The sequence below is a fragment of the Bradyrhizobium sp. B124 genome (assembly GCF_038967635.1).
In the GTDB taxonomy this organism is placed as follows: domain Bacteria; phylum Pseudomonadota; class Alphaproteobacteria; order Rhizobiales; family Xanthobacteraceae; genus Bradyrhizobium.
In genome coordinates, this window is record NZ_CP152413.1 from 623,638 (window position 1) to 854,323 (window position 230,686).

Genomic DNA, 230,686 nt, shown 5'->3' on the forward strand with positions numbered 1-230,686 from the left:
TCCGCCTGCTCGACATTGAGAATGTGAACGCCGGGCAGCAGAACGAGCTTTGCATCGGGGATCGTCGCCGCGATTGCCTCGCTGTGATTGGCCCGTGTGACGGTGTCGCTGTCGCCGCCGATGACCAGCGTCGGCGCCGTGATCAGCGAGATGACGCGGCGAAGATCGACATCGCGCAGTGCGGCGTAACAGCCGGCGAGACCGCGGGGCGGGGTGGTGAGCACCATGCCGCGGAATTCGTCGACAATCGCGTTCGGCGCAGCCAGCATCGTCGCGGGAAACCAGTTGCGCATGAAGCCATCAGCGATCGCGTCCATGTCGCTGGCGGCCAGCACCGCGCGGATCTGGTCGTCGAACGGCAGCTCCGACGCAAGACAGGACGCGGTGTTCGAGAGGATCAGGCGATCGATGCGTTCAGGCGCGAAGATGCCAAGCCACTGCCCGATGAACCCGCCGAGCGACAGGCCGAGGAAATGTGCGCGATCGATCCCGAGGGCGTCGAGCAGTTCGACCACGTCGCGGCCGAGCCGATCCATCGAATAGGCGCCCACCGGCGCGTCTGAACCGCCGTGACCGCGGGTGTCATAGCGGAGCAGGCGAAAGGAGCGGCTGAGGGCCGGCAACGAGCGGTTCCACATGTGCAGGTCGGTGGCGATCGAATTCGACAGCGCGAGCACCGGCCGATCGTCGGGACCGTCGATACGGTACGCAATCCGGCAGCCGTCCCCCGTCGTGAAGTGTCGATCGCCGCTCATTTCGTCAGTCGCTTCTGCTGGAGGAAGCCCGCGGCCAGGCTAGGGCTCGCGCTCGGCAGATGAAATTACTAAGATCGAACGATCTCTGTAGGATTTATGGACAATGGACCGGATCAAGCTCCACGACTTGCGCTGCTTCGACGCGGTCGCGGCCAGGGGAAGCTTTCAGGCTGCGGGCGCCGCCCTGAACCGCTCGCACCCGTCGGTGTTCGCGGCGGTCGCCCGCCTCGAACAGCAGCTCGGCCTCACGCTGTTCGACCGCAGCGGATACCGCGTCGGGCTGACGGATGCAGGGCGGACGTTTCACGAGCGCGCGCGGCTGACGCTGCGCGAACTCGATCTGCTGCAGGCCTATGCGGACCAGCTTGTCAGCGGGGAAGAGGTTGTCCTGCGTGTCGTCATCGGTGACCTCTGCCCGCGGCCACCCGTCTTGCAAATGCTCTCGGGGTTCTTTGCCAAATATCCCAACACGCGCCTGCATTTGGAATATGAGGCTGTCGGGGGACCGCTCGAGCGCTTGATCGATGACAACGCCGACCTCGTGTTTCATCGCGCGGACCCGTCCGATCCGCGCTTCGAACGAATCGAACTCTCAACTACGGCCATGGTGCCGGTTGTCGCTCCCGGGTTTCTGCCGTTCGCGTGGACGAAGAAGATCGCGCCGGAGCAGATGCGCCCCTTCACGCAGTGCGTGATCCGTGACACGGCGCGGCGACCTTCGTCGGAAAGCTTCTTCCTGATCGACGGCGCCCATCGCTGTACCGTGCCGGATCAGATGATGAAGAGGGAGCTGATCCTGCATCGTCTCGCGTGGGGCCATCTGCCGGCGTGGCTGATCGAGGATGAGCTCAGGGATGGCCGACTGATCAGCATCGCGGGACCGAATTTTCCGGGCCGTGAGGAACATCTCGCGGCAATCCGCTATCGGCAGCATGCGCACGGGCCCGTCGCGGAAGCACTTTGGCTTCATCTCGAAGAGTGGCGGCTCGCGTCGCGCGCAGCGCGGGGCAGCAGACGGCTCCGCGCAAAGCGTCGCCGATGACGCGTGAGCGGTAACGCGCCGGCACGACGTTGTCGAGATGTCGGATTACGCTTGCGCTGATCCGCCGTACGAAATGCATCCGCGGCAAGTTATGCAAACGCGTTGTTAAGAATCGCTTTGCGCTGATTTTTCGATTCCGATTCGTTCCTCGCGAACAAACTGGAGTCGGATGGGGAACGTGGCTGTGATGCGATTCGTCGCTTGATCGGTGAAGCGATCGACCGCAGTGCGCCCGAAATGCGCGGAGATATTCGGTGTCGGGAGCAATTATCCCATCTCGGTACAACATCAGCTGCTCGGACACGTCGGGTGCACACGTCTTGTTAATGCTTGAGTCGTGCCGATTTTCTCGATTCCGATTCGTTCCTCGCGAACAAACTGGAGTCAGATGCAGAACGGAGCTGTGGCGCGCGATGCGTTTCTCTGCTCCACTCGGCGCCCACAAGAGAGATCGCACCGATGGCCAAGAAGACAGGCAAGAAGACAAGCAAGACGACAGCCAGGAAGACGACGAAGCCCGCGTCGCGCCGGACGGTGCTGGCGATCGACATCGGCGGCACGCATGTGAAGGTCATGACCGACAAGGAGCGCATCAAGCGCGAGTTCGAGTCAGGTCCAACGCTGTCCGCCACCGAAATGGTGCAGCAGGTCAAGGCGCTGACCAGGGACTGGTCCTATGACGTGATCTCGATCGGCTATCCCGGACCGGTGGTTCACAACCGTCCGCTGACGGAGCCGCACAATCTTGGCCGCGGCTGGGCCGGCTTCGATTTTCACAGCGCGTTCGGCCGGCCGGTCAGGGTCGTCAACGACGCGCTGATGCAGGCGATCGGCAGCTATCAGGGCGGCCGGATGCTGTTTCTGGGCCTCGGCACCGGGCTTGGCTCAGCGATGATCGTGGAGGGGGTTTACGAGCCGATGGAGCTTGGGCATTTGCCTTACCACAGGGACGAGACGTTCGAGGATTACGTCGGCGCCGCCGGCCTCGAGCGGCGCGGCCGGAAGAAATGGCGCAAGAGCGTGGACGATGTCATCGCGCGGTTGTCGGCGGCGCTGGAGCCCGATTACATCGTGCTCGGCGGCGGCAATGCCGACAAGGTCGACAACCCGCCGCCGAAAGTGAGGTTCGGCGACAACGCCAACGCGTTCGAAGGCGGCTTCCGGATGTGGAAGAAGGCAACGCGCAAGTCGCGCAGCGCGCGTCGGTGAAACTGGAACTGCCACCAAATTGCCGCAACTGCCGAAGTTTCGCGCTGCTCCGTCACTTCTGTTGCCGGAACTGATTGGGTGCGCCGCTCGTTTTATGCGGCATGACATCCCGTTCCATGAGGAGTGACTGATGCGAAGCTATATTATTCCCGCCATTGCGGCGTTGGCGATCGGCGCGGCGACGCCGGCGATGGCCTACGATTCCGGCAGCCAGATCTCGATGGAGGCAGCCCTCGACGTCGCGACCAATCTCGGCGTTGTGACGGTGTCCAACACCCAGTTCCTCGGCGACGAGTGGGAAGTCGAGGGCCGCGACCGGCTCGGCCGCTGGATGCAGGTCGACGTCGATGCGCGGACCGGCGAGGTGCGCAATGTGGATCGCAGCTGGTAGCCGTATTCACCGCAGCGTGAGCAGCCCGCGCCGGCGATTGGTCCTGATGTCGCCGGCTAAGTGACATCACGCACGCGCGATGCGAGCTACGGTTTTCAGACGGCCGGCGGAGCAGGGCGCACGTCGGCCGTTCGTTATCCAGAGTGTTCGATGCAGTGTTTTGGCGGAATGGCACAAAGGTGGAGTATGCTTGCGGCAGATTCTTATGGATCAGCCGATGCGGCGATCCCTCGAGACAAGGAGACTGGCCGTGGTCAAACCGTTTCCGTCCAGAACCCACATCGGCAATCACCTGCTGCATCCGGAAACCCAGATGCTGAACTACGGCTATGATCCGCAGCTGTCGGAGGGCGCCGTCAAGCCGCCGGTATTTTTGACCTCGACCTTCGTGTTCCGGACCGCCGAGGACGGCAAGGACTTTTTCGACTTCGTCTCGGGCCGGCGCGAGCCTCCGGAAGGCATGGGGGCGGGACTGGTCTATTCGCGCTTCAATCATCCGAACAGCGAGATCGTCGAGGACCGGCTCGCGATCTATGAGCGCACCGAGAGCTGTGCGCTGTTCTCCTCCGGCATGTCGGCGATCTCGACCACGGTGCTGGCTTTCGCGCGGCCCGGCGACGTCATCCTGCATTCGCAGCCGCTCTATGGCGGCACGGAGACGCTGTTCAGCAGGACGCTGGCGGGGTTCTCGATTCAAGCCGTCGGCTTTGCCGACGGCCTCGACGAGACCATCGTCCGCGCCGCTGCCGACGAGGCGATGAAGAAAGGCCGCGTCGCGATGATCTTCATCGAGACGCCGGCCAATCCGACCAACGGCCAGGTCGATATCGCGCTTGTCAGGCGCGTCGCCGACGCGATCGGCAAGGCGCAGGGCTTTACCCCGATCATCGCCTGCGACAACACGCTGCTCGGGCCGGTGTTTCAGCGGCCGATCGAGCACGGCGCCGATCTGTCGCTCTACTCGCTGACCAAATATGTCGGCGGCCATTCCGACCTGATCGCGGGCGCGGCGCTCGGCTCGAAGAAGCTGATGAAGGACGTCAAGGCGCTGCGCGGCGCGATCGGCACCCAGCTCGATCCGCATTCCTGCTGGATGATCAGCCGTTCGCTGGAAACACTCAGCCTGCGCATGGAAAAGGCCGACCGCAATGCGCACATCGTCGCCGATTATTTGCGCGACCATCCCAAGGTGGCGCAGGTGCAATATCTTGGCCATCACGACCCGGCGTCTCCTGCCGGGCGTGTGTTCGCAAGCCAAAGCTCTGGCGCCGGCTCGACCTTCTCGTTCGACATCGTCGGTGGGCAGGCGGCGGCGGAGAAATTCCTCAACAGCTTGCAGATCTTCAAGCTCGCGGTGAGCCTCGGCGGCACCGAGTCGCTCGCGAGCCTGCCGGCCACGATGACGCATTCCGGCGTGCCGGCCGACATCAGGAAGAAGATCGGGGTGCTCGATACGACGATCCGGCTCTCGATCGGGATCGAGCATCCGTCCGATCTGGTCGCCGATATCGCGCAGGCGTTGAGCAGGGTGTAGGCAAATGCGCAAGGCGGGTAAGCGTAAGCGTAACCCGCCGATGGCGCGCGAGAAACGGCGGATTACGCCTTCCGTCTTCGCTCGTTGAGCTACGGCGAACGTAGTCGGCTAATCCGCTTTACACACTATGCTCGCTAGGCCTTCTTCACGAACTCGGATTTCAGGTTCATCGCGCCGATGCCGTCGATCTTGCAGGCGATGTTGTGTCCGTCGCTCCCCTCGGTGAGGCGGATGTTCCTGACCTTGGTGCCGCCCTTGACGACCGATGACGATCCCTTGACCTTGAGATCCTTGATCACGATGACGCTGTCGCCGTCCGCCAGCGGATTGCCGTGGGCATCACGCACGCCTGCCTCCTGCGAGACTACAGCGGCCGCCTCGGCGCTCCATTCATGGGCGCATTCCGGGCAGACCCAGAGAGCAGCATCCTGATAGGCATGCTCGGAATTGCATTTCGGGCAGTTCATGGCCGCGTCCATTGTCGTTCTCATCCCCTGTTTCGCGAGGGCACCGTAGGGTCGTGTCCGGGCAAAGCAAGCGAAAAAGGGAGACCGCAGACAACGTGCTTGCGTCGTCTGCGCGGGCTTCAGTCGGCCATGTCGCCGTGTCCATCCGGGTGACGCCGGCTGCCTGGTGTCAAACCGGCGCGATCTTGCCGGTCGCCAGATCATAGCTCGCCCCGACCACCTTCACCTTTCCCGATTGCACGAAGCTGGACAGGACTGGCCTCGCCGTTTCGAGGCGGCGAACGCCGCGGCGGATATTCTCCACGATCGCCGCTTCCAGCAGGTCATCCGGCTTCCTCGCTTTGGCGGCTTCGACGGCCGGCTTGATCTCTCGGATCAATTGCGGCAGATGGCCCGGCAGCGTGACCTTGTCCTTGAGCACCTTGATGGCCGCGCTGACCGCGCCGCAATTGGAATGGCCGAGCACCATGATGAGCGGGGTGTTCAGGAACTTCACCGTGTATTCAAGGCTGGCAAGGCCATCGTCGTTGACGAAGTTTCCGGCGACGCGCACGACAAACAGGTCGCCCGGCGCCTGGTCGAAAGCGAGTTCAGGGGCAACACGCGAATCGGCGCAGCTCAGGATGGCGGCGAACGGATACTGGGCGCTGACGCGCGCGGCGCGCCCGGCCGAATAGTCCTTGTTGGCGGAGGTGTTCGCGGCGTAGCGGGCGTTGCCGTCCATCAACCGCTTCAACGCCTCGTCCGGCGAGATCGCGTTCTGCGGCGCGGCCGATTGCGCCGAAACATTCCGCAGCGACAGGGTCGCAGCGCCTGCGAACGCCGCGCCGCCCCAAAGGAGGCTGCGACGGGACAGCCGAGGCATCCGGAAACAGTCGTCACACATGATGAGTATCCTTGTGAGCTTGCGCGCCTGAAGCATCGTGCGGGACAACAGCCTTGCGAGACTGGCTGTGCATCGACCTCATTTGCCGCGCGTTCTGGAATATGGAGCGCTCGATTATTGCTATGGGCGCGAGGCGACTGCAAAGTCCAAACTTTGCAGGGATTCGCATGGACAGCGGACGATACCATCGCGGAGACGACGTTCTCTACCCGTCGGTCCGCGCCTATGCCGCGACCGACACGTGGATGCTTGCCAGGCAATTGATTCAAATGCCGGGATTTTGCGCCGCGCTGGCGCAGTATTGCGAAGTGATGACGCGGCCGCCGGCGGTGCCCTGGCCGGTGAACAAGGTGTTCGCCCAGAAGCTCCGCTACATCGTCTGCTTCGTCCTGATTGGAAATTATGCGCGCTGGCGCCGCGTTGGGGGGGAGCCACCCACGCTGGCCGCCCTGCAACGGGCGGCGCCGGCCAGTGCGCGTCAGATCGCCGGATTCGTCAATTCGCTCCGGCACGGCGGCTATGTCATCGCCGAACGGCATGCCAGCGACCGGCGCGCCATCTGCTTGCGTCCATCTTCCGCATTGTTGCAGGAGATCGCACGCTCGCCGTTGGCGTTTCTTGAGGCGGCCGAACGCATTCTTGTGCCGGAGGCGCAGATCGCGGCTCACATCGGTGACGACGATGATCGGCTCGCTGACTGGATCCGTCTGTCCGTCGAGCGATTCCAAGCCGACGACATCCTGTTCGGCCCCTTTGCCACCATCGTCCATTTCACCGAGCACGATTGCGGCTATCCGCTCCTGGCCGCCGTGATGGGCGCCCATTACGCCCCGCTGTCACCGGACGCGCCGCGGGCACTGTCGCTGACATACGCCGTGCTGGCCGAACGGTTTCAGGTATCCCGCCAGCATATCGGCAATCTCCTGATCGAGGCGGAGCGGCGCGGATGGTTTACGGTGGCGTACGGCGGCCGCTCGGTTGCCGTCTCGGAGGAGTTGGTGCGCCAGTTCGAGACGTGGGCCGCGGGCCAGATGGCGCATTACCGGATAATTGCCGCCGAGGTGGCTCGCGATCTCCGTTAAGCAGTTATCCCGCCCGCTTCGGCGATCAGCTCGAACGACCGCAGCCGCTTCGCGTGATCGTAGACGTCGGACACGATCATCAATTCGTCGGCGCCGGTCTCCGCGACCAGCGCATCGATGCCGGCACGCACCGTCTCGGGCGAGCCGATGATGGAGCGGGCGAGCATCCGCATCGCCTGGACCTTTTCGGAAGGCGACCAGTAGGTCTCGATGTCGTCGATCGGCGGCTGGCTCAGGCCGCGCGCGCCGCGGAAGATGTTGGTGAACGACATCTGCTGCGTGGTGGCAAGCCGCCGCGCCTCCGCGTCGGTGTCGGCGGCGATGATGTTGACGCCGACCATGGTGTAGGGATGCTGGAGCTGCTCCGATGGCTTGAAGCGCGCGCGATAGATCTGCAGCGCCTGGATCAGCAGCTCGGGGGCAAAGTGCGAGGCGAAGGCGTAGGGCAGGCCGAGCTCGCCGGCCAGCATCGCGCCGAAATTGCTCGATCCGAGAATCCACAGCGGCACGTCGGTGCCCGCGGCCGGCACCGCCTGGATACGCTGGTTGGGGCCGGCGGCGGCGAGGAAGGCCTGCACCTCGAGCACGTCCTGCGGAAAGTTCTCGGCGGATTCCGGCGTGCGGCGCAGCGCGCGCAAGGTGAGCTGATCGGTGCCGGGCGCGCGGCCGAGGCCGAGGTCGATACGGTCCGGAAACAGCCGCGCCAGCGTGCCGAACTGCTCGGCGATCACGTAGGGCGCGTGGTTCGGCAGCATGATGCCGCCGGCGCCGACCCGGATGGTCTTGGTGCCCGCCGCGATATGCCCGATCACGACAGACGTCGCGGCGCTCGCGATGCCAGCCATGTTGTGGTGTTCCGCCACCCAGATCCGGCGATAGCCGAGCGCCTCGGCATGGCGAGCGACATCGCGCGCGTTGTAGAGCGCGCCGCGCGCGTCGGTTTCTTCGGTGACGCGGACGAGGTCGAGGATGGAGAGGGCGGCCACGGGAGCTCCGGAACTAGAGGAGGGTGCGCAAGGGACGAGGCCGGTGGTATCAGGCTGTGTCCACGGTGGGTGCGAAACGGCTTGGCTGCCGTTTCATGCAGATGCATATGGATACGCTCGCCACACGGGTCAATCCGCCTGATCCGACCGAGGTGCGCTGAAGCGGCAAAGCTGCCCGTCCCAAAATATCGAAAACAACCCCATGCAAAGTAGCCGTGGCCGCCGCGACCCGGAGAAGCGACTTGACGCGTCGGGCAACTCAGTAGTATTTTTCCATTATTCCGAAATTGTGCAAGTGCCCGCGGTTCGACCGCCGCCGCCGGAGAACCGTCGCGTCAGCCCCCAGACGATGGCGGCCGTGGCGGCCGTCGCGATCAGATGCTTCAATGTGTGTCCGCTGACGAACTGAAGCGTGTCTGCGATCCGATGGTCGAGCACCTCGGCGATCTTGGCCACAACGTACAGCCCCATCGCGGCGGCGAACGCGATGCGCTCAGTGCGCGGCGCGCGATAGATCGCCTGCCAGAGCGGAATCAGGATCAGCGGGAGTACCTGTAGCAACAGGTACGGTCGCAGGTCGCCCGCGCCGTGTCTGTCGGTATAAACCCACCATGCGACGCTGGCGACGGCGAAAAGGGCGAGCACGATCGCTTCGATGTTCGCCGTCAATCCCGGGTTCGTCTTCGATACCGGCCGGGTGTCGCCGCGAACGCCGACGAGCAAGCCCGCGCCGGCGAGCGCGATCGGCAGCATGTCCCAGGTCAGCCGGCCATTGCCGGGGGCAAGGTGAAAGAAGGCGGACCCGAAGGCGGTCAGGAACAGGCCGATCAGGAACAGGCGATAGCCCGGCCATCCGGCGCGGAGCTGATCGCTGCTCCGGTGAGGGCGCAGCGCCAGCCAGCCCCAGATCGCGACCAGGGCGAAGCCTGCGTTCGACAAGACATCGGCTGCGTGAGGCATGCCGAAGACGGCCAAGTGGTCGGCGAAATCGTTGTAATTGGCCGGCTGCGCGATGCGTCCGTGCACCGCGAATGCCGCAATGATGCCGATCGTGATGATCGTCGGGGCGACTTTCATCCACGGTTTCGCGGGCCGCTCGGCCCCGGTCAATCCGTCCATCCGGAAGGTCGTCTGCATCGTCGGCTCGCAGCATAAATGAACATTGTTCAATAATAGATCAAGAAAATGAGCGATGTTCAAGTTCTATTTTTGGGGGAGTTTTGCCGGCCGCTGATGGGGCAGGTGCCTGGACCTCAACCGAAGCTCCGACGCGGTCTCCGGCCTTGCCGGGGCGATGTCCGCCTTGCTCCACAGCAAAGCTGCACGCGCAGCGCGCTTCAGCGAGGCGTTACTTGCCGAAAATGTGCTGATGACGGCGCCTTACGTCCGCGACCGATCCACCCTACCTTCGCTGAGCACCCACCGCACAGCCTCCACCGATCCCACCCGGAGCGAACCTATTCCCCAACTCATCTTCGGCCTGACCAGCCTCTTGATCCTGGCCCGCTTCATCTGGCCGCTCGACTGGCCGCTCCCGGCAAAGATCGTTGCCGCGGTGTTCGTGCTGGTCGCCATGCAGTTTCACCGCTGGAATAGACTGTCGTCGGGATCGGAATTCTCGCCGGAGTTTCCGCGCCCCGTGGTCGCTCTCTTCAACTGGGCGTTCGGTGCGATCGTCCTGCTGGCGCTGCTGCAACTGGCGCTCGATGCTGGCCTATTGGTCGCCGCGCTGATCCACGGCGGCATCGTGGGCGCGCCTGACGGCGTCCGCTACGCAATTGCTGCCGTGGCGGCCGTAGCCGCCGCGATCGGCGTCCATCAGGCGATGCGCATTCCGCCGCTGAAAGATGTCGAAGTCGGCATAAGCGGACTGCCGCGGCAGTTCGACGGCTACACGATCCTGCAACTGACCGATCTTCACATCAGCCGGCTGTTTCCCGCGCCGTGGGCGCGCGAGGTCGTCGCGCGATCGAACAAGCTCGGCGTGGACCTGATCGCGATCACGGGCGATCTGATCGATGGCACCGTCGATGCGCGGCGCAAGGACATCGCATCGTTGCAGGACCTTGTGGCCGCCGATGGCGTCTACGTGATCTCGGGCAATCACGAATATATCTTCGGCTATGGCGACTGGATGGCGCACTACGAAGCGTTGGGCCTGCGCTCGCTCGAGAACAGGCACGTCGTTCTCGAACGCGGCGGCGGCCGCCTAGTGATCGCAGGGATTACCGACCGCGCGTCGCGTCACAGGGGGCATTCCATCCGCGACCTTGCCGCGGTTCTCGACGGCGCCCCCAAGGGCGCGCCCGTCGTCCTGCTCGACCACCAGCCGAGCGACGCGCGCAACTCGGCTGCGCTCGGCGTCGCGCTGCAACTCTCCGGACACACCCATGGCGGATTGATCTGGGGGATCGACCGCCTGGCCGCGCCCGCCAATGCCGGCTTCGTCTCGGGCCGCTACGACGTCGACGGGATGACGCTCTACGTCAACAACGGCACCGCGCTATGGCCGGGTTTTGCCTTGCGGCTCGGCCGCCCGTCCGAATTGACCCGGATCACGTTGCGTGTGGCGGGCGGCGCCTGAGTGATTTGTTTCGGATGCGGTGATGTGAGTTCGAGCATGTAGGGCGGGTTAGCGAAGCGTAACCCGCCGATTGGCGAGAAGGGCGGCGGATTACGCCTTCGGCTAATCCGCCCTACGGTTGCAGCGAGCGTTTCGTCGTCACAAAAATACCTCAGCTATGAATACGCCGCGGCGATCGCATGCTTAAGATATTGGTCATCTCTTTGCTTTCATTTTCACGACCTCATTCAGCAGGAGGCACCATGTCTGACATCACCATTCCCGGCGGAAAAATTCGTTCCTTCGTCGAGCGGGTCGAGAACCTTGACACTGAAATCCAGGAACTGACCGAGCAGAAGAAGGAAGTCTTCTCGGAGGCGAAGGGCGAAGGCTTCGACGTGAAGATCCTCAAGGAGATCATCAAGCTGCGCAAGCAGGACCAGGACGAGCGCGACGAGCGTGAATCCCTGCTCGATCTCTACATGCGCGCCATGGAAACCGCGCCGGCGGAAGACAAGACTGCGAAGGCGGCGTAATATCCGGGAAGCGCGTTCGTGTGCGTAGGGCGGGTTAGCCAACGGGTCCGCCCGCAGGGCGGCCCGATGACAGGCTCCGCGTAACCCGCCGCGACTGTTGCCGGCGAAGCGGCGGATTACGCCTTCGGCTAATCCGCCCTACGCTTGCTGCAGAGACGCAGGCAGGGTGATTTAGACATGGTCATGCTTTCGCGAAGGCTTGTCGTTGTTGCAGCTACGCTCGTGCTCGGGACTTTGTCGGCCCGCGCGCAGCAAGGCACCGAGTACGATGCGTGCATGGACAAGGCCGAAGGGGTGTCAACCAAGATGCTCGATTGCGGCAAGGCTGCCATCGCGCAGTGGGACATCAGGCTCAACACCGCTTATCAAGCGCTGCTCGCAAAGTCGAAGGGCGAGGCGCACGCGCAATTGCAGACCGAGCAGCGGGCCTGGCTGAAGCATCATCTGGGTGAAACCCATCGCCTCGCCGCGGACCCCAACAACGGGTCCGTCGCGTTCCTCGACTCCCAGGCGTTCGAACTGAAGGATATCGCCGACCGCACGCTGCTTCTTGAAAAGCGTGCCGGCCAGTAGGGCGCATGATGTCGCGACGGGCCATCGGCGAACGTGGCGAGGCGTGCGATGAAAGCGTTGCGAAACTTAGGTTCGAGGCTCCAGTTGCTCGCCATTGAAAATATGGAGCATCCCGGCAAATCCAGGATGATCGGCCTCCACGACGTAACGCACTGCACCGGCTCGCGTCGTGAAAACTGAAACGATAATGCCGGGATACTCATAACCGGCACGCTTCCTGACGAGATCGCCGACTTTGAATGGCTGGGACATTGTTCCTCGTGAAGTTGCGAGCGGCCGTTGCTGAATCACTCAGGCGAGCTGCCATCATAGCAGGTCACCGCCGCAGGTCGGTGAGCATCAAAGCGAGTAGGGCGGGTTAGCGAAGCGTAACCCGCCGCGATGTTACCAGCGAAGCGGCGGATTACGCCTTCGGCTAATCCGCCCTACGCTTGCTCATGCTCGCTGCCAGCCAATCAATTGCAAGATAATGCCATGCTCCCTGACCGGCGAATTGCAGCGCGATTATTCCAGGTGAGCCGCGACCTGCAGCCCATTCCAACCAAAGCAGTCGGCGATTTCAGAACAAACCTGCCGACGCGGGAGCGCCCGGTCACGCGACACGTATTGACCGGGAGCCGCACGGTCCCTATTGGCGGGCGCGGAGAATGCCGACGCAACGATACGGGATGGGCTCGATGCAAGTGACTTTGATGAAGGGCAAGATTCATCGCGCGCGTGTCACCGAAGCGGACTTGCACTACGAGGGCTCGATCTCGATCGACCGCAACCTGATCGAGGCCGCCGGCTTCCTGATCAACGAACGCGTCGACATCTACAACATCGACACCGGCGCGCGCTTCTCGACCTATGTGATCGAAGCGGCCGCCGGCTCCGGCACCATCGGCCTCAACGGCGCCGCCGCGCGCCTCGCCATGGCCGGCGACAAGGTGATCATCGTCGCCTACGCCGGCTTCGATGCCGAGGAGGCGCGCAGGTTTCGCCCGCGCGTCGTGATGGTGGACGAGAAGAACCGGCGGGTGGAGGCGGGTGAGGTTTCGTCGGCAGGGGTGTTGGCGGAAGCGTAGTTGAAGCCCGCCGCGTCGCTTAACCGCGTAAGGGGGTAGCGAAGCGTAACCGGCCGATTGGATTGTAGGCCAGCGGATTACGCCTTCGGCTAATCCGCCCTTCGCTTGCTAAAGCCTACCGCTCAGCAATTGCTCCTGTTGTGATCGAATGGTGCCTGGCGATGGATTTGTCCAACCGAAATGGTCAAAAAGCTCCATCAAGACGGACTGAGCGATCTCGATCCCTTCGGTTGCAAATTCTTGGGGAAGGACCTCCCGCCCAATTTCGATCCGTTCAGCTCCGGTTTTCTTTTCATCCAAGAACGGCATGCGCTGAGGATCGTCTACCCATAGCTGCCGGCCCTTCGTGTTTTCCAGGCTCAAAGTCACGATCGCTCCCGAGGGGAAATGTCCGTCACGACCCATTCGTGATAAGAACTCGAAGATTTCCGTGATTTGCCGGATCGCCATTCCTGTGCCCAACGCCTGCCCCGGAGTTATGACCTCGGCTTGGTGCTTGTCCCAATCTGACTCTTCGAACCAATCTTCCCGCAAAGCGAGATAGTGCAAGAATTGATGGCTTCGATACGATCTCCAGTACTCGATATGATTTCGCCAATCGATCCAGGCCTCATAGTAGTCGCCGCTTGGCAAGGCGCCTTTCTGATCGTCGTTCGTGAATGGAATGCAGGGATATTGCCAGCCCCTCAGGTTAAGCGCATTCTTCTCGACAGCGTCACGACACCCAGCGAGCGATAATTTCTCGTTGATAAGTAACCGCGGCTGAAAGTTTATCCGCCAATAGCCCCTTGATCGAATTCGGTCGATTAGGCCGGCTTTCATCTACAGTCCCTCGAGTTCTTGATCGAGACGCGCGCGGGCTTGTGCCAGAGCTTCTGCTTCGCTTTGGGTCTGCGTTATCTCGGAGTGCGCGGAGAATCCGGCCCGCTCCTTTTTCTGCATCATCCTCACTGTCGCCACTTCGACTATCTCTCGCATATCGTAAGAGTTCGAGACCGATGCACTTTCAACACGTCGATTCCGGTTCCGGTAATAGATCACGCCTGCTCGCGTATCGGCGCTATCCTTCCTGCAAATCACGGGAATTTCCTCGAACGGTTCGACACGGATACACACGTATTGCTTACCGTCTTGATCCGTTGGGAAGTCGACGGAGAAATTCACATGAGGATCAGCAAAGGAAGTCATTTGATCCCGCATGATATCAATCTTGTAGGAATTTCGTTGCGGCTCCGTAATTCCCTGACGAACAAACGTCGCATCCTCGATTCCAACTATTATGATTCCACCATCCTGAACGTTCGAGAAGGCTAGGATATCTTTCGCAAAACGAGCAACGTCCCATGGCGTCGCGGCCTTGAAATCGAGTGTCGGGGATTCCGCTGCGCCCTGTATGTGTATTTCAAGCTCTTCCGTATTCATGAGTGATTTCTTTGAAAGTGAGAGAGTGCGGCAAAGAAAAAAGCGCGATACAAGATCGCGCTTTTCCGTCGTATTCTTACTTCATGCGGTCGTGTGAATGCGCGCCTCACGAACACCCCGTCGTGCTGCCGCACGTATCGCACTTCATGCACGTGCCATTCCGCACCAGCGTGAAGTTGCCGCACTCCGAGCACATCTCGCCTTCGTAGCCCTTGGCTTTCGCTTCGGCACGACGCTCCGCCTTGGACGGGGCGGCGGCTGCGGCGGTGCCGGGCTTGCTCCAGTTCAGGGCCTCGAGCTTCTCGGTCGGCGAGAGGTCGTGGCTGACCTCCTGCTTGAGGGCGACTGCGCCTTCGATGGTGTCGGAGACGCCGCGGGCGGTGGCGCCGTGCGGGGCCAGCGCCGTGACGCGGCTGCCGCCGGCGGGGGCGTTGTCGGCGTTGCCGCTGACAGCGGTCGAGCCGCCGCGCATGACGACGAGGTTGTCGGTGCGCGAACGGGTCAGGCCCTTCGACACGTACTTGGTCGCCTGGTGGGTCGGGGCCTCATCCGGCTCCTTGCCTTCCTCGACGCCCTTGCCGAGTGCGTCGAAGCCAGACTCGTTCGGATCGACATGGGCGAGGTCGAAGCGGCTCATATAGCTCACCGCGAGCTCGCGGAAGACGTAGTCGAGGATCGAGGTCGCGTACTTGATGGAGTCGTTGCCCTGCACGGGACCCGCGGGCTCGAAGCGGGTGAAGGTGAAGGCGTCGACATATTCTTCGAGCGGCACGCCGTATTGCAGACCCAGGGACACCGCGATCGCAAAATTGTTGATGAAGGAGCGCAGCGCCGCGCCTTCCTTGTGCATGTCGATGAAGATCTCGCCGAGCCGGCCGTCGTCATATTCGCCGGTACGGAGATAGACCTTGTGGCCGCCGACAACCGCCTTCTGGGTGTAGCCCTTGCGGCGATCCGGCATCTTCTCGCGCTCGCGCATCACGATGATGCGCTCGACCAGCTTCTCGACGATCTTCTCCGAGACCTGGGCGGCACGCGCCGCCATCGGCTTCTCGTAGAGCGCTTCCACCGCATCGTCCTCGTCCTCATCGTCGGAGATGAGCTGCGAGTTGAGCGGCTGCGACAGCTTTGAGCCGTCGCGGTACAGCGCGTTGGCCTTCAGCGCCAGCTTCCACGACAGCAGGTAGGCGGACTTGCAGTCCTCCACCGTGGCGTCGTTCGGCATGTTGATGGTCTTGGAGATCGCGCCCGAGATGAACGGCTGCGAGGCCGCCATCATCCGGATGTGGCTCTCGACCGAGAGGTAACGCTTGCCGATCTTGCCGCAGGGGTTGGCGCAGTCGAACACCGGGTAGTGTTCGGCCTTGAGGTGAGGAGCTCCCTCGACCGTCATCGCGCCGCAGATGTGCACGTTGGCGGCCTCGATCTCGCGCTTGGAGAAGCCAACCGCCGCGAGCAGGTCGAAGCCCGGCGCAGCAATGGCTTCCGCGCCGATGCCGAGCGTGTCGCGAATAAAGTCTTCGCCGAAAGTCCACTTGTTGAAGGCGAACTTGATGTCGAACGCGGTCGGCAGCGCCTTTTCCACCTTGGCGATGGCTTCGTCGGTGAAGCCTTTTGCCTTCAGCGTCGTGGCGTTGATGCCCGGCGCATTCGACAGCGAGCCGTGGCCGACGGCGTAGGCCTCGATCTCCGCGATCTCGCTCTCGCGATAGCCGAGCGCGCGCAAGGCGGCCGGCACCGCCTGGTTGATGATCTTGAAGTAGCCGCCGCCGGCGAGCTTCTTGAACTTCACCAGCGCAAAATCAGGCTCGATGCCGGTGGTGTCGCAATCCATCACCAGGCCAATGGTGCCGGTCGGCGCCACCACCGTCACTTGCGCGTTGCGATAGCCGTTGACCTCGCCGAGGGCGAGGGCATCGTCCCATGCCAGCTTGGCATGCGCGACGATGTCGGCCTGCGGGCACGACTCGTGGTCGAGCGCCACCGGATTGACGGCGAGCGCCTCATAGCCGCGGCTTTCACCGTGGGCGGCGCGGCGGTGGTTGCGGATCACGCGCAGCATGTGCGCGGCGTTCTTCTTGTAGCCCGGGAAGGTGCCGAGCTCGGCCGCCATCTCGGCCGAGGTCTTGTAGGAGATGCCGGTCATCACAGCGGTCAGCGCGCCGCACAGCGAACGGCCTTCCTTCGAGTCATAGGGCAGGCCCATGGTCATCAGCAGGCCGCCGATATTTGCAAAGCCGAGGCCGAGGGTGCGGAACTCGTAGGACAGCTCGGCGATCGCCTTCGACGGGAACTGAGCCATCATGACGGAGATTTCGAGCACGATGGTCCAGAGCCGGCAGAGGTGCTCGTAGGACTCGATGTCGAACCGCTTGGTGGTCGAGCTGTAGAACGTCAGCAAATTGGCGGAGGCGAGGTTGCACGCCGTGTCGTCCAGGAACATGTATTCCGAGCACGGATTGGAGGCGCGGATGTCACCGGACGCCTTGCAGGTGTGCCAGTCGTTCATCGTGGTGTTGAAGTGCAGGCCGGGATCGGCGGAGGCCCAGGCGGCGTAACCGATCTTCTCCCAGAGGTCGCGCGCCTTCAGCGTCTTGGTCACCTTCTTGGTGGTGCGGCCGATCAGGTTCCAGTCGCCATCGGTCTCGACAGCGCGGAGGAAATCATCCTTCAGCGACACCGAGTTGTTGGAGTTCTGGCCGGAGACGGTGAGATACGCCTCGGAATCCCAGTCGGTGTCGTAGATGTCGAACTGGATGTCCTTGTAGCCCTGCTTGGCGAACTGGATGACGCGCTTGATGTAGTTGTCGGGCACGAGGCTGCGGCGCGCGAGCTTGATCTCGCGGCGGAGCGCCGGGTTCTTCTCGGGATCGAAGCAGTCGTCGCCAGAACCTTCGCAGTTCACGCAGGCCTTCATCACGGCCTTGAGGTGCTTCTGGTTGATCTTGGAGCCGGTGACGAGCGCCGCAACCTTCTGCTCCTCCTTCACCTTCCAGTCGATATAGGTCTCGATGTCGGGATGGTCGGCATCGACCACGACCATCTTGGCGGCGCGGCGGGTGGTGCCGCCCGACTTGATCGCGCCCGCGGCGCGGTCGCCGATCTTGAGGAAGCTCATCAGGCCGGACGAGCGGCCGCCGCCGGAGAGCTTTTCGCCTTCCCCGCGCAGGCTCGAGAAGTTGGAGCCGGTGCCGGAGCCATACTTGAACAGGCGCGCCTCGCGCACCCAGAGGTCCATGATGCCGCCCTCGTTGACGAGGTCGTCGCCGACGCCCTGGATGAAGCAGGCATGCGGCTGCGGATGCTCATAGGCCGACTTCGATTTTGTCAGTTTGCCGGTCTTCCAGTCGACGTAATAGTGGCCCTGGCCGGGACCATCGACGCCATAGGCCCAATGGAGCCCGGTGTTGAACCACTGCGGAGAGTTCGGCGCGACCATCTGTTTTGCCAGTTGGAAGCGAAGCTCGTCGAAGAAGGCGAGGGCATCTTCTTCCGTGGAGAAGTAGCCGCCCTTCCAGCCCCAATAGGTCCAGCAGCCGGCGAGGCGATCGAACACCTGCTTGGCAGAGGTCTCACCGACGATGCGCTCGTTCTCGGGCAGCAGGCTAAGCGCCTCGGTGTCCGGCACCGAGCGCCACAGCCACGACGGCACGGTCTCTTCCTCGACCTTCTTCAGGCGCGCGGCAACGCCGGCTTTGCGGAAATACTTCTGCGCCAGCACGTCGGAGGCGACCTGCGACCAGAACTCCGGAACCTCGACGTTCTCGGCACGGAACACGACCGAGCCGTCCGGGTTGCGGATCTCAGATGTGGTCAGGCGGAAATTGATCCCGGCATAGGGAGATTGTCCGCTGGTGGTGTTGCGTCGTTCGATTCGCATGGTCGAGCCCCGTCTCTTCTTCTGCCCGGTCCCACGTTATTCGCAGGTTGCCGGAATGTTATCTGTTCGCGGACTTGAGGGAAAACGCGTCAGCACGCCTCCCGTCATCCGCAGCTCAGCCGGTGGATCCGGCCTGTTTTCTCTCATCCGCCAGACGCCGGTTTGACCCGGCCCAGCGGCGGCATGATCCCGCGGCGGCGCCCGACTGGTCGGGTCCTCCGGGTCATGCATTCAACGCCCCAAACGCTCACGCGACACGTCACGCGTACGCTTCTTGCGGGCCGGTTACGGCCTCTGTTTCCGGGTCCTTCTCGGCCCGTTCTGTCGTTCCTACGGCGGCCCAAAATCAGGGCAGACAAGCCATTCACCCGCGGCCCAAAGGCCTGGCGGAGTGGTCATTTTGGAACCCTTGTGGGAGCGACCGGCGGGGACCCAAACACACTCGCGCCGAACAGGTTGAAAGCTAGGCCATGTCCGTTGCGCCCGTCAAGGACTAGTACGAGTTTCTGAATCAAACACTAAATATGGTGGACGGAGGGGGATAACAGGGGGCGGTGCCGCGCCTGTGATCGAGCCAACTATCGGTGAGTCCTCAGGGATTCCCAAGCCAAAAAAATTCGCTCCGCCTGTGGATTGGAGTTTCGCCCCGCTGTTCACAGGCGAACTATTTATTCGCGGTGGCGGATTGAAATTTCAGGACTCACGTAGCCCTACGGGCAAAGTAAGGATCAGGCATGTCAGAGGCATGATGGTCGGGCGACAAAATCGCGGGCAAGCTGCGGCCGACTCACTCCTCTTCATACCTTTGCTCTTCACACCCTTGCCGGGTTCCATGACAGACCAGAAGCCTCAAGCGCGGCCGCGCCTTGCGCCCGCCGGCCTGATGTTCCTCGCCATCACCTCGGTGGGTTGGGGGTTCAACTGGCCGTCCACCAAGTTCCTGCTCAGCGAGCTGCCGCCTCTGACCCTGCGCGGCATCACCGGCGTGATCGGCGCCGTGCTGCTGGCGGCGCTGGCGCTGCTCCGCGCCCAGAGCCTGCATGTCGAGGCAAGGCTGTGGCCGCGCCTCGTGCTGTATGCGGCGCTCAACGTCTCCGGCTGGATGGTGCTGATGGGGCTCGCGCTCTTGTGGCTGCCGGCGAGCGAGACCGCATTGATCGCCTACACCATGCCGGTCTGGGCCTCGCTGCTGGCCTGGCCGGTGCTCGGCGAGCGGCCGACGCTGTTGCGGACCATTGCGCTGGTGATGGCGTTCGCGGGGCTTGCCGCGATCATGGGCGGCAACGGGATTTCCGCGAGCAAGGACAAGCTGCCGGGAATCATCATGGCGCTCGGCGGCGCGTTCGGCTTTGCGCTCGGCACGGTGCTGGCGAAGAAATATCCGCTGGTGATGCCGCCGATCCCGGCCGCGGCCTGGCAGATCGGCCTCGGTTGCGTGCCGATCGCGATCATCGGCCTCATGATCGAGACCACGCATCTCGATCGCGTCACGACGGTCGGCTGGTGGCTCTTGGTCTATTCGACGCTGATCCAGTTCTGCGTCGCCTACGTCGCGTGGTTTGCCGCGCTTGCCCGCCTGCCGGCCTCGGTGGCGGCGATCGGCACCATGGCGGTACCGGTGATCGGCGTGATTGCCTCCGCCGTCGCGCTGCACGAGCCGCTCGGGCCGACCCAGATCACAGCGCTGCTGTTCACGCTCGCCGGCGTCGCACTGGCGACGCGGTAAGTCACATCACTCGCCGAGCGCCTGCTGCAGCATGCTGGCGAGCTGCGCCTTGCGATAGGGCTTTGCCAGCAGCAGCACGCCTTCGTCGAGGCGGCCGTGATGCACGATCGCGTTCTCGGTATAGCCCGAGGTGTAGAGCACCTTCATGCCGGGCCGCCGTTTTGCCACTTCGTCGGCGAGCTGCCGGCCGTTCATGCCGCCGGGCATGATGACGTCGGTGAACAAGAGATCGAACTTCTCGCCCTTGTCGACCAGCGCCAGCGCGGCGCGGGCGTCGGGCACTGCAATGGTCTTGTAGCCGAGGGCGCCAAGCTGCGTGACCACGTAGTTGCGCACCAACTGATCGTCTTCCACGACCAGGATGACTTCGCTGCCGCGCCGCGGCGGCTCCGGCGCTGCTACCTCCACCTCGGCCTGGCCGCGGGCAGGCGGCAGATAGAGCTTGATCGTGGTGCCGTGGCCTTCCTCGCTGTAGATCTTGATGTGGCCGCCGGACTGCTTGACGAAGCCGTACACCATGCTCATGCCGAGGCCGGAGCCCTTGCCGACCTCCTTGGTGGTGAAGAACGGCTCGAACACCTTGTCCTGCACCGCGTGCGACATGCCGGTGCCGGTGTCGCTGACCGCGAGCAGCACGTAACGGCCCGGCGTGATGTCGGGATTAACAGCCGCATAAGCGTCGTCGAGCACAATGTTGCTGGTCTCGAACAACAGCTTGCCGCCGTTCGGCATCGCGTCGCGGGAGTTGATCGCCATGTTGAGCAGCGAGTTAGCAAGCTGCGACGGATCGATATGGACGCTGGCGACATCTGGCGCGAGCACCTGATCAATCTCGATCTGCTCGCCCAGCGTCGGCCGCAGCAGCTTGGCGATATCGACCACGGTGCCGTTGATGTCGACGGTGCGCGGCTCCAGCGGCTGGCGGCGGGCGAAGGCGAGCAGATGCTGGATCAGCTCGCGGCACCGCTCGGCGGCGCGGTCGATCAGCTCGGCGGTTTGCGCAAGCTTCGGCTGGCTGCGCAGGCTGTCGACCAGCGTCTCGGTGGTGCCGGTGATGACCGTCAGCATGTTGTTGAAGTCGTGCGCGACGCCGCCGGTCAGCTTGCCGATGGCGTCGAGCTTCTGCGCCTGCTGCAGCTTGTGCTCGGTTTCACGCGAGGCGGTGATGTCGTGATAGATCAGCGCCGCGCCGGTGATGGTGTTGTCGCCGTCGCGCAGCGGCCGGCCCGACACCACGAGGTGAATCTCCGACGCGCCGCGCACCGGCCGGGCGACGAATTCCAGCCCGTCGAACTCCTCGCCGCGCAGCGCCTTGGCCGAGGGCATGTCGTTGGCCAGCATCGGTGTGACGCCGTCGGCCTGGAACACGTTGCTCATGGCGCGCAGCTCGCGGACAGTCATGCCCGGCTTGTAGCGCAGCATCTTCTCGGCGGCCGGGTTCGAGAGCAGCACGGTGCCGCCGCCGTCGATCACCAGCACCGCCTCCGCCATGCTGCGGAATGTGGTTTCCATCACCGAGGTGGAACGGCGGAGCCCTTCGAGCGCGGCGCCGAGATCCTTGGTGCGTTCGGCCACCTTGCCCTCGAGCGACAGATTGGTCGCCTTGGTCGCGCTGAGCGCGCCCTGCAGTTCGCGGCTGGCGCGCCGGGCCGCCAGCGTCAGCGCGACCGCGAGCAGCAGGATCATCACCACGCCGGCAAGGTCGACCGCCAGCAACAGCCGGCCATTGGTCTTCGACTGTTCGGTGCGAATCCCGAGCAGGCGGCGCTCTTCGGTGACCAGGCGGTCGAGTGCCGCACCGACACTGTCCATCAGCGCGCGGCTCTCGCCCGCGGAGATCAGTGCCGCTGCGGCGGCCGTGTCGCCCGCCGTGCGCAACCTGATCAGTTCGGCACCGAGCGCAACGGCGCGCTCGACCTGTCCCTTGGTGCCCGCGATCAGCTGCGCCTCGTCCGGGGCCGACTTCACCGCAGCCATCAAATCGTCGAAGGCGGCGGTGAGGGCGGTGCTCTGCTCGCGAAACTCGTCGGCGAAGGACGCATCGCCCGTCAGCGCGAACCCGCGCGCCGCGCTCTCGACGCCGCGCGGCAGCGAACGCGCATCCGAAATGCGCTTGAGGATGCCGAGTGCGTGATCGACCGAATCAATCTCGCTGCGCGACTTGACATCCAGCCCGATCGACGCCGCGCTGATGACGAGGAGGATCGCAAGGCCGCTGCCGAGGATGAGACGCTGGGAAGCCATCGACGATTAGTACGAGCAATTATTTGGAAAGACGAGCAGAAGGAGCGGACTTCGCAAGACATTCGTTAACGGCGGCAATCAGCGCCTGCGGGGTAAACGGCTTGCGCAGGCAGGCTGACGCGCCGAGCTCGATCGTCATCCGCAGGAAATCCGGCGCACGGTCGGCATTGGCGAAGGCATAGCCGGACATCGCGATCACGGGAATATGGGGCGCGCGCTCGTGGAAGACGCGGATCGCCTCGAAACCGCGCATATGCGGCATGAAGACGTCGACCAGCATGACGTCGAACGACGCCTTGTCCAGCGCGCGCATGCCCGCTTCACCGCCATCCGCGACGGTGACGTCGAAGCCCTGGCGCTGCAAACACACCTCGATGGCGACACACACCATCGGGTCGTCATCGACCACGAGAACGCTCGGCACGATGCATCCTCTTCCTGCGGCCTCGCGTGCCGTCGACTCGCTTGGCCCGTCTGCCGATTAAGGCGGAACCTGGACGGAAAGTCTGTATCATAGAATGCATATGCTGTTTGCTGACAAGCAGATTTCCAGCTAGCCCTGACACCATCACTTGTATTTGTCCGCCCACATTACGACGGGTCCATGACCGCAGTTCCAGTCGCCGGCCGCGCCCCGCTGTCACCGCTCGGTCTCGCATTCCTGGTGGTCGCATCGACCGGCTGGGGTCTCAATTTCCCGATCATGAAGTTCCTGCTCACGGAGTGGCCGCCGCTGTCGTCGCGCGGGCTCTGCGGCGTGGTCGGCGCGATCGCACTCGCTCTGGTGGCGGTCGCACGCGGACAGCCGTTGCGCGTCCCTGACGGCATGTGGTTGCGGCTTGCGCTGGTGTCGACGCTGTCGATCGGCGGCTGGGTCGCGTCGATGGGGCTGGCGCTGATCTGGCTGCGGGCCAGCGAGGCGGCCGTGCTCGGGATCTCGATTCCGGTGTGGGTCGCGCTGGTCGCCTGGCCGGTGCTCGGCGAGCGCGTGTCGCTGCCGCGTGCGCTCGCGCTTGGCGTGGCGCTCGTCGGGATCGCCGCACTGATCGGCGGTGGCGGTCTTGACGCAAGCCTCGGCAAGTTGCCGGGCATCCTGTTCGCGCTCGCCGGCGCGCTCTGCGTCGGGTTTGGCACGGTGCTGACCAAATTCTTCAAGCTCGCAATGCCGCCGCTGTCGCTCGCGGCCTGGCAGCTCGCGATCGGCTGCGTGCCGATCGCGATCGCCGGCGTCCTGATCGAGCAGCCGCAGCTTGCGGCGCTGTCGCAGTTCGGCTGGGCGTCGATGCTCTACATGACGCTGATCCAGTTCTGCCTTTGCTATGTCTGCTGGTTCGCGGCGCTGGAGCGGCTGCCGGCGGCGACCGCGTCGATCGGCACGCTGCTGGTGCCCGTCGTGGGTGTGCTGGCGGCGGCGGCCATGCTGCGCGAGCCGCTCAGCCCGAGCGACATCGCGGCGCTCGTTGTGACGTTCGCGGCCGTCGCGGTGGCGTTGCGGACATGAAAAAGGGCGGCGCTGCCGCCGCCCTTCGCTGGATTTTTGTTTTTACGCGTTTTCTTCACGCGAACCGGGGACCACTTCGCTTGAAAACGCTCTCGCCGGCATTGAGGCCGTTACGGGCAGGGGTGCCGCAGGCCGTCAAAGCCGAGATAGGTGCCCGAACCCGGGTCGTAGGACCTGTAGCGCTGCGCACAGTAGCTTGCGTCGCCGCCCGGGGCGACTTCCACGGCGACAGGCGCACTGTCGTCGTAATAGCCGTAGCTGTCGTCATAGTAGCCGTATCCGGGGCCATAACCGCTGTAATACGCGCCCGAGGCGAGCGCTCCGCCGACGACTGCGCCCGCAACCGCGCCCGGCCAGAAGCCGCCGCCGCCACGGTGATAACCGCCGTGCCAGCCGCCACCGCCGCCGCGCCAACCACCGCCGCCACCGCCGCCGGCCCACTGGCCGCCGCCACCACCGCCATGCCAGCCGCCGCCACCGCCCATCGCAGCACCACGGCCGCCGCCAAAGCCACCGCCGCCGCCGCCGCCGACATGGCCACCGCCACCGCCGCCGCCGCGCGCACCACCACCACCACCGCCCATTGCGCCCATCTGTGCGGCAGACTGGGCGAATGAGATGGTCGGCGCCACAGCCAACGGCAGCGCAAGCGCCAGCGCCGCGGCGGTGCTCAGAACCTTCATATTGATCATTTTGGACTCCATTAAATCGGACAATGTCTAACCATCTCTGCGGTCGGACGTTCCTGCGCTCGACATTGATTGTCCGTCGTCTTTGCTTGAGCGGCGGCGCATGTATGGCGGGTGAACAAAACTCCTCGTGACCGCGTCATTTGGTCGCCAAAGGGCCCGCAACCGGGGCCCATCCCGGGAGTGTCGGGCTACCTTGGGGGCGGCTGGACATTTGGAGATTCAGGTGGCATCAGAGCCGGACTGCCTCGAACCGACCGGCCACGCATGAAACAATTCCTGCTGAAATTCTTCACCTGGTGGAACGGCCAGACCTTTGGCACGCAATTGTGGACCTCGCGCTACGGCGAATTGGTCGGCGAGGACGGGCAGGGCAATCGCTACTACCGGACCAAGGGCGGGGAGATCGATCCGACGCTGCATTTCGAGCGCCGCTGGGTGGTCTATAACGGCTATGCCGAAGCGTCCCGGATCCCGGCCGGCTGGCACGGCTGGCTGCATCACACGGTTGATGTGCCCCCGACCGAGGAGACGTACGCGCCGCGGGAATGGGAAAAGCCGCATCTGCCGAACATGACCGGCACCGCGCAGGCTTACCGTCCGTCCGGCTCGACGCTGGCGAGCGGCCGCCGCCCCAAGGCGACCGGCGACTATCACGCCTGGACGCCGGGAAGCTGAGCTTCACGCATTGTTGTTTCGGATGTGCGCGCGCGTAACACCGCGCGTGCGTCGCACACGCGCCTGTGGCAGCGCAAGCGCGCCTGTGGACAACGGTAACAGCGGGGACAGGTGCGCCGCATCCGATGTTGTCGGCTTGCGCTATGCGCGCCTTCGCGGCTCAATGAAGCCATCTTACGGAGATGGGAAACCATCGCGTCGGATCGGGCTCCAGATCGCGACTGTCCCGATGAGCAGCGGCCTCCGAGTTGGATGCGGCCGGGAGATAGGCCCCCGGTGCAGACGTCCGGAAATCGCCCGCAAATGTGAGGCTGCCGTAAGACAGGAAGGGCCGCTCGGGAAACCGGGCGGCCTTTTTCTTTGTCTCACGATCTTCTTTGTCTCACGATCGGGTCAGGACAGCCGTGCCGCGGCGCGGCTCATCAATTCACCCCGGCGCGCGTGTGCCGGTCCCATCCGCTCCTTCATGAAGGCGAGGATCTCGGCCGGCGCGGTATCGGGCGAGCCGGCATTGAACGGCGGGGCCGGGTTGTATTCGAGCCTGAGCTGGATCGCTTCCGCGGTCTTGCGATCGACCAGCTCGGACACCAGCGTCAGCGCGAAATCGATGCCGGCGGTGACGCCGCCGCCCGTGAAACGGTTGCGGTCGACGCAGACGCGCGTCTTGGTCGGGATGGCGCCGAAGCCCGCCAGGAAATCGATCGCACTCCAATGCGTGGTGGCGCGATAGCCCTGCAGCAGACCGGCGGCGCCGAGCACCAGCGATCCCGTGCAGACCGACGTGACGTATTTCGCTCCCTCGGCCTGCTTGCGCAGGAAATCGAGCATCTCCTCGTCGCCGACCATGTCGTCGGTGCCGAACCCGCCGGGCACGCAGATCACGTCGAGCTGCGGGCAGTCGGCAAAGGTCGTGGTCGGCGTCAGGACCATGACGGAGTCGGTCGGGACGGGTTCGATCCGTTTCCAGACCAGATGCACCTTGGCGCCGGGGACCGAGGAGAACACCTGCAGCGGGCCGGTCAGGTCGAGCTGGGTCACCTTCGGGAAGACGAGCAATCCAATCTGCAGGGGTTCGGACATCGGAGGTCTCCAAATAGCGCTTGACGGAACCACGATGCCATGGTGGCCTCCTGTCCAAAATGGCGTAATTCCCTCATTTTCGGACGTCGACGCCGCCTTCGGGGATTCGGCATTGCGAGGATTTGGCAGATGATCGGCATCCTGATCTTTCCCGACTTCCAGCTGCTCGATGCGGCCGGCCCGATCGCGGCGTTCGAGATCGCGGCGCGCTTTGCCAACAACCCGCCTGATATCAAGACGATCGCGCTGAAGGCCGGGCCGGTGCGCTCTTCGTCCGGCGTCGAGATGCTGGCGCGCGGCTTCAAGCCGTCGGCGGCGATCACGACGCTGATCATCGCGGGCGGCAACGGCGTGCGCACGCCGGCGACCTGTCCGACCACGCTGTCATTCGTGCGGCGGATGGCGAGCCGCGGCATCCGCGTCGCCAGCGTCTGCTCGGGCGCCTATGTGCTGGCCGAGGCCGGCCTGCTCGACGGCCGCCGCGCCACCACGCATTGGCAGCGCACGCCGCATTTCGTGAAGACCTATCCGAAGGTCAAGCTCGAGCCGGACCAGATCTTCGTCCGCGACGGCAACATCTGGAGCTCGGCCGGCATCACCGCCGGCATCGATCTCGCACTCGCCATGATCACCGAAGACTACGGCGACGAGGTCGCGCAGAGCACCGCGCGGCAGCTCGTGCTGTACCATCGGCGCAGCGGCGGGCAGTCGCAGTTTTCCTCGCTGCTGGAATTGAAGGCGCCGAACGGCCGGTTCGGGCCGCTGCTCGCCTGGGCGCGCGAGCATCTCGACGCGCCGCTGACGGTCGAGGACCTCGCCGACAAGGCCGGGATGAGCTCGCGGCATTTCACCCGCGCCTTCATCGCGGAGACCGGCACCACGCCGTCGAAAGCGGTCGAACGGTTGAGGATCGAAGTGGCGCGGCAGCGCGTGCAGTCGTCGGGCGAGGCGATCGAACGCGTCGCCGAGATCACCGGCTTCCGCGATCCGGAGCGGATGCGCCGCGCCTTCATCCGCGCCTTCGGCCAGCCGCCGCAATCGCTGCGCCGGGCGTCGCGCGCCGGGTAGGTCGTGGACGCGCGGAACTCCGGCGCGTTGTTGGAAAGAACGGTGATCATTCCAGCGGCGAAGCGAACGCGGCTGCCGATGAGCGACCGTCGCCAAGCTCGCCGGTGCTGCCGGCCGCGGCAATTTGAGTTTGGGACAAGCTCGTTGTCCGATCTCACACGATTCATTCAGTCGTTGCACCGATGAACCCGCGCGAAGGTTCCTGTGACCCACGTTAGGTGGGGCGTTGCGGACCCGAGGAGGTTCCACATGACAAAGCATCGAACGATTACCGGGTTCGTGGCTGTCACCCTGCTGGCTGTCACTGCAACCGCTGCGACGATCAGGTCGCACCTGCCCCGGACCGAGAGCGTTGTCGTCTCTGACACGGACGCGCTCCCGGCCAAGGATTTCAGCGACCGCTGGTCCCCGATTTCAGCCTTGCCTCCGGCGACGGACATGGCTGAGCGCGCACCTGACGTGCGTTGAATAGGTCATTGGCGCAGGTCCGGCCCAGTCGCGGACACGCCGCGCGCAGAGTTCACCGCAGCACAAAGGCCCCGCCGAAGCGGGGCCGGATGTTGAACCACTTGATGTTGAACGACTTAATCCCGAACGACTTGGTCTCGAATAGAACTAACGGTTCCGCCGCGCCGGAATAGCGCAGGCCTTCACCTGCACGCCCAAGAATCCACGGATGGCTGAGCACGAAACGTGCCCGAGCCAAAATATCAATTGCTCAATGTGTCGGTCGCGATCTTCTTCTTGAGAGCTTCACAGGTGTTCCTGACCTCCGTGGTCATCAACGAGACGGCTTCGATCTGCAGGAAGAAACGCTTGCCCTGATCGCGGTAACCCGCGGCAAACTCCTTGATCTCCGCGATCATGTCGTGGACGCCCGCCACCATGACTTCGCAGTTCTTGGCGGCCGCTTGCAGTTCCGATCCAAGGGCCTCGATTTCTTTCACCGCCGCTTCGTATTCACGCACGACCGCCTCGGCCGATAGCTTGCCCACCTCGTTGACGCCGTTGCGGTGCTCGACGTAGTCCGGCATCGGCGAGAGAGGCCGAATGTTGCTGCGTGGGCGATGCGTACTCACCGTGTCGATTTCGCCCTCGGTCGTTTCCAACGGGGCGCGGGCGAGGACTTCTGCACTGACACTCATGCGAACGCTCCATAAGTTGTTACGGCGAATGGAGTTTAGCAATGTCAACGGATTTGTCTCGCTTTTCCACAAGTTTGAAACAGTCCAATTGTGCATCGCAGCATGACGAATCCCAGCCGCAATCACTGCGCCGGGCATGGCGCGCCGGGTATTGGCGTCGGGCGATCAGGTTCGTTTGCCGTCGGCGAAGCGTCACGGGTGCGCAGCCGCCTCTTTGCGCTGACGACGCGCGTGGGCCACTCCCCAACCGAGCCCAAACAGGGCGGCGGCGAGCGAGCCCCCGAGCACGCCCAGCTTTGCTGCATTGAGCAGGGCCTCGTCGGGGAAGGCGAGCATGGCGGTAAAGATAGACATGGTGAAACCGATTCCAGCCAACAGGCCGATGAGGCAGACGCCGCCCCACGTAATGCCTGGCGCCAGCCGACAGCGCCCCAACTTGACCGCAAGCCAGGTGGCACCGATCACGCCGACAGGCTTTCCCAAGGCAAGGGCAAGCCCCACGCCCAGCATCACGGACTGAGCTCCGGCAGTGAGGCCGGAAGCCGTCAGGCTGATGCCGGCGTTCGCCAACGCGAACAGGGGCATGATGCCGAAGGCGACCCAGCCATGCAGCGCCGTCTGCACGCGCACGACGGGCGGCAACATTTCGCGATGCGCGACGTGGAGCGCACGGCGCCGTGACCTGAGGCGATGGGTATCGTTCCAGGCCGCATCGCTGTCGCGCAACTCCGCGATCACGCGCGACACCATTTGCAGGGGCGGCTCCCGCAGCGGCATCGGCCGCACCGGAGTCATCAGGCCGAGCACGACGCCGGCGAGGGTCGGATGCGCTCCGCTCATCAGCAGCCCGGTCCAGACCAGCGCGCCCGGCGGAACGTAGGCGAGGGCGGAGCCGATGCCGATCCGCTGAAGCCCGACGACCATCAGAATGCCGAGCGCCGCCACGATAAACCCGCTCGGCTCCAGTCCGCCGGAGTAGATGAAGGCGATGATCAACACCGCGATGACGTCGTCGATGATGGCGAGCGCCAGCAGGAACACCCGTAGATTGACCGGGATCGATCGTCCCAGCAAGGCGAGCGCCCCCACGGCAAAGGCGATGTCCGTCGCCGTGGGCACGGCCCAGCCCTGGCCGCGCACGGGATCGGCATTCAGGCCAATGTAGATCAGTGCCGGGGCGATGACGCCGCCGGCCGCCGCGATCACGGGCAGCAGCGCCTGGTCGAACCTGCTGAGCGCGCCTTCATGTATTTCGCGCCGAATCTCCATGCCGACGACGAGGAAGAAAATCGTCATCAGCCCGTCGTTGATCCAGAAATGCAGCGAACGGCGGCTGACGAAGTCGCCAAACCCGATCAAGAGCTGCTGGTGCCAGAGAGCGTGATAGCTGTCGGCGAAAGCAGAGTTGGCCCAGATCATTGCAGCGGCTGCTGCAGCCAGCAGTACGCCGCCGCCGACAGCTTCGACGTGCAGGAAGCGCTGGAGCGTGGCGAACGCCCGCTCGGCAAGTCGTTGGGCTCGTGGCAGGTCCTGGGTGGGCAGTCGGTGATCCATCGGGCACGCGCACTCGGCGTGGTGGCCCGACCATCGCTTCACCTGTTACTGCGGCATGCAGTTAACACCCATGGCCGGTTTTGCACGGCGACAGGCATAGGGCAACCCTATTCGGGCGTCCTGCGACCGTTTGGCATATCGCTCGGAACCGTACTCGGAACGAAGTGCATTTCGGCGCTAGTCTAGAACCGCTCAGGCCTCAGCAGGGCGTAGATCAGGTAGGCCAGCAGGCCTGCGGCGACGACGGCGGCGAGTGAATAATCGAAGATCATCCACACTCTCCCTGAAACCATTGATAGGCATCCTGAGGGTCCCGCGCCGAGGGCTGGCGATCACAGCCAGCTCGCGAGCGGGCTGAGCTGGGTTGCTGCACCGAAGATCAGCAGAACCGCAATGCACGCCGGCAGAGAGTAGGGGGGCCGATTGTTTCCTTGCGACATGGCAGCACCAATTCAGGAGGGAGTTCCCATGCGCGTGAAAGCTACGCGCTGATTGCCTGGTGCAATATCAAGCCGATCGCATAGGAATGCGAGACGGACGCCAGACCGGCGTTATAAATGCGGAATAAGTGTCAGCGCTAGCCCTCGTCGGTTTCCAACAGCCCGAGCTTCGAGGCAAGCCAGCGCGTGGTGGAGGCCTGGATCAGGATCGTGGTGAGGATCGCGACGAAGGTGACGGAGGCGATCGTCTCCGCGCCCGGCGCCTTCATTCCCAGCATCAGGCCGGCGAGCGCGGCGGGGATGACGCCGGTTTCTCGCGTCCAGCACATGAACAGCAGTTCCGCAAGACTCCAGCGTGCGCGGCGATCCGGCATCGCGCAAAGGAATACGGTGATGGGGCGGGCCACGAACATCAGCACCAACGTCACCGCAACGCCGCCGAGCCAGTATTGGTGCATCAGCACAAAATTCACCTGGGCGCCGAGCAGGATAAAGATGAACAGGCGCAGGATGAAGGCGGTGGTCAGGACGAACTCACTGAGCTTCTGGGATTCGCCCGGCTCCATCGCGAAGCCGAAGGTCTCCTTGTTGCCAAGCATGATGCCGAACACGAACACCGCCATGAAGCCTGAGGCATGCAGGCCCTCGGCGGCGAAGTAGGCGGCGATCACCGCGACCACGGTGACGACGGGGGCATATTCGGCAAGGAAGGCCCACTTCTCATGGGCGATGAAGATCGTTGCCAGATAGCCCAGTACGATGCCGGCGGTGATGCCGATGATGGAATGCTCGAGCAGTTCGCGCAGCGAGGTCGCGACGGAGACCGTGCTGCCGGTCGCCACGCCGAGCAGGGTAAGGGTGATGATCGCGCCCATGGCATCGTTGAAGGCGGATTCGCTCATCACGGTCTGGGCGACGCGGTCGCGGATCGGGATCTGGCGGAAGATCGGCACCAGTGTCGCCGGATCGGTCGAGGCCAGTGTCGCCGCCAGCAGGAACGCCACGATCGGGGGAACGCCAAGAATGAATTGCGCGGCGAAACCCGTGATTGCCGCCGTGACGATCACGCCCAAGGTTGCGATCACCGCGATGGTGATCCAGACCTGCCTGAGCACGGTCAGTCGAAGCGTCGCTCCGCCGTCGAACAGGATGTAGCTTGCGCCGAACAGCAGGATGATCTGGTTCAGCGCGGAATCGGCTGCGATATTGACGAGTCCAAGGGCATGCGGGCCGATCAGGATGCCGACGATGAGGAATACCGCGACGTCGGGAATTCTGACCTTCTGAGCGAAGAGCGCCGCGACCGTGCCGATCGCCAGGATCAGGCCGCATGAGAGCAGCGTGTGCCTGGCGATCTCGATCGAGGACGACATGATCAGCCCAGTGTCTTCAGCCAGGCGCTGATCTCGGTCACCGCGACATTGGCCTGGTTGAGCAGCTTGCCCATGGTGAAGAAGCCATGGAACTGGCTGGGGAAATGCCGGTAGGTCACGGGTACGCCGGCATCCCTGAGGAATTTCGCGTACTCGTCGCCTTCGTCGCGCAGCGGATCGGCGCCGGCGGTCAGCACATAGGCCGGCGGCAATCCGGCGAAGTCTTTCGCGCGCGCGGGCGAGGCGCGCCAGTCGCTGTTGTCGGCGTCGCCGAGATAATGGTCGCCGAACCAGCCGATCACCGAATGCGTCAGCAGGATGCTGGTCTCGGGCTCGCGATGCGAGGGATGCTTCCGCGAGAAATCGGTCGCGGGATAGACCAGCAGCTGGGCCGCGAGCTTCGGTCCGCCGTCGCGGGCGGTGAGCGCAACCACGGCTGCGAGGTTGCCGCCGGCGCTGTCGCCGCCGACGATCAGGTGCGTGGCGTCGATGCCGAGATCCCCGGCGTTGGCCGCAACCCATTTGGTCGCGGTGACGGCGTCGTCCACCGCGGCAGGGAAGCGGTGCTCGGGCGCCAGCCGGTAATCGACCGAGATCACGATCAGCTCACCCTCATGGGCAAGCTTCTGGCAAACCACCTCATGGGTATCGAGATCGCCGATCACCCAGCCGCCGCCATGAAAGAACACCAGGCACGGCGCGAGCCCAGCCTTCTTGCGCAGTGTTTTCGGCGTGTAGATGCGAGCGGGGATCGCGCCGTGCGGCGCCGGGATCGCAAGCGCCTTGCTCGATTCAAGCGCGGGCGGCTCGGGATTGGAGACGATGCGCGCGGCCCGATAATATTCGCGCGCTTCCGGTGCGGTCAGCGATTCATAGGCAGGGCGGCCGGCCTCCTGGAAGGCCTTGTAGACGGCGGCGGCATCGGGATCGAGAACGACGGGCATAGGCAAACAAACCTTCTTGTGATGCTGAACTGAAGCGTCAGGCGGCGGTGCGGCCGCCGTCGACGGTGTAGGCGGAGCCGGAGACGTAGCTCGCCTCGTCGGAAGCGAGGAAAGCGACGATCGATGCGACCTCGCTCGCGAGGCCGAGCCGGCGTGCCGGGATGCGGTCGACGATCTTCTCGACCGGTGGCGGCGCGTTGCCGCCGGAACGTCCTTGCAGGATGGTGCTCAGCATCCGGCTCTCGATCATGCCGGGGCAGACGCAATTGACCCGCACGCCGGTGCCGGTGCATTCCCAGGCCGCGCTCTTGGTCAGCCCGATCACCGCGTGCTTGCTGGCGCTGTAGACCGCGATCATCGGCGATCCCATCAGGCCGGCGATCGAGGCGGTGTTGATGATGCTGCCCTTGTTCTGCTTCAGCATGACAGGCAGCACATATTTCATGCCGAGGAAGACGCCGACGACATTGACGTCGAGCACCCGGCGAAAGCTCTCCAGCGAATATTCCGGGATCGGCCTGACGTCGCCCTCGATGCCGGCGTTGTTGTAGAAGGCGTCGATGGTGCCGAAGCGGTCGACGGCGGCGCGGACATAGTCCCTGACCTCGTCCTCATCGGTGACGTCGGCGGCGATCGCGAAGGCCTCGGCCGAGGCGGGCAGGTCCTTGATGGCGGCTTTGAGGTCGGCCTCCTTGCGGTCGACTGCGACAATCCGCGCCCCGCGTTCGGCGAGCAGTTGGAGCGTGGCGGTTCCGATGACGCCGGCAGCCCCGGTGACGACGGCAACCCGGCCGTCGAGCCTGATGCGATCGGGCATGTTTGGGTTTCCTCTGGCTGGTCCGGTTCGATCCGGATTTTCTCAGGTTTTCACGCGGTGCCGCGCGCCTTCAGCGTGAGGACTATCACACGTGTTCCCAAGGGTGACCAGAGGGTGACCTGAGGGTGAGCCGTGCCTGGCCTGCGGGCCGGGGACGGGCCTCCAGGCGCCCTTTCCCCGCCGTATTCGGCGTGTTAACCGGTGGCCTGCGAGCGGCCGATATCAAGGTAGACTGTCGCGAGCCCGATTCGCCTTTTAAAGCCCGCGAGATGCTTCGAACCATTGCCCTGACTGGCTTTGCGGCCCTGGTCGCCGCCTCAACCATCTCGCTTGCGCCGCCCGCGCGCGCGCAGATCGGAACGATTTTCTCCGATCCCGCGCCGCGTCCGCCCGGCTCGATTCCGCGTGGCCAGGTGGCGCCTCCCGGCGACGACGACGAGGAAGTGCCGGAATTGCCGCGTGGCCGCCTGCTGCCGACGCAGCCGCGGGCGTTGCCGCCGGGCCAGGCGGTGCCGCCGCCCGGTAATGTGCAGTCCCAGCCTTTGGCACCGCCGCCAGGCAGCACGGTCGCTCCGCCCGGCGTTGCGGTGCAGCCGCCGCAGCCCGGCGGGCCCGCCGTTGCCAACACACCGCCCGGTGCCAATCCGCTGCCCGGCCTGCCGCCGGGCCAGCGTCAGCCCAAGGGGACGCCGCAGGGTGCGCCACAGGGCGCTCCACAAGGCACCCCGCCGCAGACGCCTGCCGCCTTGCAGCCGGGCGACGAGGTCGTGCAGGAGCCGCCGTCGACCAAGATCACCAACAAGAAGGCGAGCTTCTCCGGCCTCGACAAGATCACCGGACGCATCATCAATTTCGACGAGGATATCGGCGAGACCGTGCAGTTTGGCGCGCTGCGCGTGAAGACTGACGCCTGCTATACGCGGCCGTCGACGGAAGCCGCCAACACCGACGCCTTTGTCGAGGTCGACGAGATCACGCTGCAGGGCGAGGTGAAGCGGATCTTCTCGGGCTGGATGTTCGCAGCGAGCCCGGGCCTGCATGGCGTCGAGCATCCGATCTACGACATCTGGCTGACCGACTGCAAAGGGCCGGACCAGACCATCGTGACCGCCGCGCCCGATCCGCCGAAGGCGCCGACGCCGCCTCCGCCGCCGGCCCAGAAGCGCGCGCCGCCGAAGCAGGCCGCGCCACGTCCGCCGCCGCAACCGCTGCCGCAATACCAGCAGCAGCAGCCGCCACCTCCGCCGCCCCAGCAGCAGCGGCCGGGCGGTTTGTTCGGCGGCTTGTTCGGAAATTAGTCGGCGCTGCGTAGCCCGGATGGAGCGAAGCGAAATCCGGGTTTCTCTCCGCGGAGAGACTTGATTACGCTTCGCTCCATCCGGGCTACGTGCACGGTCAGATCAATTGCGCGCGGCGATGATCGCCAGCGCGTCGGCACCCTTGACCGGCTGCGTGGCGTCGAGCTTGCGGAATTCCGCCGGCGCGCCTGCGATCGCCTTGTCGAGCAGCGCGCGATAGCGGCGGCGCGAAATCTCCACCGCACCGAACGTCTTCAGATGCTCGGTCACATATTGCGTGTCGAGCAGTTCGAACCCGCCCGCGATCAGCCGGGCCACCAGATGCACCAGCGCGACCTTCGATGCGTCGCGCGTGGTGTGAAACATGCTTTCGCCGAAGAAGGCGCGGCCGAGGCTGACGCCGTAGAGGCCGCCGACCAGGTTGTCGTCCTGCCAGACCTCGACGCTGTGGCAATGGCCTGACGCGTGCAGCCCGACATAGAGGTCGCGGATGCGCTTGTTGATCCAGGTATCGTCGCGGCCGGGCTGCGGCGCTGCGCAACCGGCGATCACGGCCTTGAACGCGGTATCGACGGTGACGGTGAATACATCCGAGCGCACGGTGCGCGCCAGGCGGGAGGCGACACGGAAGCCGTCGAGTGGAATCACGCCGCGCAATTCCGGTTCGACCCAGAACAGGGTCGGGTCGTCGGCGCTCTCCGCCATCGGGAAGATGCCGCAGGCATAGGCGCGCAGCAGCACCTCGGGCGTGATCTCGGAAGAGGCGGAGTCGCGTGACGTCATGCCGGCGAGGATAGCAAAGCGCGGGCAGACTTGCGATGGGGCCTGCCAGGGGTCGCGACGTGTTGACGAAACGCGCCGGTTCCTCCACAAGCCGCGCCATTCCGCCGCAGTTTCCCGAGACGGACTGCGCGGCCATGCTACATTGCCACGAAAAGATGGCGCCGCCGCCCGGGACATGGCGGCTTGCGCGCCGACAATCGACACAGGTGAGGGGGACGCTGCATGAAATCGTCATGGCGGACGTTTGCGCCGCTGCTGGTCTGGCTGGTGATCTATCTGGTCCCGGTGCCATCAGGGCTGAACGCCAATCAGTGGCACTATTTTGCGGTGTTCGCCGCTGTGATCACCGGGCTGATCCTCGAATCGATGCCGGTCGGCGCAGTCGGCCTGATCGGGCTTACGGTCGCCGGTGTCGGCGGCTATGTCGAGCCCGACCCGAACAAGTCGCTGCGCTGGATGCTCGCCGGCTTTTCCGAGAGCACGGTGTGGCTGATCGTCGGCGCCTTCGTGTTTTCGATCGGCTATCGCAAGAGCGGGCTCGGCCGCCGACTGGCGCTGCTCCTGGTGCGCGGGCTCGGCCGCCGCACTATCGGGCTCGGCTATGCGGTGGCGTTCTCCGATCTGGTGCTGGCACCGGCGACGCCGTCCAACACCGCGCGCTCGGGCGGCACCATCTATCCGATCGTCAGCAACATCCCGCGCATCTACGGCTCTGAGCCCGGTCCGACCGCGGGCAAGATCGGCACCTTCGTGATGTGGACCGCGTTTGCGACCACGGCCGTCACGAGTTCGCTGTTTCTGACCGCGCTGGCGCCGAACGCCGCCGCGCTCTCGATCGCCAAGAAGCTCGTCAACATCGAGGTCGGCTGGTCGCAATGGTTCATCGGCTTTGCGCCGCTCGGTATCCTTTTGCTGCTGCTGGTGCCGCTGCTGAGCTACGTCATTTGCCGGCCGGAGATCAAGGAAAGCCCGGAGATCGTCATCTGGAGCGAGGGAGAACTCGCCAAGATGGGGCCGCCGTCGCGGCACGAATGGATCATGGCGGTGCTGGTGCTGCTCGCGATGTTCCTGTGGATCTGCGGCTCCAATCCCAATATCAGCGTGCCGCTGCTCGGCTCGAACTTCATCAACGCGACCACGGTGGTGTTCGTCGTGATCTCGCTGATGCTGCTCACAGGCGTGATCGCATTCGAAGACATCGTCGCGGAGAAGAGCGCGTGGGAGGTATTCTTCTATTTCACCTCGCTGCTCACGCTGTCGTCGGGTCTCAACGAGATCGGCTTCATCAAGTGGGTGGCCGAGGGTTATGCGAAGCCGCTGTCCGGCACGTCGCCGCTGGTCGGGATGATCCTGCTCGTCACATTCTTCTTCTGGATCCACTATTTCTTCTCGAGCATCACCTCGCATACCGCCGCGGTGCTGCCGGTGGTGCTCGCCGTCGGCTCCAGCATTCCCGGCCTGTCGGTGCAGACCCTGATGCTGCTGTGCGTCTATTCGCTCGGGCTGATGGGGGTGATCTCGCCCTACGCCACCGGGCCGGCGCCGATGTATTACGGCAGCGGCTATATCGGCAAAGGCGACTTCTGGAAGTTCGGGCTGATCTTCGGCGTAATCTACTTTGCCGGATTGTTGCTGATCGTGTTGCCCTGGCTACAGATGATCGGGTAAAATAGCCACAATCCAGCGAGAAACAGCGGCCGATCGGGAAGGAGGACTTTCCTTTCCGATTCTTAACGCGCTTTGTCTGACGGAAGCGTCCAAAATGCTTCCTAATGTGGCGCGCGCGGATTTCAGGGGACACATAGAGCCGCACCGGCTCATTCGTGTTTCTTCGTGGGCAAGTTATGGACCAGCATATCAAAGACCCGTCTATCGTGGCGCCCGAGCAAACCAGGCGGCCATCGCGCGGGCGAGGCTTTCTGACAGGGTGTGTTGTGCTGGCGGTGCTCGCCGGCATCGTCTGGTGGACGCGGCAGCAGGCCGCGCCGCCGCAGGCCGGCGGCGGCCGCAATGCCGGGCCGATGTCGATCGTGCCGGAGGCCGTCGGCAAGGGCGATATCGGCGTCAGCCTGAATGCGCTCGGCACCGTGACGTCGCTCGCGACCGTGACGATCAGAAGCCAGATCAGCGGCTACCTGATGAAGATCGATTTCAAGGAGGGCGATGAGGTCAAGAAGGGTGACCTGATCGCCGAGATCGATTCGCGTCCCTATGAGGCGACGCTGGCGCAGGCCAAGGGCACTCTGGCGCGCGACGAGGCGCAGCTGAAGGGTGCCCAGGTCGATCTCACTCGCTACCAGAATCTCGCCACGCAGAACGCCGTGCCGCATCAAACGCTCGATACCCAGGTCGCGCTGGTCGCGCAGTATCAGGGCACGGTCGAGGCCGACCGAGCGTCGGTGAAGTCGGCCGAGGTAAATCTGCAATATTGTCGCATCGTCTCGCCGATCAACGGGCGGGTCGGGTTGCGCCAGGTCGACCTCGGCAACTATGTGACGGCGGGCGACACCAACGGCCTTGTCGTGATCACGCAGCTCGAGCCGATCAGCGTGCTGTTCACGCTGCCGGAGGACAATCTGCAAGCGGTCGCGAAGCGGTTGAAGGAGGGCGCGGTGCTGCCGGCGGCGGCCTATGACCGCAGCGGCGCCAATAAGCTCGCCGAGGGATCGCTGCAGACCTTCGACAGCCAGATCGATGCGACCACCGGCACGATCAAGCTGCGCGCCCAGTTCGAGAACGACAAGCGCACGCTGTATCCGAACCAGTTCGTCAACATCCGCCTGCTGCTCGACACCCACAAGGATGCCACGACGATGTCGACCGCCGGCATCCAGCGCGGCGTCCCCGGCACCTTCGTCTATCTCGTCAACGCCGATAGCACGGTCTCGGTACGGCCGGTCAAGATCGGCGTCACCGACGGCGACCGCGTCGAGGTGCTCTCGGGGCTGACACCCGGCGATCGCATCGTGATCGACGGCGCCGACAAGCTGCGCGAGGGCGCCAAGGTGGTGGTGCGCTCCGCCGCCGATACCGCGAGCCCGGCCGGTGCAGCCAAGGGGACGGCGAGCGGCGCGGCGAATGGGGCCGCCAAGGGAGACGGCAAGGGAGACACCAAGGCAGATAGCAAGGGCGGCGCCGATCCCGACAAGGCGGGAGGCGACAACCACAAGGGTGCCGCGGACGGGCAGACGAAATGAACCCGTCGCGGCCATTCATCCTGCGGCCGGTGGCGACGACCCTGATGATGATCGCCATCATGCTGTCGGGCATGCTGGCGTTCAGATTCCTCCCCGTCGCGGCGCTGCCGGAAGTCGATTATCCGACCATCCAGGTGCAGACCTTCTATCCGGGCGCCAGCCCCGACGTGATGACGTCGTCGGTGACGGCGCCGCTCGAGGTGCAGTTCGGCCAGATGCCGAATCTGAACCAGATGAGTTCGGTGAGTTCGGCCGGCTCGTCCGTGATCACGCTGCAGTTCGGCCTGTCGATCTCGCTCGACGTCGCCGAGCAGGAGGTGCAGGCCGCGATCAACGCCGCCGGCAATCTGTTGCCGTCGGACCTGCCGGCGCCGCCGATCTACGCCAAGGTCAATCCGGCCGACGCGCCGATCCTGACCCTCGGCCTGACCTCGAAGACCATGCCGCTGACGCAGGTGCAGGATTTCGTCGACACGCGGCTGGCGCAGAAGATCTCGCAGCTGCCCGGCGTCGGCCTCGTCAGCATCAGCGGCGGCCAGCGGCCCGCGGTGCGGATCCAGGCCGACACCCGCAAGCTCGCGGCCTATGGCCTCAACATCGACGATCTCCGCACCACACTCGGCAACGCCAACGTCAATACACCGAAGGGCAATTTTGACGGTGCGATGCGCGCCTACACCATCAATGCCAACGACCAGATCCGCAATGCCAGCGACTACCGCTCGCTGATCATCGCCTACAAGAACGGCTCGCCGGTTCGCCTCAGCGACGTCGGCAACGTCGTCGACGGCGCGCAGAACGACAAGCTCGGCGCCTGGATGAACGAAACCCAGGCGATCATCCTCAACATCCAGCGCCAGCCCGGCGCCAACGTGATCTCGGTGGTCCAGGGCATCAAGGACCTGCTGCCGCAGCTGCAGGCCACCCTGCCGGCCGCGATCGGCCTCAACATCCTGACCGACCGCACCGTGACGATCCGGGCCTCGGTCCGCGACGTCGAATACGAGCTGGCGCTCGCGGTGATCCTGGTCGTGCTGGTGATCTTCGTGTTCCTGCGCTCGACCCGCGCCACGCTGATCCCGAGCCTGTCGGTGCCGCTCTCGCTGGTCGGCACGCTGGGGGCGATGTATCTGTTCGGCTTCAGCCTCAACAATCTGTCGCTGATGGCGCTGACGATCGCGACCGGCTTCGTGGTCGACGACGCCATCGTCGTGATCGAGAACATCTCGCGCTACATCGAGGAGGGCGAATCGCCGCTCGAGGCGGCGCTGCGCGGCTCCGAGCAGATCGGCTTCACCATCATCTCGCTGACGGTGTCGCTGATCGCGGTGCTGATCCCGCTGTTGTTCATGGGCGACGTCGTCGGCCGCCTGTTCCGCGAATTCGCCATCACGCTGTCGGTCACGATCCTGATCTCCGCCGTGGTGTCGCTGACGCTGGTGCCGATGGCCTGCGCGAAACTCCTGAAGCCGGAGAGCATGACGCGCGAGAACACTTTCCAACGGCTCAGCCGGGAAGGCTTCGACGCCGTCATCGCGATCTACGGCCGGATGCTCAACTGGGTGCTCGACCGCCAGACCATGGTGCTGCTGGTCGCGCTCGCAACATTTGGGCTGACGGCGCTGCTCTACGTCGTCATTCCCAAGGGCTTCTTTCCGGTGCAGGACACCGGCGTGATCCAGGCGATCTCGGAGGCGCCGCAATCGGTGTCCTATGCGGCGATGGCCGAGCGGCAGCAGCGGCTCGCCAGCGCGATCCTCAGGGATCCCGACGTCGAGAGCCTGTCGTCCTTCATCGGCGTCGACGGCACCAACACCACGCTCAACAGCGGCCGCATCCTGATCAACCTGAAGCCGCATGAGCAGCGCAAGGCCGGCGTCTCGACGGTGATGGACCGGATCAAGGCGAGCACCGCTGATCTGACCGGCATCACGCTCTACATGCAGCCGGTCCAGGACCTCACCATCGAAGGCACGGTGAGCCGGACGCAGTATCAGTTCATCCTGCAGGACGCCGATCCGAACGAGCTTGCGGAATGGACGCCGAAGCTGGTCGACAAGCTCAGGGAATTGCCGGAGCTCAGCGACGTCACCAGCGACATCTCCGCGCAGGGACTTTCGGTGTTCGTCGACATCGACCGCGACCAGGCCGCGCGCTTCGGCATCACGCCGGCGACGATCGACAATGCGCTGTACGATTCCTACGGCCAGCGCATCGTCTCCACCGTCTTCACCAATTCGAACCAGTACCGCGTCATCCTCGAGGCCGATCCGTCGCTGCAGAACTCGCTGGACTCGCTGTCGTCGATCTATCTGCCGTCATCGGTGGGCTCGACGCCGGTGCCGCTGTCCGTCATGGCCAGGATGCGGGTCGAGACCGCGCCGCTGCAGGTCTCGCATCTCGGCCAGTTTCCGTCGGCAACCGTCTCGTTCAACCTGGCGCCGGGCGCCTCGCTCGGCGGCGCGGTGACCGCGATCAAGCAGGCGCAGGCCGAAATCAACCAGCCGCTCGGCATGATCACGAGCTTCCAGGGCGCGGCACTGGCGTTCCAGTCCTCGCTCTCCAACCAGCTGTTCCTGATCCTGGCCGCGATCATCACGGTCTATATCGTGCTGGGCGTGCTCTATGAGAGCTTTATCCATCCGCTGACGATCCTGTCGACGCTGCCTTCCGCCGGCATCGGCGCATTGCTGGCGCTTATGATGGCAGGCCAGGACCTCACCATCATCGCGATCATCGGCATCATCCTCCTGATCGGCATCGTGAAGAAGAATGCGATCATGATGATCGACTTTGCGCTCGACGCCGAGCGCAACGAGGGCAAGCCGCCGCGGGAGGCGATCTACCAGGCCTGCCTGTTGCGGTTCCGGCCGATCATCATGACGACGATGGCCGCTGTCCTCGGCGCACTGCCGCTGATGCTCGGCAGCGGCGCCGGCTCCGAGCTCCGGCATCCGCTCGGCATCTCGATCGTCGGCGGCCTCTTGGTGAGCCAGATGCTGACCCTGTTCACGACGCCGGTGATCTATCTCTGGTTCGATCGCCTGGCGCTGCGGTTTGCCGGGCGGGCGGACGAGGTCGGCGAGGCGAGCGGGTCGCGTTGAGCCATGGATCCGTCAACGCCCTTCATCCGCCGGCCGGTCGCAACCACGCTGTTGACGTTCGGGCTTGCGGCGGCCGGCCTTGTCGCGTTCTTCAAGCTGCCGGTGTCGCCGCTGCCGCAGGTGGATTTTCCGACCATCTCGGTGCAGGCGACGCTGCCCGGCGCCAGCCCGCAGGACGTCGCGACCACGGTCGCCAGCCCGCTTGAGCGGCATCTCGGCCAGATCGCCGATGTGACTGAAATGACGTCGTCGAGCTCGGTCGGCTCGACCCGCATCACGTTGCAGTTCGGGTTGAACCGCGACATCAACGGCGCGGCGCGGGACGTGCAGGCGGCGATCAATGCGGCGCGGGCAGACTTGCCGACCAGCCTGCGCAGCAACCCGACCTACCGCAAGGTCAACCCGGCGGATGCGCCGATCCTGATCCTGACGCTGACATCGGATACGCTGACGCGCGGCGCACTCTACGATGCCGCCTCCACGGTGCTGGCGCAGAAGCTGTCGCAGGTCGAGGGCATCGGCGAGGTCGTGGTCGGCGGCAGCTCGCTGCCCGCCGTTCGGGTCGATCTGATCCCGCAGACGCTCTACAAATACGGCATCGGGCTCGAAGACGTCCGCGCGGCGCTGTCGAGCGCCAACGCCCACAGCCCCAAGGGCGGCATCGATGTCGGCGACCAGCGCTACCAGGTCTACGCCAACGACCAGGCCAACAAGGCCGACGACTACAGATCGCTGATCGTGGCCTACCGCAATGGCGCGCCGGTTCACCTCTCCGACGTCGGCGAGGTGGCCGACGGCGTCGAGAATCTGCGCAATGCCGGGCTCGCCAACGGCAAGCCGGCGGTGCTGCTCATCCTGTATCGCCAGCCGAACGCCAACATCATCTCGACCGTCGATCTGGTGAAGGGGCTGATGCCGCAGTTGCAGGCCTCGATTTCGCCGGCGATCGACATTGGCCTTGCGGTGGATCGCTCGACAACCATCCGCACCTCGCTTCGCGACGTGGAACGAACGCTGGTTCTGGCCGTAATGCTGGTCATCATCGTGGTGTTCGCGTTCCTGCGCAATTTGCGCGCCACCTTGATTCCTGTGGTGGCGGTCTCGGTGTCGCTGGTCGCAACCTTCGGGGCGATGTACCTGATCGGCTACAGCCTCGACAATCTGTCGCTGATGGCGCTGACGGTCGCGACCGGCTTCGTGGTCGACGACGCCATCGTCGTGCTGGAGAACGTCGCCCGCTACATTGAGGACGGCCTGAGCCCGCTCGAAGCGGCGCTGAAGGGCGCCAACGAGGTCGGCTTCACCGTGCTGTCGATGAGCATCTCGCTGATCGCGGTGTTCATCCCGATCCTGTTGATGGCCGGCATCGTCGGGCGGTTGTTCCGCGAATTCGCGATGACGATCTCGATCTCGATCCTGATCTCGCTCGCGGTCTCGCTGGCGACCACCCCGATGATGTGCGCGGTGCTGCTCAAGCCGGACCACGGAGGCCACGGCCGGCTCTATTGGGCCAGCGAGCGCTTCTTCGAGGCGATGCTGAATTTCTATCGCAGGACGCTGACCGCGGCGCTGGCGCATCCGCTGTCGGTGATGCTGATCCTGGCGGCGGTGTTCGGCCTCAACTTCTATCTCTACAGCGTGATCCCGAAGGGCTTCTTCCCGCAGCAGGATACCGGGCGGCTGGTCGGCTCGATCCAGGCCGACCAGAGCGTGTCGTTCCAGCTGATGCAGCAGAAGCTCGCGCAATTCGTCGGGATCATCCAGAAGGATCCGGCGGTCGAGACCGTGGTCGGCTTCACCGGCGGCGGCCAGACCAATTCCGGCTTCGTGTTCGTCTCGCTGCGTCCGCTCGGCCAGCGCAAGATCGGCGCTGACGGCGTGATCTCGCGGTTGCGCCGCGAGATGGCGGTGGTGCCCGGCGCCAGCTTGTTCCTGCAGGCGGTGCAGGACATCAGGGTCGGGGGCAGGGCCTCGAACGCGCAGTATCAGTACACGTTGCAGGGGTCGACGCTGGAGGAGCTCAATGACTGGACGCCGAAGATCGCGGCGGCCATGCAGCGCGATCCGAACCTTGCCGACGTCAACAGCGACCAGCAGAACAAGGGCCTGGAATCCGACCTCGTGATCGACCGCGACGCGGCGGCGCGGCTCGGCATCACCGTGAGCCAGATCGACAACACCCTCTACGACGCCTTCGGCCAGCGTCAGGTGTCGACGATCTATGTCGCGCGCAACCAGTACCATGTCATCATGGAGGTCGCGCCGCGCTACTGGCAGACCCCCGAGACGCTGAAGGACGTCTACATCAGCACGTCGGGCGGATCGGTCGGCGGCTCGCAATCGACCAACGCGGTGGCCGGCACCGTGGTGGCGCCGGGAACCTCGAGCGCGGCCAGTTCGACCAATGCTCAGGCCGCGCGCAACCAGGCCACCAATTCGATCGGTTCGACCGGGAAGGGCGTGGCCTCGACCGGATCGGCCGTCTCGACCAACAGCGAGACCATGATCCCGCTGTCGGCGGTGGCGGCGTTCAAGCAGGGCGCGACGCCGCTTGCGGTCAATCACCAGGGCCTCCTGGTCGCCAACACCATCTCGTTCAACCTGCCGCCGAACGTGTCGCTGAGCACCGCGGTCGGCAGCATCGAGGCGACCATGAACCGGATCGGCGTCCCGGCCACGATCCGCGGCACCTTCCAGGGCTCCGCCAAGGCGTTCCAGGATTCGCTCAGCAACCAGCCGTTCCTGATCCTGGCCGCGATCGTCACGATCTACATCGTGCTGGGCGTACTCTATGAGAGCTACGTCCATCCGCTGACCATCTTGTCCACACTGCCCTCGGCAGGTGTGGGTGCCTTGCTGGCGCTGATGGCATTCAAGACCGAGTTCAGTATCATGGCGCTGATCGGCGTCATGCTGCTGATCGGCATTGTGAAGAAGAACGCCATCATGATGATCGACTTTGCGCTGGACGCGGAACGCAGGCGCGGGCTGGAGCCGCTCGAGGCGATCAAGGAGGCATGCCTGCTGCGTTTCCGTCCCATCATGATGACGACGATGGCCGCGCTGCTCGGCGCCGTGCCGCTTGCCATCGGGATGGGCGACGGCGGCGAGCTGCGGCAGCCGCTCGGCATCGCCATCGTCGGCGGCCTGATCCTGAGCCAGGTCCTGACGCTCTACACGACGCCGGTCATCTACCTCTATCTCGACCGGTTCCGCTTGTGGGCCCTGCGCGTCCGCCGCGGCGGCGCCATGCGGATGCCGGGCTCCTCACTTCAACCGGGCGAGTAAATGCCGACAGGTGCAGCGTTGCATAGTCTTCGAATATTGCGGAAACCGGTCCGGTTTCGGCGCGCGGCCGCGTTCGGCGGCCTCGGCCTTGGTCTGAGCCTCGGCCTGACCGGCTGTATTCCCGGGGTGGAGAAACCCGAGCTCAGTCTCGAAGTGCCGGCGAGCTATCGCGCCGCGGCCAAGGGCGATGCCGACGCCGCCGTTCCGGCGCTCGCCTGGTGGCGCGGCTTCCGCTCGCCCGAGCTGACCGGGCTGATGGAATCCGCGCAGCTCTACAATCTCGATATCGCGGTGGCGATCGCCCAGATCGTGCAGGCCGACGCGCAGGCCGGCGTGTCCGGCGCCGCGCTGCTGCCGTCGATCTCGGGGTCGGCCAATGCGGAGCGTCAGAAGGTCGCGACGGGATCGAATTCGTCGCTCGGCGGCAGCAGCGGTACGTTCTCGCAGTACAGTCTGGGACTCAGCGCGAGCTATATCGTCGATTTCTGGGGCAAGAACCGCGCGACGTTGTCGGCGTCGGAAGAGAGTGCGACGGTTTCCCGCTACAATCGCGAGGTGGTCGCGCTGACCACGATGGCGACGGTGGCCAACACCTATTTCCAGGTGCTTGCGGCGCAGGACCAGATCAAGGCCACCCGGCGCAATTTGGCGGCAGCCGAGCGCATCCTGGCTTTGATCAAGTCGCAATTCGCCGGCGGCACCGCCTCGCAGCTCGACCTGTCGCAGCAGGAGGCGCTGGTCGCCACGCAGCGCGCGGCGATCCCGCCGCTCGAGGTGACGCTGGGGCAAAACACCGCCGCGCTCGCACTGCTGGTGGCGCGCGCGCCGGCCGATTTCTCGGTGCGCGGCGGCAGCACCACGCAGATCTCGGTGCCGCGCATCACGCCGGGGATGCCGTCGGAATTGCTCTACCAGCGGCCTGACGTCCGTCAGGCCGAGGCGCAGCTCGCGGCCTCCAATTTCAGCGTCGACGCGGCGCGGGCGGCGTTCTTCCCGCAGATCCAGCTGACCGGCACCACGGGCTTCCAGAGTGCGGCGCTCGCCTCGCTGTTCGCGCCGGGCGCCTGGTACTACACGCTCGCGGCCGGGCTGACCCAGCCGCTGTTCGACGGCTTCCTGCTGGAGAGCCAGCTCAAGCTCGCCAAGGGCCAGCAATTGCAAAACCTGCAGGCCTATCGCAAGGCGGTGCTGTCGGCCTTCGCCGATGTCGAGAAGGCGCTGATCGCGTTGCAGAAGTATACGCTGCAGGAGCGGCTGCAGTCCGACGTGGTGGCGAGCTCACGCAAGGCGTTCGAAGTCTCCGAGACGCAGCTGCGCGGCGGCACGGTCAATCTCATCACGGTGCTGCAGACACAGCAGACGCTGTTCACGGCTGAACTCAACCTTGTCTCGGTGCGGCTCAACAAGCTGCTGGCGGCGAGCAGCCTGTTCCAGGCGCTCGGCGGCGGCTGGACGCCGGCCGGCACGCTCGCGGCGGCAGTGCCATGAGGTCGGTCATGCAACGGTTCGTCACACTGTTCGTCGTTACCCTCGTCATCGCGCTGACCGCGCCGGTGGGCGCGGCCCGTGCGCAGCAGCGGCCACCGAACAGCATTCCGCTCGCCTTCGGCATGAGCGCCGACCAGGCCAGCCAGTCGCTCGGCGTTCCGCTGAACTACGTTCGCGGCACGCCGGGCAATGAATTGTTCGTCGCGCTGCCCAATGTCAGGGGCAGCGTGCTGTCGCGGCGCAGCGACGGGCTCTATCTGCAATTCGGCAAGGGACGCCTGATCGCCTGGAAGGGTGACTGGGGGACCATTCCGCAATGAGAGCCTTCGCCATGACCGCCATCAGAGCATTGATCGCCTGCGCCGCCATCGCGCTCGGCACCGCCGCTGCCTCGGCCCAGAACTTGTCTCATGACTTGGAGCCGCAACGGTCGCTGCGTTACGGCAGCACCGGCGGCGTGTATTTCGACGGCAGGAATGACGACCGCGACTTCCGCAGCAACGGCTCCTTTCCGGGCAGCTTTGCCGCCGATCCCTTCAGCGCGGGCTTCGGCGCGGCGGGTCTGTTCGGTTCGACGCCGTATCACTCCGCGCGGCCCTATCCGTCGCAGGTGATCTTCGGCGCGCCATGTCAGGACTGCCGTCCACATCGCACGCGGCGGCACCGCGATCGGCCTGATTGAGAGGTTGGGGAAGCGGAAGGCGCTTCTAGCTCTTGCGCAGAAGGTCGTCGATGATGCGCAGCTTCATCCAACCGGCCTTGTCGATAATCTCCCTGCGCAGCGTGTCCTTTTCCATCTCATATTGCTCGCGCGAGATGTCGCGGCCGCCGCTCGCGGTGATTCCGAATGTCTTGAGCAGGGCGTTGTGCTGCGCCTCCCAGGCGATCACATGCTCGGTCATGAGCTGCGTCACCGCCGGAAGGAAGCCGGGATGGCCTGCCAGGCCGCATGTTTCCGTGGTCTGCGGATCTTCCGCCAGCATGATCACGTTCCACTCGTCGTAGCCGATCAGATCCAGCTGCGCGTAGAGAAACGCGCCATGCGGCCCGTCCCAGATCTTGTGGTCGATGACCAGGAACGGCAACGCACGGCAGTGGCCGTGGCGCGCCGTCATGTCACGGTTGAAACTCTCGGTGCGCTCCTGCAGCCGTTGGTTGGCCGCGGCAAACACGGCGAGGCGATTGTCCGCCGCCGGCACGATGCTGGCTGCGTCGTCGGGCGCGAACCCCGCATCGCGCAGCATCGGCCCGATCCGCGGATCTTCCCACTGCCTCCTGTGAAAGGCGGGTGCCGCGCCGTCGGCGCCCGGTGCCGGACGCACGGACTCCCTAGGATCGCCCGACGTCGCCTGCTTCTTTCCAAAAACCACCCTGCGCTCGAACATCGTGCCGTTCCTGCCAAGCTGGAGGAAAAGCATGGCAAACAACGCCCAGATTTGTCTTAACCCGTCAGGGCAAGCGGCCGCGATCGAACAACAGGGTGACGCGGCCGTTAAGGCCAACGCGAAAATTCGATCAATCCGCCACCATCAGCGGCCTAACTGGCGGCAGCGCTTGTCGATTTCGCCGGCGCCGGGGTGACGCGGGCAAACCGCACCACGAAGCGGGTGCCCTTGTGGCTGGGGTCGCGCTCGACGCTGGCGTCGAGCTTGACGGCCATCGCCGCGACGATGCGCTGGCCCATCCCGGTGCCGCGTGGATCGGCCTTGTCGGAGAAGCCCACGCCTTCATCGCTGATCGCAAGCTGCAAATCGTCCGCGTCCGGCTTCAGCTCGACATGGATCGGGCCGGCGCCGTCGGGATAGGCGTATTTCACGGCGTTCATCACCAGCTCGTTGACGATGATGCCGATCGCGACCGCGCGGTCGGGATCGATCTCGACCGGCTCGGCCTTCAGCGTCAGCCGCGACATCTTGTTGCCTTCGGCCGATCGCCTGAGATCCTCGAGCAGCGCCTCGAGATACTGGTTGAGCATCACCGTTTTGAAGTCGTGCGAGGTGTAGAGGCGGCGGTGCACCTGCGCGACGGCGGCGACACGGCCCATCGCATTGGTGAGCGCCGCCTTGACATCCTGCTGGGTCGAGGAATTGGCTTGCAGATGCAGCAGCGAGGCAATGATCTGCAACGAATTGCCGACGCGATGGTTGACCTCGCGCAGCAGAACCTCGCGCTCGGCGGCGAGCGCGGCGTACCGGTCGCGCGAGGCGTGCACCTCGGCCTCGGCCTCGTCGCGCGCCTTCTGGATCGCGGCGCGCCGGACCGCGCCGTTCACCGCGACCTGGAGCAGGGGGATGAATTCGCCCCTGACGTCCTTGACCAGATAGTCCGCCGCGCCGGCCTTCAGCGCGGTGACGGCAATCGCCGAATCCTGCGAGGCGGTGACGAACACCACCGGCGGTGCGTCCGCAATCTTGAGCATCTGCTCCAGCGTCTCCAGCCCATCGAGGCCGGGCATGTACTGGTCGAGCGCGACGACGTCGATGCCGCCCTGGGCGAGCCGCTCGAGGCCTTCCTGGCCGCTTGCGGCGTGCACGACCTTGTAGCCTGCGCGCGTCAGCCCGCGTTCGACCAGGCGCGCCAGCGCCGCGTCGTCGTCGATGTAGAGCAGTGTCGGCGTTGCGCTGGTCATAGGGAAGCTGGCGGCACCTGAATCACGGAAAAGAACAGGCCAAGCTGGCGAATGGCGTTGGCAAAGCTTTCGTAGTTCACCGGCTTGGTGATGTAGACGTTGCAGCCGAGTTCGTAGCAACGCTTGATCTCCTGGGAGTCGTCGGTGGTGGTCAGCACGACCACCGGCGTCGCCTTGAGATGCTTGTTTTCCTTGACCCGCTTCAGAATATCGATGCCGGTCATGTCAGGCAGATTGAGATCAAGCAGGATGAGCAGGGCCTGGCCCTTGCGCTCAACCGCGCTGCCATCCTTGCCGAACAGGTAGTGCACGGCCTCTGTACCGTTGGTGAACGGGACGATCTCATTGTTGACACCTGAGCGCCGGATATTCCGCTCAATCAGGCGGGCATGGCCCTCGTCGTCCTCGATCATGATGATGGTGACTGGATCGCTCATGATTCTTTGTCCCGGTTCTTGCCTGAGTTCTTGCCTGACCATTTGGTAGGCAGCGTGATCGTGAACGTGCTGCCATTGTGAAGTTCCGATGTTACCGACATGGTGCCGCCCAGTCTGCGCACAAGTGCGCGGACATGGGCAAGCCCGATGCCCTGACCGGGCTTGTCCTGGGTTCCGGCACGGCGGAACAGATCGAAGATGCGCTGGTGGTCCTTCGGATCGATGCCGCGGCCATTGTCGGTCACTTCGAAGATCGCAAAACCCAGCTTGGTGCGGCCCTCGATCGAGATCTCGCCGGGGACGCCGTCCTTGAGGTACTTGAGTGCATTGTCGATCAGGTTGGAGAAGATCTGCTCCAGCGCGAGGCGGTCGCTGACGAGATTCGGCAAAGCGCCGACCTCGACGGTCGCATTGGCCTCGGCCGCCTGATGCGCGACCGTCTTGACGATGCCGTCGATCAGCTCGCGGAGATCGATCCGCTCCGGCTTGAACTCGCGGCGGCCCTCGCGGGTGAGATTGAGGATCGCGCTGATCAGGCGGTCCATCTTGGCGATCGACGATTTGATGAAGCCGAGCGATTCGTTGAAATCGTCGGATAGCTGCTTGTCGGAGCCTTCGAGCTCGGGCTCGGCCACGTCGGTCGCGTCTTCCATCGCCGGCGCCAGCGATGCGGTGCGATTGAGCGTGGCGATGCGCTTGAAGATGTCGCCGCGCAATTCCTCCAGCTCGCTGGTGAAGCCCATGATGTTGACCAGCGGCGAGCGCAGGTCGTGGCTGACGATATAGGCGAAGCGCTGGATTTCCTCGTTGGCCTCGCGCAGGTCGGCGGTCCGTTCGTCGACGATGGTTTCGAGATTGACGTTGCTGTCGCGCAGCCTGGCCTCGGCCTCGTCGCGCGCCCGCGAGGACTGCCGCAGCAGCACGAGCGAGAGGGCGGCGAGCGCCAGCACCATGCAGGAGCCGGCGATGGTGACGGAGGAGGCGAGCACCTGGGTCCTGTCCGCGGTTGCGGTGCGCTCAGCCAGCAGCCGATCCTCCTCGGTGCGCATGTCGCGGCCGATCCGGGCGATCGCTTCCAATGCATCGGCCGAAGTGCCCTGGCGCAGGATGTCGACGCTGGTCGCGGCGTCGTTGTTGTTGGCGCGCTCGATGCTGAGGGCGAACTCGGCCAGCCGTTGCTCGACGGCGGCTTTCAGCTTCGCGGCATTGGCGACCTGCGCCGGATTATCGACGGTCATCATCTGGAGATGGCCGAGCGCGGCCGGGAGCGCCGCCGCGGCCGACTGGTACTCAGACAGGTATTGTGGTGCTGACGTCAGCAGATACGCCCTGGTCGCGCTTTCGGCGCGCCTGACGTCAAGCAACAGATTGGCAACCTGGCTCTCCACCTCGACGGTATGGACGACCCAGGCGTTGTCCTCACGCGCCTTGTTGACCAGCAGGACGGACGCCACGCTGACCGCGACCAGCACGAAAAATCCCGCCGAGAGCAGCAGGATCTGTAACGTGGACCGGCGTCGTGAAACTGGTGTCACGACGGTCTCTTCGCGAGAGTGGGATTCAATGCGTCCCCGTGGAAAGCCAACAACCCTTTAGTACGTTTGAGCGGGGCGCTGGGTTCCACAAAGTTCCAAACTATTTCGGGGCGTCGGATGGCTGGCCGGCGAGATACTGCTCCAGCCAGTGGATGTGATAGTCGCCCTCGATGATGTCGGGCTCGCGCACCAGCGCGCGGAACAGCGGCAGCGTCGTCTCGATGCCGTCGACCACCATCTCGTCCAGCGCCCGGCGCAACCGCATCAGGCATTCGCCGCGGGTCTTGCCGTGCACGATCAGCTTGCCGACCAGCGAGTCGTAATAGGGCGGAATCACGTAGCCCTGATAGACGGCGGAATCGATCCGCACGCCGAGACCGCCAGGCGCGTGGAATTGCGTGATCCGTCCGGGCGACGGACGGAAGGTCTGCGGGTTCTCCGCATTGATGCGGCACTCGATGGCGTGGCCGATGATCGCGATCTCGCTTTGCTTGGCCGGAAGCTCGCCGCCGGCGGCAATCCGGATCTGCTCCAGCACCAGATCGATATCCGTGATGCTTTCGGTGACGGGATGCTCGACCTGGATGCGCGTGTTCATTTCGATGAAATAGAATTCGCCGTCCTCGTAGAGGAATTCGATGGTACCGACGCCGAGATACTTCATGTCCCGCATCGCCTTGGCGCAGGTCTCGCCGATCCTGGCGCGCGCCGCCGCGCCAAGCACGGGCGAGGGGCCTTCCTCCCAGACCTTCTGGTGACGGCGCTGCAGCGAGCAGTCGCGCTCGCCGAGATGGATGGCGCCGCCGCGGCCATCACCGAGAATCTGGATCTCGATGTGGCGCGGCTTCTGCAGGTATTTCTCCAGATAGACCGAGGCGTCGCCGAACGCCGACTTGGCTTCGTTGGCCGCGGTCGTGAGCGCCAGCGCGAGGTCGGCCTCGGTGTGGGCGACCTTCATGCCGCGGCCGCCGCCGCCGGCCGCCGCCTTCACCAGCACGGGGAAGCCGATCTCCTTGGCGATCGCCATGGCATCGTCGTCCGCCGTCACTGCGCCGTCCGAACCGGGCACCACGGGGATGCCGAGGCGCTTGGCGGTCTTCTTGGCCTCGATCTTGTCGCCCATCAGGCGGATGTGCTCGGCCTTCGGCCCGATGAAGCCCAGATTGTGATCGGCGAGGATCTCGGCGAAGCGCGCATTCTCGGACAGGAAGCCGTAGCCGGGATGCACGGCGTCGGCGCCGGTGATCTCGCAGGCGGCCAGCAGCGCCGGGATGTTGAGATAGGAATCCTTCGACGGCGGCGGCCCGATGCAGACGCTCTCGTCGGCGAGGCGCACATGCATGGCGTCGGCGTCGGCGGTCGAATGCACCGCGACGGTGGAGATGCCGAGCTCCTTGCAGGCCCGGAGCACGCGAAGCGCGATCTCGCCGCGATTGGCTATGAGGATCTTGTCGAACATCGCAGCGCCTGACGTTGACGGAAGCTATTCAATGATGACGAGCGGCTCGCCGAATTCGACCGGCTGGCCGTCCTCGACGAGGATCTGCGTCACGGTGCCCGCGCGCGGCGACGGAATCTGGTTCATCGTCTTCATCGCCTCGATGATCAGAAGCGTCTGGCCGGCCGTGACCTTGCTGCCGACTTCAATGAACGGCTTGGCGCCAGGTTCCGGAGCCCAATAGGCGGTGCCGACCATCGGCGAGGGCACGACACCCGGGTGTTTCGCCATGTCGGCGGCGGCAGCGGCGGCAGCCGGCACTGCCACCGGGGCGGCAACCGCATGCACGGCTGACGGCACGGAGGCGGCGATGCTGATATTGCGCGCGACCCGGACGCGCAGGCCGGCGCGCTCGATCTCGATCTCGGTGAGGTTGGTCTCAGCAAGCAGCAGCGCGAGCTCGCGGATGAGGACGCTGTCGTCGTTCTTGGAGTCGTTCTTGGACTTTGCGGCTGGTTTGTCGTCTGGCTGGCGCGCCATGTTGTTTGATCCGAAATCTCTGTCTGGTGACGGGGAACGTCAGGATTGACGATTAAGTCTTTGCCTTCGCACCGATCCTGGTGGCGAGGCCGATGATCGCAAGCCGGTAGCCGTCGATGCCGAAGCCGCAAAGTGACGCGAAGGCGGCTTTAGCAGTGAACGAGTGGTCCCGGAAGCTCTCGCGGGCGTGGATGTTGCTGACGTGAACCTCGACGGCGGGAATCTTGACCGCAACCAGCGCGTCATGCAGCGCGATCGAGGTATGGGAGTAGCCGCCGGCGTTGATGATGATGCCGACCGCCTTCTTGGCGTGAGCCTCATGGATGAAGTCGATCAGTTCGCCCTCGCGGTTGGACTGCCGGCAGTCGGCGGTCAACCCGAACTGCCGCGCGGTGTCCGCGCACAGCTTCTCGACGTCGGCGAGGGTGGCATGGCCGTATGTCTCCGGCTCGCGCGTCCCCAACAGGTTGAGGTTCGGGCCATTCAGCACATAGATCGTTCCGGCAGCAGCCATTTCCATGGGTTCCGAAGGGGAAAGTGGGCCGGGTTATAGGTAACAACCGGCCGCAGGGGAAGTCTTTAGGTGAAATCGGAACGTCTTCAACAGCTTCCTTCGCTCTGTTAGATAGCTGCCGTAACCTACGGAAATTGCTGATTAACTAAATCTGGCGGAAGGCAGGCCGGGGGTGTGCTCCGGCCAGCCATCCACTGGCGACTGCGGGGTGCAGCCGCATGCAAAACCCGCCCCTGAGGGGGCGGGGTTGAGATCGAGGCGAGGGCTCGTCATGGCACCCTCGCGCCGAGGCCGGCTTAGCCCTCGATGATGTAGACGATCTCGTGGGTCTCCGGCTGCACGATGATGTAGCGGCCGTGGACCAGGATGAACTCATAGCCGCGCCACTGCGGATAGATCGTCACGACGCGCTCCGGCACCGGGTAGAAGTGCACGTCGGCCGGGATACGGGTGCCGACCGACACGTTGAAGTTCACATTGGTGACTTCGGCGACGTGCTCGGACTTGATCGCCGTCGAGATCTGGGTGCGCTTCTCGGCCGGTGGCGCCGCGGTGGCCGACGTCGCCGCGTTGCCGGTCGTGGTCTGGGTGCGGCTGGTGTCGTTGGTCTGCGCGCGGTTGGTGTCGGTCGGGCTCTTGGTCTGAGCGTTCTGGTTGGTGGTAGCGCCGCTCTTCTCACGGCTCTCGGCGGCGTTGTTCATCTTGCCGCTCTTGTCATGCTCCTCGGCCCTCATGTTGCCGCTCTTGTCGCGGCCTTCGGCCTTCATGTCCTTCGAACCTTCCTTGGCGCCCTTGGTCGCATCGTTCTCCGAGCTCATGCTCTTGGACTTCTGCGTGTTCTCCTGTGCACCCTTGGTGGCGGGGCCGGACTTTTCGGACTCGGCGCCCTTCATGCCCGACGCGTCATCCTTCATGCCTGAAGAAGACTCACCGGTCGTGGAGTGCTCGGAACCCTTCATGCCGCCCGTATCGCGCTGCATGGTGCCCGACGATGCGCCACCGGACGGTGCGCTGTGCTGCACGGTCGCGCCACCGCCGGCCCCGGATTCCTTGTTGGCGCCGCCGGCGCCCTGTGCATTCGCGAATCCGGTACCAGCGATCAAAGCCGCCGCAGCGACCGAAATCAGAAAGCGGTTAGACATTGTAGTCCTCCTCGTTATTCAGCATTGCCCGCGCCGACAACGGGAGAGGATGTGCGATGTTCCTGTTGATTTGCGGTTCCTTGCAGATTGTTTCTTGTGTGAACGCGCGATGAACGATTTGCGTTTCAACCGCAGGCCCAGTCGAACTCCATGCTCGCAAGGTCGAGCTGGCCGTTGCCGCCGCCGAAATTGAATCCGCCGAAATGCTCTTCGATCTCGAGATAGGTCGCGCTGTATCTCGGCGTCCACTGGTTCGGAAACATTGTTCCGCCGAGATGGTTGCGGCCGTCCAACCGCTCGAGACCGCGTGCACTGCCTTGCCCACCGTAAGGCGCGATGTAGTCGCCGAGTTCGCCCTTGTGCAGCAGATGATCGCGCGGCGGCTTGCCGACATTGGGATCGTCGTCGCGCGGCGCAAGTGCGATGCCGTAGGCGTGGTGCCCGGCCTCGGGGATGCCGCCGAACAGGCGGTACCAGTATGTCTTCTCCAGCGCGTCGCTGCGGGTGCGGCCGACGTTGACGTCGAACGCCGTGCGCGCCGCCCCCTTCACGAGCCAGCGCGGAGGCGAATTGGTTTCCAGCAGCGGATTGCCGGCAAGCTCCGGCGGCCGGCAGAGCGGTCCTGCGAACTCGGTCTCCGTGAGCCAGATCGCCACAAAATTGTGGTCGATGATGTCCTTCATCCGAAACTCCATCGGATGACGGTTCTGCCGATAGGCGAAGTAGGGCAGCAGATTGGGATCGGATGGACGCGCGATGGTCTCTGCCGCGAGATATTGCGCGACCGCGTCGATCTCGACGGGTTCGTCATATTGCTGATCGGCGAACATGGCGAGCGCGACATAGGCGTCACCCTTGGCGCGATACTGCGCCGGGACGCGCAGCGTGAAGCAGTGCTGCATCGGAGAGCCGTCATGGGGACTGAGCGGCCATTGCTCGGTGCGAATGCCCGATGGCAGACCGTAGCACCAGCCATGATCGTGGTCGGAGCCACGCTGTGGCGCGGTCTTCAGGAGGGTGAGATCGTAGCCAAGTGTTGGTGGAGCAAGGGTTGGCGGGGCCAGTGTTGGCGGGGCCAGGGGCATGGCGCGCGACTTCCGTTATTGGTGATGCCCCTTGGTTGCGGCCAGCGCGGAAGCGGTTCGGTGCCGCAAACAAAAAAATCCGACTGCCAGGCAGCCGGATTTTTCTTGATGGATGAGCGCTGTCGAAGCGACGATCAGCAGGTCGCCTTGCCGCAGCGGGCAAGGCCGATCTTCTCCTTGAGACCCTCGACGCCGACCGCGCCGATCACGACCTGCTTGCCGATCACGTAGCTCGGCGTGCCGTTCATGCCCATGGATTCAGCGAGGCGGAAGTTCTCCTCGATGGTCGCCTTCACCTCGGGGCTTGCCATGTCCTTCTCGAGCTTGGTCATGTCGAGACCGACCTCCTTGGCGACCGCCAGCGCGCGCGCCTTGTCGGCGGCGCCGCGGCCGCCCAGGAGCTTCTGGTGAAACTCGAGATACTTCTTGCCGGTCGGATCCTGCATGCGCACGGCGACCGCGACCTGCGCGGCCTCGACCGAGCCCTGGCTCAGCACCGGGAATTCCTTCAGCACGACCTTCAGCTTCGGATCCGACTTCATCAGGTCGAGCATGTCGGACATCGCGCGCTTGCAGTAGCCGCAATTGTAATCGAAGAACTCGACGAAGGTGACGTCGCCGTCCTTGTTGCCGAGCATGACGCCGCGCGGCGAGTTGAAGATCGTGTCGGCGTTCTTGGCGACGCTCTGCTCATGCTTCTCGGCTTCGGCGGCGGCCTGCCGCTTGCTGAGCTCGTTCATCGCCTCTTCGAGCACCTCGGGATGCGCGATCAGGTAGTTGCGCACGATGGTCTCGATGTCGCCGCGCTGGGTATCGTTGAAGCTCTGCGCGGACGCAGTCAGCGGCGCGGCGCAAATACCGAGCGCGAGCAGGGCAGGGGCGAGAAAACGAAGCGCTGGCATGGCAAAATCCTTGTTCGAGGTGGCCCGAAATTCGGCAGGGCCGCGGGCTGGTTTCGGTGATCGTTGTATGGAACTACGGTTTATTTCTAGTTGTTTTTCTGACCCGGCATCGGCTTGGCGCTCACAATGTCGTCAGCTTTGACCCAGCCCGGCGTGCCGATCGCAAACCGCGTCTTGGCGCGCGATGCCAGTTCGCGGGCGGTCTTGTTGTCGCCGCGGAGATAGGCGGCCTGCGCCGAGGCGAGGTCGGCCTGGGCATAGTCGCCCTTGCGGCCATAGGCCATCGCGAGCTGGGTATAACCGAGCGGCGCCTCGGGCTCGCGCGCCACGGCGGCGCGCAGCATGTTGATCGCATCGTCGGTGTAGGCCTTGTTATCGGAGGCGACCAGCGCCTGGCCGAGCAGCATCTCGATCAGCGGCGAGCTGCCGGAGAGCTGCACCGCGCGGCGCAGCGGCGCGATGGCCTCCGCCGGCCGGCCGCCTTCGAGCAGTGCCTGGCCGCGCAATTCGTAGAAATAGGGATTGTTGGGCTGGACCTGGATCAAGCCGTCGATCTGCGCGATCGCCGAACGCAGATCGCCGTGCAGATAGGTGGTGATCGCGCGCGCATAGCGGGCCGGCAGGCTGGTGTTGGACAACGGATAGCGGCGGTAGACCGTGTCCTGCCGTTCCATGAAGCCCGAGATCTTGGCGCGCATCATGTCGTGACGCAGCTGCAGCGCCGGATCGTCCTTCTTGTCCCAATAGGGGCTCGAGCGCGCCAGGTCCTGCAGCGCCGAGACGCGATCGACCGGCATCGGGTGCGACTGCAGATAGGGGTCGGCGCCGCGCGCGGCGAACAGGCTCTCGTCGGTGAAGCGCTTGAACGTCTCATACATGCCCTTGGCGGACTGGCCGGTCGCGTTCAGGAACTTGACGCCGGCGCGGTCGGCGTTTTCCTCCTGCTGGCGCTGGTAGGAGAGCAATGTGCGCTGAATGACCGACTGCGGCGCCGAGATCGCGGCGGCACCGGCGCTGGAGAGGCCGTTTCCAACGCCGCCGCTCGCAGCGCCCGCGGCCAGCGCGCCGACGCCGAGCAGCATCGCGATGATCATCTGGGTCTGCGCCTGCGCCAGCTGCTCGCGCATCTTGGCAAGATGACCGCCGGCCAGATGGCCGGTCTCATGCGCCAGCACGCCGATGATCTGGTTCGGGGTCTCCGATTGCAGCAGCGCGCCGTAATTGACGAAGATGCGGCGGCCGTCGGCGACGAAGGCGTTGAACGAGCCGTCGTTGATGATCACGATCTGGATGTTCTGCTTCTCGAGACCGGCGGCGCGCAGGATCGGCCTGGTATATTCGCGCAGCAGTTGCTCGGACTCGGTGTCGCGCAGCACCGGCGGGCCCTTCTGCTGGGCTCGCGCAGGGACGCCGGGACCAACGGCGAGTGCAACCGCGGTCAGCAATGCGGTGAGCTTGAACGCCGTCGGCTTGAGGGTCCTGGCACGAAGAGCGAGGCGGAACAGCATGGGCGATCTATCGGCGATTTCTGGCCGCGCGGCGGCAAAGTCCGGTTCCCGACCCGACCGGGGCAGGCGCGTGGCACAGTCTGTTGTTTTTGCAGTTCTTCTTCACGCGAACCGGGTATGCACTTGGCCTGAAAGCGTTATAAGGAGCCACCGAATGCGGCCAGTCTGGGGCGGTCGCCGGTATCGGAACCCGAACCCGGCAGCGGCCGTGCAATAGCAGAAATCCATGCGTGAAGCGACAGCGAGAGACCGTGTGAGCAGCCTTTTGACAGCGTCCGGCCGGAGCGATGTTCCGCCGTTCATGGTGATGGACGTGATGGCGGCTGCGGCGCGAATCGAGGCCGCGGGTGGCCATGTCATCCACATGGAGGTGGGGCAGCCCGCCGAGGGGGCGCCGAAGCCGGCGATCGCCGCCGCACAGGCCGCGCTTGCCGGCGGGCGGATCGACTACACCTCGGCGCTCGGCATTCCCAGTCTGCGCGCGCGCATCGCCCGGTATTACCGCGACACGTATGGCTGCGCGGTCGATGCCGAGCGCATCATCGTCACCACGGGCTCGTCGGGCGGGTTCATCCTGGCGTTTCTTGCGATGTTCGAGCCGGGCGACCGGGTCGCCGTCACCGTGCCGGGCTATCCGCCTTATCGGCACATCCTGACCGCGCTCGGCTGCGAGCCGGTGCTGATCGAGACCTCAGGCGACACCCGCCACGCGCTGACCGGGGAGGCGCTGCTGGCCGCCCATCGCAAGGCGCCGCTGAAGGGCGTGCTGGTCGGCAGCCCGGCGAACCCGACCGGCACGATGATGTCGCGCGAGGCGCTGTCGAGCCTGATGGCCGCCGCCGACAGCGCGGGCATCCGCTTCATCTCCGACGAGATCTATCACGGCCTCGACTACGCATTTCCTGCGGTGACGGCGGCGGAGCTGTCGCCGAACGCGCTCGTGATCAACTCGTTCTCGAAGTACTTCTGCATGACCGGCTGGCGCGTCGGCTGGATGGTGGTGCCCGATGTGCTGGTGCGGCCGATCGAGCGGCTGCAGCAGAACCTGTCGATCTCGGTGCCGACCTTGTCGCAGATCGCCGCCGAAGCGGCCTTCGAGGGCCGCGAGGAGATGGAAGCGATCAAGCGCGGCTATCAGGAGAACCGCCGCATCCTGATCGAAGGCCTGCCCAAGGCCGGGCTGACCAAGTTCCTGCCCGCCGACGGCGCGTTCTATCTCTACGCCGACGTCTCCGACTTCACCTCCGACAGCTTCGCCTTCGCCAGCGAAATGCTCGAGAAGGCGCATGTCGCAGCGACCCCGGGCGTCGATTTCGATCCGATCCACGGCCGCGCCTTCATCCGATTTTCCTATGCCCGTTCCGCGGCGGAGATGCAGGAAGCAGTTGCGCGGATCGCGCATTGGCTTAAATAGCCCGCAATCTTCAAGAGCCCTCGGTCTTGTCGGTTAGATCGGTTTCGCAAGCGCTGGCCCCGGTTTCGGCGGAGCAGCACGCGACAGATCGCCGCGGATAAACGGCAGGGCCGACACAGTTCCATTTGACTTGAACGGCCAAGTTGATCTTGGCTATTTCCGCCATTTCTGAGGGGGAGTGACACATGGCAGCGGCAACCGTTGCCACGGCTTCACCGGCGTCTGCCGGTAGCAAGCCGTGGTACAAGATTCTCTACGTCCAGGTTCTGATCGCGATCGTGCTCGGCGCGCTGGTCGGCTGGTTGTGGCCCAGCATTGCCACCAACGAGTGGATCAAGGCGCTCGGCGACGGCTTCATCAAGCTGATCAAGATGGTGATCGCGCCGATCATCTTCTGCACCGTGGTGTCCGGCATCGCCCACATCCAGGATGCCAAGAAGGTCGGCCGCATCGGCGTCAAGGCGCTGGTCTATTTCGAGGTCGTCTCGACCTTCGCGCTGGTGATCGGATTGCTCATCGGCAACATCGTCAAGCCGGGCGCGGGCTTCGGCAATGCGGCGGCGAACGCGCAGGCGGTTGCCGGCTATGCCAAGCAGGCGGAGGCGCAGAAGAGCGTCGACTTCGTGCTGCACATCATTCCGGACACCGTCGTCGGCGCATTCGCGCAGGGCGAGATCCTGCAGGTGCTGCTGTTCTCGGTGCTGTTCGGCTTTGCGATCATGGGCCTCGGTGAACGCGGCCACACCATCCGCTCGTTCATCGACGACGCCGCGCATGCGGTGTTCGGCGTGATCTCGATCGTGATGCGGGCGGCGCCGATCGGTGCGTTCGGCGCGATGGCCTTCACCATCGGCAAGTTCGGCACCGGCGCGATCCTCAATCTGATGGGGCTGATCGCGACGTTCTATCTGACGGCCGCGCTGTTCGTCCTCGTGGTGCTCGGCATCATCGCGCGGATCGCCGGGTTCTCGATCTTCAGGTTCCTGGCCTACATCAAGGATGAACTCCTGATCGTGCTCGGCACCTCGTCCTCCGAGAGCGCGCTGCCGTCATTGATGGAGAAGCTCGAACGTCTCGGCTGCTCGAAGTCGGTGGTCGGTCTCGTGGTGCCCACGGGCTATTCGTTCAACCTCGACGGCACCAACATCTACATGACGCTGGCGACGTTGTTCATCGCGCAGGCGTTGGGCTACGACCTCTCGTTCAGCCAGCAGCTCACGATCCTGGTGGTGGCGATGCTGACTTCGAAGGGCGCCTCCGGCATCACCGGCGCGGGCTTCATCACGCTGGCGGCAACGCTTGCGGTGGTCGATCCGCGGCTGGTGCCGGGCATGGCGATCGTGCTCGGCATCGACAAGTTCATGAGCGAGTGCCGCGCACTGACCAATCTGTGCGGCAACGGCGTCGCCTGCGTGATCGTCGCCTGGTGGGAGGGCGAGCTCGACCGCGACAAGCTCAATGCCAACCTTTCCCGGCAGATCGACCCGACCGACATGGAGACCGCGCTGACGACGGACTAGAGCATGATCCGGAAAAGTGTGAAGCGGTTTTCCGAGAAGATCATGCTCAAACAAGAATCCAAGGCGCGATGAGGACTCAGCGCGCTTTGGTTCGCGTCAGCGGTCAGAACCGGTCCAGCCGATACGGCGAGGTGTCCACCGAGGATGCCTCGCCGTTCATCGTTTCGGCCAGCACCCGTGCCGTCGCCGGGCCGAGCGTAAAGCCCTGATGGCCGTGACCGAAATTCACCCATAGCCCGCGATGGCGCAGCGCAGTCCCGAGCACCGGCAGCATGTCGGTGGTGCAGGGGCGGGTGCCGAACCAGGGCTCGGGCTCGACGCGGCTGCCGATCTCGATCAGCTCGCGTGCGGCCGCTTCGGCGTAACCAAGCTGGATCGGTGTCGCCGGCGCATCGGGGCTGGTCAGCTCCGCGCCGGTCGTGATGCGAATCCCCTTGGCCATCGGCGCCATCGCATATCCATTCGCGGTGTCGACCAGCGGCAGGTCGAGCGAGCGGCCGCCCTGATAGTGCATATGGTAGCCGCGCTTGCGCACCAGCGGAATCCGGTAGCCGAACTTGCGCAGCAATTGCGGTGACCACGGCCCGAGCGTGACCACGACGTGGGCGGCATCGATCCGGCCGCCAGCGGTGTCGACCGACCAGCCGGTGGCGGTCTCCGTCAACGTCTGCGCATCGCCGCGAAGCAGCGTGCCGCCGAGACGCTCGAACAATCCGGCATAGGCCGAGACCAGACCGCCGGGGTCCGACACGGTCCACGGCCCGAGCCAGTGAATGGCGCCGGGCAGGTCGTCGCGCAGCATTGGCTCGGCCCTGGCGAGCTCGCTGCCGTCAAGCACGCGAAACTGCACGCCGAAGTCACGCTGGTTCTCTTCGGCGACTGCGATCGCCTGCTCCAGGGCCGCCGGGTCGCGATGCAGCAGGCGATAGCCGGCGCGGCGGATCAGATTGTCGGCATGCGCATCGCGGATCAGCGTGTCGTGCTCCGCCGTCGCGTAGGCGATCAGGCGCGCCCAGGCGATGGTGGCTTCGCGGTGCCGCTCGGGCGTCGAGTTCCACCAATAGCGCAGCAGCGGACCGGCGTGCTGCGGCAACGAGGCCAGGCGATAGCGTACGTCGTTGGTGCGCCCCATCGCGATCCTGGCGAGCGTGGCCGGATCGCGCGGCATCGGATAGGGCCGCACCGCCTCGCTCTGAATGATACCGGCATTGCCGTAGCTGGTTTCGCGGCCCGGTTCCTTGCGGTCGACGAGCGTCACCGACCAGCCGCGGCGTTGCAGGTGCAGCGCCGTGCTGACGCCCACCATGCCGCCGCCAAGAACGATCGCGCTTTGCATTGGGATCCGTCTCCGTCAGGCTCCGTCACGCCGGTGTCTGACGAACGGATGGCCTGTCCAACAAAAACGCCCGGCGTGAACCGGGCGTTTTGACTTTCAGGTGGCGCTAGTTGCCGCCGCCGCCGAAGCGGCGCGACCACCAGCCCTTGCGGGCCGGAGCCTCGGCCGTGGCGGCATCCGCTGCGGCCTGCTGGGCAGAGGCTGCGGGTTCAGGGGCGGGGGCAGGTTCCTCCGCCGGGCTCTGAGCCAGCGCCGGTGTTGTCTCGGGTTGCGGGCTCGACGCGAAGCTGACCTTTTCGCGCACCGTCGAGCGGCGCCGCTGCGCGCGGTCGCTTTCGGCCGTGTCCTCGGCGGCAGGTGTTGCAACGGGTTCGGGCTCGGGCTCGGGTGCCGCGATCGCCTCAACCGGCGCGGCCTCGATCGGCTGCCATTCCGCCGGCTGGGCAAACAACTCGGGCTGCGCGAGCGAGGGGGCCGGCTCCGCGTCGTGGCTATCGAAATCGGCAACCGCGTCCGTGGCTTCAGGTGCTGCCACCGGGCTCAGCTCATCGGAGATCGATCCGGCGAGACCGTCATCCGGTCCACCAGTGCCGCGCCGGCGGCGGCCGCCACGGCGCCCGCGGCGCCGCGGGCGGCGATCGCCATTGCCGGCCTGGTCGTCGCGGGCAGCGCCCTGCGCTTCGTCGCCTTCGTCCTCATCGCCTTCGGCTTCGCCCGCGGCAACCACCTCGGTGCCATCGGGCAGGACATGCATCAGATCGCCGTCCTCGCGCGGCGGCGGAGCGCCTTCGCGCGCTTCGCTGCCACCACGGCCGCGGCGCCGACGGCGGCGCTTGCGGCGCTGGCCGTCGCCTTCGCCCTCCGCGGCGCCTGCTTCCTCGCCGGCCGCCCGGTCGTCGACGAGCCCTTCGGTCTCGTCGGTCTCGATCTCGGCTTCGTATTCGAACAGTTCTTCCTCGTCATCCGGTTCATCGACCTGCGCCGGCGCAGCGGCAGCTTGCGCGGCAAGCAGCGCCTTGGCGGCTTCGAGCGTATGCACCTGCTCGCCGCGATCGATGATGTAGGATTGCTGGCCGTGCACCGTGGCGTCGGCGACGACCGACAGCGAGACTCGGAAGGATTCCTCGAGGTCGCGCAGATGGCCACGCTTGTGGTTGAGCACGTAGAGCGCGACGTCGGTGCGGGTGCGGACCACCAGATTGTGGGTCGCGCCCTTCATCAGGATTTCCTCGATGCCGCGCAGCAGCTGCAGCGCCACCGACGAGACCGAACGGACGTGGCCGCTTCCGCCGCATTGCGGGCAGGGCTCGGTCGAGCTCTCCAGCACGCTGGCGCGGATGCGCTGGCGCGACATCTCCAGGAGGCCGAAATGCGAGATGCGGCCGACCTGGATCCGTGCACGGTCCTGGCGCAGGCAGTCCGACAGCTTGCGCTCGACCGCGCGGTTGTTGCGCTTCTCGTCCATGTCGATGAAGTCGATGACGATCAGGCCCGCGAGGTCGCGCAAACGCAATTGACGCGCGACTTCTTCCGCGGCTTCCAGATTGGTCTTGAGCGCGGTGTCCTCGATATGGTGCTCGCGCGTGGCGCGGCCGGAGTTGACGTCGATCGAGACCAGCGCCTCGGTCTGGTTGATTACGATGTAGCCGCCGGAGCGCAACTGCACGGTCGGCGAGAACATCGCATCGAGCTGGCTTTCGACGCCCATGCGCGAGAACAGCGGCTGGCCGTCGCGATATTGCTTCACCGCGCGCACATTGGCCGGCATCAGCATCTTCATGAAGTCGCGCGCTTCACGGTAGCCGGCTTCGCCCGCCACCTGAATCTCGTCGATCTCCTTGTTGTAGAGGTCGCGCAGCGAACGCTTGATCAGCGAGCCTTCCTCGTAGACCAGGGTCGGCGCCTGCGACTTCAGGGTCAGGTCGCGCACCGTCTCCCACATCCGGATCAGGTACTCGAAGTCGCGCTTGATCTCCGGCTTGCTGCGGGAGGCGCCGGCGGTGCGCAGGATGATCCCCATGCCCTCGGGCACGTCGAGGTCCTGCACCACTTCCTTCAGCCGCGAGCGGTCCTGGGCGGAGGTGATCTTGCGGCTGATGCCGCCGCCACGCGCGGTGTTGGGCATCAGCACGGCATAACGGCCGGCGAGCGACAGATAGGTGGTCAGCGCGGCGCCCTTGTTGCCGCGCTCTTCCTTGACGACCTGCACCAGCATCACCTGCCGGCGCTTGATCACTTCCTGGATCTTGTACTGGCGACGGGGGCGGAACGCGCGCTCCGGAACCTCCTCGAGCACATCGTCGCCGCCGACGGACTCGACGACATCCTCTTCCTCGCCTTCCTCGCCGTCATCCTCGTCATCGTCTTCGCCGGCATCGTCGCCATGCCGAGCCTCGGGCGCGGCTCCGTCCGCAAGCGTTGCGTATTCGGCGACGGCGTGCTCATCGGCCGCGGCGTGAACGTCGTCGGCAGCGACATGCGGCGCGTCGTCGGCATGCGCGGCGTTTTCCGCGACCTGCTCCTCATGGGCTCGCTCGGGCTCATGATTGACCTCGGCGGTCTCGACGAATTCCGGCGCCGCTGACGCAACGGAGGCTTCGACCACCGCGACGACGGGGTCGGATGGCGCGTCGGCGGCCGGCGCCTCGCTGGTTACGGGGGCGTAGTCGTGATCGTGGTCATGGTGGTCATGATCGTGATCATTGTGGCCATGATCGTGGTGGCCATGGTCATGGTGATGCTCATGATCGTGATCATGGTGGTGCTCATGGTCGGCGTGATGCGCGTGATCATGCGCCTCATGCTCGTGACCCTCATAGGCGGCCACGCCGTGCTCGTGATACCCGGCATCATGTTCATCGTGCCCGGCATCGACGGGATGTTCGTGAGCCTCGGCTGCCGGCAGCGCCTGAGCGGCGCCTGCACCCTCGATCACCTCGCTCTGGACACGGTCGCCATGGCCGCGGCGGCGGGCATTGCGATGGCGCGACCGGCGGCGATGGCCGCGGTTCTCGTGCTCTTCCTCGGCCTCGCGATGGGCGCGCTCGTCGGCTTCGATCAGCGCCTGACGGTCGGCGACCGGGATCTGGTAGTAGTCGGGATGGATTTCGCTGAAGGCGAGGAAGCCGTGACGGTTGCCGCCATACTCGATGAAGGCAGCCTGCAGCGACGGCTCTACGCGCGTGACCTTGGCGAGGTAAATGTTGCCGCGCAGTTGCTTGCGCTGGGCGGTCTCGAAATCAAACTCTTCGACGCGATTGCCACGGACCACGACGACCCGGGTTTCTTCCGGGTGGGTGGCATCGATCAACATCTTGTTGGGCATTTTGGAGCTCTTGACGGCGGCGGGCGCGGATCATGGCAGGCGCAAATTGCGCCGCCCGGTGACGCGACGGTCCACCTGATTCGGGGGTGAGGGGAAGGCCAAAACGCGTCTCGCGGCGCAGCGCCGGACGGGAACCCACCGGGATGATGCGACGGGCGAAGTTTTCACCTCGCGTCAGCGCGATCATTCGGGGGATCCTGGTCGGCAATGCAGTCTGGCGCATTAAGCGTCGGCCCGTCTAAACATGTTGGCGGCGAAAATTACCGCCGTATCCTTTGCTGAAAGCCCCGCCTGGCGCCGAAGCGCCTGCCGGCCATCGCATATCGAGGCCCCAAGGGACCGGATAATCAGTTATGCCTTGTCTCAAACCGTCCCTCTGGCGAGGGAGTGTGTCTGGGACCGGACGCCGCTCGGGCTTGAATCCGCCTCTCCGTGTCAGCCGCGCGCGGCGCTGGCTGGGGAGGGACCGGAAAAACACGGCGGGATCTTCGATTCGGAAGGTTCCACCGTTGCACCGAGAGGCTGAACGCGACACAACCGGGAGTACTAGCCGTCAGCATTCCGTACATACGTGGATTGCCCGCCGCGTGCAAGGGAAGCGTCACGCCGCCGCAACACTCGGCTCTTTTCGCCCGCGCGTCATTAGGGTGCGATTAACCGTGTGGTTCTAATGCGGTAAGAAGCAGCTGGGAGGCTCCGAATCGGGTGGAGAACCGCGCAAAACACCTTGTTTTCTTGGGATGCGGGCTGTTGTGCGCTGCAGCATTGGCGCTTGGCGTGGCCAGCGCCCCGAGCGCGGCCGAGGGACCACCGGACGGCCAGCCGGCGCCGGCCGCTAGTGCCCCCGCCGCCAGCGCGCCGAATTTCCCGATCGCATCCGGCGCCAGGCTTGCCGGCGACGACAGGCAGACCCGATTCATCCTCGATCTCGACCGCAAGATCGAATTTCGCGCCTTCCCGCTGGCCGACCCTTACCGTGTCGTGGTCGATATCCCGCAGGTCAATTTCCAGCTCGCTGCCGGCACCGGCTCGGCGGCGCGGGGATTGGTGAAGGCGTTCCGCTATGGCCTCGTGATGCCCGGCGGCTCCCGCATCGTGTTCGACATGACCGGCCCGGTGAAGATCGCCAATTCCTATGTGCTCGATGCCGCCAACGGTCAGCCACCGCGGCTGGTGCTGGATTTCGAGCAGGTCGATCGCACCAGCTTCGTGCAGTCGCTCGCGCCGGAGAGCCGGCCCGAATTGAAGTCGTCGATTTCCGAAGCCACCACGGCGACCATTCCGGCCGTCACCACGGCGGCGCTGCCGCCGGTTGCGGCCACCGACTCGCGCCCGCTGATCGTGATCGATCCGGGGCATGGCGGCATCGACAACGGCACCCAGTCCGGCGACCAGACCGAGAAAAACCTGGTGCTGGGCTTTGGCCTCGCTTTGCGCGACCGGATCGAGAAGTCGGGCAAATATCGGGTAGTTATGACCCGGTCCGACGACACCTTCATCCCGCTCAACGACCGAGTGAAGATCGCCCGCTCGCAATCCGCGGCGCTGTTTGTCTCGATCCACGCCGATGCCTTGCCGCGCCGCGAGGGCGACGCCCAGGGCGCTACGATCTACACCGTGTCGGACAAGGCGTCCGACGCCGAGGCCGAGCGGCTGGCGGAAGCGGAGAACAAGGCCGACGCGATCGCCGGCGTGAACCTGACCGACGAGCCGACCGAGGTCGCCGACATCCTGATCGACCTCGCGCAGCGCGAGACCAAGACCTTCTCCAACCGTTTCGCTCGTCTGCTGATGGACGAGATGAAGTCCACGGTGCGGATGCACAAGCATCCGCTGAAATCGGCCGGCTTCCGGGTGCTGAAGGCGCCCGACGTGCCGTCCGTTCTGGTGGAGATCGGCTATGTCTCCAACAAGGGCGACCTCGAGCATCTGGTCTCCGAGAACTGGCGCAACAAGGCCGTCGGATCGATGGTCCAGGCGATCGACATGTTCTTCTCGAAACGGCTAGCAACCGCCGGACCGGCAAAGTGAAATTGGCCGCCTGAAAAGCCGGGGCCGTTGCCCGGAAGCCCTAGTTTGGCCACAGCGGCGACGTTATAGACAAAGGACCGCAGGTCCGCAGAATCGACCATATTGTCCGGCGGCTCTTGTATATTCGCGTGCGCAAGGCGGCTCGCTGGGCCAAGGCTTTGATGTAAAGGCCTCGATGCAAAGGCCTCGCTATGTGAGCCTTCGTTGTGTGAGGCTTCGCACTTTTGGACAGGCGCTTCTGACGATTGGGCGCCGGAGGGTAGGAACGGAACGTCGATAATGCGCCTGCTCGTGCGGTTCATGGGTTTCTTGTTCGCCGCCGGAACCGTCGTGTTCCTGGTCGGTGTCGCCGCCGTCGCTGGCGCCATCTGGCATTTCTCCAAGGATCTGCCCGACTACTCGCAGCTCCAGGACTACGAGCCGCCCGTGATGACCCGCGTGCACGCCGCCGACGGCGCGCTGCTCGGCGAATACTCCAAGGAGCGCCGGCTTTATTTGCCGATCCAGGCGGTGCCGAAGCTCGTGATCAACGCGTTCCTCGCCGCCGAAGACAAGAACTTCTACGAGCACGGCGGCATCGACTATCAGGGCATGGCGCGCGCGGCGATCCTCTACGCGCAGAACTACGGCTCCAACCGCCGCCCGCAGGGTGCGTCGACCATTACCCAGCAGGTCGCCAAGAACTTCCTGCTGACGAACGAGGTCTCGTTCGCGCGCAAGATCAAGGAAGCCTTGCTGGCGATGCGCATCGAGCGCGCCTATTCGAAGGACCGCATCCTCGAGCTCTATCTGAACGAGATCTATCTCGGGCTCGGTGCCTACGGCATCGCGGCGGCGTCGCTGGTTTATTTCGACAAGTCGGTCAACGAGCTGACGATCGCGGAAGCGTCCTATCTCGCCTCGCTGCCGAAAGCGCCGGCCGCGCTGCATCCGGTCCGCAACCGTGACCGCGCGATCGAGCGCCGCAACTATGTGATCGACCGCCTGCTGGAGAACGGCTGGATCAAGCAGGCCGACGCCGACAAGGCGCGCAAGGACCCGCTCAACGTCACCAGCCGCTCGAACGGCGCGCACATCTTCGCCGGCGAATATTTCGCCGAGGAAGTCCGCCGCGACATCTTCGAGCGCTACGGCGAGAAGAAGCTGTACGAGGGTGGCCTGTCGGTCCGCACCACGCTGGATCCCAAGATCCAGGTGATGGCGCGCAAGACCATGGTCGCCGGCCTCGTCAACTACGATGAGGCACAGGGCTGGCGCGGCGCACTGCACAAGCTCGACGTCTCCGGCGACTGGGGCGTCAAGCTTGCCGACGTCAAATCGCTCTCCGACATCTCGCCGTGGCGGATGGCGGTGGTGCTGGAGACCAGCGATCAATCGGCGCGGATCGGCTTCCAGCCGGGCCGCGAGCTCGGCGGCGCGGTCAGCAAGGAGCGGCAGACCGGCATCATCACGATAGACGGCGTGCGCTGGGCCAAGAGCAAAGGCAAGGCGCCGACGGCGGTCTCGCAGGTGCTGCAGCCCGGCGATGTGATCTATGCCGACCCGCTGGTGACCAAGGAAGGCACTACGGTCGAAGGCCAGTATCGCCTGCGGCAATTGCCCGAAGTGTCGGGCGCCATGGTGGCGATGGATCCGTGGACCGGCCGCGTGCTCGCGATGGTCGGCGGCTTCTCGTTCGACCAGAGCCAGTTCAACCGCGCGACGCAGGCCTACCGGCAGCCCGGCTCGTCGTTCAAGCCGATCGTGTATTCGTCGGCGCTGGACAATGGCTACACGCCGTCGACCACGGTGATCGATGCGCCGATCGAGATCGATCAGGGGCAGGGCGCCGGCGTGTGGCGTCCGGAAAACTATTCGACCGGCAAGTATTACGGTCCGACCACGCTGCGCAACGCGCTACAGCGCTCGCTCAACACCGTGACGGTGCGGCTTGCGCAGGACATCGGCATGCCGCTGGTCGGCGAGTATGCAAAACGCTTCGGCGTCTATGACGAACTGCCGAACTATCTGTCGTATGCGCTGGGTGCTGGCGAAACGACCGTCATGCGCATGGTCACGGCGTATTCGATGTTCGCCAATGGCGGACGTCGCGTGAAGCCGACGCTGATCGATCGCATCCAGGACCGCTACGGCCATACCATCTTCAAGCACGACACCCGCGAATGCCGCGGCTGCGACGCGCCGGGCGGCTGGAAGAGCCAGCCGGAGCCGCAGCTCGTCGACCGCCGCGAGCAGGTGCTGGATCCGATGACCGCCTACCAGATCACCGAGATGATGGAAGGCGTGGTCCAGCGCGGCACCGCGACCGTCGTCAAGGAGGTCGGCAAGCCGATCGCCGGCAAGACCGGCACCACCAATGACGAGAAGGACGTCTGGTTCGTCGGCTTCTCGCCGGATCTCGCGGTCGGCGTCTATATGGGCTACGACAAGCCGCGCAATCTCGGCCGTACAGCTACCGGCGGTCACGTGGCGGCGCCGATCGCCCGCGACTTCCTCAAGCTTGCGCTCGCCGACAAGCCGCCGACCCCGTTCAAGGTCCCGGCCGGCATCAAGCTGATCCGCGTCGACGCCAAGACCGGCATGCGGGCCGGCCCGGGCGATGGCGGCAACACCATCCTCGAAGCCTTCAAGCCGGGCACCGCGCCGCCGGACAACTACTCGGTCATCGGTGTCGCCGACGCCGACGGCCGCAGCCCTGCGCCCGGCCCACAGCCGTCGCAAGGTGGTGGGCAGCCGGACGGCGGCTTCTTCATGCGGCCGGGAACCGGGGGGCTGTACTAGAGCGTTTTCAAGCGAAGTGGATGCCGGTTCGCGTGAAGAAAACGCGTCAAAACAAAAACCTAGAGCCCCGTTCCGATCCAATCGGAACGGAAATGGCTCTAGCGGCTGGCCGATCCAAATCGCCGGGATAGCGCGGCCAAGCCGATTGCGCTTTGCCGCGCCGGTCGCTACATCCCCGGCAAGCTTTTTCACCAACACCTGAAAGACCATGCGCGCGGAAATCGAACGCCTTGTTGAAGAGATCAAGCAGTCAGTCGGGCTGCTGAGGAGGCATCTTTGACGTCGAACAATCGACGGCACGCCTCGCTGAGCTGAACAAGCTCGCTGAAGACCCCAATCTCTGGAACGATCCCCAGAAGGCCCAGCGGCTGATGCAGGAACGTACCTCGCTGGAGGACGCGCTCTCTGGCATCGGCAAGGTCGAGCGCGAGCTCGAGGACAACATCGGCATGATCGAGCTCGGCGAGGCCGAGAACGATGCGGCCGTGGTCGCCGAGGCCGAGAAGGCGCTCAAGGACCTCAAGAAGGAAGTCGCCCGGCGCGAGCTGGAAGCGCTGCTCTCTGGCGAGGCCGACAAGTTCGATTCCTATCTCGAAGTCCATGCCGGCGCCGGCGGCACCGAGAGCCAGGACTGGGCGCAGATGCTGCTGCGCATGTACACGCGCTGGGCGGAGAAGCACGGCTTCAAGATCGAGTTCCTCGAGGAGTCCCAGGGCGAAGAGGCCGGCATCAAGTCCGCCACCATCCAGATCTCCGGCCACAACGCCTATGGCTGGCTGAAGACCGAGGCCGGCGTGCATCGCCTGGTGCGCATCTCGCCATTCGATTCCAACGCGCGGCGGCACACTTCGTTTTCGTCGGTGCAGATTTTCCCCGTGATCGACGACAGCATCAAGATCGAGATCAAGGAGTCCGATGTCCGCACCGACACCATGCGGTCGGGCGGCGCCGGCGGTCAGCACGTCAACAAGACCGAGTCGGCGGTGCGCCTGACGCACATTCCGACCGGCATCGCGGTGGTCTGCCAGGCCGGCCGCTCCCAGCACAAGAACCGGGCGCAGGCGTGGGACATGCTGCGCGCGCGGCTCTACGAGATGGAGCTGAAAAAGCGCGAGGAGCAGGCCGCCGCCGACCAGGCCGCCAAGACCGAGATCGGCTGGGGTCACCAGATCCGCTCTTACGTCTTGCAGCCCTACCAGATGGTGAAGGACCTGCGCACCGGTGTGCAGACCTCCGACACCTCGGGGGTGCTCGACGGCGACCTCGATGAATTCATGGCGGCGACCTTGGCGCAGCGTGCCTTCGGCACCGGCCCCGGCTCCGTCGAGGATGTGGATTAGCCCATGCCGCGCGTCGCTTTCATCGGATTGGGACGCATGGGCCACGGCATGGCCGGCCGTTACCTCGATGCCGGCTTCACCGTCGCGGTGTGGAACCGGAGCAAGGCCAAGGCCGAGGATTTGATCGCGCGCGGCGCGCTGTGGGCGACCTCGCCGGAGGACGCCGCGATCGATGCCGATGCCGTCGTGACCATGGTCGCTGACGACGAGGCATCGCGCGCGGTCTGGCTGACCCGGGACGGCGCCGCCGCCACCATGAAGGCCGGCACGCTCGCGATCGAGTGCTCCACGGTTTCGTATCAGCACACGCTGGATATGGCGCGCGAGCTCAACAGCCGCGGCCTGATCTACATCGATTGTCCGGTCACCGGGCTCCCCGAAGCGGCGGCCGCGGGCAAGCTGACGCTGCTGGTGGGCGCAGATGCCGCTGATCTCGACAAGGCACGGCCGTTCCTCGCGCCGATCGGCAGCACGATCCGCCATTTCGGCGCAGTCGGCACCGGCACCGTGTTCAAGCTGATCAACAATCTGATCGGCGCGGTGCAGATCGCAAGCCTCGCCGAGGGCGTTGCGATCGCCGAGCAGGCCGGCCTCGACATGCAATTGGTCGCCGAGGCGCTGGCGACCGGCGCGATCGCGAGCCCGCAGATCATCCGCCACAGCAAGCGGATGATCGACCGCAACTTCACCGGCGCATCCTTCACGGCGGCGCTGCGCCACAAGGATGCCGACTACGCCGTGCGGCTTGCCGAGACGCTGCTGCCCGGCGTGCCCGTGAGCCGTGCCGCGCTCACCGCCTACGACAAGGCCAAGGCCCACGCGCCCGATGGCGACGAAGGCCAGATGATCGAGATCGTGTCGCGGCCGAAATAGGCAAAGCCGCCATTCACGGAAATCGGGTGGCCATCGCCGCCGCGCCCGGCTAGGCATCTGCGCCAGCGCAGATGAGTGCCCGCCATGCCTTCCGCCGACAACAGGATCGATCGCCGCGACTGGGGGCTGCTCGGCTTTCTGTCGGTGCTGTGGGGCGGCTCGTTCTTCTTCAACGGCGTGATCCTGCGCGAATTGCCGCCGCTGACGCTGGTGCTGCTGCGCGTCGTGCTCGGGGCGCTCATCCTGCTGCCGCTGCTGCGAGCCCGGAAGATCGAGTTTCCGCGTGGCCTGGCAGGCTGGGCGCCGTTCGCCGCGATGGGGCTGTTCAACAACGCACTGCCGTTCTCGCTGATCGTGTTCGGGCAGACCTATATTCCGAGCGGGCTGGCCTCGATCCTCAATGCGACGACGCCGCTGTTTGCGGTGGTCGTGATGGCGGTGGCCGGCGAGGAGCGGCTGCAGGCGCGCCGCGTGGCGGGCGTTGTGGTCGGGCTGATCGGGGTCGCGATCCTGCATGGTGATGCACTCGGCTTCGAGAGCAGGCAGGGCATCGGCATCCTGCTGTGCCTCGCCGGCGCCTTCAGCTACGGCATCGCAGCGCTGGTCGGGCGGCGGCTGCCACAGCGCGTGCCGCCGCTGGGCACGGCGACCTTCCAGATGATGGCCTCCAGCGTGATGATGGCGTTCGTCGCCGGTGTGGCCGAACGACCCTGGCTGTTGCCGATGCCGCATCTGACCACGTTGCTTGCCGTGCTCGGGCTCGCGGCGCTGTCGACGGCGCTGGCCTATATCGTGTTCTTTCAGATCTTGCAGCGCTCCGGCGCGACCAATGTGATGCTGGTGACGCTGCTGCTCCCGGTCACCGCGATGCTGCTCGGATTCTTCGTCCTCGGCGAGCCGGTCGCGCCGCGCGAGGTGATCGGTGCGCTCGTGATCGCCAGCGCGCTGCTCCTGATCGACGGGCGCGTCTTGGCCTGGTTCAGCCGCGCGCCTGTTTCCACGCCGCATACCAGCCGGTGAAGCGGCCGCTGTCGCGCTCGCCGCCGTGCCAGGCGGCGTAGGCGGTGCCGTCGTCGGCGACCAGCACCACGGCATCAAGCCCTTTGGAGCGGCGCAGCGTGTCCATCGCCTGCGCCGGTGTCTGCGCAATCGGGCCCGCGACATTGAACGACGTGTTGACCGACATCTCGACGCCGATATGGCGGCCGAGCGCCTTCAGATAGGCGTAGGTGAGGGGATCGTCGGCCTCGCGCACGATCTGGATGCGGCCGGTGCCATCGGCATGCACCACGGCGGGAATCTTCGCGCGCGCCTCCGGCTTCGAATGCGCCGTGAGCACCATGTAGTTGTAGGCGTTGTAGTCGTCGTCGGACGCGCCATCTTCCAGCTCGAAATAGTCGCGCGCGGCCTGCAGCGTCGCCATCGGCGCCAGCGGCCGGATCGCCTCGCGATACTTGACGCGCTCGTTGAGCCGCTCGCGCACCTCGGGGTCGCAGGGATTGGCGAGGATCGAGCGATGGCCGAGCGCACGCGGCCCGGTCTCGGCCGCGCCTTGATAGATCGCGATCACGCCGCCTTGCGCCACCATGCTGGCCATCAGATCGGCAACCGCATCGCGTCCTTCCGATGTCGCGACATTGCCGATCTCGGTGGAGGCGACATCGTCGGCGTGCAGCGCCGCGGTGATGTCGGCGTTCGAGGGCGGCAGGCCGCAATAGAAGGCGTGCGACAGCGGCGCACCGCGCGCCGCGCCCGCCATATGCGCGAACAGCCAGGCCGCGCCGATCGGCACGCCGGGATCGCCGGGCACCGGCGGCACCCACATATGCAGCCGGGTCTTGCGCTGCTGCACGCGTTCGAACCACGCCTCGTCAAAGTGCTCGAGCAGCCGCATGTTGCCGAGCGCGTTCAGCGCCACGCCGCCGGTCAGCACCAAACGGTCGGTGCCGGTTTTGCGCAGGAGATGGTCGATGACATGGATCATCGCGTCCTCGAACACCAATTGCGTGGCGGCCGCCTTGTCGACGCGGTCCTTGGTGTCGGTGCGGTGATTGATGTCCTCGACGCGCAGCACGGCGTCGGGATTCCAGAGCTGGTCGGGCCGCAGCGGCGGGCCGAGAATATCGATCAGCGGCTGATGATAGGGGGTGTCGGCGGGGTCGGCGTACCAATTGGCCATCGCGCGATTGAGCTGCACGCTGCCATTGGGCCCGAGCTGCAGCACCGCCTTCAGGCGCTGATAATAGGGATTGGTGGCGCGGTTCATGTCGCCCCAGGCGGCGGCGCCCATGTAGCGGCCCTCGCTGGAGAGCCAGGTCCAGCCGCCCTGGCTCGACGAGATCACGGTGTAGAAGGCGCCGAGCGAATCGAACAGGCTCTCATTGCAATAGAGCCGCTTCATCTCGCCGTTCTCGGCGACATAGAGCGAAATCGAGCCGACGTCGCCGGTGCCGTCGAGCACCGCAATCGCGACACGCTCGCGCACATCGGCGAACGGCGATGCGGTGAACGAGTACCAGGCGTGATTGTCATGATGCGGCATGCAGATCAGCGGCAGCTGTTCGCCAAGCCCGTACATCCTGCCGAGCCTGCGCGAGATACGCCGCACCTGGTCCATCTGGCGCAGGTTGATCGCCGGCGCGATCGGCGCGCGCAGCAATTTGATGCTGGCCGGCGCTTCCTCGAGCGAAGTGCGGATCAGCATCGCCAGCAGCGCCGGATAGTCCCACGTGGTGACGAAAGCCGCGATGTCGCCGACGTCGCGGCCCATCCGCTGCAACACCTTGCGCATGTCGTCGAGTGCGTGTTGCGGAAACTCGTTGGTGTGTTTGTTTCCGGAAAAGCGCTCTTCCTCGTTGTTGACGATCAGGCGCGGTCCGTCCTTCTGGGTGACCTCGACCAGCGCGACGCCGGTGTTGTGCGTGCCGGGGCAGGCGAGGCCGGCGATGTAGACGGTCTCTCCGCGCTGCAGCCTTTCGCGGATCGAAGCGATCGTGCGCTGCGCGAACTCACCGTTGGCCTTGTGCAGGCCACGCTTCGCCAACGCACGTTCGCTGAGGCGGCGTGTGATCTCATAGCCCGCGGCGGCAATACGCGGATGCCGCGGACCGGTACGAATGTCCGGTTTACGCAATCAGAACGCCTCGACTCGTGATCCCCAGATCGACTTCAATCATAAATAGCGCCAGGCAACAATGCCGTTTCGCCCAACGGAAAAACCCAGCGCTTGCCAGCACATGCGTCTCTTGCGAGACTTGCCGTCAAAACTACGACAAAAATCGGGGAGAAAACGATGCCGGCTCGTTCTGGATATATTGGCGCGATCGTGGCCTTCGCAAGTGCCGCATTGATCACGACCTCGGCCACCGCGCAGAAGAAATACGACCCCGGCGCAAGTGATGGCGAAATCAAGATCGGCAACATCATGCCGTATAGCGGCCCGGCGTCGTCCTACGGCGTGATCGGCAAGACCGAGGCCGCGTTCTTCAGGATGATCAACGAGCAGGGCGGCATCAATGGCCGCAAGATCAATTTCATCAGCTACGACGATGCCTATTCGCCGCCGAAGGCGATCGAGCAGGCGCGCAAGCTGGTCGAGAGCGACGAGGTGCTGCTGATCTTTCAGGCACTCGGCACGCCGTCGAATTCGGCAATCATGAAATACATGAACGCCAAGAAGGTGCCGCAATTGTTCGTCGCCTCCGGCGGCACCAAATTCGGCGACCCCAAGAACTTCCCCTGGACGATGGGCTTTCAGCCCAACTACCAGAGCGAGGGGCGCATCTATGCGAAATACATTCGCGACAAATTCCCCGATAGCAAGATCGCGGTGTTCTGGCAGAATGACGACGCAGGCAAGGATCAATTCAAGGGCCTGAAGGACGGCCTCGGCGACAAGGCGGGCATGATCATCGCCGACAAGTCCTACGAGGTCTCCGATCCCTCGATCGATTCGCAGATCGTCGCGCTGCACGATTCCGGCGCCGACATCTTCTTTTCCTGGGCGGCGCCGAAGGGATCGGCGCAGGCGATCCGGAAGGTGGGAGAGCTCGGCTGGAAGCCGAAGTTCTTCCTCGCCAACACCGCGACCACGGTCGCCTCGGTGCTGAAGCCGGCGGGGCTCGAATATGCCAAAGGCATCATCTCGACCCAATACCTGAAGGATCCGACCGACCCAACCTGGGACAAGGACCCCGCGGTCGTGAAGTGGCGCGGCTTCATGGACAAATACTATCCTGACGGGGACAAGGCCAATTTCAACAACGTCTATGGCTATGTGCAGTCGGAGGCCATGGTGCAGGTGCTGAAGCAATGCGGCGACAATCTCACGCGCGAGAACGTCATGAAGCAGGCGGCCAGCCTGAAGAACTTCCACTCCGACCTGATGCTACCGGGCATCATGGTCAACACCTCGCCCGACGACTACTACCCGATCGAGCAGATGCAATTGATGCGGTTCAACGGCGAGGCCTGGGAACTGTTCGGCGACGTCATCACGGGTGAAGTCGGGCACGACGCGACGCGGTAGGCGGTTGGGGGTCATGAAGGCGTTGCCGGTGCAGCAAACACTGCTGTCGTCCCGGCGAAAGCCAGGACCCATAACCACCGCATGTGATTGTGAGAGGGATTGGGGCCCCAGCGTCGCGCAGCAATGACCATTTGGGGTAATGGGTCCTGGCTTTCGCTAGGACGACGCGGAGTGTGTGGCGCGGCCTACATCCCGATCGTCGTCCCTGCGAAGGCAGGGACCCATAACCACAGGCTCGTGTTGTTGAAGAGGGCTGTGGCTCCAGCATCGTTCAACAATTGCCTTCGGTGGTTATGGGTCCCGGCCTGCGCCGGGACGACAACTGAGTTTCTTGCACCACTTGTGAGTTACACATCCACGGCGTGCTGCACTATCCACCGGGATTTTCTCCGGCCGGCGGGCGCGTAGCGCCATGCCGCCGGCGACGCCGACGCCGATCACGTACATCCAGCCCTCGTGAAAATCGGACAGATGCGAGTTGAGCAGCGAGCTCGTGATGTTCTGCACGACGATGGCGAGCCCGATCCAGCTCACGAGATCGCGGCCGGCGAACAGCCTGACATGGCTGGTCCACATCGTGTACAGCAGCAGAGTGCCGATCAGCCCCCACTGGATCGCGACATTGAAGGTCTGGTTGTGCGGGTTGTTGATCACCTCAGCGTTTAGGCCAGTTTGTCCGGCGGCATCCTGCGTGAACATGTGCCTGATCGCACCGGTGCCGTGTCCGAGCAGCGGCGCCTCGGTGATGAATTTGACCGACTTCCGCCAATAGGTCAGGCGCTGCGCGGTGGAGGCGATCCCGGACGTATCGTGGGCGCGATACTCGATGCCGACGTCGGCGATGCGATGGCGCAGATAGGGTGACGTCGTCCACACCAGCAGGCTCGCCAGCGCGACAGCGGCGAACAGCAGCCGCGTGGCGCGGCGGGACAGATGCAGCGAGGCGAACAGGATCAGCAAGACCGGCATGGTAACCAGCGCGGTCCGGGCCGAGACGACGTAGAGCATGTTGACGACGAACAGCAGGATCAGCGCGATGGCGCCGGCCGCGATGCGCCATTGCCGGGCCCGCAGCGCCGTCAACGCCGGCAGCATCAGCGCGAAGGCGCACAGCGCGAATTCCTGGCTCTGGTCGAGGTAGTTCTTGACCGGCACGCCGTCGGAGGCGGTGTGCGCGAGCTTGAGCTGTGGCAGCGCCAGCACGATCCAGGACAGGATCATCAGCAGTGTGCATGACACCAGGAAAGCCAGGAACACCGAGAGCCCGCGCTGTGAGCGCTGGAAATAGCCGAGCAGGAACGGCAGCAGCAGCAGCTTGCCGAGTGGCTTGATGCCTTGCAGCCGTTCGGCCCAGCCGGCCTCCGACCATGCCATGCCGAGCACGGCGAGCGCGACCAGCGCGACCGGCAATGCAAAGGCCGGCTGCGCGAGGTCGAGAATGAACTGCTCCCAGTCGATGGTCGGGATTACAGTGACAAGCCACAGCAGCATGAAGACGGCAAGCGCCGTCGTCGACCATGGTAGCGAAGCCGCGGCGAGTGCGATCAGGGTATCGGTCGTGCGGACATAGGCGATTGAGCCGGACCAGGCACGGACGCGGTCGTGCCATCGCGTTGGCTCGACGGCGCCGTCGAGCGTGTGCGACTCGGTGATCATGATCGGCTTACACGGCGGCGCCGTTGAATGCGGCGATCGCAACAGGCGGCGCCGGTACGTTGGCCACGGCTTCCGCGACGACCCGATGCGACAGCAGGTCGCGCGCCTGGGTGTGGTGGCCGAAGCGCTCGGCGAGCTCGGTCCGGCGCGCGCGGATTTTGTTCCGCCATTGCTCCTGCTCAGCCAGGACCCGGGTAACCGAGGCGCCGATGGACTCGATCGAGAACGGGTCGAAATAATCGGCGAGCTCGCCCGCGACCTCGCGGAACACGGCGATGTCCGAGCACAGCACCGGCGTGTTGGCGGCCAGCGCCTCGATGATCGGGACGCCGAAGCCTTCGGCGAGGCTCGGCATGATCAGGCCATGGGAATCGGCAATAAGCGCCGCCTTCTCGTGCTCCTCGACATAGCCGGAAAAGCGGACGTTGGGCGGTGCATTGCGAGTCAGGCTGGGGGCGCCGGTGTAACCGATCACGACGAGGTCGGCCTGGGGCAGGTTGCGGAACGAGCGGATGACCGCGGCGAGGTTCTTGCGCGGCTCGGCGGAGACGATCACGACGAAGTACGGCCGTCCGCTCGGCGCAGCCGCCGAAAGCGCCGGTGCATCGAACCTGGTCCGGGGATAGACCACCCGCGCCGGCAGATGCGCGAACTGCGGAAGCAAGGCGCGGAACCGGCCCAGGCTGTAATGCGAGACGAAGGCGAGCTCGTCGGCCTGCTGCAGGCTGGTGAACAGGCGCGACAGGAACAGCCGGGTTGCGACGTCGCTGAGCTTGAGGTCGGTGAGCGGCAACAGGTCGTGCACGACGCAGATCACCTTGGCGCCGCGCTTGCGCTGGATCGCGACCCGCGTCGGCGTATCGACGAGGATGACGTCGTAGCCGCGCGCATCGACCCGCGGCGGCGGCAGCCGCAGCAACGCCGAGGTGTCCTGATAGCTGTAGAAGCCGGGTTCGAGCAGGAAGTCGCCGAACAGCTTGAGATGGCGCAGGTCGGTCGGGATGTATTCGAGGCCGTCGGCATGGTTCTCGATCAGGCTGACGCCGGCCGGCAGCAAATGGACCGCGCGCAGGAAGCTGACGGCGAATTCCAGCGAGGTCGCGGCGCGAAGCTTGCCGCGGCACCAGTCGACGGTGCGGCGCAGGCCGCCGCTGCTGCGCATGACGGGCGCATTCATGTCGGCCTCGTCGAGGAAGCGGTAGAGCGCGAGCAGCTCGATCAGTCGCGACCCGTCGGGCAGCAGCCTTGTGCGCTGCTGGCGCTGGCGCAGCTTGCGATAGCGGCGGGTGGTCTCGACCAGCAAGGTCAGCTCGTGGCCGTCGCCGGCCAGCGAGCGGATCAGTTCACGCGTGAAATGGAAGATGCCACGCTTGTGGTTGGGTTCGCCGAGCGCCTCGCTGACGACCAGGATCTTTGTCATGCGGTTATTTCTCTGAGCTCGGGGTGATGCGGGACGGGCGGATCCAGCGCAACGGTGCTGGTGATGCGGCCGTGATCGAGATTGACAATGCGGTTGCAGGTCCGGCGCAGCAGCCCCTGGTCGTGCGAGGCGATGATCACGATTGCCGCGGCCTCGACCATCTTGCGCAGCCGCTGCTCGGCCTTGGCCGAGAAATTCTCGTCGACCACGCTGAGCCATTCGTCGAGCAGCAGGATGTCGGCGGGAAACGCGGTCGCGGTCGCGAACAGTACGCGCATCAGCATGCCCGACGAGAACATGCGCAGCGGCAGCCGCTGCATGCGTTCTTCCAGCTCCGTGAACGCCCAGATCTCGTCCAGGATCGCCGGCGTCGGCTTGCGGCCGGATATCCGTAGCAGCAGGTTGATATTGTCCGCGGCGACGAAATCGAGATTGACGCCGGCGCCGAGGCCAAGCAGCGGCACGATGTTGCCGGAAATCTGCACCTCGCCGCTGGTTGCCGGAAACACGCCGGCGATCAGCCGCAGCAAAGTGGACTTGCCGGAGCCGTTCGGCCCGGCGAGGCCGATGCGGGCGCCGGCCTTCGCCTCGATCGAGATGTTGTCGATCGCGCGGATGGTGCGCATCTCGCTGGTCTGGCGGAACAGGCGGCCGAGCAGGCGGCGCTTCAGCGAAAAGTCGTAGGCGCCGTACAGCGGATAATCGAGGCAGACGTCGCGGAGGTCGATGCTTGCCATGTTGCTAGATCCAGAATGCCGCTTTGCGCAATTGAGCGACCGTCACGGTCGCGGCGACCGCGAGCGCAGCAAGGCAGGCCAGCACGTAGATCACGCTCGGCATCGCGACATGGCCCGATGCCAGCGGGTCGCGCCAGACCGCGAACAGATGGGTCAGCGGATTGAGCCGCATCACCGTGGAGCCGCGATCGATCATCTCAGGCGTCCAGATGATCGGCGAAGCCAGGAAGGCCAGGGTCAGCGAGGACTCGATGATCGGCTTGATGTCCCGGTAGCGTGTCGCCAGCGCGCCGAGCACGAGGCTGACGCCGAGCGCGCAGATGACGAACAGCACGAGGCCGGGCAGGGCGGCGATCGCGCCGCCGACGTCCCGCGGCGTCAGCGCGAGCCACAGGATCAGCGGCACGACTGCGTTGTGGGCCGCGAACAGCGCCTGGCGGAAGGTACATTGCAGCAGGAAGATCACCGGCGGCAGCGCGCGATCCTTGATCAGGCTGGCCGAGCCCTGCAGGGCGGTGGTGGCGTCGAGCACGACGCTGTTGAGGAAGGTCCAGGCGGTGAGGCTCGCCGCCAGCATCGGCAGCCGCGCCACCGCGCTGGCGTTGGAGAGTTGGCCGATGACCGAGCCGAGCACGGCCACCATGATCGCCATCTGGATCGACATCCAAAAGGGTCCAAGGAGGGAGCGGACGTAGCGATGGCGGACGTCTGACCAGGCCAGCGCTGCAGCGATCTGAATCGCGCCGACGAGACCGGCCGTTCGGGGGCGCAGGGCTGGGGCTAGTGACCCTGCGTCCTTTGCGGCTGCCTCTTCAGTAACGACTTTGCGGTACACCGTCTCCACTCCCTCCTTGAAGGCTGATGTCGAGTATTTCGTGATCGCGCGATGCCGCGCGGCCTGCCCCATGCGGCGGCGCCGCTCGGGATCGTTGATCAGCGTCTCGATGGCGTCGGCGAGGGCTGTGGGATCGCCGGGCGGCACCGTGATGGCCTCGAGGCCGTCGCGGGCGACGTGCGGAACGCCGGTGTTGAGCGCGGTGTTGACGATCGGGCGGCTCGCCGCCATCGCCTCGAGCTGGGCCAGCCCGAAGGTCTCGGCATTGGTCACCGATGGCATTACGAAGACGTCGGCGATGCGCATCAGCTTGACGCGTTCGCTCTCGGACACCGAGCCGAGCAGTCGGACGCGGTCCTGCAGGCCGTAGTCGCGGATCAGCTGCTCGAGATGGCCGCGCTCACGGCCCTCGCCGACGATCCAGACCTCGAAATTGCGGGCGTGGGCGGCGTGCACCAGCACGTCAAAACCCTTGTAGGGCACCAGCCGGCCGCAGGCGAGGACGAGGCGGCCGCGCGCGTTGACGTCGTCGGCTTGCGCGGCGGGCCGATCATACTTCTCGACATCGACACCGAAGGGAACGGCGTGGCACTTGTCGGCAAATTCCTGCAGCAGCGGCGCGGTTTCGATCAGCACCGGATCGGAGACGATGATCGCGGCGGCGCGGCGCAAGGTCCGCCGCATCATCGGCTCGACCAGAAAGCGCAAGGCCGCGTGCGAGACGATATCGGCGTGCCAGTGCACCACCAGCGGACGCGCGCGGCCGAGCCCGAATGCGAACACCAGGTCGGCGAGCGGGAAGGGCGCGTGCAGCGCCAGCAGATCGTGCTCGGCGATGCGGCGCCACAGCCGCCACGGATAGGTCGGCGCCGCCGGCAGCGACAGCACGTCGCCGAACGAATGCACGCGCTCGACCGCAACGTCATTGACCACGATCTGCCGCTCGCCGCCGGCGCGCGAGCAGACCAGCACGGCGGCGTCGAACGTGTCCCTCAGGGAGGCACAGACGTCGCGGATCACGGTCAGCGTGCCGCCGAACAGATCGGGGTAGTAGACCTTGAAGATATGAAGCACCGACGGACGCCGGGCCGGCGCGTTCAGACCAATCATGGGCGGCTCGATCCGGATCATGCAACGAACAGGGCGACAACGAACGGCAGCGCCAGCGCGGCGGCGAACACCAGCGAGCGCAGCAGCGCCGGAAACACCGGCTCGATCGGGCCGCAGGCGGCCTGCGGCGTGAAACGGAGTGTGGTGGCGAACCGAATGGGTTCGCGTGGCGAACCGGGGTCGTGGGCCGAACGAAGAGACATTGCGTCGGATTCCCTGCTGAATGGATTCTGGATACGTGGGAATATTTCACACGTCAATGGGGTCGGGCTAAAATGTGGGATTATGTCCCACATGTGGCGGTAGACAACTTTTTTGACAGGGGGCGCATGGCGGGCGATCGCGCCGTGACGGCGCGAGGCGAGCGGGGCGGGAGTGCTAGCGAGACGTCAGGCCGGCTCGGCCGTGCTGCCCGTCGTCGATGGCTGCAACTGGCGCCTGATGGCGGGGATGTCGAAATGGATCCGCTCGGGCAGCATCGCGGCTGCGGGCCGCTGCAGATCCTGCTCGATGACGACGCGCTTGCCGCCATCCGATGTCAGCGCGATCGAGATCGAGTTCGCCCGCGGCTCGGCGGTGAGGCCGGCATGCGCGCGGCTGGCATATTCGCCGGCGCGCAGGCCGCCGAAACCGAAGGCGAGCAGGCGGCCATAGATGTACAGCGCCAGCAGATCGGTTTCGCCGAAGCGGCGCGGCGAACCGGGCGCCACGCCCGGCAGGCAGGGATAGCCGCCCGCCATCACCGTCGACACGAACTCCTCGTAGGGAACCTGGGCGATCCGGCAGGCTTCCGCGATCGCAAGGTCGAATCAGGCAGGCGCCATGGAGCGGTCCGTAGGGATATCGGCGCCCGCAGGCCGCGCCGTGTCCGGAGGTTACTTTTGTTTCCCATAAGTGGGAAAATGTCACACGTCAAGCAAGGTGGGCAAAACGGTGGGATTGTGTCCCACGCGGCGGACGGCTAAAAGTTAGGCATGAATGCCAAGCCCCCGAAGCCGAAACCGGGATCGTCCGCGCCGATCGCCGCCGCGAAGCTGCACGCGCCGCTGGCGCGGATGCTGCGCCCGCTGGTGCGGCTTTGCGTCCGCGGCGGCATGACATTTCCGGCGCTGACCCAGCTGCTGCGCGAGCTCTATGTCAACGTCGCCGAGCACGACTTCGCGCTCGAGGGCAAGGAGCAGACCGACAGCCGCGTCAGCCTCTTGACCGGCATCCACCGCAAGGAGGTCGCGCGGCTGCGCGGCGCGGGCGCGCCGGTCAATGCGGTGCCGGCGACGCTGTCGCGCACCAGCGCAATCATCGCGCGCTGGCTGGCCGCGCCCGAATTCACCGACACGAAGGGCGATCCGCTGCCGTTGCCGCGCACCGCCGATGGCGGCGCGCCGTCGTTCGAGACGCTGGTCGAATCGATCACCAAGGATGTGCGGCCGCGCGCGGTGCTTGACGAATGGCTCGACCGCAAGCTCGTCACGATCAATGATCGCGACGAGATCATGCTGGTCGAGGAGGCCTTCGTCCCGCATGGCGACGACGATCGCAAATGGCACTATCTCGGCCGTAACCTGCACGACCATGTCGCGGCTGCCGAGATGAACGTGTCGTCGGCGACGCCGCGCTTCCTCGAACGCGCGGTGCATTACGACGGGCTGTCGGCCAAACTGGCAAAACGGCTCGAGGGCCGTTCGCGCGAGCTCGCGATGGAGGCGTTGAAGGTCGCCAACCGCGAGGCCAACCGCGCCTTGGCCAAGGACAAGGGCGGCGACTACCGCTGGAATTTCGGCATCTACATCTATCGCGAGGGCCCCGACGGTCCGGTCGATGACGATGCCGACGAAGGCGGTGCGGCATGAAAGGCCCGCCGGTCATTTCCCGCCGCGCGCTGCTGATCGGCTTCTGGCTCGCCGGAACTTCGCTCGCGGGCGCGCAGGTCAAGAAGCGCGGCAACGATCAGGGCATCGGCGGCACCGGGATCACCGGCTCCGACCAGGGCATCGGTGGCACCGGCATTGTCGGCGTGATCCAGCGGTTCGGCTCGATCTACGTCAATGGCGAGCGCGTCGCTTATGCGGCCGACGTTCCGGTGCGGATCGACGGCGAGGCGGCGAATGCCAAAGCGCTGCGGATCGGCCAGCTCGCGCGCGTGGTCGCAGAGCGCGATGCCGGCGGCACGCTGTCGACCAAGCGCATCGATGTCGCGAGCGAAGTGACCGGACCGGTCGAGCAGATGAAATCGGGCGAGCTGACGGTGCTCGGCCAGAAGGTCGCCTGGAGCGGCCGCGAGAGCTGGCTGAAGGTCGGCGCGCACGTCGCCGTGTTCGGGCTGCGCCGCACCGATGGCATCGTCGTCGCTAGCCTGGTGCAGGAGCGCCATGACGCTGCGATGCGCGTCGCAGGACCGCTCGAGCGCGACCGCGACGGAGCGTTCCGGATCGGCGAGCTCAAGCTCAGCGGCGTCGATGCGGCTTTGGCCGGTCAGCGCGTGCAGGCCGAAGGCCACGTCGCGCAGGGTGTGATGCAGGTCTCGCGCAGCCGCGCCGACGACTTCTCCGATCTCACCGGCGCGAAGCGACTCCTGATCGAGGCCTATGTGCGGCGGGTCGGCAATGACCTGCAGCTCGGCGCCGGCTTCGTCGCGCGCGACCACTCGCGCTTTTCGCCGCCGGCCGATACGCGCGTGGTCGTCAACGCGCAGCTGTCGGGGACGCGCGAGCTGCGGGTCGAGTCGGTGCACTCGGTCACCAGATTCCCGGGCTCCTCGGTGAAGAGCCCCGGCACGCCGGGCCGTGGGTCCGGCGGTGGCGGTTCCGGGCCGGGACATGGATCCGGACCGGGTGGGCGCGGTGCGCCTGGTGGCGGCGGCCCCGGTGGCAGCCCGGGCGGGCCGTCTGGTGCGCCCGGCGGCGGGCCACCAGGTGGTGGCGGTCCTGCGCCCGATCCCCTCAATGGCGGAACGACCGGCCCGGGTCCTGGCGGCTTCGGCTCACCCGGCGGACCATTCGGTCCCGGTGGTGGTGGTCCATTCGGACCCGGCGGCGGATTCGGAGGCGGCGGGCCGCCCGGCGGCATGGGCGGCGGTGGCCGCCGCTAAAGCGTTTTCGAGCGAAGTGGACGCCGGTTCGCTTGAAGAAAACGCGTCAAGACAAAAAATGGAGCATCGGTGCTGATGCCATCAGAACCGATGCTCCAAGCCACAAACGAGATCGGCGCAAGCGAGGCCGCTTGCGCCGATGTTCAGATCAATCGTTGCGAGATTGAGCTAGCCCGCGCTGAGCCGGACGCCGGCGCGGAGGAATTTCTGCGGATCGACCGCTTCGCCGTCGATGCGGGTCTCATAGTGCAGATGCGGACCGGTGGAGCGGCCGGTCGAACCGACCGCGCCGATCACCTGGCCGATCTTGACGTACTCACCGACCTTGACGCCGATCTCGGAGAGATGGCCGTAGCGGGTCGAGAGGCCATTGCCGTGATCGACCTCGACCATGCGGCCGTAGCCGCCGGCCCAGCCTGCCGACACCACCTTGCCGTTGGCGGTGACGCGCACCGGATCGCCCTGCGCGGCGCGGAAGTCGAGCCCGGTGTGCATCGCCGGACGGCCGAGGAAGGGATCGGAGCGAACGCCGAAGCCGCTGGTGAATTCGACCTCGCCGACGACGGGCTTGCGGTATGGCACCAGCGCCAGCGTCTGGTTCAGGCGCTGCATCTGCGCGCGGTTGATGTTGATGCGGTAAAGCTGACGCTCGAACGCGCCGGCGTCGGGCGTGAGCTTCACCGGCACATAGGGGCCGCCCATGCCGGAGCGCGGCGTCGCGGCTTCGAGCTGCGCCATGTTGAGGCCGAGATCGGAGATCACGCCGCGCATCCGGCGCACCCGCGATTCGATACCGTCCTCGACCGAGGAGAGTGCTGCGACCTGGCGCCGCTCGACCTGGTCGAGCGAGGTCTGCAGACGGACCAGAACGTTGTCGACGCCCAACCTGTCGAAGCCTTGGGCCTTGGCGAACTGATTCGGCTGCGCCTTGGCGATCAGCGGCGCGCGCGATTCCAGCCGCGCCTCGCGATCCGGCGGCGCCACGAAGATCACGGTGTCGCTGATCGGGGAGGGCTTGGGCGTACCGGATGACGGCGCGGCGTCGGCGCGGCCCTGCGGCTTGATCGATCCGGTGGTCGCAACATCAGGCATCGCGCCGAGCGCGGTGGCGCGCGATTCCAGCGCCGATTGCCGCTTCATGATCTGGTCGAGCTTCTGGTCGAACTGCTCTTGATCGAGCAGCTGGCGGCTGGTGGTGCGGTCGACCTTGGCGCGCAGCTCCGAGATGCGGTCCTCATAGGCGTATTGCATCTCGGCCTGGCGCGCGATCAGCCGGGTCAGGACGTCGTCACGAAACGCAAAATACGTCGCGGTCGCCGCCGACCACATGCCGAGCAGGACGACCGTGCCGACCGCGATCCAGAACACCACCGGTCCGAACCGGACCTGCTTGCCGGCATGAACCAGCGTATAGCCCTCGCCGGAGGCAGCCGCGGCAGCTGCGGCATGCTGGGCCACCGGACGGCGTGCCGGCGACCGGCCATGGTCCTGCGGATGATGGTGTTTCTGGTGATGACCGGACCGGCTCGACATCGGTACTCCCGCGGCCGGTCGGACCAAGCTCCGTACGGCTAATTTGCGGGGCCGATTTGAGCTCGCCATGGTTAATTTTCAGGAAACGGAACCCTCCGGTCAGAGCGATCGGGCGGCCTCCAACACCGCTTCGGCATGGCCGTCGACCTTCACATGGCGCCAGATCCGGGCGACTTTTCCACTGGAATCGACCAGAACCGTGGTGCGAATAATTCCCATGAAGGTCCTGCCATACATGGATTTTTCGCCCCAGGCGCCATACGCCTCCAGCATCTGATGGGCCGGGTCCGAGACCAGCGGCACGGACAGCTGGTGTTTGTTTCGAAATGACTCCTGCGCCTTAACCGTATCGGCGGAAATGCCGACCACCTCGGCACCTGAAGCCGCGAACTCATTCTTGAGCCGGGTGAAGTCGATCGCCTCCCTGGTGCAGCCGGGGGTGTCGGCGCGGGGATAGAAGAACAGCACCAGCTTCTTGCCGGCAAAATCCCGCAGTGAAACGCTGCCTCCGCCGTCGCGCGGCAGATCGAATCCAGGTGCCGCGGCGCCCTCAGTGAGTGTGACGGCGGACGACTTGGTCACGGTCGCGGTCGGCTCAGCCTTTAACGGTTTCGATGCGGCCTTGTGCGAGGCTTTGCCTTGAACACCCGTTGCGGCCTTTGTGGTGGTCTTGGCCTTCGCCTTGGTTGCTTTCTTGGTTGCTTTCTTGGTTGCTTTCTTGGCCACGGCCTTCTTCGCAACCGTTGTGCGGGTTTTCATCGCGGACTTCCCAGTGCTTGCGCTTGCGGCGCGCGCAACCTTTGTTGCGACCCGCTTTCCGGTTGTGTTGGAGGATTTCTTGCGCGTTTTCTTGGACATACGCCTTCCTTTCGTCGCTTTCCGAAGCTCAACCATTGGGGTATTGCGGGTCTCATTCGCAGCGGCCGGATTCGCATCGGCCGCTGGGCAAGTTTGATGGCCACGGAGTATGGTGACAAGGAATTCGACGCGTTACCCGTCCGCTTGCTGAATTGGCTTTCGATTGGTTGGTTTGGTCCGTTCCGGGGCCATCGGCGAGCAACATGATTAGGCGAGGATAGGCGGCGATGCCGGCAAGGGAGCGCTCGATAACAGTCGACGGGCGCCCCGATGGCGGTGATCAGCTTCGCCGTCAGCACCGAGAGGCAATGGCAAGGAACACGTCGCCGCAGGGTCCAAATCCGCGCGCCGGGACCGACTTCTCGCAACGGGAAGACGACGCCGCGTGGGACGAGCAGGATGAGGCGGCGGGCAACCGTGCGCGGCAATTGCTGGCGCGTTCCAACACCAACCTGCATCGTTTCACCGATTTCTGCTCCGGCATGCAGCGCTGGCTGCATGGCGAGCGCTGGATTCGGCGCATCGGACTGGTGCTCGTGGTGCTGGTCGTGATGTTCGCGACCTGCTTCGGCGCATTGTGGTGGCGGCTCGGCGCCGGTCCGATCAATCTCGATTTGGCGACGCCATGGCTTGCCGCGGCGATCGAGGAGAATATCGGTCACGGCAACACGGTTGAGGTCGGCGGAACGCAGATCGAGCGCGCCGGCCGGGTCAGGATCGCGGTGCGCATCCGTGACATCATCGTCCGCGACCGCGACCACGCGGTCGTTGCCAGCGCGCCGAAAGCCGAAGTGCGCTTGTCCGGAACGGCATTGCTGATGGGCCAGTTGCGGGCGGAGAGCCTCAATCTGGTCGATGCGGAACTGTCGGTGCGCATCACCCCCGACGGCAATGTCACGGTCTCCGCCGGCGACACCGCAAAGCCGCTCGCCACCGGCGTTGCATCCAAGCGGGATGCTGGGCTGCCGCCGACATTCCCGCGGCCGGCGACCGCTGCGCCGCCGCCGCCGGTTGCCTTGCCTCCAGTTGCCTTGCCTCCGGTTGCCTCCGGGCCCGCGGCGGCCGCACCCGATTCGGCCCAGAGCGGGCTGCTCGCCGGCCTCGACTGGCTCGACAGCCTCAGCATGACCGGCCTCGACGGTCAGAACCTCAACGAGATCGGCCTGAAGAACGGCAATCTCGTCGTCGACGACCAGCAGCGCGGCAACAAATGGAGCTTTGAGAATATCAGCCTGAGCCTGCGGCGCCCGAGCGGCGGCGGGGTTGCGCTCAGCTTCGGCGAGGACGGCGCAAAGCCCTGGTCGGTGCGCGTCCTGGTTGGACCGCAGCAGAATGGCGTGCGCTCGGTCGACGTCAAGGCCGACAAGGTTTCCACCCGCAACATCCTGCTCGCGATGCGGACCAAGGATCTCACCTACACCGCCGACCTGCCGCTGTCGGGCGAGATGAAGGGCGAACTCGGCCGCGACGGCCTGCCGACCTATTTCCGCGGCAAGATCAATGTCGGTGCCGGCAACATCATCGACACCGACACGCCCGACTACCCGATGCCGGTCGATTCGGCCGAGATGAGCGTCGAATGGGATTCGGGGCGCCGCGTGCTGCTGGCGCCGATCAAGATCGTCTCGGGCGCCAACCGCATCACGCTGCTCGGCCATCTCGAGCCGCCGAACGACAACGTCACCGATTGGCAGGCGGGCCTGTCCGGCGGCACCATCGTGCTCGCCGGCGCCGACAAGAATGAACCGCCGCTGATCTTCAATCGCATCAATGTCGGCTTCCGGTTCGATACCGAGAAGAAGCGGGTGCTGCTGACTCAGGCCGATATCAGCAATGGCGAGATCGGTGTCGCCGGTACCGGCAGCATCGACTATTCCGGCGAGCCGCGGCTGCAACTCGGCTTCGCCGGCACCCCGATGTCGGCCTCCGCGCTGAAGCGGATGTGGCCGATCATCATCGTGCCCGAGGTGCGCGAATGGGTGCTCGAGCGGATCGACCGCGGCACGCTGCAGCGCATCGACGTCGGCGTCAACTCGCCGGTACATAATCTGTCGCGCAAGGGACCGCCGATCCCGGATGACGGCCTCTCGGTCAACATCGTCGCTTCGGGTGTAACGGTGCGTCCGGTGGATCAGATGCCCGCGGTGCATGACGCGGATCTGAAAGCGAGGGTGACCGGCCGCACCGCGACCGTGACCATCAACCAGGGCATCGCCGACACGCCGGCCGGCCGCAAGATCACGCTGTCGGATTTCAGCTTCGAGGTGCCGGACATGGCGCCGAAGCCGTCGCCGTCGAAGGTCAAGTTCCGGGTCGACTGTCCGGTGCCGGCCGCCGCCGAAATCCTCGCATCCGACCGGCTCAGCGATCTCTCCGGTCCGCCGATCGATCCCAACGCCAGCAAGGGCAACGTCACGGCCACGATCAATCTCGGCATGCCGGTGACGGGCGGGCTAACCAAGGCGGACACGCAATATTCCGTCACCGCAGACATCTCCGGCGTTGCCGTCGACAAGCTGGTCATGAACCAGAAGCTCGAGGCCAACACGCTGAAGGTGATTGCGAGCAACGCCGGCTTCCAGGTCAAGGGCGACGTCAAGATCAACGGGCAGGCGGCCTCGCTCGACTACCGCAAGCCGGCCGACGGCGATGCCGACGTCAAGCTGCAGGCGACGCTGGACGACGCGAGCCGCGCACGGCTCGGGCTTGATCTCGGCCCCGCGGTGTCAGGCGCGATCCCGATCAAGCTGAGCGGCAAGATCGGCAGTGGCGACAATCCCACCACCAAGATGGGCGTCGAGGCCGACCTGACCCAGCTCAAGCTCGACAACATCCTGCCGGGCTGGGTCAAGGCGCAGGGCAGGGCCGGCAAGGCGACCTTCAACGTGGTGCCGAAGGGGCAGTCGACGCGCTTCGAGGACATCTCGATCGAAGGCAGCGGCGTCTCGATCAAGGGCGCGCTCGAGGTCGACCAGAACGGCGACCTGATGAATGCGAACTTCCCGACCTATGCGCCGTCGGACGGCGACAAGACATCGCTGCGGGCCGATCGCGGTCCCGACGGCGTGATCAAGGTGACGATGCGCGGCGACGTGTTCGATGGCCGCGGCTTCCTGAAATCGGCGATCTCCGGCCGCGATAGCGATCCCAAGAGCAAGACCAAGACCACCGATTTCGATGTCGATCTGAAGCTCGGCGCGGTGGCCGGGTTCAACGGCGAGGCGCTGCGCGGTGTCGACGCCAAGATCTCGCGGCGCAACGGGTTCTTCAAGGCGTTCACGCTGAGCGGCAGGGTCGGCCGCGATACCCCCGTCAGCGTCGATATGCGCGGCCGCCAGCAGGGCCGCGAGGTGATCTACCTGCAAACCGGCGACGCCGGCGCGTTCCTGCGCTTCATCGACACCTATTCGAAGGTGGTCGGCGGCCAGCTCACGCTGGCGATGGAGCCGCCGATCCCCGAGCCGAGCCCGAGGGAAGGACTCATCAACATCACCGGCTTCTCGGTGAAGGGCGAAACGCAGCTCGACCGCGCCGTCGCCGGCGGGCCGGTCAGCACCCAGAACGGCATCGGGTTCGACGCGCTGCGCGCCGAGTTCACGCGCCAGAGCGGCCAGCTTTCGATCCGCAACGGCGTGGTGAAGGGGCCGAGCATCGGCGCAACCATCGAAGGCAGCATCGACTATCTCGGCAATCAGGTGCGGATGAACGGCACCTTCATTCCGATGTACGGCTTGAACAACATGTTCGGCCAGATCCCGTTCTTCGGGATTTTCCTCGGCGCCGGCAGCAATGAAGGTCTGATCGGCGTGACCTATGAAGTGGTCGGCACGCCGAGCCAGCCGGTGCTGCGCGTCAACCCGATCTCGGCATTGGCGCCCGGCCTGACGCGAAAGATCTTCGAGTTCAAGCAATACGGCCCGAACGATCTGCCGACGACGAACAATTAGCGCGTCAGCAGATTCCCTCGGCGGCAGCCGAGGGCCCGGACGAGATTGCCGGACCTAACCGACCGGATCATCCATCGTGACGAGTGTGAGGCCGCAGTGGACGTGCGGTCGATTGTCGCACGCCCGTAACAGTCCACCCGCAGATTGCGCGCGCCGGCCGCCGCCATGGCGGGCGGCTACGCCCCTCGTTTTCTGAGAAAATCTTACATTGGGAGAAAAGCAATGATCGCCAAAGGATTGCGCCCGCCTGTGGGGCTTCCGCTGTCTCGGCCGGTTTTTGCGTTGACGCTGCTCGCCTCCACGGCGCTCGCCAGCAGTCTTGCGCACGCCGACGGCGACGACGTTCATTTCCGGCCCGGTCATCTGTTGTTGAGCCGTGCGGTGTTCGTCAACAACGCCGTCACCATCACGCCCGGCGTGACACAATTGCCGCCGAACTGCGTGTCGCCCAATTGCGTGACCGCCACGGCGGACGGCACCTATCCCACGGTGTTCAACAACGACGGGGTCGACGGCTCGTTCGGCCTGACTGCGAAGATCCTGCTCGACGAACTGCGTCTCGACGGCAGACATGTGCAGTCGCTCGAGGTGCCGAACAGCGCCCAGCGCGGCATCTCCCAAAACAAGGACCAGATGGTCACCAGCTTCTCGTCAAAATCCGAGCTGGCGCTCAATCTGTCGCTCGATCATCGCAGCGTGACCTTCATGGGCTATCTCGCTCCGATCGGCGCCATCGACGTATCGAACTCCAACACCCCTGACGTCATCGATCCGACCAACCCGGTGCCCGGCACCTATTATCGCCTGGTCGCTGAAGTCGACGAGAACGGTCGCTTCCACTTCACCAAGGTGAACGGCTATAGCGGCAACAACGGCCGCGCTGCGGTGTTCAACGATCGGCATGGCGCCGGTGTGTTCTACACCGCCGGCAACGCGGGCAATGGCGGCAACCCGCAGCCCGCCGGGGTCATCACGGGCGCCGGCATGCAGATCGCGCGAGAGGCCGACGCGCCGCTCGCTCGCCAGGCGGATCCGGGCGGACCTTTCCCGCTCGGCAGCTTCAACATCACGGAGCTCGGCCAGAAGGCCGACAAGATCGGCAAGGACACTAATTTCCGCGGTCTCACCGTGTTCAACAACGTGATCTACACGACCAAGGGCAGCGGCGGTAACGGCATCAACACCGTCTACTTCATCGACACCACCGGCAACGCCGCCAACGGCAGCCCGAAGGCGTGCCCGAATGGAGTCGGCCTGCCGGTTCCGTCTGCGTCGCTGCCGACGACGCAGATCTTCTACGATGGCTCGAAGTTGGCGGGGCAGGGCGTCACGCCGTATAACATGTGCGTGCTGAGCGGTTTCCCGACTGCGCTCAAGAGCACGACCGCGTTCCCGTTCGGCATCTGGTTCGCCGACGCGAACACGCTCTACGTCGCCGACGAAGGCAACGGCACCGCGACGTTCGACCCGGCATCGAACAGCTATACCGCTGCCAAGGCGCAGACATCAGCCGGATTGCAGAAGTGGGTGTTCGACAGCACGGCCGGCGCGTGGAAGCAGGCCTACACCTTGCAGGCGGGACTTGACCTCGGTGTCCCCTACACGGTGCAGGGCTATCCAACCGGCAACAATGCCGCGACCGGCAAGCCGTGGTCGCCGGCGACCGACGGGCTGCGCAACATCACCGGCCGGGTCAATCGCGACGGCAGCGTGTCGATCTGGGCGATCACCTCCACGGTGAGCGGCAGCGGCGACCAGGGTGCCGATCCGAACAAGCTCGTGATGATCACGGACAAGCTTTCCGCGGCGACGCTGCCGGCCGGCGAGCGTTTTGTCACGCTGCGGACCGCGAACTCTGGCGAGGCGCTGCGCGGCGTGTCGTTCACGCCGGGCACCGGCGATGGCCGTGAAGAGGCCCATGACCGCGGCTCCTGCGGCCGCGACCACCGCGGCGACGATTGCCGCGACATCGACTGAGCGAAAGACATCGTAGCCTTCGGCCTCTCCCCATGTGCCTGTGGGGAGAGGCCGTCGACTAGCCAAATTCATGAGCCCTCGGCTCAGCGCCGCAGCGCCGGCACCACCAGGAACGGGATCAGTCCGGCGGACCCGCTTCAGATATCAGGGCTGAGTTGATTCCGGACCAATACCGGGAAGGCGGCACTCACGGGCCCCGAACTCGTTTTTGAAGCACTTTGTACCATCATGAATGGCTACGTGTTTTGCGAAAAATTCTTTGGACCAGTCGCGCATGTCGGCCTTCTGGATTGCTTCCAACATGATCCCGCGCTGAGGATCGTCTCGAAGCGTTCCGAGAACGATTCCCCGCCCGACGCCAATGTGAGCGCAGCTATTGGTGTACACGAATAGCTTGAGATACTTGGCATCGATTGATCCCTTGATCACTCGATCCACTCGCGCTTTCATTAGTGTGATAGTTGAGAAAGTACTGTCATGCGCGTAGCTCACATTATCCGTTGCGTCATAGATGGTCGCTTCGATGACAGCCGGTGCGTCGATGTCGGTCGGGACATGCTCGAAGAGGATGCCTATTAATGATGCTGGCGTACCCGGCAACACACAGGCCACTGCGCTAGTGCAAGCAGCGCAATATGCAATCAAACAGACAGCCCATGTACGCATATCGGCAAGCCAGTTGTTGATCATCGCGCGACGATGCCAATTCTCTGCAATGTCGGCAACGGGTCAACTACGGGCGCGGCGTCTCGGAAAATTTTAGCTGAGGGGTTTACGGGCGTTTCAGTTGAGCGCCGTAGAACAGCAACCCGGGAGGACGCTATGCAGGCTCTTGTCTGGAACATCCTTATCGGCGCGCCGCTCGTCGGTTCGCTCATCCTGTTCGTCTTTCTGATGTACCTGCCTGGCATTGCTCCCCGCTACGCTCTGCCGACAGCGCTCGGACTCGTGGCCATAGCTCTCGCAATCGCGGCCATGCGCAACCGCCTGACGATCGGGTCGTGGACTCGGACGGTCACGCCGGCGCAGCGCCAACTGATGGACGCTCGCATCAGGCGATCCACAGAACTCCGCCCGGTGCTGTTCGTCGCTCTCCTCCCGGTCGTGTTCGTCTTGGTCAGCTTAGGATACGGCAAGGGAGCAGTCATGATTGCATCGCTTATTTGCGGCGTAATCTTCGCGTGGTGCAGTCTTTACCTGTACAGGCTTTCGCGCAGGTCGAGCTAGCTAACACCGGCCCGAGGTCCGCCACGGGTCACAAGGCGACAATAAAAAGCCCGGACGCGCTGTGTACATCCGACGGCGCGTCCGGGCATGAACCGGCGTAGTTCGCGCTATGAAGCCAATAACCTTCGTCAGCGCCGCAGCGCCGGTACCACCAGGAACGGGATCAGGCCGAGCACCACGTTGACGAGCGCGAAGGCGATCAGCGGATTGTAGCTGTGGGTCCAGTCATGGATCAGGCCGCCGCCCCAGGAGCCGAGCGCCGAGCCGAGGCCGCTGCCGATCATGATCGTCCCGTAGATCGTGCCGACGCGCTCGCCGCGGAAGATTTTCAGCGCGGTCGCGGTGATCAGCGGGCCGCGCGAGCCGATCATGCTGCCGAAGCAGGTCACAAATCCGGTCAGCAGCCAGTAGTTCGGATACCACTGCAACAGCCAGAGCAGGATGATGCCGAGGATCGAGACGCCGTAGCTGAACAGCACCGAGGGCCGGCGGCCGATGATGCCGTCGAGCGTGGACACGCCGAGCATGCCGACGAACAGCGCGACGCCGGAGAAGCCCCAAGCGGTCGCGGCCTGCAGCGGCGGGAAGCCGACATCGATCAGGTAGGCGACGATCTGCGCCGTGAGGGCATACATCGCAATCGCGGTGAAGAAGAAGGTCGAGAACAGCGCCCAGAAGGCGTGATGGCGCATCGCGGCAAGCAACGTCCAGCCTTCTTCGGCGAGGCCGGCTTGCGCCTTCCTGACGATGTGCGGCGATCCGCCGGCGAGCAGCCGCCACGGCAGGAAGACGAGCGGGACAAGCAGGCAGAGCGCACTGACGCCGAACACCTGATAGGCCTCGCGCCAGCCGATCCGGTCGATCAGCACCTGCGACAGCGGCAGCAGCACCAGGAGGCCCGCGCCGGTCGCCGAATACATGACGGCCATCGCGGTCGGCAGTCGCGGCCCGAACCAGCGGCCGAGCAGGATCGAGTTCGAGACGTTACCAATCAAGGCGGTGCCGAAGCCGACGCAGAGGCCGACGCTGAGCTGGAATTGCCAGAGCGCTTGCGCGCGTGAGGCGATCAGGAATGCGCAACCGAGCAGCGACAGGCCGAGCGCATAGACCACGCGCGGACCCGAGCGATCGAACAGGCGTCCGACCAGGGGCGCGGTGAGGCCGCTGGCGAGCCAGGTCAGCGAATAGACCGACACGACGGAGGCGCGGTCCCAGCCGAAATTTTCCGAGATCGGTTTGAGAAAGACCGTGAAGCTGTCGCTAAGGCCGCGTCCGAGCACCGACAGCACGAAGCAGAGCGCGAGCACGTTCAGTGCGACGCGCGACTGTTTCGCCGGCGTTGCAAGCGTGTCGTTCGGCGGCGTGTTTTGGTCCATCGACAAGGAGGGAGCGCGCTTTCGGCACCCCCTGCAACCGACAAATACGAATGCGCCTATGCAGGCTTCAGCAGGACGTGGCGCTTCTTGCCGAGCGACAACTTGACGACGCCTTCCGGCGTCAGATTGGCCGGCGTCAGCAGCATCTTCTCGTCAGTGACGGCCACGTCGTTGACGCGCAGGCCGCCGCCCTTGATCTGCCGGCGTGCTTCGCCGTTGGACGCGACGAGCTCGGCCTTGACGAAGGCGGCGAGCACGCCGACGCCGGCTTCGAATTCGCCGCGCGGAATTTCCACGGTCGGCAAGGTTTCCGCCAGCGCGCCTTCCTCGAAGGTGCGGCGCGCGGTCTCGGCAGCCTCGTTCGCCGCATCGCGGCCATGGAGCAGGGCGGTTGCCTCGGTCGCCAGCACCTTCTTGGCTTCGTTGATCTCGCTGCCACCGAGCGCTGCAAGCTTGCCGATCTCGCTCATCGGCAGGATCGTGAACAGCTTGAGGAATTTGACGACGTCGGCATCCTCGACGTTGCGCCAGTACTGCCAGAAATCATACGGCGAGAACTGGTCGGCGTTGAGCCACACCGCGCCCTTGGCGGTCTTGCCCATCTTGTCGCCGGAAGCGGTGGTCAGCAGCGGCGTGGTCAGCGCGTACAGTTGCGGCGAGCCCATGCGGCGGCCGAGATCGACGCCGTTGACGATGTTGCCCCACTGGTCGGAGCCGCCCATCTGCAGGCGGCAGCCGGCACGGCGCGACAGCTCGACGAAGTCGTAGGCCTGGCAGACCATGTAGTTGAATTCGATGAAGCTCATCTCCTGCTCGCGCTCGAGCCGGAGCCGCACCGAATCCATCGTCAGCATGCGATTGACCGAGAAGTGCCGGCCGATGTCGCGCAGCATCTCGATCCAGTTCAATTTGGTCAGCCACTCGGCGTTATCGAGCATGATGGCATCGGAAGGCCCGTCGCCGTAGCGCAGCACCTTGGCGAACACGCCGCGGATGCTCGCCTTGTTGGATTCAATCTCCGCGACGGTGCGCATCGCGCGCGTCTCGTCCTTGCCGGAGGGGTCGCCGACCATCGTGGTGCCGCCGCCCATCAATGTTATCGGCTTGTTGCCGCTCTGTTGCAGCCAGTACAGCATCATCATGGTGAGGAAGTTGCCGATGTGCAGCGACGGCGCGGTGCAGTCGTAGCCGACATAGGCGGTCGCCTCGCCCTTCGCGGCGAGCGCGTCGAGGCCCTCGAAATCGGAGCACTGGTGGACGAAGCCGCGTTCCTGTAGAGTGTTCAGGAAATCCGATTTAAATGCAGTCATTTGTCGGCGAGCCAGATCATTCTTGTTTTACGGTTTTTGCATCTATTTGCGGAACCCTGACGCTTGAGGCTGCCGCAGGCGGACGCGCAGTGGCATTATAGGATGTACTTGTTTGAGACAAGCCGGGGGGTTCCCGGCTGGGGCGCTTCCAAGATGATGTTAACGGCACTCGGTCTGATGAGCGGGACCTCGCTCGACGGGGTCGACGTGGCACTGATCGAGACCGATGGCCGCCAGATCAAGGCCTTCGGACCTACGGGCTATCGACCCTATACCGACAGCGAGCGCAGCCTGCTGCGCCAGGCGCTGACCGAGGCCGTTCATCTGTCGCGGCGCGACGCCAGGCCGGGGATCCTGCGGCAGGCCGAGCAGGCCGTCACGACAGCCCATGCCGAGGCGGTCGCCAGCTTCACGGCGCAGACCCGGATCTCCGCCCAGGACATCGATATCGTCGGGTTCCATGGCCAGACCGTGCTGCATCGCCCGGAGCGGAAGTTGACGGTGCAGATCGGCGATGCCCTGGCGCTCGCCAAAGCGATCCACATTCCGGTGATGCATGATTTCCGTGCCGCCGACGTCGAGGCCGGCGGGCAGGGCGCGCCGCTCGTGCCGGTCTACCACCGCGCGCTGGCGCAATCGCTGAACCGCGAGGGGCCGATCGTCGTGGTCAATATCGGCGGCGTCTCCAACATCACCTATATCGACGGTACGGATACGCTGATCGCCTGCGACACCGGGCCCGGCAACGCGCTGCTCGACGACTTCATGTTCCGCCAGATGCATCAGCCGTTCGACACCGCCGGCAAGTTCGCCGCGCTGGGCAAACCGGACGAAGCCTGGATCGCACAGGCGCTCAGGCTGCCCTTCTTCTCGGTTCCGCCGCCGAAATCGCTCGACCGCAACGACTTTGCCAGCCTGAAGCTCGGTGCCGTGGCGCCGGCCGATGGCGCGGCGACGCTGACCGCTTTCACGGCGGCTGCGATCGCCCGCGTGGTGCCGCTGCTGCCGAAACGCCCCAAGAGCTGGATCATCTGCGGCGGCGGCGCCTCCAACCTCACCATGATGAGGATGCTGCGCGAGCGCCTGGCACCGGCAACCGTCGAGCCCGCCGAGGCGCTCGGCTGGGCGGCGGATGCGATCGAGGCGCAAGCCTTCGGCTTCCTGGCCGCGCGCGGCATGAAGGGGCTGCCGCTGAGCTACCCCGCCACCACGGGGGTGCCGATCCCGATGACCGGGGGCATCATCGCGCGACCGTGATTTAGATGCAAATGCATCTACCTTGACAGTTCCATGCCGCAGCATTTAATTCGATGCAGTTGCATTGAACACGAGGTTCGTCATGGCCGCCCTGAAGCTGATCAGCCACAAGCTCTGTCCCTATGTGCAACGCGCGGTGATCGCGCTGCACGAGAAGGGCGTGCCGTTCGAGCGGATCGACATCGATCTCGCCAACAAGCCGGACTGGTTCCTGAAGATCTCGCCGCTCGGCAAGGTGCCGGTGCTGGTCGTGACCGGTGACGACGGCAAGGAGGTCGCGCTGTTCGAGAGCAACGTGATCTGCGAGTACATCGAGGAGACGCAAGGCGGCGCGAAGCTGCATCCCGAGAACGCGCTGACGCGCGCCGAGCATCGCGCCTGGATGGAGTTCGGCTCGGCCATTCTCGGCGATCTCTGGGGGCTCGAGACTGCGAGCGATGCCGCGACCTTCGAGAGCAAGCGGCAGGCGGTCGCGGCAAAGTTCGCGCGCGTGGAGGCTGCGCTCGGCGCGGGTCCGTTCTTCGCGGGCGACAGGTTCAGCCTGGTGGATGCGGTGTTCGCGCCGGTCTTCCGCTATTTCGATCTGTTCGACCAACTGACCGATCTTGCCGTGTTCACCCACACGCCAAAAGTTCGCGCGTGGCGTAGTGCGCTGGCGCAGCGGCCGAGCGTGCGCAGCGCCGTTTCACCTGATTATCCCGCGCTGCTGCATGCGTTCCTGGTCGGCCACCGCGCGCACATGCTGAAGCTTGCCGCGTAAGCCATGTCGCACTCCATTGCGTGGATCGCGCTGGTCGTCGCCGGTCTTCTCGACGTCGGCTGGGCCATCTCGATGAAATATGCCGAAGGCTATACGCGCCTCGGCTGGACGCTGGTCTCGCTGCTGCTGCTGGCCGCGTTCGTGTTCCTGCTCGGGCGCGCGTTGCAGGTGCTCGGCGTCGGCGTCGCCTACACGGTATGGACCGGCATCGGCGCGGTCGGCACGCTGACCATGGGCGTGCTGCTGTTCAACGAAGCCCTGAACCCGATGAAGGTCGCCGGGATCGCGTTCGTGCTGGTCGGCATCGCCGCGCTGAAATTCGCGCCGGAGTAAATCCGTAGCCCGGATGGAGCGACGCGCAATCCGGGATCAGTTGTGCCACTCGTGAGAGCTGTCCCGGATTTCGCTGCGCTCCATCCGGGCTACAAGATCGGCTCAGCGCACGTTGGCGAGGCGCATGTCGAGATAGCCGGTCACCGTCTCCATCAGCGGCTCGAGCTTGCCGTCGAAGAAATGGTTGGCGCCGGGGATGACCTGCTGGTCGATCACGATGCCCTTCTGGGTCTTCAGCTTTTCGACCAGCGTGTTGACGTCCTTGGGCGGCACCACGGCATCCTTGTCGCCGTGCACGATCAGGCCCGACGACGGGCAGGGCGCGAGGAACGAGAAGTCGTAGAGATTGGCGGGCGGCGCGATCGAGATGAAGCCCTCGACCTCGGGCCGGCGCATCAAAAGCTGCATGCCGATCCATGCGCCGAACGAGAAGCCTGCAACCCAGCAGGCGCGCGCCTCCGGATTGATCGCCTGCGCCCAGTCGAGCGCGCTCGCGGCATCGGACAATTCGCCGGTGCCGTGATCGAACGAGCCCTGGCTGCGGCCGACGCCACGGAAGTTGAAGCGCAGCACCGAGAAGCCGCGATGCGCGAACGCGTAATAGCACTGGTAGACGATCTGGTGGTTCATCGTGCCGTGGAACTGCGGATGCGGATGCAGGATCATCGCAATCGGCGCGTTCTTCTGCTTGGCCGGGTGATAGCGGCCTTCGAGACGGCCAGCAGGGCCGGTGAAAATGACTTCAGGCATTGTGTTCCCTTGATTGACGCGTTCCCTTGATTGACGTCGATCAATCAACCGGTTGGAGCCATCTTCGGCGACGGGCGCGAGCAGAGCGGCTCATGATGAAATCAGCGCAGGCACCGCCGGGCGGCACGCTGGAAGGCCTTCTAGCATGACGCAAGGGGCAAAAATCAAGGAAATTGTGCCGCTTGGCAGAGGCTAATCGGCTCCGTGACGCACGCGTAGCCGGCGCGTCGGCGGCGATCCGGATCGACACATCGAATTGCTCGTTGGCTACCTGAAGTTTTGGTTTGTCATATTGCTATCGCGCGCGGGGCGCGGCGCAAGGAAACTGCGAATGTCTTGCCAGGCAACACGATGGGACTCCCGGCAGGCGTGAAAAATCTCTGGCATCGGTGACTCTGATCTGGTCTCGCTGCCCGACTGTCGCTATGTCGCAGTGGAAGGCCGCAACCACGATGGTTGCCGCGGACAAGTTCGATGGCCGATCGCGTCTATCTCGACTGGAATGCCACCACACCGCTTCGCCGGGAGGCGAAGGCGGCAATGGCTGCGGCATGGGAATTGAGCGGCAATCCGTCCTCGGTGCACAGCGAGGGACGCCGCGCGCGCCGGCTGGTCGAGGATGCCCGCAATGCGGTCGCGAATGCGATCGGCGGCCGGCCGCAGGACGTCGTGTTTCTCTCCGGCGGGACCGAAGCCAATGCGCTCGCACTGACGCCGGGATTGCGCCGCGGTGCGGTCGCGCCGGTCAGCCGGCTGTTGGTGTCCGCGATCGAGCATGCGTCTGTCCTCGCGGGCGGACGGTTCGCGCGTGAGGCGACCCTCGCGATCAATGTCACGCGCGCCGGGGTGATCGATCTCGATCATCTGCGCGCGCTGCTGGCCGACGGTGCGCCCGCGCTGGTCTCGGTGATGCTGGCGAACAACGAGACTGGCGCCATCCAGCCGGTGGCTGACGTCGCCGAGATCGTCCACGCGGCCGGTGGCCTGCTGCATGTCGATGCGATCCAGGCGTTCGGAAAGATCCCGTTCGATCTCGCCTCGACCCAGGCCGATCTCGTGACGCTGTCGGCGCACAAGATCGGTGGACCGAAGGGCGCAGGCGCACTGGTGCTTGCCGAAGGTGTCGAAGGGCTGGAGGCGTTCCTGCGCGGCGGCGGGCAGGAGCTCGGGCGACGGGCAGGGACCGAGAACGTCGCAGGGATTGCCGGCTTTGGTGCGGCCGCGAAGGCCGCGATGGTGGCGCTGAAGGCGGACGCCGCCCGCGTCAGGGGGCTGCGCGATCGGCTCGAGCATGGGCTGCGGCAGACGCCGGACGTGCAGGTCTTCTCCGATGACGTGAAACGGTTGCCGAATACCATTCTGTTCACTGCGCCCGGCATGAAGGCCGAAACGGCGGTCATCGGATTCGACCTGGCGGGGGTAGCGGTCTCCTCCGGTTCCGCTTGCTCGTCGGGCAAGGTCCAGCCGTCACACGTCTTGGAGGCAATGGGATACCGTCCGGAGGTGTCCCAGGGAGCGGTGCGGCTCAGTATTGGCTGGTCTACCACGGAGACAGACGTGGATTTGACCCTCAAGGCTTGGCGAAAGCTCGCCGATACCTTAGTTAAGGGAGAGCGACGAAACACAGCTTGAACAGTTCTAAGCGGGTGATTTCGTCTTCAAAGCATCGTAAGAGACTTCGGAACTTGAGATCCACCGCGGTCCTTGAAACCGCGAGCGGAGGATTGAATGCCTGCTGTACAAGAGACGGTCGAGCGCGTCCGGCGCATCGACGTCGACCAGTATCGTTATGGATTTGAGACGCTGATCGAGTCCGACAAGGCCCCGAAAGGCCTGTCGGAAGACACCGTCCGCTTCATCTCGGCAAAGAAGAATGAACCGGCCTGGATGCTGGAATGGCGTCTGGAGGCGTATCGCCGCTGGCTGACCATGACCGAGCCGACCTGGGCGCGCGTCAACTATCCGAAGATCGACTATCAGGATCTTTATTATTACTCGGCGCCGAAGCCGAAGAAGACGCTGTCCTCGATCGACGAGATCGATCCGGAAATCCTCAAGACCTATGAGAAGCTCGGCATCCCGCTCCGCGAAGTCGCCGTTCTCGAGGGCGTCGAGCCGCCGCCCGGCGGCCCGCCGTCGGCCAATCGCAAGATCGCGGTCGATGCCGTGTTCGATTCGGTGTCGGTCGCGACCACCTTCCAGAAGGAGCTGAAGGCGGCCGGCGTGATCTTCATGCCGATCTCGGAGGCGATCCGCGAGCATCCCGAGCTGGTGCAGAAATATCTCGGCACCGTCGTGCCGACCTCGGACAATTACTTCGCGACGCTCAACTCGGCGGTGTTCTCCGACGGCTCGTTCGTCTACGTGCCGCCGGGCGTCCGCTGCCCGATGGAGCTGTCGACCTATTTCCGCATCAACGAGCGCAACACCGGCCAGTTCGAGCGCACGCTGATCATCGCCGACAAGGGCTCCTACGTCTCCTATCTCGAAGGCTGCACCGCGCCGCAGCGCGATGAGAACCAGCTGCACGCCGCCGTGGTCGAGCTCGTCACGCTCGATGACGCCGAGATCAAGTATTCGACAGTGCAGAACTGGTACCCCGGCAATTCGGAAGGCAAGGGCGGCATCTACAATTTCGTCACCAAGCGTGGCGACTGCCGCGGCAAGAATTCCAAGATCTCCTGGACCCAGGTCGAGACCGGTTCGGCGATCACCTGGAAGTACCCGAGCTGCATCCTGCGCGGCGACAATTCGAGCGGCGAGTTCTACTCGATCGCGATCTCGAACGGTTTCCAGCAGGTCGACTCCGGCACCAAGATGATCCACCTCGGCAAGAACACGTCGAGCCGGATCATCTCCAAGGGCATCGCCGCCGGCAAGTCGCAGAACACCTATCGCGGCCTCGTCAGCGCGCATCGCAAAGCCACCGGCGCGCGCAACTACACCGCCTGCGACTCGCTGCTGATCGGCGACAAATGCGGTGCGCACACCGTGCCCTATGTCGAGGCCAAGAATTCCTCGGCGACGTTCGAGCATGAGGCGACGACGTCGAAGATTTCCGAGGACGTGCTGTTCTACTGCATCCAGCGCGGGCTCTCGCAGGAAGAAGCCGTCGGCCTCGTCGTCAACGGTTTCGTGAAGGACGTGCTGCAGCAACTGCCGATGGAGTTCGCGGTGGAAGCGCAGAAGCTGATCTCGATCAGCCTTGAAGGTTCGGTTGGCTAATCCATCCCGCTGACGGCGCGGCCGACGCGCCTTGCGGATGATGCTCAGGAAAAATCAGATGTCTCTGCTTGAAGTGAAAGATCTGCAGGTTCGTGTCGAGGAGCGTGAGATCCTCCACGGGCTGTCGCTCACGGTGAACCCGGGCGAGGTGCACGCGATCATGGGGCCGAACGGCTCCGGCAAGTCGACGCTCTCCCACGTCATCGCCGGCAAGCCCGGTTATGAAGTCACCGGCGGCCAGATCCTGTACAAGGGCGAGGACCTGCTGGAGATGGCGCCCAACGAGCGCGCCGCCAAGGGCGTGTTCCTGGCGTTCCAGTATCCGGTCGAGATCCCCGGCGTGACCACCTGGAACTTCCTGCACGCGGCGCTCAACGCCCAGCGCAAGGCGCGCGGCGAGGACGAGATCTCGTCGCCGGCCTTCCTCAGGAAGGTCCGCGAAGTGGCGAAGTCGCTGAACATCCCGCAGGACATGCTGAAGCGCGGTGTCAATGTCGGCTTCTCCGGCGGTGAGAAGAAGCGCAACGAGATTCTGCAGATGGCGCTGTTCGAGCCGGCCGTCTGCATCCTCGACGAAATGGATTCCGGCCTCGACATCGACGCGCTGCGGATCGCCGCCGACGGCGTCAATGCACTGCGCTCGCCGGAGCGCGCGATGGTCGTCATCACCCACTATCAGCGGCTGCTCAACTACATCGTGCCCGATTTCGTGCACGTGATGTCGAAGGGCCGGGTGGTGAAGAGCGGCGGCAAGGAACTGGCGCTGGAGCTGGAAGAGTCCGGTTACGCGCAGTTCGAAGACGCTGCCTGACAAATGCGGGTTCTCAGATGAACGTTGTTGCAAAGACCGAGACCGGGCGGGCCCTGGGCGATGTGTTCGCCGTCGCGCGCGACCGTCTGCCGGGCAAGGGCAAGATCGCCGATCAGCGCCGCGAGGCGTTCGAGGCCTATGAACGATCAGGCCTGCCGCATCGCCGGATCGAGGATTGGAAATACACCGACCTGCGCGCGCTGATGCAAGAGGTGCTGCCGCTGGCCCCTGCGCCGGATGCGGCAGCCCTGGGGCTTGCCGCTGCTGCGGTCAAGCTGCGGGCGATCGACGGCGTGCGCCGCCTGGTGCTGGTCGATGGCGCGTTCGCCTCCGACCTCTCCGATCTCGGTAATCTTGATAAGGGTCTGAGCATCCGCCCGCTGCGCGAGGTGCTCGACGCCGGCGAGGACGCGCTTTCCGCACAGGCCTTTGCGTCAGACACGTCCAATCCGATGATCGCGCTGAACGGCGCGATGGCGACCGATGGCGTCGTCATCGACGTCGCCAACGGTACGGTGCTGGCCCAGCCGCTGCACATCGTGCACGTCGCATCCGGCGCGACGCCGGCTGCGATGTTCACGCGCTCGCTGCTCCGGCTCGGCCGCGATACCGGCGTGACGCTGGTGGAGAGCTATCTCGCCGGCGAGGGCGCCAAGGCCTACCAGACCCATGATGGGCTGATCGTCGCGATCGGGGACAATGCCCGGCTCGATCATGTGCGTCTGGTCGAAGACAGCGTTGATGCCTTCAACATTTCCTCGGCGACCGTGACGCTCGGCGCGCACGCCCATTTCAACACGTTCGGTCTGACCTCGGGCGGTCATGTCAGCCGCTATCAGCTGACGGTCACCTGCGCCGGCGAAGGCTCCAATGTCGAGACCAACGGCGTCAATCTGATCAACGGCAAGCAGCACGCCGACACCACGCTGTTCATGGATCACGCGGTGCCGCATTGCGCGAGCCGCGAGATCTTCCGGGCCGTCGTCGACGACCGCGCCCATTCCGTATTCCAGGGCCGCATCATCGTCCGTCCCGACGCCCAGAAGACCGACGCCAAGATGATGACGCGGGCGCTGCTGCTGTCCGACGACGCGGAAGCCGACAACAAGCCGGAGCTCGAGATCTTCGCCGACGACGTCACCTGCGGTCACGGTGCGACCACCGGTGCGCTCGACGAGAGCCTGCTGTTCTACATGCGCGCCCGCGGACTGCCCGAGAAGGAAGCGCAGGCGCTTCTGATCCAGGCCTTTGTCGGCGAGGCGATCGAGACGATTGCCAGCGACGCGTTGCGCGAGGTCGCAATTGCCACCGCGCAGCGTTGGCTTCAGGCGAGGGCGTGAGCATGCACAAGGCGGTCGCCAACGGTTCTTACGACGTCGCCCTGGTGCGGCAGGATTTCCCGGCGCTCGCCATGCAGATCTACGGCAAGCCGCTGGTCTATCTCGATAACGCGGCCTCGGCGCAGAAGCCGAATGCGGTGCTCGACCGCATGACCGAGGCCTACAAGAGCGAATACGCCAACGTGCATCGCGGCCTGCATTACCTCGCCAATGCCGCGACGGAGGCCTATGAGGGCGCCCGCGGCAAGGTCGCGCAGTTCATCAACGCCCGCCGCACTGAAGAGATCGTCTTCACCCGCAACGTCACCGAGGCGATCAACCTGGTGGCATCGTCCTGGGGTGGAGTGAACATCAAGGAGGGCGACGAGATCGTCCTCTCGATCATGGAGCACCACTCCAACATCGTGCCGTGGCACTTCCTCAGGGAGCGCCATGGTGCAGTGATCAAGTGGGCGCCGGTCGACGACGACGGCAACTTCCTGATCGAGGAGTTCGAGAAACTCCTGAGCCCGCGCACCAAGATCGTCGCGATCACCCAGATGTCGAACGCCCTCGGCACCCTGGTTCCGGTCAAGGAGGTGGTCCGGCTGGCGCACGCCCGCGGCATTCCGGTGCTGGTGGACGGCGCGCAGGGCGCGGTGCATCTGCCAATCGACGTCCAGGACCTCGATTGCGATTTCTACGCCTTTACCGGCCACAAGGTGTACGGGCCGACCGGCATCGGTGCGCTGTACGCCAAGCACGAGCATCTGGTGGCGATGCGGCCGTTCAACGGCGGCGGCGAGATGATCCGTGAAGTGGCCAAGGACTGGGTCACCTATGGCGATCCGCCGCACAAGTTCGAGGCCGGGACGCCGCCGATCGTCGAGGCGATCGGGCTCGGTGCTGCGATCGACTACGTCAATTCGATCGGCAAGGAGCGTATCGCCGCGCATGAGCATGAGTTGCTGACTTACGCGCAGGACCGCTTGCGCGAGATCAACTCGCTGCGCGTGATCGGAACCGCCCGCAACAAGGGTCCGGTGATCTCGTTCGAGATGAAGGGCGCGCATCCCCACGATGTCGCGACCGTGATCGACCGGCAGGGTATTGCGGTGCGTGCCGGCACCCATTGCGTGATGCCGCTTTTAGAGCGGTTCAACGTCACGGCCACCTGCCGCGCATCCTTCGGGATGTATAATACAAGGGAAGAAGTCGACCATCTGGCGCAAGCGCTGATCAAGGCGCGGGAATTGTTCGCATGACCGATACAGCCGAAGTCAAGACGGCCACCATGGAAACCACCTCGGCTCTGCCGGCGGAGGAGACCGAGCGCATGAGCGGCGAGATCGTCGCGGCGCTGAAGACGGTGTTCGACCCGGAAATCCCGGCCGACATCTACGAGCTCGGCCTGATCTACAAGGTCGATCTCAAGGATGACCGCTCGGTCGACATCCTGATGACGTTGACCACCCCGAACTGCCCGGCCGCCGGCGAGTTGCCGCAGATGGTTGAGAACGCGGTTGCCAGCGTCCCCGGCGTCGGCGTCGTCAGCGTCAACCTGGTGTGGGATCCGGCCTGGACGCCGGACCGGATGTCGGATGAGGCGCGCCTCGTCCTCAATATGTGGTGATGCGTTAGAGGATTGAGCCTAAGCTCGAGATTGAATTGCCGCTGGGACTGACCACATGAGTGACATGACACAAGCCGCACCGACCCCAGCCAAGCCGAAGCGACCGCGCCCGCAGGTCATGAGACTGACCGATGCCGCGGCGGAGCGGATTACCGAGCTGACCCAGCGCGCCGATTCCGAGATCGTCGGCCTGCGCGTCGGTATCAAGAACGGCGGCTGCGCCGGACAGTCCTACACCGTCGAATACGCCCATGAGATCCGTCCGACCGACGAAGTGGTCGAGGACAAGGGCGTGAAGATCCTGGTCGATCCGAAGGCCGTGCTGTTCCTGCTTGGCACCGAGATGGACTACGTGGCCGACAGGATGCAGGCCCAGTTCGTGTTCAACAACCCGAACCAGGTCTCCGCCTGCGGTTGCGGCGAATCGGTGCAGCTCAAGCCGGCGACGGTCTGATCGCCGCTGCGCCCTCGCGAGCGCACAATCGCGCTCGCGTTTTGGATCCTATACCCACCATCGTTGCATGTTGACGCCGTCGTCGACCATACTGCGCTGCCAACAGGCTGCGGCTGGCGCGTTTGCCTGCGCTGGAACAATGGTGGGCATATGGACCGCGAATTCCTGACCGACCTGTTCGCCGATTTCGGCCCGGTCACGCTGCGCCGGATGTTCTCCGGCTACGGCATCTCCGCTGACGGCACCAATTTCGCGCTTGCGCTGCGCGCCGGGCTCTACTTCCGCGCCGATGAGGAGACCATCCCGCGATTCGAGGCCGAAGGCTGCGGGCCGTTCCAGTACCAGACGCGCGCCAAGACGGTGACGGTGAACTCGTACTGGCAACTGCCGGCGCGGCTGTTCGATGATGCCGAGGAGCTCGCGGTCTGGGCGCGTTCTGCCCTCGGCGCCGCCCAGCGCGCCGCGCTGCGCAAGCGGCCGAGGAAACGACCGGCCGCGCCGAAGTCGAAGACGCCGGTGAAGAAGGCAGCTGCAAAGAAGGCAGCGGGAAAGAAGACGCCGGCGCCGAAGCCGAGCACAAAACCGTCTTCAGCTTCGAAGAAGCGCGTGTAATCCTGAGCGGCGCGGATTACGCGCGTCCCAAGGCACGTTCAGGGTTCACGCCACCCGAGTCTGGGTCTCGGCGCTGTATTCCGGATCGGCTTCGCAGATCACGCGGTTGCGGCCGGCGCGCTTGGCGCCGTAGAGGCAGGCATCGGCGCGCTCGATCAGGGAGTCGGTGTCGTCGGCCGGCTTCAGTATGGAGACGCCGACCGAGATCGTGACACGGCCGAGGATCTCGCCGGTCGACTTCTTCTTCAGTTCCTTGGCCATCACGGCGCGGCGGATGTGGTCGGCAACCGTCAGCGCCTGGCGCAACGCGGTGTTGGGCAGCACCACCGCGAATTCCTCGCCGCCGTAGCGGGCGGTGATGTCCTGGCCCTTGATGGTCTGCTTCAGCGTTTGTGCCACCAGCCGCAGCACCTGATCGCCGGTGAGATGGCCGTAGGAGTCGTTGAACGACTTGAAGTGATCGATGTCGAACATCAGGAGCGACAGCGGCTCGCCGCTGGCAAGCGCGGCCTGCACCGCCATGTCGATCGAGCGGTCGAAATATTTCCGGTTGCCGAGGCCGGTGAGCGGATCGGTCAGGCTCTCGGCGCGGATCGCCTCGAGGCTGTGCTGCAGATCGCTGATCTCCGACTTCGACAGCGCAAGCCGGTTCTCCAATGCCTGATTGGTCTCGCGCATCTCGCGCGTCGATTTGGCCAGCCCCTCGACGATGGTCTTGATCTGGTCGCGGGTGGTCGCGGTCGAGAGCCGGTCGCTGGCACCGACGAGGCTCGCGTCGTAGGTCGCGGACACGCCGAGCGCATCGGTGATCAGCCGCATGACGGCGTCGATCTCGCCGATGACGCGCGCGCCGACCTTGTCGATGCGGTCCGAGGTCTTGATGTGCGAAAGGTAGGTTTCGTAGATCTGCTCGAGATCGGATTCAGAGAGCTTGCCGCTGCGCGCCAGCGTCTCGTTGATGACCTTGTTGAGCGGTGCGTTGTATCCGGTCGCGTAGACGTACCAGATTTCGTAGTTGCGCGGCACGGCGGTCTGGCGAAGCGAGCGGATCTGGCCAAGCGCGACTTCGGCAAAGGCCAAAGTACGTTCGTGTTCGTCCAGCAGCTTGACCACTGTCACGTCCTCAATACACGCAATGCCGGTCATGCCCGGCAGCAATGACTAAATTATTGGCGCGAGGGTACGGGACGAGAATGAAGGCAAGGTAAATAGTGGAACTACGGGGATTTCGCCGCGACTAATGTCGTACGAGCTCGATTCCGTCGCGGGTCGAGCTCGGCTTTCGCGAGCGATTCGCTTAATCGCCATTGTGTCGCGAAACTGAGCGCATTTGCTTCAAACGCGAGCGATCAGCGCGAGCGTCGGTCGCCGGCGACGATACAGACTCCGCAGGATACCGCCGCTGGTGCGGCGGCATCGGAGCCGGTCTTAGGCGCGTGCGCGCACAGGTCGCAGCAGGAAGGCGGGCAGGTGCGAATGATCGGCGGGCTCGTGGTCCACCTCGCGCTGCGGCCGGCGTGGCTCGGCGCGCCCGATCGACGGCACGTGCGACGGGGTGGCCTGGGGCGAAGAGTTGCGGCCATGGCGCGGTTCGCGCTCCGGCTTGGCTGCACGCTCCTGGCGGGGTTCCTGGTCCTGACGCGGCTCACGTTCACCGTGACGCGCCTCGCGTTCACCCTGACGCGGTTCGCGTTCACGTCGCGGCTTGCGGCCGCCACGGGCACCATCGCGCGAGCCTTCGCGGCTGCGCGAGCGGCGCGGCGCACCGTCCTCGTCGGAGGCCTCGCTGTGAACGGTGTAGTCGCCCTCGGCGCGCGGGATCGGCTGGCCGATCAGCTTCTCGATCGCCGTCATCGACTTGCTATCGAGCGAGGTGACGATGGAGATCGCGGTACCGGTGCGTCCGGCGCGGCCGGTGCGGCCGATGCGGTGGACGTAATCGTCGGGGTGGTGCGGCACGTCGAAATTGAAGACGTGGCTCACCGCGGGAATGTCGAGACCGCGGGCGGCGACGTCGGAGGCGACGAGCAGCGGAATCTCGCCCTTGCGGAATTGATCCAGCGCCGCGGTGCGGGCGGACTGATCCATATCGCCGTGGAGGGCGCCGACACTGAAGCCGTGCTTCTGGAGTGATTTGTGAAGGACGGCGACCTCGCGCTTGCGATTGCAGAAGATAATCGCGTTGTTGAGATCCTTGGCGTCGCGCAGCAGGCGGCGGAGGGTCTCGCGCTTGTCATGCGCCTCGCGACCGGCCGGGACCTGCAATTGCGTGACGGTGACGGCGGTGGTTGCGGGTTTGGAGACTTCGATCCGCGCAGGATTGTGCAGGAAGGCCTCGGTGATGCGGCTGATCTCCGGGGGCATCGTCGCGGTGAAGAACAGGGTCTGCCGCGTGAACGGGACGAGCTTGCAGATGCGTTCGATGTCGGGAATGAAGCCCATGTCGAGCATGCGGTCGGCTTCATCGATCACCAGCAGCTCGACGCCGGTGAGCAGCAATCCGCCGCGTTCGGTATGGTCGAGCAGGCGGCCGGGCGTTGCGATCAGGACGTCGACGCCGCGCATCAGCTTGGTGTCCTGGTCGCCGAACGAGACGCCGCCGATCAGCAGCGCCACGTTCAATTTCTGACCGGCGCCGTATTTGTCGAACTGCTCCTTCACCTGCGCGGCAAGCTCGCGGGTCGGCTCGAGGATCAGGGTGCGCGGCATGCGTGCCCGCGCGCGGCCCTTCTCGAGGAGGGTGAGCATCGGGAGAACGAAGGCAGCGGTCTTGCCGGTGCCGGTCTGGGCAATGCCGAGGACGTCGCGCCGGGCGAGGACGTGCGGGATTGCCTGTTCCTGGATGGGAGTGGGGGTGGTGTAACCGGTGGCCGCAACTGCGGCGAGGACCTTATCGGACAGGCCTAGATTGGAAAAAGACATTGAGCCTCTGGTCGAAACCGCCGTTCGGCATCGCAGGTAAAAGGCTGTCGCGTTCGGCCCCGAAACGGCTCGCTTTTCTATAAAGCTCGGGGGCTCTGGCTAACGCTGACGGACGGCAAACCTGACGAATCGCGTTTCGATCCGAGGGCCGCGTTGCCCGCAACATAGGGGCGAAAGCGGTAAAGTCAATCTTGGAACCAGCCGATAGCCGAAAAAGCTTAATGTTTTCGCCAAAATAACCGTCGTTTCCGTCATTTGGCGGTCAAATGAATCACCGGCTCGCTATCTGACGGCGGGGCCTCGGTGAGGGGTGTTCGCGCTGCTTTTCCCCTTAAATCCGCCGCAGCCGGCCCCGCCGCGGGGCGGGCTGCCCTACCAGGCATAACGGACCGCGCCTTTGCCGGCATAGGAGCGGGTCAGGCTGGAGAATTCGCCCTCGAAGCTTGCGAGCGCCGACCAGCCGTTGGCCCATTTCAGTTCGGCCGAGGCGGTGGTCAGGGCGGAGTCGGAGGCTTGCGCCGCGCCGCTCACGACGAAGCCCGCGCCGGGCAGGGCCTGGAAGGTCGCGGCGATGCTGCGGTCGGGGTTGAAATCATGCGACCAGGCGGCGCGGCCGCGTAGCGTCAGAACCGCATTGGAGAGCGCAAAGGATTTGTCGGCGCGCAGGCCGAGCTCGCTGCGGCTGTCGGTGATGCTCTTCGCGTTGTAGGCCAGCGCAAAGGTGTTGGCGCCGACGATGGCCTGCTCGGCGTAGCCCGGTAGCTGGAAGGTCGTGAACTGGCCGGCGGCATAGGGCGTGATGCCGACGCCGCCGATCCACCGCGCAACGAGGCGATAGCCGCCTTCGGCGCGGCCCGACCAGGCGTTGGCGTTGAATTCGGCGCGCAGGCGATCGAGACCCCCGACCGTCACGGTGCGGTCGGTGGTGACGTCCTGCCAGCCGTAGGCCAGCGCACCGGCGAGATACGCCGCGCCGACATTGCGCCGGACGAAGGCGCCGGCCTGAAACAGGTCGGAGCGGCCGCCGCCACCATTAGCGACGTTGAAATTGGTGCCGCCGCCGGCGAGCGCGAAGCCGGCGATGGTGTTTGGCGAGAAGCGATAGTCGGCGCCGACGGCGGTGCCGAACGCCTGGCTTGTGGTGTTGTTCGAGCCGAGTCCGGCGTTGCCGTCAGTGGTCTGTGAGCCGCCGTAGGCCGCCGCCCACACGCTCCAGCGTGGATCGTAGCTCTCGGCAATCGGCGCCTTGCGATAGATCGCGGCAGCGGCGTCGCTGGTCGAACGCCTGGCGGCATAGGCCAGCGAGTTGTCGTCAGCGTAGGGCGTGGCGCCGGCCGGCATCGCCGTCGCGCCGCGGCCGTCGATGAAGGGATCGAGCATCGTGCCCATGAACTGGTTCATGGCGTTGAAGGTGGTCTGCTGCGATCCGGCGGCGGTCTCGCCGGAGAGCTGGGTCAGGCCGTTGAGGAGGTTGTCGCCCGACAGCTTGAAGATCGCGCTGAACGCGTTGGAGAGGTTGGCGCCGCCGAGCAGGCCGTTGTCGATCGCACCCGCGACTTTGCTGTGGTTGATGCTGGCGTTGGCCGGCAGGATCGGGGAGAGCAGGCCGGGATCGACCGACAGCAGCACGTCGTTGCCGACATAGCTCAGCACCGGATTACGGGCGAGGTTGTTGGCGAGTAGCAGGCTTGCCGAGCCGAACGTGCCGCTCAGCGTTCCCGCATTGACGATCGTGTAGGTGGTTTTCTTGCTGATCCGCTCGAGCGGATCGACGACGACGTTGCCGGCAAGGTTGGCGGTGCCGGTCACGATCGCCTTGTCGCTGATCGTGTTGGTGATCTGCACCAGATAGGTTGCCGCCGCCGTCATGGTCAGGCTCGCCATGGTGATCGTGCCGGGCGAATTGCCGGGCGACAGCGTGCCGCTGATCGTCGCGTTGCCGATGGTGCCATTGCCGCCGAGCGTGCCGGTCGGACCGACCGTGACGCTGGCGTTCGGCATCGCGCCGTTGAGGATGAACGCGCTGTCGACGTTGACCATCCCGGCAAAGTTCGAGTTGTTGCCGGTGAAGCTCCAGTTCGAACCTGCAAGAACCCCAAAATTGGCGAAGCCAGTGCCGAGTTTCGACAGGTCGAAGTTCCCCGCGGTCGTGCCGCCGAACTGCACGATACTGGTCCCGCTGCCGACGATGCTGCCGTTGAACACGGCGCCGGACTGCACTTGCAGCACGTCGTTGGTGCCGCCGAACTGCACCGCGGTGCCACCGGTGCCGGTGATGGTGCCGTTGGCGATCAGCGTGGTGGTGCCGCCCGACGTCGTGATGCCGCTGGTGCCGGTGACGAAGGTGCCGGTGGTGATGAAGATGTTGCCTGGTGTCGAGCGCGAGGCGGATATGCCGATGCCCGTGCTTTGCACGCCGGCCAGCGCGTCGATCCTGATGTCGCCGAGCCCGTCGCGCTGGGCGAAGATGCCGTAGCTGCCAGCGGCGAGGCCGTTCGCAATGACATTGCCTTCCGCGCGTAGCGCCAGCGTTGCGGCGTTGTCGGCACCATGGGTAATGATGCCGCTGATGCCGATCGCCGCCGCGCTGGTCGAGGTGGCGCTCACGGTCCCCTTGGTGACGAGGTCGATGCCGCCGAGTCCCGCGGTGATGGTCGAGAACCTGGAAATGCCGCGGCTCAGCGTGATGCCGGTCGCGGCGCCGTCCGAGGTCGCGGTCACGTCGCCATTGGCATGAACGGTCATGGTGCCGGTGTTGATGTTGGTCGGAGCAAAGCTGGTGCTCGAGGCGCTGATTCCGGTGGCCGTGCCGCCGGCGCCGATCGCGGTGGCTGTTACGGCACCGTCGGCGGTCAGCCGCGTCGCGGCCAGATTGTATTGTCCCACGCTGATGCCGACGACGTTCGACGCGGTGTCGCTGATCGACGTTGCCGTCACTGCGCCGTGCAGATTGAAGTCGACCGGGACCACGCCGGAGGCTCCGAGGGACGCTCCGGTCACATTTGCGACCTTGCCGGACGGCGTCATGCCGGTGACCGTGATCGATCCGTTGACGTTCAGCGCCGCCGAGCCGTTGCTGGATGTGCTTCCCAATCCGGCGGCAAGGCCGGCGACGCTGCCACCGGCCGAAGCGGAGGTGGAGGTCCTGGTGTCGAAGGTTCCGGAGATATCGCCATTGAAGGTCGCGGTGTTGGTGCCGCTGGCACCAGAGAAACTGACCGACGCCAGGGCGCCGTAGTAAGCCGTGTCCGGGCCGTTTCCCTTGGCAATATTGCCGTCCACGACGAGGCTGTTGTTGGCGCCGCCGCCGGACACGGAGAGCGTCCCGCCCGTGATGCCGCGTGTCCGCACCGTGTTGGTGCCGGAGCCGTAGTTCAGCAGGCTGACGTTGCCGGTGACATCCTGATTGAGCTTCACCGTGAACGCATTGGTGTTGGCTGAATTACTGGCCAGGAGGTTGATACCGCCAAGGACGCTCGCATTGGTGGTGAGATCGACGGTGCCGATGCCAGCATTCTGAAGATAGATGCCGCCGATGATCGCGCCGTTGGTGGTGACAGAAAGATTGCGCGCAGTTTGGCTGCTCTGTCCCATCCGGGCGTAGATCGCGCCGCCGGCTTGGGTTGTATTGCCGGTCACCGCGCCTGTGGCGATCGTGACGTCGGATTGGCTGCCGCTGGCGTCGACGAAGATTCCTGTGCCGTTCGGGGCCAGGATCTGGCTGCCAACCGTGTTGATGTTGACGCTCCCCCCCGGTCCTGCGCTCGAGACACTGATGCCGGTGCCAGCCGTGACCGTGCCGGCGGTCTGCGTAATCGAGACCGGACCGCTGCCATAAACATGGATCGCGTACCAGTTGGCGGTGACGTCGGCCGATCCCGTGTAGGTGATCGGGGCGCCGCTACCGAGAAGCTGGATGCCGTCGTACATCGATCCCGTAATGCCGGCAGGGTCGTTGTGATTGAACGTGATGCTGCCGGAGGCGCTTACGACCACGCCGCGGGAGTTGATCCCGGCGCCGGCGTTGACGTTCACGGTGAGATCGCCGTTGAAACTCGTGTTGAGCCCGCCGTCCGACGAATGCGCGGCGTCACAGACCACGTTCGCGGTGCCGACGCCCGAGCAGTAGATCGCCGCCTCGGCGGTGGAGGCCATCGCAATCAGTGAGGCCGAGCCGAGCAGCGCGCCGCGCCACATCGTCAGCTTGCCGCCGATGCCGATCATGACCTTGCCCCACGCCCCATTGTATCTGCATGTTTCTCGCGCAACGGTCGTGTGCTGTCTTCTCAGTGCGCGCATACCGTCGATCCAAAGCGCACCTCCCGCAGAAATGAACGCAGGTGTGGCCGCTCGGCACCATGCTGCACCGGCAGCGCCAGATCGGCTCCAGCGCAGTGCCGTCGGCCTAGAGTCCCGCAGCCCGGTACTCGCCCGGCGTCAGGCCCTCGGATGCGCTGAAGGTCCGGTAGAAAGTGGCGAGGCTGCCAAACCCGCAGGCGAGGGCGATATCGGCGATCGGCCGCGGCGGCTTTTCACAAAGCAGCCTGCGGCTCTCGCTCAAGCGCTGGGCCGGGACGGTTTGTGAGAAGCTCGCCCCGGTCGCTTCAAACAAAACGTGCAGGTAACGGACCGAGACGCCGAGTATGTCGGCGACCATCCCTGGCGACAGCGCCGGCTTCGCGAGATGGTGGGTGATCAGGCGGCGCGCCAGGCTGAGCCGGCCGACGCGCAGCGCCTGCTGGGCGCGGCGGCTGCCGGGCCTGATCGCGCCGCGCTCGATCAACGCGAGCTCCGCCACGATCTTGACCAGCGCAGGAATGCTCGCGGTGTCACCGGCCTCGGTGGCCTCCTTGAAATCGGCAAGACAGGCTTCGAGCAACCGCGCCCAGCCGCGATTGCTTGTCGTCGGAGAGCTCCGACGCGCAAGTGCGAGGGCTGCAGTCTGATCCACGCGCAGGTCCGCGGCATCGGCGGCAAGAGCGCGAGCCGGGCCGGTGGACGGCGTTTCCGGGCTGTGATCCTCATGCTTGCTGCGCATCGTGCATGACCCCTCGCTCTGCATCAGAGCGCGCGTCGCCGGTAAGGAAATTGGCTGTGCCGAGCCCGGGCGAAGCGCCAGCGCGGTTCTGGCGAAATCGACGGAAATTATCTTCTCAATGCGCGCAGGCTGATCAATTCGGTCCAACGGACGCGGGATCGCGCCACGATCGGCCGGGTCGTCGGTTTGTCCCATGTCAGCCATTCGAGACGCCTCCAAAGGTCTTGCGATGCAATATCTTATATTTCATATAATCGTGTAAAATATGAAATAGGTAACATCATGCGTCAAAACTTATCCACGGCCCGGCGAGATGGTCCGGCCGGTCCTGATGATCGAAGTCGAGAGGGTCTTGCTGATCGGCGACGGTCGCGCGCGGGCCGTCGTGCGGATTACTTCCGCTTCGGCATCACGGCGCAGCCGTAGAGCACCATCGCGCACATCTGGCGGTAGCGGGCCGAGAAGTCGTCACGGGCGATCGGCGGCAGCGCCTGGTTGACGGCACGTGCGCCGTCCGCAAGCGCCTGCGCAATCTGCGCTGGTTTGAACGCGCCGTTCAGCTTCAGCAGCCGTGCGGCCTGCAAGTCGATCACCAGTCTTTCCAGATCGGCCTGGAACGAGACGGCGGATTTGATCATCAAATCGCGGCAACGCTTGAAGGCCTCGGCATTGAGTTCGACGGTGTGCGGCGAATGGGTGAGGCGGCGCCGCGTCTCGCCGTAGCGGACGTCGAGAATCGTCGCGAAAATATCCAGCGCGCCGCCGCCCTTCGCCCGCACGGTGTGGCCGGCCTCCAGCGCGAGCGCCACGTCCTCGACGTGGCGCCAGGCGATGACGGCGCGAAACGCCTCTTCCTTGTTGCTGAAATAGTAATACAGCGCGCGCTGCGTGAAGCCGCAGACCTTGGCCAGCCCGACCATCGACAGCCCGCTATAGCCGTAGTCGAGAAAAGCCTGATTGACCTGCGCCAGCAGGTCAGGTCCAGGCTTGATCATCTTCTTCGACATCAGGATTCCGGGGACGAGGGACGGCGCGTGACGCCGGGAATCCCGATTACGGGCATCACGGCGCTTTAGCAACCCGCAACTGCCCAGGGGTCCCGGCCGGTCCGGATCGACGCTCAGGCCACCCGTGCCCGGTAACCGCCCGGGGTCATCGATTCGGATGCATTGAAGAGGCGGTAGAACGTCGCGAGGCTCTCGAAGCCGCAGGCAAACGCCACCTCGGCGATCGTCTGCCCGGACTGCTCGCGGAGCAGGCGGCGGCTTTGCGCGAGCCGAAGCGCGGTGACGGTCTCCGAGAAGGTCTTCTCCGTTTCCTCGAACAGGATGTGCAGGTGACGGACCGAGATGCCGAGCAGGCCGGCAATCAGGGTTGGCGACAGGGCCGCATTCGCGAGATGCCGCCGGATCAGGCGGCGGGCCAGCGACAGATGGGCGCATCGCAGGGCCTGCTGCGCGAGCCGGCTCTTTGGCCGCATGATGCCGCGCTCGATCAGCGCGATGTGGGCGAGCGCCTGCACCATCGGGGCCACGTCCGCCGCGGTGGCGTCATGGCCTTCGACGAGGTCGCGGAAGCAGGCTTCCAGCAGTGGCCGCAGCGCGGCCTCATCCTGCATGGGCCTCGGGACCAGTTCGCCGAGCTCCGCACCCGGCGGGACGATGTTCGTCACCGGGATCTTGATGATGCGCAGATGGAAGCCGTCATCGTGCAGCGGGACGGTGCGATAGGGCAGGTCCGAATAGCTGGTCGCGAACATGCCGTCGCGCACCGCGAATTCATCGAGCCGCGCGCCGCCGAACCAACCGCCACCGCCGAGCTGCTGGTAGATGCACAGGCTGTCGCTGCGCGCGTCCGCGATGTCGCCGGCGCGTCGCTCGACGTGGTAGGGCGAGGCACGCAGCTCGACCAGCCCGGCATCGCCGAGCTGGCGCAGCGAGAACTCGCCGAAGAAGTGGCGGCGGTGCTCGGGTTCGAGTTCTGCGGTGACGCCGAACAACCCCTTGGCGCGCACCTCGCGCCAATAGTCGAAGCGATCGCGGGGATCGACTTGCTCAGTGGACCATGTGTACACGGAAAAGCCCCTGGAATGCCCTTGGGACGTGCGGAGAGCTCGCGCCGGATGGAAGCCGGAATCTATCACGCGGGCCGTAAAAAGAAACTTGACCTGGAACGGACGGGACGCCCCATGGTGGCCGAGAGGGTCGCCATGGGGGCGGTCACGGCGGCCATCCGGCGTCGGCCTTGAACCGGCCAAACGGCTGATCCGACTATTAGGCGGCGGTCGCACGAGCGGCGCACTTGTCGTGCAGGCGGGAATTGGGATGAAGAGCTGGCTTTCGAGACTTTCAGCGGCCCTGTTGGCGGTCGCCTTTGTCGCATCGGCGGCGCCCGCCCAGGCTGAAAAGCGCGTCGCGCTGGTGATCGGCAACAATGATTACAGGAACGTGCCCAAGCTGCAGAAGGCGGTCAACGACGCCCGCACCATGGGCGACACGCTGAAGCAGCTCGGGTTCAACGTCATGGTGGCCGAGAATTTGAACCGGCAGGCATTCTCCGAGACGCTGCTCGCCTTCGACCGCGCCGTGGAACCCGGCGACACCGCGTTCTTCTTCTATGCCGGTCACGGCTTCGAGATCGCGGGCCAGAACTTCCTGCTGCCGACCGACGTGCCGGCCGCCACCGAAGGACAGGAGGAGCTGGTGCGCGACGCTTCGGTTCTCGCCGACCGCATCATCGAGCGGTTGCAGAACAAGAAGGCGCGGACCTCGATCCTGGTGTTCGACGCCTGCCGCAACAATCCGTTCGAGCGCGCCGGCACGCGCGCCGTTGCCGGCGGCGGTGGCCTCGCGCCGATGACGCAGCTGCCCGAAGGCGTGTTCTCGGTGTTTTCGGCGGGGCCGCGCCAGACCGCGCTCGACCGGCTGTCGAACGACGACGCCAATCCCAATTCGGTGTTCACGCGAACCTTTGCCAGGGAGTTGCTGCAGCCCGGTGAAAACCTGGTGCAGGTTGCCCAGCGTACGCGGCGCCTGGTCAGCGAGATGGCCGAGACCGTGAAGCACAAGCAGATCCCGGTTTATTTCGACCAGATGGTCGATGACGTCTTCCTGAACGGGATCGCGAAGGGGCAGGCCGAGGCGGCCAAGCCGTCGGCTCCGCCGCAGCAGGTGGCCGCGCTGCCGCCGGTCTCGGTGCCGAAGCTGCCGAAGGACGATTCCATCAACGCGCCGATCGCGAGCTTCTCGCGGCACAATGGCGGCTGGACCGTCGTGTTCTCGATCGCCGATCCGACGCTCGGCATCTCCTGGCGGATCGGCGATAGCGGCGACTTCCGCGAAACCGGCTTCATGGACACGCTCGACCCGCGCACGCGCAAGCGGATGCCCAATCCATCGATCGAGCTGCCGGCCGACGCGCCGGCGGCCACGATCGAGCTTCGCTATGTCGATACGCAAGGCGAGATGCAGGGGCCGTTCCCGATCAAGTTCGATCCCGACGCAGCGCTGATCCGCGACCAGCGCAAGATCCTCGACATGACCGCGACGAGCTGGCTGTCGTTCCGCGAGTTCAACGGGCTGCTCGTCTACTACACCCACCTGATGTCGTATCGCTGCGCGATCCGCGAGGTGCGGATCGGCATCGACACCGCGGTGCCGGACAAGGTGTTGAAGATGCCGGCCTGCAATTCGCGCGATCCGAGCGCAATCCCGTCCGATGCGCAGCCCTATCTGAAGCTCGCGCCGCAGACCAAATCGGTTTCGGTGGAGCTGACCTATCGCGACGGCAGCGTGTCGGAAATCAAGACGTTCAGGCGATAGCCTTGCATCCTTGTCGTCCGATCCGCGTTACAATCGAGACCTGAGGGTCGAAGCAGCGGTAGGGAAGGCATCATGGATGCAGGCAATCCGGCAGCGCAGAAAACGCGTCAGATGAAGGTGCGCTGCTGCGTTGTCGGCGGCGGGCCGGCCGGCATGATGCTCGGCTATCTGCTCGGACGCGCCGGGATCGATGTCGTGGTGCTGGAGAAGCACGCCGATTTCTTCCGCGACTTCCGCGGCGACACCGTGCATCCATCGACCCTGCAGGTGATGGATGAGCTCGGTCTGATCGACGGCTTTCTGAAGCTGCCGCATCAGGACATCCAGAGGCTCGACGGCATGTTCGGCGGCACCTCGGTGCGGATCGCCGACCTCAGCCGCCTCAGCGTCAAATATCCTTTCATTGCGATGATGCCGCAGTGGGACTTCCTCAGTTTCCTGCGCGAGAGCGGCAAGCGGTTCTCCTCGCTGCAGGTTTTGATGAGCGCGGAGGCGACCGACCTGATCCGGCGCGGCGACGCTGTTGCGGGCGTCCGCGTGAAAACGCCTGATGGCCCGATCGAGATCGAGGCGGATCTGACGATCGGCTGCGATGGCCGCCATTCGATCGTGCGCGAGCGCGCCGGGCTCGACGTCGAGGAGATCGGCGCGCCGATGGACGTGCTGTGGTTTCGCGTCGGGCGGCGTCGGGACGAGACCGAGAATTTGTTCGCCCGCATCGACCACGGCAAGATGATGGTGACGTTCGACCGCGGCGACTATTGGCAATGCGCCTATGTGATCGCCAAGGGACAATATGAGGCCGTGAAGGCGAGGGGATTGCCGGCGCTGCTCGACGACGTGCTGCGGCTCGCGCCGATCCTCAAGGCCGGCATTGCCGACGTGAAGAGTTTTGACGACGTCAAGCTGCTCACGGTTGCGATCAATCGCCTGACGCGCTGGACTCGTCCCGGCCTGCTCTGTATCGGCGACGCCGCGCACGCGATGTCGCCGATCGGCGGCGTCGGCGTCAACCTCGCGGTGCAGGACGCGGTCGCGACCGCCAACATCCTGGCGGCCAAGCTCGCGCAAGGCTGTCCGCCGGAGGACGAGCTCGACGCCGTGCGGCGTCGCCGCGAATTCCCGGTCCGGGTGACCCAACGCATGCAGGTGATTGCGCAGAACAACCTCATCAGCGCTGCGCTGAAGGGTGGCGATCAACCGGTGCCGTTCGCGTTGCGGTTGATCACCGCGATGCCCTGGCTGCAAGGGCTGACGGCGCGTCTTGTCGCGATCGGGGTGCGGCCGGAGCACGTCCATTCGCCGGCGGCGCGCTGACGGGCGTTGCGCGCAGGGAAGGAATTTATCAAGGATAACAGCTCCTTAAATGAGCCATTAGAAGTTGCGTGATTGCAACAGACCGACATGATTCGAAACCGGCGCACATGGATTCGGCGCGACCGGTTCCCGCGGTTTGCTTTTGGTAAGGGTCTCTCTGGGAAAGCTCGTCCCCATCAGACAATCTGGGGATGCCGCCATGTCTCATGCCAAATTCATTGCCGCGCTGACCGTGACCACGGCGCTCGGCGTCGGTGCTGCGTCGGCCGCCGACCTTGCTGCCCGTCCGTACACCAAGGCGCCGGCGTATGTGGAAACGGTCTACAACTGGTCCGGCTTCTACATTGGCGGCCATCTCGGCGGCGCCTGGACCAACGAGCAGTGGGTCAACAGCGCAAACACGACGGCGTTCGGCGATCTCGCACCCGGCCAGGGCTTTCGGCAACGCGGCTCGGGCTTCATGGGTGGCGGTCAGATCGGCTACAACTGGCAGGCCAACAACTTCGTGTTCGGCGTCGAGGGCACGATCTCCGGGCTCGACAATTCCGGCCGCGTCACCAACACGGTGTTCGGCGTCGGCCGCGACGATCAATTCAGCTGGCGCTCGAACGTCATGGCAACGATCGTCGGTCGTGCCGGCTACGCGATCCAGAACAACCTGCTCTATTTCAAGGGCGGCTATGCCGGCGTGAACAACCGCCTGTCCGTCGTCGACAACCTTCCGCCGGCAACCGGCTCCGGCAGCCAGACCCATTGGGCCAGCGGCTGGACGGTCGGCGCCGGCTGGGAATACGGCATCACCCGCAACTGGACCGTCGGCGTCGAATACAATTACGCGGCCTTCGAGCGTCAGACCTATCAGCTCGCCGGCACTGCGGCGGGCACCTACACGTTCGACGCCAAGCCGCGTGACATCCAGTGGGCAGTGGTGCGCGTGAACTACAAGTTCGACGCACCGGTCATCGCGCGCTACTGAACGACACTGAGGCGAACAGGATGCAGGAGCCCCGGCGAACGCCGGGGCTCTTGTGTTTCTTGGATCCTGTGGTTTCAGGCCATCACAGAATAGCCGCCGTCGACGGGGATCGCGGTGCCGGTGACGAAGTCCGACGCCGGTGAGGCCAGGAACACGGCGATGCCCGCGAAGTCGTCGATGGCGCCCCAGCGTGCCGCCGGCGTGCGTGCGAGCACGCGCTCGTGCAGCCCGGCGACCTGCTGGCGCGCGCCCTTCGTCAGATCGGTGTCGATCCAGCCGGGAAGGATGGCGTTGACCTGGATGTTGTCGGGGGCCCAGGCGTTGGCGCAGGCGCGGGTGTACTGCACGATGCCGCCCTTGCTTGCGGCATAGGCCGCAGCGAAGCTCGCGCCGAAGATCGACATCATCGAGCCGATGTTGATGATCTTGCCGTGGCCCGAGGCCTTGAGCGCCGGATAGGCCGCCTTCGAGCACAGGAAGGCGCTGGTGAGGTTGGTGTCGATCACCTTGCTCCACTCGTCGAGCTCGAGCTCGTGCGGCGGCTTGCGGATGCTCATGCCGGCGTTGTTGACGAGGATGTCGATCCGGCCGAGCTCGCCGATAACCCGATCGACCATGGCCGCGACGGCGGCCTTGTCGGTCACGTCGGTTGCCACCGCGATCGCCTTGATACCACGCTTGCCGAGGTCCTCGACGGCAGCCTTCGATTTCGCCTCGTTGCGGCCGACCACGGCAACCGCCGCGCCGGCATCCGCCAGGCCGCGCGCCATGCCAAGCCCGATGCCGCCATTGCCGCCGGTGACGATCGCGACCCGGCCCGAGAGATCAAACTGTCCGTTTCTCATTGTTGTTGTCCGCTGTGGTTTGAATCCGGTCGCGAGAGTGCCCGATCGCCACAGCGCTGACCAGATCGGGCGCGGCCGGTCGGCCCTGCGCCAGGAGGCGTGCGCGCGAGATCGTTCTCGACAGCGCTCAGGCAACAAAAAAGCCCCGGACAACGCCGGGGCTTTTCGTCTGCTGGATCAGCAGGGAGTATTCAGCTCAGTACTTGGCAACAACCGGACCGGTCCAGTTGAAGCGGTAGACCAGCGAGGTGCTGATGGTCTGGACGAACGGCTTGAAGGTGATGTCGCGGCCGTTCGAGATGTTGGTGACGTCGGCGAGTTCCGAGATGTTCCGGTTGTCGTAATAGGCAGCACGGTACTCGGTCTTCATGAACCAGCCCGGCGCGGTGATGCCGAAGATGTTCAGGTTGTTCTCGACGCCGCCGCCGACGAACCAGCCGCTGCGATCGAAGCCGTTGGTGTGCAGGCCGGACGGGAGAGCGGTCGCGGTGTTGAACAGCGTGGTGCCCTTCCAGTGCGAGCTGGAGTAACCGGCGTTGACGTAGGACAGAACGTTCGGAGCGACCAGATAACCGAGGCGCGCACCGGCGGCCCAGCTGTAGTCGTTCTTGATGTTGCCGGCGATGAACGGACCCTGATCCTGGATCGTGCCCTTCAGGCTGCCGAACTGACCGTCGGCGAACACACCGAGGACCCAGCTGTTGGCGGTCTGCCAGTCGTAACCCGCACCGACGGTGCCGAACCAGCCATCGCCGCCCTGGCGCTGGTTGAAGCCGAGGATTGGCGCGCCCGTGACGGTCGACTGGACACCGGTGTCAGCGTCCCAGACGCCGCCGCCGCCGCCGCCGAAGATGTAGAAGCCGGTCCAGCTCGGCGCCACTGCGATCGGGGCCGGAGCCTTGGTGTAGGGGCGGGCGGCCAGATCGGCAGCCGACGCGGAACCCGTCATCGCAGCAACCGCGGTCAGAGCGAGCAAAATCTTCTTCATATCCAAATCCTCGACTTTAGCGTTCGATCGGGTCGCTGACGGGGGCGCGATGGCACCGATTCCCGAAACTCATGTCAGGACTATACGTAGTTCCGCCGGAAATGCTGTTGCGGGTGAGACACAACCGCCCGAAAACGAAACCGCAGACGCTCTTCGAATACGCGAATGAAAACGGCCGCCCCGATCGAGGGGCGGCCGGAAAATCATTTCAAATCAGCCGGTTGAGGCCTAAACGTCGAGCAGATCGTCGCTTGCGAATTCGGCCTTGTCGGAGATGAAGGCAAAGCGGGCTTCCGCCTTGGTGCCCATCAGCCGCTCGACCGAGTCGGCGGTGCCCTCGCGATCGTCGGCGAGCAGCACCACGCGCAGCAGCGTGCGCTTGGCCGGATCCATTGTGGTCTCCTTCAGCTGCGCCGGCATCATCTCACCGAGGCCTTTGAAGCGATTCACCTCGACCTTGGCGTTGGCGTTGAATTCGCTCTTGAGCAACTCTTCCTTGTGGGCGTCGTCGCGGGCGTAAACCGACTTGGTGCCGTGCTTCAATTTGTAGAGCGGCGGCACCGCCAGATAGAGATGTCCCTCGTCGATCAGCCGCGGCATCTGCCGGTAGAAGAAGGTGATCAGGAGCGATGCGATGTGCGCGCCGTCGACGTCGGCGTCGGTCATGATGATGATGCGCTGATAGCGCAAATCCTCTTCGCGGTAGTGCGCGAGCGTGCCGCTGCCGATCGCCTGGACGAGATCGGAGAGCTGCGCGTTGGCGGTCAGCTTGTCCTTGCCGGCAGAGGCGACGTTGAGGATCTTGCCGCGCAGCGGCAGCACGGCCTGCGTCTTGCGATCGCGTGCCTGCTTGGCGCTGCCGCCGGCCGAGTCGCCTTCGACGATGAAAAGTTCAGAGCCTTCGGTGCCGGCATCGGAGCAATCCGCAAGCTTGCCGGGAAGACGCAGCTTCTTGCCGGCGGTCTTGCGCGCGGTTTCCTTTTCCTGGCGGCGGCGCAGCCGTTCCTCGGCGCGATCGATCACGAAGTCGAGCAGCCGGTTGGCCTGGTTCGGATTGCCTGACAGCCAGTGGTCGAACGGGTCCTTCATCGCCTGTTCGACGATGCGCTGCGCTTCGGCGGTGGCGAGGCGATCTTTCGTTTGGCCCTGGAATTCAGGCTCGCGCACGAACACCGAGAGCATCACGGCCGCGCCCACCATCACGTCTTCCGAAGTGATGGAGGCCGCGCGCTTGCCCTGACCGGCGCGCTCGGCGTGGTCCTTCAGGCCGCGCAGCAATGCGCTGCGCAGACCCGATTCATGCGTGCCGCCATCGGGCGTCGGCACCGTGTTGGTGTAGGACGACAGGAAGCCGTCGGCGTCGGCCGTCCAGGCCACCGCCCATTCGCAGGCGCCATGCGCGCCGCTGCGGCCGGATTTGCCGGAGAAGATATCCTGATGCACCAGCGTGTCGGCATGGATCGCCGCGGCCAGATAATCCTTCAGGCCGCCGGGGAAGTGGAACTTGGCTTCCGCCGGGACGTCCTCAACGCCCTTCAACAACTCCTGATCGCAATGCCAGCGAATCTCGACACCGCCGAACAGGTACGCCTTCGAGCGCGTCATCTTGAATAGACGCTGCGGCTTGAAGGCCGCCTTGGCGCCGAAAATGTCGGTATCCGGCTTGAAGCGGATCCGCGTGCCGCGGCGGTTGTTGACCTTGCCGAGGTCTTCGAGCTTGCCCTTGGGATGGCCGCGCTCGAAGGTCATGCGGTGCAACTGCCCGCTGCGCGCGACCTCGACCTCGAGCCGTGACGAGAGGGCGTTGACCACGGAGACGCCGACGCCGTGCAGGCCGCCCGAGGTCTCGTAGACCTTGGAGTCGAACTTGCCGCCCGAATGCAGCGTGCACATGATGACTTCGAGCGCGGACTTCTTCGGGAATTTCGGATGCGGATCGACCGGGATGCCGCGGCCATTGTCGGTCACGGTCAGGAAGCCGTCGGTGGTCAACTCCACGTCGATGAAGGTGGCGTGGCCGGCGAGGGCCTCGTCCATGCAGTTGTCGATCACCTCGGCGAACAGATGGTGTAGCGCCTTCTCGTCGGTGCCGCCGATATACATGCCGGGCCGCCGGCGGACCGGTTCCAGCCCTTCCAGCACCTCGATATCGGCCGCCGTATAGCCGGCTTCGGCACTTCCCGTGGGCCGGGAAGCAGCCTTCGCCGGGGCGCGTCCCTTCGGCTCCGGGGCTCCGAACAGATCGTCGGCAGATTTACTTTTGGCGTTTGATTTCAGCGGTTTGGACATGGCTCTTCAAGTAGTACGCCGGCTTGGGCGCAGCGAATCGGTTGCTCTGACTATGCCACGGATGGGCTGCCAAATGGGGGCGGCCGCGCCGTTAGGGCCCGGCCGCCTGTGTAGATAGGAGCCTGCGATTACGCCCGCGAGGTGCGGAATACAACGACCGTGAACAGGGCCATGGCGGCGACCACCATCAGCGATCCCACGATCGGCGCTGCCTCGAACGCGGGACCCTTCAGCAACACCGCGGCCACGCCGGCCGGAAACAGGATGCCGCCGACGATATGCAGCCAGCCCTGGATCCTGGCGAGCAACATGGTTCCTGCCGCCGGCACCAGCCGGTAGTACAGGCCGAACAGGAACAGCAGCACGCCGCCGACGAGATTGAGATGCGCATGCGCCGGCCCCAACGTGAAGTCGTGCTGGATACCCATGGCGATGCCCGCGAGCATTCCGAACAACAAGACGAGAACGCCGACGCACATCATCAGTGACCCGATCATCCAGTGATTCCTTTTTCTTATGAGGGAGGGGCCAGCCAACCCGGACCGCAGGGGCCTTACCGGAAATCACGTTTGATCCCCGCCTTTGTGACTTGATGTCACGCAATGGGCTGGCTTACCTGTTCTTAGGCTGTGTGCCGCTACAAAGGTTCATTCAGTTTTCAACGCAGCGGAGGGCACTCGACGAGATGGAAGACTTTGCGCGGGCCTTGGCCGAATTCGTCCGCCACCACCAGGCCTGGGCCGCTCCGATCGTCATGCTGCTGGCGTTCGCTGAATCGCTCGCCTTCATCTCGTTGCTGGTGCCCGCCTGGGGTGCGCTGGTCGCGATCGGCGCCCTGATCGGCGTCAGCGGGATCAGTTTCTGGCCGATCTGGATCGCGGGCGGCATCGGCGCCGCACTCGGCGACTGGGTCTCCTACTGGTTCGGCTATCGCTACAAGGAGCAGGTCGCGCAGATGTGGCCGCTGTCGCGCTACCCCGAGATCCTGCCGCGCGGCGAGGCCTTCGTGAAGACCTGGGGCGTGCCCAGCATCTTCATCGGGCGCTTCTTCGGCCCGCTGCGCGCCTCGGTGCCGCTTGCCGCCGGCATTTTCGAGATGTCGTACTGGCAATTCCAGATCGCCAATTTCGTCTCCGCGCTGGTCTGGTCGGCGGCGCTGCTGTTGTTTGGCGACGTCATCGGCCAGGTCGTCGAGTGGATGTGGCGGGCGGTGTAACGACGTCAGGAATATCGCGACGATGCAGGGGTTAGGCGGGAGAACAATTGCTTGCACGGCCGTCTTCACGCGACTGTCAAAACGCTGAGCAAAACTCGCCGCAGCGGACGCGGCTCCGCCGGGCGCATCATTGCTTCACTGGGAGGACATCAGATGGAATTGACACGACGTCGCGCTCTCGCAGGTGCTGCCGGCATCGCAGCCGCGCCGTTGCTGCCTGCCGTTCCCGCGGCCGCCGCAGCGCCCGCCGCCGACAGGCAGGCGCCGGGCTTCTATCGCTACAAGGTCGGCGACATCCTCGTCACCGCGGTGTCGGACGGCAAGAACGTCTTCAAGCTGGAAGATTCCTTCATCCCGAATGCGAAGCGGGACGATGTCAACGCGGCGCTGGAGAAGGCCTTCATGCCACGCGACATGGTGTCGATCTGGTACGCGCCGCTCGTGCTCAACACCGGCGGCAAGCTGGTCGTGATCGACACCGGCAATGGCGCGCTGGCGAAAGCCAGCACAAAGGGTGCCAGTGGCCAGTTCGCCGACAATTTCGCTGCGGCCGGCTTCGATCCGAAGAATGTCGACATGGTCGTGATCTCGCATTTCCATACCGACCACGTGAACGGCCTGCTGACGGCGGAGGGCACGCCGGCGTTCCCGAATGCCGAAGTGCTGGTGCCGGCGACCGAATGGAAGTTCTGGATGGATGACGGCGAGATGAGCCGGGCGCCCGCCGGCCGCATGCAGGGCCTGTTCAAGAACAACCGTAATATCTTCGAGGCCGGCCTGAAGAAGAAGGTCACGCCCTACGAGTGGGGCAAGGAGATCGCGCCGGGCCTGATCTCGGTCGAGACCGTCGGCCACACGCCGGGCCACACCTCCTACGTGCTGGCTTCGGGGGCGGACAAGGTCTTCATCCAGTCCGACGTCACCAACAATCCGAACCTGTTCGCGGCCAATCCCGGCTGGCATGCGTTCTTCGACCAGGACGGCGACGTCGCGGAGAAGACCCGCCGCCGGATCTACGACATGGTGGTCGCGGAACGGCTCCAGGTGCAGGGCTATCATTACCCGTTCCCGGGCCTCGGCAATGTGGTCAAGGACGGCAATGGCTACCGCGTCGTGCCGGCGCCGTGGAATCCGGCGATCTGAACGGTTTTCCTTGACGCAAAACGGGCGCGGCCTTATAGCCGCGTCCATGATCAACGCCGCGACCATCATCATCGCCCGCCGCCGCCGCATTATCGCGGTATGGGCGGTCGCTCGCGTTTAAGACCATCGCCTCTGCCGCCGGATCCGATCCCGCGGCGCTCTCCTGAAAAAGACACGCGGTTCGATCTGGCGGCTCCTTCGTCATGCAGGAGCTTCGATCATGTATACGCCACCGCCTTTCAAGCCTGACCGCGCCGCGAGCCTTGCGTTCGCGGAAGCGCGCGGTTTCGGCATCGTCTGCGCGTGCGACGGCGGCAAGCCGATCGCCTCTGCGCTGCCGTTTTATTTGACCTACGCCGCCGACGGTACGCCGCGGGCGCTGTTTCATGTTGCCCGTCACAATCCGCTGGTAAAGCTGGCGAACGGGAGCCCGTGGCTGCTGGCCGTCACCGGCGCGGATGCCTATGTGTCGCCGGACTGGTATGTGTCGCCCGATCAGGTGCCGACCTGGCTCTATCAGGCCGTTCATCTGACCGGGCCGGTGCGGACCCTGTCGGACGAGGAACTTGCCGTTCAGATCGACGTGCTGAGCGCCAAGTTCGAGGACCGGCTGCTGCCGAAAAAGCCGTGGGTGTCGGGCAAGATGACCGCCGCGCGGCTGGAAGCCATGAAGAAGGCCATCGTGGGCCTCGAGATGATGGTGGAAGAGGTGGAGGGCAGCTTCAAGCTGAACCAGCACAAGTCTGAAACCGATTTCGCGGCGGTCGGCAACACGCTCGCATTGCAGGCCGAAGCCGGTGCCCGGGACATCGCGGCTTTGATGCGCGAAGTGCGCCCGCAGGCTTTCGCGATGGTACAGGCCGAGATGACTGCGCTTCCGAGGAGCGAGTAATGATGAAGAAGAAAATCGGAATTTTGGGCGCGTCCGGCTACACCGGCGCCGACGCGGTGCGCCTGTTGGCGCGGCACCCGAATGCCGAAATCACCGCGCTTACCGCCAACACCCATGCCGGCAAGGCGATGAGCGAGGTGTTTCCTCACTTCTTCATGCTCGACCTGCCAAAACTCGTGGAATGGGAAAAAGTCGACTGGACGCGGCTCGATGCCGCGTTCTGCGGACTGCCGCATGGGACGACGCAAGAGATCATCGCCGCGGTGCTGAAAGCCAATCCCAGAATCAAGATCCTCGATATGTCCGCGGATTTCCGGCTGCGCAACAAAGACAGCTACGCGCAATGGTACGGCCATGAGCACCGGGCGCTCGAATTGCAGGACGAGGCCGTCTATGGGCTGACCGAACTCTACCGGGAGAAGGTCACGGCCGCGCGGCTGGTGGCCTGTCCCGGCTGCTATCCGACGGCGGTGCTGCTGGCGCTTGTTCCGCTGGCGAAGGCAAAGCTGATTGACGTCGACGAGATCATCATCGACGCAAAGTCGGGCGTCACCGGCGCCGGACGCGGACTGAAGCAGAACACGCTGTTCAGCGAGGCCGGCGAAGGTTTGTCGCCCTATTCGATCGGAAGCCATCGACACTCGGCGGAGATCGAGCAGGAGATCGGCGCAGCCGCTGGCTCGGCTGTGACAGTGAACTTCACCCCGCATCTCATTCCGATGGCGCGCGGTGAGTTCTGCACATCCTATGTCAAGCTCAACGGGGCTACGCCCGACGATTTGCGCGCCGAGCTGGAAAAGGCCTACGCCAACGAGCCGTTCGTATATGTGACGAAGAAGGGCGTGCTGCCACAGACGCAGAACGTGCGCGGTTCGAATTACGTTCAGATCGGCGTCGTCGCCGACCGGATCAAGAACCGCGCCATCGTGCTCTCGACGCTCGATAATCTTGTGAAGGGGTCGGCCGGACAGGCGATCCAGAATATGAACCTGATGTTCGGCTTGCCCGAAACCACCGGGCTGGAGCAGATCGCGCTGTTTCCGTGAGCGGGGGTTGTTGTCGTGGACGAGGATGCGCTCAATCTAGGGATAACAGCCCCGGATTGGCGGCGCAGGTGCGGCCAAACGTGTTAGCAAACGAAACGAACGAGCTCGAAAGGAGCATGCCATGACCGTCACCGATACCAACCAGCCGAAAACCAAGAGCGGTGCGACCAGGGCCACCGTGTTCGTCGACGGGGCGTCCGGCACCACCGGCCTCGGTATCCAGGAGCGGCTGCACGCGATCGGCGACGTCGCTGTCAAGCACATCGCCGACGACAAGCGGAAGGACGCAGGCGCCAAGCGTGCGCTGATGGAGGAGGTGGATCTCGTGATCCTCTGCCTGCCTGACGATGCCGCCAAGGAGACCGTCGCGCTGATCGACACGATGGGCAGTGCCGCTCCGAAGGTGCTCGATGCGTCGACCGCCTATCGCGTCGCGCCCGACTGGGCCTACGGTTTCGCGGAGCTCGCGCCCGACCAGGCCGACAAGATCCGCAACGCGCAGAAGGTCTCCAATCCGGGCTGCTATCCGACCGGTGCGATCGCGCTGCTGCGGCCGATCGTCGATGCCGGCCTGCTGCCCGCGGATTATCCCGTCACCGTCAACGCGGTGAGCGGCTATTCGGGCGGCGGCAAGTCGATGATCGCGAGCTTCGAGGATGGCTCGGCGCCGGCCTTCGAGCTCTATGGCCTCGGCTTCGAGCACAAGCACGTGCCGGAGATGCAGCTTTACTCGCATCTGACGCGGCGGCCGATCTTCATCCCGTCGGTCGGCAACTACCGGCAGGGCATGCTGGTCTCGGTGCCGCTGCAGCTCGACACGTTGCCGGGCAAGCCGACCGGCGCCGACCTGCAGGCTGTTCTGGCGAAGTGGTATGCCGGCAGCAAACACGTCTCGGCGATGCCGCTGCAAAACGAAGCGGCCAAGGGCGGGCGGATCGAGCCGGAGGCACTCAACGAGACCAACCAGCTCGAGCTTTATGTGTTCGCCAGCGACAAGCACCGCCAGGCCGTGCTGGTCGCCCGGCTCGACAATCTGGGCAAGGGCGCCTCGGGTGCCGCGGTGCAGAACATGCGGCTGATGCTCGGACTGGCCGACAGCTGACGGCGAGGTTCGCATCGTGGATGACGCCACGCTGCAATTCTACCGGCGCAATGCCGAGGCCTATGCCGGGTGGGCGAAAGCGCCGTCCACCCGGCTGATCGGCTTTCTCAAGCTGCTGCCGCCGGGCGGCGCGATCCTCGAACTCGGCTGCGGTGCCGGCAATCATGCCGCCGTCATGCTTGCCGAAGGCTTCGTGCTGCGCGCGACCGACGGGTCCCCCGAGATGGCTGACGTCGCGGCGCGGCGCATCAACCATCCCGTCGAGGCGATGCTGTTCGATGAACTCGAGGACCTGGAGGCCTATGACGGCGTCTGGGCCAGCGCCTGCCTGCTGCACGTGCCGCGCGACGAATTGGCCGGCATCCTCAGTCGCATCCATCGCGCGCTGAAACCCGGCGGCATCTTCTACGCGAGCTACAAGATCGGCCATGGCGATGGCCGCGACAGCATCGGCCGCTACTACAATTATCCCGCGGCCGACTGGCTGGCGGCGACCTACGCCGCGTCAGGGGCGTGGGTCCAGGTCTCGTCCGACACCAGCGAGATCAAGAGTTTCGACGAGGCGCCCGCAACGATGCTGCATATCGTGGTGCGCAAGGCTGTGGCGTAACCCTCGTCATTTTCCAGCCTCCGGTTCCACGGTGGCGCCATGCACATTTGCAGCCTCCGATAGACATTTCACGCCTATTGCGATATGGTGTCTGTTTTCAGAACTATAGGTAGTGCGCATTCCAAGGCTGTATTTTTGGAGGCTGGACTCATATGAACGAGGAACAGTTTCACATTCCGCCCGGTCCTGACGATCCGGTCCAGATATTCGTTTCATACGCGCACGACGACAACAGCGTCCCGCCAGGGCTGGAACCGGAGAAGGGGTTCGTGACGGTCCTGATCAGCCATCTTGAATATATTCTCACGCGGCGGGGCCATCCGAGGCCGAAGATCTGGTGGGATCAGCGACGCATCGACAAGGCGGATCGCTTCGACAACATCATTCAGGAGGCGATCAAGCGGTCATCGCTGCTGCTGGTCGTGATGTCGACGAACTGGCTGTCCCGACCCTGGTGTCGCAAGGAACTGGAACTGTTCGCAAAGCGGCAGGACAGCACTGAACACATGGTTCTCGTGCGCGCCAACCACGTCGAGCCGGCCGAGCATCCCGATGAACTGCAGAATATTGAGGGATACGACTTCTTCAGTCTCGACGAGTGGCGAGAGCCCGGCAATGAACGTTTCTTCGTTGATCAGGGTGAGATCTGCGACAAGTTGTTCACCAAGCGTGTCTCCGAGCTTGGAAGCGTCGTCTGGCGCAGGGCGAGTAACGTTCGAAGGAAGATCGTCCCGCCACAGCCACTGTCGCTTGCGCCAGCGAGCGTGGCCAGGATCAGTTCCCTCCGGGAACCGCGAACGATCTATCTCGCCAAGCCCGCTCCGGATACGGCGGTGGTCTATGACCGTATTGCCAACGACTTGATGCGCGAGGGGTACCAGGTCGTGCCGCCCATCGGCGAGAATATTCCAGCGGAAGCGGCGGCGCGGGCCCTTCAGTTCGTGGACAGCGCGCTCGAGTCCGCCGAAGCATCGATTCACCTGCTCGGCGACAAGCCAGGATACAAGCCCGATGAATTGGATCACATCGTCCCGTTGCAGCTCGCGCGGGCCGGAGAACGGGCCAAGTTGCACCCCACCAATCCTAACGGCGCACGGTTCACCAGGATCGTGTGGGCGCCCAAATCGCCTGAGGACGATTGTCGATTTCCGGCGGCAGCGTTGCGTGAACCGATCACGGTGCTCGACAGATTTGACCACCATTGCGAGGGGGATCAACTCTACGGCGATGTTTTCAGCGCGTTTCAGAGCTACCTGAAGCGAGAACTCGAACGGCGCGTTCCTCCGAGCCGGACCGACAGCATCGAGCAGGAGAGCTTTGGCTCGCGGATCTACGTTTGGCACCGCAAGGACGACCGCGAATTCGCGCGCAAGGTTCGCAAATGGCTGCGCGACCATGATGCCGAAGCGATCCTGCCCGGCAATGACGAGGATCCGGACCGGGACAAGCTCCATCGCCAGAATCTCGCCGATTGCAGCGCCGTCTTTCTGTGCTGGGCACAGGCGACCGACGTCTGGGCGAAAATGTCCGCCAGTCAGCTGCGGAGCTGGCGGGACCTTGGCCGGAAGGAAAGGTTCTCCGTCCGGGGACTGGTGCTCGGCCCGCCGCCGGGGGAGAGCAAGTCCGAGGACGACATGCCGTTGCCGTCCGAGATCGACGAGGTCCTCGACTTGTCGCATGACAACCAGCTGATGCTCGATCGGCTTCAGCAGTTGCTCGATCGCTCGCGCGCCAGTCACCTGCGATGAGCTGGGTACGGCACGGTCTTTCCAATGATCAGCCGTTTCCCGGCTTGCGCCCGTTCGATCATGAAGATCATGCATTCTTCTTCGGAAGGCGCAGCCAGATCGCCTCGCTCTACGGGCTGCTGGATCGCAGCCGGTTCGTCGCCGTCATCGGCAGCTCGGGATCGGGCAAGTCCTCGCTGACCAGAGCCGGCTTGTTGCCGGTACTCGAGGAGGAGAACGAACAATCGCGGTCCGGCAAATGGGCGTGGTGTTCGATGCGGCCAGGCGACGCTCCGCTGGCGTCGCTGGCCGATGCGCTGGCGCAGCTGGCCGACAGCCGCGATGTCGGCGGCACCACCTCGGATATTCGACGCCACCACATCGAGTATCAGCTGGGTCGGTCGAGTTTCGGTCTTGCCGACGCCGTGTCCGAGGCCGGCGTCGGCGCAGACGAGAAATTCGTTCTGGTCGTCGACCAGTTTGAGGAATTGTTCCGTTATGCCGACCGCCCGAGCGAGACGGAGGCCGACCGCTTGCGGGACGCCACCTCCCGGAGCGAAGCCAAGCGGTTTGTCGAATTGCTGATGGAAGGGCGGCGCAGTGCCGACCGCGACATCCGCGTGCTGATCACGATGCGCTCCGACTTCATCGGCGCATGCTCCGATTTCCCGGGGCTGCCGGAGGCCGTCAGCGCAACGCAATTTCTGGTGCCCGGACTGGAACTCGACCAGATCGAGCAGATCATTACCGAACCGATCAAGCGCGCCGGCGCTACGATCGATCCTGCACTTGTACAGCAACTGCTGACGGACGCGCAGGGAGAACCGGATCAGCTGCCCGTGCTCCAGCACTGTTTGCTGCAACTCTGGCAGCAGGCCGGAGTGGTGGCTTCGCAGCCGTCCGAGCAGGCGCCGGCGGGCGACGCGCCCGCCGAACCTGGTGAGGGTCATCCGTCGCTCGCTCGGCACATCGACCCCGGTTGTTACGTTGCAGTCGGCAAGATGTCTGGCGCACTTTCGGTTCATGCCGAGAAGCTGCTGCCGAAGCTACGTGAGGAGGCCGTCGGGGCGGTGTTTCGGGCGCTGTCCGATATCAAGGACGGGCGGGCAATCCGTCGCGCCCTGTCCTATGCGCAGCTTCGTGACGAGTGCGGCGTTCCGGACGAAGAGCTCCGCAGGATCGTCGACCTGTTTCGCGCCGATGACTGCTCGTTCCTCGTCACATCGCCGGCAGGGATCGCCAATGTAACGGACGATACCGTCATCGACATCGGCCATGAGGCGCTGTTGCGGCGCTGGGAACGGATACGCGGCCTGCCGGGAGCGACCGGCGATGCCGGTGACAAGATGCCGATCGGATGGCTTGCGCAGGAGCAGAAGGACGGTCGGAAATATCAGATGTTGCTATCGATGCTCGATGGCGACCGCCGCAGCAACAAGGTCGAAGGCATCGAGCGACACTGGGACTGGTGGCGGAAAGGTTCTCGAACACCGAAATGGGCCGAACGTTATGGCGGCAATTTCGCAAGCGTCGAGGATATGCTGCGCCGCGGGCTCGCCTATCAGAGAAGATCCCTGTGGCTGACGGGGTCGATGGCTGTTGCTGGCGGAGTGCTCGTCCTCTGGGTCGGGTATCTGCAATACCGCAATCACGTCGACACCGCGGAACGAGCGACGCAGCAAGCGCGTGCAGACGAGAACCGCCGGCTTGCAGACCAGAATTTCGCCAGATCGATCTCGAATGCACAGGCGTTTCTCGACAGGACGCTCGCGGCACTCAACGCCGGTGACATGAAAATCGCGGCGGCGGTGAGCATGGAGGAGGCCGCGCAAGCCGCCGTCAACAACATCCAGGAAGCGGAAGGCCAGAGCGCCGTTCAGTCTGGATTCGACCCGTCGCCGGAAACCCTGTCGCTGGAAATCAAGCTCGACAACACCGCGACAGACATCCTCATCAGGAGCAAGAACTCGGAAGACGAGGCGCGCAAGCGCGCGACACGCGCGCTGCAACTGGCCGAGAAGCTGGTGGTGCTGCAGCCAAATAGTGACGGCGCGCAAGGTCTGCTTTATGAGACCAAATTCCGCTCGGCCGATGTGTTGGCTGAAAAGCAGCCCCAGGCTGCGCTCGCGCTATATCGCGAAGCCAGGGAAATTGCGCAAAAGCTTGCGGACAAGTCACCAGGCGACGGAGAGCGGCAGTATCACCTCGCCTTTAGCACGGTGAAGATCGGCGAAGTGTTCAGGGACGACCAGAAATACGGCGAGGCGCGACAGCAATTCGAACTGGCGTTACCGATCGCGGACAAACTTGCCGTCGATCATCCGGACAACCCCGTATGGGCGGCATATGCGCCGAATACGATGTCGAAACTCGCCGGCGTGATGGCCAGGCAATCGCCTCCCGACCTCGACCGGGCACTTCAATTGTATGACGCCGCACTCAAGCGCCAGAATGGGCTGGCCGAACGTTTTCCAACCAACAGCGTGGTGATTTCGAACCGGATTACGACGCGGCGTGGCAGGGCCGAGGTCCTGGCCAGGAAGGGTGAGTGGGCCAGGGCGAGCGCCGAATTCGAGGAAGTCGTTGCTGGCCGGGAGACGCTGGTCGACGCGGATCGCAACAACATGACGTCGCTTGAATATCTCGCCATGGACTACGAGAGGGCTGTCTCGTTGCTATTTGGTCAGCTTGACGCCGGCGCCGGCGAGGCTTCGCTGCCGACTGCCGATCTCCTAAACAAGGCTGTCACCGTCGAGACCAAGGCACACGACGCCTGGCTGAAGCTTACGAAGGTCGACCCGAAGAATTCGAATTGGCAGAAGAGCCTGACGGAGTCCGGCAAGAGGCGCGACGCACTGAACCTGCGTCTCGACGCGATCAAGGCGCCTCAAGAAGCTGCGCGACAGTGATCCGGGCTTGGTCGAACGCGACCAACCCAGTCACGGTGGCAGATGGCAGATGGCAGCCTAGACGATCTTGAAGATCGCGAGCGCCAGCACCGCCTGGGCGATGAAACCGACCGTGAAGGCCAGGGTGCGGAACACCGGCAGGCCGAGCGTGTAGACGATCAGATGCGCGACGCGGGCCCAGAAATAGACGGCGCAGGCCAGCACGGTCCATTTGGTGGAATAGTCGGCCGCGTTGAGGATCAAGACCAGCGGCGCGAAGATCACGAGATTTTCGACCGCGTTGTCGTGGGCGAACATCAGCCGGTTGGCCCATTCCGCGTGTGGCTTGTCGTTGCGCGAGGGATTGCCCATGGCGCCGGAGAGGCCGCGCACCTGGCAGCGGTTGATGATGTAGGGAATCCACAGCAGCCCGGTCAGGATCACCGTCAGCGACAGCCAGAACAGTTCGCGCGTCATCGTCTCCCCCTCACGTGAATTCGATTCCCGACGGTCGGGACCATCTGTTTATAGCTGAGCGGAAGACTTGGCGCTACGCGAAGACTTGGCGCTACGCGCGGACGCGGACATAGCTGCCCGGAGCGTCCTCGAGCACCGACGCCCCGTTCGAGCCCACAATGCGCGCCGGCACCGTCTCCGGATCATGGCTTTCCAGCCAGCCGCGCCAGTCGGGCCACCACGATCCCTTGTGTTCCTCGGCGCCCTTAAGCCAGTCGGCGAGCTTGATGTCCTTGATGTTGTCGTTGGTCCAGTACTGGTACTTCTTCGAGGCCGGCGGATTGACCACGCCGGCGATATGGCCGGAGCCGGACAGCACATATCTCACCGGGCCGCCGAAGAACTGCGAGCCGTAGAGCACCGATTCCGCCGGTGCGATGTGATCCTCGCGTGCCGCGAGGTTGTAGACCGGCACCTTCACCTTCGACAGATCGAGCAGCGTGTTGTCGAGCACCATCGTGCCGGTCGACAGCCGGTTCTCCAGATAGCAGTTGCGCAGATAGTAGGAGTGGTTCGACGAGGGCATCCGCGTCGCGTCCGAATTCCAGTGCAGAAGGTCGAACGAGGAGGGCGATTGGCCCTTCAGATAATTGTTCACGACATACGACCAGATCAGGTCGTTCGAGCGCAGCATGTTGAAGGCCATGGCCATCTTGCTGCCCTCGAGCACGCCGGATTCCTGCATGTCGCGTTCCAGCGCCGAGATCTGGTCCTCGTCGACGAACACCAGGAGGTCGCCGGCGTGGGTGAAGTCGACCTGCGCGGCAAAGAACGTCGCCGACGTCACGCGCTGGCGGCGCTTCTCGGCGAGATAGGCGAGCGTCGAGGCGAGCATGGTGCCGCCGACGCAATAGCCGGCGGTGTGCACCTTCATCTCGCCGGTGACCTTCTCGATCACGTCCATCGCCGTGAGCGGGCCTTCGGCCATGTAGTCGGCCCAGGTCTTCTTGCCGAGCTCCTTGTCCGGATTGACCCAGGAGATCACGAACACCGTGATGCCCTGGTCGACGCACCATTTGACGTAGGATTTCTCGGGGCGCAGATCGAGGATGTAGAACTTGTTGATCCATGGCGGCACGATCAGCAGCGGCGTGCGCAGCACGTTCTCCGTCGTCGGCGAATACTGGATCAGCTGCATCAGCTCGTTCTGGTAGATCACCTTGCCCGGCGTCGTCGCCATGTTGACGCCGACCTCGAGGTTGCTCGAATCGGACTGGCGGATCCGCAGCGTGCCGTGACCGGCCTCGATATCCTCGGCCAGCATCTTCATGCCGCGGACCAGATTGTCGCCATTGGTCTCGACCGTGGCGCGCAGCACTTCCGGATTCGTCAGCACGAAATTCGACGGCGCCAGCGCGTTGGTGATCTGCTGGACGTAGAATTCGGCCTTCTTGCGGGTGTGAGGATCGATTCCGTCGGCGTCGTGGACCAGCTGCTGCGCCCATTTCGCGGTCAGCAGATAAAGCTGGAGGATGAAGTCGAAGAACTGATTCGACTTCCATTCCGGATCCTGGAAGCGCTTGTCGCGCGGGGCCGGCGCGATCGCCGGCTTGGCGTCGGCTTCGCCGGCCATGCGGCGCACGGCCGATCCCCAGAGATCGAGGTAATCCTTGCCGAGCTGCATCTGCAGCGAGGAGGCGCGCTCCTTGTCGGCCAGCCAGTATTCGGCGATCACGCTGAAGGTCTTGATGACCTCACCGAGCTCGTTCGGCGGCTTGTCGCGGACTTCCCCGGTCTGGCGTGGCTTGAGATAGGCTGCCAGCGCCTGGCCGCTGCTCTCCATCGCTCGCGCGATGTTCATGGCGAAGGCTTCGGCGTTGAATTTCGGGGCGGCTTGGGTGTCGGTACTGACGTTGCTCATCTGGGGGACACTATCGCGTCGTTTGGAGGGCGTCATCGCGCGGTGCGGTAGCGGAAATCAGTCAAAAGCCGATGTTTCGCTCTGTTGCGGTGCGATAAAAAAATCTTTGTTCCGTCATATTGAAGCCTCAGGGGTCGCTTTTGGTGTTCCCGCTTTAAGCGTTTCGGGCGACAATGGTTTGAAACCGCTAAAGCCAGGACTAATGCAGCGGGGACGCTGCAAGGCTCGTACCAGTGCGACCCGTGTCGGCAATGTGCGACGTGCGCGCTAGCTTGTTGGGGACAATTCGGCGCATGCCGATCGATCGAATGAACAGGGGGCTCGCGGCCGCAGCGCTGCTCGCGTCGATGCTGGCGCTGAGCGGGTGCTCGAGCACGATTGCCGATATGGCCATGCCGGCCGATGCGCCGGCGCGGCAAAAGGATGCCAACGGCTACCTCCCGGTGCACGATATTCCGCCCGACCGCGCCGATCCGACGATCAAGCCGGCGGATCAGGCCAAGATCGAGCAGGAGCTGGTTGCCGCGCGCGATCGTCAGGCCCAGGCACAGGCTGCGACGGCGGCCCAAAGCGGGAAGTGAACGCGCGAGATCGGCCGATCAGCGCTGGCGCCGCCCGGCGTCCGTGCTAAAAGAAACCCAATTCAACCGCAGATCCGGCCGCAGCCCCCCGATCGTGCGCCTGAATTCGCTCTAAGTCATTGATTCAGTGCGATTTCTGTAAGAGGCCGAGCCGGCTTCCGCAAGTCGACCAAGGGGGACGATTCTGGCATTGCGGTTGTCGGAGCAAGGGTCCCATGGAAGATTTTTACCGCATTCGCCGTCTGCCGCCTTACGTCTTTGAAAAGGTCAACCAGGCCAAGGCGGCCGCGCGCAATGCCGGGGCCGACATCATCGACATGGGCATGGGGAACCCGGACCTGCCGACCCCGCCCCACGTCATCGAGAAGCTCAAGGAGACGCTGGGCAAGCCGCGGACCGACCGCTACTCGGCCTCCCGTGGCATCAACGGCCTGCGCAAGGCCCAGGCCGCCTATTATGGGCGCCGCTTCGGCGTCAAGCTGAACCCCGATACCCAGGTGGTTGCGACGCTCGGCTCGAAGGAGGGGTTCGCCAACGTTGCGCAGGCGATCACCGCGCCTGGCGACGTCGTGCTGTGCCCGAATCCGAGCTACCCGATCCATGCGTTCGGCTTCCTGATGGCGGGCGGCGTGATCCGTTCGGTGCCGTCGGAGCCGACGCCGCAGTTCTTCGAGGCGGTCGAACGGGCGATCCAGCATTCGATTCCGAAGCCGATCGCGCTGATCGTCTGCTATCCGTCGAACCCGACCGCCTATGTGGCGGACCTCGACTTCTACAAGGATCTGGTCGCGTTCGCGAAGAAGCACGACATCTTCATCCTGTCCGATCTGGCCTACGCGGAAGTCTATTTCGACGAGAACAATCCGCCGCCGTCGGTGCTGCAGGTGCCCGGTGCGCTCGACGTCACCGTCGAATTCACCTCGATGTCGAAGACGTTCTCGATGGCCGGCTGGCGCATGGGCTTTGCGGTCGGCAATGAGCGCATCATCGCAGCGCTGGCGCGGGTCAAATCCTATCTCGATTACGGCGCCTTCACGCCGGTCCAGGTGGCCGCGACCGCCGCGCTGAACGGCCCCGACGACTGCATCCGCGAGATGCGCGACACTTACCGCAAACGCCGCGACGCGCTGGTTGAGTCATTTGGCCGCGCCGGCTGGGACATTCCGCCGCCGCAGGCCTCGATGTTTGCCTGGGCGCCGCTGCCCAAGGCGTTCGAGGCGGTCGGCAGCATGCAGTTCGCAACCCTGATGGTGGAGAAATCCGGCGTGGTGGTATCGCCCGGCGTTGCGTTCGGCGAGCATGGCGAAGGCTATGTCCGCATCGCGATGGTGGAGAACGAGCAGCGCATCCGGCAGGCCGCGCGTGGCGTACGCCGCTTCCTTGAAAGCGGCATCGAAACGTTGCACAACGTCGTTCCTCTCGCCAACCGGCGCTAATCCTTCCAGGTTGCTTAATCTCCAGGTCCCTAAATCCATGGTCGCACCCCTGAACGTGGGCATAGCGGGGCTCGGCACCGTCGGTGCCGATGTCGTCCGCCTCATCGAAACGCAAGGACGGGCGCTGGCCGAGCGCAGCGGCCGCGGCATTCGCGTCGTCGCCGTCACCGCGCGCTCGAAAGCCAAGAAGCGCGGCCTCGACCTGCGCGGCATCGCCTGGGCGAAGAGCCCGCAGGCGCTGGCCGAGGATCCCAATATCGACTGTTTCGTCGAGTTGATGGGCGGCGCCGGCGATCCCGCGCTCTCCGCGATCGAGACCGCACTGAAGGCCGGCAAGTCGGTCGTGACCGCCAACAAGGCGCTGATCGCCAAGCACGGGCTGCGGCTTGCCGCCGCGGCCGAGAAGCACGGCGGCGCGCTGAATTTCGAGGCGGCAGTCGGTGCGGCGATCCCGGTCATCAAGACGCTGCGCGAGGGCCTCGCCGGCACCAGCGTCAACCGCGTCTACGGCATCCTGAACGGCACCTGCAACTACATCCTGACCCGGATGGAGCAGGAGGGCTTGTCGTTCGAGGAATGCCTGAAGGACGCCCAGCGGCTCGGCTACGCCGAAGCCAACCCGTCATTCGACGTCGATGGTCACGACACCGCGCAGAAGCTTGCGATCCTGGCGAGCCTCGCCTTCGGAACCAAGGTCGCCGAAAGCGCGGTCTATGTCGAAGGCATCTCCTCGATCACGCCGGAAGACCTCAAGGCCGCCGCGGAACTCGGCTACCGCGTCAAGCTGCTCGGCGTTGCCGTGCGCACGGCAAAGGGCATCGAGCAGCGCGTGCATCCGACCATGGTGCCGAAATCATCGTCGATCGCGCAGGTGATGGGCGTCACCAACGCGGTGGCGATCGATGGCGAGGGGATTCCCCCGATCACGCTGGTCGGCCCGGGTGCCGGCGGCGGCGCGACCGCCTCGGCGGTGGTCGCCGACATCGCCGATGTGGCCCGCGGCATTCGTGCCAAGCCGTTCGGGCGTCCGGTGGAGCGGTTGCGCGACACCACCAAGGCGCCGATGGAACGCCACGAGGGTGGCTACTATATCCGCCTGATGGCGCGCGATCTTGCAGGCACTGCTGCAACAATCGCCACCCGGCTCGCGGAACAGAAGATATCTCTGGAGTCCATCGTGCAACGGCATCCGGATGGCGTCGATGTGAACGGTGCGGCCAAAAAACCTTCACCGGTCCCGGTCATTCTGATTACCTACGCGACCAGCGAGGATGCGGTGCATCGTGCGCTGGCCGCAGTGCAGCGCGATAAGGTCATCAGCGGCCGGCCGCAGGTGATCCGGATCGAGAAAAACTAACGCATGACCTGAACGGGTCGGGCGTGAGACGATTGATGCGGGCAGGCTGGCCTGTCCCCGAGGCTTAAGGAGTACGCCGATGTCGACCCATATTTCCGTTCCGCCGCAGATGCTGCTCGAGCGCATCTTGACGCTCGAAATCGTGCGCGTGACGGAGCGCGCGGCGGTGTCGGCCGCGCGGCTGCGCGGCCACGGCCAGGAGAAGGCCGCCGACAAGGCCGCGGTCGACGCGATGCGGCGCGAGCTCAACAAGCTGCCGATCGAGGGCACGGTCGTGATCGGCGAGGGCGAGCGCGACGAGGCGCCGATGCTGTTCATCGGCGAGAAGGTCGGCCTCAACGCCGGCCCGAAGGTCGACATCGCCGTCGACCCGCTCGAAGGCACCACGCTGTGCGCCAAGAACATGCCGGGCTCGATCGCCACCATGGCGATGGCCGATGGCGGCACGCTGCTGCACGCCCCCGACGTCTACATGCAGAAGATCGCGATCGGCCCGGGCTATGCCAAGAACGTGATTGAGCTCGACGCGCCGCCGGCCGACAATGTCCGCCGGCTCGCCAAGGCGAAGGGTGTCGATCCCACCGCCATCAATGTGCTGGTGCTCGACCGTCCGCGCCATGCCGACATCATCAACAGCGTGCGCTCGACCGGCGCTGCCGTGCAGCTGATCACCGACGGCGACGTCGCCGGCGTCATTCACTGCGCCAAGCCCGATGAGACCGGCGTCGACATGTATATCGGCACCGGCGGCGCGCCCGAGGGCGTGCTGGCAGCGGTCGCGCTGCGCTGCATCGGCGGCCAGATGCAGTGCCGCCTGATCCTCGACACCGAGGAGAAGCGCGAGCGCGCGCACAAGATGGGCGTGCTCGATCCGAAGATGATCTACGGCATCGAGGACATGGCCAAGGGCGACTGCCTGTTCGCCGCCACCGGCGTCACCACCGGCTCGCTGCTGACGGGCGTGAAGTTCAAGAAGGACGTGATCGAGACCGAGACGGTCGTGATGCGCTCCGTCACCGGCACCGTGCGCTACATCAAGGCCGAGCACCGCCAGCTGGAGAAGTTCCACCTGGATTAGCGTCTTGCCCGGATGCCTCGGAGGCCATGGCCAAACAAAGCCAAAGCGCGACGTTGATTCGAGCTTCTCTCGTCGCGCTTCAGGCTGGGCGGATTTCTTCTTCGATCAGCATTTGCAAGCGGCATGTAACTAGAACATGTGGAGATCGCCGCGGCCGATTGCGTATCGTGCGGTCTCTTGAAATTTCCTGATCTCCATCGCGAACGGCATCAAGGCCGATTTGGCGAGCTCGGTCTCACCGCGCATAAGGGCACGGCGCGCTTTTTCATCCGCTTCAACGTACGCGTCAGTCCCGAGAATACCTGAGAAGACGCCATTCAGGCCGTGGTCGTAGCTCTCAAGGCGGACGTCTGAAACTCGGGCGTTCCGAGGCAATTGCACCTGATTATCTGGGCTCGACGCATCGAAAAGACCGACCCTTGATAACATCACCAGAAGGGGATGATCCTTGGCAATGGCTGCCGGAATGATCGGATAATGCCGCGGCTGCTCTGGCGCAAGACGGATGTCACCAACCGCGATCACAGGCAAACCGGTAAGGCGCGAAATGCGATGATGAATCTTGATACGATCGGTGGCCGATACCCCGATCGTATCGCCGTCTTTGACCGCGGTGCCGTGCTCAATCAAATATGTCGCCAGCCCAGCCACCCGATGGATTGTGGTGGGGAGATCCATGCCGTCGACTTCAAATTCGATCTCGCGATCGACGAAGGCGGACAATCCGATTGTAATCGCTCCGACGGTCCGGTCCGATTTGTAGGGTATGACATCGAGCCACAGCGTGAACGGGTAGCCTGGAAACGGGGCGAAGGCCCTGCGTGACCCTTCCAGCCACATCTGCGCTGAGCTAGCGACCTTGCCTCCCCAGACCGCCGCACAGCAGCCGGGGGTGGTCGCAATCAATCCGCCGACCATCGCCGTTGTCAGACGGGTGTTCTCGATATACGTCAGACGGCGGATATCGGCCCCGTCTTCGGCGGCACCCATCGTCGAGACGACGAGATGGGCGCGGTGGCGGCTCGCAACACCGGGAGCTTCCGGCCAGAAACTTGACGCCCGTTTCCATAGATTTTCGTCGAGCGGGATCGGTGCCGGCATCGACATTGCGACCAGAAGGTGATCGTCGGCGCGGATCACGAGCGGGCCATCGGCCCGGACATTTGCGCCATGTTCGGTGACGTTCCATCGGACGTCCGGATGACGCTGCCGCAAGGCTTCGAGCAATGCTGTCTCATTCAGCGTGACAGGACCCTCAAGCAGGACGAAGGCAACCGGGTTGTTCATCTTACACTCGTTGGCTCTGGCGATCGCTGTGTGTTTCCGGCCTCAAGATGGCTGGGCGGACGGCAACTGGCGAACCCCTACGGTTGCTATTGTTGCATGGAAGGGATCGTGGTTTAAAGCTCCGCTCACGTGGGTTGGACAAGCGCAGCGTCGACGACAAGAATAACAAGCCGGAGTGAAACCATGAGCGTGATGTCCGATCTTTCCTCCGTCAAGGCACTGGTGTTCGACGTGTTCGGAACCGTGGTCGACTGGCGCACCAGCCTGATCAACGACTTCACCAAATGGGGTGAGACGCGTGGCATCAAGGCCGACTGGACCGCGCTGGTCGATGGCTGGCGCGCGGTCTACACGGCCTCGATGGACGAGGTGCGCAAGAACCCGCAGAACGGCTATGTCATTCTCGACGTCCTGCACCGCCGCTCGCTGGAGAAGCTGGTCGCGCAATTCGACATCAAAGGCCTCACCGAGGCCGATCTGCACCATCTGACGCTGGGCTGGCATCGCCTGCACGGCTGGCCCGACAGCGTCGCCGGCCTGACCCGGCTGAAGAGCAAATACATCATCTCGCCGCTGTCGAACGGCAACGTCGCGCTGCTCACCAACATGGCGAAGTTCGCAGGCCTGCCCTGGGATCTCGTGATGTCGGCCGAACTGTTCGAGCACTACAAGCCCGATCCGGAAACCTATCTCGGCGCGGCGAAGCTGCTGTGCCTACCGCCGGAGCAGGTGATGATGGTTGCCGCCCACAACTACGACCTCAAGCACGCGCAGAAGCACGGCCTGAAGACCGCCTTCGTGGCGCGGCCGACCGAGTACGGTCCGTTGCAGAAGGTCGATTTCGAGGCCACCGGCAGCTGGGACATCGTGGCCAAGGATTTCGGGGAAATCGCCACCCGGATGGGCTGCTAGAACTGGCTTGGGATTCACTGAGGCGCTACGATTCCCGCTTGATTGGAAGGGAATCATGACGCTCCACGCATCCGCATTGCCCGTCGAGGCGCCACAGGCGTTCCTCGGCGTGGCGCGGTCGCTGACCGGAAAGCTCTGGCGCGACCGGCTGGATGCGCGCGGGGCGGCCCGGGCGCTCGCGATCGTGCAGCGGCACAATCTGCCGGAAATGCTGGCGCGGGTGCTGGCCGGCCGCGACGTCGCGATCGACGAGGTCCCTGATTTCCTCGACCCGACCATCCGCAAGCTGATGCCGGATCCATATACGGTCACCGAGATGGAGCATGCGGCCAAGCGCATTGCAGATGCGGCGGTGCGAGGCGAGAAGGTCGCGATCTTCGGCGACTACGACGTCGACGGCGCGACCTCGGCGGCGCTGCTGACCTGGCATTTGCGCCATTGCGGGCTGGATCCGCTGATCCACATTCCCGACCGCATCTTCGAAGGCTACGGTCCGAACGTCGACGCCGTCCGCGCGCTGGCGGCGAAGGGCGCGACGCTGCTCGTCACGGTCGATTGCGGCACCACCAGCATCGAGCCGCTGGCGGAAGCCAAGAAGCTCGGCATGTCGGTCGTGGTGATCGATCATCACCAGACCGGCGATGAACTGCCCGAGGTCGACGCGCTGGTGAATCCGAACCGGCCCGATGACCTGTCAGGACTCGGGCATCTCGCTGCCGTCGGCCTGGTGTTCGTCACATTGGTCGCCGTGAACCGCGAGCTGCGCCAGCGCGGCTTCTGGACCCGCGAGATGCCGGAGCCCGACCTGCTCAGCGTGCTGCATCACGTCGCGCTCGGCACCGTTGCCGACGTCGCGCCGCTGATCGGGCTCAACCGCGCCTTTGTCGCCAAGGGCCTGATCGCGATGCGCCGCCGCGACCATGTCGGCCATACCGCGCTGATGGACGTGGCGCGGCTCAATGGCCCGCCGGAGGCCTGGCATCTCGGTTTCATGCTGGGCCCGCGCATCAATGCCGGCGGCCGCATCGGGCGCGCCGATCTCGGCGTGCGGCTTTTGCTCGAAGGCGATGTCTCGGAGGCCGCGCGGATCGCGGCCGAGCTCGATCGCCTCAACGCCGAGCGGCGGGTGATCGAGCAGGTGGCAGAGGCGCAGGCCGAAGCCGAAGCGCTCGCCTCGCTCGGCCTCGAGGACAAGGGCGCTGTGATCGTCACAGCGGCGGAAGGCTGGCATCCCGGCGTGGTCGGGCTGGTCGCGGCGCGGCTGAAGGAGAAGTTCGCGCGTCCGGCCTTTGCGATCGCGCTCGAGCCGGGCGGCATCGGTACCGGATCGGGCCGCTCGATCGGCGGCGTCGATATCGGCAAGGCTGTGCGGCAGGCGGTGCACGACGGTCTGCTGATGAAAGGCGGAGGGCACGCGATGGCGGCGGGCGTCACGCTGCGCAAGGAGAAGCTCGCCGAATTCCGCGCCTACATGGAAAGTGCGCTGGCGGCCGACGTCGCCAACTCGCGCCACGAAAACGAGCTGTTCATCGATGGCGCCGTCACCGCCCGCGCGGTGACGCCGGAATTCGCCGCGACGCTCAATCGCGCAGGTCCGTTCGGTGCCGCCAATCCGGAGCCGGTGATCGCGCTGCCGTCACATCAGCTGGTCTATGCCGACGAGGTCGGACAGGCGCACTTGCGGCTGCGCTTCAAGTCCGGCGATGGTTCCATCGTCAACGGTATCGCATTCCGCTCGGTCGGACAGAAGCTCGGCAGCGCCTTGACGCAAAATCGCGGCCAGCAATTGCACGTGGCGGGCTCTCTCGCAGTCGACCGTTGGCAAGGCACCGAACGTGTGCAATTCCGTGTGCTCGACGTCGCGGCACCGGATCAGGGCCCGGCGGTGATCAAATAAGAAACGTTGGGAGTGGACATGTCAGGACAGGTTGAAGGCAAGGTCGCGCTGGTGACCGGCGGCGCGTCGGGTATCGGCGAGGCCATCGTCGAATTGTTCGCGCAGGAAGGCGCGACGGTTGTTGCGACCGACATCGACGAGTTGAGGGGACCCGAGCTCGCCGCGCGGCTCAAGAAGGCTGGCCGCGAGGTGATCTTCCTGCCGCAGGACGTCACCAGCGAGGAGCGCTGGATCGAGGTCGTCGCCGATATCGGCAAGCGCTACGGCCGCCTCGACATCATGGTCTCCAACGCCGGCATCGGCATCGGTGCGCCGTCGATTGTCGAGATGTCGCTCGCAGACTGGCGCCGGCAGACCGCCATCAATCTCGATGGCGTATTCCTGTCGGTGAAGCATTCGCTGCCGCTGATGCGTAAAACTGGCGGCGGCTCGATCATCATGATGTCGTCGCTGGCCGGCTTGCGCGGGGCAGCGACGCTCTCCGGCTACAGCGCGACCAAGGGGGCGGTGCGGCTGTTCGCCAAGTCGATCGCGATGGAATGCGCGCAGGTGAACGACGGCATCCGCGTCAACTCCGTGCATCCCGGCATCATCGACACGCCGATCTGGGGCAAGATCCCGACCGGCGCGACGGGCGCCGGCCAGAACGCACCGATCGATCCGGAGGAGCGCGCAAGGTTCGCAACACCGCTCGGCCGCGCCGGCCAGGCCATCGAGATCGCGCAAGGCGTGCTCTATCTCGCCTCCGATGCATCGCGTTACGTCACCGGCACCGAACTCGTGATCGACGGCGGCATGAATGCCGGCGGCGTCGTGCGGCAGCCGAAATAAGTCTTCGTCATTGCGAGCGAAGCGAAGCAATCCATCGTGCCGCAAGTAGAGAGATGGATTGCTTCGTCGCTGACGCTCCTCGCAATGACGGCGGCTAGCCACCTTGCCGCAGCCGCGCCAGCACCTTGAGCCCGCCGTAACCGTCGGCGGGCAACAGGCCCGTCTTGGTCTGGAAATCCTTGATCGCCTGCATGGTGTCGTTGCCGACGCGGCCGTCGGTGCCGCCGGTGTCGAAGCCGGCCTTGGTCAGCCGGGTCTGCATCTCCTGCACCTCGGCGAGCGTCAGCGCGCGCTCCGAGCCCGGGAACGGCTGGATGAAGGGCGGCCCGCCGAGACAGCGGTCGCCGAGATGGCAGATCGCCAGCGCGTAGTTCATCGACGGATTGTAGCTCTTCACCGAATTGAAGTTCGGACCGAGCAGGAAGGCCGGCCCGCCCGCGACCGGGATCCAGAGCTGCGCCGACGCGTTCGGCTGCGGGAACGGCTGGCCGTCGGCTCTGACGACGCCGGCGCTGGCCCAGGCTGCGTAGGTGCGGCTGCCGCCGGCGCCGCCGCCCTGTGCACGAACCTCGTAGCCCCAGTGCTCGCCGCGGTGCCACTTGCCGCGATTGACGAGATATTTCGCGGTCGAGCCGAGCGCGTCGTCCGGGCGGCCGAACGGCGAGACCTTGCCGTCGCCGTCATAGTCGAAGCCGACATTGAGCCAGACTTCCGGCATCCACTGCGAATGGCCCATCGCGCCGGCCCAGGAGCCGTTCATCTCCTCGGGCGTGCTCCAGCCGCGCTGCACGATCTTCATTGCGTTGATCAGCTCGGTTTCCCAATAGGCCTTGCGGCGTGGCTCGTTCCAGGCGAGCGCGGCGAGCGAGGGAAACACCGGCGTCATGTGGTTCTGCTGCACCAGCGGATCGCCGTAGGCTGACTCGACGCCCCACAGCGCGAGCAGCGTGCCGCGCTCGACGCCGAAGTCGCGCTCGATCCGCGCGAACAGCGCCTCGTTCTTCTTCAGCGCCTCGCGGCCGTGGATGACCCGCCAGTCCGAGACGCGGCGGTTGATGTACTGCCAGATCTGCTCGTGGAATTCGGGTTGGTTGCGCATCTGCTTGAACACGCTCATGTCGGGCTCGACCCGTCCCATGCAGCGATTCCAGGTCGCTTCCGAAATGCCTTTTGCTAGTGCGCGGGCGCGAAAATTGTCGCGCCACTGGTCGAAGCCCGCTGGCGCGGCCGCCAGCGCGCCGAATGGATTGGCGAGCGTCACGCCAGCCGCGAGCGCCGCCTTCAGGACGGCTCGGCGGGCAGGAGATTTCAAAGAATCAGGCTGTTTCATCGGGCCAGTGTAGCGACGCTGATCGGGTGAGCCAAAAGCCACGCCGCCGCAGGAGCATTATTTGAGCATGCCCTTGTCGGAAAACCGGTTCCCACTTTTCCGGGGCATGCTCTAGCTATCCTGCAAATCTGTGGCGATTTTTGACAGCCATTGCCGGACAATTTGCTCTGACTTGCTGTCGAGGCCGGCGGCGAGCCGACGCTCCTGAGCCTGGGCGATATGGCGGCATTTCTCCAGCAGCGTGGTTCCATGGCTGGTCAGCGTCCATTGCAGCACCCGGCCGTGGACCGGATGCGGCGTCTTGCCGATCGCGCCGTCGCGCTCGAGGTTGCGGATGATCACGCTGACGGTCTGCGGCGTCAGGAATGCCACTCGTGCCAGATCGGCGCCCGAGAGGCCCGGATAGGCTTTCAGCATCGTCAGCACGACGAATTGGGGAGAGGTGACGCCGAGGCCTGCCAGTTCGCGCTCCATCGACAGCCGCGAGGCCGCATTCGCCTGGCGCAACAGGTAGGCGAGATAGCCCTGTTCGCCGCGCTTGCCTTCGCCGGGCGGCGGGACGGCGGAGGCGGGCAGGGCGTCTGCGGCCGATCCCGCCCCGATCGCAGCCTTGCCGGCCGCCGCTTTCCCCGCCGGGCGCCGCCCGGCGGCGCCGGATTTCCTTCGTTTCTGCATTCCCGCCATGTTGCCTTCGCGAATGTCTGCGTCTTGCTCAATATCAGAGCTCTGATATTATTATCAGTGCACTGATAACATGAGGCCAAGCCAATGTCACATGCCCGCAAGGAATACACCGACTTCGAGAAGCTCGCCCCCGATGTCTTCGCCGTCGTGCGTGACCTCGGCCAGTTCGCGGCGAAGGCCGGTCTCGACAAGCAGCTGCTCGAACTGGTCAAGCTGCGCGCCTCGCAGATCAACGGCTGCGCCTTCTGCGTGCAGTATCACATCCTGCAAGGCGAGAGCCTCGGCGTCCCCGTCGACAAGCTCAACCTCGTCGTGGTGTGGCGCGAAGCGCCGCAGTTCTCGGCGCGCGAGCGCGCGGCGCTGGCCTGGACCGAGGCGCTGACGACCTTGCCGAACGGCGTCAGCGACGATGTCTATGCCGAGGTCACCGCCGAATTCTCCGAAAAGGAGCTGACCTACCTGACCTCGGCGATCGCTTCGATCAATGTCTGGAACCGGTTCGGCGCCGCCTATCGCTGGACGCCGCCGCCGCGCCGGCAGCGGGCGGCCGCGGCGACTTCGTGAGACGGATCGAACGGCAATTGACAGGGGAGAACGACCGATGAGTTCGATGGCGATGACACCATCTGTTTCATGCGCGCGGCCGCCGCGGCCGGTCTTGCTGGCCGTGATCGCGGGACTGGCTTCGGCCTTCGTGATCGGCAAGGCGCTGCCGACCCCGATGGACGCGATCTCCGCGGTGATTGCGCCACTCTGCGCGAGTGCCAATGCGGCGTCGCCGCTCGACAAGGTCGAGGTCATCACCTCGCATGCGTTGCCGAACGTGGCGGGCAAGCGCGTCACCGTCGTACGCGTGTTCTATGGTCCCGGCGGCTTCACGCCGCCGCACCGCCATTCCGGCTCGGTGACGGCCTACATCACCAAGGGCGAGATCCGTTCCCAGCTCGGCGGCGGCCCGGTCGAGACCTTCAAGGTCGGCCAGTCCTTCTTCGAGCCGCCGGGCTCGACCCACATGGTCTCGGCCAATGCGAGCACCACGGAGCCGGCGGAACTGATCGCGGTGTTCGTCGCGGACGAAGGCGCGCAGCTGACCACGATGCTGGAATAGCCGCCGGCAATTCTAGTCGACGCCGGCCCAGTTCCGCAGATCGCACGCGCCGTCGCGCACTGGACCAGTTTGCTGCGAAGTCCGCGGCAAACTGGACCTTGCGGGCGGAACTGGGCGCGGTGATTGATGGCGCGGCGGTGACGACCGCAATGCGATCGCGCCGCGCGCGCGGCGGTCAACGAACAGGAGCAACCGATGGTCAATCTCAAGGGGCTTTCCGCCTTTCCGATCACGCCCTCGAACAGAGATGGGCAGGTCGATGCGGGAGCGCTTCGCGCATTGCTGGAGCCCCTGATCGCGGCGAAGGTGGATTCGATCGGTCTACTCGGAAGCACCGGCTCATATCCGTATTTCAACCGCGATGAGCGGCGGCGTGCCGTGCAGGTGGCGGCCGCCCTGGCAGGTGGCAAGACGCCGATCCTGGTCGGCGTCGGCGCGCTGCGCACCGATGATGCGGTGAAACTGGCGCAGGATGCGCGCGATGCCGGCGCGGCGGCAGGCCTGCTGGCGCCGGTTTCCTATACGCCGCTGACCGATGATGAGGTGTTCGAGCACTTTCAAACGGTGGCGCGTGAAAGCGGATTGCCGATCTGCATCTACGACAATCCGGGCACGACGCATTTTCGATTCACGCCGGCTCTGGTCGGCCGCTTGAGTCATGTTGCGGGAATCCTGGCGGTGAAGAGTCCCGCGCTGGACGCTTCCGCGCTGTCGGGCCATATCGCTGAATTGCGCGCCGTCGTGCCGAGCGGCTTCTCGTTGGGGTACAGTGCCGACTGGAATTGCACCGAAGCGCTGCTGGCGGGTGGCGAGACCTGGTACAGCGTTCTCGCAGGAGTTTTCCCCAAGGTCTGCGTCGACATCGTCCGTGCCGTGGCAAGTGGCGATGCCGCCAGGGCGCGGCAGCTCGACGCGCGGCTGCAACCGGTCTGGCAGCTGTTCAAGACATTCTCCAGCCTGCGGGTCGCCTACGCGATCGCCAATCTCAGAGGGATCTGTGCGGCCGAGCCTCCGCGTCCGATCCTGCCGTTGCCCCCGGACGCCCAGAAGCAGGTCGGTGAGATGTTGGCCGGAATGGAGATCGGCTGATCGCATCGATGCGCTTCGCGATGGAATTCGCGGTCGCTCCATCGCCATCACAGCTTCCATCGGCGCGCAAAATCGGCTTAACAATCGCCCGTCGTGCTCGGCTTTCTGGGAGGCGTTCGATGCGATTGCCGGTGGTTCTGTTGACGCTTCTGATCCCTGCGGTGGCGTGGGCCGAGGAGCCTGCGACCAACGCGCCGGCGTTGTGGGGCAGTCCCACCGTCGACAACGGCGCCTGCTGCAAGACGCTTGGCGAGGTGCGCAGCAATATCGACCGGCTCGACCGCGAGATCGTGCGCCTGATGGCCGAGCGCGGCCGCTACGTCCATGAAGCCGCCCGCTTCAAGGCCAACCCCGCGCAGGTCGAGGCGCCGGAGCGCGCCGAGGCTGTCGTGAAGAAGGCGATGGCGCTTGCGGAAGCAGACGGGCTCTCGCCCAAGGTCGCGGAAGCCGCCTATCGCGCAATGGTGCGCGCCTTCATCGACTACGAGCAGGGCATCTTTGCGGACGCTGCGGCACGCGGCGATGCACCCTGGAAGAAATAGGCGAACGCTCACCATGCGGACCGCCCTCCAGCACGTGCTCGCGGGTGCGACGTTCGTCCTGATCGGCTTTATGGCCGGATCGGTCCCCACGTTTGCCGACGTCTCGCTCCATAATGTGGCGTTACTCACCAATCACTTCGCAGTTGATACCGATTCTTCAGGCGGGTCGTCGTGACGCTCGTCGCGTGCTGGATCCTGTTGAGATCTCCACCGTCCCGCACCGATGCATGAAGGCTCCAATCCGCATTCGCTGAAACGACTTCCACGTGGCATACGTGCTCCCCGCCGGGACAACTGCGTATTTCGCGCAGCGCAATCAACTCGAGATCTCTTGCCGAAATTGGCGTTCTCATCATTGAGCCTCGCCATCCACACGTTGTCCACGGGCAACCCGATCAGGCGGCCTGGGCCGCCTGAGTGAGATCAGCAAACAGCCGTTCCAGGTTGCGCTTCTCTTCGTCGATCCTTCTTGCGAACTTCTCCCGCTCCTGATCCGATTTGGCAGTGTCGAGCAAGAACTGATAGTGACGGATTACCTTCTCGCTTCCGCGTATCAGAAACTGCGTCGTGCTCATGGCGAGGCGCCTTCCGATCTACCGACGCTCAGCGATGGCCGTTCATGTAAAAGAGGCGGCATGTCGGCCGCCAGAGCCTCCATCGCCGAGGATTCCTCGGAAAGACGTCGTTCGATGAACTGGCGCTCAAGGTCGCTCAGCTTGGTGCTGAGTAACCGTCGATACCGCCGGATGTTGTTGCGATGCGCCCGAAGCTGTTCGAGCCGGCGGTCGACGATCTCGCGCTTTTCCTGCCTGGCGCACCAGCGGGCCTCGATTCTGTCTACGATGTGTTTCGGAAGATTGATGTCCTTCATATCACCCTCCTACGCCGCCAGCGGACGTACCGTTGAGCGAAGACGGTGGGGCTTGCCGCCCGGCGGATGATGAGGATCGCTATCGAGACGACATAGCGCGTCGAGAATTGCGTCGATCGTTGCCGGTGATCGCAGCTCTGTTGGCGCGCGTAAGTCCGGACGACACGGCACCGCGGCAGCGTCAGACGCCCACGACGCCAGGAGCGCGCGTTTTTCTTCCGTGGTCAGGGAGAGATCTGCCAAGACATCCCGGGGATGATTGAACCGCGCCTTACTGCGGTCGGATCTCAAACAAATGACTTCAGCGGTCGTCGGCCGCATGTTTGCCTCCGTTCTAAGACGAGAATTGAATGTTGAGGCCGCGCCCGGCGTTCCGAACGCGGCTGCTCGTGTGTCACGCTGCAGCTGATTCGAGCTGTTGCGGCCGGTTCGGCTGCGTTGCGTTGATCGCGATCCGCCGCGGCTTCATGGCTTCCGGAATTTCGCGTGCCAGCTCGATCTTGAGCAGACCATTGTCGAACGCGGCGTTCTTCACCAGGACATGGTCCGCCAAACTGAATTGCCGCCTGAATCGACGGGTCGAGATACCTTGATAGAGATAGTCGCGGTCTGCTTTTTCGACCTTGTTGCCCTCGATCGTCAGGACGTTCTGCTCGGCCGTAACCGAGATCTCGTCCGGTGAGAAGCCTGCGACCGCGAGTGCTATCTGGTAGCGATCTTCGGCAAGTCGTTCGATGTTGTAGGGCGGGTAGTTGTCTTCGGTGGCCCGCTGAGCGGTCTCGGCCAGATCGAAGAGACGGTCGAACCCGATCGTCGACCGGAAGAGGGGAGAGAAATCGTACGTGCGCATAGCCAAATCCTCCAAAGAGCAAGATGGGTATGAGAAGCACCGGACACGACCGGTGCCCGTCAATCCTGGACCCGACCGGCGTCCAGGTGGTCGGCCACGCGGACCGACGTGTCACGAATTAAATCGGGCTCGGAAAGTGTCAAGAGGTCTTCGCAAAAAAAATGCGACAGCATGTGAGCGGCCCGCCCCGAGAGGTGCTGGGGCCGTTTCTTTGGGCGACATCTCGTCACCGGGATTCCACGAAATCCATCTTGGCCGCATTTGGCGCTAATTGTCCTGACGACCGGGGCAAGATTTCATCCCGAAGCAATTTTCAGGTTTCGGTTGAGGGGCCGTCTCGCGACACGGCCCCTTTTCATTTCACGCGACCAGGTCTCGGCCGGTGTCGGTGAACTTTAGCACGCGCCTCTTTCGTGCGCGGTGTCTTGCGGCGCGAGCACTTGATCTCCAGCCGCGTGTAGCCGGCGTTGATGGCATGGCAGCGCGCCTCTCGGTCGAATGCGGTGCGAGGATCGTCGTGACCGCTCTGGCACGCGCGAGTTCCTTCGTCGGCGCTTTGCGGTCGCCGCCGGAGAGGGGCGTGGGATAATATTTAGGGCCCATGTCCATGATCGCGCCGCCGCCGTTCTGCAAGCCGATGTGACCCACCGGAACGGACGTTCTGGAAACTGTTGCGACGGAGCCGATGGCCATGGCCCCCAAGGCAAACGGCGTTTGCGCGATTTCGGAATAATGGAATAATGCCGCTGAGTTGCCCGACATGTCAAGGCGTCGTGTCTATGGCGGCAGCCGCGGGCTACTTTGCATGGGGTTGTTTTGGATATTTTGGTGGTGCGCCCGGAACCGGTGTCCATCCCGCATCAAGTGCGGGGACAGGCTTCGCTCGACCACGCGCTAATTGCCGCCGCCTTCCTGGGTGTCGATGCGATGCAAGACATCGTCGGGCAGCGCATGGGCCACCGCCGCCGCAGGTCCGGGCTCCGGTCCGATCTCGCGGCCGCGGCCGCGGATCAGCCGCTCATAGGCCGACACCAGCGTGGTGTAGGGATTGACCCAGAGCCAGCCGTCGCGCGTGAACACCTGCACGTCGAAATGCAGATGCCGTGACGTGCCGTTGGGATGGTCGAGATAGTTCGAGACCACGCCGATCTTCTCACCCTCGCTGAGGCGGCGTCCATTGAGCAGGCCGTCGGCATCCATCACAGACGGGTTCATGTGCATGTAGCGGAAACGGACATGCTCGGTGCTTGTGTTGACCTGCAATGTCGCGGCCTGCTGCTGCGCCGAGCGGATCACGATACTGTCGCGCACCGCGACGACGGCCTGCTGCCTGGGGTCGCAACGGTCCTTGCTGTCGGCCGGACACGCGCCGGGCCTGATATCCTGGCCCTGATGACCGTAGCCGCTGGCGCATTGGCCGACCTCGAAGCTGCGCGCCTCGCAGAAATTGTCCTGCCAGGGATACTCGTCGACGGTCGCGCCAGCCTTGCGCCTGGCGAAGGATTGCGAGTGCGCGAAGGCCGGCGCTTTGTCGAGCGGAAAGCGGATCTGCGAATAGACGGTGAAGTCGGCATGGCCGCCCTGCTGCCTGCGGCCGCTGCTTCCCGCGACGATGTCGCCGCTCGGGCGGTAGGTGAAGTCAGCCGATTGCGCGATCGGCCGCTCTGCAATGTCGGAGGCGATGTCGCTGCGCGGCCGCGACGGTTGCCCGCCGGCGATGCGCAACGCCTTCAGGAAGCGTTCGGCCACCGGATAGGCCTCGCGGCAGGCCAGCCGCTTCGGCCGTGGCGCGCTGTCGAGGCACTGGATCGAGACGACATAGGGAATCCCGAAGCGGGTGAAGGCGTAGCGCACATAGCCTTCGCGGATGAAGCGGCGCAGGTCCGGAAACTGCGCGGCCAGCGTCTTGACCGGTTCGCCCTTGCCGCCGAGCCGGTCGGCGAGGTCGTAGACCAGGATCGAGCCCGAGATCTGCACTTCGACCGGCTTTGCAAAGGTCCGCGGCGGCATACCGTCGCCGGCGCCCGGGTCGAGCGAGAACACCGCGTCATAGCCGGACGCGCCGGCATGGAACACATCGGCCGCGCGGAAGTCGGCCTGGTAGCGTGCGACCGGCAGGCTGTCCGGTGCGCCGTTCTGTCGTGCGTCGAGATAGCTAGCGGGGTCGAAAGGCAGCAGCACCGGGATCGGGCTGCGCGCAATACCGGGGAAGAGCGGCGATGTCACCGCGTTCAGCTGCACCAGCGCGGGCGTCGCGCGTGGATCGGTAGCGGGAACGCGGCGCTGTCCGGCGAATGTGAAGCTGGAGGCGATAGCCGGGCGGGTCGTGATCTCTTGCCGGAGCTGGTCGAGCACCGAGCGCCATTCGACCCGCATGGCCGAGATCGAAGGCGTCCGGAATTCGTCGGCATGAGCGCCGGGAGGAGGCAAGAGCAGGGCTGCCAGCCAGCAACTGACGAAGCTGACGACCTTCCTGTTCACTGTACTCCCCGGTTCATGTCTGATCGCGAGAGATTAGAGCAAGTTCCAGAAAAGTGTGTAGCAGTTTTCCGGAAAGTTTGAGGTTAAACAACAGCCTGATGTGCGATGAAGGTTCATTACGACTGTCACCGCACTTCGCCGCTCAATCCTTGCTCAATCCTTGCTCAGTCCTTGGCGCGTTCGACGTAGGAGCCGTCCTCGGTCATCACGACGATGCGCGTGCCGGTGGAAACGTGCGGCGGCACGCCGGTGCGGATGCCGTTGGACAGCATCGCCGGCTTGTACGACGACGAGGCGGTCTGGCCCTTGGTGACGGGCTCGGTCTCCACCACTTCCAGCGTCACGCGCTGGGGCAGCTGGATCGCGACCGGATTGCCGTCGTGCATCGACAGCTTCACGGTCATGTTCTCCTGCAAATACGGCGCGGACGAACCGACGATCTCCTTGGAGACCTGGACCTGGTCGTAGTTGTCGTTGTTCATGAAATGGAAGCCGTCGGCGTCCTCGTAGAGGTAGTTGTAGTTGTGATCCTCGACGGTGGCCTTCTCGACCTGGTCGGTGGTCTTGTAGCGCTCCGACACCTTCACGCCGTCGCCGATGCGGCGCATTTCGATCTGGCTGACGGGGGTGCCCTTGCCGGGATGAATGTTTTCGGCGGAGAGGACCACATAGAGCTTGCCATCCTGCTCGATGATGTTGCCCTTGCGGATGGAACTGGCGATGACTTTCAAAGGTGTTTTCCTGAATTTGAGAAGCTGGGGCGCAAACCGGACCGGCAGCCCCTCGGCCGTGGCGGCGATTTCGGGCTGCAACATACTGATTTGTCCCTGAGATGCCAGTCTTTTGCGGCCGAATTCGGCAGTTTGCCAACCGCTGGCAACAGCCCTCGGGGGCCGCTAACGAGGGTCCTTGCCGGGGATTTTTCGAGCCTTCTCGTTATGTTCGGCAAGGCTTGGGGGAACCGAGAATGTGCCCGTCTTCAGGTCGTAAACGCAGCGCCAGTCCTCAACCCAGGGGAAGGGCGTATCTTCGCCCTGGATATCGAAGGACAGGCCGATCACCAGATATCGGCTGTTCGGCCAATGCTGACCCATCGCGGCGTAATTGTCCTCCAGGCCCCTGATCAGCCCGACCTGCATGTGATCGAGCGCATAGGGGTCGTTCGGGTCGCGGCGTACGCCATCGGCTGCCGGCTGGGTGTAGAAGAAGTCCCACGCGGCCTCGCCAAGCGGCCTTTCGGTGGCCGGCACGAACCGATCGCCGGTCCGCTTGTAGAGGTAGAGGGTGTGATATCCGGCGCCGAGCTTCTGCATCCGTACCAGCCAGCGGCTGTCCGGGCTGAAGCGGAAGCCGGCCTGATAACCGGCTACGTTGGTGCCTTCGCCCTGGTTCAGCAGCGCGCCATGCTTGCGGGCCTGGTCGAAGGTCCAGAACTGGAAGAGAAGACCTTCATCGCCCATGTCCTTCGCATATTGCTCGAGGCGGACCGTTCGATCCGGGGAGGTGAAGCTGGCGTCCGCGACCCGCTTGAACTAGCTGTCAGGGCTGTCGGCCCGCGCCGGCGTCGCCACGGCAAAGCCGAGCAATAGAAGCAATCCAGCAGTTCGCAACCAGCCGGCCATGGCGACATCCTGTGTCCGCGGAACTGGCGATGGGACGCGCGAGCCGGCGTTCAGGTTCAGCCGTGGCGACGCATGGACAATGCCGGCATCTTTCGACAAGAAGGGACACGCTTCGCCGCGTTCCGCGGCGACCAAGACCGTGTCGACGATGTATTTGTATGGAATCAAGGATTTGCGCCCGGCTCTTAAATCGGGGCGGTGGCTTGTTGATGTTGAATTCGTAGCCGTTGGATCGGCCGGCCGATGACCGCCCATGACCAGCCCTCGCCCTGGTGGACGCCGTCACGCTACGCCGACCGCAGGCCCTTCCTGCAGGCACGGACCGCGATCACGCGGGCGCTCCGGGCCTGGTTCGAGGAGCAGGGTTTTGCCGAGGTCGAGACCGCCATCCTGCAGATCTCGCCCGGCAATGAGACTCATCTGCACGCCCCCCGTACCGAGCTCAGGCGACCCGATGGCTCGCCTGCGCCGCGCTATCTGCGCACCTCGCCCGAGTTCGCCTGCAAGAAGCTGCTCGCGGCCGGCGAGCCCAAGATCTACGAGTTCGCGCGGGTGTTCCGCGATCGCGAGCGCGGCGACCTGCATTTGCCCGAATTCACCATGCTGGAATGGTACCGTGCCAATGCCGGTTACGACGCCATCATGGCCGACACGATCGTCGTGATCGCCCATGCGGCGCAGGCGACCGGGATCGGCCGGTTTTCATTCCGCGGCAGGATGGCCGATCCGTTTGCCGAGCCGGAATTGCTGACGGTTGCCGCCGGTTTCGAGCGCTTCGCCGGCATCGACCTGCTCGCGACGATCTCGGGCGGCGAGGGCAATCGCGAGGCGCTGGCGGCAGCCGCGCGAGAGCGGGTGCGGATCGCGGACGACGACACCTGGTCGGACATCTTCAGCAAGGTGCTGGTCGAGCATGTCGAGCCCAACCTCGGACAGGGCCGCCTGACGGTGCTGTTCGAATACCCATCGCCGGAGGCCGCGCTGGCGCGCACCAAGGCGGGTGAGCCACGCGTCGCCGAGCGTTTCGAGGTCTATGCCTGCGGGGTCGAGCTCGCCAACGGCTTTGGCGAGTTGACCGACGCAGCCGAGCAGCGCCATCGTTTCACCGCGGCGATGGACGAGAAGGCCCGCCGTTACGGCGAGCGCTATCCGCTCGACGACGATTTCCTTGCCGCCGTCGGCCAGATGCCCGAGGCGAGCGGCGTCGCGCTCGGCTTCGACCGGCTGGTGATGCTGGCGAGCGGCGCACCACGAATTGACCAGGTGGTCTGGACGCCGCCTGCAGGAGAGCCATGAACAGGATCGATCCGAAACTGGCGGCAACGCTGCGCCAGCCGCGCGAGCTGGCCGATGCCGGCCTCGTGCCGGTCGCAGCTCTTGCCGAGCTCGAACAGGTGGCTGCGCGCTACGCGGTCGCGGTGACGCCGGAGCTCGCGGCGCTGATCGATCCGGCCGATTCCACCGATCCGATCGCGCGGCAGTTCATCCCGAGCGCTGACGAGCTCGTCGAGCAGCCGGGCGAGAACGCCGATCCGATCGGCGACGATGTGCATTCACCGGTCGCCGGGATCGTGCATCGCTATCCGGACCGGGTGTTGTTCAAGCTCGTCCATGTCTGCGCGGTCTATTGCCGGTTCTGTTTCCGGCGTGAAATGGTCGGGCCGGGCAAGGCCTCGGCCTTGTCCGACGATGCCTACCGCGCGGGACTGGAGTACATCCGTACCCATCAAGAAGTCTGGGAAGTCATCCTGACCGGCGGCGATCCCTTGATGCTGTCGTCGCGCCGGCTGTCCGAGATCATGGCCGATCTTGCCGGCATCGATCATGTGAAGATCATCCGCCTTCACAGCCGTGTACCGATCGCCGATCCCGGGCGCATCAATCCCGACATGATCGCGGCGCTCCGGGCCGAGGGGGCGACGACCTGGATCGCCATCCACGCCAACCATCCGCGCGAGCTGGGCGCCAATGCCCGCGCCGCGTGCGCGCGCCTTGCCGACGCCGGCATTCCGTTGGTCAGCCAGACCGTCCTGCTGCGCGGCGTCAATGACGATGCTGCGACGCTCGCGGCGCTGATGCGCGCCTTCGTCGAGTGCCGGATCAAGCCCTATTATCTGCACCACGGCGACCTTGCACCCGGCACCGCGCATTTGCGCACCACCATCGAAGCCGGGCAGGAATTGATGCGGGCGTTGCGCGGGCGCGTCTCCGGACTGTGCCAGCCGGATTATGTGCTCGACATCCCCGGGGGCTATGGCAAGGCGCCGATCGGCCCGACCTATTTGTCGCAGCCGGCTTCCCGCGAAGGTGAGGATCCGGTGGAGCGGCGGTACCGTATCGTCGATTATTGCGGTGACGTTCATCTTTACCCGCCGCAACCCTGAGCCTGCGATGAGCGGGGCCGGGGACGGACGGCAGGAGCCGCCCGAGGACGAGGGCCGCCGCGGCGTCGAAAATGCTGTGATGTTCGGCTGCTTTGTGGTGCTGGTCGCCGCGGGAATCTGGCTCCTTGGCACGATGGCCGATATACGGAAGGTTCAGGATTGCGCAGCGCAGGGGCGACGCAACTGTGCTACCGTCGAGGTGCCGGAACGGGCGCAATAGGGTTGAGAAGCGGAGACGCGAGATGCGGAAGACTGTTTTGTTGATGGCTCTGATGATGGTTGGAGCGCCCCAGGTTGGAACGTCCCAGGCATGGGCGCAGCAACAGGGCGGATCGTCCTCCATGCAGAAGAACGCGCCGCCGCCGGAGGCGCCGGTCGGACATCGTCAGCCACGCCGCGGCGACGTTCCCAACGAAAAGAATATCAGCGATCCGAACAATACCGCGAACAAGGAAGACGCTGCGCTCGACAAGAAGATCAAGAGCATCTGCCGCGGCTGCTAGGCTACGGAAGAGACCGGCGGAGCGCGATATCCGCCCCGCCGGCAACGCTCAATCCGTTCGACCGTCTCAGGCCGAACGCTCCTGCAGGCCATCACGCCGCACGCTGCGCCTCGCGTCGACAGCATCGGCCAACTGCTTCAGCACGTCAGCCGTCGTCGCGAGATCGATGCAGCCGTCCGTGATGCTCTGGCCATAGGCCAGCGGCTTGCCCGGCACGACGTCCTGGCGTCCCGCGACAAGGTTGCTCTCGATCATCACGCCGATGATGCGCTGTTCGCCGCTTGCGACCTGCCGTGCGATGTCGGCCGCAACCAGTGGCTGGTTCTCCGGCTTCTTGCTGCTGTTGGCGTGGCTGGTGTCGATCATCAGTCGTGGCGCGACGCCGGCGTGGCCGAGCTCGGCGGCGGCCGCATCGACGCTTCCGGCATCGTAGTTCGGCACCCGGCCGCCGCGCAGGATGACGTGGCAGTCCTCGTTGCCCCTGGTCGCGGCGATGGCCGAACGGCCGCCCTTCGTGACCGCCATGAAATGATGCGGGTGCGACGCCGATTTCACCGCGTCCGCCGCGATCCGCACGCCACCGTCGGTGCTGTTCTTGAAGCCGACCGGGCACGACAGGCCGGACGCCAGCTCGCGATGGATCTGGCTCTCGGTGGTGCGCGCGCCGATTGCGGCCCACGAAACCAGATCGGCGATGTATTGCGGCGTCGTCATGTCGAGGAATTCGGTGCCGGCGGGCAGGCCGAGATTGTTCACGGCCGACAGCACGTTGCGTGCAAGGCGCAGGCCCTTGTTGATGTCGAAGCTGCCGTCGAGATCGGGATCGTTGATCAGGCCCTTCCAGCCGACGGTGGTACGCGGCTTCTCGAAATAGACCCGCATCACGATCTCGAGGCGGTCGGCGAGCTGTTCGCGCAGGCTGGCGAGACGCTCGGCGTAATCGACGGCCGCCGCGGGATCGTGGATGGAGCAGGGGCCGACGACGACCAGCAAGCGGTCATCGGTGCCGTTGAGGATCGCGTGGATGGCGTTGCGGGCGCCCATCACGACCCGCGTCGCCGTCAGGGTGCGCGGAACTTCCCGCATCACCTCTTCGGGCGTACTCAGCTCTTTCAATTCCTTGATGCGAAGATCGTCTGTCGTACTCAACACGGCTGGCTCCTTTGGAGTTCAGGACCTGCCGGCACGAAAAAAGCCGCCAGGTCTGGCGGCTTGTTTTGGACGTTTGCTGCAATTCTTCAGATTGAGCGCGATCCTCCTGCCGCCAGCGAGCTGTCGTAGCTAAAGTACCAAAAATAGCTGGTGGCGACGGTGATCATGGCGGGCTCTATACCCGACGGATATCGGCCTGTCACCCCCCAAATCCGCAGGCGAGCCGGTTCGCCGTCAGGTGTTGCGCGCGGCCAACGCCATACCTATCAGGGTCGCCCCGCCGAACATCAGATTGAGGCCGACCAGGAGGCCGATCGCCCAGCCCGCCGACTCCGGCAGGCCCGCGATGATGAAGAAGGCGACGACGACATCCATCAGGCCGGCGATCAGGAGCCAGGACCAGCGTCCCGACAATTCGCGGCGGTGCTCCAGCGCATACATGATGGTGGCGACGCCCTCGGCGACGAAATAGGCGCCGATCACGATGGTCAGCGTCAGCACACCCTGCATCGGACGCGCCAGCAGCACCATGCCGGCCAGCACGGCGAGCGCGGCCGAGATCAGCGACCACCAGAAGCCCGGCATGTTGCGCGCCCAGAAGGTCACGATCAGTCCGCCGATGCCTGAGATCAGGAACATCCAGCCGAGGAAGATGGTGACGGCGAGGCTCGCGAATGTCGGCACGATCATCGCCGCGATGCCGAGGATCACGAGCAGGATGCCTTCGAACAGGAATGCCTTCCAGTGTTGCTTGACCGCGGCCTGCATCTCCGATCGCAGTCTGTCGAGATTGTTGGACAGGGTCATCGCGGCTCTCCAAATCTGCAACCGAAAAGTCGGCAACGGTAAAGTCTGCGAGCACGGGGTCTGCGAGCGTGCGGCGTAATCCTAGCCCTGGCCCGGCGCGGACGGAAAGCCCTCCGCGGCGGTCCGCATCCGGTTGCGGCCGAGGAAATAGACCGTGGTGGTCGCGATCAGCAGCGCCAGGCCGATCAGGATCGAGGTGAAGCCGATCGGGACCAGGATGAACGAGGCATTGCGCTCGGGATTGACGTACCAGTGGTGCAGCGAGGTGAGCAGGAAGGAGACCCCGGCAAAGCCGGTGCCGCCGCCGACCAGCAGCAGCGCCCACATCCGCCGCAGCTGGCTCAGCCGCTCGCGCGCGACATCAGTGCGCGGGGCATGATGCCTGCCGAGGCGGCGCACCAGGCGGATTGCAAAACCGATCGAGGAGAAGCCGATCAGCACGCTGGCCGAACCGAGCAGGAGCCGCGCGGTCGAACTAAGGTCGGGAATGCGCTGGAGCGCGAGCAGCGGAAAATCGAACGCCGAGTGCAGCGCGACCGGCGCGACCAGCACCAGCGCCCAGTTGGTGATGCGCGCCCAGTCGCGGTGGCCCCGGTAGGCGCCGAGCGCGCCGCCGGAGCGCGCGATCGCAAGGTAGGCGCCGGCGATGATGCCGAGCGCACCGTGAAACGGCACCGTGAGCACGCTGCGCAACGCCGCGAGCGCCCGCCACATGTCCTTGTGCTGGACGAGATAGGCGAGGTTCTCGTAGGCCGCAAATCCGAGGCCCGCGGCCGCACCATAGACCACCGTATCCATCGGATCGGCGAAGGCACGGCGGCGCGTCGAGATGGCGACGATGACGAGAACCTTGACGATCTCCTCCGGCGCCGCGACGCCGAACGCCGCGCGGACCGCCTGGGTCGCCCAGGGATTGTCGGGAATGGCAAGCAGCGCGTTGAAGGGAATGCGCGCCAGGCCGAGCAGCGAGATGCTGGCCGCGCCGAGCACGAAGGCGAGCCACACCTGCACCGGCGGTCCAGGGCGCTCGTCGGCGGCAATCACCAGCCACAGCACCAGCAGCGCGGGCGCGATGGCGGCGGCGCCAATCACAGTCGGAAGCGACTCAAGCAACAACATGGGGTCAATCTGTTCTCGTGAACGGCGAAAATGGCCGCAAACCCAGCGCTTTGCAAGGTCGCCGGCGGTCGCGAACACGCGCTTGGGAATTCACGTTTGGCTGTATCCGGCGGCTGGCACATTCGGATCCTGGAGGATTGCGCGGCGGGCGCAAGCGCGCCGGTAAACGGCATGGTAGAAGTGTTCGATCAGACGGGAGACGTTACCGGGTGCATTTACGCGCAGCAGAGAGTCACACGCGATCGATCCTCAAGGCCATCAGCTGGCGGACATTGGGGACGCTCGATACTTTCGCCATCAGCTGGTTCATGACCGGCGAGGTCTCGCTCGCCGGCTCGATCGCCGGGCTCGAGATCGTCACCAAGATCGCCTGGTACTATGTACACGAGCGGGTCTGGGCAGTTGTTCCGTTCGGACGGCGCGCCTGACCCGTGCGACCGGTGCGACGAAACAGGATTTTTTGGAACGGACCAGTCAGTGATGAACCCCGCTGGATTTGCGGGGCCGTGCAGGTGCGCGAGAACAAGATCCACTTCTGGATCGAAAACAGTGTTCACGCTATTGGGCAAGTCCGAACGGCGGGAGCGTCGCAGGACGTTGACGAATTGGTTCGTCGGCTCACAGCCAAGGCTGAAGGTCGGGGCCTCCGCCGTTTCTGCGAACAGCTATTTCTGAGCCGGAGTCCCGGAAGGCCGTAACCAATCCGCCATCTGTGCCGCGGTTTCCGCCTGGCGAGCTCTTCGGATCAACCGTTCGCGCTCAACGCCTGGGTAGGTGCCTTGTGCTTCCTTCCGAAGACGCTCAGCCTGATCACCAAGGCGAATTTCGAGAGTATTAGTCTGCTTGAACCGGCGACGCTGCATGGAACGCTGCTCCGTCTTGTTGGGGAGGGCGGGAGCGCGTGATGGCGTTCTCGTCACCGATAGATGCCGCGTGCGGGGCGATGACGATGACCAACGGCCCGCGCGGCAATTTGTTCCTGCAATGGGAACAACCCCCGCGCGGGCCGAGGCACAGCTCAGGCTGCTTCAGCGTTGATGGCTGCAACGGCCAGTTTGGTCAGCGCGTCGTCGGTTTTCTTCTCCTCAGCCAGGGTCTGATCGAGAAGCTTGACCGCCTCGTTCATGCTCAGCTTGCTGGCCCATGCCTTGAGCGTGCCATAGCGGGAGATTTCGTAATGCTCGACCGCCTGCGCCGCGGCAAGCAGGCCAGGATCGAGCGCCGGCGTGTCGGCGTATTCGTCCATGATCTCCTTGCCCTCGTCGATGATCCCCTCGATCGCGTCGCATTTCTTGCCGCGCGCCGGTTTTCCCAACAGCTCGAAGATCTTCTCGAGCCGGTCGATCTGGCCTTCGGTCTCCTCGTGATGCTTCTCGAAGGCTGCGCGCAACTTATCCGATGACGCTGCCTTGGCCATCTTTGGCAGCGCCTTATAGATCTGCTTCTCGGCGTAGTAGATGTCCTTCAAGGTGTCGAGGAACAGGGCGCTGAGGTCTTTCTCCGGCATCGACTTTCTCCATAGCAAAGGTTGATTTCGCGATCCCAACCCGTGCGCAGATGCGATGTTCCTATTTGTGGTGGCTCGGGCTTGAGCCAGCCGAACCGATCATTGCGTCAGCAGGCGCCGGCAGGTTTCGACGAACACCTCGGCGCCCGTGACGATATCGGCGTCGTCGGTGTTCTCGCTCCAGTGATGGCTGATGCCGCCGATCGACGGCACGAACAGCATCGCCGCCGGCATGATGGTGGCGAGGACCTGGGCGTCATGGCCGGCGCCGCTCGGCATCCGGATTGACTTGCCGCCGGCGAAAGCCGCGCTCGCGGCCTCGATCGCATCCTGGAACGCAGGCGTCATCATCGCGGGCACGCCGGTGCGGATCCGCTCGACCTTCACGCCGCAGCGACCCTGCGCGGTGGCGTCTTCCGCCAGGCGATGCAGATGCGCCTCGAGCCGTGCGATCACCTCGGGATTGTCGTCGCGGATCTGGAACAGCATCTCGGCGTGGCCTGGAATGATGCTCGGCGCGCCCGGGTCGAGCGTGATGCGGCCGGTGGTCCACACCGTGCGCGGTCCGCACAGGGCAGGGAAGCTGTCGTCGATCGCGACGCAGAACCGCGCCAGCGCCAGGCCGGCGTCCCTGCGCACCGCCATCCGCGTGGTGCCGGCATGGTTCTGCTCGCCGGTGAACGTGATGCGATATTGCCAGATGCCGACGATGGAAGTGACGACGCCGATCTTCAGCCGGCTGGCTTCCAGCGTGTCGCCTTGCTCGATATGGGCTTCGAGATAGCCGATGTGGCGGCCAGATTCGGCGGTGACGCGCGGGCGGCCGGCGAAGCCCGCATCGCGCAACGCCTGTCGCATGGTGCGATCGCTGGAGCGGTCGCGCGCCGCATCGATGTCGGCTTCCGTCACGGCGCCGGCAAACGACCGGCTGCCGAGGAAGCTGCCGAAATGTCCTTCCTCGTCGCACCATGCGGCGACCTCGACTGCGCCGTTGACGCCGGGATCGCCGTTGATGACGCGTGCGGCCTCCAGCGCATAGATCACGCCGAGCGGCCCATCGAGCCAGCCCGCATGGTTCTGGCTTTCGAGATGCGAGCCCGCGAGCAGCTTCGGTCCCGCCTTCGCACTGGTGCCGAACACGTTGCCGATGCCGTCGATCGTCGCGGTGAGGTCGGCATCGGGCAGGCGCGTTGCAAGCCAGTCCAGCGAGCGCAGATGCGGCTCCGAGAATGTCGGCTTGTGCACACCGGTCTTGTAGGCGCCGATCGCGCGCAGCGCATTGAGATCGGCGAGCACGCGCTTGCCGTCGAAGCGACCGTTGATGCCTGGCATGGTTGGACTACTCCGGATTAGCGTCTTGGTGCCTCAATCCCGTCTTGATGCGGTCGCGGTTGGATGCGACGGAACAATCAGGGTGAACGATTTCTTAGCGGTTCTGCTCTTAGTTTGCAGAACTGATGTCGCGGTACGAATAGCGTGTGAGTGTGATCATGTCTGCATTCAGGAACTGGGCTCGCAAGGCCGTCGTGCTGTTTCTTCCGATCGCGCTCGGCGCCTGCGCGCAATACTCGCAGCAATACAGCATGACGGCTCCCTCGCCGGGAACAGGTCCGTTGGCCTGGGATGGCGCTGGGCAGGATCCCAATCAGCCGCAGCCGCGACGCCATGCGCGGAATGCGTCACCGGTGGCGGCAGAGACGCAACTGTCGGAAGAGGATGCCGACAACCGGCTGGCGCGCAAGCTCGTGATCTGCAGCATCTGCATCAAGCAGACGCCGGTGGCGGCGGCCGCGGCGCAGCCGACCAATCGTCAGGACGTCGCGAGCGTGACCAATCACTAGCGCGCTGTCGCCAGACATCGATCCGGCCTGCAGGCCTTAGTTAGGCTACGATGTCGTTCGATGCGCAGGCCCATGTCGTTCCGAAAACTCATTGTTCCCGCCGCCGTCGTCGCGCTTGCTGCCGCCATCCTGATTCATGGGGGCGGTTCGCGGGCCCATGCGCATGCGCCGTCGCATTGCGGCTTCTGGACTTCGATCGAGGCCGGATTGTCGTGCAGGTAATCGCCCGCAGGAGGCCTGGGCGGCAGTCCGGGAAAAGCGTTCTGAGCGCTTGCCCGTCCGGCCAATCGCCACTATACGTTCGCCCGTCGCGGCCGTTCGCCGGTAGCGGCCAGTACGGCATATCCAACGTCTAACGTATTGATTTGCCGGGAGTTTTGCTCCCTTCGTCTATCGGTTAGGACGCCACCCTTTCACGGTGGAGAGAGCGGTTCGATTCCGCTAGGGAGCGCCATCGGCGCCAAACCGGAAATCCAGCAGACTCAACGAATTATCGCGCAGGCGAACGGCTTGCCGTGCGGTTCGGCGCACTGTGAACAACGGCACAAATCACTGCAATCCGCCGGGCTTTCGCAACCTTTTGTAAAGCCAGCGGCGATACGGCTGGGCCTGGGGATCATGTGATGGCTCTAGGGTCCAAGAAGCGCGAAACGCGCAAATCGCTGCGTCAATCCGGCTGGATCACGCTCGACGGCGGATTCGCCGCGCGGCCGTGCGTGGTCGAGGACATGTCCTCGTCGGGCGCAAAAATCACCGTGCAGGACAAAAACACGCTGCCGGCCAAGCTGCGGCTGGCGTTTTCGCGCGACGCCCGCACCGGGCGCGCCTGCGAAGTGGTCTGGCGCGAGGGCAAGACGTTCGGCGTCAGATTCGTGCGCTAGCCTGATCCGGCCGCGCGCGATAAAAGGCCGGATGCGCAAGACCTGCTTCGCCGTCATCGCCGTCCTGCTTCCCGCCGCTGCGTTCGCGCAAGCCGGCGACCGCCGCAATTTCCAGACGCCGCCCGATGCCGGCAGAACCCTGCCGTCGAAATCCGCGACGCGGAGCAATTTCTGCGCGTCGTACGGACCGGGCTTCGTCAAGGTCGAGGGCTCCGACACCTGCGTGAGGTTAGGTGGCGCCATTAGTGTCGGTGCGGGGGTGTCCAGCGGACGCTGAGCGGCTTGCCGCTCACGACATCGGCGGCGCGACGATGCGCACGAAGGCCGGCCGCTGCGCGATCTCGCCGAACCAGCGTTCGAGATGGGGCAGCTTCGGCTTCGTGACGCCCTCGACACCGAACCAGCGCCGCGCAAAGGCGCCGAGCGCGATGTCGGCGATCGTGAACTGATCGCCCTCGACGTAGCGGCGGCTCGCAAGCTGCGCCTCGACGACGCGCCACGCGACGCCCGCGGCATCGGCGTCCTTCTGGATCTGAACCATGTCGCGCTTCTCCGGCGCCGTGCGCACCAGTCCCCAGAACAGCGGGCGCTCGACCGGTTGCAGCGTCGACAGCGTCCAGTCGAGCCAGCGGTCAACGGCCGCGCGCGCCTTCGGCGCCTGCGGATAGACCGGCGAGCTCAGGCCGTAGGCCAGGCAGAGATAGCGCATCACCGAATTGGATTCCCACAGCACATAGTCGCCGTCGACCAGCGTCGGGACGCGGCCATTCGGATTCATCGCGAGATAGTCCGGCTGATCGTTCTTGCCGAACTGCATGCCGGCATCGATGCGCTGATAGGGCAGGTCGAGCTCGGCCAGACACCAGAGCACCTTTTGCACATTGACCGAATTGGCCCGGCCCCAGATCGTCAGTTGCGGCTTGCTGTCCATCACGCGTTTTCTTTCCGCTGTTGCGCTTTGCGCGCGTTCTTAGCCGAACCGTCAGGGAAAAGCGCGGGGTGAATTGTACCGAGCGCAAAAAAAGAGACTCCGCCGCGATGCAGCAGAGCCTCGTCGATAGCAGTCAAATCGCAGTCAGTGACCGAACAGCAACCACAGCACGATGATCACCGGGATCGGCACACCCAACAGCCAAAGCAAAAGTCCTTTTCCCATCTCCTCGCCTCCTCGCATTCGTGTGAGGAGGCAACGTCAACTGCTGCGTCATGTTCCTCGCGATCGCTCCGCGCTTCGCCGATGGAGAAACGCGGATTAGGAACGTGCGCGCGGGCGCTGCGTTTACCAGTGCCCGGTGTTCGGCATCGAGGCCCATGGTTCGGCCGGCGCCTTCGGATCGCCCTTCTGCAGGATCTCGATCGAGTGCAGGTCGGGCGAACGCACGAACGCCATGTTGCCGTCGCGCGGCGGACGGTTGATGGTGACGCCCATCTTCATCAGCTTCTCGCAGGTCGCGTAGATGTCGTCGACCTCGTAGGCGAGATGGCCGAAATGGCGATCCTCGCCGTATTTCTCCTCGTCCCAATTGTAGGTCAATTCGACCAGCGGCGCGCCGCGGCTTTGCGGCAGCGACTTGAGCAGATGGAGATCTTCCTCCGCGCAGAGAAACACCAGCGTGAAGCGGCCCTTGTCATTGTCGATGCGGCGCACTTCCTTCAGCCCCAGCGCGTCCTGATAGAATTTCATCGCGACATCGAGATTGCGGACGCGCAGCATGGTGTGCAGATAGCGCATTTTCTTGTCCTCCTGGGAATTCAGAGATCTTGTTTTGGCTCGGGCGAGACGCGCCAAGAAATAGCAGCAAAACGCGGCGCGGGGCAGGGGCCTGCACGACTTTTGCGACCGCTCCGGGCGGCTGCGTTCTCAAGCTTTCGCGAGCCTTCGCATTGAGCGACCTGCGACACGCTCATGCAGCGCGCGATACGGGAAAGCCCGCCTAGGAGAATTCTGGAACGGGGCTTTCGTGGTCGAGCCTTGGAGGCACGGCGCTCTATCTCATCGAATGCCCATCACTGCCAATCAAGGACGCGCGAGGTTGGACCTCCTCTAAAAAGCAAAACCCCGCGAGTGGCTCGCGAGGTCTGATGCCGGCGGGCCTTGGGGAGATCGTGCCGGCAACCAGCCATCTAACGGTGCTTGCGGCGGCAGGTTCCAGCATCCCCAAAATAGAAAGCCCCGCAGGCTGGATGCGGGGCTTTCCCAGTTGACGGACTGGGGATCTCTCAGGGCGTGAGCCGTCAACTGCTGGAGACCAAACTTAAGGTTGAATTTATAAAATGCAACAGCGCCGCGTAGACGGAATATCCTCGTCCCACAGCGCTGCGCCAGACGCTGGGCCCTGAAATCCCCAGCGCAGTTTTGTCTTGGCGCTGCGTAAAAGGTTCAAAGGAAAAGCCCGGCGAGGGGGGATTTGCGGCGGCCTTCAGGGCCGGCCTGGCGGTGGGTCCCCGGATCGCGCGCGACATGCGCCGGCGCGCGCCGCCACGTGTGCGATGCAAACGTCGTTGGCCGGTTGTGATCTCACACCTTGATGTCGAGAATGGTCTCGACGGCATCGCGGTCGGCCTTGTTCTTGGCGGCGAAGACGTCGAGCACATCCTCGCTGATGATGCGCGGCTGCTCCTTCGCCGTTTGATCGACGACGAGTTGCACTCTGGCGTGCGTCACTTCGACAGGTACGGGGTAAACGAGCATGGCTCTCTCCCTCCGGCTGTCGAACCCTGTCAGGGCTTTCTTAACGATTTGTAAGCGCCTGTATCGGCGCTTTCGGTTCGAATCGGCGGCCGGGCGGTATTGGCCCCGCTCGCCTGCCGCCCTGCTTGGCGCCATACTGCGGGCCTTTGGGACCGGACGGCGCGATCGATGAGGAACGGGCTCTATTCGATCCATATCCATATGATGGACGGCGTGCGTGGCCGCGACAGCGGCGTCCTGATCCTGCGCGATGGTCTGCTGATCGGCGGCGGGCCGCATTTCTGGTCGATCGGGGCCTACACGGCCGGCGAGGGCACGTGGAAGGGGCATCTCAGGACCAGCCAGCATTCCCCGTTTTCCGATCCGTTCACCCGGCCGCTGTTCGCCGGCCAGGAGGTGACGAGCGGATTTTCCGGCACCTTCAGCGGTGACCAGGCCGAAGTGTTCGGAACCGTGCTGGTTGGAACCCGCAGCCTGAGCTTCCAGGCAACCCTGAAAAGGCTGGCCGACGCCTGATTGCGGCAAGGCTGTGGACGAGTGCGCAGCAAGCTATGCATTCTGTTTGGCAAATCGAGCTGGCGCGGCTGTGGATTTGCTGCGGACAAGCGCGGGATATCGTTGTGGATGTCGGCCTGAGGCCTTCCAACGCCGCCTTACCGGGCCACCGCTAACCCTACCTGGTTAGGTTAAGGGCAGCATCGCGTTGTCACCACCTGTGATTGTTGCAGGTGACAGCCATGATGCCATCGTTCCATAGCGCTGACAGACCGACCCACCGGCGCGTGATGGTGGTGGGCTTGCTGCTCTGTTCCGCCTTTGTCGCGATCAGCTTCTGGCTTCGGCCGCAGCCGGAGAGCGGCAAGGCGCTCGTGAAGGCGGACCGGCTGGTTCGCACGGCGGGAGAGGCGCGGAAATCAAACTAGAGCGGAAATCAAACTGGAATCGGCAAGCGGAGCCGCGCCACGGCGCTCAGTCCGGCAGCTTCCCGTTCGGATGCTTGTGATACATCGCGATGCCGATAAAGCCGGCAAAGCCCATCACATTCAGCAGCAGTTCCATCCACGCCGGCATCGATGCCAACCTCGCTTACGGAAAAGCTAATCATTGAGGTTGTGTTTTTGTTCCGGCGCTAACCGATGGTAGCTTTGCGCTATCGCATGGCTGCGGAACCCGAAGGGGCGTTTTGCTGCAACCATCCTTTTGCGCCCGCGTTGGTGCACATCACCACGTGAGGAGGTTGTCCATGAAGAGGACATTGGCAGTTTTGGCGACGGTAGCGACGGTGGGCGCAACGATGGTGAGCGCGCCGGCGCAAGCGCGCGGTATCGGCCCTGGCCTGGCGTTCGGTCTGGCCGCCGGCGCACTCGCCGCGGGTGCGGCCGGCGCGTATGCGTACGGCCCACACTACTATGGGCCCGGCTACTATGATGGCCCGCGCTACGGCTACTACGGCGATCCCGGCTACGCCTATTATCGCGGTCCGTACTATCGGCACCACTACTATCGCCATTATTGGTAACGGAGATCAGCCCGGAGCACACCGCTCCGGGCTTTCTCAATTGCGCGTCATGGTGTGATCGCGCGGATGTGCGTTCGGGTTGCCTGTGGCTCGCGGTGTGATCGTCCGGTGAGCGCACGCGGTCGGCGCGACATCAAGCGCTCTTGCGCTGCAATCCACTCCAGACATTGCCGAGCGTATTGTCGTAATATTCCTGGCGATCGCGCTCGAACTTCTGCTGCGTCGCGCGGAAGCTGGCAACGCGTGCGACGATCTCTTCGCGCTCGCGCGCCGCACTGTCTTTCTGATCGGCCATTGCCCATCCTCTTCGTCATGGTCCTATCCCCGCCGCGCATTGGCATCAGTGAATTGGGCGTCAATGCGGAGCAGACTTTGCAGGATTGTGATGAAGCCAAGGCAGCGGAAGAGCGACGAGGCTGACGCGCCGGCGGAGCAGGTCGCCAACGCAACCCGATCACGGCGGCCCCACCGCCGCTCGCTCGCGTGATGGTTGAGCTCGCAATCGCGCCGACCATGCTATAGTCGTGGCCGGCCAACCGGATCATTCCCAGTGATTGCAAAAGATCTGCGCAGCGGCGTCGAGCGGCTCGGCAACATGATTGCCGAGGCATCATCGATCGTGCCCTTCACCGGGGCGGGCATCTCCACCGAGTGCGGCATTCCCGACTTCCGCTCGCCTGGCGGGCTGTGGACGCGCAACCGGCCGATCCCGTTCGACGAGTTCGTGGGCAGTCAGGAGGCGCGCGACGAGTCATGGCGCCGGCGCTTCGCGATGGAACCGACATTTGCGGCGGCCAAGCCGGGGCGCGGGCATCGTGCGCTCGCGTCACTCTACCGGGCAGGCAAGGTTCCCGGCATCATCACGCAAAACATCGACAATCTGCATCAGGCGTCGGGCTTCAAGGCCGATGACGTCATCGAGCTGCACGGCAACACCACCTACGCCCGCTGCATCGGTTGCGGCAAGGACTACGACCTCGCGTGGGTGAAGCTGCACTTCGACAAGACCGGTGGTGCGCCGGACTGCGCGGCGTGCGGTGATCCCGTGAAGACCGCGACGATCTCGTTCGGGCAGTCGATGCCCGAGGATGCGATGCATCGCGCGGCGGAACTCGCAAGGCAGTGCGACCTGTTCCTGGCGATCGGCTCATCGCTGGTGGTGTGGCCCGCCGCAGGCTTTCCGATGATGGCGAAGGAGAGCGGCGCGCGGCTCGTGATCATCAACAACGAGCCGACCGATCAGGACGCCATCGCCGACCTGGTGATCCGGCATGACATCGGCGACACGCTTGGTCCTTTCGTAGGCAATTGACGTCCGATTGATTCGCGGCTGTTGCAAGCCTGTTCATAGTTCCCGCAAGAATCGTTTTTTAGCTATGCCCGGCAAGCGGGAGTGTTATCTTTTGGTTGAGAGATTCGCGCAGCGTCCAGATGATTTGTCCAAGTGAGTTGGTCATGGAGAGCAGCGTGTACAGGGTGCGCCGCAACGTCGGCGCTCTGCATTTGATGTGTGGGGTCCGGGGTCATGGGGTCGGACGGATTTGAGTCCAAGAAGCTCGGCGGACCGCCGATAGGCGGAGTTGGGCAAAGCAGGATTGCACAAGGCGAGTACGGCAGCGCGCCGCGCGATCCGGCGATCGATGCCTTCTCCGGTCTCGGCGACGCCGCGGCCAACCTCGTCGAAGTCTCCGGCGTCATCAAATGGTTCGACGCCTCGAAAGGCTACGGCTTCATCGTCCCCGACAATGGCTGGCCCGACATCCTGCTGCACGTGACGGTGCTGCGGCGCGACGGCCATCAGACCGCCTATGAGGGCGCGCGGCTCGTCGTCGAGTGCGTGCAGCGCGCGAAGGGTTACCAGGCCTTCCGCATCGTCTCGATGGACGAGTCGACCGCGATCCATCCGGCGCAGATGCTGCCGCCGCGAACCCATGTCACCGTGACGGCGACCAGCGGGCTCGAGCGTGCGCAGGTCAAGTGGTTCAACCGGCTGCGCGGCTTTGGCTTCGTGACTTGCGGGGAGGGCACGCCCGACATCTTCGTGCATATGGAGACGCTGCGCCGCTTCGGCATGACCGAACTGCGCCCGGGCCAGTACGTGCTGGTGCGGTTCGGGCCCGGCTCCAAGGGTATGATGGCCGCCGAGATCCACCCGGAGACCGGTCCGTCGGCGCTGTCGTCGCACTGAGCCCCGAGCTGGACTCCCTGACGGAAACGTGAGCCGGCGGCGAGCCGCCAGGGCTCTGGCATTTGCCGCAATCATCGGGTTAGGGTCCGCCGGAAAATCTACCCCGGTGTGAGTATTTGTCGATGAATTTCGATCGCATGGTTGGGCGGCTTCGCCCATGGCTGTTGGCCTCCCTCATCATGATGTTCGGCGCGCTGCTGGCCCCGGCCGCGCTGGCTGCCAGCGTCCAGCCGCTCGAGATCGTCACCAAGTCAGGCGTGCACGTCTTCTCCGTCGAAATGGCGACCACCGAGCAGGAGAAGGAGACCGGACTGATGTACCGGAAGGAACTCGCGGACGGCAAAGGCATGCTGTTCGACTTCACGCCGGAGCAGGAAGTGTCGATGTGGATGAAGAACACCTACATCTCGCTCGACATGATCTTCATCCGCGCCGACGGGCGCATCCTGCGGATCGCCGAGAACACCGAGCCGATGTCGACCAAGATCATTCCGTCGCGGGGGCTCGCCAGGGGCGTCCTCGAGGTGATTGCCGGCACCGCGCAGAAATACGGCATCCAGCCCGGCGACCGGGTCGGCCACCCCTTGTTCGGCGGCCACTAGTTCTCTGTTCTCAACGGTTTCTGGGCGGGAAACCGTGCCGATGTCCCAGCCGGAGGTCCCGCACCGGCGCCTTGCTGGCGCTGGCTGAAGCGTGTATCCACGGGGCTTCTCGGAAATGTCGGGGTATAGCGCAGCCTGGTAGCGCGGCAGTTTTGGGTACTGCAGGTCGTTGGTTCGAATCCAGCTGCCCCGACCATTCAAATCAAAGACTTGATAGGTTTTTCGAGGCTCTTTGCTTCCCGGATTTTGCGTCTGGGAAGAGCATGGAAGGAAGGAAGAGGGCGGCGTCCTGGACAAGTCCGTCGAACTTGCCGATCCGGCCACCGAACTCGCCGATCTTGTCGAGCGGCTGCGACCGACGAAGCGAATGCCGACTGGATTGGAAGCAATCGCTGGCGTCGTGGTCGCTCAAAACGATGCGATCTTTGTTGATCTGCTAGCCGGAGCCCCGCGCTCCGCTCTCCGCAACGTCAGCCGCCCGGGCGCTCACCAGATCAACGAGCCGGCGGGTTGTAGCGATCCAAGATCACGGTTCTTGAGCCACTCTCCGGCGGTCGCGGGATGGCGTCGTCGAATTTGTGATAGCGGTCGAACTGCTGCTGCTCATCGTGCAGATGTGGCGTTTCGGCGGACGCGTAAGCTCTCTTTGCACCGTTCCAGTGATCAAATCCCGACACGACGCAACCCCGTCTTGATTCAGATGCAGGTGGGTTAGCATCGTTGTAAGGGTATCTCTGTATCGCCGTGGCAACACCATCAGCAATCCGCCCGAATTGAGCACACGGATTGTTTCTGCGGCTCTCTGTGCGTGAACAGCGTTCTGCCACGGGTAGCGCGCGCTTCGGCCGGGATGTCTCGCCTGACGCAACAACGCCGTCGGGACGGAATATGGATCGTCCGGACGGCGTCGCCGAATACTGGGCCCTGAAATCCCCAGTGCCCATGGGTCGTCCGCGCGGGAAATAGGTTCAACGTTGCGGCGCCTTGCCGCTGTCGCAATCGGGGCAGACTCGTCGCCTGATCTCGTGCGGATGTGGCTTGCCGATGGTGCGCGCGGACTGGCAGGTTGCTTCAGCCTGACAAGACCAATCCGCGAGGAGGCACCATGGCGCGCAGACTGATCGATATCTCGGTTCCCTTGCAGAACGACGTTCCGGCCGATCCGCCGGGCAACCATCCGACCATCCAGTATATCGACCATCAGCAAGGGCTGCCGCGCATGCTGCAGTTCTTCGATGGGCTGAAGGCTGCGGATCTGCCTGACGGGCAGGGCTGGGCCGTCGAGCAGGTCTCGCTTTCCACGCACAACGGCACGCATCTCGATGCGCCCTGGCATTTCCATCCGACCATGAACCGCGGCGAACGCTCGTGGACCATCGACGAGGTGCCGCTGGAATGGTGCTTTCAGCCGGGCGTCAAGCTCGACTTCCGCCATCTGCCTGACGGCTACGTCGCGACCGCAGGCGATGTTGAAGCCGAGCTGAAGCGGATCGGCCACACGCTGTCGCCGCTCGAGATCGTCGTCGTCAACACCAGCGCCGGCGCGAAATACGGTCAGGCTGACTACGTCAATTCGGGCTGTGGCATGGGCTATGAGGCGACGATGTATCTGCTCGAGCGCGGTGTGCGGCTGACCGGCATCGACGGCTGGAGCTGGGACGCGCCGTTCGTCTTCACTGCTAAGCGATACGCTGAGACCAGGGACGCCAGCCTGATCTGGGAAGGCCACAAGGCCGGGCGGCACATCGGTTACTGCCACATCGAGAAGCTGCACAATCTCGAGCAGCTGCCGTCGACCGGGTTCATGGTGTCGTGCTTCCCGGTGAAGATCGAGCGCGCGTCGGCGGGATGGACGAGGGCGGTTGCGATCCTCGACGATTAGGCGCCTTCGGGCTGTTTCGCCCGGTTCGGGAACCGGTGGACATGCTGTGCATTACGGCGGGTTGTTGCGGCACGGCTACAGCCTGAGGCAGCCGAATCTGCTCTCATACACGTCGTAGATGCATTGGGTGATCGGGCCGGCGGCTCGTCCTCGCGTCCCGATTTCTGAAGCGTTCTCTCCCGTGACTAGAGCCCCGGCGTCTCCCGGGGCTCTTTCTTGCGTGCCGGAGATGAGCCAGGCCCCAGCGGGTGAACCGAGCCCTAGCAGAACAACCAAGCCGCAAAAGAAAATCAGGTGCGCCGGGACCGACGCACCTGATTGATGTCTTCAATATCGCTTGTATCGGCCGGCGGTTGTTACCAGCGGCAAACGCGAACACCACGCGGGGTCCACCAGCAACGGGGACCGACGTAACCGCCGTAGTAGCCATAGCCGCGGCCATAACCATATCCGCGACCATAACCCCAACCGCGTCCGCGACCCCAGCCGCCGCGATACCCATAGCCGCGTCCGCGCCATTGCGCCTGCGCAGACGACGTGGTGGCGCCGACCAGGATGGCGGAGGTGCTTGCGACATAGACGAACAACAAAGCGACTGCTGCGAGGCAACGAGTCAGGATATTGTAGCGTTTAGTCATTCCGAAGATCTCCAGTCACTTCCAAACATCTGAACTGATGCTGGCTGTCTCACTTGGATGTGCGAAACCGGTATCCGGTTCGAGCATGCTAAGACAATATTTTCACTAAGGTTCTTGCGAGCTTTAGCGACATTATTGAGACCAACAGGTAAGGTCAAGTTACGTTCCCGCCTGCAAAGGATGATGTGGTTGCTACACTCATCTTGTCGTTCATCCGCCGTTCATTCTGTTCATCTTGCATTGCGCCGATGTGATTTGTGCATCGCAGAAGCAGAGATTTGCGAGCCGCGGAAAATGCCGCCGAGAACTTGAAGTCGACACGATCATGTTCTCTGAGCGTTCCAGAATCCTCCCCGAAGAGTGCCCATGCCGAAACAACACACCTACGTCCTTGGTCTCAACGTCTACGACCATGACGTGAGCGCCTGCCTGCTGCGTGACGGCGCGATCGCCTATGCGATTTCCAAGGAGCGCATCACCCGCGAGAAGCACGCCTCCGGCTTCTACAAGGAAGTCATCGACTACTGCCTGTCCGCCGAGGGCATCACGCTCGACGACGTCGATCTCGTGGTGAGCAACAGCTACATCCTGCCGGTGCCCGAGATGGAGGAGCGGATGCTCCATCAGGACATGCCGGGCTTCCTGCCGATCGCCGAGCGCAACGAGGCGATCAAGCACCCGCTGTTTCGCGCGAAGTCCGACAAGGTGGTGTCGATCTCGCATCACCTCGCGCATGCCTATAGCGCGTTCGCGGTGTCGCCGTTTAGGGACGGCGTCGTGATGATCGTCGACGGCGTCGGCAACTACCAGGCCGACGCGATGGAAACCTATCCGTCGGATGGGACCTCGCCGCTGGCCCGCGAGTCCGAGAGTTATTACAGGTTCGACGATACCAAGCTCGAATGCCTGAAGAAGGTCTTTATGGAGCCGGCGCGCGGTCTCTTGTCGGACGAGTTCTACAACATGCCGGGTCTCGGCGCGCTGTACAGCCGGGTCTCGACCTATGTGTTCGGCGACTGGAACAAGTGCGGCGAGCTGATGGGGCTTGCGCCCTATGGCCGCCACGAGCAGGTCGGCCATCTGCTCGAGATGAAGGACGGCAGGCTGCACGTGCCGTTCTGGGGCGCCGAGAACCAGCAGCCCTTCGTGCTCGACAGCGGCAGCTGGGACAAGAGCCCGACGATGCGGCACTGGGAGGACATCGCCTGGCGGGTGCAGGACGACACCGAGAACGTGCTGCTGGCGCGGGCGCGCTGGCTGCGCGAGACCACCGGTGCGAAGAACCTCTGCATCGCCGGCGGCGTCGCACTGAACTGCGTGGCCAACGGGCGCATCGCGCGCGAGGCCGGCTTCGAGAATGTCTGGATCCAGCCCGCCGCCGGCGACGACGGCATCGCCATCGGCTGCGCCTATTACGGCTGGCTCGAGATTCTGAAGCAGCGCCGCGCCTTCGTGATGGAGCACGCCTATGTCGGCCGGCGCTACAGCGACGCCGAGGTCGCGGCCGCGCTGCAAAGCTTCCTGGTGCGCATCCAGGTCGACGCCAAGCGCAGCGACAATATCTGCCGCGACACCGCCAAGCTGCTCGCCGACCAGCGCGTGATCGGCTGGTTTCAGGGCCGCTCAGAATTCGGTCCCCGCGCGCTCGGCAACCGCAGCCTGATTGCCGATCCGCGCAAGGCCGAGATGAAGGACATCCTCAACAGCCGCGTCAAGCACCGGCAGGCCTTCCGCCCGTTCGCGCCGATCGTGCTGGCCGAGCGGATGACGGAGATCTTCGAGGGCGAGGAGGACTCGCCCTACATGCTGATCGCCAAGCCGGTGCGCCCCGAATGGCGCGACAAGATCCCGGCGATCGTGCATGTCGATGGCTCGGCGCGGGTGCAGAGCGTGCGGGAGGAAACCAACCCGGTGCTCTATCGCCTGCTGAAGGAGTTCGAGGCGCTGACCGGTGTGCCGGTGCTGATCAACACCTCGTTCAACGTCAAGGGCGAGCCGATCATCGAGACGCCGCAGGATGCGGTGAGCTGCTTCCTTACCACCGGGATCGACAACCTCGTGCTGCACGACACGCTGGTGTCGAAGACCAAAATGCACAAGGTCGTCACGCCCGTGATGACGACGTTCGGCGACGTCGCCACCATCGTCTCCTCGACCACGCAGGACGGCAGCCGCGGCGGCTGATCACGGTCCTCCAGGCGAGCTTGTCGCGGCTGATCGCGGGCTATCGGGCAGGGGGCGGTTCCATGCCGCGCCCCAGCCCGAACTGGCCGACCGGCCCCTCGACGTGAATGTCGAGCCCGGTCATCTTCGCGAACAGATCGATATTGGCGGTGCCGATCGCACAGCCGCCGAGGCCCAAATCCGTCGCCACCAGGTACAGCGTCTGGGTCAGGACGCCGACATCCTTCAGGACGAGCGCATAAGCGATTGCGCTGTACTTCCAGGAGATCCGGCCAAAACGCGCGGCGATGGTGATCAGGATCTGCGGTGGAGACGGCGCGTCCATGGCAAATCCCGCGCTTTGCAACATGGCCTCGAAGTGTTGCGGGCGAACGTCGATGGCTGCCAACGCATGCGCATCGGCGTCGTAGTGGTAGAAACCTGGCGTCAGGCCGTCGCAATTCGCGACGGCCAGATAGAGCTCAAGCTCGTAGGCGCTGCCCGCTGCCGGATACGGCCTGCTGGTGTATTCGATATCGGGACCATCATCGGCAAACTCCAGCTGCCCGCTCCATTTCGCCCGGACCCGCGCGACGCTGTTCAGGAACGTCGAAAGTTCAGCCAACGTGATGGGCTTGTGATTGTCGAAATCGCGAGTCGAATGCCTGTCATGCAGCAGTTGTTCCAGCGGCGAGGCGATGCGGTCGGATTCCGGCAGCCTGATGCGCTTACCGGGCCAGGCAGGTCGGATCGCGGGGAGCGGCGCAATCAGGCCGGTGTGCGGATAGAGGCCACCCAGCGGATTAGCCTGTCGGCCTTCCGTGCTGCGGGCATGGAACAGCAAGTCGTGAAAATCCCAGAGCACGAGGCCGTCATCGCCTTCCGCTTTTCGCAGCGTATCGCGTTGTGCCGCGTCGACCTCGATCAGGATTTGGCAGTCCAGCAGCAGCGCAAGCAATGCAGGGCCCGGATAGCCATCCAGACGCCGGATGCGGCTGATCTTCTGAGGAGTGGCAAGGATGGTCAGCAGGGCCGCAATCCGCGCATCATGGATCCTCAACAGTGCGCCGGCCCGCGGTGATTCCAAAATCATCTCGGTGCCGCGCCGCCGAAGATAGGCGAAGCGTGACAGCACGATTGTTGCCGCATCGTCGAGCTTTGGCGTTCGCGGCCAGTAATCGGGGGTCTGCGGCTCGATCGTGACGAGAGGATTGGCGTCGCCCGTGCGCGCCAGGCGATATTCCAGCAGGCCGCGGTGTGCCAATTGCCGCACCAGGCGCTCGACCTCTCGCTCGACCGCATCGCCGTCAGGGCGAGGGAGTGGCAGGCCTGCCCGCAGTTCGAGGGCGCGTTCCGCTGCGGCTGTGCTGAACGTTCCCAGAGGCTCCGAATAGCCTTCGACATGGGCCGCTATACTCCCGTCAGGTTGCGCTTCGAGCGCGACGAGCGGGTTGAGCCGAGCGAAGACAACCGGCGGCGTGGTGCGTGACGATTTCTTTTTCTCGTACATTTTGCTGGGCGCGCGCACGCCGGTATCACCTCAAGTGTGCGGGAGAAATGGCGTCAACTCGCTTTCCAGCGACGGCCGATCGCGCAATCCGAGCTTGACGGGCACATCATAGAGCCGCCCCGGCGCGAAGCGGCGATAGAAATGGCGCATCCCGGGAACGATGACCCGGACCACCGGAACCTCGACGTCCGGTCGCGTCTGGTCGAGAATCAGGAAGTCGAGACCCGCGCGGGCCGCGATATCAACGCAGGCATCCACCTGTGCACGGGTGTTGTCGAGCGGCACGTCCGTCGCGGCGGCCGGCGGGATGACGGGATTGGCACTTGGAATCAGGAACGGATATTCGTCGAGCCGCAGCGGATTGACGCCATCGAGGCTCGGCTTCTCGCCGCTGCCACCACCCATCAGACCGATGGAGAGGAACTGATTCAACTCGGTCAACGACCGCAGTAGCGCGATACGCGGATCGAAGTGAGCGCCCGAGCCAAACTCGATGTTTTCCTGACCGTTCTGCATCCAGTGCACGATCGCGACATAGGTCGGGACGCCGAGATCGCTGGTGATATCCAGCACCCAGAGCCGCCGGCCCGATTCCTCGAGTTGGGTCTTCAGATCGCGGACGTAGGAATCGCCGAACTGGTCCAGATCGACCGCAGCGCGTTGCGACCGGTTGTACCACCAGATCGCATAGGCGTCGCGCTCCATCAATTCGAGGAAGCCCTGCACGATGGCTTCTTCGCGGGTATTGCCGGCAGCGCAGCCGTTGGAATCAGCGGCGAAGGCCGCCGGACCCTGATAGAAGAAATACAGCAGGCTGGTCGGAATCTGCCTGAACCGCTTGTCGCGCAACGACCAGACGGGTGACCATTCGATTTTCGCGGACGGATCAAACGGCTCGGGGGCGGGCTGCGTGTGGTGTGAGTCGTTGGGATTCGGCACGGCGCTGCCGCGGTACTGCTCGTCGCTGAAGAGCAGGATGTCGTTGGGACGGATTGCGTCGCCAGGGGGGAAGTCGGCGAAGCGTTTTCGGGCCCGGATCTCATCACCCTGGAAAATTCCCGAATATCGCTCGATTGCTTCCATCAGCGCGCTGGCCTCGCCTTGCTCGGCCGTGCTGCCCTTGCCGAAACTGCCGCCGCTCAGCCCGGCGCGAAGCTGATCCACGTTCTGCGCCGGCGCGGAGAAGTTATGTTGGGCATAGAAATTGGTGTTCATCGGCAGATCGACTTCGATCCGCTCCAGCCGCGTCACCACACCGGTGAGGGGGCTGACATGCTTCTTGAACCGCGCTACCGTGGTGCGGGACGAGACGGTGCGATAGCCGCCGCTGGTCATGACCAGCTTGGCGCCGGGTCCCAATTCGACCGGTTGTGGTGACCGCCGCGGGTTTTGCAGTTTCTTGTTGCCGCAGGTTGGGCATTGCGGGCGGGCTGCCACGTAGTGCTTTGCAATGGTCGAGCCCAGCAGGTCGAGACTGACGATGTGATTGCGCAGATCGGTGCGGAAGCCGCTCGCGATAGCCTTGGCGACTTCAATCGCCGCAAAGTGGATGGCGCTCTGTCCAACGGTGTGCTGTGCGAGCGCAGAAACCGCGACCCGCCGCGCCGCGCCGCGATCAAGGAAGCCCTTGACCTCGCGGTTGCGGATCATCCGGTCGTACAGGCAGGTCCAGCACGCGGTCTCGCCCGGGCTGAACATGGGGCCGACCAGGGGAAATACCCCGGAGGGCTGCACCAGCAACCAGGCTGATCCGTCGGACACGCGCTGCAGGTTGCGTTCGGCGAGCCGCCGATCGAGATAGTCGTTCACCAACGTAACCGTAAGGTCGGGCGATGTCTTGACGACGCGGACGCCCAGCCCCTGTAGTGCCTTGCTCAATTCGGCCGCGCCCTTGACGTCGATCGTCTCAAGTCGAACGCGGCAGTTGTGAAGGTTTTGTTCGGCTATCGCGTCAGGAAGGCCCAGGCTCGCCCAAAGTCCCGCCGCGGCGGTGCCGGGACCTGGCGATTTCGCGATCACATAGCGGCGGTCGAGCAGTCGCTTGATAGCTTCATTGATCTTGTCGGACGGAAACTTTCGCCCGAGCTTGTCCGTGAGCTTGGCGACGCTGCATCCATTTGCACCGATTGCCGACGCCAGCGTGCAATAGAGCTCGCCATGGAGAAAGAACTTTCGATCTTCGGAATAGAGGCAGACAACATCCGGAGGCAGCGCGTAGGCCGTGAAATTCGGTGCGAACTGCAGAACGTCGTTGTTGGCGCGCTGGGTGGATTTGCCTGGCAAAGAATCGTTCCTGTGCAGCTTGTGGGTCGATCATTGAAGCGGGCAAGGCGCCGGCCTCGACACCTCCGCGCCGTTGCCCGAAGCGAGCCGCGCAACGATACGGACACAATACAAATTTGGCCGGGTCGACGTGTGTCGGACCCGGCCATGACGGTCGATGTGTGTCAACGCGATGCTGTTTCGACTAGCAGATGCGGCAGGCGCCCCACGACAGACAGCAGCCGCCACCGCAACCAGCGCAGCCACCGCAGCGGCAGGCACGGCAGCCGCGGCAACCACGACAGCCGCGGCAACCTCGGCAGCCGCCGCATCCGCGCCACGCCACCTGGACGCCGGCTCCGATGTCTTCCTTGTCGAACAGGTGGAACGTCGCCAGGCTGACGTCGGCGATTTCTTCTTCGCCGAGTGTGATGGCTTGCGTCGGTCCGTACTTCTGAATCGGCGGCCCGTCTGCTGCTGGAACTGCGGATGCGGACGCACCCCCGACCAGCGAGAAAGTCAATCCGGCTGCACCCAAAGCGGGCACAGCGGCCTTGGTCATACGCTTGCTCGTCACACGCTTGGTCTTGGGGGCTTGCTTCACTCGCGGCATGCTCGCATCCTCCATTCTTGACGTGTTGTCGAATTCAACTCTCGCGCAGTTGTACAAATTGTCGCAGCCGCATGCAAGGCGCGCTGCGCGCACACTCTCGCGAGGCGCTAGCGTGCATCAAGTGCTGTCGTTCATCTTCGTTCTCGGGTTCATCTTGATGAACGCGATTATTGGCCGGCCCTGTCGCTCAGGCGCGATCGTTGACGATGTGGGAATTTGCATGCTGCACTGCGGTTGTCCCGACGCCGAAGCGAGGGATCGGCATGGCTGATGATGGTGCGGGCTTCGCTTGGTATGAGCTGCTGACCACGGACGTGGGAGGAGCGAGTGCCTTTTACGGCAGCGTCCTCGGCTGGGTGACGAAGGATGCGTCGACACCCGGGATTTCTTACAAATTGTTCATGTCGGGGGAGCTTACCCGAAGCGGTCTGATGGAGTTGCCGGAAGAGGGCATACGCCAGGGCGCAACCCCGCGATGGATTGGTTATGTCGGTGTTGACGACGTGGATCTTGCCGTTCGCCGAATGCTAGAACGTGGTGGCGCCGTCTACGTGCCACCGACCGGCACCAATATCGGCCGTATCTCGATCGTCGCCGACCCGCAGCGGGCGACGTTCGGGTTGCTTAGCGGATCAAGGATCGCTCGGCCCGCGGTTGAAGGCCTCGATGCCCCTGGACGGGTCGGCTGGCATGAACTGCTGGCTGCCGATTGGCGGAAGGCCTTTGGTTTCTACAGCGAGGTTTTTGGCTGGCGACAGGCCGACAGCGACGTCGCTGGCGCCGAGTCCTACCAACTGTTCTCTGCTGGTGGGCAGACCATCGGTGGAATCTTCAACAAGCGTCCGCTCGAACCGATCGCGTTCTGGCTTTACTATTTCAACGTCGACGACGTCGACGCCGCCATCGTGCGAGTCAGGGCCGGTGGCGGACGGGTCTACGAGGGGCCGCTGGAGCTGCCGAACGGCAGTTGGATCGTTCGCTGCCTTGACCCGCAGGGCGCCACGTTTGCCCTGGAGGGAGCGCGCAGCTCCGATAGCATCGCGAAGGCGCCGCCGGCCGAGTATCGCTGGACCACCACCTGGGATGGGTTCACTTCAAAGGGCAGGTGGCGAAGCGGCCAGCCGGGTGGCAAAGGGCGGCGGCCGGGCAAATGACGCGCTTTGTCACCCAGCCTTTGCCGGCGCCGCCGGCTTCTGCGCCGGCGGCTTGATCGGCTTGTCCTGCCGCTTCGACCACGAGATGTAATAGGCCACGATCGTCATGATCGCGATGCCGGAGATGCTGACGAAGATCTGCGCGAACAGCGAGCCCGAGCTCATCGAGAGCTCGAAATGTCCGACAAAGGACAGGAACACACCGACGCAGAACACCGCGAGCGACTGCTGGCCGCAGACGATCAGGGGATCGAACACCTTCCACTCCAGCGCCGACCAGTCCTTCGGGACGAAGCGGATCACCAGCACCGTGATCACCACGAAGTGCAGGAAGCGATACGGCGCGAGGTTGGTCTTGTCGTTCGGATTGAAGGTCGAATACAGCCAGTCCGGGAACATCGCGCCGAAGTCCGGGAAGCGGCCGGCCATCGTCATGATCAGGGCGAAGATCAGATAGGCGACGCAGAACCACAGCGTGTAGCGCGAATTGATGATGTGCATGTTCGCGCGCGCGCCGCCCATCGCGCACCACGAGCCGAATACGAACAGCACCTGCCAGGCGAACGGATTGAAGTACCAGGTCCCTGCCGGGTAGGCGGGCAGGTTCCAGCCCATGTGCCGCGACACCAGCCACAGCGCGAGCGAGGCCAGCATGGTCCAGTTCGGCTGCCGCAGCATGAACCACAGCACAGGCGGGAACAGGCCCATCAGCACGATGTAGAGCGGCAGCACGTCGAGATTGACCGGCTTGAACTTCAGGAACAGGCCCTGGCGCAGCGTCTCGGTGGCGTTGTCGACGAGACCCGCGACATTGAACTCGTTGATGATCTCGGAATCGCCGAAGCGCAGCGCCAGATAGCTGATCGAGGCGATGTAGATCACGAACAGGATGATGTGGGCGACATAGAGCTGCCAGACCCGCTTGGTCAGCCTTGTGGCGCCGACGATGAAGCCCCGCTCCAGCATCATGCGGGCATAGACGAAGGATGCGGTGTAGCCGGAGATGAAGACGAACAGGTCCGCGGCATCGCTGAAGCCGTAATTCCGGGTCGTGATCCAGTTCACGATATTGTCGGGGATGTGATCGAGATAGATCGCCCAGTTCGCGATCCCGCGGAACAGGTCGAGCCGGAGGTCACGTCCTTTGTCGGGCAGGTGAGCGTGGATTTCCATGGGGCGCCGCTTCCTCGAGATGATGCCGTCGAGAAGGCCGCGCCGCGGGCCCAAGAGGCTCCAAACGGAAGCCCCCGAGGCCAGATTGTCACAGCGCGGTAGAATGACTATACCGGTCCGGCGAAGGCTCCCTCCGAGATCGAGGAATCACCGATCAGATCGTTGAACGGTGTCTCTATACTATCCCGGCGGTTTCCTTCAAATCGCTTCCATATCGCACATCCCACGGGGCCGACCATCCATGACCGCACGCATTTTTAAGCCCGCCAAAAACGCGATGCAATCGGGACGTGCCAAGACCAAAGAGTGGCAACTGGACTACGAGCCGGAGCAGCCGCGCACCGTGGAGCCCTTGATGGGCTGGACCTCGTCCACCGACATGAAGCAGCAGCTCGCGCTGCAGTTCGAGACCAAGGAGGAGGCGGTCGCCTATTGCGAGCGCAAGGGCATCGCCTACCAGGTGATCGAGCCGAAGGATTCGGCGCACCGCCAGATCGCTTATGCCGACAATTTCGCGTTCCGCCGCTGGGAGCCGTGGACGCATTAGGCCATACCGCTTCAAAACGAGTTCAATTCCGTCATGGCCGGGGTTGTCCCGGCCATCCACGTCTTTGCTGCCTGAATGAAGAAAAGGCGTGGATGCCCGGCACGAGGCCCGGCATGACGAGTCTGGCGGAAGGGGCTCCGGGTCAGCCCGCAGGGCTTGGCGCGGCGAGGGCGCCCGGGATCGGCAGCGGCGCATCCTTGGAGACGCCGAGCACCGGAAAACTTCGAATTTTACGCACGTTGGGCAGGCCGGCGAACTGCAGCAGCTGCTGACGCATGTCGTCGACGCTGGGTGCGACGCATCTCAGCATAAAATCGGCATCGCCCGAGATCCGCCAGCATTGCAGGAAGCGCGGCACGGCGGCGACCGCCGCCTCGAACGCCTCGATCGCAACCAGGTTCTGGCTGTCGAGCTGGATCAGGACGAAGGTCGTCACCTCGTAGCCCAACAGCCGCTCGTCGAGCGTGGCGCGGATCGCCTGCACCACACCGCGGCTGCGCAAGGCGCGGACCCGGCGCAGGCAGGGCGGCGCGGTGATGCCGACGCGCTCCGCGAGCTCGTTGATCCTGATCCGGCCGTCCCGCTGCAATTCCGACAGGATACGCAAATCGATGTCATCGAGCTGTGGGCGCTCCGTCACAGTCACGAGCCCGCTACCGCAGTCCGCGGGCTCTTGCTGCCGCTGCCGACCCGACCGAGCGCAGCCTGCGGTGCGACGCCCGACAGCACCAGCTTCTCATGCGCCGCGATGATGGCGTCGCGGGTCAGCCGGCCGCCGGGGCGGTACCAGGTGCAAAGACCGGTCAGCAGCGCGATGATGGCGAAGGTCGCGACCTGGATATCGCCGACCTCGAACACGCCGTCCGAGACCCCCTCGGTGAGAATCTGCGCCAGCCGCTGCTCATAGGCGCCGCGCAACGCCACCACGACGTCGTAGTTCTTGGCATCGAGGCTGCGCAGTTCGGAATTGGCGATGAAGACCTCGCGCTTGCGGGTCATGTGATAGCTGACGTGGAAGGCGACGAAGGCGCGCAGCTGCTCGACCGGATCGGCCTTGCCCTCCAGCGCGAGGTCGAGCTCGCGCAGCAAATCGTTGATATGCTCCTGCACCAGATCGAACAGCAGGTCCTGCTTGGTTGAGATATGGTTGTAGAGTGAGCCGGCCTGGATGCCGACCTCGGCGGCGAGCTGGCGCAGGCTCATCGCCTCGTAGCCGCGCTCGAAGATCAGGCGCACGCCGGCCTTGCGGATCGCCTCCAGCGTCGTGGGGCCATGTGAGCCGATCGTGCGTGCCATCAGGGCCTCGGAGGGATGTTGGCTTGTCAGGGAGTGCCGGAAACAAGCAAACGACCGTATGTTTATCGCATGAAATCCCAGTCAATTCAACGAACTGCGGATTTCATGCGCAAACCATAGCACAGTCGCTTGCGAAGCAAAGAAAAAAACGTATGATCGTTTAATTGCAAGATGAATCTCATGGGAGGGATCATGGCCTCGAACCGGGCGGCAATCTTCAATTTCGACCTTGGCGAGACCGCGGATGCGATCCGCGAGACGGTGCATGATTTCTCGACCAACGAGATCGCGCCGCGCGCCGCCGAGATCGATCGCTCCAACACCTTTCCGCGCGACCTCTGGCCGAAAATCGGCGCGCTCGGCCTGCACGGCATCACGGTCGAGGAGGAGTACGGCGGATCCGGCCTCGGCTATCTCGAACACTGCATCGCGGTCGAGGAGATCTCGCGCGCGTCGGCTTCGGTCGGGCTGGCTTACGGCGCGCATTCCAACCTCTGCGTCAACCAGATCCGCCGCAATGGCAACGAGGCGCAGAAGCGCAAGTATCTGCCCAAGCTGATCTCCGGCGAGCATGTCGGATCGCTGGCGATGTCGGAGCCGTCCGCCGGCTCCGACGTGGTCTCGATGAAGACCCGCGCCGAGAAGAAGGGCGACCGCTTCGTGCTCAACGGCAGCAAGATGTGGATCACCAACGGCCCCCATGCCGAGACGCTGGTGGTCTATGCCAGGACCGATGCCAATGCCGGCCCGCGCGGCATCACCGCCTTCATCATCGAAAAAGGCATGAAGGGCTTCTCCACCGCGCAGAAGCTCGACAAGCTCGGCATGCGCGGCTCCGACACCTGCGAGCTGGTGTTCGAGGATTGCGAGGTGCCGGAGGAGAACGTGCTGAGTGAGGTCGGCCGCGGCGTCAACGTCTTGATGTCCGGTCTCGACTATGAGCGCGCGGTGCTGGCGGCGGGACCGATCGGCATCATGCAGGCCTGCATGGACGTCGTGCTTCCTTACGTCCACGAGCGCCAGCAGTTCGGCGAGCCGATCGGCTCGTTCCAGCTGGTGCAGGGCAAGATCGCCGACATGTACACCACGATGAACGCCTCGCGCGCCTATGTGTACGCCGTGGCGAAGGCCTGCGACCGCGGCGAGACCACGCGCGAGGACGCCGCCGGCGCGATCCTCTATGCCGCCGAGAAGGCCACCCAATGCGCGCTGGATGCGATCCAGCTGCTCGGCGGCAACGGCTACATCAACGACTATCCGACCGGCCGGCTGCTGCGCGATGCCAAGCTCTACGAGATCGGCGCCGGCACCAGCGAGATCCGCCGCATGCTGATCGGCCGCGAGCTGTTCGCCAAGACGGCCTGAGCTGTGCACCGGCCGTCGTGCCTCCGGCGCGGCGGCTCGCTTTCCAAAAAAATCCTGTCGGCCACTCCAGCGAAACGTGCAACACCGATGCCGCTTCATTCGACGATCGATCCCACATCCTCTGAATTCGCCCGCAACGCCGATGTGATGCGCAGCCTGGTCGCGGAGCTCCGGGACAAGCTCAAGCAGGTTGCCGGCGGCGGGGGCGAGACCTCGCGCAAGCGGCACACCTCGCGCGGCAAGATGCTGGCGCGCGATCGCGTCGATCTGCTGGTCGATCCCGGCACCGCATTCCTCGAGCTGTCGCCGCTCGCCGCCAACGGGCTCTACGGCGGTGACGTCCATTCGGCCAGCGTCATCACCGGCGTCGGACGCATCGCGGGACGCGAATGCATCATCGTCGCCAACGACGCCACCATCAAGGGCGGCACCTACTACCCGCTGACGGTGAAGAAGCATCTGCGCGCGCAGGACATCGCGCGGCAGAACAATCTGCCCTGCGTCTACATGGTGGATTCCGGCGGCGCCTTCCTGCCGCTGCAGGACGAGATCTTTCCCGACGAGCGGCATTTCGGCCGCATCTTCTACAATCAGGCGCAGATGTCGTCGCAGGGCATCCCGCAGATCGCCATCGTGATGGGCTCCTGTACCGCGGGCGGCGCCTATGTGCCTGCGATGTCGGACGAGAGCATCATCGTGCGCAACCAGGGCACGATCTTCCTCGGCGGACCGCCGCTGGTGAAGGCCGCGACCGGCGAGGTCGTCACCGCTGAAGAGCTCGGCGGCGCCGACGTCCACTCCCGGCAGTCGGGTGTGACCGATCACTACGCGCAGAACGATGCGCACGCGATCGGGATCGCGCGGCGCATCGTCGGCACGCTGAAGCAGCCGGCGAAGGCGCCGCTCAACATGAAGGCGCCGCAGGAGCCGCTGTTTCCCGCCGAGGAGATCTACGGCGTGGTCTCCGCCGACGGCCGCAAGCCGTTCGACGTGCATGACATCATCGCGCGGATCGTCGACGGCTCCGAATTCGACGAGTTCAAGAAGCTGTACGGCACCACGCTGATCTGCGGCTTCGCCCATATCTGGGGCTATCCGGTCGGCATCATCGCCAACAACGGCATCCTGTTCAGCGAGAGCTCGCTGAAGGGCGCGCATTTCATCGAGCTGTGCTGCCAGCGCGGCATTCCCCTGGTGTTCCTGCAGAACATCACCGGCTTCATGGTCGGCAAGAAGTACGAGGCCGGCGGCATCGCGCGCGACGGCGCCAAGCTGGTGACCGCGGTTGCGACCGCCGGCGTGCCGAAATTCACCGTCGTGATCGGCGGCTCCTACGGCGCCGGCAATTACGGCATGTGCGGCCGCGCCTACAGCCCGCGCTTCCTCTGGCTGTGGCCGAACGCCCGCATCTCGGTGATGGGCGGTGAGCAGGCCTCGATGGTGCTGAGCCAGGTGCGGCGCGACGGCATCGAAGCCAAGGGCGAGAGCTGGTCGGCGGAAGAGGAAGACAAATTCCGCGAGCCGATCCGCGCGCAATACGAGAAGCAGGGCAATCCCTATTACGCGACGGCGCGGCTCTGGGACGACGGCGTGATCGATCCCGCCGATACCCGCCTGGTGCTCGGGCTCGGCCTGTCGGCCGCGGCCAATGCGCCGATCGAGCCGACGAAGTTCGGCCTGTTCAGGATGTGACCCAGGATCTGACCATGGACCGCTCAAAACTCTACCGGCGCTTCCGCACGCTTCTGATCGCCAACCGCGGCGAGATCGCCTGCCGCGTCATCCGCTCGGCGCGCGCGATGGGGTTGCGCACCGTCGCGGTCTATTCCGAGGCCGATCGCGACGCGATGCATGTCGCGCTTGCCGACGAGGCGGTACTGCTCGGGCCGGCACGGGCGCGCGACAGCTATCTCAACACCGAGCACGTCATCGCAGCCGCTCGCGCGATCGGCGCGGAAGCGGTGCATCCCGGCTACGGCTTCCTGTCGGAGAACGCCGAATTCGCACAAGCCTGCCTTGATGCTGGCCTGGTGTTCGTCGGTCCGACCGCGGCGATGATGACCGCGATGGGCTCGAAATCCGGCTCGAAGGCGTTGATGGAGAAGGCCGGCGTGCCGTTGGTGCCCGGCTATCACGGCGAGGCGCAGGACGAGGCGATCCTGGCGGAGGCCGCCAACCGGATCGGCTTCCCGGTGCTGGTGAAAGCGTCGGCCGGCGGCGGCGGCCGCGGCATGCGCGTGGTCAATTCGGCGGGCGAGCTGTCGGCCGCGATCACAAGCGCCAAGCGCGAAGCCAAGGCGGCGTTCGGCGACGACCGCATGCTGATCGAGAAATACGTGCAGAACCCGCGCCACATCGAGGTGCAGATCATCGGCGACAGCCACGGCAATCTGCTTTCGCTGTGGGAGCGCGAATGCACGCTGCAACGCCGGCACCAGAAGGTGATCGAGGAGGCGCCGTCGCCCACGCTCAACGCCGCGCAGCGCGAGACCGTCTGCGAGGCCGCCCGCAAGGCGGCCGGCGCGGTCAATTATGTCGGCGCCGGCACCATCGAGTTCGTCTCCGACGGCAAGGATGTGTTCTTCATCGAGATGAACACGCGTTTGCAGGTCGAACATCCCGTCACCGAGCTGATCACCGGCGTCGATCTGGTCGAGTGGCAGCTGCGCGTTGCCTTCGGCGAGGCGCTGCCGCTGAAGCAGGACGAGATCAAGCTCAATGGCCACGCCATCGAGGCGCGCGTCTACGCGGAAAATCCGCAGAAGAACTTCATGCCTTCGGTCGGCCGCATCAAGACCTGGTGCACGCCGCCGGAAGGCGACGGCCTGCGCATCGACGCCGGCTATCGCAGCGGCGATAACGTCTCGCCGTACTACGACGCGATGCTTGCCAAGGTGATCGCCTGGGCGCCGACGCGCGAGGGCGCGATCGAGAAGCTCAATCGCGGGCTGGAACAAACCGACGTCCGCGGCATCGTCACCAACATCCCGTTCCTGTCGGCGCTGGTGACGCATCCGGACGTCAGGGCCAATGCGATCGATACCGGCTTCATCGAGCGCGAGCTGAAGAACCTGACATCAGGCACAGGCGCGGCCGGCGAGTTCGAGCTCTGCGCAGCGGTGGCAGCGATCGTGCAGGATGAACAGAAGGCCGCGCGAAGCGAGGCAAACTCGCCCTGGCAGGCGTTCGGCTGGATGCCGGTCGGCCGCCGCCAGCGGGTGTTTTCATTCCGGCAGGGCCACGAGGCCGCCCAGACCGTCACGCTGTACTATGGCAACGGACCATCGACGCTATTCGTCAGCGGGCGCGAGGTCGCCTTCGCGATCTCGTCAGCCGGCGATGATGGCTTCGACCTGACGCTCAGGGGGGTGAAGTCGCGCGTCGCATCGGTGATCGAGGGCCACGAGCTTTACCTGCGCACCCGCAACGGCCGTTTCGACCTGCACTGGGTTGATCCGTTCGGCGGCGAGAGCGAGGAGCAGGTCGGTGAGGACAAAATCGTGGCGCCTTTGCCGGGCACCGTGGTCGCGCTGCTGGCCGAGGAGGGCGCGACGCTGGAGAAGGGCGCGCCGATCCTCACCCTCGAAGTGATGAAGATGGAACAGACCCTGCGCGCGCCCTATGCCGGCGTGTTGAAGAAGCTCAAATGCAAGGTCGGCGACATCGTCGGCGAGGGCGTCGAGCTTGCTGAAGTCGAGCCCGCGGCCGCGTCATGAGCGATCAGATCCACATCGTCGAGATGGGACCGCGCGACGGCCTGCAGAACGAGAAGACGCCGGTCAGCGTCGAGGCGCGTATCGCCTTCGTCGAGGCACTGGTGGCGGCGGGGCTTAAAACCGTCGAGGTCGGCGCCTTCGTATCGCCCAGGGCGATCCCGCAGATGGCGAGCTCCGACCAGGTGCTGCACGGCGTCAGCCACATCAAGGACGCCGAATTCCACGTGCTGGTGCCGAACGAGAAGGGCTATGACGCCGCGCGCGCGGCCGGTGCGCAGGTCGTCTCGGTGTTCGCTGCGGCCTCCGAGGGCTTTTCGCGCGCCAACATCAATTGCTCGATCGCGGAGTCGATCGAGCGCTTCAAGCCGGTGCTGGCGCGCGCCAAGGCCGATGGCGTCAAGGTGCGCGGCTATATCTCCTGCGTGCTCGGTTGTCCGTTCGACGGCGAGATCAAGCCGAAGGCGGTCGCCGACCTCGCGATGACGCTGTGGGATCTCGGCTGCTACGAGATCTCGCTCGGCGACACCATCGGTGTCGGCACGCCGCTGAAGGCCAAGGAGATGCTGCGTGCGGTCGGCGCCGAGCTCCCGGTCGGCAACCTCGCGATGCACTTCCATGACACCTATGGTCAGGCGCTCGCCAATCTCTATGCCGGCATGGAGGAGGGCGTGCGCGTCATCGATGCCGCCGCCGGCGGCCTCGGCGGCTGCCCCTATGCGCCCGGCGCCACCGGCAACGTCGCGACCGAGGATGTCGTCTACATGCTCGAGGGCATGGGCGTGAAAACCGGTATCGATATGGAGAAGCTGCTGGCCACGACGAACGAGGTCGCCGGTTTGCTCGGCCATCCGCCGGTCAGCCGCGTCGCTTCGGCGCTGAACGCGAAACGCAAGCGGCTGAGCGGATCGTAGTTCTCCACCGCACGGGTTCCAGGAACCGCAAGCTGGAACCCGTTGTGCAGCGCACGCCGCCTTCGTTCATCCGCTCTGGGTCAAAACCCCTCGAAAGCGTTCATGGCTTGGTGACTCAAACATGCTGAGGTGAGGGGGCTCGCAATTGCTCCAGGTGCGTCTCGCCATGTCCGGACAGGTGTCAGCTTCCCGCGGCCGAACGTTTTTGGCCGGAAAGATCGTTTTCAATTTCGGTCGGTCGGCCTTCGATTGCACGGTCCGGCAGCTCACCGATACCGGAGCGACCGTGGAACTCGAAAGCGTCGTTGGCATTCCCGACCAGGTCCAACTGTTGATCGTCGGCACCAATCAGGTGAGGCCATGCAAGCGGCTGTGGCAATCGGACCGCCAGCTCGGCCTGGTGTTTGAGGCGCAGCAGGCGAATGCTGCGGCACCCGCGCCTGCCGCTGCCGTGCCTGCCGCTCCTGCGCCATCAGCCATTCCGGAGCGGCGCAGCGGCGACATTCTGCGCGGGCACATGCTGGCGCTGCGCGCAGCGCTCGATCATATCCCGGTCGGCATCCTGCTCTTGGACGCGCAGCTGAAAGCCCTGTTCATCAACCGCGCGTTCCGGAACATGTGGCAGCTTCCGGACGCGGTGGCCGACCGCAATCCCAGCTTCACCGATCTGATGCATCACGGATGCAAGACCATGGCCTATGAGCTGCCGGCTGAGCAGCTTAAAGCCTATGTTGCCGAACGCGTGCGCCTCGTGAGCGCCGGGGATGCAAATCCGATCGATCTCAGGCGCAGCAGTGGCGATGTGGTTCGGTGTCAGTGCACGCCGCTGCCCGACGGCGGTCGGATGGTGAGCTACACGCCCGTGACCGACATCGTGCGCGCGTCGGACAAGTTGAAGGTGCTGACCGGCGCCCTCGAGAACGTGGAGGACGGCGTCGTCCTGCTCGATCGCGATCTCAATGTGATTTTCCTCAACCGGAGAATGCGGGAATTCTGGGAGGTGAGTGAGGAGGAGATTGCGCGGCATCCGGCATACGTCACGCTTCTCACGCGCGGCCGCCGGGCAGTCCCAAGCGGCTCGACCCCGGAGCAAATCAAAGCCTTTCCGGCGAAGCGGATCGCGGAGATCAAGGCGGGCGATCACAAGCGCGACGTCCAGACGCCTGATGGCCGCAACATCAGGATCCATTGCTCAACGATGGCAAACGGCGGCCGGATGCTGACCTTTGTCGACGTGACCGATCTCGTTGGTAATGCGCGACAGCTCGAGGTGCTCGCGACCACCGATCCGCTCACCGGACTGTTCAACCGCAGGCAGTTCCTGACGACGCTGGACGCGGAGTGGAGCCGGTTCCAGCGCTACTATCGCTCCGTCTCCGTGTTGATGGTCGATATCGACTACTTCAAGAGCATCAATGACCGGCTCGGTCATGCGGCCGGCGACGAGGCCATCAAGGCCGTTGCCGAGATCTGCATTCGCGGTAAACGCAAGTCCGACGTCGTCGGACGTGTCGGAGGCGAGGAGTTCGCGGTTCTGCTGCCGGAAACGACATTGTCGCGCGCCCGGACCGTCGCCGAGCGCATTCGCAAGAGGGCGGAAGGGTTGGCATTGGCGGCGGATGGTCATCCGGTGCGACTGACAGTGAGCATCGGCGTTGCCGAGGCCCTTACCAGCATGCCCGGGATAGACGCGCTGATGAAGGCCGCCGATGCCGCGCTCTACCAGGCCAAGGAGCACGGCCGGAATCGCGTCGAGTGCTGGGTGCCTCCGGCGCCACCGAAGCTGGCGGCCGAGTAGATTGCGGGATGGGTCCTTCGTCATTTCCGGGCTCGTGCTTCGCACGCCCTCAGGTGCGCAATTGCGCATCGGGAAATGACGGAAGGAGGTGCGACAAAACAACCCGACGGGCAACTCACTCAAAATGCGTCAAGCCCGCGCGACGAAAAGATTTCGGTTTACCGGAAGGCCAACTCAGTGTTATGAAATCGCCGTCTCACCCGATCGAGGGGCGCTTCGCGATCGTCACGAACGCGGTGTGGGATGCGGTGGACGCCGAGCGTGTGACTGACGAGAGCACGCGAAGCGGACGGTGAAGTCGTGTGGTCCTGACGCCCTAACGGCAGGTGTCTTTTCACAATACGCGAGCGCGTCTTGTGAAGGCGGTGACAAGCAAGCCCAGTCTCGCCGGGGAGAGCACGAAGTAAGCCGTAACCCATCGCGCAGGGAAAGCCGGATTGCTCCGGTTACACCTGTGGTCCTACCCCCGAGCTTTCTACCTTTTGCTCGGGGCCCATGGGTGCGATCGGCACCCGGCTTTCCCTGCGCCCTCTGCGCAAGAGAGGGCGGAACGAACAGCAAAGCTCGGGCGCTTCATGTCGCGAGAATGCGAAGCCGTGTCCCCACTCACAACTGTCATCGCCCGGCTCGACCGGGCGATCCAGTACGCCGCGGCCTCTCCGCTTAAGCACGAGCGTCTCTGGAATACTGGATCACCCGCATGCGCGGGTGATGACACCGAGAACTTGGCTGTTTGACATCATGAATCGAAAACCATCCTCATCGTCGTCCCGGCTTTCCCAGCGCCCCCTGTTGAAGGAGAGGGCAACGACCAATCCACAACTCGGACGAGTTCCGTCGCGAGGCAACAACTCCACGGCTATCTGGTCAGGTACGTGTCAGGTTCCCATAAGGACCGATAATACATGGTTGCCCGGGAGCCACGATTGTTGCGTCGTCGCAACAGTGAATCGACATTTAACCCTAAACACAGCCAGTCCGTAGTCGCGCCGCTTTTTAGCCACACCCTGACATGAAAGGATATTCACCTAGCTGGATAGCCAGCGCTCGCGATGACGGGACTTTTGATCGGTTCCGGCGTTGTTGGAGGAAACAGCGCTGGGAACAGGGTCGCGATGGACGCCAAGACGAACATCAAGGGCAGGCTGCCGAGCCGTCACGTGACGGAAGGGCCCCAGCGCGCACCGCATCGGTCCTATCTCTATGCGATGGGGCTGACGACAACCCAGATTCATCAACCCTTTGTCGGCGTTGCTTCATGTTGGAATGAAGCTGCCCCCTGCAACATCTCGCTGATGCGCCAGGCGCAGGCGGTGAAGAAGGGCGTGGCGTCCGCCGGCGGCACGCCGCGCGAGTTCTGCACCATCACCGTGACCGACGGCATCGCGATGGGCCATGACGGCATGCGCTCGTCGCTGCCGTCGCGGGAATGCATCGCCGATTCGGTCGAGCTGACCGTCCGCGGTCACTCCTATGATGCGCTGGTTGGGCTCGCCGGCTGCGACAAGTCGCTGCCGGGCATGATGATGGCGATGGTCCGGCTCAACGTGCCCTCGATCTTCATCTATGGCGGCTCGATTTTGCCCGGCAACTTCCGCGGGCAGCCGGTGACCGTGCAGGACATGTTCGAGGCGGTCGGCAAGCACTCGGTCGGCGCCATGTCGGACGAGGACCTCGACGAGATCGAGCGGGTGGCGTGCCCGTCGGCCGGCGCCTGCGGCGCCCAGTTCACCGCCAACACCATGGCGACCGTCTCCGAGGCGATCGGCCTCGCGCTGCCGTATTCGGCCGGGGCTCCGGCGCCTTACGAGATCCGCGACGCCTTCTGCTCTGCCGCCGGCGAGAAGGTGATGGAGCTGATCGAGAAAAACATCCGGCCCCGCGACATCGTCACCCGGGAAGCCCTTGAAAATGCTGCGGCCGTGGTTGCAGCCTCAGGTGGTTCGACCAATGCTGCGCTGCACCTGCCGGCGATTGCCCATGAGTGCGGCATCAAATTCAATTTGTTCGACGTTGCCGAAATCTTCAAAAAGACTCCTTACGTCGCGGATTTGAAGCCGGGCGGCCGTTATGTTGCCAAAGACATGTTTGAAGTTGGTGGCATTCCGCTGCTGATGAAAACGCTGCTCGACAATGGCCACCTGCACGGGAATTGCCTGACCGTCACTGGCCGAACGATCGCCGAAAACCTCAAAAGCGTGAAATGGAATCCGCACCAGGACGTGGTGCGGCCCGCCGACAATCCGATCACCGTGACAGGTGGCGTTGTCGGGCTGAAGGGTAATCTCGCTCCGGAGGGTGCGATCGTGAAGGTCGCGGGAATGTCCAACCTGAAGTTTACCGGTCCGGCCCGGTGCTTCGACCGCGAGGAAGACGCCTTCGAGGCGGTGCAGAAGCGCACCTACAAGGAAGGCGAAGTGATTGTGATCCGCTACGAGGGGCCGAAGGGCGGTCCCGGGATGCGGGAGATGCTGGCGACCACGGCGGCGCTGACCGGGCAGGGGATGGGCGGCAAGATTGCCCTGATCACCGATGGCCGGTTCTCCGGCGCCACCCGTGGCTTCTGCATCGGACATATTGGACCTGAAGCGGCCGTCGGTGGGCCGATCGGGTTGTTGCAAGACGGCGACATCATCGAGATCGATGCGGTCGCCGGCACCCTTAACGTAAATTTGAGCGACGCCGAACTCGCAAATCGTAAGACCAAATGGGCCCCTCGCGCGACGAACCATACATCTGGTGCGCTGTGGAAGTACGCCGAGCAAGTGGGGCCGGCGGTGGATGGCGCAGTCACCCATCCGGGTGGCGCGTACGAGAAACAGTGTTATGCGGACGTTTAAGCGTGCGATATTTGCGTTTGCGTTAGGGGCCATTCCGGTGGCGGGCCCCGGATTCGGATTCGACGGCGCCCCGGTCAACCCCCAGGATACCGTTCTTCCGGTGGTCGCTCCGCAGCCCGGCACGGCCGGTGCCCTGAAGCGGGCCGCCACGCCGGTTGCGCCTGCGGCGACCTCGCCGACCTCCTCCTTCAGCACGCTGCAGTACCAGGCCGAGGGCGGTCACCCCGTGGCGCAGTGGAAACTTGGCAAGATGTACGCCGAGGGCGACGGCGTCATCCAGGACGACATGCGCGCCTTCGAGTATTTCAGCCGGATTGCCAATGCGCATGCCGAGGACTCGCCGTCGGCGCCGCAGGCTTCGATCGTGGCCAACGCCTTCGTGGCGCTCGGCCGCTATTATCTGAGCGGCATTCCCAATTCCAAGGTGAAGGCGGACACCGAACGGGCGCGGGAGATGTTCTCCTATGCCGCGTCCTATTTCGGCAATGCCGATGCCCAGTACGACCTTGCCCGGCTTTACCTGAAGACGCCGGACGCCTCGCGGGACGACTTCCGCTATGGCGCGCGCTGGCTCGGGCTTGCCGCCCAGAAGGGCCAGCATCAGGCGCAGGCGCTGCTTGGCCAGATGCTGTTCAACGGCGACCGGCTGCCGCCGCAGCGGGCACGTGGCCTGATGTGGCTGACCCTGGCGCGTGACAGCGCCACGCCCGACGAGGCCTGGATCAAGGAAAGCTACAACCGGGCGATCACCAAGGCGTCCGAAGACGACCGCGCGATGGCGCTGCAGATGCTCGAGCACTGGGTGCAGGGTCGTCGCGATTAGAGGCCGCCGGGATTGATATCCCCGCGGCCGGCGAGCTCAGACGGTCTCGAAATCGAGATCGGCCCAGACCGGGACATGGTCGGAGGGCTTCTCCCAGGCGCGGACATAGCTATCGATCCCGACGTCGATCAGCCGGTCGCTGGCCTGCGGCGACATCAGCAGATGGTCGATGCGCAGGCCCCAGTTCTTCTGCCAGGCGCCGGCCTGGTAGTCCCAGAAGGTGTACTGGCCGGGCTCGTCATTGACCGCGCGCAGCGCATCGGTCAGGCCGAGGCCGAGCAGCGACTGGAAGGCCTCGCGGGTCGCAGGGCGGAACAGGGCATCGTCGGTCCAGGCGGCCGGATTGTAGACGTCGCGGGCCGCCGGAATGACGTTGAAGTCGCCGGCCAGGATCAGCGGCTCCTCGGCCTTAAGCCGTTGCCGCGTGTACTCAAGAAGCCGCGACATCCATTTGAGCTTGTACGGATATTTGTCGGTGTTGGCGGGGTTGCCATTGGGCAGATAAAGGCACGCGACCCGCACCACGCCCTGCTTCAGCGTGACGACGCCTTCGAGGAAGCGGGCGTGGGCGTCCTCGTCGTCGCCGGCGAGGCCCGACTTGGTCTCGTCGAACGGCAGCTTGGAAAGCAGCGCCACGCCGTTGAAGGTCTTCTGGCCGTGGGTGACGACATTATATCCTAGCGCCTCGACCTCGAGCCGCGGAAACGCGTCGTCGACGCATTTGATCTCCTGCAGGCAGACGATGTCGGGGGAACACTCCTTCAGCCAGGCGACCAGAAGTTCGATCCGTTGCCGGACCGAGTTGACGTTCCACGTAGCGATGCGAACTGCCATCGGACTTCCTTCATTGATGGGACACGTGACCGAGCGCCCCGCTTTAGACCAACCGCTTCCGCATCTCGATGTGCGGGATGCCGGCCTCCTCGAATTCCTCGCCGATCCGCTCGAAGCCGACGCGTGCGTAGAACCGCTCTGCGTGTGTCTGCGCGTTGAGGATCAGCTCCGGATAGCCGAGTTCGGCCGCCTTGGCCATCAGCGCATCCAGCACGCGGGCGCCCATGCCCGTGCCGCGCGCCGCCTTGAGCACCGCCATCCGGCCGACATGGCCGTCGGGCAACAACCGGCCCGTCGCCACGGCGGTGCCGTCTTCGGCAAACGCCAGGGCATGCCAGCTCGACACGTCCATTTCGTCCCATTCAAGTTCCGCCGGAACGCCCTGTTCTTCGACAAAGACGCTGTAGCGGATGGCACCGGAGCGTTCGCGGGCTTCTTCCCAGGTGCAGACGCGGACGGAGATGGACATCAGGGGGATTCGAAACATTCGATCTGGAGGCGAAAGGGTAGCGCGATTGCCCGCCCCGTCGCATGCCGAATTTCCAGGAGTGCGGATGCGAATGACCGGGATTGAAGCCGCAGGATTTTACTTAGGTGGCATACCATGGGCGATCCGCCTGTGCTAACCCTCTCCGGAAACAAGGCGTAACAATTGCCGACGGGGGAGTTGCGAAGCGTCCCGGCCCTGAGGGGAAGCGGGCGGCGCACGTGCAAGACTTATGAAAAAACGGAATTTGGTTCTGACTGTCGCTGTTCTCGGCATTGCAGCCGGGGCGGCTTACATGACCCGCGCTTCATGGATGGGTGGCGGTGCCGCCACCGCACAGGGGACGCCGCGGCCGCGTGTGGTCTCGGTGGATCTGGCCAAGGCCGAACGCAGGTCGGTGCCGGTGGATGTCGACGCGATCGGAACGGTCACGCCGATCTCCAGCGTGGCGCTGAAGTCGCGGCTGGAAACCACCATCGTCTCGGTGCATTTCGAGGACGGCGCCAAGGTCAATGAGGGTGACCTGCTGTTCATGCTCGACGCACGGCAGATCGATGCCCAGATCGAGCAGGCCGAGGGCGTGCTGGCCCGCGACCAGGCCCAGCTCGAGGGCGCGCAGCGCGACCTCCGCCGCTATACGGAGCTCGTCGGCAAGGGCGCGACCACGCAGGTCAATCTCGACAATGCCAAGACCCAGTCCGATGTCCTGATCGGCACCATCAAGGCCGACCAGTTCGCGCTGGAAAACCTCCGCGTCCAGAAGAGCTACACCGTGATCCGCGCGCCGTTCGCGGGCCGGATCAGCGCCGCCAACGTCAAGGTCGGAAACTTCGTCCGCCCGGCAGATACCCAGCCGCTCGCCGTCATCAACCAGATGGCGCCGGTCTATGTCACCTTCGCCATTCCCCAGCGTGCGCTGGTCGATCTGCGCGATGCCATGGGGAAGGACGATCCCAAGGTGATCGCGACCATTCCCGGCCACCAGCGTTCCGAGAGCGGCAAGGTCGCGATGGTCGAGAACGCCGTCGATGCGACCACCGGCATGGTCACGGTGCGCGGCATCATGAACAATGCGAGCGAGACGCTGTGGCCCGGCACCATCGTGCAGACCAAGCTGATCATCCGCAGCGAAGACGCGGTCGTGGTGCCCACGGTCGCGGTCCAGCGCAGCCAGAACGGCAATTTCGTCTTCGTCGTCCAGGACGGCGTCGCCAAGGTGCGGGCGGTCAAGGTCGATCGCACCTTCCAGGGCAGCTCGGTGATCTCTGATGGATTGGCGGGCGATGAAAGCATCGTCGTCGACGGCCAGCTGCTGCTGTCGGAGGGATCGCGGGTCGAGTTGCGGGCGCGCAAGGCCGGAGCCTGACCGATGACGCTCTCCGAGCTCTGCATCCGCCGCCCGGTCATGACGACGCTGATCACGGCGTCGATCATCGCATTCGGCGTGTTCGGCTTCCGCCTGCTGCCGGTCTCGGCGCTGCCCAAGGTGGATTTCCCGACCATCGCGGTCACGGCCACGCTGCCGGGCGCCAGCGCCGACACCATGGCCGCCTCGGTCGCCGGCATCATCGAGCGCCAGCTCTCGACCGTTGCCGGCATCTCCTCGATGAACTCGAACTCCTCGCAGGGCACGAGCGTCATCACCATCCAGTTCGACCTCAACCGCAACATCGATGCCGCCGCGCTCGACGTGCAGACGGCGTTGACGATCGCGCAGCGCCGGCTGCCGATCGAAATGACGATCCCGCCGAGCTTCCGGAAGGTGAACCCGGCCGATTTCCCGGTGCTGTTCGTCTCGCTGGGGTCGGCGACGCTGCCGTTGTCGGCGGTCAACGAATACGGCGACATCACGATCGGGCAGGCGCTGTCGCAGCTGCCCGGTGTTGCCCAGGTGTTGATCTACGGCGCGCAGAAATTTGCGATCCGCGTTCAGGCCGATCCGGAGGCCGCGGCTGCCCGCAGCGTCTCGATGGAGGATATCCGCGCCGCAGTGTCGCGCGCCAATTCCTCGACCCCGGTCGGCACGCTGAACGGCCCCAAACAGGACGTCGCGCTGCAGGCCTCCGGCCAGATGGACAAGGCGGCCGACTACCGCCAGATCTATGTCGCCTGGCGCAACGGCTCGCCGGTCCGGCTCGACGAGATCGCCAAGGTCTACGACAGCGTCGAGAACGACAAGATCGCGACCTGGATGAACGACGAGCGGGCGATTGTGCTCGCGATCCAGAAGCAGCCCGACGCCAACACCGTGGCAGTCGTCGATGCCGTGCTGGCGAAATTGCCGTCGCTGCGCGCCGCGATCCCGCCCTCCGTGACCATGCAGGTCATGATGGACCGCTCGGTCTCGATCCGGCAGGCGGTCAGCGACGTCGAGGAGACCCTGCTGATCGCGATCGCGCTGGTGATCCTCGTCATCTTCCTGTTCCTGCGCTCGGCGTCGGCGACCTTCATTCCGGCGCTGGCGGTGCCGATCTCGCTGTTCGGCACCTGCGCTGCGATGTACGCGCTGGATTACTCGATCAACAACATGACGCTGCTGGCGCTGACGCTCTCGGTCGGCTTCGTGGTCGACGACGCCATCGTCATGCTGGAGAACATCGTCCGCCATATCGAGCACGGCATGAAGCCGTTCGAGGCGGCGCTGAAGGGCGCCCGCGAGATCGGCTTCACGATCATCTCGATCACCTTCTCGCTTATCGCCGTGTTCATCCCGGTGCTGCTGATGGGCGGCATCGTAGGCCGCGTGTTCCGCGAATTCGCGGTCACGATCTCGGTGGCGATCATCGTCTCCGGCTTCGTGTCGCTGACCTTGACGCCGATGCTGTGCGCCCGCGTGCTGCGCGCGCATGACGCGACCAAGCGTCCGAACATCGTGTTGCGGGCGTTCGAGGCGATGTTCGAGGCCTGGCTGCGCGCCTATGAATGGGCGCTGGACTGGGTGCTGGCCAAGAAAGCCTTGATGCTGATCGTGACGCTCGCGACGCTCGGCGGCACCATCTACCTCTACATGATCGTCCCGAAGGGCTTCTTCCCGCAGGAGGACACCGGCTTTCTGATCGGCGTGACGGAAGCTGCGACCGATACCTCGTTCGAGGCGATGAAGGTGCGCCAGCAGGCGCTGGTCGAGGTGATGCGGACCGATCCGGCGATCGATTACATCAATTCCACGGTCGGCTCCGGCGGTCCCAATCCGACCACCAACTACGGCCGCCTGTTCATCGCGCTGAAGCCGCAGAAGACGCGTGACAACGCCACCGTGGTGATCGGACGGCTGCGCCAGAAGGCGCGCGAGATTCCGGGCATGCAGGCGTTCTTCCAGAGCGTCCAGAATCTCAACATCGGCGGCCGCATCTCGAAGAGCCAGTATCAGTATGTGATGCAGAGCGGCGATACCGAGTCGCTGTACCGGCTGGCGCCGGAGATGCGCGACAAGATCGAAAAGATCCCGGGCCTGCTCGACGTCACCACCGATCTCTACATCAAGAACCCGCAGATGACGGTCGATATCGACCGCGAGAAGGCGGCGGTCTACGGCATCACCGTCGACCAGGTCCGCAACCAGCTCTACAACGCCTACGGTTCGCGGCAGGTCGGCACCATTTACATGCCGTCGAACGACTACCAGATCATCCTGGAGGTGCAGCCGCAGTTCCGCGTCGATCCGTCCGATCTCTCTAAGCTCTACATGAAGACCGCGAATGGGCAGACCATTCCGCTGGATGCGGTAGCGCGGTTGGTGCCGACGGTCGGGCCGCTGCAGATCAACCACCAGGGCCAGCAGCCGGCGGTGACGATCTCGTTCAATCTCGCGCCCGGCAATTCGCTCGGCTATGCCGTCGACAAGATCACCGAGCTCGAGCAGACCGCGAATTTGCCGCCGACGATTGCGACCGGATTCTCCGGCACCGCGCAGGTATTCCAGGATTCGCTGCGCGGGCAGGGTGTCCTGATCCTCGCCGCCGTGTTCGCGGCCTTCGTGATCCTCGGCATTCTCTACGAGAGCTTCATCCATCCGATCACCATCATCTCGGGCCTACCGTCGGCCGGCATCGGCGCGATCCTGACGCTGATGCTGTTCGGGATGGAGCTATCGGTAATTGCGATGATCGGCATCGTGATGCTGGTCGGCATCGTCAAGAAGAACGCGATCATGATGGTCGACTTCGCGCTGGAGCGCCGCCGCGTCGGCCTCAGCGCCGAGCACGCGATCCGCGAGGCGGCGCTGCTGCGTTTCCGCCCGATCATGATGACGACGTTCGCGGCGATCTTCGGCACGCTGCCGATCGCGCTCGGTGCCGGCGCCGGCGCCGAACTGCGTCAGCCGCTCGGCGTCGCGGTGGTCGGCGGCCTCTGCGTGTCGCAGCTGCTGACACTGTTCATCACGCCTGTGATCTACATCTATCTCGACCGTATCGACCGCAGGCTGCGCCGCAAGCTCGATCCGCAGGCGGAGGCGGCCAGCGACGTCGAGCGGCCGCAGGTGGTGGCGGCAGAGTAGCTGGCGTCTCCGGCGAACCGGTCACCGGTTGGCGTGGAGCAGCCGCGTCGGGCAAAGAAGCGTTAGATCGAGAAGCTGGTGCCGCAGCCGCAGGACGCGGTGGCGTTCGGATTGACGACGCGGAACGAGGCGCCGATCAGGTCGTCGACGAAGTCGACTTCCGAGCCCGCGAGGAACGGGACCGAGGCGGGGTCGATCAACACCACGGCGCTGTCGCGCTCGATCACCAGGTCGTCATCGGCCTGGGTGCGCTCGACGTCGAATTTGTACTGGAAACCGGAGCAGCCGCCGCCCTCGACCGAAATGCGCAGCTTGGCGCCGTCGCCTTCTTTGCTGAGGATCTGTCCGATCCGGCGGGCGGCCCGTTCGCTGACGGTGATGGCAGCAGTCATATTGGTCTCCGAAACCCTATTTGAGCATGGTTTGATCGGATCATTCTCGGCGTCATGCCCAATTCATTTGGTCAGCCGCCTCAGTCATAGTTAAGTGCGTCGGACCATGGAATCAAATGGATAAGGACTAAAATACCGTGTCGGTCGGAATGGCTGCCCCCCGCGCGCCTTATGCCTGCGACCCCGACCGCAGCCGCGGCCGGCTTGTCTTGGAGCCGCCGAGCCGGACCCGCAGCCCGTTCCGGCGCGATTGTGACCGGGTGATCCATTCCACCGCGTTCCGCCGCCTCAAGCACAAGACCCAGGTCTTCGTCTTCCATGAAGGCGATCATTACCGCACCAGGCTGACTCATTCGCTGGAGGTCGCCCAGATCGCCCGCGCGCTGGCGCGCCAGCTCGGGGTCGACGAGGATCTGACCGAGACGCTGGCGCTGGCGCACGATCTCGGCCACCCGCCGTTCGGGCATGCCGGGGAGCGGGCGCTCGACGACTGCCTCAAGGACGACGGCGGCTTCGACCACAATGCGCAGGCGCTGCGGGTCGTCACCTCGCTGGAGCATCGCTACCCCGAATTCGGCGGGCTGAACCTGACCTGGGAGTCGCTCGAGGGTATCGTCAAGCACAACGGCCCGCTGACCGAACGCAACGGCGCACCTAGCGGCCGCTACGTCGACAGCGGCCTTCCGATCGGGATCGCCGACTACAACCAGGCCTACGATCTCGAGCTCTGGAGCTATGCCTCGCTCGAGGCGCAGATCGCGGCCTTCGCCGACGACATCGCCTATGACGCCCATGACATCGACGACGGCCTGCGCGCCGGTCTGTTTGCGGTCGATGACCTCAAGGAGATGCCGCTGACCGCAGAGATCATCGCCGAGATCGACCGCCATTACCCCGGGCTCGACGAGGTCCGGCGCGGCGCCGAACTGGTGCGTGAGCTGATCTCGCATTTCATCAGCGCGGTCTTCAACGAGGCGACCCGGCGGCTTGCGGTCGCGCAGCCGCAATCGGCCCAGGATGTGCGCCACCACAACGCGCCGCTGATCGCGTTTCCGCCCGAGGTGGCCGAGCAGGAGGCGGCGATCAAGGCGTTCCTGTTCCGGCGGATGTATCGCCACCCGCGGGTGATGCTGGTCATGCGGGAGGCGGAGCAGGTGGTCCGCAATCTCTATGAGCGCTACCGGCAATCGCCGGGCGACCTGCCGGCGGAATGGATCGAGGGAAGCGTGCAGGAGACCGGCAGCGCGCGGAACAGGCGGATCGGCAATTTCATTGCCGGGATGACCGACCGTTTCGCCCTGATCGAGCATCAAAGGCTTTTTGACTCGACCCCGGATTTGCGTTAGCGCCCTGCCATGGCCGACACCCCTGCGACACCACACCTTTTTGCCGACATGCTGGCGCGCGTGCACGCGATCTGTGCCGCTGTCGCTGCCGAGGATAACTGGCCCGCGGGCATCGATCTGTCCCGCGTCGTGGTCGAGCCGCCGCGCGATGCCAGCCATGGCGACATGGCGACCAATGCCGCGATGGTGCTCGCCAAGGAGGCCAAGGCCAAGCCGCGCGAGCTCGCCGACAAGATCGCGGAGCGGCTGCGTGCCGACGCGCTGGTGGCGTCTGTCGATGTCGCCGGGCCCGGCTTCATCAACCTGACCTTGAAGCCGCAGGTCTGGGCGGACGCGCTACGCGCCGTGCTGGCCGCCGGCTCGGCCTATGGCCGCAGCGACATCGGCAAGGCCGAGAAGGTCAATGTCGAATACGTCTCGGCCAACCCGACCGGGCCGATGCATGTCGGCCACTGCCGCGGCGCTGTGTTCGGCGATGCGCTGTGCAGCCTGCTGCAATTCGCAGGCTTCGACGTCTGCCGCGAATATTACATCAACGACGCCGGCGCCCAGGTCGACGTGCTCGCGCGCTCGGCATTTCTGCGTTACCGCGAGGCGCTCGGTGAGGACATCGGCGCGATCCCGGAGGGGCTCTATCCCGGCGACTACCTCGTGCCGGTCGGCGCGGCGCTTGCCAAGGAATACGGAGAGAAGCTGCTCAACATGACGGAAGCCGCGTGGCTGCCGATCGTGCGCGACAAGGCGATCGCCATGATGATGGAGATGATCAAGGTCGATCTCGCCGCGCTCAACATCCATCACGATGTGTTCTTCTCCGAGCGCTCGCTGATCACATCAGGCAACAACAAGGTCGCCGAGACCATCGATTTCCTGCGCGCCAAGGGCGACATCTACGAAGGCCGCCTGCCGCCGCCAAAAGGCAAGCCGGTCGAGGATTATGAAGACCGCGAGCAGTCGCTGTTCCGCGCCACCGCCTATGGCGATGACGTCGATCGTCCGCTGATCAAGTCGGACGGTTCATACACCTATTTCGCGTCCGACATCGCCAACCACCGCAACAAGTTCGAGCGCGGTTTCACCAATCTGATCGACGTGTTCGGCGCCGATCACGGCGGCTACATCAAGCGGATGCAGGCGGCGGTGAAGGCAGTGACTGCCGGCAAAGCCACGCTCGACGTCAAGATCGTGCAGCTCGTCAAGCTGCTGCGCGACGGCGAGCCGGTGAAGATGTCGAAACGCTCCGGCGAATTCGTCACGCTGCGCGAGGTGGTCGACGAGGTCGGCTCGGACGCGGTCCGGTTCATGATGCTGTTCCGCAAGAACGACGCGGTGCTCGATTTCGACCTCGCCAAGGTGATCGAGCAGTCCAAGGACAATGCCGTCTTCTACGTCCAGTACGGTCACGCCCGTGGCCATTCGATCTTCCGCAATGCGCGGGAGGAGGCGGTTCCCGACCTGCCCGAGACCGATGAGGCCCGGCTGGCCTATCTGCGAAACGCTGCGGTCGAGCGGCTGACCGATCCGTCCGAGCTCGGCCTGCTTAAGCAGCTTGCGCTGTATCCGCGGATGATCGAAGCTGCCGCGGTGGCACACGAGCCGCACCGAATCGCTTTTTATCTATATGATTTGGCCAGTGAATTTCATGCGCTGTGGACCAAGGGGCGCGATTTGCCCTATTTACGCTTCATTATCAATAATGATGCAGAGATCACGAGGGCGCGACTGGCAATGGTTCAGGGCGTCGTCTCGGTTCTGGCATCGGGCTTAGCTGTTCTAGGCGTCCACGCTCCGACCGAGATGCGGTAGGCAGGGGCATTAGGCCTTCACGAGTGGGGATTTGTGAGGGCATCTGGCAGGGGCCAACTCGTTCGGACCGGCTGTGCCGGCGATCTTGGCGCTGTCCCGAAGGGGATGCATCATCACGATGGCTGATCGATATCAGGACCGACATTTTTCCACCGACGCGGCACCCAAGGCCGAGAGCGATCCGCTCGCCGAACTGGCCCGGCTGATCGGACAGACGGATCCGTTCGGCAGCGCGAACAAGCCGCCGCCGCGTCCGCTGCAGTCGCGCGCCAATGCGCGGCCGCAACAATATGATCCGCAGGCCGAGGACGAGGATGCGCCGCCGCCCGCGGGCCCGCCGCCCTGGATGCAGCGCGCGCGGCAGGAGACCGTCGCTCCGCCGCCCGTGCAGCACACCGAGTACGAAGAGCCCGAACAGGACTACCAGCCGAAGCCGGTGCATCCGTTGCATCGCTATGCGGCCCAGCAGGCGCAGCCGCCTGCGCCCGAACCGGTCGCAAGCTATCGGCCGGTCGAGCCCCCGCGACAGCCCGAGGCCTTTGACGACGAGCCCTATCAGAGTGGCGATCAGGGCCAGGATCCGTCGCGCTATGACGATGCGCTCTACGGCCAGCTGGAAGCCGGCGAACAGGATCTGCAGCGCGATCCATCCTATCCGGACGATCCCTATGCGTATGAGGCCGACGAAGAAGAGCCTGAACCGCGTCGGCGGAGCAGCGGCCTGATGACGGTCGCCGCCGTCTTGGCGCTAGGCGTGTTCGGCGTCGGCGGCGCGTACGCTTACCGAACCTATGTCGGCTCGCCCCGCAGCGGTGAGCCGCCGATCATCAAGGCCGACAACACGCCGACCAAGGTGATCCCGGCCCAGGCCGATGCGCCGGCCAAGACACCGGATCGCATGGCAGCGGGTGACGGCACCGAGAAGATCGTGTCGCGTGAAGAGACCCCGGTCGACGTCAATTCGAAGACCGCAGGACCGCGCGTCGTGTTTCCGCCGCTGAACGCAAATGCGAATCCGCCGCCGGCATCGACCGTGCAGACGGCGCAGCCCGCGCCGGCGCCGATCACCGCGAACGGGACGTTGCCGAACAACGAGCCGCGCAGGGTTCGCACGCTCGCGGTCAAGGGCGATTCGCCCGATGGCGCGCAGGCCGCGGCCGCCGCGCCGGCCAAGCCTGCGGCCGCAGCGAAGCCTCCGGTGTCGCGCGGCAACCCGGCCGCGGCCAATGCCAGCGTGAACGCGCCAATGGCGCTGGTTCCCGGGCAGGCTGACGCAGCCCCGGCCGCGCCTCCGACCCGGGTTGCATCCAACACGACCGCCTCCGTTGGTGGCGGTGGATATCTGGTCCAGGTGTCGTCGCAGAAGAACGAGGCGGACGCACAGTCGTCCTATCGGACGCTGCAGGGCAAATATCGCAGTGTACTCGGTTCACAGCCTTTGGTGGTGAAGCGCGTCGATCTCGGGGAGAAGGGCGTCTATTACCGCGCCTTTGCCGGCCCGTTCGCGTCGTCGGAAGAGGCGAACCAGCTGTGCCGGAGCCTGATGTCGGCCGGTGGGCCGCAGTGCCTCATCCAAAGAAATTAAGGGCCGTTTCCTTGACCCGTGAGCTGCATACGGCCTAATCGGCCGAATGACGAACCGCGCATTCATCACGGGCATATCCGGGCTGATCCTCAACGACGCTGAACGCGAATTTATTCGCGCCGAGCGGCCATGGGGCTTCATCCTGTTCAAGCGCAACATCGAGAGCCCTGCCCAAGTGGCCGCTCTTGTTGGGGAACTCAGGTCGGCGGCCGGCATGGCCGACGCGCCGGTCCTGATCGACCAGGAGGGCGGGCGGGTGCAACGGCTCGGACCGCCGCATTGGCCGGTCTATCCGCCCGGCGCGAGCTTCAGCGCGCTCTACGACATCGACCCGAAGCTCGGCCTGACCGCGGCCCGGCTCAGCTCACGGCTGATTGCGGCCGACCTGATCGACCTCGGAATCACCGTCGATTGCCTGCCCTTGGCCGACGTTCCGGTGGCCGGCGCAGATGCGGTGATCGGCAACCGGGCCTATGGAACCGAACCGGACAAGGTCGCGGCGATCGCCCGTGCGGTCACGGACGGGCTAGAACGGGGCGGCGTGCTGCCGGTTCTCAAGCACATTCCTGGCCATGGCCGCGCCACCGCGGACAGCCATTTCCGGCTTCCGACGGTCGATACCGCCAGAGACGAGCTGGAACGGACCGATTTTGCCGCGTTCCAGCCGTTGGCGGACCTGCCGATGGCGATGACCGCACATGTTGTGTTTAGCGCGCTGGACCCCGTCCATCCGGCGACGACTTCTGCGACAATCATCGAACAGGTGATTCGCGGCCTGATCGGGTTCCAAGGTTTGTTGATGAGTGATGACGTGTCGATGAATGCGCTGGCCGGATCAATTGCCGAGCGGACCCGCGCCATCGTCAACGCCGGTTGCGACATGGTTCTGCACTGCAACGGCAATATCGACGAAATGCGCGAGGTCGCGCGGGAGACGCCGGAACTCGCCGGCAAGGCGCTTGAGCGAGCCAAGGCGACGCTCGCCGCGCGGAAGCAGCCTGAACCGCTCGACCGGCAGGCGGCACGGGCAGAACTGGATGCGTTGTTGAATCGGGTAGGGACGGCATGACCGCTGAAATTCTATCGTTTGAGACCGGGCGGCCGGCCGACCTCGCCGAGGGCGAACCGGCGCTGGTGGTCGACGTCGAGGGCTATGAGGGCCCGCTCGACCTGCTGTTGACGCTGGCACGGCAGCAGAAGGTTGACCTGTCGAAGATTTCGATTCTTGCGCTCGCCGACCAATATCTTTCGTTCATCGAGGCCGCGCGCAAAATCCGCCTCGAGCTTGCCGCCGACTATCTGGTGATGGCGGCTTGGCTTGCCTTCCTGAAGTCGCGGCTTTTGCTGCCCGAGCCGCCGAGTGCGGAGGGGCCGAGCGCCGAGGAAATGGCGACCGCGCTCGCCAACCGGCTGCGCCGTCTGGAGGCGATCCGCGAGGCGGCGAACCGGCTGATGAACCGGCCGCAGTTCCAGCGCGATATCTTTCCGCGCGGCAATCCGGAATCGATCGCCGAGATCAAGCATCCGAAGTTCACTGCGACCTTGTACGACCTGCTGTCGGCCTATGCGACGCAGCGCGCATCGCGCGTGCTGACCTCAGTGCATCTGGCCAAGCGGACGGTGTGGTCGCTGGCGGAAGCGCGCGCCTCGCTGGAGCGGCTGGTCGGCCTCGCCGAGGACTGGAGCTGCCTCGACGAGTACCTGATGAACTACGTCGCCGATCCCAAGCAGAAGGCCACGGTGTTCGCATCGAGCTTCGCTGCTGCCCTCGAACTGGTTCGCGAGGGCGAGATGGAAATCAACCAGAAGCAGGCGTTCGCGCCGATCTATTTCCGAAAGCGTCAAGCGCAGGCCGCAATGGCTGCGCCGGACCTGTCGGTTGAGTAAGTGGAAGAAGGAGAGCAAGCCCATGGCAAGCTTGGCGGAAGTGCGCAGAGACGAGCCCGAGGAGAAGGTTTCTCCTATGGATCATCCGGTAGCGCGTCCTGAGGAATTGCGGCTCCTTGAAGCCCTGTTGTTCGCATCGGCCGAGCCGATCGATCAGGCAACGCTGGCAAAGCGGATGCCCGACGGCGTCGATATCAAGGTGGCGCTCGCACAGTTGCAGGCGGAATATGCGCCGCGCGGCGTCAACCTGGTTCGGGTCGCCAACAAGTGGACGTTCCGCACCGCCGGCGATCTGTCGTGGCTGATGACGCGCGAGAGCACCGAGACCCGGAAGCTGTCGCGTGCAGCGATCGAGGTGCTGGCGATCGTCGCCTATCACCAGCCGGTGACCCGTGCCGAGATCGAAGAGATTCGCGGCGTGGTCACGTCGAAGGGCACGATCGACGTGCTGCTGGAGACGGGCTGGATCCGTCCGCGCGGCCGTCGCAAGACGCCGGGCCGTCCGTTGACCTTCGGAACCACCGACGCATTCCTGTCGCAGTTCAGCCTGGAAGCGCTCGGCGACCTGCCGGGGCTCGAGGAGCTGAAGGGCACCGGCCTGCTCGACTCGCGGCTGCCGACCGGCTTTTCCGTTCCCTCACCATCGGATGATGCGACGCTGCGGGAGGACGAGGAGCCGCTCGAGCCCGGCGACACGCTGGAACTTCTGCTCGCGCCGGCCGTCGAGCCTGAAGCCGAGGAACCGAAGACCGAGAGCGAAGCGGTTGCCGAGGTTGAGGCTACCGAGGTTGGGACTGCCGAGGTCGAAACGACAGCCGAGGCCGAAACCGACCTCGAAGCGGAAGTTGCCGCCGAGGTGGACGCGGCCGAACCTGACGCGGCCGAACCTGACGCTGATGAGCCGGACGAGCGCATCCACGCGGGCGATGACGACGGCGCCGAGGAGAAGGGCGAATAGCCCGGAATATTCCCGGTTAAGCCTAGCAATATTACGTAGCCGCGACAGCGATTTGCCGCGGCCGAGGTCCTTGTTTTTGACACCCCGCGGGCCTAACTTCCGGCCATGTTCAGGCCGGTCTACCGGCCATTTCTGGAGGGTTGCAGGATGGGTTCGCTTAGCATTTGGCACTGGATCGTCGTGATCGCAGTGGTCCTGCTGCTGTTCGGACGCGGCAAGATTTCGGACCTGATGGGTGACGTCGCCCAAGGTATCAAGGCCTTCAAGAAAGGCATGCAGGACGACGACAAGGTCGCGGACAAGCCGGAGTCCACCAAGGCGATCGACCACAATGCGGCGCCGTCGGCCGCGCGCCAGGATGTCGGCAGCAAGGCCGTCTAACGCGCCTGTACTGACACATATTTCGACGTTTTTCTTTGCGCGAAACGGTGACGCCGTCGCTCGGAAGCGCTATGGACGCCGATTGAGAAAAGGCGCCGGCAGCCCCACATCCTGCTAGGACCAATGGGGCCGATGGCGGCGCGCTTAGGCGGAACAATTCATGTTCGATATCGGGTGGAGTGAACTGGTCGTCATCGCGGTCGTCGCGCTGATCGCCATCGGCCCGAAAGAGCTGCCGGGCGTGCTGCGCATGGTCGGGCAATGGATGGGCAAGGCCCGGAAAATGGCCTCCGAATTCCAGGGCCAGTTCCAGGAAGCCATGCGCGAGGCCGAGATGGCCGACCTCAAGAAGAGTTTTGACGAGGTCAGGGAAGCCGCAACCGGCATCACCAGCGGCAACATCATGACCTCGCTGCACAAGGACGTCAGCGACGCCCTGCAGATCGACAAGCCGGTCGATGCGCAGGTCGCCTCCGCAATCGACGCACCGGTGACGTCAAGCGACGCACCGGTCACTCCGACAACACCCGCACCGCCGACACCGGAAGCCTTCGTCGAGGCCGAGACGCACGCTGCCGCCGGCGAGCCGCTCGCGATCACCAGCGAGGTGAAGCCCGAGCCGGCGCCTGCGCAGGACGAGACGCCGCCACAGCCTGACGTGCTCAAGGACGCGAGGGCGTCATGAGCGCCGAAGATATCGAGGCCAGCAAGGCCCCCTTGATGGATCATTTGATCGAGCTGCGCTCGCGGCTGATCAAGGCGCTGCTCGGCTTCGGCGTCGCTTTCATCATCTGCTTCTTCTTCGCCAAGCAGATATTCAACGTCCTGGTCTGGCCCTTCATCTGGGTGGCAGGGCCGGAAAATTCCAAATTCATCTATACCGCGCTGCTCGAATATTTTCTGACGCAGCTCAAGCTCGCTCTGTTCGGCGCCGGCTTCATCTCGTTTCCGATCGTCGCGACGCAGATCTACAAGTTCGTGGCGCCCGGGCTCTACAAGCATGAGCGCAACGCGTTCTTGCCTTATCTGATCGCGACGCCGGTGTTCTTCGTGCTTGGCGCGATGATGGTCTATTTCGTGGTCTTCCCGATGCTGACCCGCTTTTCTCTCGGCATGCAGCAGTCGGCGGGCACGGAGACGGCGCAGATCCAGTTGCTGCCCAAGGTCGGCGAGTATCTCTCGCTGATGATGTCGCTGATCTTCGCCTTCGGCATCGCGTTCCAGCTGCCGGTGATCCTGACGCTGCTCGGCCGCATCGGCATCGTCACCTCGAAGATGTTGAAGGAGAAGCGGCGCTACTTCATCGTGATCGCCTTCATCATCGCCGCCGTGCTGACGCCGCCCGATGTGCTGAGCCAGGCCTCGCTCGCGATCCCGCTGCTCTTGCTCTACGAGGGCGCCATCATCGCGGTCGGGATCGTGGAGAAGAAGGCCACGACCTCGAGCGCGCCGTCGGCGACCAATCCGGCCGAGTAGGGCGGTCTTCGCCTCACACTCGGTGTCATACCCCGCGAAGGCGGGGTATCCAGTACGCCGCGGCTTCTCGGCGACACGCCGACGCCTCTGGAATACTGGATCACCCGCTTTCGCGGGTGATGACGGTCGTGCTAGTGGAAACATGCAACGCAAACGTTGAAGTACAACGTTATCTGCAAGCCCGCCGTCAGGACTACCACACCATGCACGATATCAAAGCGATCCGCGACAACCCGACAGCCTTCGACGCCGGCCTGAAACGCCGCGGACTTGGGGCTCTGTCGCCGTCGCTGCTGGCGATCGACGAGAAGCGGCGTGCGGCGATCCTGGCGTCCGAGCAGGCCCAGGCGCGACGCAACGCGGCCTCGAAGGAGATCGGCTACGCCAAGAAGGCAAAGGACGAAGCGCGCGCGGCCAAACTGATGGCCGAGGTCGCCGAGCTCAAGACCACGATGCCGGAGCTGGAGGCTGCCGCGAAATCGTTTGACGACGAGCTGACGAATGAGCTGTCGTCAATTCCGAACTTGCCGCTCGACGAGGTGCCCGACGGCACCGACGAGCACGGCAACGTCCAGCACCATGTGTTCGGCAAGAAGCGCGACTACGGCTTTGCGCCGAAGCTGCATGATGATCTCGGCACCGCGCTCGGCTACATGGATTTCGAGGCGGCGGCGAAATTGTCCGGCGCCCGCTTCGTCGTGCTGAAGAAAGGCCTGGCGCGGCTCGAGCGTGCGATCGGGCAGTTCATGCTCGATTTGCACACCGGCGAGCACGGCTACGCCGAGATCAATCCGCCGCTGCTGGTGCGCGACGCCGTGATGTTCGGTACCGGCCAGTTGCCGAAATTCGAGGACGATCAGTTCTGGGCGATCAAGGGCGAATTGCTCGCGGCGCCGAATGCCGATTTGCGCAGCGAGCGCCTCGGCCTGATTCCGACCGCGGAAGTCTCGCTGACCAACCTCGCGCGCGAGTCCATCCTCGACGAAAAAGAGCTGCCGATGCGGCTCACGGCGCTGACGCCGTGCTTCCGCGCCGAAGCCGGTGCGGCGGGACGCGACACGCGCGGCATGATCCGGCAGCACCAGTTCACGAAGGTCGAATTGGTGTCGATCACGACGCCCGAAGCCAGCAAGGATGAGCTCGAGCGCATGCTGTCCTGCGCCGAGCAGGTTCTGCAGAAGATCGATTTGCATTATCGCGTGATGACGCTGTGCGCCGGCGACATGGGCTTCTCCGCGCAGAAAACCTACGACATCGAGGTGTGGATGCCGGGGCAGGGCGATGGCGGTGCCTATCGCGAGATTTCGAGCTGCTCGGTGTGCGGGGATTTCCAGGCGCGTCGCATGGACGCGCGCTATCGCGGCCCCGACGGCAAGCCGCGCTTCGTACATACGCTGAACGGCTCCGGCACGGCGGTCGGGCGCGCCCTGATCGCTGTGATGGAGACCTATCAGCAGCAGGATGGCTCGATCGCGGTGCCCGATGTGCTGCAGCCCTATATGGGCGGGCTCAAAGTCATCGAGCACGGCATGTGAGGCGAGGGCCAGTGTGATGCCGCTCCATCGGGACATCCACTGGCTTGGTCGACAATGGGCCGTCACGGGCCACGGTCTGCAGCTGATCAATCAGAAGCAGATGGGCTATTACGACATCGAGGCCGCGCGTTTGTGGGAAGCCCGCGTGACCGAGATACAATCGAAGGTCTGGATCGACAGGCCCGATTTCGACAAGGCGCTGGAGATCGCGCGCGGCAAGTTCGCCTACTTGGCGCCGGCCGATCTGCCCGCGGCCGTCGCGCCACCGCCGCCTCCGGTCCGGGCCATGCCGCCGGCCGCGCCGCGTGCTCCGCTTGACGCGGAATCGGTGCCCTCGATCGAGGAGCTGCTGGCGAGGCTGAAATCGAAATCGGCCGCGCCCGTCGCAAGGCCGGCCGAGCAGGTGCCCGCGCCGCCGCCCAGACCTGAACCTCTCACGTCTGCACCTGGCAAGACCGAACCCGCCGGGGCCGAGCTCCTCAGGTCTGAGCCTCCGAAACCGTCCAAGCCGGAACTCGGCCAGACTCCCCCGGACGCAGCCGTGCCGCTCAGGCCTGAAGCTCGGAGGGCTGAATCGCCCGGGGTTGAATCGCTCGGGGGCGAGCCTGCAAAACGCGAGGCTCCGAAGCCTGAGCTTCCAGAGACCGAGCCGATCAGGTCCGAAGCTCCCGAACCTCCCGAAGCTCGCCAGGCTGCGCCGGTTGAGCCGGAGGCGCCTACGCCGCCGCCCTCACCATCAGGCCTCACGTCCGTTCGGCGGCCGGCCTGGCCGGTGTTCGACCGCAAGATCGCCGGCAGCGGCAGATTCGTGCATCCATGGCGCGTCGCCTCGGCGCGATGGCAGGGGCCGGGTTTGCCTCCACGGTCCTAGCCGGTTAAGACGGCAATCAAATCAGGAGCCGCCGCCCAAGAAACCCGCGTCGGATCGAAACAAGGGGCACTTTGACGGATGCGAATTCTCTGCACCAATGATGATGGCATCCACGCCCCCGGCCTGCAGGTCGTCGAGCAGATCGCACGCTCATTGTCCGACGACGTCTGGATCGTCGCCCCCGAACTCGACCAGTCCGGCGTCTCGCATTCGCTGTCGCTCAACGATCCGCTGCGTCTGCGCGAAGTCAGCCCGCGTCACTTCGCGGTGCGCGGCACGCCGACCGATTGCGTCATCATGGGCGCGCGCCACATCCTCGGAGACAAGCTGCCAGATCTCGTGCTGAGCGGCGTCAACAAGGGCCGCAACGTCGCCGAGGACGTGGTCTATTCCGGCACCATCGCCGGCGCGCTGGAAGGCACCATCCTGGGCTTTCCGTCATTTGCGCTGTCGCAGGAGTTCTCGATCGAGACGCGCAACGCGCCGCTGTGGGAGACCGCGCTGAAATTCGGACCCGACATCATCCGCAAGGTGATCGGCGCAGGCGTTCCCCGGAACACCGTCATCAATGTCAACTTCCCGTCCTGCATGCCCGACGACGTCAAGGGCATCCGGATCACGCGGCAGGGCAAGCGCAATCAGGGTTTCCTGAAGATCGATCGCCGTCACGACGGACGCGGCAATCCGTATTTCTGGATCGGCTTCGAGCGCGCGGCGATGATGGATGCGCCGGCCGAAGGCACCGATCTCGCCGCGCTTGCCGCGCGCTACGTCTCGGTGACGCCGCTGCGGCTCGACCGCACCGATGAAGCATTTTCGGAAGCGCTGACCGCGACGTTGAAGTGATGCAGGGGAATCTGTAGCCCGGATGAAGCGCAGCGAAATCCGGGGAAATCTTTAGCGCATAGAGGGCGGTCCCGGATTGCGCTTCGCTGCGTCCGGGCTACGAATGCGGGTGAGGTTTAAACCGGCGCGCTCCGCATTGCGCTCGAGATCACCTGCGCCAGCGTTTCCAGCTGGAAGGGCTTTTGCAGCGCCGGACGATCACGATACTCCGGTGGCAGGCCGGACGAGCCATAACCGGTCGCGAAGATGAAGGGGCGGTTGCGGGCGTTGATCAGCTCGGCGACCGGGGTGATCACCTTGCCGTTGACGTTGACGTCCAGGATCGCGAGGTCGAATTCGGTCGATTGCGCGAGCTTGACCGCTTCGCCGATCTCGCCGGCCTCGGCCGCGACGCTATGGCCGAGCTCTTCGAGCATGTCGGCGACCATCATCCGGATCATGACCTCGTCCTCCACGAGGAAAACTGAACAGCCCGCCGGCCGTGTCGCTGTCATGATGGAATCCTTGCCCGTCCCTGAAATAGGCTCGCAAATAACACTACAAGGCGCAATGCAAACGTTTGGGAATTAGCCGGTTTCCAGCGCGCGACGCTGCGCCGCCGGATCGTTCTGACTGACTTGTTGCGCAGGATTCGTCCAGTCTCCGACCGGGTGCAAACCGTACAACCAGAGCCCCCGCGCCTGGGCGTTAACCGCGCATCTCGGTCGATTATATGGGAAGCTACCGTGTTGGCGCCAACACGAAATCGGACTGCTGGTTCCTGACCGGGAACAAATGGTGACGGGAAATTTTTCCTTAACGCGGTATTTCGGATTTCAATGGCATCAAGCCAGGGCAAGATTCCGCGCTGCCGCCTAGAGACGCTGATGAACATGGCCGTGAAGCCCGATCCGACCGAGAAGATGATGTTTCAGCTCACCCTGCGGCGGCGAGGGGTGAGCGATCAGGCGGTATTGCGCACCATGGAGGAGGTGCCGCGCGAGGTGTTCGTCGATACGCGCGATCGCAACGAAGCCTACCGCGACAGTGCGCTCGGGATCGCCTGCGGGCAGACCATCAGCCAGCCTTTCGTCGTCGCCTACATGACCGAGCAGCTGCAGCTGCAGAAGGACCACCGCGTGCTCGAGATCGGCACCGGCTCGGGCTATCAGGCGGCCGTGCTGTCCCGGCTGTGCAAGCAGGTTCTGACCATCGAGCGCTATCGGACGCTGGCCGACAGTGCCCGCAAGCGCCTCGAAAAGCTGGGCTATTACAACATCGAGGTGCTGCTCGGCGACGGCTTCGACGTTCCGGCCGGGGCCGGCGATTTCGACCGTATCATCGTCACCGCGGCGATGGAGCAGATCCCGGAGAAGCTATTAGAGCGGCTCAATCCCGGCGGCGTCCTGATCGCCCCGGTCGGACCGCATCAGGGTACCCAGACCCTGGTCCGCGTGGTGCGGACGCAGAGCGGTTTCGACCGCAAGGAATTGGTCGACGTCCGCTTTGTGCCGGCGCTGCCGGGAATCGCCCGCGAATTGTAATTTGGCGATTTGCCGCTTGGCGCCAACGCCTTATTCGCAGGGTTAAGCGGTTATTTACTCGCGAGGTGTTTACTCAAAACAGTCTTTTGTTGCGTACGAGTGAGTAACCATGTCTGGGGTTGTCGAGTTGCTTCGCTCGCGTCGCGTACCGCAGGTTGCGGTGCTGACGCTGATGTCCATGGCTTTTGCCGGTTGCAGCGCCGACATGTCGTCGCGCTTCTCGCAAAACTCCTACTCACAAAATCCGTTTGCGTTTGATCCGCAGCCGACCGGCACCGTGCAGGCAGCGCCGCCGCGCGAGCTGCCGCAATACGCGCGGCCAAGAACGCAACCGCAATATTCACAGTACCAGTCACAGCCGTTGCCGCCGCCGGTTGCGGCGCCACAGTCCTACCCGGTCGCCAATGCTGGCGTTTCCGGAGGAGGACGCGGGCTTTCGTCCTACACGCCGCCGCCGGCGCGCCCGCAGATCGAGGCCACCGGCACCGTTCCGCAATCGGTCGCGGCTGCGCACGCCGGACACAGCGGCACCACCATCATCGTCGGCACCAGCGATACGCTCGAATTGCTGGCGCGCCGCTACAACGTCTCGACTGCCGAGATCCTGCGGGCCAATGGCTACAAGGGACCGCGCGCGCTGTCGCCCGGCCAGCAGCTGGTCATTCCGCGCCCGATGGCGGCCGCCGCAGCACCGGCGATGGCTGCGCCGGCCACCCGGCCCGTTGCCGTGGCAGCGGCGCCTGCCGGCGTCCACTATGTCAATCGCGGCGACACGCTGCACAGCATCGCGCGCCAGCACCACATTCCCGTGGCTGAGCTTGCCCGCGCCAACAATCTCGATCAGTCGGCCCGGCTGAGCCTTGGCATGAAGCTGGTGGTGCCCGGCGCCAAGACCGCGATGGCGGCTCCGGCGCCGGTTGCGCAAGGCGTTGCTGCCGCACCGGTTGCGGTTGCCCCGGCACCGGCCATGGCGGCCCCGAAGGTCGTCGCGACGGCGCTGCCGCAGCAGAGCGCGCGGCTGGTTCAGCCGACCGCGACCGTCGAACAGCCGGCGGCCGCCGCAGAAGCGCCCGTTGTCACCAAGTCGAGCGAAGCCACCGGCGCGTTGCCGACGTTCCGCTGGCCGGTGCGCGGCAAGGTCATCACCGCCTACGGCTCGAAGACCAACGGCAAGGTCAATGACGGCATCAACGTCGCGGTGCCCGAAGGCACGCCGGTGAAGGCGGCCGAGGACGGCGTCGTCGCCTATTCGGGCAATGAGCTGAAGGGCTACGGCAATCTCGTGCTGGTTCGCCATTCCAACGGCTATGTCACCGCCTACGCCCACACGAGCGAAATCCTGGTGAAGCGCGGCGATACCATCAAGCGCGGCCAGGTGATCGCCAAGTCGGGCCAGTCGGGCGAGGCGGGCTCGCCGCAGCTCCACTTCGAAATTCGCAAGGGATCGTCTCCGGTCGATCCGCTCCAGTTCCTCAACGGCGCGTAAGCTGCGCGCCGGGACTTCCAAGTCTCACAACAAAGACAACGGGGGAGGCGCAAGCCTCCCCCGTTTTGTTTGATCTAGAAGTCGAAGGTCATGCCTGTCGTCACGGCGCTCGCCTTGTTGCCTGCGACCACGTTGTTGTTGGCGTCGCGGCCGCATATGCCATACCCATGACCGCTCACGCCGAGGCAGTAATGCGCGCCGGGGCCGTTGCGCAGGTAACTGCCGACAAGGTACCAGGTCGCAAACGGGCTGAAGTGGTACTTGATGCCCGCTGCATACTGGTCGGCGCTGCTGTCGAGCGTGTTGAGCGCAAAGTCGGCCGATCCCGGTGCCGGAGTGACGGTGTAGTTGTTGAAGACGCCGGTGCCGGGCGAGCCGGGTGAGGCGTTGGCGTGGGCCCATGACGCGCTGACGTCCCAGGCGCCGACGCTCTGGGTGGCGCTGAAGAAGTAGCCGTCGCGCGACCGCTCGTTGAAGTCGGCCACGGTGTTCTCGCGCCGCATCACCTCGTAGATGCCGTAGAGCTGCAGCTTGCCGATGCCGTCGTCGAGGCGATACCCGGCGCCGATCTTCGCGGCCCATTCGTTGGCGATGCCGACGGATCCCGGCGGAACGATCAGCACGCCGCCGTTGCTCAACGGCGTGACGGCTTCATCGCCGGTGCGGTTGGTGCCCTCATGCATCTCGTAGGCGGCGACGGCTGTGAACGGCCCCTGATTGTAGGTCAGCGAGGCGCTGTACAGGTTGCCATAGGAGCCGTCGGTGCAGCCTTCGGGCGCCGCCGTCAGCGGGAAGCCGCTGCCGCTGCCGCGCGCGGACGTGGCGGGGCAGTTGAAGTCGCCGAGTGCGAAATCGCTGTTGTCCTTTGCGGTGTTCTGCCCGGGCGAGATCATCAGCGTGGTCTGGAAGCCGTTCCAGACCGGCGATTCGTACCAGAGCGCATGGGCCGCACGCCAATCGAACTCCGCGCGCAGGTCGCCGCCGGTATTGCCCATGATCGAGTTGTAGTCGCCGAGCGTCGCCGAGAACGGATCGAACTTCGATGTGGCTTTCTTGTAGGGCGTATCCGATTTGCCAGCCTTGATCGTGCCCCACGGCGTTGCCATCCCGATGAAGCTGTCGCGCGTTCCGAGCGCGGCACGCTCGGTCGGAACCGCGGCGACCTCGACGAGGGATTCAAACTGGGCGACGGCAGCCCACCCGGCGAAGCCATACGGCGCGAGATCGTGACGCGCGTGGACACCGAAAAAGGTGAGGTTGCTTGCCACACCGAACTTGGTGCCCTGATCGAACACGCCGGCGTTGAAGACGTCGCCGGATAGATCCACGTGGCCGTAAAGGGTGACGGTGGTGTTGTCGACGAAGGCGTTGCCACCCGGCGCCTTGCTGTAGAGCGGCGCGCCTCCGATGCTGACGACGGCATGTTCGGGAGCCGGCGGCTTCGGGGATGGCGCGACGCCGGCATGCTGCACCGGGTTGCCCTTTGGCGTTGTGGTTGCCGGAGGGGGCGCGGCGCTGCGGCTTGTGATGTTGTTCACGCGATCCCGGAGCTGTGCATTCTCCTTCGCGAGCTTCGCATTGTTTCGTTCGAGCGCATCCAGACGCGCCATCACGTCGTCGAGCGTTGCTGCCTGCACCGGCTGTTGCGTGAGCGCCAGGCCGATCGCCGCGAGCGCGGTTCCGGCAAGAAGTCCCTTCTTCATCTAATCCCCCCTTTGTCAGAGCGCCTCAGCGGTGTGCTGAGGGTCACAAAGTGGAGGAACGTTAATGTATACCACACACCAGATACATTGATGCGGGCGAGCTAAGGCAGATAAACACCCGATGTGACTTAAATGGTACTATGATACTATTGCGCTGCATCAATTTGTCGCATCTTAAATTTTGGAATAAGATTTAACTTACATGCATGTGATTGAATATCAGATCAAAAATCAAATCTCAAAATTAGGACAGCAATGCTGATATAAAATATTGCAGTGCAGAAACGCAAGTTGGGTTTGGAATAATGGATGCCAGTTTCTGCCGAGTTCGAAGCGAACTCGCGCCTGGCCGGAGACCTAGACTGGCTGCCAGGGGTCTCGCTCGTCTGAGAGACGCTCGACCATGTCGCTCAGGAATTGCGGCGGTCCAAACGCGTGCCAGTCCCCGTCCGATTGCAGCAGCAGCGGACGGCGCGCGTCGCGGCTAAAGGCTTCCAGCCACGCGCGCGCCTTGGCCTTCGGACGAGCGCCGATGGCAACCGCAACGTCGACCGGAATTGTGCGCCAGACAAAGCTTGCCGGAAGAAAGATGACATCGGATCTATCCGGGCGCATCCAGTCGGGCAGCGGGCTTGTCGGCGTAAGCCAGCCGCAGACGAATCTCCGGCACGGATCGACCGGACGCTCGTCGTAGATCGTGCATTTGCCCGCGCTGCTGAACGGGCACGGCTGCCCTGGATGGACGTCGTGGCCACGTATCCGGATTTTCAGCCAGCCATCGCAGCAAGCGGTGCACTCGCCACATTGTCTCGCAGTCGTGCTGGGTTCGGCCGGCATAAGTCGAGTGTACCCATGCCGCACCGAATTCAGAAGGCCTGCGACTTGCCGGTCGTGCGGCTCGTGCTATGCCCCGCTCAGCCGCACGCCGAGCCGGCCGGCGAGTTCCTGCGTGTACTGCCAGGCGACGCGGCCGGAGCGCGAGCCGCGGGTGGTCGACCATTCGAGCGCCTCGCGCTCGAGTTCGTCCTCGGCGATCTTGATGCCGAAATGGTCGCAATAGCCCTTCACCATCGCGAGGTACTCGTCCTGGCTGCAGCGGTGGAATCCGAGCCAGAGACCGAAGCGGTCCGACAGCGACACCTTCTCCTCGACCGCTTCGCCGGGATTGATCGCGGTCGAGCGCTCGTTCTCGATCATCTCGCGCGCCAAGAGATGCCGCCGGTTCGAGGTCGCATAGAGGATGACGTTCTCGGGGCGTCCCTCGATACCGCCTTCCAGCACCGCCTTGAGCGATTTGTACGAGGCGTCGTTGCCGTCGAAGGAGAGGTCGTCGCAGAACACGATGAAGCGGAACGAGGAGCTGCGCAGCAGCTCCATCAGGCCGGGCAGGCTCTCGATGTCCTCGCGGTGGATCTCGATCAGCTTCAGCCGGTCAGCCGGCTTGCGATCGACATTGAGGCTGGCATGCGTCGCCTTGACCAGCGACGACTTGCCCATGCCGCGGGCGCCCCACAGCAGCGCATTGTTGGCGGGCAGTCCGTTGGCGAAGCGCTCGGTATTCTCCATCAGGATATCGCGCATCCGGTCGACGCCCTTGAGCAGGCCTATCTCGACGCGGCTGACGCGCGGCACCGGGGCGAGCCGTCCGTCCGGATGCCAGACAAAGGCGTCCGCGGCACCGAACGACTCGGCCGGATCGGGGGCCGGGGAGGCGGCCGCAAGGCGGCTCGCAATGGTCTCCAGGGCGTTCGCGATCCGCTCGGCAGTGGCGCCGTCGAGCGGCATTACCGGGCGTTTTGTCGCGGCGTTTGCGGTACGCTTGGCGGCAGCTTGAGGGACGGTTTTGCGGGCTGTTTTACTGGTAGTTTTCTTGGCTTTTTTCGGCATTTGTCCAGTTCCTGACGGCGCAGCCTTATCGGGCTGGCGGCGGTCCCGCAAGCGCCCTAAATGAAGGTCCGTTAACGTTGCAATTGGGACCGCGGCCGCTATAGTCCGCGCGAATTTGTCCGGACCGCCATACCGCCCCGAACCCGAGGGCACTGCCGGTCCTTTCCCGTCTTATCCGAGGATCGTCCGAATGCTGATTACTCCTGCGTTTGCTCAGGCTGGAGCTGGCACTGATACCAACAGCATGTTGATGTCGCTGCTGCCATTCGCGCTGATCTTCGTCATCATGTACTTCCTGATTCTGCGCCCGCAGCAGCGGAAGGTGCGCGATCATGCCGACCTCGTGAAGAACATCCGCCGCGGCGACACGGTGGTGACCACCGGCGGCCTCGTCGGCAAGGTGACCAAGGTGGTCGACGACGACCAGATCGAGTTCGAGATTTCGGACGGCGTTCGCGTGCGGCAGATGCGCCAAATGATTTCGGGCGTGCGGACCAAGGGCGAGCCGGCGAAGGGCGATGCCAAGGACGAGGCGTCCGCGAGCTGATTGCCGCGGAGCCCTTTGCCGAATCTGACAGGTCAATTCGATGTTGTATTTCACGCGGTGGCGAGCGCTGGGGATTATCCTGACAGCGCTGGTGGTCTGCCTGTGCGCCGTGCCCAATTTCTTCCCCGAGGCGCAGGTCAAGACCTGGCCGGCCTGGGCGCAGCGGCGCCTCGTCCTCGGCCTCGATTTGCAGGGCGGCTCGTATCTGCTGCTCGAGGTCGACGCCAATTATGTGAAGAAGGAAAAGCTCGAACAGGTTCGCGACGATACAAGGAAGGCGCTGCGTGACGCCCGGATCGGCTTCACCGGAGGCATCACGATCCGCAACGACGCCGTCGAGGCCCGGATCGCGAAGGAAGCCGATGTTCCGGCGGCGCTGGCGAAACTTCGCGAGATCGCGCAGCCGATCGGCGGCTTGCTCGGCTCCGGCGGCCAGCGCGATGTTGATGTGACGGACGCGGGCGGCGGCTTGATCCGCCTGACCGTGTCGCAGCCCGCGATGATCGAGCGGATGCGCAAGACCATCGAGCAGTCGATCCAGATCGTCGAGCGCCGCGTCAACGAGCTCGGCACCGTCGAGCCGTTGATCCAGCGTCAGGGCACCGACCGCATCCTGGTGCAGGTGCCGGGCCTGCAGGACCCGACCCATCTGAAGGAGCTGCTCGGCAAGACCGCGAAGATGGAATTCCGCATGGTCGACACCACGGCGTCGCCCGATCAGGCCACGGTGCCGGCGGATTCGGAGCGGCTCGTGAGCGCGTCGCCGCCACCGGTTCCGTACATTGTGAAGAAGCAGGTGCTGGTTTCCGGAAGTGAACTCTCCGACGCCCAGCCCGGCTTCGACCAGCGCACCGGCGAAGCAATCGTCAGCTTCAAGTTCAATACGTCGGGCGCCCGCAAGTTCGCTCAGGCGACCGCCGACAATGTCGGCCAGCCGTTTGCGATCGTGCTCGACAACAAGGTGATCTCGGCACCCGTGATTCGCGAGCCGATCACCGGCGGACAGGGCCAGATCTCCGGCAGCTTCACGGTGCAGTCGGCCAACGATCTGGCGATCTTGATGCGCGCCGGCGCGCTGCCGGCGCCGCTGACCGTGGTCGAGGAGCGCACCGTCGGTCCCGGCCTCGGTCAGGACTCGATCGAAAAGGGCGAGCTTGCGGCCTATGTCGGCTCGATCCTGGTCATCGTGTTCATGCTGATCACTTACCGGCTGTTCGGGGTGTTCGCCAACATCGCGGTGGCCATCAACGTCGCCATGATCTTCGGGCTGCTGTCGCTGCTGAACGCCACGCTGACCTTGCCCGGCATCGCCGGCATCGTGCTGACGGTGGGCATCGCGGTCGACTCCAACGTGCTGATCTACGAGCGCATCCGCGAGGAATTGCGCGGCGGCCGCAACGCGATCTCGGCGATCGACGCCGGCTTCAAGCGGGCGCTGGCAACCATCCTCGATTCCAACATCACCACCTTCATCGCCGCCGCCGTGCTGTTCTACATCGGCACCGGACCGGTGCGCGGCTTTGCCGTGACGCTCGGCATCGGCATCATCACCACGGTGTTCACCGCCTTTACCTTGACGCGCCTGATCGTCGCGGCATGGGTGCGGTGGAAGCGGCCGCAAACCGTGCCGATCTGAGAGGCCTATTGTGACTCATACCGTTCTGATTGGCCTTGGCATCCTGA

General features: G+C 64.6%; 202 protein-coding genes, 2 tRNA genes and 1 pseudogene (2 of these 205 running past the window's edge). 113 read left to right on the plus strand and 92 right to left on the minus strand.

The window, feature by feature from the left end; translation table 11 throughout:
• Positions 1–755: the 5' portion of an alpha/beta fold hydrolase gene (locus tag AAFG13_RS02900; protein WP_342711061.1), read on the minus strand. It extends 46 nt beyond the left edge of the window; 755 of the gene's 801 nt are visible here — the first part of the coding sequence; it begins with the start codon at positions 753–755; its stop codon lies off the left edge, out of view.
• A 103-nt stretch (positions 756–858) separates the two neighbouring features.
• On the opposite strand from AAFG13_RS02900, the gene AAFG13_RS02905 reads away from it, so the two are divergent.
• The 4 genes from AAFG13_RS02905 to AAFG13_RS02920 all read left to right on the plus strand — a co-directional run bounded on the left by AAFG13_RS02905 (position 859) and on the right by AAFG13_RS02920 (position 4,931).
• Entirely contained in the window at positions 859–1,797 is a 939-nt protein-coding gene (locus tag AAFG13_RS02905; protein ID WP_212317591.1) for a LysR family transcriptional regulator, read from the plus strand.
• Positions 1,798–2,256: 459 nt separating this feature from the next.
• Complete coding sequence (locus tag AAFG13_RS02910) at positions 2,257–3,006, plus strand: ROK family protein (RefSeq protein WP_342711062.1); 750 nt, start codon at positions 2,257–2,259, stop codon at positions 3,004–3,006.
• A gap of 130 nt (positions 3,007–3,136) precedes the next feature.
• A complete protein-coding gene (locus AAFG13_RS02915) occupies positions 3,137–3,397 on the plus strand; it encodes a PepSY domain-containing protein (protein ID WP_212317590.1) in 261 nt (86 codons plus the stop codon).
• Between the two features lie 250 nt (positions 3,398–3,647).
• Positions 3,648–4,931, plus strand: a complete 1,284-nt coding sequence (locus AAFG13_RS02920) for a cystathionine gamma-synthase family protein (protein WP_342711063.1) — start codon at positions 3,648–3,650, stop codon at positions 4,929–4,931.
• A gap of 134 nt (positions 4,932–5,065) precedes the next feature.
• Here the strand turns inward: AAFG13_RS02920 and AAFG13_RS02925 are convergent, their stop codons facing one another.
• On the minus strand, positions 5,066–5,410 hold the full coding sequence (locus AAFG13_RS02925) for a zinc ribbon domain-containing protein YjdM (protein ID WP_212317588.1): 345 nt from the start codon (positions 5,408–5,410) through the stop codon (positions 5,066–5,068).
• Positions 5,411–5,567: 157 nt separating this feature from the next.
• The gene (locus AAFG13_RS02930; RefSeq protein WP_342711064.1) at positions 5,568–6,284 is read right to left on the minus strand and encodes a carbonic anhydrase; all 717 of its coding nucleotides are present in this window, start codon (positions 6,282–6,284) and stop codon (positions 5,568–5,570) included.
• 53 nt (positions 6,285–6,337) lie between these two features.
• On the opposite strand from AAFG13_RS02930, the gene AAFG13_RS02935 reads away from it, so the two are divergent.
• On the plus strand, positions 6,338–7,366 hold the full coding sequence (locus AAFG13_RS02935; RefSeq protein ID WP_342711065.1) for a MarR family transcriptional regulator: 1,029 nt from the start codon (positions 6,338–6,340) through the stop codon (positions 7,364–7,366).
• Here the strand turns inward: AAFG13_RS02935 and AAFG13_RS02940 are convergent.
• Both AAFG13_RS02940 and AAFG13_RS02945 read right to left on the minus strand, forming a co-directional pair.
• Positions 7,363–8,352 carry an LLM class flavin-dependent oxidoreductase gene (locus tag AAFG13_RS02940; RefSeq protein ID WP_342711066.1) on the minus strand — a complete coding sequence of 330 codons (990 nt, stop codon included), beginning with the start codon at positions 8,350–8,352 and terminating at the stop codon, positions 7,363–7,365. The two genes, AAFG13_RS02935 and AAFG13_RS02940, sit on opposite strands and share 4 nt — an antisense overlap.
• Positions 8,353–8,628: 276 nt before the next feature.
• Entirely contained in the window at positions 8,629–9,552 is a 924-nt protein-coding gene (locus tag AAFG13_RS02945; RefSeq protein ID WP_342711067.1) for a hypothetical protein, read from the minus strand.
• Positions 9,553–9,811: 259 nt separating this feature from the next.
• Between AAFG13_RS02945 and AAFG13_RS02950 the strand changes: the two genes are divergently transcribed.
• The 3 genes from AAFG13_RS02950 to AAFG13_RS02960 all read left to right on the plus strand — a co-directional run bounded on the left by AAFG13_RS02950 (position 9,812) and on the right by AAFG13_RS02960 (position 12,024).
• Entirely contained in the window at positions 9,812–10,936 is a 1,125-nt protein-coding gene (locus AAFG13_RS02950) for a metallophosphoesterase (RefSeq protein WP_342713537.1), read from the plus strand.
• Between the two features lie 242 nt (positions 10,937–11,178).
• Positions 11,179–11,451 carry a DUF2312 domain-containing protein gene (locus AAFG13_RS02955; protein ID WP_342711068.1) on the plus strand — a complete coding sequence of 91 codons (273 nt, stop codon included), beginning with the start codon at positions 11,179–11,181 and terminating at the stop codon, positions 11,449–11,451.
• Positions 11,452–11,628: 177 nt separating this feature from the next.
• Positions 11,629–12,024 (plus strand): lysozyme inhibitor LprI family protein, encoded by a 396-nt coding sequence (locus AAFG13_RS02960; RefSeq protein ID WP_342711069.1) that lies wholly within the window; start codon positions 11,629–11,631, stop codon positions 12,022–12,024.
• 66 nt (positions 12,025–12,090) lie between these two features.
• On the opposite strand, the gene AAFG13_RS02965 is transcribed toward AAFG13_RS02960, so the two are convergent.
• The gene (locus AAFG13_RS02965; RefSeq protein ID WP_342711070.1) at positions 12,091–12,276 is read right to left on the minus strand and encodes a hypothetical protein; all 186 of its coding nucleotides are present in this window, start codon (positions 12,274–12,276) and stop codon (positions 12,091–12,093) included.
• 425 nt (positions 12,277–12,701) lie between these two features.
• On the opposite strand from AAFG13_RS02965, the gene panD reads away from it, so the two are divergent.
• A complete protein-coding gene (panD, locus tag AAFG13_RS02970; RefSeq protein WP_342711071.1) occupies positions 12,702–13,091 on the plus strand; it encodes an aspartate 1-decarboxylase in 390 nt (129 codons plus the stop codon).
• 108 nt (positions 13,092–13,199) lie between these two features.
• Here panD and AAFG13_RS02975 read toward each other — a convergent pair whose 3' ends face one another.
• The 3 genes from AAFG13_RS02975 to AAFG13_RS02985 all read right to left on the minus strand — a co-directional run bounded on the left by AAFG13_RS02975 (position 13,200) and on the right by AAFG13_RS02985 (position 18,393).
• Positions 13,200–13,913: a hypothetical protein gene (locus AAFG13_RS02975; protein WP_342711072.1), complete on the minus strand. Its 714-nt coding sequence runs from the start codon at positions 13,911–13,913 to the stop codon at positions 13,200–13,202.
• A complete protein-coding gene (locus AAFG13_RS02980; RefSeq protein WP_342711073.1) occupies positions 13,914–14,513 on the minus strand; it encodes an ATP-binding protein in 600 nt (199 codons plus the stop codon).
• Positions 14,514–14,619: 106 nt separating this feature from the next.
• Positions 14,620–18,393 carry a vitamin B12-dependent ribonucleotide reductase gene (locus AAFG13_RS02985; RefSeq protein ID WP_342711074.1) on the minus strand — a complete coding sequence of 1,258 codons (3,774 nt, stop codon included), beginning with the start codon at positions 18,391–18,393 and terminating at the stop codon, positions 14,620–14,622.
• A gap of 832 nt (positions 18,394–19,225) precedes the next feature.
• Here AAFG13_RS02985 and AAFG13_RS02990 point away from each other — a divergent pair.
• Complete coding sequence (locus tag AAFG13_RS02990; protein WP_212317581.1) at positions 19,226–20,119, plus strand: DMT family transporter; 894 nt, start codon at positions 19,226–19,228, stop codon at positions 20,117–20,119.
• A gap of 6 nt (positions 20,120–20,125) precedes the next feature.
• Here the strand turns inward: AAFG13_RS02990 and AAFG13_RS02995 are convergent, their stop codons facing one another.
• Together AAFG13_RS02995 and AAFG13_RS03000 are read right to left on the minus strand one after the other, a co-directional pair.
• Positions 20,126–22,363 (minus strand): CHASE3 domain-containing protein, encoded by a 2,238-nt coding sequence (locus AAFG13_RS02995; RefSeq protein WP_342711075.1) that lies wholly within the window; start codon positions 22,361–22,363, stop codon positions 20,126–20,128.
• Between the two features lie 19 nt (positions 22,364–22,382).
• A complete protein-coding gene (locus tag AAFG13_RS03000; RefSeq protein WP_092113679.1) occupies positions 22,383–22,787 on the minus strand; it encodes a response regulator in 405 nt (134 codons plus the stop codon).
• A 180-nt stretch (positions 22,788–22,967) separates the two neighbouring features.
• On the opposite strand from AAFG13_RS03000, the gene AAFG13_RS03005 reads away from it, so the two are divergent.
• Positions 22,968–23,864: a DMT family transporter gene (locus AAFG13_RS03005; RefSeq protein WP_212317579.1), complete on the plus strand. Its 897-nt coding sequence runs from the start codon at positions 22,968–22,970 to the stop codon at positions 23,862–23,864.
• 110 nt (positions 23,865–23,974) lie between these two features.
• Here AAFG13_RS03005 and AAFG13_RS03010 read toward each other — a convergent pair whose 3' ends face one another.
• A complete protein-coding gene (locus AAFG13_RS03010) occupies positions 23,975–24,556 on the minus strand; it encodes a BA14K family protein (protein ID WP_342711076.1) in 582 nt (193 codons plus the stop codon).
• A 264-nt stretch (positions 24,557–24,820) separates the two neighbouring features.
• Here AAFG13_RS03010 and AAFG13_RS03015 point away from each other — a divergent pair, with 264 nt between their 5' ends.
• Positions 24,821–25,231: an NADH:ubiquinone oxidoreductase subunit NDUFA12 gene (locus AAFG13_RS03015; protein ID WP_212317577.1), complete on the plus strand. Its 411-nt coding sequence runs from the start codon at positions 24,821–24,823 to the stop codon at positions 25,229–25,231.
• 393 nt (positions 25,232–25,624) lie between these two features.
• Here AAFG13_RS03015 and AAFG13_RS03020 read toward each other — a convergent pair whose 3' ends face one another.
• The gene (locus AAFG13_RS03020) at positions 25,625–26,311 is read right to left on the minus strand and encodes a DJ-1/PfpI family protein (protein ID WP_342711077.1); all 687 of its coding nucleotides are present in this window, start codon (positions 26,309–26,311) and stop codon (positions 25,625–25,627) included.
• 129 nt (positions 26,312–26,440) lie between these two features.
• Here AAFG13_RS03020 and AAFG13_RS03025 point away from each other — a divergent pair, with 129 nt between their 5' ends.
• Positions 26,441–27,379 carry a GlxA family transcriptional regulator gene (locus AAFG13_RS03025; RefSeq protein ID WP_342711078.1) on the plus strand — a complete coding sequence of 313 codons (939 nt, stop codon included), beginning with the start codon at positions 26,441–26,443 and terminating at the stop codon, positions 27,377–27,379.
• Between the two features lie 520 nt (positions 27,380–27,899).
• Here the strand turns inward: AAFG13_RS03025 and AAFG13_RS03030 are convergent.
• The 7 genes from AAFG13_RS03030 to AAFG13_RS03060 form a co-directional block, all read right to left on the minus strand.
• Positions 27,900–28,067, minus strand: a complete 168-nt coding sequence (locus tag AAFG13_RS03030) for a hypothetical protein (protein WP_342711079.1) — start codon at positions 28,065–28,067, stop codon at positions 27,900–27,902.
• A 22-nt stretch (positions 28,068–28,089) separates the two neighbouring features.
• Entirely contained in the window at positions 28,090–28,524 is a 435-nt protein-coding gene (locus AAFG13_RS03035; RefSeq protein WP_212317572.1) for a hypothetical protein, read from the minus strand.
• 192 nt (positions 28,525–28,716) lie between these two features.
• Entirely contained in the window at positions 28,717–30,078 is a 1,362-nt protein-coding gene (nhaA, locus tag AAFG13_RS03040; protein ID WP_212317570.1) for a Na+/H+ antiporter NhaA, read from the minus strand.
• A 182-nt stretch (positions 30,079–30,260) separates the two neighbouring features.
• A complete protein-coding gene (locus AAFG13_RS03045; RefSeq protein ID WP_212317569.1) occupies positions 30,261–30,350 on the minus strand; it encodes a K(+)-transporting ATPase subunit F in 90 nt (29 codons plus the stop codon).
• A gap of 305 nt (positions 30,351–30,655) precedes the next feature.
• Positions 30,656–31,891 carry a sodium:proton antiporter gene (locus AAFG13_RS03050; protein ID WP_342711080.1) on the minus strand — a complete coding sequence of 412 codons (1,236 nt, stop codon included), beginning with the start codon at positions 31,889–31,891 and terminating at the stop codon, positions 30,656–30,658.
• Positions 31,892–31,893: 2 nt separating this feature from the next.
• Positions 31,894–32,835, minus strand: a complete 942-nt coding sequence (locus tag AAFG13_RS03055) for an alpha/beta hydrolase (protein ID WP_342711081.1) — start codon at positions 32,833–32,835, stop codon at positions 31,894–31,896.
• A gap of 37 nt (positions 32,836–32,872) precedes the next feature.
• Positions 32,873–33,652 carry an SDR family NAD(P)-dependent oxidoreductase gene (locus AAFG13_RS03060; RefSeq protein ID WP_342711082.1) on the minus strand — a complete coding sequence of 260 codons (780 nt, stop codon included), beginning with the start codon at positions 33,650–33,652 and terminating at the stop codon, positions 32,873–32,875.
• A 269-nt stretch (positions 33,653–33,921) separates the two neighbouring features.
• On the opposite strand from AAFG13_RS03060, the gene AAFG13_RS03065 reads away from it, so the two are divergent.
• A complete protein-coding gene (locus AAFG13_RS03065; RefSeq protein WP_212317566.1) occupies positions 33,922–34,950 on the plus strand; it encodes a DUF2155 domain-containing protein in 1,029 nt (342 codons plus the stop codon).
• Positions 34,951–35,052: 102 nt separating this feature from the next.
• Here AAFG13_RS03065 and aat read toward each other — a convergent pair whose 3' ends face one another.
• Complete coding sequence (gene aat / locus AAFG13_RS03070; protein WP_342711083.1) at positions 35,053–35,733, minus strand: leucyl/phenylalanyl-tRNA--protein transferase; 681 nt, start codon at positions 35,731–35,733, stop codon at positions 35,053–35,055.
• A 222-nt stretch (positions 35,734–35,955) separates the two neighbouring features.
• Between aat and AAFG13_RS03075 the strand changes: the two genes are divergently transcribed.
• The 7 genes from AAFG13_RS03075 (at position 35,956) to AAFG13_RS03105 (ending at position 47,492) form a co-directional block, all read left to right on the plus strand.
• The gene (locus AAFG13_RS03075) at positions 35,956–37,401 is read left to right on the plus strand and encodes a DASS family sodium-coupled anion symporter (protein ID WP_342711084.1); all 1,446 of its coding nucleotides are present in this window, start codon (positions 35,956–35,958) and stop codon (positions 37,399–37,401) included.
• A gap of 266 nt (positions 37,402–37,667) precedes the next feature.
• Complete coding sequence (locus AAFG13_RS03080) at positions 37,668–38,930, plus strand: MdtA/MuxA family multidrug efflux RND transporter periplasmic adaptor subunit (protein ID WP_342711085.1); 1,263 nt, start codon at positions 37,668–37,670, stop codon at positions 38,928–38,930.
• Positions 38,927–42,034 (plus strand): MdtB/MuxB family multidrug efflux RND transporter permease subunit, encoded by a 3,108-nt coding sequence (locus AAFG13_RS03085; protein ID WP_342711086.1) that lies wholly within the window; start codon positions 38,927–38,929, stop codon positions 42,032–42,034. Before AAFG13_RS03080 ends, AAFG13_RS03085 begins: the two co-directional genes overlap by 4 nt.
• A gap of 3 nt (positions 42,035–42,037) precedes the next feature.
• Positions 42,038–45,322: an efflux RND transporter permease subunit gene (locus tag AAFG13_RS03090; protein WP_342711087.1), complete on the plus strand. Its 3,285-nt coding sequence runs from the start codon at positions 42,038–42,040 to the stop codon at positions 45,320–45,322.
• Positions 45,323–46,810 (plus strand): efflux transporter outer membrane subunit, encoded by a 1,488-nt coding sequence (locus AAFG13_RS03095; protein WP_212317557.1) that lies wholly within the window; start codon positions 45,323–45,325, stop codon positions 46,808–46,810.
• Positions 46,811–46,818: 8 nt separating this feature from the next.
• Positions 46,819–47,130 carry a hypothetical protein gene (locus AAFG13_RS03100; RefSeq protein WP_342711088.1) on the plus strand — a complete coding sequence of 104 codons (312 nt, stop codon included), beginning with the start codon at positions 46,819–46,821 and terminating at the stop codon, positions 47,128–47,130.
• 11 nt (positions 47,131–47,141) lie between these two features.
• Complete coding sequence (locus AAFG13_RS03105) at positions 47,142–47,492, plus strand: BA14K family protein (RefSeq protein ID WP_249131198.1); 351 nt, start codon at positions 47,142–47,144, stop codon at positions 47,490–47,492.
• Positions 47,493–47,517: 25 nt separating this feature from the next.
• Here the strand turns inward: AAFG13_RS03105 and AAFG13_RS03110 are convergent, their stop codons facing one another.
• The 11 genes from AAFG13_RS03110 to AAFG13_RS03160 form a co-directional block, all read right to left on the minus strand.
• A complete protein-coding gene (locus AAFG13_RS03110) occupies positions 47,518–48,228 on the minus strand; it encodes a hypothetical protein (protein ID WP_342711089.1) in 711 nt (236 codons plus the stop codon).
• 119 nt (positions 48,229–48,347) lie between these two features.
• On the minus strand, positions 48,348–49,439 hold the full coding sequence (locus AAFG13_RS03115; protein ID WP_212317549.1) for a response regulator: 1,092 nt from the start codon (positions 49,437–49,439) through the stop codon (positions 48,348–48,350).
• Complete coding sequence (locus AAFG13_RS03120; RefSeq protein WP_212317548.1) at positions 49,436–49,876, minus strand: response regulator; 441 nt, start codon at positions 49,874–49,876, stop codon at positions 49,436–49,438. The genes AAFG13_RS03115 and AAFG13_RS03120 overlap by 4 nt, the downstream gene beginning before the upstream one ends.
• Entirely contained in the window at positions 49,873–51,411 is a 1,539-nt protein-coding gene (locus AAFG13_RS03125) for a CHASE3 domain-containing protein (RefSeq protein ID WP_342711090.1), read from the minus strand. Before AAFG13_RS03125 ends, AAFG13_RS03120 begins: the two co-directional genes overlap by 4 nt.
• A gap of 100 nt (positions 51,412–51,511) precedes the next feature.
• Complete coding sequence (gene accC / locus AAFG13_RS03130) at positions 51,512–52,870, minus strand: acetyl-CoA carboxylase biotin carboxylase subunit (RefSeq protein WP_092113729.1); 1,359 nt, start codon at positions 52,868–52,870, stop codon at positions 51,512–51,514.
• Positions 52,871–52,894: 24 nt separating this feature from the next.
• Positions 52,895–53,389: an acetyl-CoA carboxylase biotin carboxyl carrier protein gene (gene accB / locus AAFG13_RS03135; RefSeq protein WP_212317544.1), complete on the minus strand. Its 495-nt coding sequence runs from the start codon at positions 53,387–53,389 to the stop codon at positions 52,895–52,897.
• Positions 53,390–53,441: 52 nt separating this feature from the next.
• Complete coding sequence (aroQ, locus tag AAFG13_RS03140; RefSeq protein WP_342711091.1) at positions 53,442–53,903, minus strand: type II 3-dehydroquinate dehydratase; 462 nt, start codon at positions 53,901–53,903, stop codon at positions 53,442–53,444.
• 296 nt (positions 53,904–54,199) lie between these two features.
• A complete protein-coding gene (locus AAFG13_RS03145; protein WP_342711092.1) occupies positions 54,200–55,045 on the minus strand; it encodes a DUF1236 domain-containing protein in 846 nt (281 codons plus the stop codon).
• 125 nt (positions 55,046–55,170) lie between these two features.
• Positions 55,171–56,130, minus strand: coding sequence for a hypothetical protein (locus AAFG13_RS03150; protein ID WP_342711093.1), 960 nt, complete (start codon positions 56,128–56,130; stop codon positions 55,171–55,173).
• A 134-nt stretch (positions 56,131–56,264) separates the two neighbouring features.
• Positions 56,265–57,032 (minus strand): DsbA family protein, encoded by a 768-nt coding sequence (locus AAFG13_RS03155; RefSeq protein ID WP_092113737.1) that lies wholly within the window; start codon positions 57,030–57,032, stop codon positions 56,265–56,267.
• Between the two features lie 86 nt (positions 57,033–57,118).
• Positions 57,119–58,540, minus strand: coding sequence for a M48 family metalloprotease (locus tag AAFG13_RS03160; RefSeq protein ID WP_212317537.1), 1,422 nt, complete (start codon positions 58,538–58,540; stop codon positions 57,119–57,121).
• A gap of 226 nt (positions 58,541–58,766) precedes the next feature.
• On the opposite strand from AAFG13_RS03160, the gene AAFG13_RS03165 reads away from it, so the two are divergent.
• On the plus strand, positions 58,767–59,954 hold the full coding sequence (locus AAFG13_RS03165) for an aminotransferase class I/II-fold pyridoxal phosphate-dependent enzyme (protein WP_342711094.1): 1,188 nt from the start codon (positions 58,767–58,769) through the stop codon (positions 59,952–59,954).
• A 185-nt stretch (positions 59,955–60,139) separates the two neighbouring features.
• On the plus strand, positions 60,140–61,474 hold the full coding sequence (locus AAFG13_RS03170; protein ID WP_212317534.1) for a dicarboxylate/amino acid:cation symporter: 1,335 nt from the start codon (positions 60,140–60,142) through the stop codon (positions 61,472–61,474).
• Between the two features lie 103 nt (positions 61,475–61,577).
• On the opposite strand, the gene AAFG13_RS03175 is transcribed toward AAFG13_RS03170, so the two are convergent.
• Positions 61,578–62,810, minus strand: coding sequence for an FAD-binding oxidoreductase (locus AAFG13_RS03175; protein ID WP_342711095.1), 1,233 nt, complete (start codon positions 62,808–62,810; stop codon positions 61,578–61,580).
• Between the two features lie 106 nt (positions 62,811–62,916).
• The gene (locus AAFG13_RS03180) at positions 62,917–66,135 is read right to left on the minus strand and encodes an Rne/Rng family ribonuclease (protein WP_342711096.1); all 3,219 of its coding nucleotides are present in this window, start codon (positions 66,133–66,135) and stop codon (positions 62,917–62,919) included.
• A 705-nt stretch (positions 66,136–66,840) separates the two neighbouring features.
• Here AAFG13_RS03180 and AAFG13_RS03185 point away from each other — a divergent pair.
• The 5 genes from AAFG13_RS03185 to AAFG13_RS03205 all read left to right on the plus strand — a co-directional run bounded on the left by AAFG13_RS03185 (position 66,841) and on the right by AAFG13_RS03205 (position 74,180).
• Positions 66,841–68,166, plus strand: coding sequence for an N-acetylmuramoyl-L-alanine amidase (locus AAFG13_RS03185; RefSeq protein WP_342711097.1), 1,326 nt, complete (start codon positions 66,841–66,843; stop codon positions 68,164–68,166).
• A 279-nt stretch (positions 68,167–68,445) separates the two neighbouring features.
• Positions 68,446–70,947, plus strand: a complete 2,502-nt coding sequence (locus AAFG13_RS03190) for a penicillin-binding protein 1A (protein WP_212317530.1) — start codon at positions 68,446–68,448, stop codon at positions 70,945–70,947.
• Positions 70,948–71,155: 208 nt separating this feature from the next.
• Positions 71,156–72,287 (plus strand): peptide chain release factor 2 gene (gene prfB, locus AAFG13_RS03195; protein WP_173643340.1). Its coding sequence is split into 2 segments (ribosomal slippage): positions 71,156–71,224 and positions 71,226–72,287, totalling 1,131 coding nucleotides; the frame shifts between segments, so codons are not numbered across the junction.
• A gap of 3 nt (positions 72,288–72,290) precedes the next feature.
• A complete protein-coding gene (locus AAFG13_RS03200; RefSeq protein WP_212317529.1) occupies positions 72,291–73,160 on the plus strand; it encodes an NAD(P)-dependent oxidoreductase in 870 nt (289 codons plus the stop codon).
• 84 nt (positions 73,161–73,244) lie between these two features.
• Positions 73,245–74,180, plus strand: coding sequence for a DMT family transporter (locus tag AAFG13_RS03205; protein WP_212317528.1), 936 nt, complete (start codon positions 73,245–73,247; stop codon positions 74,178–74,180).
• On the opposite strand, the gene AAFG13_RS03210 is transcribed toward AAFG13_RS03205, so the two are convergent.
• Positions 74,140–76,293, minus strand: a complete 2,154-nt coding sequence (locus AAFG13_RS03210) for a carbamoyltransferase C-terminal domain-containing protein (protein WP_342711098.1) — start codon at positions 76,291–76,293, stop codon at positions 74,140–74,142. The two genes, AAFG13_RS03205 and AAFG13_RS03210, sit on opposite strands and share 41 nt — an antisense overlap.
• 159 nt (positions 76,294–76,452) lie before the next feature.
• Here AAFG13_RS03210 and AAFG13_RS03215 point away from each other — a divergent pair, with 159 nt between their 5' ends.
• Positions 76,453–77,688, plus strand: coding sequence for an ABC transporter substrate-binding protein (locus AAFG13_RS03215; RefSeq protein WP_342711099.1), 1,236 nt, complete (start codon positions 76,453–76,455; stop codon positions 77,686–77,688).
• Between the two features lie 291 nt (positions 77,689–77,979).
• Here the strand turns inward: AAFG13_RS03215 and AAFG13_RS03220 are convergent, their stop codons facing one another.
• The 6 genes from AAFG13_RS03220 to AAFG13_RS03245 all read right to left on the minus strand — a co-directional run bounded on the left by AAFG13_RS03220 (position 77,980) and on the right by AAFG13_RS03245 (position 84,198).
• Positions 77,980–79,344, minus strand: a complete 1,365-nt coding sequence (locus AAFG13_RS03220; protein WP_342711100.1) for an O-antigen ligase family protein — start codon at positions 79,342–79,344, stop codon at positions 77,980–77,982.
• Positions 79,345–79,351: 7 nt separating this feature from the next.
• Complete coding sequence (locus AAFG13_RS03225) at positions 79,352–80,764, minus strand: glycosyltransferase family 1 protein (RefSeq protein WP_342711101.1); 1,413 nt, start codon at positions 80,762–80,764, stop codon at positions 79,352–79,354.
• The gene (locus AAFG13_RS03230; RefSeq protein ID WP_342711102.1) at positions 80,761–81,501 is read right to left on the minus strand and encodes an ABC transporter ATP-binding protein; all 741 of its coding nucleotides are present in this window, start codon (positions 81,499–81,501) and stop codon (positions 80,761–80,763) included. Before AAFG13_RS03230 ends, AAFG13_RS03225 begins: the two co-directional genes overlap by 4 nt.
• Positions 81,502–81,505: 4 nt before the next feature.
• A complete protein-coding gene (locus AAFG13_RS03235) occupies positions 81,506–83,446 on the minus strand; it encodes a glycosyltransferase (protein ID WP_342711103.1) in 1,941 nt (646 codons plus the stop codon).
• A gap of 17 nt (positions 83,447–83,463) precedes the next feature.
• Positions 83,464–83,649 (minus strand): hypothetical protein, encoded by a 186-nt coding sequence (locus AAFG13_RS03240; protein WP_212317518.1) that lies wholly within the window; start codon positions 83,647–83,649, stop codon positions 83,464–83,466.
• Between the two features lie 186 nt (positions 83,650–83,835).
• Positions 83,836–84,198 (minus strand): hypothetical protein, encoded by a 363-nt coding sequence (locus tag AAFG13_RS03245; protein WP_342711104.1) that lies wholly within the window; start codon positions 84,196–84,198, stop codon positions 83,836–83,838.
• 222 nt (positions 84,199–84,420) lie between these two features.
• Here AAFG13_RS03245 and AAFG13_RS03250 point away from each other — a divergent pair, with 222 nt between their 5' ends.
• Together AAFG13_RS03250 and AAFG13_RS03255 are read left to right on the plus strand one after the other, a co-directional pair.
• Entirely contained in the window at positions 84,421–85,296 is an 876-nt protein-coding gene (locus AAFG13_RS03250) for a DUF6502 family protein (protein ID WP_342711105.1), read from the plus strand.
• Entirely contained in the window at positions 85,293–86,534 is a 1,242-nt protein-coding gene (locus tag AAFG13_RS03255; RefSeq protein ID WP_342711106.1) for a DUF5666 domain-containing protein, read from the plus strand. Before AAFG13_RS03250 ends, AAFG13_RS03255 begins: the two co-directional genes overlap by 4 nt.
• A gap of 168 nt (positions 86,535–86,702) precedes the next feature.
• Here AAFG13_RS03255 and AAFG13_RS03260 read toward each other — a convergent pair whose 3' ends face one another.
• Positions 86,703–88,067, minus strand: coding sequence for a peptidoglycan DD-metalloendopeptidase family protein (locus AAFG13_RS03260; RefSeq protein ID WP_342711107.1), 1,365 nt, complete (start codon positions 88,065–88,067; stop codon positions 86,703–86,705).
• Between the two features lie 99 nt (positions 88,068–88,166).
• On the minus strand, positions 88,167–88,925 hold the full coding sequence (locus tag AAFG13_RS03265) for a peroxiredoxin (RefSeq protein WP_342711108.1): 759 nt from the start codon (positions 88,923–88,925) through the stop codon (positions 88,167–88,169).
• Positions 88,926–89,152: 227 nt separating this feature from the next.
• On the opposite strand from AAFG13_RS03265, the gene AAFG13_RS03270 reads away from it, so the two are divergent.
• The gene (locus AAFG13_RS03270; RefSeq protein ID WP_342711109.1) at positions 89,153–92,872 is read left to right on the plus strand and encodes a DUF3971 domain-containing protein; all 3,720 of its coding nucleotides are present in this window, start codon (positions 89,153–89,155) and stop codon (positions 92,870–92,872) included.
• A 222-nt stretch (positions 92,873–93,094) separates the two neighbouring features.
• On the plus strand, positions 93,095–94,849 hold the full coding sequence (locus tag AAFG13_RS03275; protein ID WP_212317506.1) for a hypothetical protein: 1,755 nt from the start codon (positions 93,095–93,097) through the stop codon (positions 94,847–94,849).
• A gap of 144 nt (positions 94,850–94,993) precedes the next feature.
• On the opposite strand, the gene AAFG13_RS03280 is transcribed toward AAFG13_RS03275, so the two are convergent.
• Entirely contained in the window at positions 94,994–95,539 is a 546-nt protein-coding gene (locus tag AAFG13_RS03280) for a hypothetical protein (protein WP_342711110.1), read from the minus strand.
• Between the two features lie 132 nt (positions 95,540–95,671).
• On the opposite strand from AAFG13_RS03280, the gene AAFG13_RS03285 reads away from it, so the two are divergent.
• Positions 95,672–96,076 carry a hypothetical protein gene (locus tag AAFG13_RS03285; protein ID WP_212317504.1) on the plus strand — a complete coding sequence of 135 codons (405 nt, stop codon included), beginning with the start codon at positions 95,672–95,674 and terminating at the stop codon, positions 96,074–96,076.
• 128 nt (positions 96,077–96,204) lie between these two features.
• On the opposite strand, the gene AAFG13_RS03290 is transcribed toward AAFG13_RS03285, so the two are convergent.
• Together AAFG13_RS03290 and tyrS are read right to left on the minus strand one after the other, a co-directional pair.
• Entirely contained in the window at positions 96,205–97,452 is a 1,248-nt protein-coding gene (locus tag AAFG13_RS03290; protein ID WP_342713538.1) for an MFS transporter, read from the minus strand.
• A gap of 56 nt (positions 97,453–97,508) precedes the next feature.
• Positions 97,509–98,762 carry a tyrosine--tRNA ligase gene (gene tyrS / locus AAFG13_RS03295; RefSeq protein WP_212317503.1) on the minus strand — a complete coding sequence of 418 codons (1,254 nt, stop codon included), beginning with the start codon at positions 98,760–98,762 and terminating at the stop codon, positions 97,509–97,511.
• Between the two features lie 153 nt (positions 98,763–98,915).
• On the opposite strand from tyrS, the gene AAFG13_RS03300 reads away from it, so the two are divergent.
• The 3 genes from AAFG13_RS03300 (at position 98,916) to AAFG13_RS03310 (ending at position 101,112) form a co-directional block, all read left to right on the plus strand.
• Positions 98,916–100,019 (plus strand): anhydro-N-acetylmuramic acid kinase, encoded by a 1,104-nt coding sequence (locus AAFG13_RS03300; protein ID WP_342711111.1) that lies wholly within the window; start codon positions 98,916–98,918, stop codon positions 100,017–100,019.
• A gap of 82 nt (positions 100,020–100,101) precedes the next feature.
• Positions 100,102–100,779: a glutathione S-transferase family protein gene (locus tag AAFG13_RS03305; protein WP_342711112.1), complete on the plus strand. Its 678-nt coding sequence runs from the start codon at positions 100,102–100,104 to the stop codon at positions 100,777–100,779.
• A gap of 3 nt (positions 100,780–100,782) precedes the next feature.
• Positions 100,783–101,112 carry a multidrug efflux SMR transporter gene (locus AAFG13_RS03310; protein WP_212317498.1) on the plus strand — a complete coding sequence of 110 codons (330 nt, stop codon included), beginning with the start codon at positions 100,783–100,785 and terminating at the stop codon, positions 101,110–101,112.
• A gap of 102 nt (positions 101,113–101,214) precedes the next feature.
• Here AAFG13_RS03310 and AAFG13_RS03315 read toward each other — a convergent pair whose 3' ends face one another.
• Positions 101,215–101,862 carry an alpha/beta hydrolase gene (locus AAFG13_RS03315; RefSeq protein WP_016843213.1) on the minus strand — a complete coding sequence of 216 codons (648 nt, stop codon included), beginning with the start codon at positions 101,860–101,862 and terminating at the stop codon, positions 101,215–101,217.
• 474 nt (positions 101,863–102,336) lie between these two features.
• On the opposite strand from AAFG13_RS03315, the gene AAFG13_RS03320 reads away from it, so the two are divergent.
• The 8 genes from AAFG13_RS03320 (at position 102,337) to AAFG13_RS03355 (ending at position 109,916) form a co-directional block, all read left to right on the plus strand.
• On the plus strand, positions 102,337–103,494 hold the full coding sequence (locus AAFG13_RS03320) for a cysteine desulfurase family protein (RefSeq protein ID WP_342711113.1): 1,158 nt from the start codon (positions 102,337–102,339) through the stop codon (positions 103,492–103,494).
• Between the two features lie 96 nt (positions 103,495–103,590).
• A complete protein-coding gene (gene sufB, locus AAFG13_RS03325) occupies positions 103,591–105,087 on the plus strand; it encodes a Fe-S cluster assembly protein SufB (RefSeq protein ID WP_212317493.1) in 1,497 nt (498 codons plus the stop codon).
• A 58-nt stretch (positions 105,088–105,145) separates the two neighbouring features.
• A complete protein-coding gene (gene sufC / locus AAFG13_RS03330) occupies positions 105,146–105,898 on the plus strand; it encodes a Fe-S cluster assembly ATPase SufC (RefSeq protein ID WP_342711114.1) in 753 nt (250 codons plus the stop codon).
• Positions 105,899–105,915: 17 nt separating this feature from the next.
• Entirely contained in the window at positions 105,916–107,238 is a 1,323-nt protein-coding gene (sufD, locus tag AAFG13_RS03335; RefSeq protein ID WP_342711115.1) for a Fe-S cluster assembly protein SufD, read from the plus strand.
• Positions 107,235–108,482, plus strand: a complete 1,248-nt coding sequence (locus tag AAFG13_RS03340; protein ID WP_342711116.1) for a cysteine desulfurase — start codon at positions 107,235–107,237, stop codon at positions 108,480–108,482. The genes sufD and AAFG13_RS03340 overlap by 4 nt, the downstream gene beginning before the upstream one ends.
• Positions 108,479–108,850: an SUF system Fe-S cluster assembly protein gene (locus AAFG13_RS03345; protein WP_092113809.1), complete on the plus strand. Its 372-nt coding sequence runs from the start codon at positions 108,479–108,481 to the stop codon at positions 108,848–108,850. The genes AAFG13_RS03340 and AAFG13_RS03345 overlap by 4 nt, the downstream gene beginning before the upstream one ends.
• A 55-nt stretch (positions 108,851–108,905) precedes the next feature.
• Entirely contained in the window at positions 108,906–109,304 is a 399-nt protein-coding gene (locus AAFG13_RS03350) for an iron-sulfur cluster assembly accessory protein (RefSeq protein ID WP_342711117.1), read from the plus strand.
• Between the two features lie 150 nt (positions 109,305–109,454).
• Positions 109,455–109,916: a TfoX/Sxy family protein gene (locus AAFG13_RS03355; protein WP_342711118.1), complete on the plus strand. Its 462-nt coding sequence runs from the start codon at positions 109,455–109,457 to the stop codon at positions 109,914–109,916.
• A gap of 45 nt (positions 109,917–109,961) precedes the next feature.
• On the opposite strand, the gene AAFG13_RS03360 is transcribed toward AAFG13_RS03355, so the two are convergent.
• The 6 genes from AAFG13_RS03360 to AAFG13_RS03385 all read right to left on the minus strand — a co-directional run bounded on the left by AAFG13_RS03360 (position 109,962) and on the right by AAFG13_RS03385 (position 119,950).
• Positions 109,962–111,029 (minus strand): GGDEF domain-containing protein, encoded by a 1,068-nt coding sequence (locus AAFG13_RS03360; protein ID WP_212317489.1) that lies wholly within the window; start codon positions 111,027–111,029, stop codon positions 109,962–109,964.
• Between the two features lie 315 nt (positions 111,030–111,344).
• A complete protein-coding gene (locus tag AAFG13_RS03365) occupies positions 111,345–112,838 on the minus strand; it encodes a DEAD/DEAH box helicase (RefSeq protein ID WP_342711119.1) in 1,494 nt (497 codons plus the stop codon).
• Positions 112,839–113,210: 372 nt separating this feature from the next.
• A complete protein-coding gene (locus AAFG13_RS03370) occupies positions 113,211–117,062 on the minus strand; it encodes an autotransporter domain-containing protein (protein WP_342711120.1) in 3,852 nt (1,283 codons plus the stop codon).
• A 181-nt stretch (positions 117,063–117,243) separates the two neighbouring features.
• Positions 117,244–118,080, minus strand: a complete 837-nt coding sequence (locus AAFG13_RS03375) for a helix-turn-helix transcriptional regulator (RefSeq protein WP_342711121.1) — start codon at positions 118,078–118,080, stop codon at positions 117,244–117,246.
• 188 nt (positions 118,081–118,268) lie between these two features.
• Positions 118,269–118,883, minus strand: a complete 615-nt coding sequence (locus tag AAFG13_RS03380) for a helix-turn-helix domain-containing protein (protein ID WP_342711122.1) — start codon at positions 118,881–118,883, stop codon at positions 118,269–118,271.
• Between the two features lie 113 nt (positions 118,884–118,996).
• The gene (locus tag AAFG13_RS03385) at positions 118,997–119,950 is read right to left on the minus strand and encodes a helix-turn-helix domain-containing protein (protein ID WP_342711123.1); all 954 of its coding nucleotides are present in this window, start codon (positions 119,948–119,950) and stop codon (positions 118,997–118,999) included.
• Between the two features lie 250 nt (positions 119,951–120,200).
• Between AAFG13_RS03385 and AAFG13_RS03390 the strand changes: the two genes are divergently transcribed.
• The 3 genes from AAFG13_RS03390 (at position 120,201) to AAFG13_RS03400 (ending at position 123,990) form a co-directional block, all read left to right on the plus strand.
• Positions 120,201–121,697 (plus strand): caspase family protein, encoded by a 1,497-nt coding sequence (locus tag AAFG13_RS03390; protein WP_342711124.1) that lies wholly within the window; start codon positions 120,201–120,203, stop codon positions 121,695–121,697.
• Positions 121,698–121,769: 72 nt separating this feature from the next.
• The gene (locus AAFG13_RS03395; RefSeq protein WP_342711125.1) at positions 121,770–123,014 is read left to right on the plus strand and encodes an FAD-dependent oxidoreductase; all 1,245 of its coding nucleotides are present in this window, start codon (positions 121,770–121,772) and stop codon (positions 123,012–123,014) included.
• Positions 123,015–123,213: 199 nt separating this feature from the next.
• Positions 123,214–123,990: an outer membrane beta-barrel protein gene (locus tag AAFG13_RS03400; RefSeq protein WP_342711126.1), complete on the plus strand. Its 777-nt coding sequence runs from the start codon at positions 123,214–123,216 to the stop codon at positions 123,988–123,990.
• Positions 123,991–124,064: 74 nt separating this feature from the next.
• Here the strand turns inward: AAFG13_RS03400 and AAFG13_RS03405 are convergent, their stop codons facing one another.
• The 4 genes from AAFG13_RS03405 to AAFG13_RS03420 all read right to left on the minus strand — a co-directional run bounded on the left by AAFG13_RS03405 (position 124,065) and on the right by AAFG13_RS03420 (position 128,609).
• A complete protein-coding gene (locus AAFG13_RS03405) occupies positions 124,065–124,835 on the minus strand; it encodes a glucose 1-dehydrogenase (protein WP_342711127.1) in 771 nt (256 codons plus the stop codon).
• Between the two features lie 196 nt (positions 124,836–125,031).
• Positions 125,032–125,823, minus strand: coding sequence for a porin family protein (locus tag AAFG13_RS03410; protein WP_212317471.1), 792 nt, complete (start codon positions 125,821–125,823; stop codon positions 125,032–125,034).
• A 228-nt stretch (positions 125,824–126,051) separates the two neighbouring features.
• Complete coding sequence (gene parE / locus AAFG13_RS03415) at positions 126,052–128,112, minus strand: DNA topoisomerase IV subunit B (protein ID WP_342711128.1); 2,061 nt, start codon at positions 128,110–128,112, stop codon at positions 126,052–126,054.
• A 128-nt stretch (positions 128,113–128,240) separates the two neighbouring features.
• Complete coding sequence (locus AAFG13_RS03420) at positions 128,241–128,609, minus strand: hypothetical protein (RefSeq protein WP_092113833.1); 369 nt, start codon at positions 128,607–128,609, stop codon at positions 128,241–128,243.
• 188 nt (positions 128,610–128,797) lie between these two features.
• On the opposite strand from AAFG13_RS03420, the gene AAFG13_RS03425 reads away from it, so the two are divergent.
• The 8 genes from AAFG13_RS03425 to AAFG13_RS03460 all read left to right on the plus strand — a co-directional run bounded on the left by AAFG13_RS03425 (position 128,798) and on the right by AAFG13_RS03460 (position 138,757).
• The gene (locus AAFG13_RS03425) at positions 128,798–129,328 is read left to right on the plus strand and encodes a DedA family protein (RefSeq protein ID WP_212317468.1); all 531 of its coding nucleotides are present in this window, start codon (positions 128,798–128,800) and stop codon (positions 129,326–129,328) included.
• Positions 129,329–129,481: 153 nt separating this feature from the next.
• On the plus strand, positions 129,482–130,471 hold the full coding sequence (locus tag AAFG13_RS03430; protein WP_342711129.1) for an MBL fold metallo-hydrolase: 990 nt from the start codon (positions 129,482–129,484) through the stop codon (positions 130,469–130,471).
• A 220-nt stretch (positions 130,472–130,691) separates the two neighbouring features.
• The gene (locus AAFG13_RS03435; RefSeq protein WP_212317466.1) at positions 130,692–131,363 is read left to right on the plus strand and encodes an FMN-binding negative transcriptional regulator; all 672 of its coding nucleotides are present in this window, start codon (positions 130,692–130,694) and stop codon (positions 131,361–131,363) included.
• A complete protein-coding gene (argC, locus tag AAFG13_RS03440) occupies positions 131,363–132,409 on the plus strand; it encodes an N-acetyl-gamma-glutamyl-phosphate reductase (RefSeq protein WP_212317465.1) in 1,047 nt (348 codons plus the stop codon). Before AAFG13_RS03435 ends, argC (AAFG13_RS03440) begins: the two co-directional genes overlap by 1 nt.
• A 121-nt stretch (positions 132,410–132,530) precedes the next feature.
• A complete protein-coding gene (argC, locus tag AAFG13_RS03445) occupies positions 132,531–133,511 on the plus strand; it encodes an N-acetyl-gamma-glutamyl-phosphate reductase (RefSeq protein WP_342711130.1) in 981 nt (326 codons plus the stop codon).
• Positions 133,512–133,527: 16 nt separating this feature from the next.
• On the plus strand, positions 133,528–134,121 hold the full coding sequence (locus AAFG13_RS03450) for a class I SAM-dependent methyltransferase (protein ID WP_342711131.1): 594 nt from the start codon (positions 133,528–133,530) through the stop codon (positions 134,119–134,121).
• 152 nt (positions 134,122–134,273) lie between these two features.
• Positions 134,274–135,869, plus strand: coding sequence for a toll/interleukin-1 receptor domain-containing protein (locus tag AAFG13_RS03455; protein ID WP_342711132.1), 1,596 nt, complete (start codon positions 134,274–134,276; stop codon positions 135,867–135,869).
• On the plus strand, positions 135,866–138,757 hold the full coding sequence (locus AAFG13_RS03460) for a tetratricopeptide repeat protein (protein ID WP_342711133.1): 2,892 nt from the start codon (positions 135,866–135,868) through the stop codon (positions 138,755–138,757). The genes AAFG13_RS03455 and AAFG13_RS03460 overlap by 4 nt, the downstream gene beginning before the upstream one ends.
• 57 nt (positions 138,758–138,814) lie before the next feature.
• On the opposite strand, the gene AAFG13_RS03465 is transcribed toward AAFG13_RS03460, so the two are convergent.
• Both AAFG13_RS03465 and phaC read right to left on the minus strand, forming a co-directional pair.
• Positions 138,815–139,213 (minus strand): MAPEG family protein, encoded by a 399-nt coding sequence (locus tag AAFG13_RS03465; RefSeq protein ID WP_342711134.1) that lies wholly within the window; start codon positions 139,211–139,213, stop codon positions 138,815–138,817.
• A gap of 91 nt (positions 139,214–139,304) precedes the next feature.
• On the minus strand, positions 139,305–141,113 hold the full coding sequence (phaC, locus tag AAFG13_RS03470) for a class I poly(R)-hydroxyalkanoic acid synthase (RefSeq protein ID WP_342711135.1): 1,809 nt from the start codon (positions 141,111–141,113) through the stop codon (positions 139,305–139,307).
• A gap of 293 nt (positions 141,114–141,406) precedes the next feature.
• On the opposite strand from phaC, the gene AAFG13_RS03475 reads away from it, so the two are divergent.
• From AAFG13_RS03475 to glpX, 4 genes are all read left to right on the plus strand, one after another.
• Entirely contained in the window at positions 141,407–141,694 is a 288-nt protein-coding gene (locus tag AAFG13_RS03475; RefSeq protein ID WP_176535054.1) for a hypothetical protein, read from the plus strand.
• 215 nt (positions 141,695–141,909) lie between these two features.
• The gene (locus tag AAFG13_RS03480; protein WP_092113857.1) at positions 141,910–143,130 is read left to right on the plus strand and encodes an LL-diaminopimelate aminotransferase; all 1,221 of its coding nucleotides are present in this window, start codon (positions 141,910–141,912) and stop codon (positions 143,128–143,130) included.
• Between the two features lie 37 nt (positions 143,131–143,167).
• Positions 143,168–144,487, plus strand: a complete 1,320-nt coding sequence (locus tag AAFG13_RS03485; protein ID WP_173643386.1) for a homoserine dehydrogenase — start codon at positions 143,168–143,170, stop codon at positions 144,485–144,487.
• 79 nt (positions 144,488–144,566) lie between these two features.
• Positions 144,567–145,565, plus strand: a complete 999-nt coding sequence (gene glpX / locus AAFG13_RS03490) for a class II fructose-bisphosphatase (protein WP_097672244.1) — start codon at positions 144,567–144,569, stop codon at positions 145,563–145,565.
• Between the two features lie 129 nt (positions 145,566–145,694).
• Here the strand turns inward: glpX and AAFG13_RS03495 are convergent, their stop codons facing one another.
• Positions 145,695–146,852 carry a DUF4261 domain-containing protein gene (locus AAFG13_RS03495; RefSeq protein ID WP_342711136.1) on the minus strand — a complete coding sequence of 386 codons (1,158 nt, stop codon included), beginning with the start codon at positions 146,850–146,852 and terminating at the stop codon, positions 145,695–145,697.
• 192 nt (positions 146,853–147,044) lie between these two features.
• Between AAFG13_RS03495 and AAFG13_RS03500 the strand changes: the two genes are divergently transcribed.
• From AAFG13_RS03500 to AAFG13_RS03510, 3 genes are read left to right on the plus strand one after another with little or no spacing between them, the layout of a single operon-like run.
• Positions 147,045–147,764, plus strand: coding sequence for a haloacid dehalogenase type II (locus tag AAFG13_RS03500; protein WP_342713539.1), 720 nt, complete (start codon positions 147,045–147,047; stop codon positions 147,762–147,764).
• Between the two features lie 55 nt (positions 147,765–147,819).
• Positions 147,820–149,661, plus strand: coding sequence for a single-stranded-DNA-specific exonuclease RecJ (gene recJ / locus AAFG13_RS03505; RefSeq protein ID WP_342711137.1), 1,842 nt, complete (start codon positions 147,820–147,822; stop codon positions 149,659–149,661).
• A gap of 18 nt (positions 149,662–149,679) precedes the next feature.
• Positions 149,680–150,492 (plus strand): glucose 1-dehydrogenase, encoded by an 813-nt coding sequence (locus AAFG13_RS03510; RefSeq protein WP_342711138.1) that lies wholly within the window; start codon positions 149,680–149,682, stop codon positions 150,490–150,492.
• A gap of 94 nt (positions 150,493–150,586) precedes the next feature.
• Here AAFG13_RS03510 and AAFG13_RS03515 read toward each other — a convergent pair whose 3' ends face one another.
• Both AAFG13_RS03515 and AAFG13_RS03520 read right to left on the minus strand, forming a co-directional pair.
• The gene (locus AAFG13_RS03515) at positions 150,587–151,822 is read right to left on the minus strand and encodes a lytic murein transglycosylase (RefSeq protein WP_342711139.1); all 1,236 of its coding nucleotides are present in this window, start codon (positions 151,820–151,822) and stop codon (positions 150,587–150,589) included.
• Positions 151,823–151,933: 111 nt separating this feature from the next.
• Complete coding sequence (locus AAFG13_RS03520) at positions 151,934–152,506, minus strand: MarR family winged helix-turn-helix transcriptional regulator (RefSeq protein ID WP_212317449.1); 573 nt, start codon at positions 152,504–152,506, stop codon at positions 151,934–151,936.
• 84 nt (positions 152,507–152,590) lie between these two features.
• On the opposite strand from AAFG13_RS03520, the gene AAFG13_RS03525 reads away from it, so the two are divergent.
• From AAFG13_RS03525 to AAFG13_RS03540, 4 genes are all read left to right on the plus strand, one after another.
• Positions 152,591–153,070, plus strand: coding sequence for a carboxymuconolactone decarboxylase family protein (locus AAFG13_RS03525; protein ID WP_212317447.1), 480 nt, complete (start codon positions 152,591–152,593; stop codon positions 153,068–153,070).
• A gap of 37 nt (positions 153,071–153,107) precedes the next feature.
• A complete protein-coding gene (locus AAFG13_RS03530) occupies positions 153,108–153,614 on the plus strand; it encodes a cupin domain-containing protein (RefSeq protein ID WP_342711140.1) in 507 nt (168 codons plus the stop codon).
• Positions 153,615–153,809: 195 nt separating this feature from the next.
• On the plus strand, positions 153,810–154,703 hold the full coding sequence (locus tag AAFG13_RS03535; protein ID WP_342711141.1) for a dihydrodipicolinate synthase family protein: 894 nt from the start codon (positions 153,810–153,812) through the stop codon (positions 154,701–154,703).
• A gap of 119 nt (positions 154,704–154,822) precedes the next feature.
• Positions 154,823–155,245 carry a chorismate mutase gene (locus tag AAFG13_RS03540; protein ID WP_229164927.1) on the plus strand — a complete coding sequence of 141 codons (423 nt, stop codon included), beginning with the start codon at positions 154,823–154,825 and terminating at the stop codon, positions 155,243–155,245.
• 395 nt (positions 155,246–155,640) lie between these two features.
• On the opposite strand, the gene AAFG13_RS03545 is transcribed toward AAFG13_RS03540, so the two are convergent.
• From AAFG13_RS03545 to AAFG13_RS03575, 7 genes and pseudogenes are all read right to left on the minus strand, one after another.
• A complete protein-coding gene (locus AAFG13_RS03545) occupies positions 155,641–155,820 on the minus strand; it encodes a hypothetical protein (protein WP_342711142.1) in 180 nt (59 codons plus the stop codon).
• On the minus strand, positions 155,817–156,038 hold the full coding sequence (locus AAFG13_RS03550; RefSeq protein ID WP_342713541.1) for a hypothetical protein: 222 nt from the start codon (positions 156,036–156,038) through the stop codon (positions 155,817–155,819). Before AAFG13_RS03550 ends, AAFG13_RS03545 begins: the two co-directional genes overlap by 4 nt.
• Before the next feature lie 472 nt (positions 156,039–156,510).
• The gene (locus AAFG13_RS03555) at positions 156,511–156,966 is read right to left on the minus strand and encodes an Hsp20 family protein (RefSeq protein ID WP_212318020.1); all 456 of its coding nucleotides are present in this window, start codon (positions 156,964–156,966) and stop codon (positions 156,511–156,513) included.
• A 418-nt stretch (positions 156,967–157,384) separates the two neighbouring features.
• Positions 157,385–157,569: pseudogene (locus AAFG13_RS03560) on the minus strand (hypothetical protein); the annotation flags it as partial.
• Positions 157,570–157,860: 291 nt separating this feature from the next.
• Positions 157,861–159,447: a M23 family peptidase gene (locus tag AAFG13_RS03565; protein ID WP_342711143.1), complete on the minus strand. Its 1,587-nt coding sequence runs from the start codon at positions 159,445–159,447 to the stop codon at positions 157,861–157,863.
• Positions 159,448–159,611: 164 nt separating this feature from the next.
• A complete protein-coding gene (efp, locus tag AAFG13_RS03570) occupies positions 159,612–160,178 on the minus strand; it encodes an elongation factor P (RefSeq protein ID WP_092125602.1) in 567 nt (188 codons plus the stop codon).
• Between the two features lie 165 nt (positions 160,179–160,343).
• Positions 160,344–160,907, minus strand: a complete 564-nt coding sequence (locus tag AAFG13_RS03575) for a hypothetical protein (RefSeq protein ID WP_342711144.1) — start codon at positions 160,905–160,907, stop codon at positions 160,344–160,346.
• A 405-nt stretch (positions 160,908–161,312) separates the two neighbouring features.
• Here AAFG13_RS03575 and epmA point away from each other — a divergent pair, with 405 nt between their 5' ends.
• Genes epmA through AAFG13_RS03595 form a run of 4 tightly spaced genes read left to right on the plus strand, consistent with a single transcriptional unit; the run spans position 161,313 to position 163,956 of the window.
• A complete protein-coding gene (epmA, locus tag AAFG13_RS03580; RefSeq protein WP_342711145.1) occupies positions 161,313–162,365 on the plus strand; it encodes an EF-P lysine aminoacylase EpmA in 1,053 nt (350 codons plus the stop codon).
• Positions 162,362–163,453 carry a lysine-2,3-aminomutase-like protein gene (locus AAFG13_RS03585; RefSeq protein WP_342711146.1) on the plus strand — a complete coding sequence of 364 codons (1,092 nt, stop codon included), beginning with the start codon at positions 162,362–162,364 and terminating at the stop codon, positions 163,451–163,453. The genes epmA and AAFG13_RS03585 overlap by 4 nt, the downstream gene beginning before the upstream one ends.
• A complete protein-coding gene (locus tag AAFG13_RS03590; protein WP_342711147.1) occupies positions 163,422–163,673 on the plus strand; it encodes a hypothetical protein in 252 nt (83 codons plus the stop codon). Before AAFG13_RS03585 ends, AAFG13_RS03590 begins: the two co-directional genes overlap by 32 nt.
• Before the next feature lie 22 nt (positions 163,674–163,695).
• A complete protein-coding gene (locus AAFG13_RS03595) occupies positions 163,696–163,956 on the plus strand; it encodes a hypothetical protein (RefSeq protein WP_212317352.1) in 261 nt (86 codons plus the stop codon).
• Between the two features lie 66 nt (positions 163,957–164,022).
• Here AAFG13_RS03595 and AAFG13_RS03600 read toward each other — a convergent pair whose 3' ends face one another.
• From AAFG13_RS03600 to AAFG13_RS03610, 3 genes are all read right to left on the minus strand, one after another.
• Entirely contained in the window at positions 164,023–165,108 is a 1,086-nt protein-coding gene (locus AAFG13_RS03600) for a 3-deoxy-7-phosphoheptulonate synthase (protein WP_212317351.1), read from the minus strand.
• Between the two features lie 234 nt (positions 165,109–165,342).
• On the minus strand, positions 165,343–165,915 hold the full coding sequence (locus AAFG13_RS03605) for an HdeD family acid-resistance protein (RefSeq protein ID WP_212317350.1): 573 nt from the start codon (positions 165,913–165,915) through the stop codon (positions 165,343–165,345).
• Positions 165,916–165,996: 81 nt separating this feature from the next.
• Positions 165,997–167,034 (minus strand): PrsW family glutamic-type intramembrane protease, encoded by a 1,038-nt coding sequence (locus AAFG13_RS03610; RefSeq protein WP_212317349.1) that lies wholly within the window; start codon positions 167,032–167,034, stop codon positions 165,997–165,999.
• Between the two features lie 209 nt (positions 167,035–167,243).
• Between AAFG13_RS03610 and AAFG13_RS03615 the strand changes: the two genes are divergently transcribed.
• Positions 167,244–167,462, plus strand: a complete 219-nt coding sequence (locus tag AAFG13_RS03615; RefSeq protein WP_212317348.1) for a DUF2061 domain-containing protein — start codon at positions 167,244–167,246, stop codon at positions 167,460–167,462.
• Between the two features lie 590 nt (positions 167,463–168,052).
• Here AAFG13_RS03615 and AAFG13_RS03620 read toward each other — a convergent pair.
• A complete protein-coding gene (locus AAFG13_RS03620) occupies positions 168,053–168,541 on the minus strand; it encodes a ferritin-like domain-containing protein (protein ID WP_342711148.1) in 489 nt (162 codons plus the stop codon).
• A 99-nt stretch (positions 168,542–168,640) separates the two neighbouring features.
• Positions 168,641–169,873, minus strand: coding sequence for a Zn-dependent hydrolase (locus AAFG13_RS03625; protein ID WP_342711149.1), 1,233 nt, complete (start codon positions 169,871–169,873; stop codon positions 168,641–168,643).
• A 158-nt stretch (positions 169,874–170,031) separates the two neighbouring features.
• Between AAFG13_RS03625 and AAFG13_RS03630 the strand changes: the two genes are divergently transcribed.
• The 4 genes from AAFG13_RS03630 to AAFG13_RS03645 all read left to right on the plus strand — a co-directional run bounded on the left by AAFG13_RS03630 (position 170,032) and on the right by AAFG13_RS03645 (position 171,540).
• Positions 170,032–170,382 carry a hypothetical protein gene (locus tag AAFG13_RS03630; RefSeq protein WP_342711150.1) on the plus strand — a complete coding sequence of 117 codons (351 nt, stop codon included), beginning with the start codon at positions 170,032–170,034 and terminating at the stop codon, positions 170,380–170,382.
• A gap of 379 nt (positions 170,383–170,761) precedes the next feature.
• Positions 170,762–170,836: transfer RNA gene (locus AAFG13_RS03635), tRNA-Glu, on the plus strand.
• A 169-nt stretch (positions 170,837–171,005) separates the two neighbouring features.
• A complete protein-coding gene (locus AAFG13_RS03640; protein WP_342711151.1) occupies positions 171,006–171,263 on the plus strand; it encodes a PilZ domain-containing protein in 258 nt (85 codons plus the stop codon).
• Positions 171,264–171,294: 31 nt separating this feature from the next.
• Complete coding sequence (locus AAFG13_RS03645; protein WP_342711152.1) at positions 171,295–171,540, plus strand: hypothetical protein; 246 nt, start codon at positions 171,295–171,297, stop codon at positions 171,538–171,540.
• A 12-nt stretch (positions 171,541–171,552) separates the two neighbouring features.
• Here the strand turns inward: AAFG13_RS03645 and AAFG13_RS03650 are convergent, their stop codons facing one another.
• The 3 genes from AAFG13_RS03650 to AAFG13_RS03660 all read right to left on the minus strand — a co-directional run bounded on the left by AAFG13_RS03650 (position 171,553) and on the right by AAFG13_RS03660 (position 173,955).
• Positions 171,553–172,194 carry a glutathione S-transferase family protein gene (locus tag AAFG13_RS03650; protein ID WP_342711153.1) on the minus strand — a complete coding sequence of 214 codons (642 nt, stop codon included), beginning with the start codon at positions 172,192–172,194 and terminating at the stop codon, positions 171,553–171,555.
• A 348-nt stretch (positions 172,195–172,542) separates the two neighbouring features.
• A complete protein-coding gene (locus tag AAFG13_RS03655; protein WP_097672220.1) occupies positions 172,543–172,995 on the minus strand; it encodes a VOC family protein in 453 nt (150 codons plus the stop codon).
• A 786-nt stretch (positions 172,996–173,781) separates the two neighbouring features.
• Entirely contained in the window at positions 173,782–173,955 is a 174-nt protein-coding gene (locus AAFG13_RS03660; protein ID WP_212317338.1) for a hypothetical protein, read from the minus strand.
• 168 nt (positions 173,956–174,123) lie between these two features.
• On the opposite strand from AAFG13_RS03660, the gene AAFG13_RS03665 reads away from it, so the two are divergent.
• From AAFG13_RS03665 to AAFG13_RS03675, 3 genes are all read left to right on the plus strand, one after another.
• Entirely contained in the window at positions 174,124–174,471 is a 348-nt protein-coding gene (locus AAFG13_RS03665; protein ID WP_342711154.1) for a GrlR family regulatory protein, read from the plus strand.
• Between the two features lie 221 nt (positions 174,472–174,692).
• Positions 174,693–174,878, plus strand: a complete 186-nt coding sequence (locus tag AAFG13_RS03670) for a hypothetical protein (protein ID WP_342711155.1) — start codon at positions 174,693–174,695, stop codon at positions 174,876–174,878.
• Between the two features lie 320 nt (positions 174,879–175,198).
• Positions 175,199–175,474, plus strand: a complete 276-nt coding sequence (locus AAFG13_RS03675) for a hypothetical protein (protein ID WP_212317334.1) — start codon at positions 175,199–175,201, stop codon at positions 175,472–175,474.
• A 133-nt stretch (positions 175,475–175,607) separates the two neighbouring features.
• Here AAFG13_RS03675 and AAFG13_RS03680 read toward each other — a convergent pair whose 3' ends face one another.
• On the minus strand, positions 175,608–175,769 hold the full coding sequence (locus AAFG13_RS03680; RefSeq protein WP_171947559.1) for a hypothetical protein: 162 nt from the start codon (positions 175,767–175,769) through the stop codon (positions 175,608–175,610).
• A 255-nt stretch (positions 175,770–176,024) separates the two neighbouring features.
• Here AAFG13_RS03680 and AAFG13_RS03685 point away from each other — a divergent pair, with 255 nt between their 5' ends.
• The 5 genes from AAFG13_RS03685 to AAFG13_RS03705 all read left to right on the plus strand — a co-directional run bounded on the left by AAFG13_RS03685 (position 176,025) and on the right by AAFG13_RS03705 (position 180,146).
• Positions 176,025–176,786 carry a Sir2 family NAD-dependent protein deacetylase gene (locus tag AAFG13_RS03685; protein ID WP_342711156.1) on the plus strand — a complete coding sequence of 254 codons (762 nt, stop codon included), beginning with the start codon at positions 176,025–176,027 and terminating at the stop codon, positions 176,784–176,786.
• Positions 176,787–176,999: 213 nt separating this feature from the next.
• Positions 177,000–177,662, plus strand: a complete 663-nt coding sequence (locus tag AAFG13_RS03690; RefSeq protein WP_092113928.1) for a cold-shock protein — start codon at positions 177,000–177,002, stop codon at positions 177,660–177,662.
• Between the two features lie 122 nt (positions 177,663–177,784).
• Complete coding sequence (locus AAFG13_RS03695; RefSeq protein ID WP_342711157.1) at positions 177,785–178,264, plus strand: DUF192 domain-containing protein; 480 nt, start codon at positions 177,785–177,787, stop codon at positions 178,262–178,264.
• A gap of 119 nt (positions 178,265–178,383) precedes the next feature.
• Positions 178,384–178,460, plus strand: a tRNA-Pro gene (locus AAFG13_RS03700).
• A 909-nt stretch (positions 178,461–179,369) separates the two neighbouring features.
• Positions 179,370–180,146, plus strand: coding sequence for a cyclase family protein (locus AAFG13_RS03705; RefSeq protein WP_212317330.1), 777 nt, complete (start codon positions 179,370–179,372; stop codon positions 180,144–180,146).
• A 356-nt stretch (positions 180,147–180,502) separates the two neighbouring features.
• Here AAFG13_RS03705 and AAFG13_RS03710 read toward each other — a convergent pair whose 3' ends face one another.
• Entirely contained in the window at positions 180,503–180,784 is a 282-nt protein-coding gene (locus tag AAFG13_RS03710) for a hypothetical protein (protein ID WP_212317329.1), read from the minus strand.
• Between the two features lie 366 nt (positions 180,785–181,150).
• Between AAFG13_RS03710 and AAFG13_RS03715 the strand changes: the two genes are divergently transcribed.
• Entirely contained in the window at positions 181,151–182,968 is a 1,818-nt protein-coding gene (locus AAFG13_RS03715) for a carbamoyltransferase C-terminal domain-containing protein (protein WP_342711158.1), read from the plus strand.
• A gap of 40 nt (positions 182,969–183,008) precedes the next feature.
• Here AAFG13_RS03715 and AAFG13_RS03720 read toward each other — a convergent pair whose 3' ends face one another.
• The 3 genes from AAFG13_RS03720 to AAFG13_RS03730 all read right to left on the minus strand — a co-directional run bounded on the left by AAFG13_RS03720 (position 183,009) and on the right by AAFG13_RS03730 (position 187,332).
• Complete coding sequence (locus AAFG13_RS03720; RefSeq protein ID WP_342711159.1) at positions 183,009–184,475, minus strand: SagB family peptide dehydrogenase; 1,467 nt, start codon at positions 184,473–184,475, stop codon at positions 183,009–183,011.
• A 12-nt stretch (positions 184,476–184,487) separates the two neighbouring features.
• The gene (locus tag AAFG13_RS03725) at positions 184,488–186,740 is read right to left on the minus strand and encodes a TOMM precursor leader peptide-binding protein (protein WP_342711160.1); all 2,253 of its coding nucleotides are present in this window, start codon (positions 186,738–186,740) and stop codon (positions 184,488–184,490) included.
• Between the two features lie 184 nt (positions 186,741–186,924).
• A complete protein-coding gene (locus AAFG13_RS03730; RefSeq protein WP_342711161.1) occupies positions 186,925–187,332 on the minus strand; it encodes a hypothetical protein in 408 nt (135 codons plus the stop codon).
• Between the two features lie 263 nt (positions 187,333–187,595).
• On the opposite strand from AAFG13_RS03730, the gene AAFG13_RS03735 reads away from it, so the two are divergent.
• Positions 187,596–188,486, plus strand: a complete 891-nt coding sequence (locus tag AAFG13_RS03735; protein WP_342711162.1) for a VOC family protein — start codon at positions 187,596–187,598, stop codon at positions 188,484–188,486.
• A gap of 9 nt (positions 188,487–188,495) precedes the next feature.
• Here AAFG13_RS03735 and AAFG13_RS03740 read toward each other — a convergent pair whose 3' ends face one another.
• Positions 188,496–189,659 carry an OpgC domain-containing protein gene (locus tag AAFG13_RS03740; protein ID WP_212317317.1) on the minus strand — a complete coding sequence of 388 codons (1,164 nt, stop codon included), beginning with the start codon at positions 189,657–189,659 and terminating at the stop codon, positions 188,496–188,498.
• Positions 189,660–189,900: 241 nt separating this feature from the next.
• Between AAFG13_RS03740 and AAFG13_RS03745 the strand changes: the two genes are divergently transcribed.
• Positions 189,901–190,206: an ETC complex I subunit gene (locus AAFG13_RS03745; RefSeq protein ID WP_212317315.1), complete on the plus strand. Its 306-nt coding sequence runs from the start codon at positions 189,901–189,903 to the stop codon at positions 190,204–190,206.
• Between the two features lie 142 nt (positions 190,207–190,348).
• Here AAFG13_RS03745 and AAFG13_RS03750 read toward each other — a convergent pair whose 3' ends face one another.
• Together AAFG13_RS03750 and AAFG13_RS03755 are read right to left on the minus strand one after the other, a co-directional pair.
• Positions 190,349–190,846, minus strand: coding sequence for an Lrp/AsnC family transcriptional regulator (locus AAFG13_RS03750; protein ID WP_176531184.1), 498 nt, complete (start codon positions 190,844–190,846; stop codon positions 190,349–190,351).
• Between the two features lie 2 nt (positions 190,847–190,848).
• Positions 190,849–191,502: a TetR/AcrR family transcriptional regulator gene (locus AAFG13_RS03755; RefSeq protein WP_176531185.1), complete on the minus strand. Its 654-nt coding sequence runs from the start codon at positions 191,500–191,502 to the stop codon at positions 190,849–190,851.
• A gap of 192 nt (positions 191,503–191,694) precedes the next feature.
• Here AAFG13_RS03755 and AAFG13_RS03760 point away from each other — a divergent pair, with 192 nt between their 5' ends.
• From AAFG13_RS03760 to AAFG13_RS03775, 4 genes are all read left to right on the plus strand, one after another.
• Positions 191,695–192,867, plus strand: coding sequence for an isovaleryl-CoA dehydrogenase (locus AAFG13_RS03760; protein ID WP_212317311.1), 1,173 nt, complete (start codon positions 191,695–191,697; stop codon positions 192,865–192,867).
• An 87-nt stretch (positions 192,868–192,954) separates the two neighbouring features.
• Entirely contained in the window at positions 192,955–194,559 is a 1,605-nt protein-coding gene (locus tag AAFG13_RS03765) for a carboxyl transferase domain-containing protein (protein ID WP_342711163.1), read from the plus strand.
• 14 nt (positions 194,560–194,573) lie between these two features.
• Positions 194,574–196,583, plus strand: a complete 2,010-nt coding sequence (locus tag AAFG13_RS03770) for an acetyl/propionyl/methylcrotonyl-CoA carboxylase subunit alpha (RefSeq protein WP_342711164.1) — start codon at positions 194,574–194,576, stop codon at positions 196,581–196,583.
• Entirely contained in the window at positions 196,580–197,494 is a 915-nt protein-coding gene (locus tag AAFG13_RS03775) for a hydroxymethylglutaryl-CoA lyase (RefSeq protein WP_342711165.1), read from the plus strand. The genes AAFG13_RS03770 and AAFG13_RS03775 overlap by 4 nt, the downstream gene beginning before the upstream one ends.
• 181 nt (positions 197,495–197,675) lie before the next feature.
• Here the strand turns inward: AAFG13_RS03775 and AAFG13_RS03780 are convergent, their stop codons facing one another.
• A complete protein-coding gene (locus tag AAFG13_RS03780) occupies positions 197,676–197,873 on the minus strand; it encodes a hypothetical protein (RefSeq protein WP_249131508.1) in 198 nt (65 codons plus the stop codon).
• A 138-nt stretch (positions 197,874–198,011) separates the two neighbouring features.
• On the opposite strand from AAFG13_RS03780, the gene AAFG13_RS03785 reads away from it, so the two are divergent.
• The 3 genes from AAFG13_RS03785 to AAFG13_RS03795 all read left to right on the plus strand — a co-directional run bounded on the left by AAFG13_RS03785 (position 198,012) and on the right by AAFG13_RS03795 (position 202,955).
• A complete protein-coding gene (locus tag AAFG13_RS03785; protein ID WP_342711166.1) occupies positions 198,012–199,292 on the plus strand; it encodes a diguanylate cyclase in 1,281 nt (426 codons plus the stop codon).
• Between the two features lie 1,115 nt (positions 199,293–200,407).
• The gene (ilvD, locus tag AAFG13_RS03790; protein ID WP_173643437.1) at positions 200,408–202,132 is read left to right on the plus strand and encodes a dihydroxy-acid dehydratase; all 1,725 of its coding nucleotides are present in this window, start codon (positions 200,408–200,410) and stop codon (positions 202,130–202,132) included.
• On the plus strand, positions 202,119–202,955 hold the full coding sequence (locus tag AAFG13_RS03795) for a tetratricopeptide repeat protein (protein ID WP_342711167.1): 837 nt from the start codon (positions 202,119–202,121) through the stop codon (positions 202,953–202,955). The genes ilvD and AAFG13_RS03795 overlap by 14 nt, the downstream gene beginning before the upstream one ends.
• Positions 202,956–202,991: 36 nt before the next feature.
• Here AAFG13_RS03795 and xth read toward each other — a convergent pair whose 3' ends face one another.
• Both xth and AAFG13_RS03805 read right to left on the minus strand, forming a co-directional pair.
• On the minus strand, positions 202,992–203,789 hold the full coding sequence (xth, locus tag AAFG13_RS03800) for an exodeoxyribonuclease III (RefSeq protein WP_342711168.1): 798 nt from the start codon (positions 203,787–203,789) through the stop codon (positions 202,992–202,994).
• A 43-nt stretch (positions 203,790–203,832) separates the two neighbouring features.
• Positions 203,833–204,258 carry a GNAT family N-acetyltransferase gene (locus tag AAFG13_RS03805; protein ID WP_342711169.1) on the minus strand — a complete coding sequence of 142 codons (426 nt, stop codon included), beginning with the start codon at positions 204,256–204,258 and terminating at the stop codon, positions 203,833–203,835.
• A 250-nt stretch (positions 204,259–204,508) separates the two neighbouring features.
• Here AAFG13_RS03805 and AAFG13_RS03810 point away from each other — a divergent pair, with 250 nt between their 5' ends.
• Positions 204,509–205,642: an efflux RND transporter periplasmic adaptor subunit gene (locus tag AAFG13_RS03810; RefSeq protein ID WP_342711170.1), complete on the plus strand. Its 1,134-nt coding sequence runs from the start codon at positions 204,509–204,511 to the stop codon at positions 205,640–205,642.
• Positions 205,643–205,645: 3 nt separating this feature from the next.
• Positions 205,646–208,774 (plus strand): efflux RND transporter permease subunit, encoded by a 3,129-nt coding sequence (locus tag AAFG13_RS03815; RefSeq protein WP_342711171.1) that lies wholly within the window; start codon positions 205,646–205,648, stop codon positions 208,772–208,774.
• Between the two features lie 62 nt (positions 208,775–208,836).
• On the opposite strand, the gene erpA is transcribed toward AAFG13_RS03815, so the two are convergent.
• On the minus strand, positions 208,837–209,166 hold the full coding sequence (erpA, locus tag AAFG13_RS03820) for an iron-sulfur cluster insertion protein ErpA (protein ID WP_021081206.1): 330 nt from the start codon (positions 209,164–209,166) through the stop codon (positions 208,837–208,839).
• A gap of 137 nt (positions 209,167–209,303) precedes the next feature.
• On the opposite strand from erpA, the gene AAFG13_RS03825 reads away from it, so the two are divergent.
• The 12 genes from AAFG13_RS03825 to surE all read left to right on the plus strand — a co-directional run bounded on the left by AAFG13_RS03825 (position 209,304) and on the right by surE (position 221,857).
• Entirely contained in the window at positions 209,304–210,512 is a 1,209-nt protein-coding gene (locus tag AAFG13_RS03825) for a deoxyguanosinetriphosphate triphosphohydrolase (protein ID WP_342711172.1), read from the plus strand.
• Between the two features lie 9 nt (positions 210,513–210,521).
• Complete coding sequence (argS, locus tag AAFG13_RS03830; protein ID WP_342711173.1) at positions 210,522–212,318, plus strand: arginine--tRNA ligase; 1,797 nt, start codon at positions 210,522–210,524, stop codon at positions 212,316–212,318.
• Between the two features lie 118 nt (positions 212,319–212,436).
• Positions 212,437–213,903 carry an SPOR domain-containing protein gene (locus tag AAFG13_RS03835; protein WP_342711174.1) on the plus strand — a complete coding sequence of 489 codons (1,467 nt, stop codon included), beginning with the start codon at positions 212,437–212,439 and terminating at the stop codon, positions 213,901–213,903.
• 46 nt (positions 213,904–213,949) lie between these two features.
• Positions 213,950–214,972 (plus strand): beta-N-acetylhexosaminidase, encoded by a 1,023-nt coding sequence (nagZ, locus tag AAFG13_RS03840; protein WP_342711175.1) that lies wholly within the window; start codon positions 213,950–213,952, stop codon positions 214,970–214,972.
• A complete protein-coding gene (locus AAFG13_RS03845; RefSeq protein ID WP_092113984.1) occupies positions 214,969–215,790 on the plus strand; it encodes a ScpA family protein in 822 nt (273 codons plus the stop codon). The genes nagZ and AAFG13_RS03845 overlap by 4 nt, the downstream gene beginning before the upstream one ends.
• 22 nt (positions 215,791–215,812) lie before the next feature.
• Complete coding sequence (gene scpB, locus AAFG13_RS03850) at positions 215,813–216,748, plus strand: SMC-Scp complex subunit ScpB (protein ID WP_342711176.1); 936 nt, start codon at positions 215,813–215,815, stop codon at positions 216,746–216,748.
• A gap of 147 nt (positions 216,749–216,895) precedes the next feature.
• Positions 216,896–217,129 (plus strand): twin-arginine translocase TatA/TatE family subunit, encoded by a 234-nt coding sequence (locus AAFG13_RS03855; protein ID WP_050400528.1) that lies wholly within the window; start codon positions 216,896–216,898, stop codon positions 217,127–217,129.
• A gap of 160 nt (positions 217,130–217,289) precedes the next feature.
• On the plus strand, positions 217,290–217,814 hold the full coding sequence (tatB, locus tag AAFG13_RS03860; RefSeq protein WP_212319590.1) for a Sec-independent protein translocase protein TatB: 525 nt from the start codon (positions 217,290–217,292) through the stop codon (positions 217,812–217,814).
• A complete protein-coding gene (tatC, locus tag AAFG13_RS03865; protein ID WP_092113989.1) occupies positions 217,811–218,605 on the plus strand; it encodes a twin-arginine translocase subunit TatC in 795 nt (264 codons plus the stop codon). Before tatB ends, tatC begins: the two co-directional genes overlap by 4 nt.
• Before the next feature lie 203 nt (positions 218,606–218,808).
• Positions 218,809–220,140 carry a serine--tRNA ligase gene (gene serS / locus AAFG13_RS03870; RefSeq protein ID WP_342711177.1) on the plus strand — a complete coding sequence of 444 codons (1,332 nt, stop codon included), beginning with the start codon at positions 218,809–218,811 and terminating at the stop codon, positions 220,138–220,140.
• Between the two features lie 100 nt (positions 220,141–220,240).
• On the plus strand, positions 220,241–221,011 hold the full coding sequence (locus tag AAFG13_RS03875; protein ID WP_342711178.1) for a hypothetical protein: 771 nt from the start codon (positions 220,241–220,243) through the stop codon (positions 221,009–221,011).
• A gap of 78 nt (positions 221,012–221,089) precedes the next feature.
• Entirely contained in the window at positions 221,090–221,857 is a 768-nt protein-coding gene (gene surE / locus AAFG13_RS03880) for a 5'/3'-nucleotidase SurE (protein ID WP_092113995.1), read from the plus strand.
• Between the two features lie 116 nt (positions 221,858–221,973).
• Here surE and AAFG13_RS03885 read toward each other — a convergent pair whose 3' ends face one another.
• Positions 221,974–222,351, minus strand: a complete 378-nt coding sequence (locus tag AAFG13_RS03885; protein ID WP_083991871.1) for a response regulator — start codon at positions 222,349–222,351, stop codon at positions 221,974–221,976.
• A gap of 372 nt (positions 222,352–222,723) precedes the next feature.
• On the opposite strand from AAFG13_RS03885, the gene AAFG13_RS03890 reads away from it, so the two are divergent.
• Both AAFG13_RS03890 and AAFG13_RS03895 read left to right on the plus strand, forming a co-directional pair.
• Positions 222,724–223,380, plus strand: a complete 657-nt coding sequence (locus tag AAFG13_RS03890; RefSeq protein ID WP_342711179.1) for a protein-L-isoaspartate(D-aspartate) O-methyltransferase — start codon at positions 222,724–222,726, stop codon at positions 223,378–223,380.
• A gap of 109 nt (positions 223,381–223,489) precedes the next feature.
• On the plus strand, positions 223,490–224,866 hold the full coding sequence (locus tag AAFG13_RS03895; protein WP_212319599.1) for a LysM peptidoglycan-binding domain-containing M23 family metallopeptidase: 1,377 nt from the start codon (positions 223,490–223,492) through the stop codon (positions 224,864–224,866).
• A 74-nt stretch (positions 224,867–224,940) separates the two neighbouring features.
• On the opposite strand, the gene AAFG13_RS03900 is transcribed toward AAFG13_RS03895, so the two are convergent.
• Together AAFG13_RS03900 and AAFG13_RS03905 are read right to left on the minus strand one after the other, a co-directional pair.
• Complete coding sequence (locus AAFG13_RS03900; protein ID WP_342711180.1) at positions 224,941–226,569, minus strand: porin; 1,629 nt, start codon at positions 226,567–226,569, stop codon at positions 224,941–224,943.
• Between the two features lie 903 nt (positions 226,570–227,472).
• A complete protein-coding gene (locus AAFG13_RS03905) occupies positions 227,473–228,456 on the minus strand; it encodes an ATP-binding protein (protein ID WP_342711181.1) in 984 nt (327 codons plus the stop codon).
• A gap of 190 nt (positions 228,457–228,646) precedes the next feature.
• Between AAFG13_RS03905 and yajC the strand changes: the two genes are divergently transcribed.
• The 3 genes in view from yajC to secF are tightly spaced (at most 40 nt apart) and all read left to right on the plus strand, a layout consistent with a single transcriptional unit that may run on beyond the window.
• Positions 228,647–229,003 (plus strand): preprotein translocase subunit YajC, encoded by a 357-nt coding sequence (gene yajC / locus AAFG13_RS03910; RefSeq protein WP_212319607.1) that lies wholly within the window; start codon positions 228,647–228,649, stop codon positions 229,001–229,003.
• Between the two features lie 40 nt (positions 229,004–229,043).
• Entirely contained in the window at positions 229,044–230,639 is a 1,596-nt protein-coding gene (gene secD, locus AAFG13_RS03915) for a protein translocase subunit SecD (RefSeq protein WP_092114010.1), read from the plus strand.
• Between the two features lie 10 nt (positions 230,640–230,649).
• A protein-coding gene (secF, locus tag AAFG13_RS03920) for a protein translocase subunit SecF (RefSeq protein ID WP_212319609.1) crosses the window boundary here: on the plus strand, positions 230,650–230,686 show its 5' end (the start). 992 nt of this gene lie beyond the right edge of the window; only the first 37 of its 1,029 coding nucleotides appear in the window; its start codon is at positions 230,650–230,652; the stop codon falls past the right edge of the window.

Coding starts and splice junctions, on each gene's coding strand:
- tatB (WP_212319590.1), top strand. CDS start 217,290: ATGTTCGATATCGGGTGGAGTGAACTGGTCGTCATCGCGGTCGTCGCG.
- AAFG13_RS02975 (WP_342711072.1), bottom strand. CDS start 13,913: ATGAAAGCCGGCCTAATCGACCGAATTCGATCAAGGGGCTATTGGCGG.
- AAFG13_RS03260 (WP_342711107.1), bottom strand. CDS start 88,067: ATGTCGAGCCGGTCCGGTCATCACCAGAAACACCATCATCCGCAGGAC.
- AAFG13_RS03235 (WP_342711103.1), bottom strand. CDS start 83,446: ATGATTGGTCTGAACGCGCCGGCCCGGCGTCCGTCGGTGCTTCATATC.
- AAFG13_RS03645 (WP_342711152.1), top strand. CDS start 171,295: ATGCGCAAGACCTGCTTCGCCGTCATCGCCGTCCTGCTTCCCGCCGCT.
- AAFG13_RS03730 (WP_342711161.1), bottom strand. CDS start 187,332: ATGCCGCGAGTGAAGCAAGCCCCCAAGACCAAGCGTGTGACGAGCAAG.
- AAFG13_RS03755 (WP_176531185.1), bottom strand. CDS start 191,502: ATGGCACGCACGATCGGCTCACATGGCCCCACGACGCTGGAGGCGATC.
- AAFG13_RS03805 (WP_342711169.1), bottom strand. CDS start 204,258: ATGTCCATCTCCGTCCGCGTCTGCACCTGGGAAGAAGCCCGCGAACGC.
- AAFG13_RS03145 (WP_342711092.1), bottom strand. CDS start 55,045: ATGTCTAACCGCTTTCTGATTTCGGTCGCTGCGGCGGCTTTGATCGCT.
- sufD (WP_342711115.1), top strand. CDS start 105,916: ATGAACGTTGTTGCAAAGACCGAGACCGGGCGGGCCCTGGGCGATGTG.
- AAFG13_RS03230 (WP_342711102.1), bottom strand. CDS start 81,501: ATGGCAAGCATCGACCTCCGCGACGTCTGCCTCGATTATCCGCTGTAC.
- AAFG13_RS03275 (WP_212317506.1), top strand. CDS start 93,095: ATGATCGCCAAAGGATTGCGCCCGCCTGTGGGGCTTCCGCTGTCTCGG.
- AAFG13_RS03355 (WP_342711118.1), top strand. CDS start 109,455: ATGGACCGCGAATTCCTGACCGACCTGTTCGCCGATTTCGGCCCGGTC.
- AAFG13_RS02905 (WP_212317591.1), top strand. CDS start 859: ATGGACCGGATCAAGCTCCACGACTTGCGCTGCTTCGACGCGGTCGCG.
- AAFG13_RS03775 (WP_342711165.1), top strand. CDS start 196,580: ATGAGCGATCAGATCCACATCGTCGAGATGGGACCGCGCGACGGCCTG.
- AAFG13_RS03180 (WP_342711096.1), bottom strand. CDS start 66,135: ATGCCCAACAAGATGTTGATCGATGCCACCCACCCGGAAGAAACCCGG.
- AAFG13_RS03670 (WP_342711155.1), top strand. CDS start 174,693: ATGATGCCATCGTTCCATAGCGCTGACAGACCGACCCACCGGCGCGTG.
- AAFG13_RS03365 (WP_342711119.1), bottom strand. CDS start 112,838: ATGTCTTTTTCCAATCTAGGCCTGTCCGATAAGGTCCTCGCCGCAGTT.
- AAFG13_RS03710 (WP_212317329.1), bottom strand. CDS start 180,784: ATGACTAAACGCTACAATATCCTGACTCGTTGCCTCGCAGCAGTCGCT.
- AAFG13_RS03075 (WP_342711084.1), top strand. CDS start 35,956: ATGAAATCGTCATGGCGGACGTTTGCGCCGCTGCTGGTCTGGCTGGTG.
- AAFG13_RS03225 (WP_342711101.1), bottom strand. CDS start 80,764: ATGACAAAGATCCTGGTCGTCAGCGAGGCGCTCGGCGAACCCAACCAC.
- AAFG13_RS03410 (WP_212317471.1), bottom strand. CDS start 125,823: ATGAAGAAGATTTTGCTCGCTCTGACCGCGGTTGCTGCGATGACGGGT.
- AAFG13_RS03405 (WP_342711127.1), bottom strand. CDS start 124,835: ATGAGAAACGGACAGTTTGATCTCTCGGGCCGGGTCGCGATCGTCACC.
- AAFG13_RS03575 (WP_342711144.1), bottom strand. CDS start 160,907: ATGGGCGATGAAGGTCTTCTCTTCCAGTTCTGGACCTTCGACCAGGCC.
- AAFG13_RS03525 (WP_212317447.1), top strand. CDS start 152,591: ATGTCACATGCCCGCAAGGAATACACCGACTTCGAGAAGCTCGCCCCC.
- argC (WP_212317465.1), top strand. CDS start 131,363: ATGATGAAGAAGAAAATCGGAATTTTGGGCGCGTCCGGCTACACCGGC.
- accC (WP_092113729.1), bottom strand. CDS start 52,870: ATGTTCGACAAGATCCTCATAGCCAATCGCGGCGAGATCGCGCTTCGC.
- AAFG13_RS03110 (WP_342711089.1), bottom strand. CDS start 48,228: ATGCTTTTCCTCCAGCTTGGCAGGAACGGCACGATGTTCGAGCGCAGG.
- sufC (WP_342711114.1), top strand. CDS start 105,146: ATGTCTCTGCTTGAAGTGAAAGATCTGCAGGTTCGTGTCGAGGAGCGT.
- AAFG13_RS03535 (WP_342711141.1), top strand. CDS start 153,810: ATGGTCAATCTCAAGGGGCTTTCCGCCTTTCCGATCACGCCCTCGAAC.
- nagZ (WP_342711175.1), top strand. CDS start 213,950: ATGACGAACCGCGCATTCATCACGGGCATATCCGGGCTGATCCTCAAC.
- AAFG13_RS03400 (WP_342711126.1), top strand. CDS start 123,214: ATGTCTCATGCCAAATTCATTGCCGCGCTGACCGTGACCACGGCGCTC.
- aroQ (WP_342711091.1), bottom strand. CDS start 53,903: ATGGCTGCTGCCGGAACGATCTATGTGCTGAATGGCCCGAACCTCAAC.
- AAFG13_RS03320 (WP_342711113.1), top strand. CDS start 102,337: ATGGCCGATCGCGTCTATCTCGACTGGAATGCCACCACACCGCTTCGC.
- AAFG13_RS02915 (WP_212317590.1), top strand. CDS start 3,137: ATGCGAAGCTATATTATTCCCGCCATTGCGGCGTTGGCGATCGGCGCG.
- AAFG13_RS03770 (WP_342711164.1), top strand. CDS start 194,574: ATGGACCGCTCAAAACTCTACCGGCGCTTCCGCACGCTTCTGATCGCC.
- AAFG13_RS03795 (WP_342711167.1), top strand. CDS start 202,119: ATGCGGACGTTTAAGCGTGCGATATTTGCGTTTGCGTTAGGGGCCATT.
- secD (WP_092114010.1), top strand. CDS start 229,044: ATGTTGTATTTCACGCGGTGGCGAGCGCTGGGGATTATCCTGACAGCG.
- AAFG13_RS03085 (WP_342711086.1), top strand. CDS start 38,927: ATGAACCCGTCGCGGCCATTCATCCTGCGGCCGGTGGCGACGACCCTG.
- AAFG13_RS03015 (WP_212317577.1), top strand. CDS start 24,821: ATGAAACAATTCCTGCTGAAATTCTTCACCTGGTGGAACGGCCAGACC.
- AAFG13_RS02955 (WP_342711068.1), top strand. CDS start 11,179: ATGTCTGACATCACCATTCCCGGCGGAAAAATTCGTTCCTTCGTCGAG.
- AAFG13_RS03905 (WP_342711181.1), bottom strand. CDS start 228,456: ATGCCGAAAAAAGCCAAGAAAACTACCAGTAAAACAGCCCGCAAAACC.
- AAFG13_RS03875 (WP_342711178.1), top strand. CDS start 220,241: ATGGGCTATTACGACATCGAGGCCGCGCGTTTGTGGGAAGCCCGCGTG.
- xth (WP_342711168.1), bottom strand. CDS start 203,789: ATGGCAGTTCGCATCGCTACGTGGAACGTCAACTCGGTCCGGCAACGG.
- AAFG13_RS03345 (WP_092113809.1), top strand. CDS start 108,479: ATGACCGATACAGCCGAAGTCAAGACGGCCACCATGGAAACCACCTCG.
- AAFG13_RS03845 (WP_092113984.1), top strand. CDS start 214,969: ATGACCGCTGAAATTCTATCGTTTGAGACCGGGCGGCCGGCCGACCTC.
- AAFG13_RS03705 (WP_212317330.1), top strand. CDS start 179,370: ATGGCGCGCAGACTGATCGATATCTCGGTTCCCTTGCAGAACGACGTT.
- AAFG13_RS03595 (WP_212317352.1), top strand. CDS start 163,696: ATGCGGAAGACTGTTTTGTTGATGGCTCTGATGATGGTTGGAGCGCCC.
- AAFG13_RS03680 (WP_171947559.1), bottom strand. CDS start 175,769: ATGGCCGATCAGAAAGACAGTGCGGCGCGCGAGCGCGAAGAGATCGTC.
- AAFG13_RS02995 (WP_342711075.1), bottom strand. CDS start 22,363: ATGGCTTCCCAGCGTCTCATCCTCGGCAGCGGCCTTGCGATCCTCCTC.
- serS (WP_342711177.1), top strand. CDS start 218,809: ATGCACGATATCAAAGCGATCCGCGACAACCCGACAGCCTTCGACGCC.
- tatC (WP_092113989.1), top strand. CDS start 217,811: ATGAGCGCCGAAGATATCGAGGCCAGCAAGGCCCCCTTGATGGATCAT.
- AAFG13_RS03305 (WP_342711112.1), top strand. CDS start 100,102: ATGGCCGCCCTGAAGCTGATCAGCCACAAGCTCTGTCCCTATGTGCAA.
- scpB (WP_342711176.1), top strand. CDS start 215,813: ATGGCAAGCTTGGCGGAAGTGCGCAGAGACGAGCCCGAGGAGAAGGTT.
- AAFG13_RS02910 (WP_342711062.1), top strand. CDS start 2,257: ATGGCCAAGAAGACAGGCAAGAAGACAAGCAAGACGACAGCCAGGAAG.
- surE (WP_092113995.1), top strand. CDS start 221,090: ATGCGAATTCTCTGCACCAATGATGATGGCATCCACGCCCCCGGCCTG.
- AAFG13_RS03010 (WP_342711076.1), bottom strand. CDS start 24,556: ATGATCAATATGAAGGTTCTGAGCACCGCCGCGGCGCTGGCGCTTGCG.
- AAFG13_RS03065 (WP_212317566.1), top strand. CDS start 33,922: ATGCTTCGAACCATTGCCCTGACTGGCTTTGCGGCCCTGGTCGCCGCC.
- ilvD (WP_173643437.1), top strand. CDS start 200,408: ATGGACGCCAAGACGAACATCAAGGGCAGGCTGCCGAGCCGTCACGTG.
- AAFG13_RS03090 (WP_342711087.1), top strand. CDS start 42,038: ATGGATCCGTCAACGCCCTTCATCCGCCGGCCGGTCGCAACCACGCTG.
- AAFG13_RS03515 (WP_342711139.1), bottom strand. CDS start 151,822: ATGAAACAGCCTGATTCTTTGAAATCTCCTGCCCGCCGAGCCGTCCTG.
- AAFG13_RS03150 (WP_342711093.1), bottom strand. CDS start 56,130: ATGCCCCTGGCCCCGCCAACACTGGCCCCGCCAACCCTTGCTCCACCA.
- AAFG13_RS03120 (WP_212317548.1), bottom strand. CDS start 49,876: ATGAGCGATCCAGTCACCATCATCATGATCGAGGACGACGAGGGCCAT.
- AAFG13_RS02930 (WP_342711064.1), bottom strand. CDS start 6,284: ATGTGTGACGACTGTTTCCGGATGCCTCGGCTGTCCCGTCGCAGCCTC.
- AAFG13_RS03395 (WP_342711125.1), top strand. CDS start 121,770: ATGGATGCAGGCAATCCGGCAGCGCAGAAAACGCGTCAGATGAAGGTG.
- AAFG13_RS02925 (WP_212317588.1), bottom strand. CDS start 5,410: ATGGACGCGGCCATGAACTGCCCGAAATGCAATTCCGAGCATGCCTAT.
- AAFG13_RS03035 (WP_212317572.1), bottom strand. CDS start 28,524: ATGAGTGTCAGTGCAGAAGTCCTCGCCCGCGCCCCGTTGGAAACGACC.
- tyrS (WP_212317503.1), bottom strand. CDS start 98,762: ATGACTGCATTTAAATCGGATTTCCTGAACACTCTACAGGAACGCGGC.
- AAFG13_RS03315 (WP_016843213.1), bottom strand. CDS start 101,862: ATGCCTGAAGTCATTTTCACCGGCCCTGCTGGCCGTCTCGAAGGCCGC.
- AAFG13_RS03165 (WP_342711094.1), top strand. CDS start 58,767: ATGCGTGAAGCGACAGCGAGAGACCGTGTGAGCAGCCTTTTGACAGCG.
- AAFG13_RS03655 (WP_097672220.1), bottom strand. CDS start 172,995: ATGCGCTATCTGCACACCATGCTGCGCGTCCGCAATCTCGATGTCGCG.
- AAFG13_RS03105 (WP_249131198.1), top strand. CDS start 47,142: ATGACCGCCATCAGAGCATTGATCGCCTGCGCCGCCATCGCGCTCGGC.
- AAFG13_RS03675 (WP_212317334.1), top strand. CDS start 175,199: ATGAAGAGGACATTGGCAGTTTTGGCGACGGTAGCGACGGTGGGCGCA.
- AAFG13_RS03765 (WP_342711163.1), top strand. CDS start 192,955: ATGCCGCTTCATTCGACGATCGATCCCACATCCTCTGAATTCGCCCGC.
- AAFG13_RS03495 (WP_342711136.1), bottom strand. CDS start 146,852: ATGAACAACCCGGTTGCCTTCGTCCTGCTTGAGGGTCCTGTCACGCTG.
- AAFG13_RS03375 (WP_342711121.1), bottom strand. CDS start 118,080: ATGGCTGACATGGGACAAACCGACGACCCGGCCGATCGTGGCGCGATC.
- AAFG13_RS03620 (WP_342711148.1), bottom strand. CDS start 168,541: ATGCCGGAGAAAGACCTCAGCGCCCTGTTCCTCGACACCTTGAAGGAC.
- accB (WP_212317544.1), bottom strand. CDS start 53,389: ATGGCGCGCCAGCCAGACGACAAACCAGCCGCAAAGTCCAAGAACGAC.
- sufB (WP_212317493.1), top strand. CDS start 103,591: ATGCCTGCTGTACAAGAGACGGTCGAGCGCGTCCGGCGCATCGACGTC.
- AAFG13_RS03540 (WP_229164927.1), top strand. CDS start 154,823: ATGCGATTGCCGGTGGTTCTGTTGACGCTTCTGATCCCTGCGGTGGCG.
- yajC (WP_212319607.1), top strand. CDS start 228,647: ATGCTGATTACTCCTGCGTTTGCTCAGGCTGGAGCTGGCACTGATACC.
- AAFG13_RS03760 (WP_212317311.1), top strand. CDS start 191,695: ATGGCCTCGAACCGGGCGGCAATCTTCAATTTCGACCTTGGCGAGACC.
- AAFG13_RS03060 (WP_342711082.1), bottom strand. CDS start 33,652: ATGCCCGATCGCATCAGGCTCGACGGCCGGGTTGCCGTCGTCACCGGG.
- AAFG13_RS03055 (WP_342711081.1), bottom strand. CDS start 32,835: ATGCCCGTCGTTCTCGATCCCGATGCCGCCGCCGTCTACAAGGCCTTC.
- AAFG13_RS03435 (WP_212317466.1), top strand. CDS start 130,692: ATGTATACGCCACCGCCTTTCAAGCCTGACCGCGCCGCGAGCCTTGCG.
- erpA (WP_021081206.1), bottom strand. CDS start 209,166: ATGACTGCTGCCATCACCGTCAGCGAACGGGCCGCCCGCCGGATCGGA.
- AAFG13_RS03220 (WP_342711100.1), bottom strand. CDS start 79,344: ATGATCACCGAGTCGCACACGCTCGACGGCGCCGTCGAGCCAACGCGA.
- AAFG13_RS03370 (WP_342711120.1), bottom strand. CDS start 117,062: ATGATCGGCATCGGCGGCAAGCTGACGATGTGGCGCGGCGCGCTGCTC.
- AAFG13_RS03160 (WP_212317537.1), bottom strand. CDS start 58,540: ATGCTGTTCCGCCTCGCTCTTCGTGCCAGGACCCTCAAGCCGACGGCG.
- AAFG13_RS02980 (WP_342711073.1), bottom strand. CDS start 14,513: ATGAATACGGAAGAGCTTGAAATACACATACAGGGCGCAGCGGAATCC.
- AAFG13_RS03455 (WP_342711132.1), top strand. CDS start 134,274: ATGAACGAGGAACAGTTTCACATTCCGCCCGGTCCTGACGATCCGGTC.
- AAFG13_RS03280 (WP_342711110.1), bottom strand. CDS start 95,539: ATGATCAACAACTGGCTTGCCGATATGCGTACATGGGCTGTCTGTTTG.
- AAFG13_RS03170 (WP_212317534.1), top strand. CDS start 60,140: ATGGCAGCGGCAACCGTTGCCACGGCTTCACCGGCGTCTGCCGGTAGC.
- AAFG13_RS03625 (WP_342711149.1), bottom strand. CDS start 169,873: ATGCCAGGCATCAACGGTCGCTTCGACGGCAAGCGCGTGCTCGCCGAT.
- AAFG13_RS03310 (WP_212317498.1), top strand. CDS start 100,783: ATGTCGCACTCCATTGCGTGGATCGCGCTGGTCGTCGCCGGTCTTCTC.
- AAFG13_RS03855 (WP_050400528.1), top strand. CDS start 216,896: ATGGGTTCGCTTAGCATTTGGCACTGGATCGTCGTGATCGCAGTGGTC.
- AAFG13_RS02960 (WP_342711069.1), top strand. CDS start 11,629: ATGGTCATGCTTTCGCGAAGGCTTGTCGTTGTTGCAGCTACGCTCGTG.
- AAFG13_RS03465 (WP_342711134.1), bottom strand. CDS start 139,213: ATGACGCGCGAACTGTTCTGGCTGTCGCTGACGGTGATCCTGACCGGG.
- AAFG13_RS03255 (WP_342711106.1), top strand. CDS start 85,293: ATGAAAGGCCCGCCGGTCATTTCCCGCCGCGCGCTGCTGATCGGCTTC.
- AAFG13_RS02965 (WP_342711070.1), bottom strand. CDS start 12,276: ATGTCCCAGCCATTCAAAGTCGGCGATCTCGTCAGGAAGCGTGCCGGT.
- AAFG13_RS03690 (WP_092113928.1), top strand. CDS start 177,000: ATGGGGTCGGACGGATTTGAGTCCAAGAAGCTCGGCGGACCGCCGATA.
- AAFG13_RS03265 (WP_342711108.1), bottom strand. CDS start 88,925: ATGTCCAAGAAAACGCGCAAGAAATCCTCCAACACAACCGGAAAGCGG.
- AAFG13_RS03300 (WP_342711111.1), top strand. CDS start 98,916: ATGATGTTAACGGCACTCGGTCTGATGAGCGGGACCTCGCTCGACGGG.
- AAFG13_RS03025 (WP_342711078.1), top strand. CDS start 26,441: ATGATCGGCATCCTGATCTTTCCCGACTTCCAGCTGCTCGATGCGGCC.
- aat (WP_342711083.1), bottom strand. CDS start 35,733: ATGACGTCACGCGACTCCGCCTCTTCCGAGATCACGCCCGAGGTGCTG.
- AAFG13_RS03485 (WP_173643386.1), top strand. CDS start 143,168: ATGGTCGCACCCCTGAACGTGGGCATAGCGGGGCTCGGCACCGTCGGT.
- AAFG13_RS03900 (WP_342711180.1), bottom strand. CDS start 226,569: ATGAAGAAGGGACTTCTTGCCGGAACCGCGCTCGCGGCGATCGGCCTG.
- phaC (WP_342711135.1), bottom strand. CDS start 141,113: ATGAGCAACGTCAGTACCGACACCCAAGCCGCCCCGAAATTCAACGCC.
- AAFG13_RS03240 (WP_212317518.1), bottom strand. CDS start 83,649: ATGTCTCTTCGTTCGGCCCACGACCCCGGTTCGCCACGCGAACCCATT.
- AAFG13_RS03520 (WP_212317449.1), bottom strand. CDS start 152,506: ATGGCGGGAATGCAGAAACGAAGGAAATCCGGCGCCGCCGGGCGGCGC.
- AAFG13_RS03200 (WP_212317529.1), top strand. CDS start 72,291: ATGCCGCGCGTCGCTTTCATCGGATTGGGACGCATGGGCCACGGCATG.
- AAFG13_RS03810 (WP_342711170.1), top strand. CDS start 204,509: ATGAAAAAACGGAATTTGGTTCTGACTGTCGCTGTTCTCGGCATTGCA.
- AAFG13_RS03695 (WP_342711157.1), top strand. CDS start 177,785: ATGAATTTCGATCGCATGGTTGGGCGGCTTCGCCCATGGCTGTTGGCC.
- AAFG13_RS03500 (WP_342713539.1), top strand. CDS start 147,045: ATGTCCGATCTTTCCTCCGTCAAGGCACTGGTGTTCGACGTGTTCGGA.
- AAFG13_RS03740 (WP_212317317.1), bottom strand. CDS start 189,659: ATGGAAATCCACGCTCACCTGCCCGACAAAGGACGTGACCTCCGGCTC.
- AAFG13_RS03350 (WP_342711117.1), top strand. CDS start 108,906: ATGAGTGACATGACACAAGCCGCACCGACCCCAGCCAAGCCGAAGCGA.
- argC (WP_342711130.1), top strand. CDS start 132,531: ATGACCGTCACCGATACCAACCAGCCGAAAACCAAGAGCGGTGCGACC.
- AAFG13_RS03095 (WP_212317557.1), top strand. CDS start 45,323: ATGCCGACAGGTGCAGCGTTGCATAGTCTTCGAATATTGCGGAAACCG.
- AAFG13_RS03045 (WP_212317569.1), bottom strand. CDS start 30,350: ATGATCTTCGATTATTCACTCGCCGCCGTCGTCGCCGCAGGCCTGCTG.
- AAFG13_RS03660 (WP_212317338.1), bottom strand. CDS start 173,955: ATGCTCGTTTACCCCGTACCTGTCGAAGTGACGCACGCCAGAGTGCAA.
- epmA (WP_342711145.1), top strand. CDS start 161,313: ATGACCGCCCATGACCAGCCCTCGCCCTGGTGGACGCCGTCACGCTAC.
- AAFG13_RS03460 (WP_342711133.1), top strand. CDS start 135,866: ATGAGCTGGGTACGGCACGGTCTTTCCAATGATCAGCCGTTTCCCGGC.
- AAFG13_RS03735 (WP_342711162.1), top strand. CDS start 187,596: ATGGCTGATGATGGTGCGGGCTTCGCTTGGTATGAGCTGCTGACCACG.
- AAFG13_RS03250 (WP_342711105.1), top strand. CDS start 84,421: ATGAATGCCAAGCCCCCGAAGCCGAAACCGGGATCGTCCGCGCCGATC.
- AAFG13_RS03815 (WP_342711171.1), top strand. CDS start 205,646: ATGACGCTCTCCGAGCTCTGCATCCGCCGCCCGGTCATGACGACGCTG.
- AAFG13_RS03100 (WP_342711088.1), top strand. CDS start 46,819: ATGCAACGGTTCGTCACACTGTTCGTCGTTACCCTCGTCATCGCGCTG.
- AAFG13_RS03005 (WP_212317579.1), top strand. CDS start 22,968: ATGACCGCAGTTCCAGTCGCCGGCCGCGCCCCGCTGTCACCGCTCGGT.
- AAFG13_RS03545 (WP_342711142.1), bottom strand. CDS start 155,820: ATGAGCACGACGCAGTTTCTGATACGCGGAAGCGAGAAGGTAATCCGT.
- AAFG13_RS03205 (WP_212317528.1), top strand. CDS start 73,245: ATGCCTTCCGCCGACAACAGGATCGATCGCCGCGACTGGGGGCTGCTC.
- AAFG13_RS02985 (WP_342711074.1), bottom strand. CDS start 18,393: ATGCGAATCGAACGACGCAACACCACCAGCGGACAATCTCCCTATGCC.
- AAFG13_RS03190 (WP_212317530.1), top strand. CDS start 68,446: ATGCGCCTGCTCGTGCGGTTCATGGGTTTCTTGTTCGCCGCCGGAACC.
- AAFG13_RS02990 (WP_212317581.1), top strand. CDS start 19,226: ATGACAGACCAGAAGCCTCAAGCGCGGCCGCGCCTTGCGCCCGCCGGC.
- AAFG13_RS03640 (WP_342711151.1), top strand. CDS start 171,006: ATGGCTCTAGGGTCCAAGAAGCGCGAAACGCGCAAATCGCTGCGTCAA.
- AAFG13_RS03215 (WP_342711099.1), top strand. CDS start 76,453: ATGCCGGCTCGTTCTGGATATATTGGCGCGATCGTGGCCTTCGCAAGT.
- AAFG13_RS03270 (WP_342711109.1), top strand. CDS start 89,153: ATGCCGGCAAGGGAGCGCTCGATAACAGTCGACGGGCGCCCCGATGGC.
- AAFG13_RS03020 (WP_342711077.1), bottom strand. CDS start 26,311: ATGTCCGAACCCCTGCAGATTGGATTGCTCGTCTTCCCGAAGGTGACC.
- glpX (WP_097672244.1), top strand. CDS start 144,567: ATGTCGACCCATATTTCCGTTCCGCCGCAGATGCTGCTCGAGCGCATC.
- AAFG13_RS03585 (WP_342711146.1), top strand. CDS start 162,362: ATGAACAGGATCGATCCGAAACTGGCGGCAACGCTGCGCCAGCCGCGC.
- AAFG13_RS03895 (WP_212319599.1), top strand. CDS start 223,490: ATGTCTGGGGTTGTCGAGTTGCTTCGCTCGCGTCGCGTACCGCAGGTT.
- AAFG13_RS03290 (WP_342713538.1), bottom strand. CDS start 97,452: ATGGACCAAAACACGCCGCCGAACGACACGCTTGCAACGCCGGCGAAA.
- AAFG13_RS03175 (WP_342711095.1), bottom strand. CDS start 62,810: ATGCAAAGCGCGATCGTTCTTGGCGGCGGCATGGTGGGCGTCAGCACG.
- AAFG13_RS03050 (WP_342711080.1), bottom strand. CDS start 31,891: ATGTCGTCCTCGATCGAGATCGCCAGGCACACGCTGCTCTCATGCGGC.
- AAFG13_RS03285 (WP_212317504.1), top strand. CDS start 95,672: ATGCAGGCTCTTGTCTGGAACATCCTTATCGGCGCGCCGCTCGTCGGT.
- panD (WP_342711071.1), top strand. CDS start 12,702: ATGCAAGTGACTTTGATGAAGGGCAAGATTCATCGCGCGCGTGTCACC.
- nhaA (WP_212317570.1), bottom strand. CDS start 30,078: ATGGATCACCGACTGCCCACCCAGGACCTGCCACGAGCCCAACGACTT.
- AAFG13_RS03610 (WP_212317349.1), bottom strand. CDS start 167,034: ATGTTGTTGCTTGAGTCGCTTCCGACTGTGATTGGCGCCGCCGCCATC.
- AAFG13_RS03785 (WP_342711166.1), top strand. CDS start 198,012: ATGCTGGCGCTGCGCGCAGCGCTCGATCATATCCCGGTCGGCATCCTG.
- AAFG13_RS03510 (WP_342711138.1), top strand. CDS start 149,680: ATGTCAGGACAGGTTGAAGGCAAGGTCGCGCTGGTGACCGGCGGCGCG.
- AAFG13_RS03665 (WP_342711154.1), top strand. CDS start 174,124: ATGAGGAACGGGCTCTATTCGATCCATATCCATATGATGGACGGCGTG.
- AAFG13_RS03605 (WP_212317350.1), bottom strand. CDS start 165,915: ATGACCCTGTCCAACAATCTCGACAGACTGCGATCGGAGATGCAGGCC.
- AAFG13_RS03650 (WP_342711153.1), bottom strand. CDS start 172,194: ATGGACAGCAAGCCGCAACTGACGATCTGGGGCCGGGCCAATTCGGTC.
- AAFG13_RS03885 (WP_083991871.1), bottom strand. CDS start 222,351: ATGACAGCGACACGGCCGGCGGGCTGTTCAGTTTTCCTCGTGGAGGAC.
- AAFG13_RS03430 (WP_342711129.1), top strand. CDS start 129,482: ATGGAATTGACACGACGTCGCGCTCTCGCAGGTGCTGCCGGCATCGCA.
- AAFG13_RS03630 (WP_342711150.1), top strand. CDS start 170,032: ATGTCTGCATTCAGGAACTGGGCTCGCAAGGCCGTCGTGCTGTTTCTT.
- AAFG13_RS03715 (WP_342711158.1), top strand. CDS start 181,151: ATGCCGAAACAACACACCTACGTCCTTGGTCTCAACGTCTACGACCAT.
- AAFG13_RS03480 (WP_092113857.1), top strand. CDS start 141,910: ATGGAAGATTTTTACCGCATTCGCCGTCTGCCGCCTTACGTCTTTGAA.
- parE (WP_342711128.1), bottom strand. CDS start 128,112: ATGTCCAAACCGCTGAAATCAAACGCCAAAAGTAAATCTGCCGACGAT.
- AAFG13_RS03555 (WP_212318020.1), bottom strand. CDS start 156,966: ATGCGCACGTACGATTTCTCTCCCCTCTTCCGGTCGACGATCGGGTTC.
- AAFG13_RS03530 (WP_342711140.1), top strand. CDS start 153,108: ATGAGTTCGATGGCGATGACACCATCTGTTTCATGCGCGCGGCCGCCG.
- AAFG13_RS03420 (WP_092113833.1), bottom strand. CDS start 128,609: ATGATCGGGTCACTGATGATGTGCGTCGGCGTTCTCGTCTTGTTGTTC.
- AAFG13_RS03890 (WP_342711179.1), top strand. CDS start 222,724: ATGAACATGGCCGTGAAGCCCGATCCGACCGAGAAGATGATGTTTCAG.
- AAFG13_RS03155 (WP_092113737.1), bottom strand. CDS start 57,032: ATGCCAGCGCTTCGTTTTCTCGCCCCTGCCCTGCTCGCGCTCGGTATT.
- AAFG13_RS03380 (WP_342711122.1), bottom strand. CDS start 118,883: ATGTCGAAGAAGATGATCAAGCCTGGACCTGACCTGCTGGCGCAGGTC.
- AAFG13_RS03475 (WP_176535054.1), top strand. CDS start 141,407: ATGCCGATCGATCGAATGAACAGGGGGCTCGCGGCCGCAGCGCTGCTC.
- AAFG13_RS03390 (WP_342711124.1), top strand. CDS start 120,201: ATGAAGAGCTGGCTTTCGAGACTTTCAGCGGCCCTGTTGGCGGTCGCC.
- AAFG13_RS03115 (WP_212317549.1), bottom strand. CDS start 49,439: ATGACCAGCGCAACGCCGACACTGCTCTACATCGACGACGACGCGGCG.
- AAFG13_RS03425 (WP_212317468.1), top strand. CDS start 128,798: ATGGAAGACTTTGCGCGGGCCTTGGCCGAATTCGTCCGCCACCACCAG.
- AAFG13_RS03745 (WP_212317315.1), top strand. CDS start 189,901: ATGACCGCACGCATTTTTAAGCCCGCCAAAAACGCGATGCAATCGGGA.
- AAFG13_RS03835 (WP_342711174.1), top strand. CDS start 212,437: ATGGCTGATCGATATCAGGACCGACATTTTTCCACCGACGCGGCACCC.
- recJ (WP_342711137.1), top strand. CDS start 147,820: ATGACGCTCCACGCATCCGCATTGCCCGTCGAGGCGCCACAGGCGTTC.
- argS (WP_342711173.1), top strand. CDS start 210,522: ATGGCCGACACCCCTGCGACACCACACCTTTTTGCCGACATGCTGGCG.